The organism is Pseudomonas sp. T8, assembly GCF_024610635.1.
In the GTDB taxonomy this organism is placed as follows: Bacteria; Pseudomonadota; Gammaproteobacteria; order Pseudomonadales; family Pseudomonadaceae; genus Aquipseudomonas; species Aquipseudomonas chlororaphis_I.
On record NZ_CP102374.1, the window covers coordinates 6925079 to 7155764 of the forward strand.

The 230686-nt window shown below is 64.4% G+C and carries 181 protein-coding genes, 1 tRNA gene, 3 pseudogenes and 2 riboswitches (2 of these 187 cut by a window edge); of the genes and pseudogenes, 92 read left to right on the forward strand and 93 right to left on the reverse strand.

Annotated elements, in window-relative coordinates; all coding sequences use genetic code 11:
• Positions 1-150: the 3' portion of a gephyrin-like molybdotransferase Glp gene (glp, locus tag NRG23_RS31670; RefSeq protein ID WP_257373329.1), read on the forward strand. It extends 1056 nt beyond the left edge of the window; only the last 150 of its 1206 coding nucleotides appear in the window; its start codon lies beyond the left edge, outside the window; its stop codon occupies positions 148-150.
• Positions 151-181: 31 nt separating this feature from the next.
• Here the strand turns inward: glp and NRG23_RS31675 are convergent, their stop codons facing one another.
• The 3 genes and pseudogenes from NRG23_RS31675 to NRG23_RS31685 form a co-directional block, all read right to left on the reverse strand.
• A complete protein-coding gene (locus NRG23_RS31675; RefSeq protein WP_257373330.1) occupies positions 182-1222 on the reverse strand; it encodes an FUSC family protein in 1041 nt (346 codons plus the stop codon).
• Positions 1223-1283: 61 nt separating this feature from the next.
• On the reverse strand, positions 1284-2909 hold the full coding sequence (locus NRG23_RS31680; protein ID WP_081360484.1) for an NADP-dependent glyceraldehyde-3-phosphate dehydrogenase: 1626 nt from the start codon (positions 2907-2909) through the stop codon (positions 1284-1286).
• 232 nt (positions 2910-3141) lie between these two features.
• A pseudogene (locus NRG23_RS31685) lies at positions 3142-3582 on the reverse strand (helix-turn-helix domain-containing protein); the annotation flags it as partial.
• Positions 3583-3664: 82 nt separating this feature from the next.
• Between NRG23_RS31685 and NRG23_RS31690 the strand changes: the two are divergent.
• The 5 genes and pseudogenes from NRG23_RS31690 to NRG23_RS31710 all read left to right on the forward strand — a co-directional run.
• A pseudogene (locus NRG23_RS31690) lies at positions 3665-3940 on the forward strand (energy transducer TonB); the annotation flags it as partial.
• Positions 3941-4458: 518 nt separating this feature from the next.
• Positions 4459-5457, forward strand: a complete 999-nt coding sequence (locus NRG23_RS31695; RefSeq protein ID WP_257373332.1) for a fimbrial protein — start codon at positions 4459-4461, stop codon at positions 5455-5457.
• Between the two features lie 286 nt (positions 5458-5743).
• Positions 5744-6145, forward strand: coding sequence for a cytochrome c5 family protein (locus NRG23_RS31700; protein WP_257373334.1), 402 nt, complete (start codon positions 5744-5746; stop codon positions 6143-6145).
• A gap of 86 nt (positions 6146-6231) precedes the next feature.
• Complete coding sequence (locus tag NRG23_RS31705; protein ID WP_257375107.1) at positions 6232-7560, forward strand: D-arabinono-1,4-lactone oxidase; 1329 nt, start codon at positions 6232-6234, stop codon at positions 7558-7560.
• Positions 7561-7644: 84 nt separating this feature from the next.
• Positions 7645-8853, forward strand: a complete 1209-nt coding sequence (locus tag NRG23_RS31710; RefSeq protein ID WP_257375108.1) for a DSD1 family PLP-dependent enzyme — start codon at positions 7645-7647, stop codon at positions 8851-8853.
• A 220-nt stretch (positions 8854-9073) separates the two neighbouring features.
• Here NRG23_RS31710 and NRG23_RS31715 read toward each other — a convergent pair whose 3' ends face one another.
• Positions 9074-10024: a transporter gene (locus NRG23_RS31715; protein ID WP_257373335.1), complete on the reverse strand. Its 951-nt coding sequence runs from the start codon at positions 10022-10024 to the stop codon at positions 9074-9076.
• Positions 10025-10295: 271 nt separating this feature from the next.
• On the opposite strand from NRG23_RS31715, the gene NRG23_RS31720 reads away from it, so the two are divergent.
• The 3 genes from NRG23_RS31720 (at position 10296) to NRG23_RS31730 (ending at position 13324) form a co-directional block, all read left to right on the forward strand.
• Positions 10296-11333 carry an AraC family transcriptional regulator gene (locus tag NRG23_RS31720; RefSeq protein ID WP_257373337.1) on the forward strand — a complete coding sequence of 346 codons (1038 nt, stop codon included), beginning with the start codon at positions 10296-10298 and terminating at the stop codon, positions 11331-11333.
• Between the two features lie 109 nt (positions 11334-11442).
• The gene (locus NRG23_RS31725; RefSeq protein ID WP_124314078.1) at positions 11443-12327 is read left to right on the forward strand and encodes a Dyp-type peroxidase; all 885 of its coding nucleotides are present in this window, start codon (positions 11443-11445) and stop codon (positions 12325-12327) included.
• Between the two features lie 28 nt (positions 12328-12355).
• On the forward strand, positions 12356-13324 hold the full coding sequence (locus tag NRG23_RS31730) for a Gfo/Idh/MocA family protein (protein WP_257373338.1): 969 nt from the start codon (positions 12356-12358) through the stop codon (positions 13322-13324).
• 917 nt (positions 13325-14241) lie between these two features.
• On the opposite strand, the gene NRG23_RS31735 is transcribed toward NRG23_RS31730, so the two are convergent.
• From NRG23_RS31735 to NRG23_RS31745, 3 genes are all read right to left on the reverse strand, one after another.
• Complete coding sequence (locus tag NRG23_RS31735) at positions 14242-15900, reverse strand: phosphoethanolamine transferase (RefSeq protein ID WP_373922239.1); 1659 nt, start codon at positions 15898-15900, stop codon at positions 14242-14244.
• Positions 15901-16032: 132 nt separating this feature from the next.
• Positions 16033-16770: a TorF family putative porin gene (locus tag NRG23_RS31740; protein WP_028682847.1), complete on the reverse strand. Its 738-nt coding sequence runs from the start codon at positions 16768-16770 to the stop codon at positions 16033-16035.
• Between the two features lie 130 nt (positions 16771-16900).
• Positions 16901-18643 carry an amidohydrolase gene (locus NRG23_RS31745; RefSeq protein ID WP_257373340.1) on the reverse strand — a complete coding sequence of 581 codons (1743 nt, stop codon included), beginning with the start codon at positions 18641-18643 and terminating at the stop codon, positions 16901-16903.
• Between the two features lie 103 nt (positions 18644-18746).
• Here NRG23_RS31745 and NRG23_RS31750 point away from each other — a divergent pair, with 103 nt between their 5' ends.
• From NRG23_RS31750 to NRG23_RS31800, 11 genes are all read left to right on the forward strand, one after another.
• Positions 18747-19664: a LysR family transcriptional regulator gene (locus NRG23_RS31750; RefSeq protein WP_025804523.1), complete on the forward strand. Its 918-nt coding sequence runs from the start codon at positions 18747-18749 to the stop codon at positions 19662-19664.
• 38 nt (positions 19665-19702) lie between these two features.
• Complete coding sequence (gene lexA, locus NRG23_RS31755; protein ID WP_023964574.1) at positions 19703-20320, forward strand: transcriptional repressor LexA; 618 nt, start codon at positions 19703-19705, stop codon at positions 20318-20320.
• Positions 20320-20937 carry a translesion DNA synthesis-associated protein ImuA gene (gene imuA, locus NRG23_RS31760; RefSeq protein ID WP_028682850.1) on the forward strand — a complete coding sequence of 206 codons (618 nt, stop codon included), beginning with the start codon at positions 20320-20322 and terminating at the stop codon, positions 20935-20937. The genes lexA and imuA overlap by 1 nt, the downstream gene beginning before the upstream one ends.
• Before the next feature lie 7 nt (positions 20938-20944).
• A complete protein-coding gene (locus tag NRG23_RS31765) occupies positions 20945-22360 on the forward strand; it encodes a DNA polymerase Y family protein (RefSeq protein ID WP_257373343.1) in 1416 nt (471 codons plus the stop codon).
• Complete coding sequence (locus NRG23_RS31770; protein WP_257373345.1) at positions 22357-25440, forward strand: error-prone DNA polymerase; 3084 nt, start codon at positions 22357-22359, stop codon at positions 25438-25440. Before NRG23_RS31765 ends, NRG23_RS31770 begins: the two co-directional genes overlap by 4 nt.
• A gap of 284 nt (positions 25441-25724) precedes the next feature.
• A complete protein-coding gene (locus tag NRG23_RS31775) occupies positions 25725-26381 on the forward strand; it encodes a CsgG/HfaB family protein (protein ID WP_223815619.1) in 657 nt (218 codons plus the stop codon).
• A 26-nt stretch (positions 26382-26407) separates the two neighbouring features.
• Positions 26408-26779 carry a DUF4810 domain-containing protein gene (locus NRG23_RS31780; RefSeq protein ID WP_016705381.1) on the forward strand — a complete coding sequence of 124 codons (372 nt, stop codon included), beginning with the start codon at positions 26408-26410 and terminating at the stop codon, positions 26777-26779.
• Positions 26776-27435, forward strand: coding sequence for a DUF799 domain-containing protein (locus tag NRG23_RS31785; protein WP_016705380.1), 660 nt, complete (start codon positions 26776-26778; stop codon positions 27433-27435). The genes NRG23_RS31780 and NRG23_RS31785 overlap by 4 nt, the downstream gene beginning before the upstream one ends.
• A gap of 272 nt (positions 27436-27707) precedes the next feature.
• Complete coding sequence (locus NRG23_RS31790; protein WP_257373346.1) at positions 27708-29819, forward strand: PAS domain-containing sensor histidine kinase; 2112 nt, start codon at positions 27708-27710, stop codon at positions 29817-29819.
• Positions 29820-29994: 175 nt separating this feature from the next.
• Positions 29995-32655, forward strand: coding sequence for an excinuclease ABC subunit UvrA (locus NRG23_RS31795; protein ID WP_124340431.1), 2661 nt, complete (start codon positions 29995-29997; stop codon positions 32653-32655).
• 200 nt (positions 32656-32855) lie between these two features.
• The gene (locus tag NRG23_RS31800) at positions 32856-33089 is read left to right on the forward strand and encodes a DUF465 domain-containing protein (RefSeq protein WP_007932361.1); all 234 of its coding nucleotides are present in this window, start codon (positions 32856-32858) and stop codon (positions 33087-33089) included.
• Positions 33090-33573: 484 nt separating this feature from the next.
• On the opposite strand, the gene NRG23_RS31810 is transcribed toward NRG23_RS31800, so the two are convergent.
• Both NRG23_RS31810 and NRG23_RS31815 read right to left on the reverse strand, forming a co-directional pair.
• Positions 33574-34683 (reverse strand): SMP-30/gluconolactonase/LRE family protein, encoded by a 1110-nt coding sequence (locus tag NRG23_RS31810; protein WP_257373348.1) that lies wholly within the window; start codon positions 34681-34683, stop codon positions 33574-33576.
• Between the two features lie 25 nt (positions 34684-34708).
• Entirely contained in the window at positions 34709-35878 is a 1170-nt protein-coding gene (locus tag NRG23_RS31815; RefSeq protein ID WP_257373350.1) for an SRPBCC family protein, read from the reverse strand.
• 94 nt (positions 35879-35972) lie between these two features.
• On the opposite strand from NRG23_RS31815, the gene NRG23_RS31820 reads away from it, so the two are divergent.
• Together NRG23_RS31820 and NRG23_RS31825 are read left to right on the forward strand one after the other, a co-directional pair.
• Entirely contained in the window at positions 35973-36911 is a 939-nt protein-coding gene (locus NRG23_RS31820) for a LysR family transcriptional regulator (RefSeq protein WP_016705373.1), read from the forward strand.
• Between the two features lie 124 nt (positions 36912-37035).
• Positions 37036-37662, forward strand: coding sequence for a thiol:disulfide interchange protein DsbA/DsbL (locus NRG23_RS31825; RefSeq protein WP_041986140.1), 627 nt, complete (start codon positions 37036-37038; stop codon positions 37660-37662).
• A 107-nt stretch (positions 37663-37769) separates the two neighbouring features.
• Here NRG23_RS31825 and NRG23_RS31830 read toward each other — a convergent pair whose 3' ends face one another.
• The 8 genes from NRG23_RS31830 to NRG23_RS31865 all read right to left on the reverse strand — a co-directional run bounded on the left by NRG23_RS31830 (position 37770) and on the right by NRG23_RS31865 (position 45972).
• A complete protein-coding gene (locus NRG23_RS31830) occupies positions 37770-39182 on the reverse strand; it encodes an amidase (RefSeq protein ID WP_124311584.1) in 1413 nt (470 codons plus the stop codon).
• Complete coding sequence (locus NRG23_RS31835; RefSeq protein ID WP_110175609.1) at positions 39179-40462, reverse strand: Zn-dependent hydrolase; 1284 nt, start codon at positions 40460-40462, stop codon at positions 39179-39181. Before NRG23_RS31835 ends, NRG23_RS31830 begins: the two co-directional genes overlap by 4 nt.
• Before the next feature lie 13 nt (positions 40463-40475).
• On the reverse strand, positions 40476-41171 hold the full coding sequence (locus NRG23_RS31840) for an ABC transporter ATP-binding protein (RefSeq protein WP_009049691.1): 696 nt from the start codon (positions 41169-41171) through the stop codon (positions 40476-40478).
• Positions 41171-41932 carry an ABC transporter ATP-binding protein gene (locus tag NRG23_RS31845; protein ID WP_009049690.1) on the reverse strand — a complete coding sequence of 254 codons (762 nt, stop codon included), beginning with the start codon at positions 41930-41932 and terminating at the stop codon, positions 41171-41173. Before NRG23_RS31845 ends, NRG23_RS31840 begins: the two co-directional genes overlap by 1 nt.
• Entirely contained in the window at positions 41929-42939 is a 1011-nt protein-coding gene (locus tag NRG23_RS31850; RefSeq protein ID WP_025804508.1) for a branched-chain amino acid ABC transporter permease, read from the reverse strand. Before NRG23_RS31850 ends, NRG23_RS31845 begins: the two co-directional genes overlap by 4 nt.
• A gap of 2 nt (positions 42940-42941) precedes the next feature.
• Entirely contained in the window at positions 42942-43802 is an 861-nt protein-coding gene (locus tag NRG23_RS31855) for a branched-chain amino acid ABC transporter permease (protein WP_101282789.1), read from the reverse strand.
• 84 nt (positions 43803-43886) lie between these two features.
• Complete coding sequence (locus NRG23_RS31860) at positions 43887-45089, reverse strand: ABC transporter substrate-binding protein (RefSeq protein ID WP_025804506.1); 1203 nt, start codon at positions 45087-45089, stop codon at positions 43887-43889.
• Positions 45090-45201: 112 nt separating this feature from the next.
• A complete protein-coding gene (locus NRG23_RS31865; RefSeq protein ID WP_009049687.1) occupies positions 45202-45972 on the reverse strand; it encodes a FadR/GntR family transcriptional regulator in 771 nt (256 codons plus the stop codon).
• A 217-nt stretch (positions 45973-46189) separates the two neighbouring features.
• Here NRG23_RS31865 and NRG23_RS31870 point away from each other — a divergent pair, with 217 nt between their 5' ends.
• Entirely contained in the window at positions 46190-46594 is a 405-nt protein-coding gene (locus tag NRG23_RS31870; protein ID WP_101282788.1) for a DUF488 domain-containing protein, read from the forward strand.
• Positions 46595-46606: 12 nt separating this feature from the next.
• On the opposite strand, the gene NRG23_RS31875 is transcribed toward NRG23_RS31870, so the two are convergent.
• Both NRG23_RS31875 and NRG23_RS31880 read right to left on the reverse strand, forming a co-directional pair.
• Entirely contained in the window at positions 46607-47068 is a 462-nt protein-coding gene (locus NRG23_RS31875) for a hypothetical protein (RefSeq protein WP_257373354.1), read from the reverse strand.
• A gap of 106 nt (positions 47069-47174) precedes the next feature.
• Positions 47175-47453, reverse strand: coding sequence for a hypothetical protein (locus tag NRG23_RS31880; protein ID WP_257373355.1), 279 nt, complete (start codon positions 47451-47453; stop codon positions 47175-47177).
• A 198-nt stretch (positions 47454-47651) separates the two neighbouring features.
• Here NRG23_RS31880 and NRG23_RS31885 point away from each other — a divergent pair, with 198 nt between their 5' ends.
• On the forward strand, positions 47652-50282 hold the full coding sequence (locus tag NRG23_RS31885) for a glucosidase (RefSeq protein ID WP_257373356.1): 2631 nt from the start codon (positions 47652-47654) through the stop codon (positions 50280-50282).
• 122 nt (positions 50283-50404) lie between these two features.
• Here the strand turns inward: NRG23_RS31885 and NRG23_RS31890 are convergent, their stop codons facing one another.
• Positions 50405-52123 carry a hydrogenase maturation protein gene (locus NRG23_RS31890; protein ID WP_198919085.1) on the reverse strand — a complete coding sequence of 573 codons (1719 nt, stop codon included), beginning with the start codon at positions 52121-52123 and terminating at the stop codon, positions 50405-50407.
• A 301-nt stretch (positions 52124-52424) separates the two neighbouring features.
• Here NRG23_RS31890 and NRG23_RS31895 point away from each other — a divergent pair, with 301 nt between their 5' ends.
• From NRG23_RS31895 to NRG23_RS31930, 8 genes are all read left to right on the forward strand, one after another.
• Entirely contained in the window at positions 52425-52937 is a 513-nt protein-coding gene (locus tag NRG23_RS31895; RefSeq protein ID WP_009049681.1) for a sigma-70 family RNA polymerase sigma factor, read from the forward strand.
• Positions 52934-53887 (forward strand): FecR domain-containing protein, encoded by a 954-nt coding sequence (locus tag NRG23_RS31900; protein ID WP_257373357.1) that lies wholly within the window; start codon positions 52934-52936, stop codon positions 53885-53887. Before NRG23_RS31895 ends, NRG23_RS31900 begins: the two co-directional genes overlap by 4 nt.
• A 104-nt stretch (positions 53888-53991) precedes the next feature.
• Positions 53992-56946, forward strand: coding sequence for a TonB-dependent receptor (locus tag NRG23_RS31905; RefSeq protein ID WP_257373358.1), 2955 nt, complete (start codon positions 53992-53994; stop codon positions 56944-56946).
• A gap of 139 nt (positions 56947-57085) precedes the next feature.
• Positions 57086-59980 (forward strand): TonB-dependent receptor, encoded by a 2895-nt coding sequence (locus NRG23_RS31910; RefSeq protein ID WP_080768773.1) that lies wholly within the window; start codon positions 57086-57088, stop codon positions 59978-59980.
• Positions 59981-60235: 255 nt separating this feature from the next.
• Positions 60236-62089 carry an extracellular solute-binding protein gene (locus NRG23_RS31915; protein WP_041986115.1) on the forward strand — a complete coding sequence of 618 codons (1854 nt, stop codon included), beginning with the start codon at positions 60236-60238 and terminating at the stop codon, positions 62087-62089.
• On the forward strand, positions 62076-63140 hold the full coding sequence (locus tag NRG23_RS31920) for a microcin C ABC transporter permease YejB (protein WP_028682869.1): 1065 nt from the start codon (positions 62076-62078) through the stop codon (positions 63138-63140). The genes NRG23_RS31915 and NRG23_RS31920 overlap by 14 nt, the downstream gene beginning before the upstream one ends.
• Positions 63140-64162: an ABC transporter permease gene (locus tag NRG23_RS31925; protein WP_257373360.1), complete on the forward strand. Its 1023-nt coding sequence runs from the start codon at positions 63140-63142 to the stop codon at positions 64160-64162. The genes NRG23_RS31920 and NRG23_RS31925 overlap by 1 nt, the downstream gene beginning before the upstream one ends.
• A gap of 1 nt (position 64163) precedes the next feature.
• The gene (locus NRG23_RS31930) at positions 64164-65783 is read left to right on the forward strand and encodes an ABC transporter ATP-binding protein (protein WP_041986110.1); all 1620 of its coding nucleotides are present in this window, start codon (positions 64164-64166) and stop codon (positions 65781-65783) included.
• Between the two features lie 80 nt (positions 65784-65863).
• Here the strand turns inward: NRG23_RS31930 and NRG23_RS31935 are convergent, their stop codons facing one another.
• Entirely contained in the window at positions 65864-66178 is a 315-nt protein-coding gene (locus NRG23_RS31935; RefSeq protein WP_007921837.1) for an SCP2 sterol-binding domain-containing protein, read from the reverse strand.
• Between the two features lie 50 nt (positions 66179-66228).
• Positions 66229-66939, reverse strand: a complete 711-nt coding sequence (locus NRG23_RS31940) for a histidine phosphatase family protein (protein ID WP_016705361.1) — start codon at positions 66937-66939, stop codon at positions 66229-66231.
• Between the two features lie 204 nt (positions 66940-67143).
• Between NRG23_RS31940 and sohB the strand changes: the two genes are divergently transcribed.
• Positions 67144-68166 carry a protease SohB gene (gene sohB / locus NRG23_RS31945; RefSeq protein ID WP_101282782.1) on the forward strand — a complete coding sequence of 341 codons (1023 nt, stop codon included), beginning with the start codon at positions 67144-67146 and terminating at the stop codon, positions 68164-68166.
• Positions 68167-68363: 197 nt separating this feature from the next.
• Here the strand turns inward: sohB and NRG23_RS31950 are convergent, their stop codons facing one another.
• Both NRG23_RS31950 and NRG23_RS31955 read right to left on the reverse strand, forming a co-directional pair.
• Positions 68364-68858, reverse strand: a complete 495-nt coding sequence (locus tag NRG23_RS31950; RefSeq protein WP_009049671.1) for a DUF934 domain-containing protein — start codon at positions 68856-68858, stop codon at positions 68364-68366.
• Complete coding sequence (locus tag NRG23_RS31955; RefSeq protein ID WP_009049670.1) at positions 68842-70500, reverse strand: nitrite/sulfite reductase; 1659 nt, start codon at positions 70498-70500, stop codon at positions 68842-68844. The genes NRG23_RS31950 and NRG23_RS31955 overlap by 17 nt, the downstream gene beginning before the upstream one ends.
• A gap of 498 nt (positions 70501-70998) precedes the next feature.
• On the opposite strand from NRG23_RS31955, the gene NRG23_RS31960 reads away from it, so the two are divergent.
• A complete protein-coding gene (locus NRG23_RS31960) occupies positions 70999-72096 on the forward strand; it encodes an ABC transporter substrate-binding protein (RefSeq protein ID WP_009049669.1) in 1098 nt (365 codons plus the stop codon).
• A gap of 7 nt (positions 72097-72103) precedes the next feature.
• On the opposite strand, the gene NRG23_RS31965 is transcribed toward NRG23_RS31960, so the two are convergent.
• Together NRG23_RS31965 and metH are read right to left on the reverse strand one after the other, a co-directional pair.
• On the reverse strand, positions 72104-72322 hold the full coding sequence (locus tag NRG23_RS31965) for a DUF2970 domain-containing protein (RefSeq protein WP_257373364.1): 219 nt from the start codon (positions 72320-72322) through the stop codon (positions 72104-72106).
• 188 nt (positions 72323-72510) lie between these two features.
• The gene (gene metH, locus NRG23_RS31970; RefSeq protein ID WP_101282781.1) at positions 72511-76221 is read right to left on the reverse strand and encodes a methionine synthase; all 3711 of its coding nucleotides are present in this window, start codon (positions 76219-76221) and stop codon (positions 72511-72513) included.
• Between the two features lie 156 nt (positions 76222-76377).
• Between metH and NRG23_RS31975 the strand changes: the two genes are divergently transcribed.
• Both NRG23_RS31975 and nfuA read left to right on the forward strand, forming a co-directional pair.
• On the forward strand, positions 76378-78669 hold the full coding sequence (locus tag NRG23_RS31975; protein ID WP_009049666.1) for a fatty acid cis/trans isomerase: 2292 nt from the start codon (positions 76378-76380) through the stop codon (positions 78667-78669).
• 204 nt (positions 78670-78873) lie between these two features.
• A complete protein-coding gene (nfuA, locus tag NRG23_RS31980; RefSeq protein ID WP_009049665.1) occupies positions 78874-79458 on the forward strand; it encodes a Fe-S biogenesis protein NfuA in 585 nt (194 codons plus the stop codon).
• A 164-nt stretch (positions 79459-79622) separates the two neighbouring features.
• Here nfuA and cobM read toward each other — a convergent pair whose 3' ends face one another.
• From cobM to NRG23_RS32000, 4 genes are all read right to left on the reverse strand, one after another.
• Complete coding sequence (cobM, locus tag NRG23_RS31985; RefSeq protein WP_016705356.1) at positions 79623-80369, reverse strand: precorrin-4 C(11)-methyltransferase; 747 nt, start codon at positions 80367-80369, stop codon at positions 79623-79625.
• 81 nt (positions 80370-80450) lie between these two features.
• On the reverse strand, positions 80451-80864 hold the full coding sequence (locus NRG23_RS31990; RefSeq protein ID WP_257373369.1) for a cobalamin biosynthesis protein: 414 nt from the start codon (positions 80862-80864) through the stop codon (positions 80451-80453).
• Positions 80861-81568 carry a CbtA family protein gene (locus NRG23_RS31995; RefSeq protein ID WP_028682873.1) on the reverse strand — a complete coding sequence of 236 codons (708 nt, stop codon included), beginning with the start codon at positions 81566-81568 and terminating at the stop codon, positions 80861-80863. The genes NRG23_RS31990 and NRG23_RS31995 overlap by 4 nt, the downstream gene beginning before the upstream one ends.
• Before the next feature lie 11 nt (positions 81569-81579).
• A complete protein-coding gene (locus tag NRG23_RS32000; RefSeq protein ID WP_009049661.1) occupies positions 81580-81768 on the reverse strand; it encodes a CbtB-domain containing protein in 189 nt (62 codons plus the stop codon).
• 97 nt (positions 81769-81865) lie between these two features.
• Positions 81866-82088: riboswitch (cobalamin riboswitch) on the reverse strand.
• 239 nt (positions 82089-82327) lie between these two features.
• Positions 82328-82535: riboswitch (cobalamin riboswitch) on the forward strand.
• Positions 82536-82630: 95 nt separating this feature from the next.
• Here NRG23_RS32000 and cobW point away from each other — a divergent pair.
• The 4 genes from cobW to NRG23_RS32020 all read left to right on the forward strand — a co-directional run bounded on the left by cobW (position 82631) and on the right by NRG23_RS32020 (position 89286).
• Positions 82631-83713 (forward strand): cobalamin biosynthesis protein CobW, encoded by a 1083-nt coding sequence (cobW, locus tag NRG23_RS32005; RefSeq protein WP_041986100.1) that lies wholly within the window; start codon positions 82631-82633, stop codon positions 83711-83713.
• 3 nt (positions 83714-83716) lie between these two features.
• Positions 83717-87490: a cobaltochelatase subunit CobN gene (cobN, locus tag NRG23_RS32010; RefSeq protein ID WP_257373371.1), complete on the forward strand. Its 3774-nt coding sequence runs from the start codon at positions 83717-83719 to the stop codon at positions 87488-87490.
• A 132-nt stretch (positions 87491-87622) separates the two neighbouring features.
• Positions 87623-88630 (forward strand): ATP-binding protein, encoded by a 1008-nt coding sequence (locus tag NRG23_RS32015; RefSeq protein ID WP_257373372.1) that lies wholly within the window; start codon positions 87623-87625, stop codon positions 88628-88630.
• 53 nt (positions 88631-88683) lie between these two features.
• Entirely contained in the window at positions 88684-89286 is a 603-nt protein-coding gene (locus NRG23_RS32020; protein ID WP_306674797.1) for a VWA domain-containing protein, read from the forward strand.
• A 57-nt stretch (positions 89287-89343) separates the two neighbouring features.
• Here NRG23_RS32020 and NRG23_RS32025 read toward each other — a convergent pair whose 3' ends face one another.
• The 4 genes from NRG23_RS32025 to NRG23_RS32040 all read right to left on the reverse strand — a co-directional run bounded on the left by NRG23_RS32025 (position 89344) and on the right by NRG23_RS32040 (position 92099).
• Positions 89344-89667, reverse strand: coding sequence for a hypothetical protein (locus NRG23_RS32025; RefSeq protein WP_009044456.1), 324 nt, complete (start codon positions 89665-89667; stop codon positions 89344-89346).
• Between the two features lie 196 nt (positions 89668-89863).
• The gene (locus NRG23_RS32030) at positions 89864-89986 is read right to left on the reverse strand and encodes a hypothetical protein (RefSeq protein WP_016705350.1); all 123 of its coding nucleotides are present in this window, start codon (positions 89984-89986) and stop codon (positions 89864-89866) included.
• 80 nt (positions 89987-90066) lie between these two features.
• Positions 90067-91605: an MFS transporter gene (locus NRG23_RS32035; RefSeq protein WP_124314065.1), complete on the reverse strand. Its 1539-nt coding sequence runs from the start codon at positions 91603-91605 to the stop codon at positions 90067-90069.
• Entirely contained in the window at positions 91602-92099 is a 498-nt protein-coding gene (locus NRG23_RS32040; protein ID WP_009049655.1) for a heme-binding protein, read from the reverse strand. Before NRG23_RS32040 ends, NRG23_RS32035 begins: the two co-directional genes overlap by 4 nt.
• Positions 92100-92202: 103 nt before the next feature.
• Here NRG23_RS32040 and NRG23_RS32045 point away from each other — a divergent pair, with 103 nt between their 5' ends.
• From NRG23_RS32045 to NRG23_RS32075, 7 genes are all read left to right on the forward strand, one after another.
• Positions 92203-93075, forward strand: coding sequence for a LysR family transcriptional regulator (locus NRG23_RS32045; protein WP_053269378.1), 873 nt, complete (start codon positions 92203-92205; stop codon positions 93073-93075).
• Positions 93076-93215: 140 nt separating this feature from the next.
• On the forward strand, positions 93216-93869 hold the full coding sequence (locus NRG23_RS32050) for a hypothetical protein (RefSeq protein ID WP_124301834.1): 654 nt from the start codon (positions 93216-93218) through the stop codon (positions 93867-93869).
• A gap of 19 nt (positions 93870-93888) precedes the next feature.
• On the forward strand, positions 93889-94281 hold the full coding sequence (locus NRG23_RS32055) for a PAAR domain-containing protein (protein ID WP_016705345.1): 393 nt from the start codon (positions 93889-93891) through the stop codon (positions 94279-94281).
• A 2-nt stretch (positions 94282-94283) separates the two neighbouring features.
• On the forward strand, positions 94284-94853 hold the full coding sequence (locus NRG23_RS32060) for a DUF4123 domain-containing protein (protein WP_231103260.1): 570 nt from the start codon (positions 94284-94286) through the stop codon (positions 94851-94853).
• A complete protein-coding gene (locus tag NRG23_RS32065) occupies positions 94846-95229 on the forward strand; it encodes a hypothetical protein (protein ID WP_257373377.1) in 384 nt (127 codons plus the stop codon). The genes NRG23_RS32060 and NRG23_RS32065 overlap by 8 nt, the downstream gene beginning before the upstream one ends.
• 380 nt (positions 95230-95609) lie before the next feature.
• Positions 95610-96059: a Tox-REase-5 domain-containing protein gene (locus tag NRG23_RS32730; RefSeq protein ID WP_037005956.1), complete on the forward strand. Its 450-nt coding sequence runs from the start codon at positions 95610-95612 to the stop codon at positions 96057-96059.
• Positions 96060-96076: 17 nt separating this feature from the next.
• Positions 96077-96799, forward strand: a complete 723-nt coding sequence (locus tag NRG23_RS32075) for an immunity 52 family protein (RefSeq protein ID WP_257373379.1) — start codon at positions 96077-96079, stop codon at positions 96797-96799.
• A 52-nt stretch (positions 96800-96851) separates the two neighbouring features.
• Here NRG23_RS32075 and dhaL read toward each other — a convergent pair whose 3' ends face one another.
• From dhaL to NRG23_RS32110, 7 genes are all read right to left on the reverse strand, one after another.
• Positions 96852-97496 (reverse strand): dihydroxyacetone kinase subunit DhaL, encoded by a 645-nt coding sequence (dhaL, locus tag NRG23_RS32080; RefSeq protein WP_257373381.1) that lies wholly within the window; start codon positions 97494-97496, stop codon positions 96852-96854.
• Between the two features lie 3 nt (positions 97497-97499).
• Positions 97500-98501, reverse strand: coding sequence for a dihydroxyacetone kinase subunit DhaK (locus NRG23_RS32085; protein ID WP_101282776.1), 1002 nt, complete (start codon positions 98499-98501; stop codon positions 97500-97502).
• A gap of 132 nt (positions 98502-98633) precedes the next feature.
• Positions 98634-99740, reverse strand: a complete 1107-nt coding sequence (locus NRG23_RS32090) for an erythritol/L-threitol dehydrogenase (protein ID WP_016705338.1) — start codon at positions 99738-99740, stop codon at positions 98634-98636.
• A gap of 39 nt (positions 99741-99779) precedes the next feature.
• On the reverse strand, positions 99780-100538 hold the full coding sequence (locus NRG23_RS32095; protein ID WP_016705337.1) for an SDR family oxidoreductase: 759 nt from the start codon (positions 100536-100538) through the stop codon (positions 99780-99782).
• A 146-nt stretch (positions 100539-100684) separates the two neighbouring features.
• Positions 100685-101707 carry a substrate-binding domain-containing protein gene (locus tag NRG23_RS32100; RefSeq protein WP_053269375.1) on the reverse strand — a complete coding sequence of 341 codons (1023 nt, stop codon included), beginning with the start codon at positions 101705-101707 and terminating at the stop codon, positions 100685-100687.
• Positions 101708-101757: 50 nt separating this feature from the next.
• Positions 101758-102768, reverse strand: coding sequence for an ABC transporter permease (locus NRG23_RS32105; RefSeq protein ID WP_257373382.1), 1011 nt, complete (start codon positions 102766-102768; stop codon positions 101758-101760).
• Positions 102765-104252, reverse strand: a complete 1488-nt coding sequence (locus NRG23_RS32110) for a sugar ABC transporter ATP-binding protein (protein WP_053269373.1) — start codon at positions 104250-104252, stop codon at positions 102765-102767. Before NRG23_RS32110 ends, NRG23_RS32105 begins: the two co-directional genes overlap by 4 nt.
• 284 nt (positions 104253-104536) lie before the next feature.
• On the opposite strand from NRG23_RS32110, the gene rpiB reads away from it, so the two are divergent.
• From rpiB to NRG23_RS32125, 3 genes are all read left to right on the forward strand, one after another.
• Entirely contained in the window at positions 104537-104998 is a 462-nt protein-coding gene (rpiB, locus tag NRG23_RS32115; protein ID WP_016705333.1) for a ribose 5-phosphate isomerase B, read from the forward strand.
• A 109-nt stretch (positions 104999-105107) separates the two neighbouring features.
• On the forward strand, positions 105108-106088 hold the full coding sequence (locus NRG23_RS32120; RefSeq protein ID WP_016705332.1) for a sugar-binding transcriptional regulator: 981 nt from the start codon (positions 105108-105110) through the stop codon (positions 106086-106088).
• 431 nt (positions 106089-106519) lie between these two features.
• A complete protein-coding gene (locus NRG23_RS32125) occupies positions 106520-108082 on the forward strand; it encodes a TerC family protein (protein ID WP_041986088.1) in 1563 nt (520 codons plus the stop codon).
• 50 nt (positions 108083-108132) lie between these two features.
• On the opposite strand, the gene NRG23_RS32130 is transcribed toward NRG23_RS32125, so the two are convergent.
• Positions 108133-109338, reverse strand: a complete 1206-nt coding sequence (locus NRG23_RS32130) for an ISL3 family transposase (protein WP_009047489.1) — start codon at positions 109336-109338, stop codon at positions 108133-108135.
• A gap of 330 nt (positions 109339-109668) precedes the next feature.
• On the opposite strand from NRG23_RS32130, the gene NRG23_RS32135 reads away from it, so the two are divergent.
• From NRG23_RS32135 to NRG23_RS32160, 6 genes are all read left to right on the forward strand, one after another.
• Positions 109669-111780: a type I secretion system permease/ATPase gene (locus NRG23_RS32135; RefSeq protein WP_041986085.1), complete on the forward strand. Its 2112-nt coding sequence runs from the start codon at positions 109669-109671 to the stop codon at positions 111778-111780.
• On the forward strand, positions 111777-113162 hold the full coding sequence (locus NRG23_RS32140; protein ID WP_306674798.1) for an HlyD family type I secretion periplasmic adaptor subunit: 1386 nt from the start codon (positions 111777-111779) through the stop codon (positions 113160-113162). The genes NRG23_RS32135 and NRG23_RS32140 overlap by 4 nt, the downstream gene beginning before the upstream one ends.
• A 2-nt stretch (positions 113163-113164) precedes the next feature.
• Positions 113165-115306 (forward strand): type I secretion system permease/ATPase, encoded by a 2142-nt coding sequence (locus NRG23_RS32145; protein WP_124314055.1) that lies wholly within the window; start codon positions 113165-113167, stop codon positions 115304-115306.
• Positions 115307-115450: 144 nt separating this feature from the next.
• Positions 115451-124438 carry a TcdA/TcdB pore-forming domain-containing protein gene (locus tag NRG23_RS32150; protein WP_257373387.1) on the forward strand — a complete coding sequence of 2996 codons (8988 nt, stop codon included), beginning with the start codon at positions 115451-115453 and terminating at the stop codon, positions 124436-124438.
• Between the two features lie 81 nt (positions 124439-124519).
• Positions 124520-125977, forward strand: a complete 1458-nt coding sequence (locus NRG23_RS32155; RefSeq protein WP_306674799.1) for a TolC family outer membrane protein — start codon at positions 124520-124522, stop codon at positions 125975-125977.
• Positions 125978-126089: 112 nt separating this feature from the next.
• Entirely contained in the window at positions 126090-129659 is a 3570-nt protein-coding gene (locus tag NRG23_RS32160; RefSeq protein WP_257375111.1) for a PAS domain-containing protein, read from the forward strand.
• Here the strand turns inward: NRG23_RS32160 and NRG23_RS32165 are convergent.
• The 6 genes from NRG23_RS32165 to NRG23_RS32190 form a co-directional block, all read right to left on the reverse strand.
• Positions 129656-130573, reverse strand: a complete 918-nt coding sequence (locus NRG23_RS32165; RefSeq protein WP_009049645.1) for a LysR family transcriptional regulator — start codon at positions 130571-130573, stop codon at positions 129656-129658. The genes NRG23_RS32160 and NRG23_RS32165 overlap by 4 nt on opposite strands.
• Positions 130574-130593: 20 nt before the next feature.
• Positions 130594-131568 carry a two-component system response regulator gene (locus NRG23_RS32170; RefSeq protein WP_016705324.1) on the reverse strand — a complete coding sequence of 325 codons (975 nt, stop codon included), beginning with the start codon at positions 131566-131568 and terminating at the stop codon, positions 130594-130596.
• 79 nt (positions 131569-131647) lie between these two features.
• Positions 131648-132724: a GGDEF domain-containing protein gene (locus tag NRG23_RS32175; protein WP_016705323.1), complete on the reverse strand. Its 1077-nt coding sequence runs from the start codon at positions 132722-132724 to the stop codon at positions 131648-131650.
• Positions 132725-133011: 287 nt separating this feature from the next.
• The gene (locus NRG23_RS32180) at positions 133012-133473 is read right to left on the reverse strand and encodes a YccF domain-containing protein (RefSeq protein WP_257373388.1); all 462 of its coding nucleotides are present in this window, start codon (positions 133471-133473) and stop codon (positions 133012-133014) included.
• Between the two features lie 72 nt (positions 133474-133545).
• Complete coding sequence (locus NRG23_RS32185) at positions 133546-135327, reverse strand: hypothetical protein (RefSeq protein WP_257373389.1); 1782 nt, start codon at positions 135325-135327, stop codon at positions 133546-133548.
• A 529-nt stretch (positions 135328-135856) separates the two neighbouring features.
• Positions 135857-136855, reverse strand: a complete 999-nt coding sequence (locus NRG23_RS32190; protein WP_198919079.1) for a bile acid:sodium symporter family protein — start codon at positions 136853-136855, stop codon at positions 135857-135859.
• A gap of 84 nt (positions 136856-136939) precedes the next feature.
• On the opposite strand from NRG23_RS32190, the gene NRG23_RS32195 reads away from it, so the two are divergent.
• The gene (locus tag NRG23_RS32195) at positions 136940-137734 is read left to right on the forward strand and encodes a helix-turn-helix transcriptional regulator (protein WP_257373390.1); all 795 of its coding nucleotides are present in this window, start codon (positions 136940-136942) and stop codon (positions 137732-137734) included.
• Positions 137735-137845: 111 nt separating this feature from the next.
• On the opposite strand, the gene NRG23_RS32200 is transcribed toward NRG23_RS32195, so the two are convergent.
• From NRG23_RS32200 to NRG23_RS32210, 3 genes are all read right to left on the reverse strand, one after another.
• Entirely contained in the window at positions 137846-139495 is a 1650-nt protein-coding gene (locus NRG23_RS32200) for an FMN-binding glutamate synthase family protein (protein ID WP_257373391.1), read from the reverse strand.
• A 56-nt stretch (positions 139496-139551) separates the two neighbouring features.
• Positions 139552-140034 (reverse strand): acyl-CoA thioesterase, encoded by a 483-nt coding sequence (locus tag NRG23_RS32205; protein ID WP_009049637.1) that lies wholly within the window; start codon positions 140032-140034, stop codon positions 139552-139554.
• A 315-nt stretch (positions 140035-140349) separates the two neighbouring features.
• Complete coding sequence (locus tag NRG23_RS32210) at positions 140350-141141, reverse strand: bifunctional 2-polyprenyl-6-hydroxyphenol methylase/3-demethylubiquinol 3-O-methyltransferase UbiG (protein WP_038633459.1); 792 nt, start codon at positions 141139-141141, stop codon at positions 140350-140352.
• Positions 141142-141231: 90 nt separating this feature from the next.
• Between NRG23_RS32210 and NRG23_RS33000 the strand changes: the two are divergent.
• A pseudogene (locus NRG23_RS33000) lies at positions 141232-141458 on the forward strand (ATP-binding protein); the annotation flags it as partial.
• 637 nt (positions 141459-142095) lie between these two features.
• Here the strand turns inward: NRG23_RS33000 and NRG23_RS32220 are convergent.
• The 4 genes from NRG23_RS32220 to NRG23_RS32235 all read right to left on the reverse strand — a co-directional run bounded on the left by NRG23_RS32220 (position 142096) and on the right by NRG23_RS32235 (position 146757).
• Positions 142096-142368, reverse strand: coding sequence for a hypothetical protein (locus NRG23_RS32220; protein WP_124355177.1), 273 nt, complete (start codon positions 142366-142368; stop codon positions 142096-142098).
• A 404-nt stretch (positions 142369-142772) separates the two neighbouring features.
• Positions 142773-144164, reverse strand: a complete 1392-nt coding sequence (locus NRG23_RS32225; RefSeq protein ID WP_257373393.1) for a hypothetical protein — start codon at positions 144162-144164, stop codon at positions 142773-142775.
• Positions 144164-145324, reverse strand: a complete 1161-nt coding sequence (locus tag NRG23_RS32230; RefSeq protein WP_257373395.1) for an ATP-dependent helicase — start codon at positions 145322-145324, stop codon at positions 144164-144166. The genes NRG23_RS32225 and NRG23_RS32230 overlap by 1 nt, the downstream gene beginning before the upstream one ends.
• Positions 145325-145347: 23 nt before the next feature.
• The gene (locus NRG23_RS32235; protein ID WP_257373396.1) at positions 145348-146757 is read right to left on the reverse strand and encodes a protein kinase; all 1410 of its coding nucleotides are present in this window, start codon (positions 146755-146757) and stop codon (positions 145348-145350) included.
• Positions 146758-147344: 587 nt separating this feature from the next.
• On the opposite strand from NRG23_RS32235, the gene NRG23_RS32240 reads away from it, so the two are divergent.
• The 4 genes from NRG23_RS32240 (at position 147345) to NRG23_RS32255 (ending at position 150974) form a co-directional block, all read left to right on the forward strand.
• Complete coding sequence (locus tag NRG23_RS32240; RefSeq protein WP_028682636.1) at positions 147345-147734, forward strand: RidA family protein; 390 nt, start codon at positions 147345-147347, stop codon at positions 147732-147734.
• A gap of 183 nt (positions 147735-147917) precedes the next feature.
• Entirely contained in the window at positions 147918-148682 is a 765-nt protein-coding gene (locus NRG23_RS32245; protein WP_016703107.1) for an IclR family transcriptional regulator, read from the forward strand.
• A 37-nt stretch (positions 148683-148719) separates the two neighbouring features.
• Positions 148720-149937: an amino acid deaminase gene (locus NRG23_RS32250; protein ID WP_124311549.1), complete on the forward strand. Its 1218-nt coding sequence runs from the start codon at positions 148720-148722 to the stop codon at positions 149935-149937.
• Between the two features lie 128 nt (positions 149938-150065).
• Positions 150066-150974 (forward strand): sugar kinase, encoded by a 909-nt coding sequence (locus tag NRG23_RS32255; RefSeq protein WP_257373400.1) that lies wholly within the window; start codon positions 150066-150068, stop codon positions 150972-150974.
• Positions 150975-151163: 189 nt separating this feature from the next.
• Here NRG23_RS32255 and NRG23_RS32260 read toward each other — a convergent pair whose 3' ends face one another.
• The 12 genes from NRG23_RS32260 to NRG23_RS32315 form a co-directional block, all read right to left on the reverse strand.
• Positions 151164-151439 (reverse strand): peptidylprolyl isomerase, encoded by a 276-nt coding sequence (locus tag NRG23_RS32260; RefSeq protein ID WP_257373401.1) that lies wholly within the window; start codon positions 151437-151439, stop codon positions 151164-151166.
• Positions 151440-151491: 52 nt separating this feature from the next.
• Positions 151492-154029 carry a PAS domain-containing protein gene (locus NRG23_RS32265; RefSeq protein ID WP_257373402.1) on the reverse strand — a complete coding sequence of 846 codons (2538 nt, stop codon included), beginning with the start codon at positions 154027-154029 and terminating at the stop codon, positions 151492-151494.
• Between the two features lie 341 nt (positions 154030-154370).
• On the reverse strand, positions 154371-156326 hold the full coding sequence (locus NRG23_RS32270; RefSeq protein ID WP_257373404.1) for an acetoacetate--CoA ligase: 1956 nt from the start codon (positions 156324-156326) through the stop codon (positions 154371-154373).
• Between the two features lie 157 nt (positions 156327-156483).
• Positions 156484-157269, reverse strand: coding sequence for a 3-hydroxybutyrate dehydrogenase (locus NRG23_RS32275; RefSeq protein ID WP_038633440.1), 786 nt, complete (start codon positions 157267-157269; stop codon positions 156484-156486).
• Between the two features lie 7 nt (positions 157270-157276).
• Positions 157277-158668 carry a GntP family permease gene (locus NRG23_RS32280; protein WP_257373405.1) on the reverse strand — a complete coding sequence of 464 codons (1392 nt, stop codon included), beginning with the start codon at positions 158666-158668 and terminating at the stop codon, positions 157277-157279.
• Positions 158669-158957: 289 nt separating this feature from the next.
• A complete protein-coding gene (locus tag NRG23_RS32285) occupies positions 158958-160376 on the reverse strand; it encodes a sigma-54-dependent Fis family transcriptional regulator (RefSeq protein WP_041986051.1) in 1419 nt (472 codons plus the stop codon).
• Positions 160377-160673: 297 nt separating this feature from the next.
• Positions 160674-162248, reverse strand: a complete 1575-nt coding sequence (locus tag NRG23_RS32290; protein WP_124314043.1) for an ABC transporter ATP-binding protein — start codon at positions 162246-162248, stop codon at positions 160674-160676.
• Between the two features lie 43 nt (positions 162249-162291).
• A complete protein-coding gene (locus NRG23_RS32295) occupies positions 162292-163314 on the reverse strand; it encodes an ABC transporter permease (protein ID WP_009049622.1) in 1023 nt (340 codons plus the stop codon).
• On the reverse strand, positions 163314-164375 hold the full coding sequence (locus tag NRG23_RS32300) for a microcin C ABC transporter permease YejB (RefSeq protein WP_009049621.1): 1062 nt from the start codon (positions 164373-164375) through the stop codon (positions 163314-163316). The genes NRG23_RS32295 and NRG23_RS32300 overlap by 1 nt, the downstream gene beginning before the upstream one ends.
• A complete protein-coding gene (locus NRG23_RS32305) occupies positions 164375-166243 on the reverse strand; it encodes an extracellular solute-binding protein (RefSeq protein ID WP_257373409.1) in 1869 nt (622 codons plus the stop codon). Before NRG23_RS32305 ends, NRG23_RS32300 begins: the two co-directional genes overlap by 1 nt.
• Positions 166244-166378: 135 nt before the next feature.
• Positions 166379-166660, reverse strand: a complete 282-nt coding sequence (locus tag NRG23_RS32310) for a peptidylprolyl isomerase (protein WP_007924449.1) — start codon at positions 166658-166660, stop codon at positions 166379-166381.
• A gap of 211 nt (positions 166661-166871) precedes the next feature.
• On the reverse strand, positions 166872-167963 hold the full coding sequence (locus NRG23_RS32315) for a 3-deoxy-7-phosphoheptulonate synthase (RefSeq protein WP_257373413.1): 1092 nt from the start codon (positions 167961-167963) through the stop codon (positions 166872-166874).
• Positions 167964-168604: 641 nt separating this feature from the next.
• On the opposite strand from NRG23_RS32315, the gene NRG23_RS32320 reads away from it, so the two are divergent.
• Together NRG23_RS32320 and NRG23_RS32325 are read left to right on the forward strand one after the other, a co-directional pair.
• Positions 168605-169363 (forward strand): carbon-nitrogen hydrolase family protein, encoded by a 759-nt coding sequence (locus NRG23_RS32320; RefSeq protein ID WP_124301820.1) that lies wholly within the window; start codon positions 168605-168607, stop codon positions 169361-169363.
• On the forward strand, positions 169360-169806 hold the full coding sequence (locus tag NRG23_RS32325; RefSeq protein WP_257373414.1) for a GNAT family N-acetyltransferase: 447 nt from the start codon (positions 169360-169362) through the stop codon (positions 169804-169806). The genes NRG23_RS32320 and NRG23_RS32325 overlap by 4 nt, the downstream gene beginning before the upstream one ends.
• Positions 169807-169862: 56 nt before the next feature.
• On the opposite strand, the gene NRG23_RS32330 is transcribed toward NRG23_RS32325, so the two are convergent.
• Positions 169863-170093 (reverse strand): DNA-binding protein, encoded by a 231-nt coding sequence (locus tag NRG23_RS32330; protein WP_009049616.1) that lies wholly within the window; start codon positions 170091-170093, stop codon positions 169863-169865.
• Positions 170094-170174: 81 nt separating this feature from the next.
• Here NRG23_RS32330 and NRG23_RS32335 point away from each other — a divergent pair, with 81 nt between their 5' ends.
• The 3 genes from NRG23_RS32335 (at position 170175) to uvrC (ending at position 173153) form a co-directional block, all read left to right on the forward strand.
• Positions 170175-170540 carry a helix-turn-helix domain-containing protein gene (locus NRG23_RS32335; RefSeq protein ID WP_007924437.1) on the forward strand — a complete coding sequence of 122 codons (366 nt, stop codon included), beginning with the start codon at positions 170175-170177 and terminating at the stop codon, positions 170538-170540.
• A 145-nt stretch (positions 170541-170685) separates the two neighbouring features.
• A complete protein-coding gene (gene uvrY / locus NRG23_RS32340; protein WP_009049615.1) occupies positions 170686-171327 on the forward strand; it encodes a UvrY/SirA/GacA family response regulator transcription factor in 642 nt (213 codons plus the stop codon).
• A 2-nt stretch (positions 171328-171329) separates the two neighbouring features.
• Positions 171330-173153: an excinuclease ABC subunit UvrC gene (gene uvrC, locus NRG23_RS32345; protein ID WP_103331787.1), complete on the forward strand. Its 1824-nt coding sequence runs from the start codon at positions 171330-171332 to the stop codon at positions 173151-173153.
• Between the two features lie 8 nt (positions 173154-173161).
• Here uvrC and NRG23_RS32350 read toward each other — a convergent pair whose 3' ends face one another.
• Entirely contained in the window at positions 173162-173578 is a 417-nt protein-coding gene (locus tag NRG23_RS32350; protein WP_080710582.1) for a hypothetical protein, read from the reverse strand.
• Positions 173565-174695, reverse strand: a complete 1131-nt coding sequence (locus NRG23_RS32355; RefSeq protein ID WP_257373417.1) for a polymorphic toxin type 44 domain-containing protein — start codon at positions 174693-174695, stop codon at positions 173565-173567. Before NRG23_RS32355 ends, NRG23_RS32350 begins: the two co-directional genes overlap by 14 nt.
• Positions 174696-175058: 363 nt before the next feature.
• Here NRG23_RS32355 and pgsA point away from each other — a divergent pair, with 363 nt between their 5' ends.
• The 7 genes from pgsA to NRG23_RS32390 all read left to right on the forward strand — a co-directional run bounded on the left by pgsA (position 175059) and on the right by NRG23_RS32390 (position 183319).
• Positions 175059-175619: a CDP-diacylglycerol--glycerol-3-phosphate 3-phosphatidyltransferase gene (gene pgsA, locus NRG23_RS32360; protein WP_009049612.1), complete on the forward strand. Its 561-nt coding sequence runs from the start codon at positions 175059-175061 to the stop codon at positions 175617-175619.
• A gap of 63 nt (positions 175620-175682) precedes the next feature.
• Positions 175683-175758 (forward strand) — tRNA-Gly (locus tag NRG23_RS32365).
• Positions 175759-176221: 463 nt separating this feature from the next.
• Positions 176222-177055, forward strand: a complete 834-nt coding sequence (locus NRG23_RS32370) for an oxidoreductase (RefSeq protein WP_016703090.1) — start codon at positions 176222-176224, stop codon at positions 177053-177055.
• 22 nt (positions 177056-177077) lie between these two features.
• Positions 177078-178016, forward strand: coding sequence for an AraC family transcriptional regulator (locus NRG23_RS32375; RefSeq protein ID WP_257373418.1), 939 nt, complete (start codon positions 177078-177080; stop codon positions 178014-178016).
• A gap of 78 nt (positions 178017-178094) precedes the next feature.
• A complete protein-coding gene (locus NRG23_RS32380) occupies positions 178095-178352 on the forward strand; it encodes a hypothetical protein (protein ID WP_257373419.1) in 258 nt (85 codons plus the stop codon).
• Between the two features lie 502 nt (positions 178353-178854).
• Positions 178855-180177 (forward strand): C4-dicarboxylate transporter DctA, encoded by a 1323-nt coding sequence (gene dctA, locus NRG23_RS32385; RefSeq protein WP_257373420.1) that lies wholly within the window; start codon positions 178855-178857, stop codon positions 180175-180177.
• Between the two features lie 262 nt (positions 180178-180439).
• Positions 180440-183319 (forward strand): ATP-binding protein, encoded by a 2880-nt coding sequence (locus NRG23_RS32390; protein WP_257373421.1) that lies wholly within the window; start codon positions 180440-180442, stop codon positions 183317-183319.
• Positions 183320-183410: 91 nt separating this feature from the next.
• On the opposite strand, the gene NRG23_RS32395 is transcribed toward NRG23_RS32390, so the two are convergent.
• The 5 genes from NRG23_RS32395 to NRG23_RS32415 all read right to left on the reverse strand — a co-directional run bounded on the left by NRG23_RS32395 (position 183411) and on the right by NRG23_RS32415 (position 189925).
• On the reverse strand, positions 183411-184523 hold the full coding sequence (locus NRG23_RS32395; RefSeq protein WP_101282755.1) for an alkene reductase: 1113 nt from the start codon (positions 184521-184523) through the stop codon (positions 183411-183413).
• A gap of 43 nt (positions 184524-184566) precedes the next feature.
• The gene (locus tag NRG23_RS32400; RefSeq protein WP_009049606.1) at positions 184567-185730 is read right to left on the reverse strand and encodes an FAD binding domain-containing protein; all 1164 of its coding nucleotides are present in this window, start codon (positions 185728-185730) and stop codon (positions 184567-184569) included.
• A gap of 225 nt (positions 185731-185955) precedes the next feature.
• Positions 185956-188193 (reverse strand): molybdopterin cofactor-binding domain-containing protein, encoded by a 2238-nt coding sequence (locus NRG23_RS32405; protein ID WP_257373422.1) that lies wholly within the window; start codon positions 188191-188193, stop codon positions 185956-185958.
• Entirely contained in the window at positions 188190-188663 is a 474-nt protein-coding gene (locus tag NRG23_RS32410; RefSeq protein WP_053269348.1) for a (2Fe-2S)-binding protein, read from the reverse strand. Before NRG23_RS32410 ends, NRG23_RS32405 begins: the two co-directional genes overlap by 4 nt.
• Positions 188660-189925, reverse strand: coding sequence for a cytochrome c (locus tag NRG23_RS32415; protein WP_257373423.1), 1266 nt, complete (start codon positions 189923-189925; stop codon positions 188660-188662). Before NRG23_RS32415 ends, NRG23_RS32410 begins: the two co-directional genes overlap by 4 nt.
• A 302-nt stretch (positions 189926-190227) precedes the next feature.
• Here NRG23_RS32415 and NRG23_RS32420 point away from each other — a divergent pair, with 302 nt between their 5' ends.
• The 3 genes from NRG23_RS32420 (at position 190228) to NRG23_RS32430 (ending at position 193222) form a co-directional block, all read left to right on the forward strand.
• Positions 190228-191442, forward strand: coding sequence for an MFS transporter (locus NRG23_RS32420; protein WP_016703083.1), 1215 nt, complete (start codon positions 190228-190230; stop codon positions 191440-191442).
• A gap of 116 nt (positions 191443-191558) precedes the next feature.
• Entirely contained in the window at positions 191559-192458 is a 900-nt protein-coding gene (locus NRG23_RS32425; RefSeq protein WP_016703082.1) for a LysR family transcriptional regulator, read from the forward strand.
• A 107-nt stretch (positions 192459-192565) separates the two neighbouring features.
• The gene (locus tag NRG23_RS32430) at positions 192566-193222 is read left to right on the forward strand and encodes a DsbA family protein (protein WP_038633396.1); all 657 of its coding nucleotides are present in this window, start codon (positions 192566-192568) and stop codon (positions 193220-193222) included.
• A 52-nt stretch (positions 193223-193274) separates the two neighbouring features.
• Here the strand turns inward: NRG23_RS32430 and NRG23_RS32435 are convergent, their stop codons facing one another.
• Positions 193275-194633 carry an OprD family porin gene (locus NRG23_RS32435; protein WP_257373424.1) on the reverse strand — a complete coding sequence of 453 codons (1359 nt, stop codon included), beginning with the start codon at positions 194631-194633 and terminating at the stop codon, positions 193275-193277.
• A 402-nt stretch (positions 194634-195035) separates the two neighbouring features.
• Here NRG23_RS32435 and NRG23_RS32440 point away from each other — a divergent pair, with 402 nt between their 5' ends.
• The 3 genes from NRG23_RS32440 (at position 195036) to NRG23_RS32450 (ending at position 197948) form a co-directional block, all read left to right on the forward strand.
• The gene (locus NRG23_RS32440; protein ID WP_016702824.1) at positions 195036-195680 is read left to right on the forward strand and encodes a hydrolase; all 645 of its coding nucleotides are present in this window, start codon (positions 195036-195038) and stop codon (positions 195678-195680) included.
• A gap of 108 nt (positions 195681-195788) precedes the next feature.
• Positions 195789-197396, forward strand: coding sequence for an MFS transporter (locus NRG23_RS32445; protein ID WP_038633390.1), 1608 nt, complete (start codon positions 195789-195791; stop codon positions 197394-197396).
• 243 nt (positions 197397-197639) lie between these two features.
• Positions 197640-197948, forward strand: coding sequence for a metal-sensing transcriptional repressor (locus tag NRG23_RS32450; RefSeq protein WP_124338611.1), 309 nt, complete (start codon positions 197640-197642; stop codon positions 197946-197948).
• 75 nt (positions 197949-198023) lie between these two features.
• Here NRG23_RS32450 and NRG23_RS32455 read toward each other — a convergent pair whose 3' ends face one another.
• Positions 198024-199334: an MFS transporter gene (locus NRG23_RS32455; RefSeq protein WP_124355168.1), complete on the reverse strand. Its 1311-nt coding sequence runs from the start codon at positions 199332-199334 to the stop codon at positions 198024-198026.
• A 287-nt stretch (positions 199335-199621) separates the two neighbouring features.
• Between NRG23_RS32455 and NRG23_RS32460 the strand changes: the two genes are divergently transcribed.
• Entirely contained in the window at positions 199622-199753 is a 132-nt protein-coding gene (locus tag NRG23_RS32460; RefSeq protein ID WP_124355167.1) for a YHYH domain-containing protein, read from the forward strand.
• A gap of 47 nt (positions 199754-199800) precedes the next feature.
• Here the strand turns inward: NRG23_RS32460 and NRG23_RS32465 are convergent, their stop codons facing one another.
• From NRG23_RS32465 to NRG23_RS32485, 5 genes are all read right to left on the reverse strand, one after another.
• Positions 199801-200253, reverse strand: coding sequence for a chromate resistance protein ChrB domain-containing protein (locus NRG23_RS32465; RefSeq protein ID WP_124355166.1), 453 nt, complete (start codon positions 200251-200253; stop codon positions 199801-199803).
• A gap of 83 nt (positions 200254-200336) precedes the next feature.
• A complete protein-coding gene (gene chrA, locus NRG23_RS32470) occupies positions 200337-201695 on the reverse strand; it encodes a chromate efflux transporter (protein WP_257373425.1) in 1359 nt (452 codons plus the stop codon).
• Entirely contained in the window at positions 201688-202632 is a 945-nt protein-coding gene (locus NRG23_RS32475; protein WP_257373426.1) for a chromate resistance protein, read from the reverse strand. The genes chrA and NRG23_RS32475 overlap by 8 nt, the downstream gene beginning before the upstream one ends.
• Before the next feature lie 174 nt (positions 202633-202806).
• A complete protein-coding gene (locus NRG23_RS32480; RefSeq protein WP_257373427.1) occupies positions 202807-204009 on the reverse strand; it encodes an MFS transporter in 1203 nt (400 codons plus the stop codon).
• Between the two features lie 189 nt (positions 204010-204198).
• A complete protein-coding gene (locus tag NRG23_RS32485; RefSeq protein ID WP_257373428.1) occupies positions 204199-204921 on the reverse strand; it encodes a pirin family protein in 723 nt (240 codons plus the stop codon).
• 222 nt (positions 204922-205143) lie between these two features.
• Here NRG23_RS32485 and NRG23_RS32490 point away from each other — a divergent pair, with 222 nt between their 5' ends.
• Both NRG23_RS32490 and NRG23_RS32495 read left to right on the forward strand, forming a co-directional pair.
• The gene (locus NRG23_RS32490; protein ID WP_009049592.1) at positions 205144-206094 is read left to right on the forward strand and encodes a GlxA family transcriptional regulator; all 951 of its coding nucleotides are present in this window, start codon (positions 205144-205146) and stop codon (positions 206092-206094) included.
• Between the two features lie 153 nt (positions 206095-206247).
• Positions 206248-207744: a winged helix-turn-helix domain-containing protein gene (locus NRG23_RS32495; protein ID WP_028682131.1), complete on the forward strand. Its 1497-nt coding sequence runs from the start codon at positions 206248-206250 to the stop codon at positions 207742-207744.
• Here the strand turns inward: NRG23_RS32495 and NRG23_RS32500 are convergent.
• The gene (locus tag NRG23_RS32500; protein WP_257373429.1) at positions 207691-210507 is read right to left on the reverse strand and encodes a helix-turn-helix transcriptional regulator; all 2817 of its coding nucleotides are present in this window, start codon (positions 210505-210507) and stop codon (positions 207691-207693) included. The genes NRG23_RS32495 and NRG23_RS32500 overlap by 54 nt on opposite strands.
• A 387-nt stretch (positions 210508-210894) precedes the next feature.
• Here NRG23_RS32500 and NRG23_RS32505 point away from each other — a divergent pair, with 387 nt between their 5' ends.
• Both NRG23_RS32505 and NRG23_RS32510 read left to right on the forward strand, forming a co-directional pair.
• Entirely contained in the window at positions 210895-211470 is a 576-nt protein-coding gene (locus NRG23_RS32505) for a flavodoxin family protein (protein WP_009049589.1), read from the forward strand.
• Between the two features lie 31 nt (positions 211471-211501).
• Complete coding sequence (locus tag NRG23_RS32510; protein ID WP_016703074.1) at positions 211502-212326, forward strand: alpha/beta fold hydrolase; 825 nt, start codon at positions 211502-211504, stop codon at positions 212324-212326.
• 95 nt (positions 212327-212421) lie between these two features.
• On the opposite strand, the gene NRG23_RS32515 is transcribed toward NRG23_RS32510, so the two are convergent.
• The gene (locus NRG23_RS32515; RefSeq protein ID WP_257373430.1) at positions 212422-212847 is read right to left on the reverse strand and encodes an AraC family transcriptional regulator; all 426 of its coding nucleotides are present in this window, start codon (positions 212845-212847) and stop codon (positions 212422-212424) included.
• A gap of 277 nt (positions 212848-213124) precedes the next feature.
• Here NRG23_RS32515 and NRG23_RS32520 point away from each other — a divergent pair, with 277 nt between their 5' ends.
• The 6 genes from NRG23_RS32520 (at position 213125) to ycaC (ending at position 218891) form a co-directional block, all read left to right on the forward strand.
• On the forward strand, positions 213125-214114 hold the full coding sequence (locus NRG23_RS32520) for an MBL fold metallo-hydrolase (protein WP_257373431.1): 990 nt from the start codon (positions 213125-213127) through the stop codon (positions 214112-214114).
• Between the two features lie 35 nt (positions 214115-214149).
• Entirely contained in the window at positions 214150-215073 is a 924-nt protein-coding gene (locus NRG23_RS32525) for a LysR family transcriptional regulator (RefSeq protein WP_016703072.1), read from the forward strand.
• Between the two features lie 127 nt (positions 215074-215200).
• The gene (locus NRG23_RS32530) at positions 215201-215617 is read left to right on the forward strand and encodes a DoxX family protein (protein ID WP_257373432.1); all 417 of its coding nucleotides are present in this window, start codon (positions 215201-215203) and stop codon (positions 215615-215617) included.
• Positions 215610-216239: an antibiotic biosynthesis monooxygenase gene (locus tag NRG23_RS32535; protein ID WP_257373433.1), complete on the forward strand. Its 630-nt coding sequence runs from the start codon at positions 215610-215612 to the stop codon at positions 216237-216239. Before NRG23_RS32530 ends, NRG23_RS32535 begins: the two co-directional genes overlap by 8 nt.
• Positions 216240-216357: 118 nt before the next feature.
• On the forward strand, positions 216358-218196 hold the full coding sequence (locus NRG23_RS32540) for an amidohydrolase (RefSeq protein ID WP_009049582.1): 1839 nt from the start codon (positions 216358-216360) through the stop codon (positions 218194-218196).
• A gap of 68 nt (positions 218197-218264) precedes the next feature.
• Complete coding sequence (ycaC, locus tag NRG23_RS32545; protein ID WP_023966047.1) at positions 218265-218891, forward strand: isochorismate family cysteine hydrolase YcaC; 627 nt, start codon at positions 218265-218267, stop codon at positions 218889-218891.
• 535 nt (positions 218892-219426) lie between these two features.
• Here the strand turns inward: ycaC and NRG23_RS32550 are convergent.
• Positions 219427-220080, reverse strand: coding sequence for a hypothetical protein (locus NRG23_RS32550; RefSeq protein WP_257373434.1), 654 nt, complete (start codon positions 220078-220080; stop codon positions 219427-219429).
• Here NRG23_RS32550 and NRG23_RS32555 point away from each other — a divergent pair.
• Positions 220040-220945, forward strand: coding sequence for a LysR family transcriptional regulator (locus NRG23_RS32555; protein ID WP_009049580.1), 906 nt, complete (start codon positions 220040-220042; stop codon positions 220943-220945). The genes NRG23_RS32550 and NRG23_RS32555 overlap by 41 nt on opposite strands.
• A gap of 63 nt (positions 220946-221008) precedes the next feature.
• Here NRG23_RS32555 and NRG23_RS32560 read toward each other — a convergent pair whose 3' ends face one another.
• From NRG23_RS32560 to tssH, 8 genes are all read right to left on the reverse strand, one after another.
• Positions 221009-222268 carry a TIGR02270 family protein gene (locus NRG23_RS32560; RefSeq protein WP_257373435.1) on the reverse strand — a complete coding sequence of 420 codons (1260 nt, stop codon included), beginning with the start codon at positions 222266-222268 and terminating at the stop codon, positions 221009-221011.
• Positions 222269-222271: 3 nt separating this feature from the next.
• A complete protein-coding gene (locus NRG23_RS32565; RefSeq protein ID WP_038633362.1) occupies positions 222272-223186 on the reverse strand; it encodes a hypothetical protein in 915 nt (304 codons plus the stop codon).
• 10 nt (positions 223187-223196) lie between these two features.
• The gene (locus NRG23_RS32570; protein ID WP_009049577.1) at positions 223197-224144 is read right to left on the reverse strand and encodes a DUF4150 domain-containing protein; all 948 of its coding nucleotides are present in this window, start codon (positions 224142-224144) and stop codon (positions 223197-223199) included.
• Complete coding sequence (locus NRG23_RS32575) at positions 224145-225179, reverse strand: 3-oxoacyl-ACP synthase (RefSeq protein ID WP_009049576.1); 1035 nt, start codon at positions 225177-225179, stop codon at positions 224145-224147.
• Positions 225179-226291 carry a DUF2169 domain-containing protein gene (locus tag NRG23_RS32580; protein ID WP_257373436.1) on the reverse strand — a complete coding sequence of 371 codons (1113 nt, stop codon included), beginning with the start codon at positions 226289-226291 and terminating at the stop codon, positions 225179-225181. Before NRG23_RS32580 ends, NRG23_RS32575 begins: the two co-directional genes overlap by 1 nt.
• A 15-nt stretch (positions 226292-226306) precedes the next feature.
• On the reverse strand, positions 226307-226753 hold the full coding sequence (locus NRG23_RS32585) for a DUF6484 domain-containing protein (protein WP_081360675.1): 447 nt from the start codon (positions 226751-226753) through the stop codon (positions 226307-226309).
• A 94-nt stretch (positions 226754-226847) separates the two neighbouring features.
• Entirely contained in the window at positions 226848-229073 is a 2226-nt protein-coding gene (locus NRG23_RS32590) for a type VI secretion system Vgr family protein (RefSeq protein WP_016703062.1), read from the reverse strand.
• A gap of 30 nt (positions 229074-229103) precedes the next feature.
• Positions 229104-230686: the 3' portion of a type VI secretion system ATPase TssH gene (gene tssH / locus NRG23_RS32595; protein WP_257373437.1), read on the reverse strand. Its footprint extends 1126 nt past the window's final position; 1583 of the gene's 2709 nt are visible here — the last part of the coding sequence; its start codon lies beyond the right edge, outside the window; it ends in the stop codon at positions 229104-229106.

Genomic DNA, 230686 nt, shown 5'->3' on the forward strand with positions numbered 1-230686 from the left:
GAGGAGGGGCGCGCCGTGCTTTATCCGAACCAGAGTTCCGGCGTGTTGCTGGGCGCCTCCTGGGCCGATGGGCTGGTGGAGATTCCCGAGGGCAGCACCTTGCGGGCCGGGGAGCCGGCGCGCTTCATTCCGTTCAGCGAGTTGTTCTAGCAGGCGCGGTCTGGCGGCAGGCGCAGGGCCCTCAGATCTTCCAGTGCTCCGCGCTTTTCGCCAGGCGCTGGCGCATCTCGTTGAGGTTGGCCACCAGTTGCCGGGTCAGCAGGCGGTAGCCGTCCAGCACGCTGTAGACCGAGGTGTCGAGGGTCGAGGAGGACGGGCCATCCAGGGGCCGCCCCAGGCGTCTGGTGGCGCCGGATTGCAGGGCGCGGGCCATGCCCACCAGCTGTATGCGCACCTGCCGGTGCTCGTGTTTCAACACCTGTTGCAGCTGCTCGCGAGCCTGTGGGTCGCTGAGGTTCGGCCGGGTATTGCCGAGGATTTCCAGGGTGCTGAAGCACATGCGCAGGTTGCGCTGGATGGCGTCCAGTTCGGTCATGGAGATCCGCACTTCCTTGGACACCGAGGGCATCAGCGAGCGCAATTGCAGCAAGGTGCTGTTGAGGCGCCCGAGCAACTTCAAGTGTTCATCGTCGGTCACCGACTGGCCGCCGATGATGCGTCCGTAAAGGGTGGCGCAGTCGCGCAAGGCGCTGGCCAGGTTGTAGCGCCAGGAATACACCGCATACAGCGGAATGGCGAAGGAGAAGGCCAGGGCCAGGGCGATGCCGATCAGGATGTCCACCGTGCGCCACAGGCCATCGCTGACGTGGTTGTCGCCATGGCCGGCGACGATGAACACAGTGATTGCTGCCAGCAGCGCGGTGTAACCGCCCTTGCCGATGGCGTGATAGGAGAAATACCCGCACACCACCGACATCCCCAGGTAGGTCAGCCAGGACATGCCCAGATAAGCCTGCTGCACCACCAGCACCAGGCCGACGCCCGCGCCGATCAGGGTGCCGATGGCCCGTTCCGCGGCCTTCTTGCCGATATTGCCGTGGTGCTGCAAGCCGCCGATCACCACCAGCATGGTCACCGACGCCCATTCGCCGTGAGGCAGGTTGAGGCCGGTGGTCAGCGCGATGGTGGCCAGCAACCCCAGGGCCACGCGCACCGCATGGATCAGCTTGGCGTAGCGGTAGCGCCGATACGGGTCCAGTACCGGGAGCAGGAATCGGCGCAACAGCGGCGGCAGGCGAAAGGATCGCCAAGGGGTTGGCAGGCCCAGGGGAAATTCTCCGTTTCTAGAAAATGTAATCGGTGGTCAGGAAGCTCGACTCGCGGTTACGGATGATGTCGCTGATCAACTCCTTGTTGCTCTCCTGGAACTTGGTGGCCACCAGGGTGCGGATCGAGAAGGTGCGCAACGCGTCATGCACAGACAGCGTGCCTTCGGCGGAGTTCTTGCGCCCGTTGAACGGGTAGGTGTCCGGGCCGCGCTGGCACTGGGCGTTGAGGTTGATCCGCCCGACCTGGTTGGCGAAGGCGTCCACCAGCCGTCCGACTTGTGCCGGTTGGGTGCCGAAGATACTCAGCTGCTGGCCGAAGTCCGATTCCAGGACGTAGTCGATCACCGTTTCCAGGTCGCGATACGGCACGATCGGCACCACCGGCCCAAACTGCTCTTCCTGGTACACGCGCATCTGGCTGTTCACCGGGTACAGCACCGCCGGGTAGAAGAACGAGGCCCGCGCTTCGCCACCGCCGGGGTTGACCACCTTGGCGCCCTTGTCGATGGCGTCGGCCACCAGGGCGTGCAGGTAATCGACCTTGCCCGACTCCGGCAGCGGCGTCAGCGCCACCCCCGGTTCCCACGGCATGCCCGGCTTGAGGCTGAGCAGCTTGGCGTTGAATTTCTCGATGAAGGCATCGACCACGGTTTCATGGACGAAGAGGATCTTCAGCGCAGTGCAGCGCTGGCCGTTGAACGACAGCGAGCCGGTGATCGCCTCGTTGACCGCGTTATCCAGGTCCACCTCCGGCAGCACGATGCCAGGGTTTTTCGCGTCCAGGCCCAGGGCCGCGCGCAGGCGGTGCGGCTTGGGGTGCAGTTTCTTCAGGTCGCTGGCGGCCTTGTTGGTGCCGATGAAGGCGAAGATATCGATCTTGCCGCTGGCCATCAGCGCGCTGACGGTTTCCCGGCCGCTGCCGTAGATCACGTTGATCACCCCGGCCGGGAAGCTGTCGCGGAAGGCTTCCAGCAGCGGGCGGATCAGCAGCACGCCGAACTTGGCCGGCTTGAACACCACGGTGTTGCCCATGATCAGCGCCGGGATCAGGGTGGTGAAGGTCTCGTTCAGCGGGTAGTTGTACGGGCCCATGCACAGCGTCACGCCCAGCGGCACGCGGCGGATCTGGCCGAGGGTGTCCTGCTCCAGCTCGAAGCGGCTGGAGCGGCGGTCGAGTTCCTTGAGGGCGTTGATGGTGTCGACGATGTAGTCGCAGGTGCGGTCGAACTCTTTTTCCGAGTCCTTGAGGTTCTTGCCGATTTCCCACATCAGCAGCTTGACCACCGCCGAGCGCTGTTCGCGCATGCGCCCGAGGAAGGCTTCGACGTGCTGAATGCGTTCGGCCACGCGCATGGTCGGCCACGCGCCCTGGCCACGGTCGTAGGCGCGCACGGCGGCGTCGAGGGCGGTCAGCGCGGTGTCGGCGTCGAGCAGCGGGGTGCTGCCGAGAATCACTTGCTCGTCGCCATTGGCGGTGTCCAGGTACACCGGGCTGCGCACCAGGGCCAGGGGCCCGTTCCAGGTCTGCAACTGACCGTCGACCAGGTACTCGCGTTGCTCGACCTGGCCGTCCAGGCGGTACTGCTCGGGGATGTCGGCGGCGACGGGAAACAGCGTGTTCAACAGATGGGCTGTGGTCATGACTCTATTCCGTAATGGCAATGGGCAATGCACCGGCGGGCTGGATAGCGCGCCGGCGCTGACGGGCGAGACAGGTCTTCAAGGTTTGTTTCTACGGGTATACGCCTTGATGTCTCGGGTCTTTAGCAAAAAGCTGGGCCAAAATGGCGGAAAGTCGTGCAGCAGAGGTGTGATGGTGTGGTTCTTTGGGCCAAGAGTAGCCGCTTTTTCCCATGGAAAAACAGCCTTTGTTTCAACCGGCGCTGAACAATTGGCGGATCAGCTTGGGCGTGCTGCCGGTCCAGCGTTTGAATGAGCGGCGGAAATTCGCCGCGTCGTTGAAGCTCAGGTACTCGGCGACTTCCTCGTTGCTCAGGCCCTTGATCCGGTACAGGTACAGCGCCACATGCTTGCGCACCAGGTCCGCCTGCTGCTGGAAACCGCTGCCGTGCTTGTGCAGCTTGCGCTTGAGGGTGGCCGGGCTCATGCCGAAGGCCTGGGCCGTCTGTTCCAGGCTCGGCGCCTGGCGCACCTGGCCTTGCAGGTAGCGGTAGACGCAGTCGAGAAAGCTCGAGGCAAAGCCCAGTTGCTCGAGCTGGCCCAGGGCTTCCTGGCGCGCCACCTGGCCGGCGGTGGCCGAGGCGTTGGGCCAGGCCTGGGTGAGGAATTCGCGGGGGATGCGCATCAGGTCCATGGCCATCGAGGCCATCGGCTTTGTGCCCGGCACCAGCGAGCGCCTGGCCGCCAGCGAACGCGACGGCCTGTTGCTGCTCGACGCCCAGGCCGCGGCCGACAGCCGCCAGTACCTGCCCCTGAGCAAGGAGGCCCCGGACTACCCGCAACGCGCCCTGGACAAGAACATCGAAGGCGACTGCACCGTGGAATACAGCGTCAACCCGCAAGGCAAGGTGGAGAACCCCAAGGTGCTCGATGGCTGCCACCCGCTGTTTATCCGCCCCTCGCTGGCGGCGGCCAACACCTTCCGCTACCAGCCGCGCATCGTCGACGGCCGGGCGGTGTCGGTGCCCGCGGTGCGCAACACCTTCCACTAGCGCATCAAATAGCCCCGGCTGTTGTTCTTCAGCAGAAACGGCCGGCCGCTGCTCGATCGCCCGCGTAGCGGCGGTCTCCAGGACACCGCGTTATCGTTGACGGTTTTTCGCGGGCAAGCCTGCTTCTGTAGGAGCGCAGCTTGCGCGCGATAAACGATAACGCGGTCCACCGGTAGACCGCGGCGTCCCCATCGTGGGCAAGTCGGATCGACGCCCGCTCACTCCCGTATTTTTCTGTCAGCGCGAAGCGTGGTGGCCGGCGAGGAAAACAGTGCAGTAACGCCTTTGATCTGATGTGGAATTGAACAGAAACTTTCTCACTGTTTTCATTCGCTTCAGATTGAATATCCAGTAGTTTCGCTAAATGTTTTTTGAGAGGATTTGTAAGATATTTTTATATAAGGCGATTCTTAAAGTTTCATATAAGGCTTTTCTGAAAATAAGTCGGTTTTTTTATTTGGGTAATGTTTGGTGGTATAAAGCCAGCCCTCCTTTCGGCAATATGCTCTGAGTATTTCATGTCTCAATATTTTTGGAAAAATTTTCCCGGAATTTTTGCGCTTGTCTTTTCATTTTTCTGTTTGAAAGCGCAAGCAAGCTGCATTGTTGAAATGAGCGGCGTTAACGTCGGTACGCGCACCGTCACCTTGTCAGTGACACCGTCCGAATCCTTTGATCCCAGTGTTCCTGACGGCACGGTCTTGTACAGTTCCACAGCACAAGGAAAGGAGCAACCGGGGGTAGCCTATTGCTCCAGTTCCATTGGCCGTATCGAGTATAGGGGGGTAGGGGCCGTGGGAAGGTTCAACACCTATGCGACTTCGGTTTCTGGTGTAGGTATTCGTATCCAATACTATTTCAGTGGATGGTGGCCACAAGGAACTTGGGAAGGCTCCACGGATTACCCTATGTATGCTTACACCCCTTCCGTAAAAATCGAGTTGGTAAAAACCGGCCCTATTACTGCGGGGGGGCGGATGACGGGGCTTGTCGGTACCTTTACGGCTCTCGATCACGGCATGGATTTTCAGCGTTATGTAATCAGCGGCAATCTGGAGATCAAGCCGAGAGTACCTACGTGTACCGTATCGACCCCCACTATCGCCGTGGGCATGGGCAAAGTACACGTCAGCGCGGTGGCCGATAAGGGCGCTACCAACCCCGACCGTCCCCTGGAGATTCGTTTGCAATGCTCGGGCGGGGATGCGGGTGCTCACACAAGAATGTTCATGACCCTGAGCGACGCCGCCGACCCGAGCAATCAGTCCAGTACGTTGTCCCTGTCGCGTTCATCCACTGCCTCGGGGGTGGGTATCCAGATATTGCGCGGTGACGACACGCTGGTCAGCTTTGGTCCTGACTCGGCGGTAGCTGACAATCCGAATCAGTGGCAAGTCGGTGAATTCGGTAACGACCAGGTGAGCATTCCGCTCAAGGCTCGTTATATCCCGACCGGTGGCGTGGTCGGCCCCGGAACAGCCGATGCTGCTGCGACCTTCACCATGAGCTACCAGTAGCCAGGCGGACGCTCTCCATTGCGCGGCCAATCCAACACTCCCGCCCATCATGCTCAAACGCTCTTGTGTTGCTGCAGGAGCGGCCGCGTAGCGGCGGTCCCAGGACCCCGCGATGAACGATAACGCGGTCCACCGGTAGGCCGCGACGTCCCCATCGCGGGCAAGCGTCTGCACAGGCCTGGCCGCAGATGCCCCCCTCGCTGGCCCGCAATGCCCTCAGGCCGTGGCGGCGCCTGCCTTAGTGTTGGCTCTGGGTCGATCCCGACCGTCACCCGAGAGGAACACCATGCCGGTACCGACTGCCTCGCTGCGGTTTTCATCCGTCACCGTGCTGTATCGCCTGACGCGCGTCGCGCTGTGCCTGGCGCTGGGCGGGCTGCTGGTTGCCTGTGGCGACCAGCCCGCGCCGCCATCGGCGGCGGCCGTGCATCAGCTGCCCGACGATTCGGCGCTGGCGCGGATCTACGACAGCAGTTGCAAGCTCTGCCACACCAACCCGGCGTCCGGCGCGCCGTTGACCGGCGATGTTCAGGCTTGGCGCCCGCGCATCGCCCAGGGCGCCGACACCCTGCTGGACCACAGCATCAACGGTTACAACGGCATGCCGCCAATGGGCCTGTGCATGCAGTGTTCCGAGGCGCAGTTCCTCGCCCTGATCCGCTTCATGTCCGCACAAGACCTCCAATAACCCGGCACAGGGACACAGGCATGACCATGCACCTCACACGACGTCAGTTGCTGCAACGCAGCGCAGTCGTCGGGACGTTCGGCGCGCTGACCAGCAACCCGCTGCTGGCCGAGCTGGCACGGGCGCCACGGCTGATTCCCTGGCGCAACTGGTCCGGCGCGCAAAGCTGCCTGCCCCTGGCGCGGCTGGCGCCCAAGGACCTCGACGAGCTGGTGCAGGTGATTCGCCAGGTCCCGGGCAAGATCCGCCCGGTGGGCTCGGGGCATTCCTTCAGCGCCCTGGTGCCCACCGACGGCACGCTGTTGTCGCTGAGCTTCTTCAGCGGCCTGCTCAGCCACGATGCCGCCACCTTGCAGGCCGAGTTCGCCGCCGGCACGCCGATGTCGCGCATGGGCGCGCCGCTCAAGGCGATCGGCCAGGCCCTGCCGAACATGGCCGACATCGACTACCAGACCCTGGCCGGGGCCATCGCCACCTCGACCCACGGCACCGGGGTTGGCTTCAAGTCCTATTCGGCCCAGGTCTGTGGCCTGCAACTGGTGACCGCCAGCGGCGAGGTGCTGGACTGCGACGGCAGCCGCAACGCCGAGGTCTTCAGCGCCGCACGGGTGTCCCTCGGCGCGTTGGGCGTGGCCACCCGGGTGCGTCTGCAGAATCGCCCGGCCTATCGCCTGCGGGAAAAACAGTGGATCGCCAAGACCGAGGAACTGCTCGAAGACCTGGCGAAAAACACCCGCGACAACCAGCACTGGGAAATGCTGGTGGTCACCCATTCCGACTACGCGCTGTCGATTGCCCTGAATGAAACCGAAGACCCGGCGACCCCGCCGGTGGACCCGGCAGAAGAGGGCGGCAACGAGTTCGTCAGCCTGATCGAGAACCTCGACAAGTACCTCAGCGATTTTCCCGAAACCCGCCGCACCCTGCTCAACAGCCTGCGGCATTTCGCCAGTTTCGACGAGCGGGTCGGCGACTCCTACGAGGTCTACGCCAATGTGCGCAACGTGCGCTTCAACGAAATGGAGTACTCGGTGCCGGCCGAGCACGGCCCGGCGTGCCTGCGGGAAATCCTCAAGCTGATCCGCGACAAGGACCTGCGCACCTGGTTTCCCATCGAGTACCGCTACGTCCAGGCCGACGATATTCCCCTGAGCATGTTCGAGGGCCGCGACAGCTGTTCGATCTCGGTGCACCAGCACTACGGCATGGACCACCACAACTTCTTCGCCGCCGTCGAACCGATTTTCTGGAAGTACGCCGGCCGCCCGCACTGGGGCAAGTTGCACAGCCTCAACGCTCGGCAGTTGCAGGCGCTGTACCCGCGCTGGCGCGAGTTCACCCGGGTGCGCGAGGCGCTGGACCCCGGCGGCAAGTTCCTCAATGCACACCTGTCGTCCATCCTGGGCGTGGTCTGAAGGGAGATAAATAGGATGAATCGACGCAACTTCCTGCTCGGTACCGCGGGTGTCGGCGCCTTGTTGGCGGGGGTGGGGGCCTGGCTGCGGCCCGCCGACCGGGGCGGGCCCTACAGCGACTATTTCCGCGCGCTGAACCAGGAACTCAAGGCCCACGGCCCGATGCGCCCGGTGATGCTGATCGACCTCGACCGCCTGGACCACAACATCGATATGGTGCTGCAGTCGGTCAAGCGCGGCGGCAAGCAGCTGCGGCTAGTGGAGAAGTCCCTGCCATCGCCGGAGCTACTGGCCTACATCGGCCAGCGCGCCGGCACCCAGCGCCTGATGTCGTTCCACCAGCCGTTCCTCAACCACGATGCCCAGCGCTTTCCCGAGGCCGATATCCTGCTGGGCAAGCCGCTGCCGGTGCGTTCGGCGGAGCTGTTCTACCAGGGCCACAAAGGCCCGTTCGACCCGGCCCGGCAGTTGCAATGGCTGATCGACACCCCGGAACACCTGCAGCAGTACCTGGCCCTGGCCCGAGGTTTGGGCACCCGGTTGCGGATCAATATCGAACTGGACGTCGGCCTGCACCGCGGCGGGGTGAAGGACAGCCTCGAACTGGGGCCGCTGCTGACCCTGATCGCCGCCAACCCCCAGCACCTGGAGTTCGCCGGTTTCATGGGCTACGACCCCTTTGTCGGCATGGGCGTGCCGGGCATTCTCGGCTCGCCCGACGCGCTGTTCGCCAAGGTCATGCAACGCTACCAGAGCGCCGTGGACTTCACCCGGCAACGCCATCCGGTGCTCTGGCAACCGGGGCTGACCCTGAACACCGCCGGCAGCCCCAGCTACCGCATGCATGAGCAGGAACAGTTGAGCAGCGAAGTGTCGGTGGGCACGGCGATGCTCAAGCCGACCCACTACGACCTGCCGTCCCTCAGCGAGCATCGGCCGGCGGCCTACATCGCCACGCCGGTGCTGAAAAGCACCGGCCCGGTGCGCATCCCGGCGCTGGACGACAAGTCGAAGCTGTTCGCCTGGTGGGACCCGAACCAGCGCGAGACGTTCTTCATCTACGGCGGCAACTGGCTGGCCGAGTTCGAGTCGCCCTCGGGGCTGCAAAGCAACGGCTTGTTCGGCCGCAGTTCCAACCAGGAGATGGTCAACGGCTCGCCTGCCGTGGGCCTGGGGCCGGACGACCAGGTGTTCCTGCGGCCGATGCAGAGCGAGGAGGTACTGCTGCAATTCGGCGACCTGCTGGCGGTGCGCGGCGGGCGGATCGTCGAGAGCTGGCCGGTCTATAGCTAGGTTTTTGCGGTGCTGCTGAAGGCCTTATCGCGGGCAAGTCGGATTGCCGCCCGCTCGCTCCTAGAGAAGCTCACACGTTCTTCTGTAGGAGCGAGGCTTGCCCGCGATAAACGATAACGCGGTGGTTCAGACATTCTGCGTCACGGCCATCGCACGCAAGCTGTGCTCCTACAGAAGAAGATCGCGCAATCCGTAGGAGCGAGCAGGTGGCGCTCCTACATCACAAGCTGAACGGAATCGTCAGCTTGGCCCACAGCATCTCGCCCTCGGGCCGGTTCTCCACGTCGAACTCCTTGGACCAGCGGATCTCCGCGCTGGCGTACTTGAGGAAGGTCAGGTACAGCGCCGGGCCGATGGCGAACACCTGGCCGCGCACGCCGTCGTCCACGTCTTCGCCGAGAAACTGCACGGTGCGGCCGTACTGTTTGTCGTCGGTGGTCTGCTTCAGGTAGTAGCCGTTGAGCCCCAGGCTCAGGTTGTCGGTCACCTTGTAGCTGGCGGAATAGTCGAAGTGGAAAATCTGCCCGGACTTGTAGTCGGTGGCGTGGTTTTCCTCGTTGAAGCTGTAGGTGGTCTTCAGCGACAGCTCGGTGCGCGGGGTGGGCAGCCAGGTCACCGAAACCAGCGGCTTGTAGGTGTAGAAGTTGTTGCTGGTGTTGGCCAGGCGCGTCGCGTCGTACTTGCCGGTGGGAATGGTGATTTCCACGGCGGCGCCCAGGGTCAGGTTCTTGCCCATGTCCCACAGGATGATTGGCGCGATGGTGGTGTCGCCCATGCTTTCGCGCTGGTCCTTGAGGCCGAAGACTCCCACCTGCTGGCGCAGGTAAGGCTGCGCCACGTAGCCGCCGAGGCGCCCGCCGAACAGCCGCAGCGGGCTCAGGTAGTCGAGGCGGGGAATGATCGCGTCCGAGACGATCCGCACGTCCGGCACCTTGCCGCCCAGGGAACTGATATTCAGCTTCCGTGCCTCGTAGTGGTTGTAATAGAGGTTGAAGGCGAACATGTGGTCCGGCAGGCCGTTGACGTCCAGCGGCAGGATGAAAAAGCCGTCGGTGCCGGGGCCGATATTGTCGACCCCGGATTCGCTGGCCGGTGCCAGGGCGGGCAGGGCGGCGAGGCAGGCCAGGCTGGCGGCGAGGCGCCGAGGGAGACGGGTTTGGGTCGAATTCATGCTCGGGCTCTTATTATTGTCAGTGGGCGCGCAGTCGGCCGGTTTCCGGCCGCCCCATAGGAATAAGCCTTCGGCGCCCGGCCAGGCAGGGTATTGGCGGCCACTGAGGGGGACTTTCGCGGCCAGCCTGCAATGACTTGTTACATCCTTCCGTGAACGCGAGCGGAAAACGCTATGCTGAGCGAGCGCTCGCCTCGCCCTGGCAGTGATGGGAGCGGGGCGTATAACCAGAATAAGAATTGCAGCCGAACCGGCTCGGGACCCGATGCCCATGCAGACGAAAGCCGTCGATCCACAGTACCAACTGGCCCTGGTTTCACCCTTCCTGTTGCAGACCCTGGCCGAAGTCGCCGGCAGCCACGGCGTCGACCCGCACGCCCTGTGCCGCGGCCTGGGCTTTACCCTCGACGACCTGCAGGACCCCGCGCAACGCATCTCCTACCGCCAGGCCGTGGCGATGATCCAGCGCGCGCTCAAGGCCTTGCCGCAGCAGGGCCTGGGCCTGTGGGTCGGGCACCAGAACGTGCTCGGCACCCTCGGCCTGCTGGGGCATGTGCTGTCGCTGTGCAAGACCCTGCGCGATGCCTTCGACATCGGCATCCGCCACCAGCACACCTCGGGCGGCATCGTCAGCTGCAGCGTCCGGCAGCAGGGCGCCGAGTTTTTTGTCGAGGCCGAATGCCGGCTGCCTTACAGCGAGGTGCAGATCTTTGCCGTCGAAGAGTTCTTCGCCAGCCTGCCGGTCTATGGCCGCGCCCTGGTCGGTGCCGATTTCAAGGCGCTGCGGGTCGAGTTCATGCACGCCGCCCCGGCCTACCGGGACGAGTACCTGCGCCTGCTGGGGCCGGATGTGCACTTCGGCTGCCTGCACAACCGCATGGTCATCGCCGGCCACTGGCTGGACACGCGCCTGCCCAATCACCACGCCGTGGCCCTGCGCCAGGCGCTCAAGCTGCTGGAACTGGAAAGCGCCCAGGTGCACCGCAAGCTGGACCTGATCCAGGCGGTGGAGCGGGCCATTTCCCGCGACCTGACCCAGGGCAGCCATATCGACCAGGTCGCCGGCGACCTGAACATGAGCGGGCGCACCCTGCGCCGACGCCTGAGCGAGCACGACCTGACCTTCGAAGCGCTGCTGGAGCAGGTGCGCCGGGCGCGCACCCTGAGCCTGCTGGCCAACCCGCAGCTGTCCATCGAGCGCATCACCGAGGCGGTGGGCTACAGCGACGTGCGCAGTTTTCGCCGGGCATTCAAGCGCTGGACCGGCCTGAGCCCCAGCGCCTACCGGGAAGAGGGCGGCCAGTTGTAGGGCATGGCTTGCGGCGGCGTGACGATTCACCGCGCAGGTCCATGCGTGTCTAAACCCCCACAAATTGTGGTGCGCCGGGTAAACTTCGGGCTTTCTTCAAGGAGTCGCTATGAGTTACTACCAGCCGGGCATTCTTGCCACCCCCGTTCCGACCCAGGCTCGTCACCTGTTTTTCGCCCTCGAATCCATCGAGGCGCTGCCGGCGGCGATCGATCGCTTGCTGGCGCTGGTGGACGGGAAAACGGCGGTAGCGGGTTTCGGCGCGTCGCTGGTCAAGGCGCTGGGCGCCCGCGTGCAGGGGCTCAAGGCCTTCCCGGCGCTGACCGGGGTCGGCGTCGACAACCCTTCGACCCAGCACGCGCTGTGGGTCTGGCTGCATGGCGAAGACCGCGGTGAGCTGCTGCACCGCAGCAACGCCCTGGAGGCCGCCCTGGCCCCGGCGCTGCGCCTGGTGCAGATGAACGAAGCCTTCCGCCACAAGACCGGCCACGACCTGACCGGTTACGAGGACGGCACCGAGAACCCCCACGATGAAAAAGCCATCGCCGCGGCCCTGGCCGAAGGCGCCGATGGCCTGCGCGGTGGCAGCTTCGCCGCGATCCAGCAGTGGCAGCACGACTTCAAGGGTTTTGCCGCGATGCATCAGCAAGAGCGCGACAATATCATCGGCCGCCGCCTGAGCGACAACGAAGAACTGGACGACGCGCCGGAGTCGGCCCACGTCAAGCGCACTGCCCAGGAGAGCTTCACCCCCGAGGCCTTTATGGTGCGCCGTTCGATGCCATGGATCGAAGGCGACAAGGGCGGCCTGATGTTCCTCGCCTTCGGCCACAGCCTCCACGCCTTCGAAGTCCAGCTGCGGCGCATGAGCGGCCTGGAAGACGGCATAGTCGACGGCCTGTACCGCATGAGCCGGCCGATCACCGGCGGCTACTACTGGTGCCCGCCGCTGCAGGACGGCCGCCTCGACCTGCGCGCCCTGCAAGCGGTCTGACCGGCCAATGGACACAGCAGGAGAGGGCATGCGGCCCGTACGCTGGGGCATGATCGGTTGCGGCAGCGTCACCGAACGCAAGAGTGGCCCGGCCTTCTACAAGGCGCCGGGCTCGGCCCTGGTGGCGGTGATGGGCCGGCGCCTGGAAGCGGTGCGGGACTATGCGACACGCCACGGCATCGCGCGTTTCTACACCGATGCCCAGGCGCTGATCGACGACCCCGAAGTGGACGCGGTGTACATCGCCACGCCCCCCGACAGTCACCACGCCTACAGCTTGCGGGTGGCCGCCGCCGGCAAGCACTGCTGCGTGGAAAAGCCGATGGCGTTGAACGCCGGGCAAAGCCTGGAAATGCAGCAGGTTTTCCAGCAGGCCGGATTGCACCTGTTCGTGTCCTATTACCGCCGGTCCCTGCCGCGCTTCCAGCAAGTGCGGCAATGGCTGCGGGACGGGCGCATCGGTGAGGTCCGTCACCTGAGCTGGACCCTGACCAAGGCGCCGTCCGAGGCCGATCGCAATGGCGGCAGCAACTGGCGCACCGACCCACGGATCGCCGGCGGTGGCTATTTCGCCGACCTGGCGAGCCACGGCCTGGACCTGTTCCAGTACCTGCTGGGGGACATCACCGAGGTCGCCGGTTTCACCGCGCGGCAGGCCGGGCTGTACAGCGCCGAGGACGCGGTGAGCGCCAGCTGGCGTTTCGCGAGCGGCGTCCTGGGCACGGGGGCCTGGAACTTCGTCGCGGACCGCCGGGTGGACCGGGTGGAGATCATCGGCAGCCAGGGGCGTATCGGCTTCTCGGTGTTCGACGAGCAGCCGCTGCAGTTGGACGCCGATGAACAGCTGAGCCTCTTCATCGACAACCCCGAACATATCCAGTGGCACCACGTGCTGGGCATGAACGCCCATATCCGTGGCCAAGCACAGCACCCGGCCCTGGCCGCCGAGGCGCTGAAGACCGACCGGATCATGGACCTGATCCTCAAGCGCGGTTAGGCCTTACGGAACGTGCACGATCTTCTTCTGTAAACGATAACGCGGTGCGCCAGGCCAACCGCGTCGCGGCCTTCGCGAGCAAGCCGGATCGCGCCCGCTCACTCCTACGGATCGTGCGCGACCTTCTTCTGTAGGAGCACAGCTTGCGTGCGATGAACGATGGCGCGGTGGATCAGAAATTCCGCGTCGCGGCCTTCGCGGGCAAGCCTCGCTCCTACGGATCGTGCGCGACCTTCTTCTGTAGGAGCACAGCTTGCGTGCGATGAACGATGACGCGGTGGATCAGAAATTCCGCGTCGCGGCCTTCGCGGGCAAGCCTCACTCCTACGGATCGTGCGCGACCTTCTTCTGTAGGAGCACAGCTTGCGTGCGATGAACGATGACGCGGTGGATCAGAAATTCCGCGTCGCGGCCTTCGCGGGCAAGCCTCGCTCCTACGGATCGTGCGCGATCTTCTTCTGTAGGAGCACAGCTTGCGTGCGATGAACGATGACGCGGTGGATCAGAAATTCCGCGTCGCGGCCTTCGCGGGCAAGCCTCGCTCCTACGGATCGTGCGCGACCTTCTTCATGTAGGAGCACAGCTTGCGTGCGATGAACGATGACGCGGTGGATCAGAAATTCCGCGTCGCGGCCTTCGCGGGCAAGCCTCGCTCCTACGGATCGTGCGCGACCTTCTTCTGTAGGAGCACAGCTTGCGTGCGATGAACGATGACGCGGTGGATCAGAAATTCCGCGTCGCGGCCTTCGCGGGCAAGCCTCGCTCCTACGGATCGTGCGCGATCTTCTTCTGTAGGAGCACAGCTTGCGTGCGATGAACGATGACGCGATGCGCCAGGCCAACCGCGTCGTTCCCATCGCGGGCAAGTCGGATCGCCGCCCGCTCGCTCCTACAGAGGCGAGGCTGTACCGGCGGCGCTAGTGCGCCGCGGTCATGTTCGGCCGGCAGGAATGGAAGATGTCCAGCCGCGGCTGGTACAGGCTGGTCTTGACCTCGAACAGCCCGAGCACCGAGTGGAACAGGTTGTCGTGGCTCAGGTCCGGCTCGCCGCGCTTGCCTTGCAGGCAGTCGCGCTGGATGCCCAGGTCGGCCAGGGCCTGCTGGCCGAACCACATCAGCATCGGCACATGGGTCTGCGCCTGCGGCGCCAGGGCGTAGGGCGCGGCGTGCAGGTACAGGCCGTTTTCGCCGAGGGACTCGCCATGGTCGGAGACGTACAGCATCGAGGTGTCGAAGCGTTCCTGGTTGTGCTTGAGCAGCTCGATGACCCGGGCCAGGAAGTGGTCGGTGTAGAGGATGGTGTTGTCATAGACGTTCACCAGTTCCTCGCTGCTGCAACTGCCCAGCTGGTTGGTGTGGCAGATCGGGGTGAAGCGCTCCAGGTTCTTCGGATAGCGGTCGTAGTACTCCGGGCCATGGCTGCCGTCGGCGTGCAGGACGATGATCGCGTTGTCGCCGAGGCCATCGATGTACTGCTGCAGGTCCACCAGCAGGGCCTCGTCCAGGCAGTTCTTGCCGTCGCAGAAGGGGCTCGGCTGGGTCTTGGGAATGTCGCGGTTCGGCACCCGCAGGCAGGTGCCCTTGCAGTCGCTGTTGTTGTCCAGCCACAGCACCTGCACGCCGGCCCGTTGCAGCACATCCAGCAGGCCTTCGTAGGTCTTGCCCTTCTTGTCGCTGTAGTCCTCGCGGGGAAACATCGAGAACATGCACGGCACCGAGACCGCGGTCGAAGTGCCGCAGGAGTGCACCTGGGTGAAGTTGAGAATGTCCAGCCTGGCCAGCTCCGGGTTGGTGTCGCGGGCATAGCCGTTGAGGGAGAAGTGGTCGGCGCGGGCGGTTTCGCCGACCACCAGGATCATCAGCGACTTCTTCTCCCGGGCGCTGGCCTGGGCGCTCATCGCCGCGTCCTGGCCGATCGGCTGGATCACCAGGTGTTGCTTGATCCCCAGGCTCTGCTTGGCGTATTTGCCGAGGGCGTAGAGGTAGTTGGTCGGGTTGATGAAGTGGGTCAGCTTGTCTTCTTCGCGAAAGACCGGCGCGTAGGTGGAATAAAAGGTGCCGACCGAGACCGCGATCACCAGCACGCAGGCGGCAATCACCAATAGCTTGTTCAGCAGGCCGCGAAAGAACGGCCGGTAGCGCACCGGGGTACGCCAGATCAGTACCACCGGCAGCAGGCCCAGCACCAGCAGGTAGCCCAGCAGCTTGAGGTTGAACAGCGCGGCGGCTTCGCCCGGGTTGGTCTCGAACACGTTCTGCACCATCACCGTGTCGATGGTGATGCCGTACTGGTTCATGAAATACGCGGCGGCGGCCGAGGTCAGGGCCACCAGGCTCAGCGCCGGTTTCAGGGTCCAGCGGAAGGACACCAGGGTCAGCAGCAGGGTGATGGCGGCCCACAGGAACAGCCCGAAGGAGGCGAAGAATGCCAGCTTGTGCAGGCCCTGCAGGCTGATCAGGTGGCCCAGCGCGCGCCAGGTGGCGAAGTTGTAGAGCGCCACCAGGGCCAGGGAAAACAGCAGTACCAGGCGGGTCGATGTGATTGACGCGAATCGCAGTCCTTTGCCCAAGACCATTTCAGTTCGTTCCTCCGGGTAGAGATACAGGCACCAGCAGTGGCACTGCTGACTGTAGAGGGTCATTGGTCAAAAAAATGTCGAAAGGGCGCGGGCCGTTACCCGAATCACGTCGAACCGCGCCCGCCGGATTCAGAAAGTCTTCCTGGCACTGGCGACCCAGGTCGCGCCACACAGGTCGCTGAACCCGTAGTTGCTGGTGCACTGGCTTTTCGACAGGTCGGTATCGATATAGCTCAGGCCCAGCACCACGCCTGCCACCTCGCGGGTCAATCTGGCCTCCCATTCGTGGTAGGCATCCTCGCCCTGGCCCGAGGCCGAGATCAACCGTGGGTCCTTGAAGTCCATCTCGCCGTAACGCAGCTTCAGCCCCAGGCCCAGGGGCAGCTCGGTCTCGTAGCCCACGTAGCGATACAGGGTGTTTTGCTGGCTGTCGATGCCCGCGGCGTCGCTGGAGTAATAGGCGGCCAGGCTGACCCCATAGGCACTGAAAATCCCGTAGACCTCGCTCTGGTTGAATTGCCCTTCCCTGGGGTAGCTGTACTTGAGGTAGCCCAGGTCGAGGCTGATCGCGTCGCTGGCCTGCCACAGCCAGCCGGCGTAGTAGTCGACTTCCTGGCGGGTCTTCAGGCCGCCGCCGAAATCGACGTTGGAGGTCCACGCGCCCAGGTACAGGCCGCTGCTGTGCAGCAGGGTCGCGGCGGCCTGCGCGGCGGGGTCGTTCTGGGTCTGGGAAATGCCGCGGGTGCGGTAGTCGCTGGCCAGGGTCAGTTCCAGTTCCACGGCAAAGTCATCGTTCAAGGGCAGGGCCTGGCTGCCCAGGGGCAACAGGCTCAAGGCGCCGATGGCGAACAGGCTGAGGGTCTTCATGTGGGCGTCCCGTGTTGTTGTGATTGTTAGGGGCGGATTTCAGGCAAGGCTGCGCCGGCCCCACATGCGCAAGGACGTGGGGGCGGGCAGTGGAGCAGTTTTTTAGAGGGATCGATCTGGGGGGATCGGGCTAGAGAGGCCGGGCGTAGACTTCGCGGCCGGCGAACCAGGTCTGCAGCACCTGGGTTTCATGCAGGGCCTTTTCGTCGACGCGGAACACGTCGCGGTCCAGCACGATGAAGTCGGCCTGTTTGCCGGCGCTCAGCGAGCCGATCTGCTGCTCCAGGCCGATGGCGCGGGCGGCGTTGAGGGTGTAGGCGTAGAACATGGTCTCGCGGTCCAGGCGCTCGTCGGCGTTGAGCACCCCCAGCGGCCCCTTGCGGGTGATGGCCTGGGCGATGGCGTTCCACGGGTTGGGCGAGGACACCGGCCAGTCGCTGGCCCCGGCGAGGGTCGCGCCCTGCTTGAGCAGCGAGTGCGCCGGGTACTGATAACGGAAGGCCAGGGCGCTGACATACGGCTTGATCATGTCCAGGGTGTAGTCGTCCGCCGAGGCCCACAGCAGTTGCATCGAGGCGATGACCCCCAGCGGCTTGAAGCGGGTGAACTCTTTCGGGTTGACCATCTGCAGGTGGGTGATGGAGTGGGCGATGCCGCTCTGGCGGTCCTGGCGCGCCTGGGCGATGCCATTGAGGGATTCGCGCACCGCGCGGTCGCCGATGGCGTGGATGTGCACCCGCCAGCCGCGCTGGTCGATGGCGCTGACCAGTTCGCCGAAATGCTCGGGATCGATCAGCAGTTCGCCCTGTTTGCGCGAGTTGCTGTAGGGATCGATCATCGCCGCGCTCTGGGCCGGGTACTCGATCACCCCGTCGGCGAAAATCTTGACGCCGGGCAGGGTCAGGTTGGGGATGCCCTGGAATTGCTGGCGCACCTGCTCCAGCACGTCGAGGTCGGCAGGGCGGCTTTTCGGGTTGGCCACCAGTAGCGCGGCGACATGGGCGCTCATGCCGCCGCTTTCGGCGAGCGCCTTGTAGGCCGGCAGCACACCAACCGTCTGGGCCGTGGGCTTGAGGGCGAACACCGCCTCGCCGGGGGCGGCGTTGGCCGCCGGGTCCATCCAGGCGGTGATGCCCAGGCTGTTGTTGTAGCGCACCGCCGATTGCGCCGCGTTGAGCAGGGCGGCGTTGCTGGGCACCGGCATTTTCGCCGCGACCCGGTCCCAGCCGGCGTCCACCAGGAAGCCATTGGGGCGGCCGTCGGCGAGCTGGCCGATGGTGTCGCGCTCGGCCTGGGGCAGGGTCTTGAGCAGGGCGGCGTCGATGCCGGCGCGCTCCAGCATTGCGTCATTGGCCCAGGCGGTATGGTGATCGCTGCCGGTGAACACCACGGGCACCCTGGCCCACTCGCCGGCGTTGAAGCGCTGGCCCAGGGCTTCGGCCTGGGCCCAGTAGGCCGAGCTCATGCCGGCGATGCTGAGGACATCACCATGCCTGGCCTTGCCGTCGTCGCGCCAGGCGCGCAGTTTTTTCTCCAGCTGGTCGAGGCTGACCACCTTGTCCTGCATATTGGCCGAGGTCATTTCCAGGCCGCCGAAGATCGCGTGGGAATGGCTGTCGATCAGGCCGGGCATCAGGGTCTTGCCGCCCAGATCGATGACCCGGGTGCCGGTTTCGATCAGGGCCTTGATCTGCGCGTCGCTGCCCACTTGCAGCACCTTGCCGTCGGCCACCGCCAGGGCCTGGACCTTGGGCTGGGCGCGATCGGCGGTGAACACCTGGCCGTTGAACAGCACCAGGTCGGTGGCGGCCATGGCTTCCATTGAGGCAAAACTCACTGCAATCGTCAGCAGATTCGGGATGAACCTTTTCATTGAGTATTTCCTTGTTATTGCGTCTGATGGCCAGATTAGTGGCTTGCCAGAGCCGACAGAACGCCTCGCTGACGAAAAACGTTTTTGCCTGAATGGAAAAAGCATGGACAAGTTGGGTGCATTAAAGATGTTCGTGGTCACCGCGCAGCTGGGCAGTTTCAGCCGCGCCGCCGAGCAATTGGGCAAGACCCCCTCGGCCCTGACCAAGGCGGTCAATCACCTGGAAGTCGAGCTGGGCGCGCGTCTGTTCGAGCGCAGCACCCGACGGATCCTGCTGACGGAAGTGGGGCGGCTCTACCTGGAAACCGCGCGCCAGGTCCTGCAGCGGCTGGAGGAGGCCGGCGAGGAAATCGAGCAGTTGCAGCATGGCCTGCGCGGCAACCTGAAGATCACCGCGCCGCTGGCCTATGGGCAGGCCTTTCTCGACCAGGTGTGTGGCGGTTTCCTCGAGCAGTATCCGCAGATCGACCTGCAGGTGGACCTGTGCGACGAGTTCGTCAACCTGCTGGAAAGCGGCTACGACCTGGCCCTGCGCGAAGGCCATGACGACCTGCCGGGGCTGATTGCGCGGGTGGTCGGCAGCAATTGCCTGGCCTTGTGCGCCAGCCCGGCCTACCTGGCGCGCAAGGGCGTGGCGGTGACGCCGCAGACCCTGGATGAACACGAATGGCTGCTCTATCGCCATCCCTTGCTCAGCCGCGAGTTCTGGTGGGTCGAACGGGACGGGCAGCGCCTGAGCCTGCCGCAACCCCGGGCGCCGCGGCTGCGCAGCGACAATTACGACCTGTTGCTGGCCAATGCCCTGGCCGGGCGCGGGCTGTTGCACACCCCGTTGTGGAGCGCCGCGCCTTACCTGGCCGACGGTCGCCTGGTGCGGGTGATGGCCGACTACGCCATCGACCCGGACTGCTTCGGGCCGCACATCCTCGCGGTCTACCCCAGCCACCGGCGGGCCACGGCCAAGGTGCTGGCGTTCATCGATTACATCAGCGCGTTCCTGGCGAGCCGTGGCCTGGGCTGACTGGCGGTTCTTGTCAGGAAAACCCGGGAGGAGTACAAATGTACTCCATGACTACTTTATCTCCCCGCCGCAGTGCCATCCTGACCTTTATCCGCGAGCGCATCGCCGAACATGGCCAGCCCCCGAGCCTCGCTGAAATCAGCGAGGCCTTCGGCTTCGCCTCGCGCAGCGTGGCGCGCAAGCATGTCGTGGCCCTGACCGAGGCCGGCTTCATCGAGGTCAACCCCCATCAGGCCCGAGGCATCCGCCTGCTCAACCAGCCGCCGCGCCCCGAGTGGCTGGAGATCCCGGTGCTCGGCCGGGTCGCCGCCGGCCTGCCGATCGGCGCCGATGCCGAGGTGCACAACCGCTTGCTGCTCGACCCGGCGCTGTTTTCCCGTACCCCCGATTACCTGCTGCGGGTCCAGGGCGACTCGATGATCGAGGACGGCATCCTCGACGGCGACCTGGTGGCGGTGCGTCGCGACAGCGAGGTGCGCAACGGCCAGATCGTGGTGGCGCGGCTGGATGGCGAAGTCACCATCAAGCGTTTCGAACGCCTGGCCGATGGCGTGCGCCTGCTGCCGCGCAACCCGGCCTATGCCCCGATCCTGATCGGCGAGGACCGGGACCTGGCCATCGAAGGGGTGTTCTGTGGCCTGGTGAGGCAAGGCTGATGGGCGCCGTCGTGGCACTGGAGACACTGTTCAATGCCGGCCGGGTGTGGAAGGGCCGCCCGACGGCGCCCGCCGCCAGCCCGCAACCCACCGGCCACGCCATGCTGGACGCGGCCTTGCCCAGCGGCGGCTGGCCGGAAGCGGCGCTGACGGAAATCCTTATCGCCGCCCAGGGCGTCGGCGAGCTGCAACTGCTGTGGCCGACCCTGGCCCGGCTCTCGGCCGCCGGCGAGCGCATCGTGCTGGTGGCGCCGCCCCATGTGCCGTATCCCCAGGCCTGGCAGAACGCCGGGGTCGACCTGCGCCAGCTGGCGGTGATCCAGGCCGGCGAACGGGACGCCCTGTGGGCCGCCGAGCAGTGCCTGCGCTCGGGCAGTTGCGGGGCCGTGCTGTGCTGGCCGCAACAGGCCGACGACCGCGCCTTGCGGCGGTTGCAGGTGGCGGCCGAAACCGGCCAGACCCTGGCCTTTGCCTACCGTCCCCTCAAGGAAGCCATCAACCCCTCGCCGGCGGCCCTGCGCCTTGCCGTGGAGGCCCGGCCGGCGCAGCTGCGGATACTCAAGTGCCGCGGCGGCCTGGCCCATGCGGCGCCGATCGCCTTCGCCCCGGGGCACTGAGCTTGCCATGCGCTGGGTCTGTATTCTGTTCCCGCAATTGGCGCTGGACGCGGCGCTGCGCCAGCGCCCCGAGCCGGACGCCGCGCTGGCGCTGCTCAGCGGGACGCCGCAGCGCCGGGTGATCCAGGCGGTGAATGCCGCCGCCCGCGAGCTGGGGTTGCGGCCCGGGCAGTCGCTGACCGCCGCCCAGGCCCTGAGCAAGAACTTCGCCAGCGCCGAATACGACGCCGACGAAATCGCCCATTGGCAGCAGTTTCTCGCAGCCTGGGCCTACCGCTTCAGTTCCCAGGTCAGCCTTCATTACCCGCGCACCCTGGTGTTCGAGATCGAGTCGAGCCTGGGCCTGTTCGGCCCCTGGCCACAGCTGGAGGCGCGCCTGCGCCAGGAGCTGAGCGAACTGGGCTTTCGCCACCGCATCGTCAGCGCGCCGAATCCGGCGGCGGCCCGGGTGCTGGCCAATGCCTACGACGGGCTGGCGGTGACCGACCTGGAGCAATTGCGCCAGGCCCTGGGGCGCATGCCCGTGGAGCGTCTTGGCTTGCTGCCGGGCGCGGCCACGGCCCTGTCGCGCATGGGCCTGCGCACCTTCGCCCAGGTGCGCGAGCTGCCCCGGGACACCCTGGCCCGACGTTTCGACGCGGGCCTGCTCAAGCACCTGGATACTCTGTTGGGCGAGCGTTCCCTGGCGCTGGCGTTCTATCAGCCGCCAGACCGTTTCGATCTGCGCATCGAATTGAATTTCGACGTGCTGTCCCACCAGGCTCTGCTGTTTCCCCTGCGCCGCCTGACCAGCGATCTGGCGGCGTTTCTCTGTGGCCGTGACAGCGGGGTGCAGCGCTTCGACCTGCACCTGGAGCATGTCGAGCTGCCCGACAGCCTGATCAAGGTCGGCCTGCTCAGTGCCGAACGCGAGCCGGCGATGCTGTTCGAACTGGCGCGCGGGCGCTTGGAGCAGGTCCAGGTGCCGGCGCCGGTGCGTGGCGTGCGCCTGGTGGCCGAGGATTTGCCGCGCTTCGTGCCGCAGCACCGCGAGCTGTTCGACGAGCGTCCGCAGCAATCCCTGCCCTGGGAGCAGTTGCGCGAACGCCTGCGCGTCCGCCTGGGAGACGAGGCGGTGCATGGCTTGCGTTTCCACGCTGACCACCGTCCCGAATGCAGCTGGCAACCGGTCGGCGACAGCCAGGCCTGCCCGCTGCCGCCCGGGCCCCGGCGCCCGGGCTGGCTGTTGCGCGAGCCGCTGGCGTTGCAGGAGGGGGCGGCGCGGATCCTCATGGGGCCGGAGCGCATCGAGTCCGGCTGGTGGGACGGCGGCGACGTGCGCCGTGACTATTACCTGATCGAAACCCGTGGCGGCCAGCAGGGCTGGGCCTATCGCCCGGTGGGCGAGGCGGGGCCCTTGCTGTTGCAGGGCTGGTTCGCATGAAGGGCTACGCCGAACTGCACTGCCTGTCGAACTTCAGTTTCCAGCGCGGTGCCTCCAGTGCCCGCGAGCTGTTCGAGCGGGCGGCGGCCCAGGGCTACCAGGCCCTGGCGATTACCGACGAGTGCAGCCTGGCCGGCATCGTCCGGGCCTGGCAGGCCTCGAAGGACTGCAACCTGCCGCTGATCGTCGGCAGCGAAATGCGCCTCGACGACGGCCCCGGACTGGTGCTGCTGGTGGAGAACCTGGAGGGTTACCAGGGCCTGTGCCGGCTGATTACCCGCGCCCGACGCCGGGCGCAGAAGGGCCAGTACCAGCTGTTGCGGGAAGACTTCGAGCAGCCCTTGCCGGGGCTGTTGGCCCTGTGGCTGGCGGACGCTCAACCACAGGGTGAACAGCAAGAAGCGGGGTGCTGGTTGCAGCAGGTGTTCGCCGACCGGCTGTGGCTGGCCGTGGAGCTGCATTGCGGCCAGGACGACCAGCGGCGCCTGGGTGAATTGCTGACGCTGGCCCGGGAGCTGGGCATTGCCGCCGTGGCCTGCGGCGATGTGCATATGCATGTGCGCGGGCGCCGGGCCTTGCAGGACACCATGACCGCGATCCGCCATCACGTGCGGGTGGCCGAGGCCGGCCAGCGCCTGCACCCCAATGGCGAGCGGCATTTGCGCAGTCTCGAGGCGTTGCGCAGCCTTTATCCGCCGGCCCTGCTGGAAGAGTCGCTGAAGATCGCCGAGCGCTGCCATTTCGACCTCGGGCAACTGCATTACCAGTACCCCCGGGAGCTGGTACCGCAAGGGCAGACGCCCACCAGCTGGCTGCGCGAGCTGACCGAGCGCGGCATCGTCAAGCGCTGGCCCGGGGGCGCCAAGCCCAAGGTGCTCAAGCAGATCGACGCTGAGCTGGAACTGATCGCCGAGCTGGGTTACGAGAGCTATTTCCTCACGGTGCACGACATCGTCAGTTTTGCCCGCGGCCAGTCGATCCTCTGCCAGGGCCGGGGCTCGGCGGCCAACTCGGTGGTGTGTTTCGCCCTGGGCATCACCGAGATCGACCCGGACCGCTCGACCCTGTTGTTCGAGCGTTTTCTCTCCCGCGAGCGCAACGAGCCACCGGATATCGACGTGGACTTCGAGCACGAGCGCCGCGAAGAAGTCCTGCAGTACGTGTTCCAGCGTTACGGTCGCCATCGCGCCGCGCTGACCGCGGTGGTCAGCACCTACCATGGCGCCGGCGCGGTGCGCGATGTGGCCAAGGCCCTGGGCCTGCCGTCGGACCAGGTCAACGCCCTGGCCGATTGCTGCGGGCATTGGAGCGATACGCCGCCGGCCGTCGAGCGCCTGCTGGAGGCCGGTTTCGACCCGGACAGCCCGGTGCTGCGCCGGGTCCTGAGCCTGACCGGGCAACTGATCGGCTTTCCCCGGCACCTGTCCCAGCACCCCGGTGGCTTCGTGATTTCCGAACAGCCGCTGGACTCCCTGGTGCCGGTGGAAAACGCGGCCATGGCCGAGCGCACCATCATCCAGTGGGACAAGGACGACCTGGACGCGGTCGGGCTGCTCAAGGTGGATGTGCTGGCGCTGGGCATGCTCAGCGCGATTCGCCGCTGTTTCGACCTGATCCATGGCTATCGGGGCCAACGGCTAAGCCTGACCAGCATTCCCGCCGAGGACCCGGCCACCTACGAGATGATCGGCCGTGCCGACACCATCGGCGTGTTCCAGATCGAATCGCGGGCGCAGATGTCGATGCTGCCCCGGCTCAAGCCAAAGGATTTCTACGACCTGGTGATCGAGGTGGCCATTGTCCGGCCGGGGCCGATCCAGGGCGGCATGGTCCATCCGTACCTGCGTCGGCGGGACAAGAAGGAGGAGGTGACCTATCCCTCCGAGGAACTGAAAGAGGTGCTGCAGCGGACCCTGGGCGTGCCGCTGTTCCAGGAACAGGTGATGCAGATCGCCATTGTCGCCGCCGACTACACCCCCGGCGAGGCCGACCAGTTGCGCCGCTCCATGGCCGCCTGGAAACGCCACGGCGGCCTGGAGCCCCACCGCCTGCGCCTGCGCGACGGCATGCGCGCCAATGGCTACAGCGACGAATTCGCCGCGCAGATCTTCGAGCAGATCAAGGGCTTCGGCAGCTACGGTTTCCCCGAATCCCACGCCGCCAGTTTCGCCTTGCTGACCTATGCCAGCTGCTGGCTCAAGTGCCATGAGCCGGCGGCCTTCGCCTGTGCCCTGATCAACAGCTGGCCCATGGGCTTCTACAGCCCCGACCAGATCCTCCAGGACGCGCGCCGGCACCATCTGGCGATTCGTCCGGTGGACGTGTGCGCCAGCGCCTGGGATTGCAGCCTGGAACCGCTGGCCGGCGCGCAGCCGGCGTTGCGCCTGGGGCTGCGGATGATCAAGGGCTTTCGCGAGGACGACGCGCGGCGCATCGAGGCAGCACGCCAGTACGCGCCCTTTGTCGATATCGCCGACCTCGGGCAACGGGCGCGCCTGGACAGCCGCGCCCAGGAACTGCTGGCCGATGCCGGCGCCCTGCGTGGGTTGGCCGGGCACCGGCATCGGGCGCGCTGGGAAGTGGCGGGCGTGCAGCAACAGCTCGGCCTGTTCGCCGGCCTGCCGCGCCAGGAGGAAACGCCCGTGGCCTTGCCGCGACCGACGGTCGGCGAAGATCTGCAGGCCGATTACCTGAGCGTCGGCACCACCCTCGGGCCCCATCCGCTGGCCTTGCTGCGGGACGAACTCAAGGCCCGGCGCTGCCGCAGTTCCCGCGAGCTGCTGGAGGTCGAGCACGGGCGCCCGGTGAGCATCGCCGGGCTGGTCACCGGACGCCAGCGGCCGGGCACCGCCAGCGGCGTGACCTTCGTCACCCTGGAAGACGAGTTCGGCAACGTCAACGTGGTGGTCTGGCGCGACCTGGCCGAACGCCAGCGCAAGGTCCTGGTCGGCGCGCAGTTGCTCAAGGTCGACGGCACCCTGGAAACCGAAGGCGAGGTCCGCCACCTGATCGCCGGCCGCCTGAGCGACCTCAGCGACCTGCTGAGCGGCATCACCATCCGCAGCCGCGATTTCCGCTGAGCCGGTCACGCTGCCGCAGGCTGCGACCGGCGTCGCAGCCATCGCGGGCAAGCCTGGAGCGTCCGGCAGTCAATCGACTGACGCCAGGATTTTTATTTCTTTTCGCAGTGATGGCACTTTGGCATAATTGCCGCCGCCGACGCCTCCTGCGTCACGTTTCAGCATGCCCTGACTGCTATTTCCGAACCCGCAGAAGCCGTGTTTCGCAAGGCTGTGGCAGGGCGCAGGCACTTTTTATGAATACTCAAAAGGAACCCAGAGTGAGACTGATCTCGAAGTTGGTGATGTCGGGCGTAGCGTTGGCCGTACTGGCGGGCATGAGCGGTTGTGCCACGGAAAGCTCCCGGGCGTTGCCGGTGGAGAAGGTCCAGAGCGCCAATCAGGTGTGGACCGGTGCTCGGGTACCGATGGCGGTGGGCAAGTTCGATAACCGCTCCAGCTACATGCGCGGGATCTTCTCCGACGGCGTCGACCGCCTCGGCGGCCAGGCCAAGACCATCCTGATTACCCACCTGCAGCAGACCAACCGCTTCAACGTGCTGGATCGCGACAACATGGGCGAGATCCAGCAGGAAGCGGCAATCAAGGGCCAGGCGCAGAAGCTCAAGGGCGCGGACTTCGTGGTGACTGGCGATGTCACCGAGTTCGGCCGCAAGGAAACCGGCGACCACCAGCTGTTCGGCATTCTCGGCCGCGGCAAGACCCAGGTGGCCTACGCCAAGGTGGCGTTGAACATCGTCAACATCAGCACTTCCGAAGTGGTGTATTCGACCCAGGGCGCCGGCGAGTACGCCCTGTCCAACCGCGAGGTGATCGGCTTCGGCGGCACCGCTTCCTACGACTCGACCCTCAACGGCAAGGTCCTCGACCTGGCCATGCGCGAGGCCGTCAACCGCATGGTCGAGGCGATTGACGCCGGCGCCTGGAAACCCAGCCGCTGATCGATACCGCTGACAGGGAGAAGAGCATGTTCAACACCAAGATGGCCCGGCCGCTGATGGCCGCCACGTTGCTGGGCAGCGTATTGCTGGCCGGTTGCAGTGGGCCGAAGACGCTTTACCAGTGGGAAACCTACCAGGCCCAGACCTACGAGTACTTCAAGGGCGAGGAGGCCAAGGAGGCCCAGGTCGAAGCGCTGGAGCGCGACCTGCAGAAGATCAAGTCCACCGGCAAGGCGGTGCCGCCGGGTTACCACGCGCACCTGGGCATGCTCTATGCCGGCCTGGGCAAGGACGACCAGATGGTGCAGCAGTTCAATACCGAGAAGGCGCTGTTCCCCGAGTCCGCGCCGTACATGGACTTTCTGCTGAAAAACGCCAAGAAGGGAGCCGGCCAATGAACCTCTGCACCTTGCGCAACCTGATGGGCCTGTTGGCCGTCAGCCTGCTGGTGGGCTGCGCCACGCCCAAGACCGTGGACTACTCGGCCTACAAGCAGGCCCGGCCGAAGTCGATCCTGGTGCTGCCGCCGCTCAACGAGTCGCCGGACGTCAAGGCCACCTACAGCATGCTGTCCCAGGTGACCTTCCCCCTGGCCGAAGCCGGTTATTACGTGATGCCGATCGCGGTGGTGGACGAAACCTTCCGCCACAACGGCCTGACCAACCCGGCGGATATCCATGGCCTGTCGCCGGCCAAGCTCAACGAGATCTTCGGCGCCGATGCCGGGCTGTATATCACCGTCAAGGAATACGGAACCAGCTACATGCTGATCAGCAGCGCCACCGTGGTCACCGCCAGTGCCACCCTGGTCGACCTGAAGACCGGCACCACGTTGTGGACCGGCACTGCCCGGGCCTCCAGCGAAGAGGGCAACAATAACAACGGCGGTGGCCTGGTGGGCATGCTGATCACCGCCGCGGTGAAGCAGATCATCAACACCTCCACCGATGCCGGTCACCCGATCGCCGGCATCACCAGCCAGCGCCTGCTGTCGGCCGGGCAACACGCGGGCCTGTTGTACGGTCCGCGCTCGCCGAAATACGGCACCGACTGAGGTCCGCAGGGCGGGCAATCCGCCCTGTGCCAGGCGACGTTTGCGAGCGTCCGCCTGGACCTTGCGCCAACGCCTATGCTGTTTGTTCAATCCTGTCCGGCGCGTGCTGGGTGCACTCGCGGGCAGGGCGACCGACCAGCGGCAGCGGTGATTCGGCCCAGGGGCTGAAAATAGTGAAACCATCCGCACGCACGGTGCTCAAAGGCTCTGGAGGCTGCCGCGTCGCAACCTCTTGAAAACCCATGCTTGTCATGTTTTTCGTAGAGTTCGTCATGCCGTTCTTATCAGATCCTCATGGTTGCCAGGGCTGGAAAGGCGAGATGGCCGCACGCATCCAGGCGTTCGACTGGTCTGTCACCGAGCTGGGGGCGCTGGACCGCTGGTCATCGAGCCTGTGCAGCGCGGTGCAGCTGTTGCTGGCCTCGCCGGTGCCGCTGGTCATGCTCTGGGGCCGTTCGGGCTACATGATCTACAACGATGCCTACGCCGAATTCGCCGGTGGCCGGCATCCGTACCTGCTCGGCTGCCAGGTGGAGCAGGGCTGGCCGGAGGTGGCGGATTTCAACCGCCATGTGCTGGACACCTGCCTGGCGGGCGGGACCCTGTCGTACCGCAACAAGGAGCTGGTGCTGCTGCGCAACGGCCAGCCGGAACATGTCTGGATGGACCTCTACTACAGTCCGGTGGCCGGTGACGACCAGGCGCCGGCCGGGGTCATGGCGATCGTGGTCGAGACCACCGCCCACGTTCTGTCCGAGCAACGCCGCCAGGAAGTCGAGAACGCCTACCGCGCGGAAAACGAGCGGGTGCAACTGGCGCTCAATGCCGGGGCGCTGCTGGGGTCCTTTGTCTGGGACATCAAGGCCGATCGGCTGTCGGGCGACGAGCGTTTTGCCCGGACCTTTTCCTACCCGCTGGAGCAGCCGCTGGACGACCTGTCGATGGCGGTCGCCGACAGCCGGGTGCACCCCGAGGACCTGGCGCGGATCAAGGAACAGGCGGCCTACAGCGTGCAAAAGGGCGTGCCCTACAACGCCGAATACCGCATCCGCCGGGCGGACGGCAGTTACCTGTGGGTCATGGGCTGCGGCCGTTGCGAGTTCGACGACGCGGGACAGGCCCTGCGTTTCCCCGGCGTGCTGATCGATATCCACGAACGCAAGATGGCCGAAGAGTCGCTGCTGCAACTGACGCGCAATCTCGAGCAGCGGGTGGCCGAGGAGGTCAACGCGCGGGTCTCGGCCGAGGAGCAGCTGCGCCAGTCGCAGAAGCTCGAGGCCATTGGCGGCATGACCGGTGGCGTGGCCCACGACTTCAACAACCTGCTGCAAGTGATCGCCGGCAACCTGCACCTGCTGGCGCGCCATGAGCCGGACAATGCCAATGTGCAGCGCCGGGTCGGCGCGGCCATTACCGCGGTCGAGCGCGGCGCCAAGCTGTCCGCGCAACTGCTCGCGTTCGCCCGGCGCCAGCCGCTGTCGCCCGAGGTCTACAACCCGTGCCGGATCCCCGACAGCCTGGGCGAGCTGCTGCAACGGGCCCTCGGCGAGACCATCGATATCGACGTGCAGTTGCCTGCGAACCCCTGGTGCATCAAGGTCGATCGCGGCCAGCTGGAAAACGCCTTGCTCAACCTGGCGATCAACGCCCGCGATGCCATGAAGGGCGAGGGCACCATCGGCATCCGTGGCGAAAATGTGGTGCTCGACCGCGGTTTCTGTGCCGGCAAGGGCATCACCGCCGGCGACTACCTGTGCCTGTCGGTGGCCGATACCGGCGATGGCATGCCGCCCGAGGTGCTCAAGCAGGCGTTCGAGCCGTTCTTCACCACCAAGCGCGATGGCCTGGGCACCGGCCTGGGGCTGAGCATGGTGTTCGGTTTCGTCAAGCAGAGCGGCGGCCATATCGAGATGCTCAGCACGCCGGGGCAGGGCACCACGGTGCGCATGTATTTTGTCCGCAGTACCGAGCAGGAACCGGGCGCGGCGCCCCGGCGTGGGCAGCGACCTTGCCATGGCCAGGAAACCATCCTGGTGGTGGAGGACAACGAGGACGTCCGCGCGGCGGCGGTCGAGCTGCTGGAGCACGCCGGCTACAAGGTGCTGGTGGCGGCCAATGGCGATGCGGCCATGCAACTGTTGCTGAACGGCGCCCATGTCGAGTTGATCTTCACCGATGTGGTGATGCCCGGCCTGATCAAAAGCACCGACCTGGCGCTCTGGGCCAAGACCCAGTCGCCGGCCGTGGCGGTGCTGTTCACCTCGGGGCATACCCGCGACATCATTTCCTGCAATCACCAGCTCAGCCCGGACACCCACCTGCTGAGCAAGCCCTACAGCCCGGACGCCCTGACCGCCATGGTCAGGTCGGTGCTGGAGGCGTGAGGCCGTAAGCCCCTCAAGCAAAAAGTCCGCTGAACCTTCGAGATCCACGGTTGCTCAAAACTCCGAGCCCATGCACCCTGCAACTCGGTCGGGTGGCTGCCTGTCGCCGGTGCTGGCGCCGAGGGGCTCTCTGACTTGAAATCTCGTCCCGACACCTCCGATACAAGGCTGGCCCATGACTTCAGCGCGCAACATGCCTTCGCCCCAGGTTTTGTCTTCCTTGCCAGCGCACAGCTCGGGTTTTGTCAGGGTGCGCGGCGCCCGTGAACACAACCTGCGCAACGTCGACGTGGATATTCCCCGCGATGCGCTGGTGGTGTTCACCGGGGTTTCCGGCTCCGGCAAATCGTCCCTGGCGTTCTCGACCCTGTACGCCGAGGCCCAGCGCCGCTATTTCGAATCGGTGGCGCCTTACGCCCGGCGCCTGATCGATCAGGTCGGGGTGCCGGATGTCGATGCCATCGAAGGCCTGCCGCCGGCGGTGGCCCTGCAACAGCAACGCGGCACGCCGAGCACCCGCTCTTCGGTGGGCAGCGTCACCACCTTGTCCAGCCTGATCCGCATGCTCTATTCCCGGGCCGGCAGCTACCCGCCGGGGCAGCCGATGCTCTACGCCGAAGACTTCTCGCCCAACACCCCGCAGGGCGCCTGTCCCAACTGCCATGGCCTGGGCCGGGTCTACGAGGTCAGCGAGGCGTTGATGGTGCCGGACCCTTCGCTGACCATCCGCCAGCGCGCGGTGGCCTCCTGGCCGCTGGCCTGGCAGGGGCAGAACCAGCGCGACATCCTTGTGACCCTGGGCTACGACGTCGATATCCCCTGGCGCGACCTGCCTAAAGAGCAGCGCGACTGGATCCTGTTCACCGAAGAAACCCCGACCGTGCCGGTGTACGCCGGGCTGACCCCGGAGCAGACCCGCGAGGCCCTCAAGCGCAAACAGGAGCCGAGCTACATGGGCACCTTCAGCGGGGCCCGGCGCTACGTGCTGCACACCTTCACCCATTCGCAAAGCGCGCTGATGAAAAAGCGCGTGTCGCAGTTCATGCTCGGCAGCCCGTGCCCGCTGTGCGAGGGCAAGCGCCTGAAGCGCGAGGCGCTGTCGGTGACCTTCGCCGGCCTCGACATCGGCGAGCTGTCGCAGATGCCCCTGCTGCAACTGGCCGAGGTGCTCAAGCCGGTGGCCGCCCAGGCTTACCTGGAACAGGCCGAGGAGGCCGGCGAGGTCTGGAGCCACGAGCAGACCCAGGCCGCGCGTCAACAACGGATCGCCCAGGGTGCGCCGGGGCATGTCGGGGGGCCGGATGTGCGGCATACGCCGAACCTGTCCCTGGAAAAACGCCTGGCCGCGCAACGCATCGCCCAGGACCTGCTGGAGCGGGTCAGCACCCTGACCGGCCTGGGCCTGGGTTACCTGGCCCTGGAACGCAGCACGCCGACCCTGTCGTCCGGCGAGTTGCAGCGTCTGCGCCTGGCGACCCAGCTGGGTTCGCAACTGTTCGGGGTGATCTACGTGCTCGACGAGCCTTCGGCGGGCCTGCACCCGGCGGACGCCGAGGCGCTGTTCGAGGCTTTGCAGCAACTCAAGGCTTCGGGCAATTCGCTGTTCGTGGTCGAGCACGACCTGCAGACCATGCGCCGCGCCGACTGGCTGATCGACGTCGGCCCGGCGGCGGGCGAGCAGGGCGGCCAGGTGCTGTACAGCGGCCCGCCAGCGGGGCTGGCCGAGGTCGCGCAGTCGCAGACCCGCGCCTACCTGTTCGCCGAGCAGGCGCCGGCCCGCCGCACCGCGCGCGAGGCCCAGGGCTGGTTGCGCCTGGAGGGCATCAGCCGCAACAACCTGAAGGACCTGAGCGCCGAATTCCCCCTCGGCTGTTTTACCGCGGTGACCGGGGTGTCGGGTTCCGGCAAGTCGAGCCTGGTCAGCCAGGCCCTGCTGGAGCTGGTGGGCGCGCACCTCGGGCGGCCGCAGGGCAATGAAGAGCCGGAAGAGCTGAACCTGGAAGACGACGCCCCGCAGGCCAGCAGCGGCGAAGTCACCGCCGGGCTGGAACGGATCAAGCGCCTGGTGCAGGTGGACCAGAAACCCATCGGCCGCACCCCGCGCTCGAACCTGGCGACCTACACCGGGCTGTTCGACCACGTGCGCAAGCTGTTCGCCGCCACCCCCGAGGCGCGGGCACTGGGTTACGACGCCGGGCAGTTCTCCTTCAACGTCGCCAAGGGCCGCTGCCCGGCCTGCGAAGGCGAAGGTTTTGTCAGCGTCGAGCTGCTGTTCATGCCCAGCGTCTATGCGCCGTGCCCGACCTGCCACGGCGCGCGCTACAACCCGCAGACCCTGGCTATCCAGTGGCAGGGCCTGAACATCGCCCAGGTCCTGCAACTGACGGTGCAGGAGGCGGTCGAGGTGTTCGCCGAGCAAGCGGGCATCCGCCGTTCCCTGGAGGTCTTGCGCGATATCGGCCTGGGTTATCTGCGCCTTGGCCAGCCGGCCACCGAGCTGTCCGGCGGCGAAGCGCAGCGGATCAAGCTGGCCACCGAACTGCAGCGCAACCCCCGCGGTGCAACCCTGTATGTGCTGGACGAACCGACCACCGGCTTGCATCCGCGGGATGTCGATCGCCTGCTGGAGCAACTGGACAACCTGGTGCGGGCCGGTCACAGCGTGGTGGTGGTCGAGCACGAAATGCGCGTGGTGGCCCAGGCTGACTGGGTGATCGATATCGGCCCGGGCGCCGGTGACCAGGGCGGCAAAGTGGTGGTCAGCGGTACCCCGCAGCAGGTGGCCAGGCACCGCAAGAGCCGCACCGCGCCGTTTCTGGCCCAGGCGCTGGGATGAATCGCGGCACCCTCAGCGGGGCTTCGGTCATGGCGGATTGCGAGGCGGGCGGTGGGTCACGGGAAATGCCGCTGAAGGCGACGAACGGTCATTGCTGTGGTCCGATTGGCGGTCGACAGACAGCGGTGGTCGAGGTCATTCTGGTAACTGGCAAGCGCCTGTAAGTGCGCTTGCTACCGATCAACAAACGGAGGTGTTTCATGCCGGTGCCCCATGACCTGTACCAGGACCTGAGCTACAGCAAAGAAGACATTCAACAGCGTCGGGCCAGTGACCCGCACCTGAATGCCTTGTTCGATAAATACTCCAGCATTGATGATCAGGTGCTCAAAGCGGAGGCCGCGGCGGCCGCTGATGAGGAGTTGAAACGGCTCAAGGAAAAGCGGCTGCTGATCAAGGATGAGATCTCCGAGAAGCTGACTGCCCGCTTCTGACCCCGACCCTGTCCTGAGCGAGATGTCCCGAGGTTTCGGGCGTCTCGCCAGGTCCTACGCAATCCAGAGCATTGGCTGCTCTTTCCGCTGTTTGCCCATTCACTCCCCTGTATCGACCTTCACGCTTGGCGAGACGCGCCCAGGAGTGGGCGCGCCTGTTTCAGCGCCTGCCTGCCTCAAGGGCACTCGCAGGTGCTCGGGCCGAATACCGGGCCTGCGCAGGGATCCTCGGACGGTCCGAACACCGGGCATGCGGCCAGCGCCGACAGGGATGAAGTGAGCAGCAGGGAAGCCAGGAGGATTTTGATTTTCATGGGTGGGTCCACTCTCAATGTGATGGGCATCAATCGGATTCGATTGTTTGTCTTTCCTTGGTGGGCGCCTGTGACGACGCCGCGCGGGACAGCTTAGATCAGATTCGATTGGCGGCCAGGCCGGTGTCCGGGCTGCGGCTCAGGACCCGATCTGGTCGGGCCCAGGCCGTTCAAGGCACCTTCGACAGCGCGACGCTCAGCGGCAGGCGCGCCATGTGCGTGGCCTTGAGCGAGCCGAAGTACAGGGCGTCGCCGTATTCGCGCACCGTGGTGATGGGCGCGTAGTTGCCGGCGCTGGCGTCCTGCAGGTTGGCGATGACCTGGCCCTGGGTATCCAGGCCGAGGACGAAGCCGCGTTTTTCCACCGGTTTGGGCAGCAGGCTCATGGCGCGCACGATCATCTTGCGCACCCGCGGATAGGGCGCGGTGCCGTCGAGCAGGACGTTGCGCGGGGCGTAGAGCGCCACCCAGAAACGCCCCTGGCCGTTGAAACTGAGGTTGTCCGGCAGCCCCGGCAGGTTGTCGATGAACAGGTCGCGGGTGCCGGCCTTGGCACCGCTGAGCCAGTAGCGGCTGATCCGGTAGGCGCCGGTTTCGTTGACCAGCACATAGGACTCCTGGGGCCCGAGGGCGATACCGTTGGCGAATTCCAGGCCATCCAGCAACTGTTCGGTCTGGCCGCTCTGGAAGTCATAACGCAGCAGGCGCCCGTCGCCGCAGTGCTCGATCACCGCCTCGCCATCCTGGCCGTAGCCCCAGCGGCTGGTGGCGTCGCTGAAGTAGGCATAACGCCCGGCGGCGTCCACCGCCACGTCGTCGGTAAAGCCGAAGGGCAGGCCGTTGGCGGAAGTAGTGAGGGTGCTCAACTGGCCCTTGGCATCCAGCGCCAGCAGGCCCTTGACCGCGTCGGCGATGATCAGCCGGCCGTCCGGATGGCGGGCCAGGCCCAGGGGGCGTCCGCCGGTATTGGCCAGTACCTGCAGGGTGCTGCCGTCCAGGGCGGTGCGGATTACCCGCCCGTCATGCAGGCCGCTGATCAGCGAGCCGTTCTCCAGCAGCAGGGCTTCCGGCCCGTCGATATCCAGCGCGCCCACCGCCTGCAGGCCCTTGAGCTTCTGGTTCTCGGCGTACAGGCCGCTCTTCAGCGAAGGCGCCGGCGGCGGGGTCCAGGCCAGTGGCTGGACCTTGGTCGGCATCAGCAACAGAAAGGCGCCGATGGCGATGACCACGACCAGCAGCAGATGGCGAATTTTGATCCGACGGGGTGCGACTGGCTTCATCGATGGCGGCTCCTGGGTGATGGGGTCAGGTCACACGCTGCGGTGCGACGCCGGCGCCCAGGGGAATTGCCCGTTGCGCCATTTCGCATAAGGCTAGCAGGGAGTCGGCGGACTCCCGTTCTATCCGCCTTCTGAATAACAGGCGATTGCCCAGGCGCATCAGCAGGCTATCGAAGCGGTATTCCAGGGTGCGGATAAACCGCGTGTGGTGGGCGTCCAGCGGCTGGCACTCGTAGGTCACCACCAGATGCAGGCCATGATCGCCCTGGGCCGTGGCACGCCAGCGAAGCCCCGGCAGGTACTCGTCGACCCGCCAGCTCAGGTGCCCGCTGCGCCCGCCGGCGTGGATGTCTTCCTCGAAGCGCGCGCCGGCAGGCAGGGCCCCGGCCGGCCCCTGGACCTTCAGCGAAGACGGGTGCCACTCCGGCCAGCGGCTGGAGGCGCTGGCGTAGTCGAGCAGGGCCACCGGATTGCGCGGAATATCGATCTGATGCTGCATGTGGGTCATGGACGAGGACCTTGTCGATAGAGAAGAGTTAGCGGGTTCCGGCTCCCAGTACAGGGTGCCGAACAGGTAATCCATCAGCGGCAGGACAATGTTGAAGTTGCGCTCCTGCATCAGCTCGCGGCGGTGATGCAGCTCATGCAGGCGGCGCATCTGGCGGATCCACGGCAGCCGCGCCAGCGGATGCCCGGCCGGCAGGTGTTCGCAGGCATGGAACACCTCGTAGGCCAGGTAGCCGATCAGGGTGCAGCTGGCGAACAGCGCCGCGACATTGGCATTCCACAACTGCAGCAGCCACCACAGCGGCAGGGCGAACAGCAGGCTGTGGACCACTATCAGCCAGGCCGGGAACAGGATCACCCGCCAGTCCCGGGGGCCGTCGTAGGTCATGTATCCGGGCACGAAGAAGCTGTGATGGTCGCCGCTGTGGCGGGCATAGAACATCCGCGCGAAGGCCTGCTTGTGGTGGCCCAGCCAGCGGTGCACGACATAGATGCACAGGTTGAAGAACAGCAGCGCCACCGGCACCGCCAGCCACTCCAGCGGCTGCACCTGGTGCAGGGTGCTCCACAGCAGGGCGATGCACGCCATGCCGTAGGCCAGCACGAAACCGCCGTGCAGCCACGGGTTGTAGCGCGGATGAACCGCGGCGCGGTAACGCTCGCGAAATGCCAGGGTGGTTTGCCTCAAGGCCGTTCTCCTGTGGGTTTTGTTGTTCTTATTGACAGAAGATTAGTCCTGCTCGAATTATCCAGCTAATGGATATTCGGAATGGGCATTATTCATGAAGCTGAACTTGCGGCACCTGGATCTCAACCTGCTCTTGGTGTTCGACGCGCTGATGCAGGAGCAGAACCTGTCCCGCGCGGCGGTGCGCCTGAACCTCAGCCAGCCGGCCGTGAGCAATGCCCTGGCGCGCCTGCGCAGCCAGCTCGACGAGCCGCTGTTCATCCGCACCGCCCGGGGCATGCAGCCCACACCCCGGGCCCATGTGCTGCACGGTTCGGTGCGCCAGGCCCTGCGCCTGTTGCAGGAAGGCCTGGACCCGAGCAGCGAGTTCGACCCGGCGGCGTCCGACCAGACCTTTAGCTTGTCGATGAACGACTACGCCCAGGCGCGCCTGTTGCCGGCGCTGTCACGCCGCTTGCAAAGCGCTGCGCCCAAGGTCCGCCTGGCGGTGCGCAGCGACGCCGCCGACTCCCTGCCAGCCTGGCTGACCACCGGGATGCTCGACCTGGCGGTGGATTACCTGTACTTCGACGATCCTGACCTCTGCTACCAGCCGCTGCTGGAAGAACAGCTGGTGGTGATCGGCCGCATCGACCACCCGGCCTTCGAGCCGCAACTGAGCCTCAAGGCCTATGAGCAGAGCCAGCACGTGGCGATTCCGGACCGGGGCGGGCGCGGCTCGCCGCTGGAGATCGTCCTCGGTTCGGCCAAGGTCCAGCGCCATGTGCAGCTGTTCGTCCCGCATTACCTGAGCATCCCGTTGATCGTCGCCCAGTCGGACTTGCTGGGCACGGTGCCGCGGCGCCTGGCGGAGCACTTCTGCGCGCTGATGCCGATCCGCATCGCCGAGCTGCCGCTGGTGGCGCCGCCGGTGCAGGTCAGCCTGATCTGGCATCGCCAGCAGGAGCGGGTTCCGGGGCATCGCTGGCTGCGCGAGGAGATCATCGCGCTGGCCGCCCGGTTCGCGGGGCAGCCGGAGCTGTCCGGGCATTGATGACAAAAAACCAACAAAAGATTAAGACGGGTCTGATTGGCATCGCGGATGTCGTCTGTATCCTTTGGGGCCCGCTTGATGAGCAGCCGTGCTGACTCAGAGGCGCCAACCCATTGGAGATTGCATGCGTCACTCGATTCTGAACATTGCCCTGGCAGCCAGCTGCCTCTTTGGCTTGGCCGGGCAGACCGCCATGGCAGCGGTGGATGCCAGCCAGTACGTGGAACTCAAGGATGCCGTGCCGCAGGTCGTGCCCGGCAAGATCGAAGTGGTGGAACTGTTTTCCTACGGCTGCGGCCACTGCTACAACCTCGAAGCCTCGATCAACCCCTGGGCGGCCCAGCTTCCCGAAGACGTGAACTTCGTCAAGCTGCCGGCCATGTTCGGCGGGATCTGGGATGTCTACGGCCAGCTGTACCTGACCCTGGCGACCCTGGACGCCAAGCCCGAAGTGCATCATGCGGTGTTCGAGGCGATCCACCGCGGCAACCGCCTGAAAACCCCCGAGGCCATGGCCGAGCTGCTCAAAGGGCAGGGCATCGATCCTGCTAAGTTCCTCGCCACCTACAACTCCTTCGCCGTGCAGGCCAAGGTGATGGACGCGAAAAAACGCACCGCGGCCTACCAGGCCACCGGCGTACCCTCGCTGGTGGTGGACGGCAAGTACCGCTTTGGCATGACCAGCGACGGCGCCAAGGGCCTGTTCGCGGTGGCGGACCAGTTGATCGCCCAGGTGCGGGCGGCGAAGTAAGCCCTTGATCCCCTGGCCGCTGGCGAGCCTTCAAGGTTCGGCGGCGGCTCCAGGGCATCGAGCGGTAGCCAAAAGGGCATCGATAGCGATGCCCCCCATAAGCATTGTCAGTCCTTGATCAGCGGCGCCTGCGGGTGCGGGCTCGGGAACGCCTGCTCATACGCCCGGCACAGGCGCAGCACCTGATCATCGGCAAACCGCGCGCCCACCACATGCAGCCCGACCGGCAAGCCGTCCTCGGCGAAGCCACACGGCACCGACGCGGCCGGCTGCTGGGTCAGGTTGAAGGGGTAGCTGAAGGGCGTCCACTCCATCCATTCGCCCAGGCCGGAACCCGGTGGCACGTTGTGCCCGGCGGCGAAGGCGGTGAGCGGCAGCATGGGCGAGACCAGCAGGTCGTAGCGACTGTGGAACTCGGCCATGTGCGCCACCAGCGCCGCACGGGCTTCCAGGGCCAGGGTGTACTGGTGGAGGCTGATGTCTTCGCCTTGCCGGGCAATGCGCAGCAGGCCCGGGTCGAGCTGCTGGCGTTGCTCCTGGCTCAGTTGCCCGGCCAAGCGCGCGGCGCCGGCGAACCACAGGGTATTGAACAGTTCCAGCGGGTCGCTGAACCCGGGGTCGACCTGCTCGACATGGGCACCCAGTTGCGCCAGGCGTTCCACCGCCCGGGCCACCACCCGCGCCACCTGTGGCTGCACCTTCACGTAACCGAAATCGGCGCTGTAGGCGATACGCAGGCCTTTGAGGTCAGTGCTCTCCGGCAGCCAGGGCGTGCTGCGCGGGGCGCCGACCAGGCCGTCGCGGGCATCCGGCCGGGCGACGGTTTGCAGCATCAATACCGCATCGTCGACGGTGCGGGTCATCGGTCCCAGGTGCGAGAGAAGGGTCATGGCGCTGGCCGGCCACTGCGGCACGTAGCCGAAGGTCGGCTTGATCCCGAAGGTGCCGGTGAAGGCGCAGGGAATGCGGATCGAACCACCGGCATCGCTGCCCTGGTGCAGCACGCCGAGGTTCAGCGACGCCGCGGCGGCCGCGCCACCGGAGGAACCGCCGGCGGTGGTGCGGGTGTCCCAGGGGTTGCGGGTGATGCCGTACAGCGGGTTGTCGGTCACGCCTTTCCAGCCGAATTCCGGGGTGGTGGTCTTGCCCAGCAGCACCGCGCCGGCGTTGCGCATAAAGGCCGGGAAGGGCGCATCGACATCCCAGGGGCCGCTGGCGGAAGTGGTTTTCGAGCCCTTGCGCGTGGGCATGCCACGGGTCAGGGTCAGGTCCTTGATCGAGGCCGGCACGCCGTCCAGCGCGCCGCAGGGCCGGCCCTTGAGCCAGCGCTGCTCGGAGGCCTTTGCCGCGTCCAGCGCGCCTTGCGGGTCGACATGGCAATAGGCGTTGACCTGCGGGTTGAAGCGCTCGATGCGCGCCAGGGCATCCTCGGTCACTTCCACCGGCGACAGGCGTTTGTCGCGGTAATGGGCGAGCAGTTCGACGCCGCTCATCTCGGCAATTTCGCTGTGTCGGGTCATGCCGCTGCTCCTGTTTGTTGCGCCGCGTTGATCATGGCCCGCAGCAACACCGCGCAACCGTCGGCCAGGTCCTGGGGCGCGGCGTTTTCGATTTCGTTGTGGCTGATGCCGCCTTCGCAGGGCACGAAGATCATCCCCGCCGGGCCCAGCTCGGCGACGAAGATCGCGTCGTGCCCGGCGCCGCTGACGATGTCCATATGGCTCAGGCCCAGCTGTTCGGCACCCTGGCGCACCGCGGCGACGCAGGCGGGGTCGAAGTCCAGCGGCGGGAAGTCGGCGGTGGCGGTCAGCTCGAAGCCCAGGCCGTGCTGCTGGCAGGTGTCTTCGATCACCTGGCGCACCTCGTCGACCATGGCCTGCAGCTGGTCGGCATGCAGGTGGCGCAGGTCGAGGGTCATCTGCACCTGGCCGGGAATCACGTTGCGCGAGCCCGGGTGCAGGCTCAGGCAACCGACGGTGCCGCAGGCGTGGGGCTGTTGTTCATGGGCGATGCGGTTGACCGCGCTGATCACCTGGGCGGCGCCCACCAGGGCATCCTTGCGCAGGTGCATCGGTGTCGGCCCGGCATGGGCCTCGACCCCGGTCAGGGTCAGGTCGAACCACTTCTGGCCGAGGCAGCCCATGACCACGCCAATGGTGGTCTGGCGGTCCTCCAGCACCGGGCCCTGTTCGATGTGCGCCTCGAAATACGCGCCCACCGGATGGCCGAGCACCGCCCGCGAGCCGGCATAACCGATGCGCTGCAACTCGCTGCCCACCGACAGCCCCTGTTCGTCCTGCTTGCGCAGGGTGTCGTCGAGGTCGAACTTACCGGCGAACACCCCCGAGCCCATCATGCACGGTGGGAAGCGTGAACCTTCTTCGTTGGTCCAGACCACCACCTCGATCGGCGCCTCGGTCTGCAGGCCGAGGTCGTTGAGGGTGCGGATCACCTCCAGGCCGGCCATCACCCCGTAGCAGCCGTCGAACTTGCCGCCGGTGGGCTGGGTGTCGATATGGCTGCCGGTCATCACCGGCGGCAGTTGCGGGTTACGCCCGGCGCGGCGGGCGAAGATATTGCCGATGCCGTCGATGCTGACGCTGCAACCGGCCTCTTCGCACCAGTGCACGAACAGGTCGCGGGCCTGGCGGTCGAGGTCGGTCAGGGCCAGGCGGCATACGCCGCCCTTGGCGGTGGCGCCCAGTTGAGCGAGGTCCATCAGCGATTGCCAGAGGCGTTCGCGGTTGACCAGCGGGGCGCTGTCTTGCAACAGGGGTACGGACACAATCGGACTGTTCATTTCAGCTCTCCCCTCAGGCGCTCAGGGCCAGGTAGCGGTTCTTGATGCTCGGGTCGGCACGGAAGTCAGCGGCGCTGCCTTGGTAGACCACGCGACCCTGTTCGAGGACGTAATGGCGGTCGGCGAGCTTGTCGCAGACCATCAGGTTCTGTTCCACCAGCAGCACCGGCAGGCCGTCGTCCTTGATCTTGCGCAGGATCTTCACCAGCTCGTCGACAATCACCGGGGCGAGGCCCTCGGTGGGTTCGTCGAGGATCAGCAGCCTGGGATCGTTGAGCAGGGCGCGGGCGATGGCGAGCATCTGCTGCTCGCCGCCGGACAGCGCATGGCCGGCGTTTTTGCGCCGCTCCTTGAGGCGCGGGAACATGCCGTAGACATCCTCCAGCTGCCAGCGGCTGCTCTTGCGCTGGGCGATGCGCAGGTTCTCCTCGACGCTGAGCAAACGGAAGATGCCGCGGTGTTCCGGCACCAGCGCCAGGCCCTGGCGGGCGATCTCGAAGATCTTCTTGCCCACCAGCTCCTGGCCGTTGAAGCGGATCTGTCCCTGGCGCGGGCAGATGATCCCGAGGATGCTGCGCAGGGTGGTGGTCTTGCCCGCGCCGTTGCGCCCCAGCAGGGTCACCAGTTCGCCGGCGTTGACCTGCAGCGAGACGCCTTCGAGGACGTGGCTCTTGTCGTAGTAGGAATGGATATTCTCGACGGTCAGCATCAGGCGGCTTCTCCCAGGTAGGCGCTGCGCACGCGCTCGTCGGCGCGGACGAATTCTGGCGTGCCTTCGACCAGGATCTGGCCGTGGCTCATGACGGTGATGCGTTGGCTGATGGACATGACGATGCTCATGTTGTGCTCGATCAGCAGCACCGTGTGGTCGCGGCCGAGGTCGCTGATCAGCTGGGTCATGATCGGGATGTCGTCGATGCCCATGCCGGAGGTCGGCTCGTCGAGCATCAGCAGCTTCGGCCTGGAGCAGATCGACATGCCGACTTCCAGCACCCGCTGCTGGCCGTGGGACAGCTCGCCGGCGAGGGTGTCGGCGCGTGCCGTCAGTTGCAGGCGTTCGAGCACCTGGTCGGCCATCTCCAGGTGTTCGCGGCGGCTGTCGAGGTGGCGCCAGAAGTTCAGCGCCGCCAGGCCATCGCGACCCTGGGCGGCCAGGCGCAGGTTTTCCCGCACGCTGAGGTTCTGGAACAGGCTGGTCAACTGGAACGAACGGGCCATGCCCAGGCCGACCCGGCCGTGGGCCGGCTTCTTGATGATGTTCTTGCCGTTGAACAGGATCGCCCCGGCGGTGGCCTGGCGTTCGCCGGTCAGGCAATGGAACAGGCTGGTCTTGCCAGCGCCGTTGGGGCCGATGATGGTGTGGATGGTGCCGGCCTCGACCTTCAGGTTGACGCCGTTGACCGCGTGGAAGGCGCCGTAGGCCAGCTCCAGGTCCTGGGTTTGCAGCAGGTACTGCGCGGGGCTGTTCATGACAGTTTCTCCTCGGTCGGCAGGGCCGCCTTGCGTGGCCTCAGGATGCGTTCGAACAGGCTCGACAAGCCGCCCCACAAACCACCGCGCATGAAGATCACCACCAGGATCAGGATGATCCCCAGCAGCATCAGCCAGCGTGGCCAGAGTTCGGAGAGGAACTCGCCGAGCAGCACGATGGAACCGGCGCCCAGCAGGGAGCCGAACAGCGAGCCGGTGCCGCCGACTATGGTCATGATCAGGATGTTTTCCGACATCGCCAGGTCGATGCTCGACAGCGGCACGAAATGCAGGAGCATGGCGTACAGCGCCCCGGCGATCCCGGTGACCGCGCCGGACAGCATGAACACCAGGATCTTGAAGTGCCGGGTGTCGTAGCCGATGGCGGCGGCGCGGGTTTCGTTCTCGCGGATCGCCATCAGCGTGCTGCCGAACGGCGAGGCGATCACCCGCCGGGCACCGATGAAGATCAGCAGGAACAGCACCGCGACAAAGGCGTAGAAGTAGCGCGCGTCGCTCAGCGACAGCAGCACCGTGTCGCCGATGCGGATCTCCGGGCGCGGCACGCTGAGCAGGCCGTTGTCGCCGCCGGTCCAGTCGCTCAGGGTGTAGGCGATGAAGTAGGCCATCTGGCTGAAGGCCAGCGTCAGCATCACGAAGTAGATGCCGGTGCGCCGGATCGCCAGGGCGCCCACCAGCAACGCCAGCAGCGCGCCCACCAGGGCCGCGCCGAACAGGGCGCTGAACAGCCCCAGTTGCAGGTGGATCATCAGCAGCGCGGCGCAGTAGGCCCCGGCGCCGAAGAAGATGCCCTGGCCGAACGACAGCAGGCCGGTGTAGCCCAGCAGCAGGTTACAGGCCAGCGCCGCGAGGGCGAAGATCAGGATCTCGCTGGCCAGGGTCGCCGATGGCAACACCAGCGGCAGGCCGATCAGTACCGCGACCACCAGCCACGGCAGGGCGCGCGACTGGGTCTTGGCGAACGGCAGGGGATTTTTCTCGCTCATGTTCATGCTCTCCCGAACAGGCCGTAGGGACGGACCAGAATCACCGCCGCCATGGCGCCGTAGATCATCAGGCTGGCGCCTTGCGGCCAGAGGGTGGTCATCAGGCTCTGCACCACCCCCACCAGCAGGCCGCCCACCAGGGCGCCGCTGAACGAACCCATGCCGCCGATCACCACCACCACGAAGGCGACCCCGAGGATTTCCGGGCCGACAAAGGGCTGGGCGCCACGCAACGGGGCGAACAGCACCCCGGCGATCCCGGCCAGGGCCACGCCGAGGGCGAAGGTCATGGAGAACAGGCGGAAGATGTTGGTGCCCAGCAGCGACACGGTCTCGGTGCTTTCGCTGCCGGCGCGCACCAGGGCGCCGAAGCGCGTGCGCTCCAGCAGCAGCCACAGCGCCAGCCCCACCAGTGCCGAGAAGCCAATGAGGAACAGGCGGTAGTAGGGGTAGACGAAGTCGCCGACGATCAGCACGCCGCGCAGCAGTTCCGGCACCGCGACGCTTTTGCCGACGGGCCCCCAGATCAGCACGCTGGCTTCCTGGATGATCAGTGCGATGCCCAGGGTCACCAGGATCTGGAAGGTGTGGGGCAGGTGGTAGATGCGCTGGATCAGCAATCGCTCGATGGCCCAGGCCAGGGCCGCGACCACCAGCGGCGCGACCAGCAGCGCCAGCCAGAAGCTGCCGGTGAGGCTGACGGCGGTGTAGCAGATGTAGGCCCCGAGCAGGAAGAACGCGCCGTGGGCGAAATTGACGAAGTTCAGCAGGCCGAAAATGATCGTCAGGCCCACCGCGATCAGGAAGTAGATCATCCCCAGGCCGAGGCCGTTGAGGATCTGGAACAGGTAAAGATTGAGCATGCGGGTACCCTCGACAGGGGGCCGGCGACTGTCGTCGTCGGGCGGCCCGCTGCCTCTAGCCAGCGATGGAAAGGTCGGTCGGGGTCAGGCCAGGTTGCAGCCGGTGGCGCCGGCATCCGGGAACGAGCGCCCGGAACTGAGCACTTCGGCCAGGTCGTCCTTGTCGCGCATGCTGGCCGTGGCCTTGCCCTGCAGCAGGTAGTAATCCTTGATCACCTGGTGGTCGCCGGCGCGGATGCTTTCCTCGCCGGTCGGCCCCTGGTACGTCAGGCCTTGCATGGCCTTGGCCACGGTCGCGCCGTCGAAGCTGCCGGTGGCGACTATGGTGTCGAGCATGATCTTGGTGCCGATGTAGTCGGCGGCCAGCGGGTAGGTAGGGTTGATGCCGTACTTGGCCTGGGTCAGCTTGACCAGCTCGCGGTTGAGCGGGGTGTCGACCTGGTGCCAGTACTGCGCGCCGAGGTAGACGCCTTCGAGCACGTCGCTGCCCAGCTCCTGGAACTGGTCGAGCCCGGCGGACCACACCAGCAGCACTTTCATGCGTTCCTTGATGCCGAAGTTCACCGCCTGGCGCAGGGCGTTGGAGGACTGGCTGCCGAAGTTGAGCAGCACCAGTACGTCGGGCTGGGCGGCGATGGCGTTGGTCAGGTAGCCGGAGAACTCCTGCTCCTGCAGCGAGTGATAGCTGTTGCCGACGTGCTCGATGCCATGCTCGGCGCACACCTGTCTGGCGCCGGCCAGCAGTGCTTCGCCGAACACGTACTGCGGGGTGATGGTGTACCAGCGCTTGGCCTCGGGCAGGCGCTTGATTAGCGGCACCATGGTTTCGCGAATGGCGCCGTAGGTCGGCACCGACCAGCGAAAGGTCGAGGCATTGCAGTCCTTGCCGGTGACTTCGTCGGCGCCCACCGGGGTCATGAACACGCCGTTGACCTTGCCCACTTCCTTGGCCACCGCCAGCGCCGAAGACGACAGGGTGCAGCCCTGGAAGAATCGCGCGCCGTCCTGGGCAATCGCCTCCTGGACCTTGCGCACCGCCTTGCCGGCGTTGCCTTCGGTGTCGATCACCTTGTAGTTCAGCGGGCGGCCGAGCAGGGTCGGGTACTGTTCCACCGCCAGGCGCGAGCCCATGTCGGCGAACTTGCCGTAGCTGGCGAAGGCGCCGGACATCGACTTGAGCCCGTAGAAGGTAAAGGGTTCGGCGGCAAAGGCGTTGCGCACCCCCAGCGGAAGGCTGAGGGCTCCGGCAACGGTCAGACTGGCTTTCAACAACGTACGACGCTGCATGGGGTAACTCCCTGGTTTAGTTATTGGCAGGAGTGGCAATGGCAAAACGGCGCAGCAGCCTGTGTTCAGGCTTTGTTATTGGCGAAGCGGCGTGTGGCGGGTGCGGCGGTTATCAGTGGTGGTGATCGAACTCCAGCAGGAAGTGTTGGGTGACCTCGCCCTCGAGGGCGCTCATATGGTGTTCGGCGTCGCACATGTGTTCGTGCATCAGCTGGCGTACCGCGGCTTCGTCCTCGGCTTTGAAGGCCAGCAACAGGCGCTTGTGGTAATCGAGGTTGGCGGCGTCGAACTGCTTGCGCTTGGGCTTGTAGGCCTTCTTCAGCACCACCAGGTCGCGCAGCAGGTCGTTGAGGAACTGCGCCATGAAACTCAGCAGCGGGTTGGGGCAGGCGCGGCCCAGCAGGTTGTGGAATTCCAGCTCGGCGATGCGCTGTTCGCGCTGGCCGGCCTCGCTGTCTTCCGGGGCGCTGCAGAAGTCGATGTTGGCCTGCAGCGCCTCGAAGTCGTCGGCGCTGAGACGGCCGATCACCGACACCGCCAGCTCCACTTCGATGACCTTGCGCAGCTGGTACACCTGCTCGCCGTCCATCTGCTGGAAGTGCAGGTAATTGCGCAGGGCGCGGCTCGCCGGCTCGGTGCCGGCCTGGTTCAGGTAGGCGCCGCCGCTGGGGCCGGTGCGGGTGTTGACCAGCCCTTCGACCTCCAGCGCCTTGAGCGCTTCGCGGGCCGAACCCTTGGAGCACTGGAAGCTTTCCATCAACTCGCGCTCGGTCGGCAAGCGGTCGCCGGGACGCAGGGCGTTGATCACGATGGAGCGTTTGACCGACTCGACAATCACGTCGGAAAGCTTCTGGCGTTTGCGGCGAACAGGTCGTTTGAGCATGTTTTCGATTTATCGTATTAATGCGGATAAATAGTACTTAATAGGGCTCGGCGCGGTGCGTCAATCATCCAGGGAACGAGGTGTCGTTTTCGATGCGCGAGGGTCGTAATCAGACCCCGGGGGGAGTGGTGGCGAGGCACTGGTCTTCGTCCTGTGCCAGGCCTTGTCCTGCCACTAAGCTGATGGCAGGTCATGCAGTCATAGAGGGGAAGAACCCATGATTTTGTGCAAACGCGCCTACGAACCGGCGAGCCCCGACGACGGGTATCGGGTGCTGGTGGACCGGCTGTGGCCGCGTAACTGTCGCAAGGAGCAGTTGCCGCTGGATGAGTGGTTGAAAGACCTGGCGCCGTCCACCGGATTGCGTCGCGCCTTCAAGTCCGGCGAGCTGGATTTCGCCAGCTTCCGCAGCCGTTACCGCCAGGAACTGACGGCCCGCCCCGAGCATTGGTGGGCGTTGCTGGAACGCGCGCAAAAGGGCCACCTGACCCTGGTGTACTCGGCCCATGATGAAGTGCATAACAATGCCCGGGTGCTGGCCGAGTGGCTGGAGGACGAGCTGGACCGGCAGGGCGAGGGGAGTTCGCCGGTGTGTTACGCGCACCTGTCACCGCCTGAATGAAGGCGCTGCGCTTCAGGGTTGCCTCAACATCATATAAGCCTCGCCGCCGCGCCGGTCGTGCATCAGCAGGAAGGTCTGCTTATCGAGGGTGATTTTCGCCGGCAGGTGCTGCGCCACCGGGGTGCTGGAGAACTGCTCGGCCAGCTTGAGAAATTGCGCGGTCAGGGTCTTGTCCCGCTGCGACGGCGTGGTCACCGCGCATTGCTTGCCTTTCTGTACCTGGACCCCAAGGCTGTGGTCCGCCCTCAGTCCCATCCGCGCATAGCCGGCATCGTCCAGCCTGGCGATGCCATAGCCCTTGGCCGCGTTGTCGGCCCCGGCGAAGGAGGGCGCGGATTTCAGGCAGATGTCCCGGAAGGCCAGCACGCCTTCGGCGATGGCCGCCGGTTCCTTGTCGATGACTTCGGGCGGGCTGGCGCAGCCGGCCAACAGGGCCAGGGCCAGGCTCAGAGGGCTCAGGATCGTGCGGTTCATCGGACCTCCCAGGCATTCGCGGGGCATGGTTATAGCCTAGCCAAGCTTCTGCCTGCGGGAGGACCTGGGCGACGGGAGCCTTATAGGCGTCGCTGAAAGAAGCGGCTCAGTTGAACCCGACCGACCATCGGTTCACCGTTTCCGGTTCATGGCGCTGGCTCGGGTCGGTTTCGTAATTGCACTGAGGGCCGCTGCAGGTGTGTTCCAGGGTGATCGGTGCCTTGAACTCCAGGTGGAACTTGCTGGGTTCCGGCTCCGCCGCCGGGGCGGCCGTTGCCTCTGTCAGGACGGGCGCCGGGTAGCTCAGGTCCAGGCCTTCGGCCAGTGCCGGCAGGGCCAATACACAGAGCACAAGGCTCGCCAGGAGGGTGTTGTCGCTGGACATCATGGGTACCGCGTTTGCACAAAAGGGTTGCCGAGTATAACGAACGCCTCCCCGGAAATTTAAGCCGAAGGCTCTATCACGGGCCTTGTGCGGCAACGGGTCGCGGTTGGCGCCTCGCACCATGAAACATTTGTCATGGGCCGCCGGCGTCGCCAGCCCCTACACTGGCTTTCACCTCCATGGCTCACGGACACCCCCATGACGGCAGCAGCGGCGGCAAGCATCCTCGAAACGATCGAAGGCCAGCGCCTCAATGGCCCGGCGGGCGAACCCTGGCGCGAGTGGGGGCCGTACCTGAGCGAGCGGCAATGGGGCACGGTGCGCGAGGACTACAGCGCCGATGGCGATGCCTGGGCCTACTTGCCCCACGACCATGCCCGCAGCCGGGCCTATCGCTGGGGCGAGGACGGGCTGGCGGGGTTCTCCGACAAGGCCCAGCACTGGTGCCTGGGGCTGGCCCTGTGGAACGAGCGCGACAGCATTCTCAAGGAGCGCCTGTTCGGCCTGAACAACGCCGAGGGCAATCACGGCGAAGACGTCAAGGAGCTGTATTTCTACCTCGATGGCGTGCCCAGCCATGCCTATATGCGCATGCTCTACAAATACCCGCAGGCGGCCTTTCCCTATGAGGACCTGTTGCAGGAGAACGCCCGGCGTGGCCTGGACGATACCGAGTACGAGATCCTCGACACCGGGGTGTTCGAAGATGATCGCTACTTCGACGTGACGGTGGAATACGCCAAGCACGCGGTCGATGACATCTTCATGCGGGTCACGGTGCACAACCGTTTTCATCAGCCGGCGCGCCTACGGGTCTTGCCCCAGGTCTGGGCACGTAATACCTGGAGCTGGGGCGGTGATTCGCGCAAACCGAGCCTGCGCCTGGAGGGCGAACAACTGCTGGCCCGGCATCCGCGCTGTTCGCCGATGCAGGTTACGGCCTGGGGGGCGGAGCGCTGCGAGTGGCTGTTCTGCAACAACGAAACCAACTTCCCGAAGCTTGATGGCCTCGCCACGCCCGGCCCGTTCAAGGACGGGATCAACGACTACCTGCTGGGAGGCGCCAGCACCGCCATTGCCCGCGACGGCGGAACCCGTGCTGCCGCCCACTTCACCCTGGAGCTGGCCGGGCTGGAGAGTAAAAGCCTGTACCTGCGTTTTGCTCCGGCCGGTTCGGCCCAGGTCAGCGCTCGGACCCTGTTCGAACAGCGGCGGGCCGAGGCCGACGAGTTCTACGCCGCGCTGCAACAGGGCATCGCCGATGCCGACGCGCGTAATGTCCAGCGCCAGGCCCTGGCCGGGCTGCTGTGGTCCAAGCAACTCTACGATTTCGACGTCAACCGCTGGCTCGACGGCGACCCCGGCCAGCCCCCGCCACCGGCATCCCACGCCCATTTGCGCAACAGCCATTGGCGGCACCTGGCGAACTTCGACATCGTGGCCATGCCCGACACCTGGGAATACCCCTGGTATGCCTCCTGGGACCTGGGTTTCCAGGCGGTGGCCCTGGCCTTGATCGATCCGGGGTTCGCCAAGCACCAACTGTTGCTGCTGGTCAAGGACCGCTTCATGCACCCCAATGGGCAGTTGCCGGCCTACGAATGGCGCTTCGACGACGCCAACCCGCCGGTGCACGCCTGGGCCAGCTGGCGGGTGTACCAGCGGGAAAAAGCCCTGACCGGCCAGGGCGACATGGATTTTCTCGAACGGGTCTTCCACAAGCTGTTGCTGAACTTCTCCTGGTGGGTCAACCGCAAGGATGCCGAAGGGCGCAACCTGTTCCAGGGCGGTTTCCTCGGCCTCGACAATATCGGCCTGTTCGACCGCTCGGCGCCCTTGCCGCCGGGCTACACCCTGGACCAGGCCGACGGCACCGCCTGGGTCGCGGCCTATGCCCTGGACCTGATGCGCATCGCCCTGGAACTGGCCAGGCGCAACCCGGTGTACGTGGATATCGCGGTGAAGTTCTTCGAGCACTTCCTGTACATCGCCGGGGCCATCAACCGGCTGGACGACGGCGACGCAGGGCTATGGGACGATCAGGACCGGTTCTTCTACGACGTGCTGCATCGTCCCGACGGCGGCAACGAACCGCTGCGCCTGCGCTCCATCGTCGGCCTGATGCCGCTGTTCGCCGTGCAGGTGCTGGAACAGCATGAACACGAATGCCTGCCGGGGCTGCGCGAGCGCTTGCTGGGGTTCATGCACCATCGGCCGGACCTGGCCCGCCTGGTATCGCGCTGGAACGAACCGGGGCAGGGCAATCGCCTGTTGCTCGCGCTGTTGCGCGGCGAGCGCACCAAGGACCTGCTCAAGCGCATGCTCGACGAGGCCGAGTTTCTCTGTGACTTCGGCATTCGCTCACTGTCCAGAAACTTCGCCGAACAACCCTTCGCCCTGCAGGTCGACGGTCACCAACTGTGCGCCCGTTATGCGCCGGCCGATTCCGACTCACGGCTGTACGGCGGCAACTCCAACTGGCGCGGGCCGCTGTGGATGCCGATCAACTACATGCTGATCGAATCGCTGCGCGAGTTTCATCGCTACTACGCCGACAACTTCTCGGTGGAATACCCCAGCGGCTCTGGCTACCTGGCGTCCCTGGAGGAAGTCGCCGACAGCCTGAGCCAGCGCCTGAGCCGCCTGTTCCTGCGCGACGAGGACGGGCGCCGCCCATCGATGTGTGCCTACGCGCAGTTGCAGGCCGATCCCCGGGACCGGGAGTTGCTGCTGTTCCATGAGTACTTCCACGGCGACACCGGCCGCGGCCTGGGAGCCAGCCACCAGACCGGGTGGACGGCGCTGGTGGCGTTGTTGTTGCAGCCTTAGCGGCAACGGGGGGGCTGCCTGGGTTGCGGCAGCCTGTTCTTGTGCAACATCGTGGTGGCTGTTTTACGGCCGCTGCGCGCCCGATCACAGGCTGCGCCAGCGGCTACAGGGACGACGGCCGATCAGGCACTCAAGGTATCCGGCTGCGGCACGGCCCAATCCTCGATCAACCGCTGCGGGGTGCAGCAGGTCTTGCGCTTGTAGACGAAACCGGCGCATTTCTCGGCGAAGCCGTGGCGGTTCTGCACCATGTCCAGGTGCATCTGTTCCAGCTCGGCGTTGCGGCAGTGCTGCATCAGTTGCGGGTCGGCATTGGCCTTGCGCTCGCGCAGGGCCTGGTACTTCGGCTCGGTCAGTACGGCGTTGGCCCGTTGCAGCAGCCACAGGCCGAATTCGTCGGGGCAGCGCGGGCCGACTTCCTGGACCATGCCCATCTGCAGGGCCTGGAAGGCGCTGATCGGCAGGCATTCCTCGGTGAGCTTGTGGGCCATGGCGTGGCCGACGGCGCGGGGCAGGCTGTAGGTCCAGTACTCCGAGCCGTACAGGCCCATGCTCTTGTAGTGCGGGTTGTAGACGGTATTGGCCCGGGCCAGCACCACATCGGCCGCCAGCGCCAGCATCAGGCCGCCGGCCCCGGCATTGCCGGTCAGGCCGCTGACCACCAGCTGGCGGGCGCTGAGCAGTTCCTTGCAGACGTCGTCGATGGCCTGGATGTTGTTCCAGGCTTCCAGGCCCGGCACCGGCGCGGCCTGGATCACATTGAGGTGCACGCCGTTGCAGAACGCGCCACGCCCGCCCTTGAACAGCAGCACTTTGGTGTCCCGAGCCTTGGCCCATTGCAGCGCGCTGACCAGGCGCTGGCAGTGCTCGGTGCTCATGGCGCCGTTGTAGAACTCGAAGGTCAGCTCGCCGACGTGGCCCGACTCGCGGTAGCGGATCGGCTGGTAGGGCTCGTCGCTGAACGGTTCGCTGGCGACCGACCAGTCCAGATGAGGCACGCCATCCAGTTGGCCGGCCAGCACATGGCGGGCCGGCAGCTTGAAGTGTTCGGTGCCCGGCCGGGCCTTGCGCTTGAGCGAGCCGATCCACAGGCTGCGGTCGCCGCAGGCCACCAGCACCGCATCGTCGTGCACCGCCAGCAGCTCGCCAGGGATGCCGCTGCGGCTATCCAGGTGCGCGTCATACAGGTAGTACTGGCCGCCGGCGAGGCTGGCCAGGACTCCGGGCTGGCCGTCGGCGGCGTCGATGCAACGCTTGATGAAGATGGCGCTGTCGTGCCAGCTGAAGCTGCGGTCGTCCTGTTTCATGTTCGGTTGCAGGCGGCCGCGCACTTGCGGCTTGCTGTAGTCCAGGGGTACCGGGACGAAGTCGCTGCCGAATTTTTCCACCACATCGCGGATGCAGTAGATCGCCGCGTCGGCCACCGGCCCGTTGTACAGCTCGGACTTGCGCACCTGCGCCGGCATCTTGAATTCCCAGGTGGACCAGACCGGCCCGGCGTCCATTTCTTCCACCGCCTGCAGGGCGGTGACGCCCCAGCGCTCGAGGTTGTTGCTGATGGCCCAGTCCAGGGCGCTGGCGCCGCGGTCGCCGACGATGCCCGGGTGAATGATGATCACCGGACGCGTCGGGTGGCGCCACAGTTGCTCGGGCACCCGGTCCTTGAGGAAGGGACAGATCACCAGGTCGGCGTCGGCCTGTTCGATCTGCTGGCAGACTTCGTCTTCATGGGTGAACAGCACCACGCTGGGGCGATGGCCGGACTGGCGCAGGTCCAGCCAGGCGCGCTGGGTGAGACCGTTGAAGGCGGTGGACAGCAGAATGATCTTCAGCGATTGCATAGCGACTCTTCCTTGAAGGTGAAGCGGGGCCGGCCGTTCCGAAAGCCGTCCCTGGCCGATGGAGGCGCCAGAGTAGAGAGGAGCTTTGGGGGGACTGCTGACCGAGATCAATCAAGTGCGTCGTGCGGCGCGGCGAGTCGCTGGATTACATATATTCGTTAGTTAGCCTGGGTAAATTTTTAATTACTTCCAAATAGATTCAGCCCTGTTGCACAGTCGCTCCCCTAATCCTGGGTCGGCAAGGTCCCGACCCAGCCAGACGATTTCGAGAGGGGGGAGCTGTCTCGTGAGGGAGCAAGGCATGGGGGCGAATCGGAACCCGCATTACTCACTGATCGGGCAGATGTTCAAACGCGACTATCAGTGGCTGTGCGCCTCGGTGGGTCGCGTCCTGGGCTGCCATCACAGCGCCCAGGACATCGCCTCGGAAACCTTCGTGCGGGTGCTGGCCCTGCCGGACCCCACGGCCATCCGCGAGCCCCGGGCGCTGCTGACCACCATCGCCCGACGCCTGGTCTACGAAGGCTGGCGGCGCCAGGACCTGGAGCGTGCCTACCTGGAAAGCCTGGCCCTGGCGCCGACGCCGGTGCACCCGTCACCCGAGGAGCGGGCGCTGGTGATCGAAGCGCTGCTGGCCGTGGACCGCTTGCTCAACGGCCTGTCGGCCAAGGCCAAGGCGGCCTTTCTCTACCATCAGCTCGACGGCCTGACCTACGCCGAAATCGGCCAGCAGCTGGGGGTGTCCACCAGTCGCGTCCAGCAGTACATGGCCGAGGCGTTCAAGCGCTGTTATCAGGCGATGGTCGACGCATGAGCCGTCCACGCGCGAACGAGGCGCTGGTGGATGAAGCCGCGCAATGGATGGCACGCCTGCAATCGGGGCAGATGAATGCCCAGGAACATCAGGCATTCCACGACTGGCGCGCCGCCGACCCCCAGCATGAGCAGATCATCGTGCTGATGGGCGGCGGCCTGGGGGCGCTGCGCAGCCAAGCCTTGCGGAACCTGTCCCGCGACAGCCTGCTGCACAGCCTGAATGCGCCGTCGAGCCGCCGGCGTTTTATCGGCGGCAGCCTGAGTGTGATGGCCCTGGCCTTGGCCGAGACCTTGCTCGGCCGGCGCTACAACCTGTTGCCCGAGGCGGGCGCCCTGTACACCGGCACTGGCGAGCGCCGCGACTTCACCCTGGCCGACGGCAGTGCGCTGACCCTCAATGCCCGCAGCCAGGTCGTGACCTGTTTCGATGCCCGGCAGCGGCTGTTGCAACTGCGCAATGGCCAGTTGCTGGTGGACGTGGCCAAGGACCCGCAACGGCCCTTCGTGGTGGAAACCGAACACGGGCGCATGCGTGCCCTGGGCACGAAGTTCCTGGTGGAGCGCGGTGAGGACTGGACGCGCCTGGTGATGTTGCATTCGCAAGTCGAGGTGCTTACCGCCAGTGGCACGCGGCAGCTGGTAGAGGCCGGCGAAAGCCTGCGTTTCGACAGTCAGCGCCTGTTGCTGCTGGAGCGTGCCAAGGGCCATGAAAGCGCCTGGACCTCGGGGATGTTCGAGGCCCGCGACCGGCCCCTGAGCGAGGTGATCGACAGCTTGCGTAGCTACCGGCGCGGCATCATCCGCCTCAGCCCCCAGGTCGCCGACCTGCACCTGAGCGGCATCTATCCGCTGGACGACAGCGACCGCAGCCTGCAATTGCTCGAGCGTTCGCTGCCGATCCGCGTCAGCTACCACAGCCCGTACTGGGTCAGCATCGAGCCGCGCTGAAGGGCGCGGTTATAACCCCATAACCCCTTGGCCTAACCGCCGCCCTATAAAAACCCGTCAGTCGCTGCTCATTCCCTGCAACCGCATCCAACAGGGAATTGCTCATGCACTCATCGATCCTTTCCAATCCGCCACGCCGGCCATTGGCGCGCCTGTCACTGGCGTTGGCCCTGGCCCTCGGCACTTATGGCAGCGCCGCCTGGGCCCAGCAGGCAGGCGCTCAGCAGATCGAGCCCAGGCCGATCACCTTCGACATTTCCGCCGGCCCGCTGGACGAGGTGCTGCTGGATATCTCGCGGCAGAGCGGGGTGCCGATTTCCTTCAGCCAGGACCTGGTGCAGGGCAAGCGCAGCCCGGCCATCCGTGGCGCCCTGGGCGGCCAGCAGGCGGTGGACAGGGCCCTGCAAGGCACTGGCCTGGAGGCCCAGCACAGCGAGCAGGGGCTGACCATTCGCAATGCTCCGGCCAGCGCCAAGGCCAGTCCTAAAGTCAGCACCGTGGCGCCGGCTCGCGCGGCGGACCCGCAGCTGGAAAAAGTCACGGTGACCGGCTCGCGCATCGCCCGCGCCCAGTCCGACGGCGCTACTCCGGTGAACGTCATCACCCACGAGGAGATGGAGGCCCGCGGTTACCGCAACGTCTACGACGCCCTGGCGACCCAGACGCAAAACACCGGCATGACCCAGGGCGAGGACTACGGCAACACCTTCCAGCCCGCCGCCAGCGCCCTCAACCTGCGGGGGCTGGGGCCCAACCACACACTGGTGCTGATCAACGGCCGGCGGGTCGCGGACTATCCGACGGCCTATGGCGGCCAGGTCAACTTCACCAACCTGGCCAACATCCCTTCGGCGATCATCGACCGCATCGAGGTTCTCAGCAGCGGCGCCTCGGCGATCTACGGCTCCGATGCGATCGCCGGGGTGGTCAATATCATCCTCAAGGAGAAGGCCAGCGGCATCGACGTCAACCTGCGTGGCGGCACCACCGAGCGTGGCGGCGGCGACAACCAGCGCCTGCAGATCAGCGGCGGTGGCAGCTGGGGAGATTTCGATGGCCTGTTCGGCCTCGAGCTGACCCATCGCCAGCCGATCTGGGCCGACGATCGCGGTTTCATGGACCGCGGGCCGGCCTTGGACGTGGGCTACCGGCGCAACCTCGACAGCGGCAAGTACATCGGCCCCGGCTGCGGCGCTTACTCCGGAATCTTTGGCAACCACCTCAGCGGCAGCGGCGGGCGCTGCACCACCGACCAGGTCTACAACGATTACTGGACCTTGCAGACGCAGAAGGAAAACTACGACGGCTACACCCGTGGCACCTGGCATTTCAGCGACAGCGGCAAGGTCTTCGCCGACCTGATGTATGGCCTGGACCATATCCAGAACAACACCCGCGGGCCGAGCTTCACCTCGCCCGACTTCATCAACCAGAACACGGGCAACCTGGAGCGCTGGTCCCGGCGTTTCTCCGAAGAGGAAATCGGCGGCCGCACCAGCAACAACAGCAAGTGGCGCGACACCTCCTGGACCGGCACCCTGGGCCTGTCCGACCGGATCGCCGATACCGCCTGGAGCTACGAGCTGGCGGCCAACCGCTCGGAGTACCGCAGCGTGCGCACCACGCGCTATACGCCGTCGGCCACTATCCGCGATTTCTACCTGGGGCCGCAGCTGGGCGAGCAGGGCGGATATCCGCTGTTCGCCCCGGATGCCTCGCGCCTTGACCGGCCGCTGACCGAGGAGGAGTGGCGACAGTTTCGCCGCAACCTGACCCAGACCAGCAAGTCGGTGTCGCAGAGCTATAACGCCTCGCTCAACGGCGAGCTGTTCGACTTGCCGGCCGGGCCGGTGGGCTTCGCCGGCATCCTCGAGCTGGGCAAGCAGGAGTACCGCATCGACCCGGACGACGGGCTCAACGACGGCAGTTTCTACGGCACCACGCCGGCGCAGAGTTCCGGTGGCTCGCGCAAGCGCTATGCCGCTGGCGGCGAGTTCAGCGTGCCGATCAGCGACAGCCTGCTGGCGTCGCTGGCGGGACGTTGGGACCAGTACAAATTCAGCGGCCGCACCGAGCAGCAGAAGACCTACAACCTCGGCCTGGAGTGGCGCCCGTTGAACAGCCTGCTGTTGCGCGGCAGCTACGGCACCAGCTTCCGCGCGCCGGACCTGAACTACATCTACCAGGCCGACACCAACGGCTATGTGCCGGACCAGATCGACTACTACGGTTGCAGCCAGGGCGTGGAGGGCGCCTGCGATCGCGGGCGGGTGGACTACACCCAGAGCGGCACCGCCGACCTCAAGTCCGAGCGGGGCAAGTCCTGGACCTACGGTTTTGTCTGGTCGCCGTCGCGCAACTTCGATGTGTCGGTGGATTACTGGCGCGTGCAGATCGAAGACCTGCTGACCACCGTCGACCAGAACCGCCTGTTGCAGGAAGAGAATGCCTGCCGCAGTGGTGCCATGGACATCAACTCGGTCAGTTGCCAGGCGACCCTGGCGCGGATCCAGCGCAACCCGGGCACCGCCGCGGTGGACCCGAACCGCTTGCAGCGGGTGCAGATCAATGCGATCAACGCCGCCAGCGAACGGGTCAGCGGGCTCGACCTGAAAAGCAATATCCGCTGGGGCGCCGGGGAATACGGGGCCTTCAGTTCGACCCTGGGCTACACCCTGGTGCTCTCGCATTTCTACAAGGAATCGGACGACGCGCCGACCCAGGACTGGCGCGTGGACCGCAGCAATCACGACTGGCGCAGCAAGGTCAACGCCAGCCTGACCTGGGATTACCAGCACTACACTGCGACCCTGCTGGGCATCCGCTATGGCAGCGTCACCAACGGCAACTCGGACGGGCGCCTGTCGCCCTGGACCGTGTTCAACGCCAGCGCCCGCTACAAGGTCAACGACCGCGCCAGCGTCGGCCTGACCGTCAACAATCTGCTGAACCAGGTCAAGCGCGACGACTCCGGCGGCTGGCCGTACTACCCCACCGGCAACTACGACCCCTATGGCCGGCAGTGGTGGCTGGATGTGAGCTATCACTTTGGCGGTTGATCCCCTCGTCGGAGGCCTCTTCCTACGGGGGGATGATGAACTGGCATAAGCTCATCACCCAACGGTCTAGATCGGCCTCTATAAAAACCGCCCGGCCGTTGCACATCCCTGCATACACCTAATGCAGGGATGGTTGTCCATGAGTCTGTTCGTACCCCATAGATCCCCTTTGAGCCTGGCCTTGCTGGCGACGCTGAATGTGTTGCCGGCCTGGGCCGCGACCACTCCGTTCAATCTGCCCGCGGGGCCGCTGGACCAGACCTTGCTGCAGATTTCCCGGCAGACCGGCCTGCCGATTTCCTTCGAGCAGAAGCTGGTGAGCGGCCGTTATGCGCCGGCGATCCAGGGCCAGCTCGAGCAGCGCCAGGCGCTGACCCTGGCCTTGCAGGACAGCGGCCTGAAGGAGCAGCAGGACACCCAGGGCGTGACCATCACGGCGGACGCCAGCACGGCCAGCAGCGCCGCGACATTTGCCGAGCCCACCACCCAGCTGCAGCGAGTGGAAGTGACCGGCACCGCGATCCGCCGGGTCGATGCCGAGACCGCGGTACCGGTCACTGTGCTGCGGGTCGAGAAGCTGCGCGAGCAGGGCGTGACCACCACCGAAGAGCTGATCAACCGGATTTCCGCCAACCAGTCCTCGGTCGGTTCCGGGCGTTCGGTGGGCTCCAGCAGCGGCGGGGCGGCCTATGCCGACCTGCGCGGCATAGGCCCGAACAAGACCCTGGTGCTGCTCAACGGCCGGCGCCTGAGCAACAACGCGACCAATGCCATCAACGGCTCCGGGGTCGACCTCAACACCATTCCCTTCGCCGCCATCGACCGGGTCGAGGTGCTGCGCGACGGCGCGTCCGCGCTGTACGGCACCGACGCCATCGGCGGGGTGATCAACTTCATCACCAAGAAGAGCCTGACCCGCGGCCAGGTCAGCACCCGCTACGACACCCCGAGCCATTCCGGCGGTGGCCAGAGCAAGAACTTCAGCGGTAGCTGGGGCATCGGCGACCTGGAGGAAGACCGCTTCAACGTGTTCGGCGTGGTCAGCTACGACAAGCAGGAGCGCCTGGCCGCCAAGGACCGCGGCTACACCTACAACTATCAGCCGGGCCGCGGCCTGGACTACACGTCCGGCACCGCCTCGCCGGCCAACTGGAGCCAGGGCGCCAATGCCACCAACCCGCTGGCCGGTTCCGGCTGCAACGCACCGGGCTTGCTGTCGCGCAACGGCATTTGCCGCCAGAGTCTGTGGAGTTACCTGGACCTGGTGCCGGAAACCGAAAAGACCTCGGCCTTCGCCAAGGCCACCGGCAAGCTCAGCGACGATCACAACGTCAGCCTCGAATACTTCTGGGCGCGCAACGAGAACCGCACCCAGATCGGCCCCGGCACCCTGATGGGCAACCAGGTCAACCCGGGCACCGCGTTCTATCCGGGCAATGGCATCACCCCGGGGCCGAGCGGCTTTGCCCTCGACCCGACGCAACCGGTGGCGGCCAATTGGCGGGAAACCGATGTCGGCGCCCGCCGCCATGAGGACGACAACACCGGCCAGCGCCTGCTGCTGAGTTTCGACGGCAGCGCGGCGGGCTGGGACTACAACATCGGCGTCTCGTACAACCAGAACAAGGTGGTCAGCACCATTCGCAGCGGCTACGTGAACGATGTGGCGGTATCCCAGGGCATCGCCAATGGCGTGATCAACCCCTTCGGCCCGCAGACCGCGGCGGGCAGCGCGCTGTTGGCGGCCAATACGGTGGACGGCGATTACGCCACGGCGGTCGGGCGGGTCAAGGCCATCGACGGCCGGGTCAGCCGCGAGATCGGCGACTGGTTCGGCTCGGGCCCCTCGGCCCTGGCCCTGGGCGGCGAGTACCGCAAGGAGGACTTCCACCAGGATTTCGCCCAGTTCGCCGGCAATGTGCAGAGCCTGGGCATCGACCCCAACGGCAGCGTGTCGGGCGACCGCAGCGTGCAGGCGCAATATGCCGAACTCAACGTGCCGGTGCTCGACAGCCTGGAGCTGACGGCGGCGATCCGGCATGACAAATACAGCGACTTCGGCAGCACCACCAACCCCAAGTATTCGTTCCGCTTCCAGCCGTTCAAGGAGCTGGTGCTGCGCGGCGCCTACAGCGAAGGTTTCCGCGCGCCGTCGCTGTACGAACTGTACAACCCGACCTTTACCACCTTCACCAACGCCAACTACAACGACCCACGGCTGTGCCCCGGCGGTACCCCGGCCAATGGCGGGATCGGCAACCGCGACTGCGCCCAGCAGTTCAACCGCAGCACCGGCGGCAACACCGAGCTGAAGCCGGAGACCGCGCGCAACGTGACATTCGGCTTCGTCTATCAGCCGTTCGACCGGCTCAACGCCGGGCTGGATTTCTGGTGGATCAAGCTCGCCAACCAGATCGCCGAGTTTCCCGAATCGGCGCCGTTCGACAACCCCGACCTGTACGCCGACCGCCTGGTGCGCAAGGCCGACGGCTCCATCGATCATGTGGTCACCGGCATGGCCAACCTGGGCAAGCTCAAGACCAGCGGGGTCGACGTCAGCCTCGACTACCGCCTGCCGGCCACTGCCTGGGGCGAGTTCGGCCTGGGGCTGCAAGGTACCTACGTCACTCGCTACGACTACCAGCAACAGCTCAAGGGCGAGTACATCGACAAGCTGGGGGACTTTCGCGGCGGCGACTTCGCCTCGGCCGGCGCGGTGGCGCGCTGGCGCCACAGCCTGACCGCGACCTGGAACCAGGGGCCGCTGGGCGCGACCCTGACCAACCGCTACACCAGCGGCTACCACGACTCCGACCGCGACAGCCATAACCGCGTCGGCTCCTACAACGTCTGGGACCTGGCTGGCACCTACACCTGGCGCCAGGCCCTGGGCGTGACCCTCGGGGTGAAGAACCTGTTCGACCGCGAGCCGCCGTTCAGCAACCAGACCTACACCTTCCAGAGCGGCTACGACCCACGCTATTCGGACCCGTTCGGACGGACCTTGTACACCCGGCTCAGTTACAACTTCTGAGTCGACTGGCAATAAAGGGTCCGGACGCTTTTTAGTAACCAATGAGTCTAAAACCCGCTCTATAAAAATGCCCGGCCAGTTGCACAAGACAGGCAGGAGCGGGGTGTCCCGGGTGGAAGGGTTCGGGCAGGAGTCAGGGCTGAGCAGGCGATTGTGATCGCGGCAAGTCGCGCACGCTGTAGGCGCGAGGCTTGCCCGCGCTGAGGTCATCTATTCATCCCGGATCCCTGCTTCTGTTCAAAGAGGCATCATTCCATGCTGTTGCAACGCACCTTGCTGTTCTGGCTCTGCCTGCTGCCGAGCCCCGTGCTACTGGCCGCCGTGCAACCGTCGCTGACGGTCTACGGCGAAGCTCCCAAATATCCCGCCGGCTTCCAGCACTTCGACTACGTCAACCCGGACGCGCCCAAAGGCGGCAGCCTGCGCCGGTCCTCCCTGGAAAGCGGGCCTTTCGATCATCTGATTCCCTACATCGACAAAGGCACCGGCGTGGCCGATATCGACGGCTGGCTGTACGCGCCGCTGGCCTATCGCTCCAAGGATGAGCCCTACACCGTGTACGGTCTGGTGGCCGAGGGCCTGGAGCTGGCACCGGACCGTTCCTGGCTGCGCTTTTACCTCAACCCGAAGGCGCGCTTTGACGATGGCAGCCCGATCACCGCCCAGGACGTGCGCTACACCTTCGAGCTGCTGATGACCCAGGGCAGCTTCAAGTACCGCCAGCAGTTCGCCGATGTCGCCGAGGTGCAGGTGGAGTCGCCGACCCAAGTGCGTTTTGTGTTCAAGAGCAGCGAGAGCCGCACCTTGCCCCTGGACCTGGCGTCGTTGCCGGTGTTGCCCGAGCACTGGTGGCGCGGCCGCAATTTCGCCGACGGTGGCGGCTTCGAAGCGCCGCTGGGCAGCGGGCCGTACCGGGTGAGCGCGGTGGACACCGGGCGCAGCGTCGACTTCGAGCGGGTCAGGGACTGGTGGGGCCAGGACCTGCCGGTGGCCCGTGGGCGCTACAACTTCGATCGGCTGCGGGTGGAGTTCTTCGCCGACACCGATGTGTCGCGGCAGATCCTCAAGGCCGGCGGCTACGACTACAACCGCGAGTTCTCTGCCACCGGCTACACCATCGGTTATGCCGGCGCCGCCCTGGAGCAGGGGCGCCTGGTGCGCGAACACCTGGCGCCGGGTTCGGCCCTGGGCGCCCAGGGTTTCATCTTCAACCTGCAGAAACCGCAGTTCCAGGACCGCCGGGTGCGCCAGGCGATCGCCATGCTCTGGGATTTCGAGTGGAGCAACCGGCAGATGATGCGCAGCCTGTACCTGCGCCAGCAGAGCTTCTTTTCCCACAGCGAACTGGCGGCAGCGGCGCTGCCGGACGCTGACGAGTTGAAGATCCTCGAACCCTGGCGCGGGCAGGTTCCCGAGGAGGTCTTTAGCCAGGTGTTCCAGGCACCACGCACCGACGGCAGCGGGATCATCCGCCCGCAACAGTTGCAGGCCCTGAAGCTGCTGGAACAGGCGGGCTGGAAACCCCAGGGCGACCAGTTGCGCAACGCCGCCGGCGAGCCCCTGCATTTCACCTTTCTCAACGGCCAGAAAGGCCTGGAGCGTTTGCTGCTGCCGTTCAAGCGCAACCTGGCGCAGATCGGCATCGGCTTCGATATCCGCCAGGTCGACACCGCGCAATACACCAACCGCGTGCGCAGCCGCGACTACGACATGATCATCGCCGCCTACCCGGTGTCCCAGGCGCCGGGGCGCGAGCTGTTCAACTACTTCGGGTCGGTGAGCGCCGACGATCCGGGCTCGAACAACTACATGGCGCTGCGCGACCCGGCGGTGGACGGGCTGATCAGCGCCCTGGTGCAGGCCGACAGCCGTGCCAGCATGCTGGCCCACGCCCGGGCCCTGGACCGGGTGTTGCAGTGGGGCTACTACTGGATCCCCAACTACTACCCGCCGGGCATTTCCTCGGTGTGGTGGAACCGCTTTGGCCGGCCGGCCATCGCGCCGCTATACGACGCCGGGCTCGACACCTGGTGGGAGGTCAGCCCACAAGCGCTGACCCTGAGCCAGATGCGCCAACGTCGCGGGGAGGCTGTCCATGCTGGCTTATAGCGCGCGGCGTCTGCTGCTGATCGTGCCGACCCTGCTGTGCATCCTGCTGGTAAACTTCGTCATCGTCCAGGCGGCGCCCGGCGGCCCGGTGGAGCAGGCCATCGCCCGCCTGCAAGGCATTGGCGGCGCCTCGGCGGTGGGCGGCGGGCACGTGGAAACGGTGGGCGGAGAGTCCCGCGCCACCCGTGGCCTGGACCCCAAGCTGCTGGCCGATATCGAGCGCCAGTACGGCTTCGACAAACCCGCCGGCGAGCGTTTGTGGCTGATGCTCAAGCGTTATGCGCGGCTGGATTTCGGCGACAGCTTCTTTCGTGGCGCCAAGGTCACCGAGCTGATCGCGCAGAAGTTGCCGGTGACTTTGTCGCTGGGCTTGTGGGCGACGCTGATCACCTACCTGGTGTCGATCCCCCTGGGGATTCGCAAGGCCATCCATGACGGCTCGGCCTTCGATGTCTGGAGCAGCGCGGCGATCGTTATCGGTTATGCGATGCCGGGGTTCCTGTTCGCCCTGTTGCTGATCGTGGTGTTCGGCGGCGGCACTTTGCTCGACTGGTTCCCGGTACGCGGGCTGGTTTCGGAGAACTTCGCCCAGCTCTCGGCCTGGGGCAAGGTCGCCGATTACTTCTGGCATTTGGTGCTGCCGGTCAGCGCCCTGGTGATCGGCGGCTTCGCCACCTTGACCCTGCTGACCAAGAACAGCTTTCTCAACGAGATCTCCCGCCTGTATGTGGTCACCGCGCGGGCCAAGGGCCTGAGCGAGCGGCAGGTGCTGTACGGCCATGTGTTTCGCAACGCCATGCTGCTGGTGGTCGCGGGCTTGCCCCAGGCCCTGGTCAATGTGTTCTTCGGCGGCTCGCTGCTGATCGAGGTGATCTTCTCCCTCGATGGCCTGGGGCGCCTGAGCTACGACGCCGCGGTGTCGCGGGATTACCCGGTGGTATTCGGCTCGCTGTTCATCTTCACCCTGTTCGGTCTGCTGATAAAACTGCTCGGCGACCTGTGCTACACCCTGGTCGATCCGCGCATCGACTTCAGTGCAAGGAGCGCCTGATGTTGACCTTGTCTCCCATAGGCTTGCGGCGCTGGCAGCGCTTCAAGTCCCACCGGCGCGGCTGGTGGTCGTTGTGGCTGTTCATCGCGTTGTTCGCCTTGACCCTCGGCGGTGAGCTGATCGCCAACGACAAGCCCTTGCTCGTGGCTTACCAGGGCCAGTGGTATTTCCCGGTGTTCAAGCGTTACACCGAACAGCAGTTTGGCGGCGAGCTGCCGTTCCAGCCGGATTACCGCAGCGCTGCGGTGCGCCAGCTGATCGAAGGGCAGGGCGGCTGGCTGCTGTTCGCGCCCATTTCTTTCGCCTTCGACACGGTCAACTACGACCTGACGGAGCCGGCGCCCAGCCCGCCCTCGGTGCAGAACTGGCTGGGCACCGACGACCAGGCCCGGGACGTGCTGGCGCGGGTGATCTTCGGCACCCGGGTGTCGCTGCTGTTCGCCCTGGCGCTGACCGCCGCCAGTGCGCTGATCGGCATCGCCGCCGGCGCCCTGCAAGGCTATTACGGCGGCTGGATCGACCTGTTGGGGCAGCGCCTGCAGGAGGTCTGGTCGGGGCTGCCGGTGCTGTATCTGTTGATCATTCTTTCGGGGTTCGTCGAGCCGAATTTCTGGTGGCTGCTGGGGATCATGACGCTGTTTTCCTGGCTGACCCTGGTGGATGTGGTGCGCGCCGAGTTCCTGCGCAGCCGCGGCCTGGAGTACGTCAAGGCGGCGCGGGCCCTGGGCGTCGGCGATACCCAGGTGATGCTGCGGCACATCCTGCCCAACGCCATGAGCGCCACCCTGACGTACCTGCCGTTCATTCTCACTGGGGCCATCGCCACCCTGTCGGCCCTGGACTTCCTGGGCTTCGGCATGCCGGCCGGCAGTGCCTCCCTGGGCGAGTTGATCGGCCAGGGCAAAAGCAATCTGCAGGCGCCCTGGCTGGGGCTGACGGCGTTTTTTGCCCTGGCGCTGATTCTGTCGTTGCTGGTGTTTATCGGCGAAGCCTGCCGTGACGCCTTTGATCCGAGGCATTGAGATGAGTGAACGACTGATTGAACTGCGCGACCTGCGGGTGGCGTTCAAGGCCACTGAGGTGGTGCATGGCATCGACCTGGAGATCCGTCCCGGTGAGTGCCTGGCGTTGGTGGGCGAGTCCGGCTCCGGCAAGTCGGTGACGGCCCACAGCCTCCTGCAATTGCTGGATCCGGGCTGCACGCGTATCGCCGGCAGCATCCGTTATCGCGGCGAAGAGCTGCTCGGCGCCAGCCCGGCGCGTTTGCGCCAGCTGCGCGGCAACCGTATCGCGATGATCTTCCAGGAGCCCATGAGCTCGCTGAACCCGCTGCATAGCCTGGAGCGGCAACTGGGGGAAACCCTGCGCCTGCACAAGGGCATGGCCGGTACCCAGGCCCGCGAACGGATCCTGGAGCTGCTGCGCCTGGTGGGCATCCAGCAGCCGGAGCAGCGCTTGAGGGCCTACCCCCATCAGCTCTCCGGCGGCCAGCGCCAGCGGGTGATGATCGCCATGGCCCTGGCTTGCGAGCCGGAACTGCTGATCGCCGACGAGCCGACCACCGCCCTGGATGTCACGGTGCAACGCAAGATCCTGCTGCTGCTCAAGGACCTGCAACAGCGCCTGGGCATGGCCTTGCTGCTGATCAGCCACGACCTCAACCTGGTGCACAGCATCGCCCAGCGGGTGGCGGTGATGCGTGCCGGGGAGATCGTCGAAACGGCTGGCTGCGAGCAACTGTTCGCTGATCCGCAACATCCCTACAGCGTCCAGTTGTTGAATGCCGAGCCCGGCGGCCAGGCGCTGCGCTGCGGGCCCAGCGAGACCCTGCTGGCGGTGGACGGGCTGAAGGTCTGGTTCCGTCAGGGCGGTGGCTGGCTGCGTCCCAGGCGTTACCTGAAGGCGGTGAACGGCATCGACCTGCAACTGCAACGGGGCAAGACCCTGGGCATTGTCGGTGAGTCCGGCTCGGGCAAGTCGACCCTGGGCCAGGCGATCCTGCGGCTGATCGAGTCCGAAGGCAGCATCCGCTTCAAGGGCCAGGACCTGCAAAGTCTCGACGGCAAACAGCTGCGGCCATTGCGTCGGCAGTTGCAAGTGGTGTTTCAGGATCCGTTCGGCAGCCTCAGCCCGCGCCTCAGCGTGCAGCAGATCATTGCCGAAGGTTTGCTGGTGCACAGCGAGCTGAATGCGCAGCAGCGCGAGCAGGCGGTGATCAAGGCCTTGCAGGAGGTCGGCCTCGACCCGGCCAGCCGCCATCGCTACCCCCATGAATTCTCCGGCGGCCAGCGTCAGCGCATCGCCATTGCCCGCGCCCTGGTGCTCAAGCCGGAACTGATCCTGCTCGACGAACCCACTTCGGCCCTCGACCGCACGGTGCAGAAACAGGTGGTGGCGCTGCTGCGCCGCCTGCAGCAGGAACACGGCCTGACCTACCTGTTCATCAGCCACGACCTGGCCGTGGTGCGGGCGCTGGCCCATGACCTGATCGTGATGAAGGACGGCGAAGTGGTGGAGCGCGGCGAGACCGATCAGCTGTTCGCCTCGGCACGGCACCCTTATACCCGGGAGCTGTTGATGGCGTCCTCGGTCATGACGGCAGCTACCGGCTTGCCGCTGGCCGAGCCCTTTGGTGCGGGCTGAAAGCACGGGCCTGAAACGACGAATCCCGCCAGAAGGCGGGATTCGTGGGCAAACAAGGGCTTCCCTGGGGAAGCGCTGGCTTAGGCCGGGAACAGTTCGCTGAGCTTCATCGCCAGCATCATGTCGCCTTCGGCGCGCAGCTTGCCGCCCATGAAGGCCTGCATGCCGTCGGTTTCGCCGCTGACGATGCCTTGCAGGGTTTCGCCGTCCATTACCAGCGTGACCTGGGCGTCCGGGTTCTCGCCTTCCTTGAGCTCGCAGGTGCTGTCTTTGACGATCAGCGAGAAGTTCTTGGTGTCATCGATACGGAAACCGAAAACCAGGTCCAGGCCGGCAGCGGCAGCTGGGTTGAACTTGGCTTTCATGGCTTGTACGGCGTCGGCTACGGAGGTCATGGTTCGATCCTTTTATGGGTTGTTACAGCAAGGGTCACAGTGATCCGGACTCAGCGGAAAGTGATGAGTTCCGGGGCCTTCAGCAGCTGCAGGTGGGCATGGCTGTTGAAGGAAGCCAGGGCGACCTCGCGACCGCGAAACTTCAGCAGGTTGAGCGAGGTATTGACGATTTGCCAATTCAGTTCGAAGGCCTGGGCGGCAGGCATCCGGGTAATCAGGTGGAGCAGGGCAGTGATGGTGCCGCCGGAGGTGAACACGGCGATTTTCTGGGTGTTGTCGGCCTGTTCCAGAATCCGCTGCAGGCCGGCCTGCACCCGCTCGACGAATCCCAGCCAGCTTTCCAGCCCCGGTGGATCGTAGGTGCCGGCCAGCCAGCGGTCGATGATCAGGGCGAAGATTCTTTGGAATTCGGCGCGGTTCTGCGCGGCGTTGCGCAGGATGTCCAGGGCGTCGGGCTCCTCGGACAACATGGCGGGCAGCAAGGCGCGGATCACCGCGTCGGCATCGAATTCGTTGAACGCCGAATCGGTTTCCAGGATCGGCGTGGGCAGGCCCGCGGCGCTGAACTGTTGCAGGGTGGAGTTGGCGGTGTGTTGCTGGCGGCGCAGGTCGCCAGCCAGGCAGCGGTCGAAGTTCACCCCCAGTTCGACCAGGTGTTGACCGAGCACTTCGGCCTGGCGCACACCCGTGGTCGAGAGGACGTCGTAGTCGTCCGCACCGAAGGAGGCCTGGCCATGTCGAATCAGATAGATGCTGCCCACGTCCGCGTCATCCCGGTACGTTGAAAGTTTTGCGAGGTTATGAGGATGCCGGTGAGCTGTCAATGAAAAAACATACGCTTGTTTGAAATGCCCGTTAGAGCACGGTAACAGGAGGTTTCGCGACTGGCCGACGCCTGGCTGCGCCGGTATGCTGGAGCCATTCCGCCACGTGTTGGCAGTGATGCACGTCTTTAAGGAGTCCCTGTGGAGTTTCTCTCCGAGTACGCCAGTTTCCTGGCCAAAACCGTCACCCTGGTCATCGCCATCCTGGTGGTGCTGATCACCGCTGCCTCGCTGCGCAGCAAAGGCCGGCGCAAGGGCGCCGGGCAGTTGCATGTGAGCAAGCTCAACGATTTCTACAAAGGCCTGCGCGAGCGTCTGGAGCAGAGCCTGCTCGACAAGGACCAGCTCAAGGCCCTGCGCAAGTCCGAGGCCAAGGCCGAGAAAAAACACAAGAAGCAGCACGAGGAAAAGCCGCGGGTGTTCGTGCTGGATTTCAGCGGCGACATCAAGGCTTCGGCCACCGAGGGGCTGCGCCACGAAATCACCGCGCTGCTGAGCCTGGCCACGCCCAAGGACGAAGTGGTGCTGCGCCTGGAAAGCGCCGGTGGCATGGTGCACAGCTACGGCCTGGCTTCGTCGCAACTGGCGCGGATTCGCCAGGCCGGCGTGCCGTTGACGGTGTGCATCGACAAGGTCGCGGCCAGCGGCGGCTACATGATGGCGTGCATCGGCGAGAAGATCATCAGCGCGCCGTTCGCCATCCTCGGCTCGATCGGCGTGGTGGCGCAGCTGCCGAACGTCAACCGCCTGCTGAAAAAGCACGACATCGACTTTGAAGTGCTGACCGCCGGCGAATACAAACGCACCCTGACCGTGTTTGGCGAAAACACCGAAAAGGGCCGGGAGAAATTCCAGGAAGACCTGGACGTCACCCATCAGTTGTTCAAGAACTTCGTTTCCCGTTATCGGCCGCAACTGGTCATCGACGAGGTGGCCACCGGTGAAGTCTGGCTGGGTGTCGCGGCGCAGGAGAAAAAGCTGGTCGACGAGTTGAAAACCAGTGACGAATACCTGGCCGAACGCGCCAAGAGCGCTGAGCTGTTCCACCTGCACTACGCCGAGCGCAAGAGCCTGCAGGAGCGGGTCGGGCTGGCGGCCAGCGGTTCTATCGACCGTGTGCTGCTGACCTGGTGGGGCCGCCTGACCCAGCAGCGTTTCTGGTAAGGCCGTTGCGGCCTCCTGTAGGAGCGAGCTTGCTCGCGATGGAGGTTGCAGCACCACGTTTCTCTGGAGCTCGTGTTGTCTTGAGGTTTATCGCGAGCAAGCTCGCTCCTACAGGGGCGGGCAGCGCGTTAAAGATGGCAGGCACAAAAAAGCCCTGAACCGGTTTCCCGGTCCAGGGCTTTTTGTTGGCGCGGCGTTTAGCGGCGACGGAACAGCGGCAGCGGTTCGTCGGTGGCGGCCTGGTAGGTCACGGAGAAGTCCTTGAGGCTTTCCAGGGCTTCGTACGGGTCCTTGTCGGCGCGCAGGGCGTAGGCGTCGAACCCGCAGCGGCGCAGGTAGAACAGCTGGTCGCGCAAGATGTCGCCGATTGCCCGCAGCTCGCCCTTGAAGCCGTAACGGTCACGCAGCAGGCGGGCGTTGGAGTAGTTGCGGCCGTCGGTGAAGGCCGGGAAGTTCAGGGCGATGACCTGGAAGTGCTGCACGTCATCGCCGATCTCTTCGGCTTCTTCATCGCTGTCCAGCCACACGCCCAGGCCGCCGTCGCGGGCCTTGAGGGCATGAGCGTGCTCGCGCCACAGGGCCAGCGGCACGATCAGGTCGTCGCAGTTGGAAATGCCGTCGAGGGTCGCGTCCTTGGGCAGCAGGTGCCAGGTTTCGTCGATGACCTCGTTGTTCTTAATTATTCGCTGCATAGACGCGCTCCTTGAAGAGGTCGATGCCAATACGTTGGTAGGTGTCGATGAAGCGCTCGTCTTCGGTACGTTGTTCCACGTACACGTCGATCAGCTTCGAGATCACGTCGGGCATGTCGTCCTGGGCGAAGGACGGGCCGAGGATCTTGCCCAGGCTGGCGTCGCGGCTGGCGCTACCACCCAGGGAAACCTGATAGAACTCTTCACCTTTCTTGTCCACGCCGAGGATGCCGATGTGGCCCACGTGGTGGTGGCCGCAGGCGTTCATGCAGCCGGAAATGTTCAGGTCCAGCTCGCCGATGTCGAACAGATAGTCCAGGTCGTCGAAACGGCGCTGGATGGATTCGGCGATCGGGATCGACTTGGCGTTGGCCAGGGAGCAGAAATCACCGCCCGGGCAGCAGATAATGTCGGTCAGCAGGCCGATGTTCGGCGTGGCGAAACCTTGCTCGCGCAGCTCGCCCCACAGGGTGAACAGCTGGCTCTGCTCGACGTCGGCGAGAATCACGTTCTGCTCGTGGGAGGTGCGCAGCTGGCCGAAGCTGTAGCGGTCGGCCAGGTCGGCGATGCCGTCCAGCTGCTTGTCGGTGACGTCGCCCGGGGCTACGCCGGTGGGTTTCAGCGACAGGGTCACGGCGACATAACCCGGCTTCTTGTGGGCCAGGGTGTTGCGCGTGCGCCAGCGGGCGAAGCCTGGATATTGTTTGTCGAGCTCGGCCAGTTCGGCGTCCTGGTTGACCAGTGCCTTGTAGTCCGGATCGACGAAGTGCTTGGCCACCCGATGCACTTCGGCTTCGGTCAGGGTGGTCTGGCCGCCGCGCAGGAAGGTCATTTCCGCTTCGACTTTCTCGGCGAACACCTCTGGGGTCAGGGCCTTGACCAGGATCTTGATCCGCGCCTTGTACTTGTTGTCGCGCCGGCCGTAGCGGTTGTAGACCCGCAGGATGGCGTCGAGGTAGCTCAACAGGTCCTGCCACGGCAGGAACTCGTTGATGAAGGCGCCAACCACCGGGGTCCGGCCCAGGCCGCCACCGACCAGGACCCGGAAGCCCAGCTCGCCAGCGGCGTTGTGCACCGGCTCCAGGCCGATGTCGTGGACTTCGATGGCCGCGCGGTCCGAGGTCGAACCGTTGATGGCGATCTTGAACTTGCGCGGCAGGTAGGCGAACTCAGGGTGGAAGGTGGTCCACTGACGGACGATTTCACACCAGGGGCGCGGGTCGATCAGCTCATCGGCGGCGACGCCGGCGAACTGGTCGGTGGTGACGTTGCGCAGGCAGTTGCCGCTGGTCTGGATGGCGTGCATCTGCACGGTCGCCAGCTCAGCCAGGATGTCCGGGATGTCTTCCAGCGCCGGCCAGTTGAACTGCACGTTCTGCCGGGTACTGATGTGGGCGTAGCCCTTGTCGTAGTCGCGAGCGATCCTGGCCATCATCCGTGCTTGGCGCGAAGTCAGCTGGCCATAAGGCACCGCCACCCGCAGCATCGGGGCAAAACGTTGGATATAGAGGCCATTCTGCAGGCGCAGAGGGCGGAATTCTTCTTCGCTCAGCTCGCCTGCCAGATAGCGCCGGGTCTGATCACGGAACTGCTTGACGCGGTCCTCGATGATCCGCTGATCGTACTCGTCGTATACGTACATATAGATCCTGTTCTCAGGCTTATCAGGTGACGCAGAGGCGGATGTCACCCAAGAAATTCTGCGCGCACGGCCGCGCACTCCCAACGGAGCCGGGCGAAGATACCAGTTTGCAGTTATGCGCAAAAGTGATGTTTGAGTATATGCAAAGAACCAAAACGACTAACGGTATCCGGCCGGCTCAAACCCACATTTGTGGTGAGGGCAATCCTCGACTTAACTGTGCTCGAGTCTTTGTGCAGTCACCGATAAAACCGACAAGAGGCGATGCTATGAGCAATCCAACCAAGGCAAGGAAAAGCGACAGCGCTGTCGATGCTTGGGCCATTCTCTTTCTGATCATTCTGGTCGTGGGAACGGCGGTGTTCTGGGTCAGTCATCAATAGTTGCGGTCGAGCGACGAACAGAGTCCGAATTGTCTGTAGGAAATGACGATTTGCCGACATTGGCCAGTATTTTGCCAGTTATACTGCAGGGCAATATTCCGGGACTCTGGTCGCAATGTTCAAGGCGTTTGATAAGTGTCTGCTGCTGGTGCTGCTTGTACTGAGTCCAGCGTTCTGGGCCATGGCCCATGCCACCTCGGTGGTGTTTTTGAACCCGGGCCATTCCACTGAAACCTTCTGGGTCGGTTATTCACAGTTCATGCAGGCCGCGGCCAACGACCTCGGCCTGGATCTGCGCGTGCGTTATTCGCAGCGCGATTCGCAAACCACTATCCGCCAGGCCCGGGAAGCCCTGCAGGGCCCGGACCGGCCGGATTACCTGGTGGTGGTCAACGAGCAATATGTCGCACCGGAGATCCTGCGCTTGTCCCAGGGCAGCGGGGTGAAGCTGTTCGTCGTCAATAACGCGCTGACCAGCGATCAGCAACGCTTGCTGGGCGATCGCCAGAGTCGTTATCCCGACTGGATCGGCAGCATGATCGCCAACGACGAGGAAGCTGGCTACCTGATGCTCAAGGAGCTGATCCGTCGTCACGGTCCGTTAGCCCCAGGGCAGTACATCGACCTGCTGGCGTTCTCGGGAGTGAAGAACACCCCGGTGGCGCAATCCCGTGAGCAGGGTCTGCAACGAGCGCTGGCCGAGCATCCCGAGGTGCGGCTACGGCAGCTGGTGTATGGCGAGTGGAATCGCCAGCGTGCGTTTGAGCAGGCCCAGCAGTTGCTCAAGCGCTATCCGCAGACGCAATTGATCTGGTCGGCCAACGACGAGATGGCCCTGGGGGCGATGGAGGCGCTGGAACAGCAGGGGCGGCGACCGGGCAAGGAGGTGCTGTTCAGTGCCCTGAACAGCTCGCCACAGGCCTTGCAGGCGTTGATCGACGGACGCCTGACGGCGCTGATCGCCGGGCATTTCACCCTGGGGGGCTGGGCGATGGTGGTGCTCAACGATGATGCCCGGGGGCTGAACCCTGCGGCCTATGGTGGCCCGAGCTGGCAGCTGGATGTGTTCCAGCTATTGGACAAGGTCCAGGCGCAGCGCTTGCTGGATCTACAGGGTTCGCAGCAATACGGTGTGGACTTTCGCGGGTTGTCGGCCGAGGGCAAGCCGGCCGGCTACCGTTATCCCTTCTCGCTGAATCTGTTGTTGCACTGACAGGCGTTCAAAGCCCCGCCAGGTGCACGACCAGCTTGACGATACCGAACAGGGTCAAGGCAAGCACCGCAGTGAACAGAATGCCCAGGATCACGAAATGGCTGGGCTTGCCGTGGGTAAAGTCGCGCTTGCGGTTCTTGCCGCTCTGTACGCCAAAGGCGGCAGCGGCGACGCTTTGCAGCATCTGCCAAAGGGTCGGCGGCTTGTTGTTGATGGGGTCGTCCATAAATCCCTCGACACAAGTGAGTGTAGGGAAAGCATAGACAATTTTCGCGTAGCTCCTGCCCATACACCCTGTAGGAGCGAGCTTGCTCGCGATCAAAACGTCAAGACAACGCGATTCTTCAGATTCACCGCGTTATCGTTGGCGTTCATCGCGAGCAAGCTCGCTCCTACAGTGGGGGCGCGTAGCTGTTAGTTGTCGTAGCCCAGGTTCGGCGCCAGCCAGCGCTCGGTCACGGCCAGGTCCTGGCCTTTGCGCGCGCTGTAGCTGTTGACCTGGTCCTTGTCGATCTTGCCCACGGCGAAGTACTGCGCCTGCGGATGGGCGAAGTACCAGCCGCTGACCGCCGCCGCCGGGAACATGGCGAAGTGTTCGGTGAGGAAAACGCCGCTGCGCCCGGCCTTGCCTTCGGATGCCTCGGGGTCGAGCAGGGCGAACAGGGTGCTCTTCTCGGTATGGTCCGGGCAGGCCGGATAACCCGGGGCAGGGCGGATACCGCTGTACTGCTCCTTGATCAGCGCCTCGTTGTCCAGCTGTTCGTCCTTGGCGTAGCCCCAGTAGTCTTTGCGCACCTGCTGGTGCAGCCACTCGGCGCAAGCCTCGGCCAGGCGGTCGGCCAGGGCCTTGACCATGATCGAGTTGTAGTCGTCGCCCTTGTCCTGATAGGCCTTGGCCACTTCTTCGGCGCCGATGCCGGCGGTGGTGATGAAGCCACCGACGTAGTCGGTCACGCCGCTGTCCTTGGGCGCGACGAAGTCGGCCAGGGAGAAGTTCGGCTTGCCGTCGGTCTTGATGGTCTGCTGGCGCAGGTGGTGCAGCCTGGCCAAGGGCTGGCCGTCGTCGCCATAGACTTCCAGGTCGTCGTCCTGCACCTGGTTGGCCGGCCAGAAGCCGAACACCGCGCGGGCGCTGATCAGCTTCTCGTCGATCAGCTTGTCGAGCATTTCCCGGGCGTCCTTGTACAGCGCGGTGGCGGCTTCACCCACCACTTCGTCCTGGAGGATGCGCGGGAACTTGCCGGCCAGGTCCCAGGAGATGAAGAACGGCGTCCAGTCGATGTATTCGGCCAGGACCCGCAGGTCGATATTGTCCAGCACCTTGGCGCCGGTGAAGGTCGGCACGGTCGGCTGGTAGCTGCTCCAGTCGAACTGCGGCTTCTTGGCCACGGCCGCCGGGTAGCTCAGGCGCTCGGTGCGGGCGCTGCGGTTGGCGGTGCGCTCGCGGACTTCCACGTACTCTTCGCGGGTGCGTTCGACGAAACCGGCCTTGAGTTCCTTGGACAGCAGTTGGGTGGCCACGCCCACGGCGCGCGAGGCGTCGGTGACGTAGACCACCGCGTCATTGCTGTACTTGGGCTCGATCTTCACCGCCGTGTGCGCCTTGGAGGTGGTAGCGCCACCGATCATCAGCGGCAGGTGGAAGTCCTGGCGCTGCATTTCCCGGGCGACGTGGACCATCTCGTCGAGCGACGGGGTGATCAGGCCGGACAGGCCGATGATGTCGCATTTCTGTTCCTTGGCCACCTGCAGGATCTTCTCCGCCGGCACCATCACGCCGAGGTCGACGATGTCGTAGCCGTTACAGCCCAGGACCACGCCGACGATGTTCTTGCCGATGTCGTGCACGTCGCCCTTGACCGTGGCCATGAGGATCTTGCCCTTGGCTTGCGGCTTGTCGCCTTTTTCCAGCTCGATAAAGGGAATCAGGTGGGCCACCGCCTGTTTCATTACCCGGGCGGACTTCACCACCTGGGGCAGGAACATTTTGCCGGCGCCGAACAGGTCGCCGACGATGTTCATGCCGGCCATCAGCGGGCCTTCGATCACTTCGATCGGGCGGGCGAAGGACAGCCGCGACTCTTCGGTGTCTTCGACAATGTGCGTGGTGATGCCCTTGACCAGGGCGTGTTCCAGGCGCTTGTTGACGTCCCAGTTGCGCCACTCTTCGGTCTCGGCTTCCTTGACGCTGCCGTCGCCCTTGTACTTGTCGGCGATGGCGAGGAGGGCGTCGGTGCCTTCCGGGGTGCGGTTGAGGATCACGTCCTCCACGGCGTCGCGCAGCTCCTGCGGGATCTGGTCGTAGATCTCCAGCTGGCCGGCGTTGACGATACCCATGGTCAGGCCGTTGCGGATCGCATACAGCAGGAACACCGAGTGGATCGCCTCGCGCACCGGGTTGTTGCCGCGGAAGGAGAACGACACGTTGGACACCCCGCCGGAACTCAGCGCGTAGGGCAACTCGTCGCGGATGTAGGCGCAGGCGTTGATGAAGTCCACCGCGTAGTTGTTGTGCTCCTCGATGCCGGTGGCCACGGCGAAGATGTTCGGGTCGAAGATGATGTCTTCCGGCGGGAAGCCGACGTCGTTGACCAGGATGTCGTAGGAGCGTTTGCAGATTTCCTTCTTGCGCGCCTCGGTGTCGGCCTGGCCGGCTTCGTCGAAGGCCATCACCACCACGGCGGCGCCGTAGCGCTTGCACAGCTTGGCGTGATGAATGAACTGCTCGACGCCTTCCTTCATGCTGATGGAGTTGACGATGCCCTTGCCCTGGATGCACTTGAGGCCGGCTTCGATCACTTCCCACTTGGAGGAGTCGATCATGATCGGCACGCGCGAGATGTCCGGCTCGCCGGCGATCAGGTTGAGGAAGGTCACCATGGCCTTCTTCGAGTCCAGCATGCCTTCGTCCATGTTGATGTCGATCACCTGGGCGCCGGCTTCGACCTGCTGCAGGGCGACTTCCAGGGCCTCGGTGTAGTTCTCTTCACGGATCAGGCGGGCGAACTTGGCGGAACCGGTGATGTTGGTGCGCTCGCCGACGTTGACGAACAACGACTGGCGATCGATGGTGAACGGCTCCAGGCCCGACAGGCGGCAGGCCTTGGGGATGTCCGGGATCTGCCGCGGCGCATAACCAGCGACGGCCTTGGCGATGGCCTCGATATGCCCCGGGGTGGTGCCGCAGCAGCCGCCGACGATGTTCAGGAAGCCGCTCTGGGCGAATTCTTCGATGACCTTGGCGGTTTGTACCGGCAGTTCGTCGTACTCGCCGAATTCGTTGGGCAGGCCGGCGTTGGGGTGCGCGGAGACGTGGGTGCTGGCCTTATTCGACAGCTCTTCCAGGTAGGGGCGCAGTTCGCTGGCGCCGAGGGCGCAGTTCAGGCCGACGGAGATCGGCTTGGCGTGGGCCACCGAGTTCCAGAAGGCTTCGGTAGTCTGCCCGGACAGGGTGCGGCCCGAGGCATCGGTGATGGTGCCGGAGATCATGATCGGCAGTTCCAGGCCCAGCTCTTCGAACACGCCCTGCACGGCGAAGATCGCCGCCTTGGCGTTGAGAGTGTCGAAGATGGTCTCGATCAGGATCAGGTCGGCGCCGCCCTCGATCAGGCCCTTGGTGGCCTCGGTATAGTTCTCCACCAGTTCGTCGAAGGTGACGTTGCGGTAGCCGGGGTTGTTGACGTCCGGCGACAGCGAGCAGGTGCGGCTGGTCGGGCCCAGGACGCCGGCGACGAAGCGCGGCTTGTCCGGGGTTTCCAGGGTCTTGGCATCGGCGACCTTGCGCGCCAGGCGCGCGCCTTCGACGTTGAGCTCGTAGACCAGCGCTTCCATGCCGTAGTCGGCCATGGAAATCTGCGTGGCGTTGAAGGTGTTGGTTTCGAGGATGTCGGCGCCGGCATCCAGGTAGGCCTTCTCGATGCCGCCGATCACGTCCGGACGGGTCAGCACCAGCAGGTCGTTGTTGCCCTTGACGTCGCTCGGCCAGTCGGCGAAGCGTTTGCCACGGTAGTCCTGCTCCTCGAGCTTGTAGCTCTGGATCATGGTGCCCATGCCGCCGTCGAGAATCAGGATGCGCTCTTTGAGGGCTTGCTGAAGGGCTTGGAGGCGCGTGCTGCGATCGGACATGAAAGACTACCTGGAAGGGCCATTACGAAGGGCGAGGATCATAGCAAACCTGTGCGCTTTTAGAGCATGCGGCGGTTTTGCATGAATATCGCTCATGTTGGTGGCGGTGCTGGCCCGGTAGAATCGCCGGATTTTCTTATGGATTGGACCAGGGATATGTCTTACCGCGTTGTCATCGGCAGTGTGCTGCTGCTTTTAAGTTCGTTCGCCAGCGCCCAGGGTCCCGCGCCAGCGATCTCCTACACCCGCGATATCCAGCCGATCTTCACCGAGAAATGCGTGGCCTGCCATGCCTGCTACGACTCGGCCTGCCAGCTCAACCTGGGCAGCGGCGAGGGCGCGGCCCGCGGCGCCTCGAAGATCCCGGTCTACGACGGCGAACGCAGCAAGGCACAGACGCCGACCCGCTTGTTCTATGACGCTTCCGGCAAGCACGCCTGGCAGGGTATGGGCTTCTACTCGGTGCTCGATGCCCAGGGCAGCCAGGCGGCGCTGATGGCGCGCATGCTCGAGCTGGGCCACAAGACGCCGTTGCAACCCAACGCCAAGCTGCCGGAGGACATTGTCCTGGGCCTGAACCGCGAGAACATGTGCGCGCAACCGGCCGAATTCGATGGTTATGCCAAGGCCCATCCGCGCGAAGGCATGCCGCTGGCGGTGACCGGCCTGACCGATCAGCAATACCAGACCCTGCAACGCTGGCTGGCCTCCGGGGCGCCGATCGACGAACAGGGCCTGGCGCCGAGCGCCAAGGAAGCGATGCAGGTGCTGCAGTGGGAAAACCTGCTCAATGCCCCGGGCGCCCGGGAAAGCCTGGTGGCCCGCTGGCTGTTCGAGCACTGGTTCCTCGCCCATATCTATTTCGAGGGCGGCGAGCCGGGGCATTTCTTCCAGTGGGTGCGCTCGCGCACGCCGAGTGGCCAGCCGATCGACCTGATCAACACCCGCCGACCCAACGACGACCCGGGCACCCAGGTGTATTACCGCCTGTGGCCGGTGCAAGGGGTGATCGTGCACAAGACCCACATCACCTACCCGCTGAGCGCGGCGAAGATGGCGCGGGTCAAGACCCTGTTCTACAGCGGCGATTATCAGGTCAGCGCGCTGCCGGGTTATGGCCCGGGCCGCCGCGCCAACCCGTTCGAGACCTTCGAGGCGATTCCGGCCAAGGCCCGCTACCAGTTCATGCTGGATAACGCCGAGTACTTCGTGCGCACCTTTATCCGCGGCCCGGTGTGCCGCGGGCAGATCGCCACCGATGTGATCCGCGACAACTTCTGGGCGCTGTTCCAGGCCCCGGAACACGACCTCTACATCACCGACCCGGCCTACCGCGGCCAGGCCACGCCGCTGCTGGCCATGCCTGGGCAGAACGATGACGTCGGCAGCGTGCTGAGCCTGTGGCTGGCCTATCGCGACAAACGCAACGAATACGAGATCCTGCGCCGCGACTCCTACGCCAATGCCCCGGCGCCGAGCTGGTCGACCCTGTGGGCGGGCAACGACAACGCGCTGCTGAGCATCTTCCGTCACTTCGACAGCGCCTCGGTGACCAAGGGCCTGATCGGCGAGGTGCCGCAGACCATGTGGCTGTTCGACTACCCGCTGCTGGAGCGCACCTACTACCAGCTGGCGGTCAACTTCGACGTGTTCGGCAACGTCTCGCACCAGGCGCAGACCCGGCTGTACTTCGACCTGATCCGCAACGGCGCCGAGCAGAACTTCCTGCGCCTGATGCCCGCCGGCACCCGCGAGGACTTCCTCGACGATTGGTACCAGAACAGCGGCAAATTCAAGATGTGGCTGGACTACGAGTCCATCGACGACGACAAGGCCAGTGCCCTGGTCCTGGACGAGAAGGACCCGAAACGCGACTTCGCCAACCAGCTGTTGAGCCGCTACGGCGACCTCAATGCGCGGCCCGATCCGATCAACCGCTGCGACGGCGCCTACTGCTCGCGCCCGAACATCGACCCGGCGCTGCAGAATGCCGAACAGGCCCTCAGCGGCCTGGTTTCGCGGCCGGCGGCCGGCATGCGGGTCATCGACCTGTTGCCGGAGGCCACCATGCTGCGCATCCAGGCGCCGAGCGGCAAGCGGGTGTTCTACAGCATGCTGCGCAACCGTGCCCACAGTAACGTGGCGTTCCTGCTGGGCGAGTCGCTGCGCTACCAGCCGGGCCTGGACACCCTGACCATCTACCCGGGCGTGCTCAGCAGCTACCCGAACTTCATGTTCAATATTCCTGCCGAGCAAGTGCCGGCGTTCGTGGCCGAGATGGAAAACGCCAAGGACGCCCATCGTTTCGAGAAAATCGTCGAGCGCTGGGGGATCCGTCGCAGCCATCCGCAGTTCTGGCAGTACTTCCATGACCAGACCCAATACATCCTGGAAACCGATCCGAAAGAGGCGGGCGTACTGGACATGAACCGCTACGAGAACCTCTGACGGCGCCAAGCCCTTGAAATTCCGGGTCGGAGCCCTCAGGTTCCGGCCCGGCCCATCCCGGAAAAGCCTTGCAAAAAAATCCCAGGCGTTGCGTTGACCACGCAGCGCGGGCCTATCGACCAAGGTCTATCCCGACAAAAATACTAGGACTTTGTCCGGCACGCCGATTGGCGTAAACTGCGCCCACGCCTGCGAGGAATTTCCATGACCGCTATTACCATTACCGACGCCGCCCACGATTATCTGGCTGATCTGCTCTCCAAGCAGAACACCCCGGGCATTGGCATCCGCATCTTTATCACCCAGCCAGGGACTCAGTACGCCGAGACCTGCATCGCCTATTGCAAGCCGGGTGAAGAAAAACCCGAAGACAAAGCCCTGGGGCTGAAGAGCTTCACCGCCTACATCGACGCCTTCAGCGAAGGTTTCCTCGATGACGCGGTGGTCGACTACGCCACCGACCGCATGGGCGGCCAGCTGACCATCAAGGCGCCCAACGCCAAGGTACCGATGGTCAACGCCGACAGCCCGATCAACGAGCGCATCAACTACTACCTGCAAACCGAGATCAACCCGGGGCTGGCCAGCCACGGCGGCCAGGTCAGCCTGATCGATGTGGTCGAGGACGGCATCGCCGTGCTGCAGTTCGGTGGTGGTTGCCAAGGCTGCGGCCAGGCCGACGTGACCTTGAAGGAAGGCATCGAGCGCACTCTGCTCGAGCGCATTCCCGAGCTCAAGGGTGTACGTGACGTCACCGACCACACGCAGAAAGAAAACGCCTACTACTAAGGCGTTCGCTGCGAACAAAAAAACGGCGCCCCGTGAGCGCCGTTTTTTTATGCCCGGATGTATGTGGCCCCAGTTGCTCCGCGGCGCCTGGATCGCGGGCAAGCTTCGCTCCTACAGAGGAATGCGCATGCTTTTGTAGGAGCGAGCTTGCTCGCGATAAGGCCTCAAGGCCGATACAAATGCGCATGCCCAGCGCGATACAACGACGACTCGCTGAAGCTGTCCGTGGCCAGCACCCGGCCCACCAGGATCAGCGCCGTGCGCCGAAACCCCTTGGCCTGGACCTTTTCGGCAATGTCCGCCAGCGTGCCCAGCACCCAGTCCTGATCCGGCCAGGTCGCCCGGTGTACCACGGCAATCGGGCAGTCGGCGCCGTAATGGGGCAGCAGCTCGGCGACGATTTTCTGCAGATGGTTGACCCCCAGGTGTACTGCCATGGTGGTGCCGTGGGCGGCCAGGCTGGCGAATGACTCACCGGCGGGCATCGAGGTCTTGTCGGCATAGCGGGTCAGGATCACGCTCTGGGCGACGTCCGGCAGGGTCAGTTCGGCCCCCAGCAAGGCCGCGCAGGCCGCGGTGGCGGTCACGCCGGGGATGATTTCGAAGGGGATGCCCAGCTCGCGCAGGCAGCGAATCTGTTCGCCGATGGCACCGTACAGGCTCGGGTCGCCGGAATGCACCCGGGCCACGTCCTGGCCTTTGGCATGGGCGTCCTTGATCAATTCGATGATCTGTTCCAGATGCAATTCGGCGCTGTTGACCAGCTGTTCGGCACTATGACCCTGGAGCACGGCTTCGGGCACCAGGGAGCCGGCATAGATGATGACCGGGCAGCTGTGGATCAGCCGTTGGCCCTTGACGGTGATCAGTTCCGGGTCGCCGGGACCTGCGCCGATAAAAAAGACGGTCATGGCGTTCTCCTGTGAAAAAAGGGGCGAGGCAACCTCACAGATGAAGATTGCTCATGATCAGCGGCGGGGATTATCGAAGATTTACCCGGAGCAGGCCAAGGCGAGGGTCGCCTGGGCATATTTCTGCCGCGTGACCAGCAGCTTTGCCGGGCTTCGGGCCAGCTGTTCGGCCAGGGCCAGGGCGGCACTTTCGGCGACCCCGTAGCAGCCGGTGTGCTCGTAGGCGATCTCTGAACGATGGCTGAGTTGCGGCGCATAAGGCGTCAACTGGCGGCTGCTGAAACAGGTCAGGGGCAGGCCCAGTTGCGCGGCCAGGGCCAGCAGCCCGGGTTCCTCGCGTTTCAGGTCGATGCTGGCCAGCGCCTTGATCTGCCCGAGGTCGATGCGGTGGGCGCTCAGGGTCTGGTCGAGCAGGGCACGCAAGGTCTCCACCGGGCAGCCCCGCTGGCAGCCCAGGCCGACCACCAGGGTCGGCGCTGTGCTGGCAGCCGTCATGCCGAGTACTGATCGTCGCTCTTGCGGCGGAACAGCCAGGCGCTGATCAGGCCCAGGGCCAGCCAGAACGCGGCGTTGGTCAGTTGCGAAGCGATCTTGAACTGCGCTTCCAGTGCTTGCGGCGCGAGCATCGAATGCACTTCCGGCTGTGGCGCGCCGATGAGGTGCGGCACGGCGAGGATGGCCACGCCCAGCACTTTCAGCAACCAGTGGCGCGCGAAGACGACCAGGGCAATGCCGACCGCGGTGGAGGCGGCGGTGCCGACCCACCAGATCTGCCGTTGCCCCAGGTCCGCGGCGGCGGTGCCCGGCAGTTCGGGCGGCAGGCCGAGGGTCGGCGCCAGGCAGAAGGTCGCGTAACCGGCCAGGCCCCAGAGCAGGCCCTGGGAAGTACGGTTCGGCGCACGCAGGGTGTAGAGGCCGGCGAGCATCAGGGCGAAGCCCACGGCGACCACCAGGTTGCCGCCGGTGGTGGACAGCACGCGCTGCCAACCGTCTTCCGGCTCCCAGGCTTCGGCGTCATGGCTGTGGGCGGCGGTGCCGGCGGCGTGTTCATGCACGTCTTCGTGCTGGGCGGCCGGGGCCTTCTCGTAGGTTTCCGCCTCCAGGATCAGCGGCGCGACCCAAAAGCTTTGCAGCAGGGTCAGCAACAGGGCCGCCAGCAACCCGGTGAACCCCGCGGTTTGCGCGATACGCTTGATCATCTCGGCAGGTCTCAGTGGCAAGGGAAGGCGGCGCTGTGACGGGTATCGTGGGCGGCGTTGTGCACCGCTTCGATATGGGAGAAACCGGCGAAATACACAAGACACGCACCGAGGATCGAGGCGCCGATGGCGGCGACCAGGCGTTGGCTCAGGGTGGCGGTGCTGCTGGTGGAGTGGCTGGTGCTGCTGATGATCGACATGGCGCTTCCCTCTGGTGTGTCAGCGGGTGAATCGAGCGCAGCAAGACCCCGCAAGACGGGCTCGCGGGGAATTAACAGCGCCCGCCCACCGCGGGTTTGTTATGACTGTGTAGCGGGCCGGTCTCCGGGCTCGCGAGGGGCTGGGCTTGCGCCACGCCTGCAAGAATCGCCTTCCCATGCCGGACTGCTGGCACAGTGGATCTGATTCTTCGCTCGCTTACCGTTGCGGGGGCAGCACCGGACTGATCAAGGCTGTTGGCCTGTGACGCACCGGTTTCCCGTTTCACCCTGTGAAGGGCACCCGTAACAAGTTGTGTAGGAGAGCATGGGCGAGGGAGGGGCGTCAATTGGCAAGGGTTCTCGTTTTCGATCGCGATTGGCCTGTCTTCGCGCCGCATGAACATTGACCGCCCCCCAAGCTCTGCGTAGCCTTGCGCTCTCGAGGTTCTTCGGCGTCTGCCGAAGCTAGGTTCTGTACGAAAAGTCGGCGAGCGAAGGTCAGGCAAGGCAAAAACAGGCGAGGAAGCGGAGTGTAGGGGCCTACATGAGCATTCCGAGCCTGTTTTTAACGCAGCATGGCCGAGCGCAGCCACTTGTCGTACAGAACCTAAGAAGGGAACGCGGTCCAAGCCGCGGCTGCCCCCGCAACTGTAACCGGTGATGAACGATGCAAGGCCACTGCCAGGCGGCGGGAAGGCGCATCGTTCGCCAGTCCAACGACCGGCACACCGCCAGCCAGGAGACCTGCCTCGGACTCGATTTTCACTACAACCGGGCGGGGTGATCCGGTGGCGAACTCTTCCGTGCACCTGCCTGCGCGGTTCTCGTCCCGTATGCCCGCCACCTTGCCAAAGGGCATCCGATGAAAACACTGGCCAAACTTCCCGTCACCATCGTTACCGGCTTCCTCGGCTCGGGCAAAACCACTTTGCTGCGGCATATGCTGGACAACGCCCAGGGCCGCCGCATCGCGGTGATCGTCAACGAGTTCGGCGAGCTGGGCATTGACGGCGAGATCCTCAAACAGTGCGCCATCGGTTGTACCGAGGAAGAGGCCAGCGGCCGCGTCTACGAGCTGGCCAACGGCTGCCTGTGCTGCACCGTGCAGGAAGAGTTCTTCCCGGTGATGCGCGAGTTGGTGGCCCGTCGCGGCGACCTCGACCATATCCTCATCGAAACCTCCGGCCTGGCCCTGCCCAAACCTTTGGTCCAGGCTTTCCAGTGGCCGGAAATCCGCAGCGCCTGCACCGTCGACGCAGTGATCACCGTGGTCGACAGCCCGGCCGTGGCCGCCGGCACCTTCGCTGCCTTCCCGGACCAGGTGGACGCCCAGCGCAAGCTCGACCCAAACCTCGACCACGAGTCGCCGCTGCACGAGCTGTTCGCCGACCAACTGTCCAGCGCCGACCTGGTGATCCTCAACAAGGCCGACCTGATCAGCCCGGAAGACCTGGCCAAGGTGCGCCTGGAAGTCGCCGAGGAACTACCGCCGGCGGTGAAAGTCATCGAAGCCAGCAGCGGTCGCCTGCCGCTGGACGTGCTGCTGGGCCTGGGCAAGGGTTCGGAAGAACACATCGACGGCCGCCACAGCCACCACGATCACCACCATAACGGTGACGCTGCTGTTGAGGGGGAGCATGACGACCACGATCACGACGCCTTCGATTCCATCTCCATCGAGCTGCCACAGGCCGACGAAAGCCTGCTGCTGGACGCCCTGACCCAATTGGTGGTGCAGCACGGCATCCTGCGGGTCAAGGGTTTCGCGGCGATCCCCAACAAGCCGATGCGCCTGTTGATCCAGGGTGTGGGCACGCGCTTCGACAAGCACTTCGACCGCCAGTGGGGCGCCGATGAAGCCCGCACCACGCGCCTGGTGCTGATCGGCCAGGAACTGGACGCGACCCTGCTCGAAGCGCAATTGCGCGCCGCGCTCAGCGTGTAAGCCATGCACCTGCTCAGGACCCAGCCCGGCGGTTTCGTGTCGGATGACAATATTGCCGACCTGGGACAAACCCCCGCCGAGCTGGTGATCCTGTGCAGCGGCGACTCCAGCCTGGCGCTGCTGGCCGAAGCGGCGCAGCAACTGCCGGAAGACTACCCGAGCTTTCGCCTGGCCAACCCGATGCAGGTGCAGAACCATGCCTCGGTCGACCTGTATGTCGACCAGGTGCTGCGCCACGCCAAGGTGATCCTGATTTCCCTGCACGGTGGCATCGCCTATTGGCGTTATGGCATCGAGCAACTGGTGCAGCTGGCGCAACGCGGCGTGCAGTTGATCCTGGTGCCGGGCGACGATCGCCCGGACCCGGAACTGAGCGACCTGAGCACGGTGCCCGCCGCCGACCGCGAGCGCCTCTGGCACTTCCTGCGCCAGGGCGGCATGGGCAATGCGCTGAACCTGTACCGCTGCCTGGCCAGTGGCTGGTTGGGGCGCGATTATTACTGGTCCGAGCCGCAGACCCTGCCGCGCACGGCGATCTACCACCCGCACAGAAGCAGCGCCGCCCTCAGCGACTGGCAAGCCGACTGGCGGGCCGGCCAGCCGGTGGCGGCGCTGCTGTTCTACCGCTCGCATTTGCAGGCGGCCAACACCGCCTTTATCGATGAGTTCTGCCGGCGCTTGCAGGCGGCGGGCCTGAACCCGCTGCCGATCGCCCTGGCCAGCCTGAAAGAACCCGGTTGCCTGACGGTAGTCGAGGAGCTGCTGGATGAAGTGCAGGCGGCGGTGATTCTCAACACCACCGGCTTTGCCCAGTCCAGCCCGGAGGCGCCGCACCTGCGGCCGTTCCGCCGCAATATCCCGGTGATCCAGGCCATCTGCGCCCAGGACAACGAACCCGGCTGGCGCGCCAGCGAGCAGGGCCTGGGCCCGCGGGACCTGGCGATGCACATCGCCTTGCCGGAACTGGACGGGCGCATCATCAGCCGGCCCATCAGCTTCAAGGACCTGGCCTGGCGCAGCGAGCGCAGCCAGTCGGACGTGGTCTGCTACCGCTCGGCCCCCGAGCGCATGGATTTTGTCGCCGAACTGGCGCGGCGTTGGGTCGATCTGGCCCGGCTGGCCAATGGCGAAAAACGCATCGCGCTGATTCTTGCCAACTACCCGACCCGCGACGGCCGCATCGGCAACGGCGTGGGCCTGGACACGCCGGCGGCGGCGCTGAATATCCTGCGCGCCCTGCAAGCCGAGGGTTACCCGCTGCCGGCCGAGTTGCCGGACAGCGGCACGGCGCTGATCCAGCAACTGCTGGGCGGGGTCAGCAACGACCTGGACAGCCTCGACCTGCGCCCGTGCCAGCAAAGCCTGGCGCTGGACGAGTACCAGGCCATGTTCGACGCGCTGCCCGAAGCCAATCGCCGGGCGGTGCTCGAACGCTGGGGCGGGCCACAAAACGACCCGATGTTCCGCAGCGGGCGGCTGATGATTGCCGGCCTGCGTTTTGGCCTGACCTTCGTCGGCATCCAGCCAGCACGTGGCTATCAGGTCGACCCGAGCGCGGTCTATCACGACCCGGACCTGGTGCCGCCCCACGCGTACCTGGCGTTCTACTTCTGGCTGCGCCAGACCTACGGCGCCCACGGGCTGATCCATGTCGGCAAGCACGGCAACCTGGAATGGCTGCCGGGCAAGGGCGTCGGCCTGTCCGAAAGCTGCTGGCCGGATGTGCTGCTGGGGCCGCTGCCGAATATCTATCCGTTTATCGTCAACGACCCGGGCGAGGGCGCCCAGGCCAAGCGCCGGACCCAGGCGGTGATCATCGATCACCTGATGCCGCCGCTGACCCGCGCCGAAACCTACGGCCCGCTGCGCGACCTGGAACTGCTGGCCGACGAGTACTACGAAGCGCAACTGCTTGACCCGCGCCGCGCCTGCGAGCTGCAGAAGGACATTCTCAAGCTGGTGCGGGTGACCCGGCTCGACCGCGAACTGCAACTGGATGGGCAGCTCGACAGCGAGGCCGACGCGGCGCTCTGGTTGCCGCGCCTGGATACCTACCTGTGCGACCTGAAGGAGTCGCAGATCCGCGACGGCCTGCATGTGTTCGGCGAATCGCCGGTGGGCCGCCTGCGCATCGACACCTTGCTGGCCTTGCTGCGCATTCCTCGTGGCGATGGCCGGGGCGCGCAGTCGAGCCTGTTGCGGGCCCTGGCCAAGGCCTTCGAGCTGGGGTTCGATCCACTGGATTGCGCCTTGGCCGAGCCTTGGAGCGGTCGCCGGCCACAGGTCTTGCAGGACATCAGCGAGCAGCTGTGGCGCACCGCCGGCGATGCCCGCGAACGCCTGGAGCTGTTCGCCGGGCGCTTGATAGAAGCGGCCTTGGCCGGTGAGGTCGAGCAACTGAACGAGCCCGCCTGGAGCGAGGTCAAGGCGATCATCGACAGCCTGCGCGAGGTGGTGGCGCCGCGCCTGGATGCCTGCGGCCCGGCGGAGATGGGCGGCTTGCTGGATGCCCTGGGCGGGCGTTTCGTACCGGCCGGGCCCAGTGGCGCACCGAGTCGCGGGCGCCTGGATGTGCTGCCCACCGGGCGCAATTTCTATTCGGTGGACGTGCGTAACCTGCCGACCACCACCGCCTGGCGCATCGGTTTCCAGTCGGCCAACCTGATCCTCGAACGGCACCTGCAGGACCATGGCGACCACCTGCGCCAGCTCGGCCTGTCGGTGTGGGGCACGGCGACCATGCGCACCGGCGGCGACGATATCGCCCAGGCCATGGCGCTGATGGGCGTGCGTCCGGTGTGGGCCACCGGCAGCCAGCGGGTCGATGACTTCGAGATCCTGCCGTTGAGCCTGCTGGACCGCCCACGGGTGGATGTGACGTTGCGGGTGTCCGGGTTCTTCCGCGATGCCTTCGCCAACCTGATCCGCCTGTTCGACGCCGCCGTGCAGGCGGTGGCCGCGCTGGACGAGCCGGACGACCTCAACCCGCTGGCGGCCAAGGTCCGCGCCGAGCGTGAAGCGCTGCTGCAGTCTGGTCTCGATGCCGAGGCCGCGCAGCGCCAGGCCGGCTGGCGGATCTTCGGCGCCAAGCCCGGGGCCTATGGCGCGGGTGTGCAGGGGGCTATCGACGGTCGCCTGTGGCAGAGCCGCGAGGACCTGGCCGAGGTCTACCTGAACTGGGGCGGCTACGCCTATGGCGGCGCCGATGAAGGCACCGCGGCCCGTGGCCAGTTCGCCCAGCGCCTGAGCCAGGTGCAGGCGGTGCTGCAGAACCAGGACAATCGCGAACACGATCTGCTGGATTCCAACGACTACTACCAGTTCCAGGGCGGCATGCTCGCCGCCGTGGAAAGCCTCAGTGGCGCTAAGGCCGCCAGCTACCACGGTGACCACAGCCAGCCGGACCTGCCGAAAATCCGTAGCCTCAAGGAAGAGCTGAACCGGGTGATCCGCTCCCGCGCGGCCAACCCGAAATGGATCGCAGGGGTGAAGCGCCACGGCTACAAGGGCGCCTTTGAAATGGCCGCCACCCTGGATAATCTGTTCGCCTTCGACGCCACCACCCAGTTGATCGACGATCACCAGTACGCCTTGCTGGCCGACGCCTATCTGCTGGACCCGGCGACCCGCGAATTCATCCAGCAGCACAACCCCCATGCGTTACGCGATATGACCGAGCGCCTGCTCGAGGCCCAGCAGCGCGGGATGTGGCAGGAGCCCGGTGAGTACCGCGAGGCCCTGGAAAACCTGCTGCTGGATATAGAAGAAGATGGCTGACGTGCCCGAGGACCGCGTCCTCGATCGCGGGCAAGCCTCGCTCCTACAGAAGCGTGATTACCTGTAGGAGCGAGCTTGCTCGCGATAACGATCTGGCCAACGACACCCGACTCGACCCAACCGAGAACCGACATGAGCGATACCCCACATTTCCCGCTGTCCGCCGTGGTCGGCGCCGATGACCTGAAACTGGCGCTGTGCCTGACGGCCATCGACCCGAAAATCGGCGGGGTGTTGATCGAGGGGCCGCGGGGCATGGCCAAGTCGACCCTGGCCCGCGGCCTGGCGGACCTGCTGGCGAGCGGGCAGTTCGTCACCTTGCCCCTGGGCGCGACCGAGGAACGCCTGGTCGGCACCCTGGACCTGGACGCGGCCCTGGGCGAAGGCCGGGCGCAGTTTTCCCCGGGGGTGCTGGCAAAGGCCGATGGCGGGGTGCTCTATGTCGACGAGGTGAACCTGCTGCCGGACCATCTGGTGGACCTGCTGCTGGACGTGGCCGCCAGCGGCACCAACCTGATCGAGCGCGACGGTATTTCCCACCGGCATTCGGCCAGGTTCGTGCTGATCGGCACCATGAACCCGGAAGAGGGCGAACTGCGTCCACAACTGCTGGACCGCTTTGGCCTGAATGTCGCCCTGAGCGGCCAGACGCCGCCCACTGAGCGGAGCCAGATCATTCGCCGGCGGTTGGATTTCGACAGTGATCCCCAGGGCTTCTGCCAGCAGTGGGCTGCCGAGCAGGAGGCCCTGCGCCAGCGCTGCCAGCAGGCGCGGGGGTTGCTGGCGGAGATTGCCCTGGACGATCAAGCGCTGGAGCGGATCACCGAACGCTGTTTCGCCGCGGGCGTCGACGGCCTGCGCGCGGACCTGGTCTGGCTGCGTGCCGCCCGCGCCCATGCGGCCTGGCGCGGTGCCCGGGCCATCGAGGAGCAGGACATAGACGCGGTGGCCGAATTCGCCCTGCGCCACCGCCGTCGTGACAACCCGCCGAGCGCGGCCCATCAGCCGCAGCCCTCTCAAGCACCAGCCCCGGCCCAATCCAGCCCCGCCGAGGGCCAGGGCCAATGGGGCGAGCTGCCGGCCCAGGCGCTGGCCACCGGCGCTCGCCGTGAAGTGCCGAGCTGGCCAAAAAAGCCCTAGGCATTCGCCCCCGGTCCGACGCGGGGGCGAATGCCAAACCCCGCGCCGGGCGGTTGGACAAGGGCAGGCAAGGCCGCGCGCGGGCGGCCGTCCAGGGCTCGATCAACTGGCCGGGCACCTTGCTCAACGGCCGGCCCTGCCAGCGCGACGACCTGTTGTGGCACCTGCGTGGCCGTTCGCCCCATGAACTGTGGCTGGTAATCGTCGATGCATCGGCCTCGACCCGCCGCCATCAGGCGCTGAGCGATGCCAAGGGCCTGCTGGCCCAGCTGTTCGACGATGCCTACCGACAGCGCGCACGCCTGGCCTTGCTGACCGCCAGCGGCCGCGCGCCGAACTGGCAGGTGCAGGGGCTGAAGGCCTCGAAGGATTTGCGCGACTGGCTCGACGGGCTGGGCGCGGGCGGCGGCACACCGTTGCTGGCGGCCTTGGCCGAGGCGGGGCAATGGCTGGTTTCGCGGCAGAAGCGCTATCCGGCCGAACAGCAGCGGGTACTGTTGCTCACCGACGGCCGGCTCAAGACCCTGCCGCCCTTGGAGCGCCTGGGTTGCCCGACCCTGTTGATCGATATCGAACGCGGGCCGATCCGCCTCGGCCGCGCTCGCGAGCTGGCGCAGCAACTGGATGCGCAGTACCGGCATATCGATGGGGTGTGATGGGGGTGAGGGCAGTCCGGCCATGAGCCGGTCGACGACTGCCCCCGGATCAGCGTTTCAGCCGCCGAAAGGAGCGGAACGGATGGCTTCGCCTTTCCTGGCGCAGGAAGGCGGGTTGGTCATGCCCAGTGTGAGCAGGTTGCCGCCGTTGATGATGCAGTTGAACTCCTTGTTGTCGTTGGTTTTCAAGGCCACGTAGGTGTTGGTGCCTTCGGTGCGACGGCTGACGATGCTGACGTCCGAGGGCGCATAACCCAGGGCGCCGCTGGTCTGGGATTTGATCTGTTCATCGCTCAGGGTATTGGTCTTGCCGGCAATGGAGTTGCAACCGGCGAGTCCGAGGGTGAGGGCGCAAGCCAGGGCAAGGGGGACGACTCTCATGTGTTACTCCTTATTATTAGGGGGGAGGTCCGCCAAGAATCCTAGCAGCGGCGTATTTTTTTGCTGGCTGCGCTGCTGGTTTTTTGCGATCCGCTGCGCGAATTGAGCATTACCAGCCGACGGACGGATGCGTTTGCTCGGGTGCCCCGTCCTTTCACTCGAGAGCGTCCCCTCGCTTGCACCCTTGCATCGGCTATTACCAGGCCATTTCCTGTCGGTACTGGCGCGTGCGCCCGCTGCTGTTCAACTGGTCGAGCAGCAACACCTGCCAGGGGCGTACTTGAAGTTTGCGCGCCCGCCCGCGACTCAGGCGATGCATTTGCAGGCGGACGATGGTTATGGGGCCTGGTCATGGCCACCGAACGATTTCAGTGGCCATATGACGAGTCCCACCTGATTTCACTCCACGCTCAGCGTCAACGGCCGCGGCTGCGGGATGGGGTTGCGCATCAACGTACCGACCGTTACCGCCGCGAGCAGCGCCAGGAGCCCGGCGACCCAGAGCACCACGCCGAAGCCGTCGACGAAGGCCTGGCGGGCCAGGGGTTCGACCAGCCCTTTCGCGGAGTCGGGCAGCAGTGCCAGGGCCGCGGGCATGTCGCCGGCCACCACCCGTGAGGCGATGGCCTGGGCCTGGTCGAGCCATGGCGTGGCGCTCTTGCCCAGGCTGACGTGCAGGCGTTGCTGGGTATGGCTGCCGAGCAGGGCGCCGAACACGCCGATGGCCAGCATGATGGCGCTGAAGCGCATGGTGGTGCTCAGGCCCGAGGCCATGCCGGCGCGGTCGCGGGGCACACAGGCCATGATGTTTTTCTGCGTGTCGCCATTGAGCAGGCCGGCACCGGCGCCGGTCACCGCGATGGCCAGGGCAAAGCTCAGGTAGCCGCCAGCCTGCACGGCCCAGGCCGCGAGCAGGTTGCCGCAGCCGACCAGGGTCAGGCCGGCGGCCATCAGGGTCGCCGGGGCATAACGCGTCGCCAGGCGCACGCCGATGCGCGGACAGATCAGCATGGTCAGGGCAAATGGCAGCATGCCCAGCCCCGAGGCGATGGCCGAGAAGCCCAGGCCGTTCTGCAGGTAGAAGGGCAGCAGGGTCATCATCACCTGGGCGCAGCCGGCGTAGGCGAACATCCCCAGCAGGGCACCGATAAAGCGCGGATGGCGGAACAGCTGCAGGTCGACCATGGGCCGGCGCTGCACCCGTTCGATCAGCACGAACAATCCGAGCAGCGCCACGCCGGCCAACAGCCGGGTGTAGGTCAGCGGGTGGCTCCAGCCGATGCGATTGGCTTCGATCAGGCCCCAGATCAGGCACAGCAGGCTGGCGCTGAAGGCCAGGCTGCCCCAGGGATCGAGGCGCGCGGCCTGGGTATCGCGGGACTCCGGTATCGCGCGCCACACCATCAGCACCAGCAGCCCGCCCACCGGCAGGTTGAGGTAGAAAATCCAGCGCCAGCCGATGGACTCGGTGATCAGGCCACCAATGGTCGGCGCGGCGGTCATCGCCACGCCCATGCAGGCCCCCCAGAACGCCCAGGCCTTGGCCCGTTCGAGCTCGTCATGGAAGGTGTGGCCGATGGTGGCCAGGGCCGAGGTCAGCAGCAGCGCCGCGCCGACGCCCTTGATCGCCCGGGCGATGTCGAGCAACAGCACGTTGGGCGCGGCGCCACAGCCGAGCGAGGCGAGGATGAACAGCCCGAGGCCACAGAGCAGGGTGCGCTTGCGCCCGAAGCGGTCGGCCAGGCTGCCGGCCGGCAGCAGCAGGGCGGCGAAGGCCAGCATGTAGGCGCTGACCACCCACTCGATATCGGCAAAGTTGGCCCCCAGGTCGCGGGCGATGCTCGGCAGCGTCACCGCGACGATGTTGGTGTCGAGCACGATCAGCGAACACACCCCGGAGGCAGTGAGCAGGGTCAGGCGCGGGCTGGCTGGCCTCATGGCTGCACCCGTTGATCCAGCGCGGCGAGGGCGGCCTGGGCGATTTCATCGTCGTGGGCCGGGGTGTCGGCGCTGATGCCGATGGCGCCGATCACCTGGCCGTCGACGCGGATCGGCTGCGCGCCTTTCATCATCAGCAGGCCCGAAGTGATGGCCGCCTGGCGCCCGCCGTTGATGGCGTTTTCCAGGTCGCCGGAAGGGCGCTTGAACAATGCCGAAGTGCGCGCCTTGCCCTGGGCCAGCTCGATGCCGGCCACCACCGGCGCCCCGTCCATGCGCGCGCTGAGGATCGGCCAGCCGCCGTCGTCGACGATTGCCACGGCGCAGGGCCAGCCCTTGGCCGTGGCGGTTTCCTGGGCGGCGTTGAGCAGTTGCTGGGCGGTGGCGAAATTGAGGATTGCCTTCTGGGCAACGTCGGCGTTTTTCTCGGCGGCGAAAGTCGCGGGCACGCTGCAGCAAGTGATCAGGGCCAGAAACAGAGGTTTGACGTGCATGGCTTGGGCTCTCTACTGTGAAGGTCCAGCCAGCTTATCCCGGGCTTTCGCCCACTCTGTTAGGCGCGCTGGAGCACTTCATTACCTTTGAGCTAACGCACTTATGGAAATCCGTCATTTCCGCTATTTCCTGGCGGTGGCCCGGCAACGCAATTTCACCCGCGCCGCCGAACAGCTGGGCATCGCGCCGCCGACCCTGAGCCGGCAGATCCAGGACATGGAGCAGGCCCTGGGCACCCGTTTGTTCGTGCGCCAGCAGCGCGAGGTCAGCCTGACCGAGGCTGGCGCGGCCCTGGTGCGCGAGGCCGAGGCCACGGTGCGCCAGTTCGAGTTCGCGCAACGTAACGCCCAGCGCGCCGGGCGCGGCGAGATCGGCCATATCGAGTTGGGCTACGTGGCCTCGGCGGTGTATTCGGGGCTGTTGCAAAAACAGGTGCAGCGCTTCAGCCAGGACTGCCCGGACGTCAGCCTGAGCGTGCGCGAAAGCCCGATGGCGGCGTTGCCGGCCCTGGTGGCCGAGGGACGCTTCGACATCGGCTACATCCGCTCGCCCATGACCCTGCCCGAAGGGGTCGAGGCGGTCCGCCTGGATGCCGAAGGTTTTGTCCTGGCACTGCCCGCCGAGTCCTGGCTGGGACGCTTGCCGGAGATCGCCCCGGCCCATCTGCACAACGAGACCTTCGTCCTTCCGGAGCAGATCAGTGGCACCTTGCAGGTCGCGGCCGAGGGTGGCTATGCGCCGAAACTGGGGCCGCAGCCCGGCGGCCTGGTGGCGGTGCTGGCCCTGGTCTCCCTGGGGCAGGGCGTGGCCGTGGTGCCGGAGTCGGTGGTCGGGCACGTGGGGTTGCCCAATGTGTTGTACCGGCCGATCCAGGGCAGCACGGCGTCGTCCTGGCTGTCGCTGATCCACCGCCGCTTCGAAAAGGCGCCCGCAGTGGCGCGGTATATCGAGCAGGTCAGAGGCCAATGCTCTTGAAATTTTTTGCAAAGAATTCGTCGGGGCCCGTGGGCACAAGGCTTTGAGCGCAACTGCGCAACTTCTTGCGCAATTCATCGTTGCTAGAGTGGCGGACTCAATGGAGCGACCGACAGATCGCGCTGCTTGGAGGAAGCAGGATGGTTCGATTTCAAGGACTGAGATCCTCAATTCGTCTTTATGGCTTGGTCACCGTCACAGGCATTCACGATCATCTTGCCCTGGATCCGGTGCAGATAAACTGTGTCGGCGACCCTGATGCACCCATCGTCCGAGTGTTCATTTCCCGGTTGGATGCGGAGATCTACCTGCGTTCTTCCCATCTGCGCCACTATCGTGTGGTGCCACTTCGGCTGTTCGATCCTACCCAGCTTCTCAGCCACGCCGATGGCTGGCTGAAACTCAATATCTGCCTGGGTTTCGCGGCTCAGGGCGACTGCCTCCTCAGCACCGATCAACAGGAAATGATTCCGGTCGGGCTGACTGCCTGGACCCGGCCCTTCCTGGATGACCAGGGTTACTACCTGCAATGGTCGGATACGGAATTACCCGAGTACCTGCTGAACGCCTATAAAAGTGTTGGCGTACCGGACTACAACCGGCAGCTCAACGAACTGGATGACTGGGCGCCAGCCGCCATGGAGCGGACTGTCGCTGATGCGCTTCAGATGTCGCCCCCCGTCAAGGCTCCCGGTTCGATGGCCAGCCAGCTTGCATTATTCGATGTGGAGGATGCCTGTTGGCGCTTTGGCCTCTTCCAGATCGATGGCGTAGGGACAACATGCAATACCTAACGGATGAAGGAGATTGCCAATGAGTGGAAAACCTGCGGCCCGTGTCACGGATATGACCGCTTGTCCATTGCCCGGGCACGCCAGCAACCCGATTGTCTCGGGTTCGCCTGACGTATTGTTCGATGGGCTCAGTGCAGCGCGGATGACGGACACCACGGCCTGCGGCAGTGCCCTGGTCAGCGGCGTGGTTGCCAATGTGCTGATCAATGGATTGCCGGTCGCGACCCTGGGGACGACGGGCAACCACGGGAATGTGGTGGTGAGCGGATCGGGAAGCGTGATCATCGGGCAGCAGGTCAGCGCTGCTGCGGTCGCTCCAGTGGTCAAGATTCCCGGGCTTTGTCTGCCGTGCCTGTTGGCGGCGGCACAGCGCAATGAAACCTTTGTCCCGCTGCAGAGCCTGGGGAACTGACCATGAGTGCTTCAGGCAATGGACGCCGACCTGATCCGAATGTTCTGCAATTTCGCACCCATATCCGTCATTGCCTGGAACAGCATCCTGAAACCCGGCTCTATGTGCTGGTGGATGGCGCCCGTTACATGACCCTGGAGAACCGCCTGGATGCGGCCGGGGCGGCGATCCGCGTCGAGTGGTTGCTGGCCGCTACCGAACTGGACGAAATCAGCCGTGGCGGGCCGGCACTGGTGGAGTTCGTAGGGGATAGTGCCGAGGCCACGCAACTGCTCGACTGGCTGATCGAGCGGGACCAGAAGTCGCCGCTGGTCTCGTGGCTGTGGAGCGAGCGCTCCTTTGAAGCGTTGAGCAATCATCTCAAATCCCATTTGTTCAGCCGCCTGCCGGATGGTCGGATGGCGCTGTTTCGTTATTACAACCCGACCGTCCGTCGTGGCCTGGAGAGTGTCCTGGACAGTGAGCAGCGAATGGCCCTGATGTTGCCGCTCGATCGCTGGCAGATCTGGCAGCCATTGGCCCTGGCGTACCAGACGTATTACCGGGTTGGGCAGGAGGCTCGCCATGCTTGAGTTGACGGCAGACCAGCTGAAAGCGCTGGAGCGGGTTCGGCAAAATGAGGTGATCGAGAAGATCATGCTCGAGATACGTCAGTACAATCCTCAGTGGCTAGAGCAAAAAGGGCATTGGCAGACCATCCAGTACCTCAAGGACTACCGGGAAAAAGCCTGGGCCCTGCAAATCGAAGAGCCTGATACGGTTGAGAGCTTCATGCGCTTTGGCCTGCAATTTCCCGGTTTCGAAGAAACACCCGGATTTATCCGGTGGATGAAAAGGCCGGTAAACGACACCCCGGAGCAGCGTTTTCACGATTACGAAAGCGTCATGGATTTCGTCCAGGGGCAACGGGCCTGGCGGGCCGCACTCAAGACAGGGATGCCTGAATGACAAGTTTCATTAGCGGAGCCGTAGCGCAACTGGCGCCTCCCATGACCGGTGGGTTGCGTCTGCCAATACCTCGCAGTGGACCGAGGCTGCCCTTCGATGTCCCCATACCCGCACCGCCTCGGTTGCCGATGCCGCCGCCGCGGCCGCTGCCGACTCCAATCCCGGAAACCGTCCCCAGGCCGGCTCCGCTGCCGAGCCCCAGGCCGGTGCCGCAACCTATGCCGTTACCTGGAACCAAACCTGAGGCGCTGCCCAAGGCGGGCACCAGGGACCGAACCCGAGAGGCTGAGAGCGACTGTAAAACTCAAAAGAAAGACTGTGTGAAATGCCCACCCGCAGAGGGGCATATGTACATTCCCGTTAACGGGAAGGGGCACAGCATGAGTGATTTGTCGAGCCGGTACCAAAACTGGGTCACCGGCTTTCCGTTTCCCTGGGAGTGGCTGTGGAGTAATACCGACTGGGACGGTTTTGTGGAGAGCCGCTGTACTTTGCAAGAGGCAAAGGCCAACTACAAGTTCATGCTCATATTCGGTTTCAAGCATCCGAAGTTTGCCAAGAGCGTGGAGAAGGATTTGATCGCGAAGGCGTTCACGCAGGCAGGCAAGGCCAAGCCAAGTCCGCCGGTGAGGCTGGAGTGGCATTTTCTTCAGCGGGAGGTTTACGAGTATTGCTCCGAGAGGTACGAGGAGGGCGGGCTCACCAACCTGACGGCCTATTGGAATCCGATGCCTGGAACCAAAGATCATGAGGAGTACGAGGAAGTGCGTCGCGAGGAGCAAAAGGCGCTGGACGAGTATAAAAAGCAGTACCCGGACATAATCGCCTGAGACCGTATGGAGTGCTCATGGACACATTCAAGCGTTTTAATTTCAAGTTGAGCTTTGATAAGCAGAAGATTTCCCGGGTTACCGAACAGGAACAAATCGACAGGAGCCTGGCCTTTCTCAAGGCGATAGGTGAGATCGACCCGATCCTCAAGAACTGGTTCTTGTGCGCCGAAGGCAAGGATGACGGCCTGACGCACAATGTGCTCCTCGATCCGAACAGTCTGCGGCGGGAAATAGCCTCCTGGAAAGACTCGGACTTAGACGTCAACGACATGAGTTTTGTGCTGTGGAACGGGATATCCGATCCACTCAAGGGCGGGCTTTCGATCACCTATCACGCACGAAGCGGCGGCTCGTTGCCCGCGGGTATCGAGTTTTCCGAAGCCGGGACATTGGTCCGTTGCCTGCAGGATCCTCGGCGGGGCATTGTCGAATTAATGAACACGGCGGTCGGTCTCTGGCCGGAAATTTCCTGGGGCGTGGTCGCTCCCAACGAATATTTTCGCAAGCAGCGGGTGTTCCAGGATCGGCAGACCATCGGCTGGATCGGCTATTGTCCGCACCCGCTGTCGGCGGCGGATTTTCCGGAGGTCGCTGAACTGCGTCCCATCCCATCCCGGGGAACCATCGTCGTTTCCTGTCCCGGCATCATGGACGAGAAGAACGTCCAGCATGTGCAGGTAGTGGGTGACACCGATATCAAGCTGGTGGAGCTCGGGCTTTTGCCCGGACGCTATTGAGTCAGCCCGGGCAGGCTCGCTTTTGCTGGGACGAGCCTGCTCGCGCAGGGCTTCAGATCAGGCGCGTCTCTATCGAGTCCGCCAGTTGCGTGAGGATCAGGCAGCAGGACACGGCGCCGGCATCCAGTACCCCTAGCGAGCGTTCGCCCAGGCGGCTGGCGCGGCCGATCTTCGCCACCAGGTCGCGGGTCGAATCCCGGCCTTGGGAGGCCGCGCTTTTCATCCGCTGCAGGGCCTCCTTGAACGAGGCGCCGCCGGCCTCGGCCTGTTCGAACGCCTTCACCGCGGGAATCAGCGTATCCATCAGGCACTTGTCGCCTACTCCGGCGTCGGTGATGTCCTGCAATGAGGTCAGTCCGCCGCGCAATAGCCGGGCGAAGCGGGCAGCATCAATCTGCTGGCTGCCACGCACTTCGTCGGCCATGCCGATAAACAGGCTGCCGTAAAGCGGGCCCATGGAGCCGCCGATGCCTTCCATCAGGCTCAGGGTCAATTCGTCGAGGGCGCCGGCCAGGTCCAGCTGGCGGCCGGCGATGGCCCGGCCGCAGTGGGCGAAACCCTTGGCCATGTTGATGCCGTGGTCGCCATCGCCGATGGCGCCATCCACTTCGCTGAGGTATTCACGGTTGGCGACTATCACCGTCACCAGGTCGTTGACGATGGCGCTGCCGTCGAGGCTGGAAAAATGCTGGCTCATGGTTCACTCCGCCTGGGTCATGCCGATGGAGCGGCAGGGGTGGTCGATCAGGGTTTTCAGTTCGGCGTCCAGGCCCAGCAGGGTCAGGGTCACGCCCATCATTTCCAGGGAGGTGAAGTAGTTGCCGACATAGCAACGATGGATCTTCAGGCCCCTGGCCCTGAGTTTGCGCTCGACTTCGGCGTAGAAGATATACAGCTCCATCACCGGCGTGGCGCCGAGGCCGGAGACCAGCACCACCACGCTGTCGTCGCGGCTGAAGTCGCGATCGGCGAGGATCGGCGCGAGCATGCGCTCGGCCATGGCGGCGGCGGACTCGACCGGTACAACCTGGATGCCAGGTTCGCCATGGTGGCCGATGCCCAGTTCCATCATGCCGTCGGCGATCTGGAAGTTCGGCTTGCCCACCGCGGCAATGGTGCAGGGCGTGAGACCGACCCCGATGGAACGGCACTGGTCGACGGCCTTTTGCGCGACGCCGATCACCCCGTCCAGGTCATAACCTTTGGCCGCCGCCGCGCCGCCGACTTTCCACATGAAGATCTCACCCGCCACGCCGCGGCGTTTGCCGATCTCTTCACGGGGCGCGGAGGCCACGTCATCGTTGGCCACTACGGTGCGGATCCGCATGTCCTTGCTGGCGGCCATCTTCATCGCCAGCTTGACGTTCATGTTGTCGCCGGCGTAGTTGCCGTACAGGCAGGCCACGCCCGCGCCCTGGTCGGCGGCGCGGAAGGCGTCGAAGAAGCTCTTGGCGGTGGGCGAGGAGAAGATTTCGCCGACCGCCACGGCGTCCACCAGGCCAGGGCCGACATAGCCGAGAAAGGCCGGCTCATGGCCGGAGCCGCCGCCAGTGACGATGCCCACCTGGCCGATCGGAGAGAGGCGGCGCTTGCGGATGACCCGTGGGTTGGCCTCGTATTGGGCCAGTTCGGGGTGGGCCAGGAGGATGCCTTGCAGCATGTCCTCGACCACCTGGTCCGGATCGTTGATCACTCGATTCATGACGCGGTTTCCTTGTTCCTGTTAGCTGCACGGCTGTGCAGTGAATCGCCGGCAAGCTCGCCTCCCGGGGAGGGAGTGGGAGAGTCCGCGGGTGCGGGCTTGTCGGCGAACCGGTTGGAAGGCAGTGGGGCCTCAGGGCTTGAGCACCACCTTCAATGATCGGTCGCCGCGCTCCATCACCGCGAAGGCCTGCTTGAAGTCGGCCAGGGCAAAGGTGTGGGTGACCACGTCGCGCATGTCGATCTTGCGCTTGCCGATAAAGTCGATGGCCCGTGGGTACATGTAGGGCCCCAGGTGCGAACCGAGCACGTCCAGTTCCTTGCGGTCGCCAATGATCGACCAGTCCACCGTGGCTTCGTCGTTGAACACGCTGAACTCGACGAAACGCCCGAGCTTGCGCAGCATCGCCAGGCCCTGGTTGACAGCCTTGTGGTGGCCGGTGGCTTCGATATAGATGTCGCAACCATAGCCGTCGGTGATCGCGCGTATCTTTTCCAGCACGTTCTCCTGGGCCGGGTTCCAGACTTCATCGGCACCCAGGCGCAGGGCCAGCTCGGCGCGCTCGGGCTTCATGTCGAGGACGATCAGGCGCTTGGGGTTGCGCATCCGCACCGCGCCGATGATGCCCAGCCCCAGGGTGCCGGCGCCGGCCACTACCACTATGTCGTCGAAACCGACGTCGGCGCGCTCGGCGGCGTGCAGCGAGCAGGCCAGGGGTTCGATGAGGATGGCTTCGTCCGGCGGAATCTCATCCGGCACTTTGTGCACGATGCCTTCCCTGGTGAAGATCATGTACTGCGCCATGGCGCCCTGGACATTGTTCTGGAAACCGTACAGGTCGTGCTTCTGGCACATCCAGTACTGGCCGTGGTTGCAGAAGCGGCAGCCCCAGCACGGCACTATCTGTTCGGAGATCACCCGGTCGCCGACCTGCACCCCGCGTTTTTCCGCGCCCGGCCCCAGGGCCACCACGCGGCAGACGAACTCATGGCCGGGGATCATCGGCGGCTTGACGTAGCGCGGCTGCTCGGCGTCGCCCCAGAAGGAGGGGGCGCCACGGTAGGTCTTGATGTCGCCCATGCAGATGCCGCACAGCTCGACCTTGGTCAGGATTTCGTCCGGGCCGGGTGTCGGCACCGGCACCTGTTCCAGGCGGTAGTCTTCGGGGCCGTGGCAGACCACGGCCTGCATGGTGCTGGGAATCTCGGGTGACAGGTGTTCGGCGGACAAGGTGGACATGGCGACGGGCCTCACTGCATGAATGGGAGTAACGCTCGATTACTGGATGCTGTAGCCGCCATCGATCACCACGTTCTCTCCGGTGATCATCTGCGCGGCGTCGCTGAGCAGGTACAGCACCAGCCCGGCGATTTCCTCGGGCTGGGCGAAACGGCCGACCGGGATCTGCGATTTGGCCCGCTCGCCCAGTTCGCCGGCCCAGGCCTTCTTGCCCAGGGCGGTCTCGACTATGGTCGGCGAGACGGCGTTGACGTTGATGCCGTGGGCGGCCCATTCCATGGCCAGGACCTTGGTCATGCCCACCACCGCGGCCTTGCTCGCGCAATAGGCCACGTGCCGGTCCAGGCCGATGACGGCGGCCTGGGAGGCGAGGTTGACGATGCGTCCGCTGCCTCGTTCGAGCATGTGCCGGGCGCAGGCCTGGGCAACGAAAAAGCTGGCCTTGAGGTTGATATCCAGGGTGGTGTCCCAGGTGTTTTCGTTGACTTCCAGGGCCTTGTCCAGCAGGGCGACGCCGGCGCTGTTGACCAGGAAATCCAGGCGCCCGAAGTACTCGGCGACCCGGTCCACGGCATGCTGCACCTGGTCCAGCTGGCGCAGGTCGAGGGCCAGCCCCAGGTGCCCGGCGCCGAGGCGGGCGGCGATCTCGACGACCTCCGGGTCGCGATCCAGCAGCGCTACCTTGGCGCCGCGCTCCACCAGCAGCGTGGCGCAGGCCAGGCCGATCCCGGCGGCGCCACCGGTGATCACCGCGCAGCGACCGCTGAGGTCGAAGGCCTGATCCCAGAATCCGGACATGATGTTGACTCCTGTATGGCAAACGAATGGCTGAAAATACCGCTGTCTCGTAGGAGCGAGGCTTGCCCGCGATGGCGGACTCATAGCCACGCATGCGTCGATTGCAAGGACGCTATCGCGGGCAAGCCTCGCTCCTACAGAGGGGGTTATTTGCTGCCGGCGACCTGCTGGTACAGGCTGTCGGCATTGCTGTTGGTTACCGGCACCCACGGCAGGATGTACAGCTTGTCGGTGCCGTCTTCCCATTTCACGTCCTGGGCATAACGCTCCCAGATCACCGACTGCGGCTTGTAGTCCTTGCCGGCCAGGGTGCGCAGGGCCACGTCCAGGGCGCCCTGGGACTGGGCCTGGGCGTCTTGCAGGAAGGTGGTGACTTCGCCTTTTTTCGCCGCCTGGATCGCATCCGGCATGCCGTCGATGGAGGTCACCGGCACGTCGCTCGGCGACAGGCCGCGGGACTTCACGGCCTGCAGGGCGCCGAGGGCCATGTCGTCGTTTTGCGCGATGATCCCGGAGATGCCGCCGTTGGGGTGGGCATTGAGCCAGTCCTCGGTCAGCGACAGGGCCTCGGCGCGCGACCAGTTGGCGGTCTTCATTTCGATGACCTTGATCCCGGGGTTCTTCTTCAGCACCTCCATCTCGCCTTTCTCGCGGTCGATCTGTGCCGACTGGCCGATCGGGCCCTGGATGATCACCACGTTGCCCTTGCCCTGGAGCTTGTCGACCATGGCCTGGGCCTGCAGGCGGCCGCCCTCGACATCGTCGTTGCCGACATAGGGCACGCTGGCGCTGGCAACCTTGGTATTGGAAGCGATCACCGGAATGTCGTTTTCCTGGGCGCGGGCCACGGCGCCGACGCCGGCCTTGGTGTCGATCGGCACGAAGATGATCGCGTCGTAGCGCTGGGTGACCATGGTTTCGATCTGGTTGTTCTGGGTCAGCGCGTCGTAGTTGCCGTCGAACACGGTGATCTGCACCGTGCCGTCCTTGACCGCCGGATGCTGCTTCAACTCGCGTACCCAGTTCTGCATGAACTGGCCCTTGAGGCCGTAGACCGCGGCGCCGATCTTGTAGGGCTTGCCCTCGGCCAGGGCCATGCCGCTGGCGAGCAGGGAGGACGTGGCCAGGGCGAACAGGGAGGTGCCAAAGGTGGTGGAGGAAAGCTTCATGGGGAACTCCGTTATTGTTGTAGTCGTGCCATGGAAAGGACGGGGGGGAGTCAACGTTTCTTCTTGCGCCAGACATCGATGAGCACCGCGAACACGATGATCAAGCCCTTGGCGACTTGCTGGTAATAGGAAGACACCCCGAGCAGGTTCAGGCCGTTGTTGATCACACCGATCAACAACGCGCCGAACAGGGTGCCGACAATGCTGCCGGTGCCGCCGGAGAGGCTGGTACCGCCGATCACCACCGCGGCGATGGCGTCCAGTTCATAGGAAGTGCCGGCCTGGGGCAGGGCGGAGGTGGTGCGGGCCGAGAGCACCACGCCGGCCAGGCCCGCCAGCAGCCCCGAGACCACGTACACCGAGAACATCACCCTGCGTACGCCGATCCCTGAGGTGCGGGCGCTCTTTTCGTTGCCGCCCACCGCGTACACGTAGCGGCCGTAGGTGGTGTAGCGCAGGACCATCCAGAAGATCAGCGCGACCACGGCGAAGATCACGACCGGCACGCCCACCGGGCCGATCTTGCCGATGCCCAGGGCCAGGTAGTTGTCCGGCAGGTCGGTGACCGGGCTGCCGTCGTTGAGAATGAAGGTCATGCCGCGGGCGATGCTGAGCATGCCGAGGGTGGCGACAAAGGGCGGGATCGACAGGTTGGCGACCATGAAACCGTTGACCACCCCAAGCATCGCCCCGGCGAACATCCCGGCGCTGACCGCGGCCAGCAGCCCGTAGCCCTGGGTGGCCACCAGGGCGCTGCACAGGCCGGCGAAGGCCAGGATCGAACCCACCGAGAGGTCGATGCCCTTGGTCAGGATCACGTAGGTCATGCCCACCGCGAGAATGCCGTTGATCGAGGTCTGGCGCAGGATGTCCATCCAGTTGCGCCAGGTCATGAAGTACTCGCTGGCAAAGGCCATGACCACGCACAGCAGGATGAAAACCAGCGGCAGGCCGAAGCGGTCGAGGGCCAGGCGCAGGCGGCTGCGGGGTGCCGGGCCGACGGCGGTGGCGGCGGGTGTGGAGGGTGTGGCGGCAGGGGTGACAAGGGTCTTGGCGTTCATGAGGCGAGACTCAGCAGGGCTTCCTGGGAAAGAGCGGTATCGGTGCTGATGGTGACCAGGCGGCCGCCCTTGAACACCGCGATGCGATCGCTCAGGTGGAGCAGTTCCGGGGCTTCGGACGAGACCACTATGGCCGCGCCGCCAGCCCGCACGAACTCGTCCAGCAGGTGGTAGATCTCCTGCTTGGCGCCTTCGTCGATGCCTCGGGTCGGTTCGTCGCACAGCAGGCACACCGGCTGGGTCGACAGGCACTTGGCGAGCACCACCTTCTGCTGGTTGCCGCCGCTCATGGAGGCCACCGGCAGATCCAGGGAGGAGACCTTGATCTGCAGGCGCTTGACCATGTCCCGGGCCAGCGCCTGTTCCTTGCGGGCGTTGATCAGCGACCAGCTCGACAGCTGCCGGTAGGCCGACAGGGCAATGTTGGACAGGATGCTGCTACTGAGCACCAGGCCGCTGTCCTTGCGGTCTTCGGTGACCAGCGACAGGCCGGCGCGAATGGTCGCCGCCGGTACGCCGACCGGCAGCGGCCGGCCTTGCAGGCTGACCGTGCCGGCGTCGGGTTCGGTGAGGCCATAGAGGCAGTTGAGGAATTCGCTGCGGCCCGAGCCCATCAAGCCGTAGATGCCGAGGATCTCGCCCTGGCGCAGTTGCAGGCTGATGTCCTGGAACTCGCCGTCGCGGCTCAGTCCCTGGACTTCCAGGCAATTGTGCGCCGCGCATTCGCGCCCGACCTTGTGGTCGATGCGTTGCAGTTCCTGGCCGACGATGCCGCGCACCAGGTGGGCGCGATCGATGTCGGCCATGCGCCCGCTTTCGACGAAGGCGCCGTCGCGGAAGATGCTGTAGTCGTCGGCGATCTGCGCCAGCTCGCTCAAGCGGTGCGAGACATAGACGATCCCGGCGCCGCGGGCGGTGAGGCGGCGGATGGCCTTGAACAGGGTCTCGGCTTCGCGCTCGCCGATGGCCGAGGTCGGCTCGTCCATGATCATCACCTGGCAGTCATGGCTGAAGGCCTTGGCGATTTCCACCAGTTGCACCTGGGCCACGCTCAGACGATGCATGGGGCTGTCGGGATCGACCTCGAACTCCAGGCTTTCCAGCAGTTCGCGGGTGCGCCGGTTGAGGGCCTTGCGGTCGACGATGCAGCCGGCGCGGCGCGGTTCGCGGCCGAGCCAGATGTTCTCGGCGACGCTCATGTAGGGAATCGGTTCCAGCTCCTGGGTGATCATCGCCACCCCAGCGGCCAGTGCCTCGCCGGGGCGATTGAACTGCACCGGGCGACCGTTGAGCGCAATGCTGCCGGCGTCACGCTGGGTGATGCCCATCAGGATGCTGAGGAAGGTGGATTTGCCGGCGCCGTTGCCGCCGCACAGGGCGTGCACGCTGCCGGCGCGCAGGGCGAGGCGGCCATCGCGCAGGGCGGGGATCCCGGCATAGGCCTTGGCGACATGTTCAGCCTGGAGCAGTAATGGCGTGGCCATCGGCGTGTCCTCGTGCTGTGAATTCTTATTAGGTCGCAGAGTCATGTTTCGCTGTGATCATATGTGTATCAAATGAAATTCTGATCAGTCAATCTCTTTCAGGGTAAATCTGTATCGGCGGTCATTCATGCATTCGTAACCCTTTGTGTAGGGCTTTGACTCGGCTGCCAGGTAAATCCTGCTTGACAGTCAGGGGGTGAATGCCTGAGAAATGACTGAACAAAGTTTCATATAGTGATCATATGATCAGTCTTGCTCTCACCCAGACAGCGGAGCGAAATGCCATGAACACAGCCTTTTCAGTGGCCATCGGATGTGATGAAGCGGGTTTCGAGCTCAAGGAGTTGCTCAAGCGCCATATCGAGACCCTGGGCCATCCGGTGGAGGATTTCGGCACCCATTCCCTGGAGCCGGTGCTCTACCCGGACATTGCCCTGGCGGTGGCCACGGCCATCGGCGCCGGGCATCACCGCCTGGGGGTGCTGGTCTGCGGCACGGGCATCGGCATGGCCATCTCGGCCAACAAGGTGCCGGGCATCCGCGCGGCCCAGGCCCACGACACCTATTCGGCCGAGCGCGCACGCAAGAGCAACGATGCACAGATTCTCTCCATCGGCGCGCGGGTGGTGGGGGCCGAGCTGGCCAAGAGCATCGTCAAGTCGTTCCTCGAGTCGGAGTTCGAGTCCGCGCGCTCGGGGGCCAAGGTCGAGCGGATCAACGCCATCGAGCGCGACGGCCACCGGTAGGCGCCGGCTGCCGTGGAGCCCGCTGCCCATGGGGCAGAACCGGCTGTAGACGCGACCTGCATCGACTAGAGAGAATGCGCCTTTGATGCCCATACGGAAGCCAGTCCACATGAGTGACAGTACCCCGCGCGGAGCCAGCGACATCGATCTGATGACCGAGGTGGCGATGCTCTATTACCTTGAGAACGTCACTCAGGAGGCCATCGCCAAGCGCTTCGACCTGTCCCGGGCCAAGGTCAGCCGCCTGCTCAAGCGCGCGCGGGACGAAGGCATAGTCGAGGTCCGGGTGTTGCAGCATCCGGCGATGAACAACGAGCTGGAGCAGGCGCTGGTGGAGCGCTTCCAGCTGGACCGGGCGCTGATCGCGGTCGACCACAGCGACCCCGACACCCAGCGCTCGGCGGTGGCCAGCCTGGTGGCCAACTACCTGAACAAGACCCTGAGCGACGGCATGATCGTCGCCGTCGGCATGGGCCGCAATGTCGGCGCGGTGGCCGACAACGTGTTCCTGCCGGTGACCCGCAACTGCACCTTCGTCTGCGCCATCGGCGGCTCGTTGCGCGCTGGCGAGTACATGAACCCCGACCATATCTGCCGGCGCCTGGCCCTGCGTTTCGGTGCGGAAAGCGAAACCCTGTACGCCCCGGCGCTGGTGGCCAACCCGGAACTGCGCAGCGTGCTGATCAGCAACGACACCGTGCGTTCGACCCTGGACCGCGCCCGGCGCGCCGACATCGCGCTGATCGGCATCGGCGACATGAGCGAGAACAGCAACATGGTGCGCATGGGCTGGTTCTCACCCCAGGAAATCGCCCAGGCGCGGCTGTCCGGAACCGTGGGCGACATGATGGGCTACGACTTCATCGACATTCATGGCCAGCCGGCGGTCAACGCCATCCAGGGCCGGGTGATCGGCCTGACCGTGCAGGAGCTGGTGCGCATTCCCGATGTGGTGGCCATCGCCAGTGAGAACACCAAGGCCGCCGCGACCCTCGGCGCCTTGCGTTCCGGAGTGATCAACACACTGGCGACCACCGTGACCAATGCCCATACCATCCTCGCGTTGGACGATGCGACCCGTAAGGGCTGAGGTCGCCAGAGCGCTTCACGGGCCAGCCTGCTCCTGCAAAAAGTGGCCTTTGCAGGCGTGGGCCGGTTCGCGATAACGCTGGCCCAGGCAGTGCCCGATAAGATCTTGAAATGATTTCCCGATAGGAAATCTCCCTTGAGGTTGTAGGATTTAAGTCCGTTTTTCTTCACAGGACTTGCATGAACACCCTCTCGGAGCCTCCCAGTCGTCCCTGTTCCTGGACGCCTCATTCTTTCCCCGCTCGATCCGCCTTGCGGTGCCTTTCGCCAGTCATAGGGCGCGGCCGTTACCCCGAACCTATTGTTTTTCGCTGCTCGCCGCCGGTTGTCGCAACCGTTGGGCGCTGGCCTGCGTTCGCCGCTCCAAGGCCTTTTGGCCTTGCCTTGCCGTGCCCGGCTGTCTGATTTCACTGGAGAGATAGAGTCGTTTTTATGGAATGGATAATGGACCCCACGGCCTGGCTTGGCCTGTTGACCCTGATCGTGCTGGAGCTGGTGCTGGGTATCGACAACCTGGTGTTTATCGCGATCCTCGCGGACAAGTTGCCGCCCCACCAGCGTGACCGCGCGCGGATCATCGGCCTGTCCCTGGCGCTGATCATGCGCCTGGGCCTGCTGGCGAGCATTTCCTGGTTGGTGACCCTGACCGCGCCGCTGTTCGAGGTGTTCGGCAAGAGCTTCTCCGGCCGCGACCTGATCATGCTGTTCGGTGGTGTGTTCCTGTTGTTCAAGGCCACCATGGAATTGCATGAACGCCTGGAAGGCCATGTCAGCCAGCGCACCGGCAACGCCGCTTACGCATTGTTCTGGCCGATCGTGGCGCAGATCGTGGTGCTCGACGCGGTGTTCTCCCTGGACGCGGTGATCACCGCTGTGGGCATGGTCGACGAACTGGCGGTGATGATGATCGCAGTGGTCATTTCCATCGGCCTGATGATCGTCGCCAGCAAGCCGCTGACCCGCTTCGTCAACGCCCACCCGACGGTGATCATGCTGTGCCTGGGCTTCTTGATGATGATCGGTTTTGCCCTGACCGCCGAAGGCCTGGGCTTCCATATCCCCAAAGGCTACCTGTACGCGGCCATCGGTTTCTCGATCCTGATCGAGCTGTTCAACCAGATCGCCCGTGCCCGCCGCAAGAAATCCATGCAGGGCCTGCGGCCGATGCGTGAGCGCACGGCCCATGCGGTGATGCGCCTGCTGGGCGGTCGCCAGTTGGCGGTGGAGGAGGTGGGCGAGGAGATCGTCGATCTGCTGGACAATGGCCAAGCGCCGAGCGCCGAGCTGTTCGACCGCCGCGAGCGGGTGATGATCAGTGGCGTGCTGCAACTGGCCGAACGGCCGATCCGCAGCCTGATGACCGTGCGCGCCGACGTCGACTACATCGACCTGGCCGACGATGCCGAAGCCATCCGCAACAAGCTGATGCATTCGTCCTACTCGCGCCTGCCGCTGATTCGCGATGGCGCGGTGGAGGAGCCGCTGGGCTTCGTGCACAAGAAGGAACTGCTCAAGGAATACCTGGCCGGCAACGAGCCGAACCTGGAGCACCTGGCACGCACGGCGATCAACCTGCTGGACAGTTTTTCGATCCTCAACGCCCTGGAACAGATGCGCAAGGCCTCGACCCACATCGCGTTCGTGATCAACGAATTCGGCGATTTCGTCGGCGTGCTGAGCATGACCGACATCCTCGAATCCATCGCCGGCGAGCTGCCCGACGCCAGCGAAATCGAAGGCCCGGACATTGTCGAAGAGCAGGGCGGTTTCATGGTCAGCGGTGCCTTGAACCTGGCGCAGATTCGCCAGCGCACCGGCTTCAACGCCGAAGCCACCGAGGACTACCAGACCCTGGCCGGGCTGGTGATGAGCCTGCTGGACCGCTTGCCGGTGATTGGCGACCGGTTGCAATGGCAGGACTGGACGCTGCAGGTGGTGACGGTGGAAGAGCGGCGGGTGACCCGGGTGCTGATGCACAGGCCGGACGCCACCTGAGCCATGAGCTGACAGAAAGCCGGACGCGAGTCCGGCTTTTTTTTGGTTCTTCACGGAATACCGGGAAAGACGCTCTTGATCTTCATGAAAAAGAATTCGCTATCCCGGTAACCGTACGCCATTCGTTTGATGACCTTTATGCGATTGTTTATTCCTTCCAGCTGACCGGTGTGCATCGGCCAGCGAACGCGGCTGACGATGCCCCGCCAGTAACTCTTTAGCCGTTTGGCGAACTGGATCAGTGCCGGTATTTCGCTTTCATGAGCATGGCGCAACCATTGCTTCCAGGCCGATCTCCAGCTCCAAGCGGTATTCGGCGTCCAGAGCGTTTTGAGTTCAGCCTTCATCAAGTAGACCGTCATCAACGCCTGGTTGGCCGCCAGTAAATCCTGCAAGTGAACCTGTTGTTCCGGCGTTTTCAGATTCTGTGGATTGCGTAGCAGTAGCCATCGCGCTTGCTTGATGACCTTACGAGCAGGCTTGTCGTGGCGTAGCCGATTAGCCTCGTCAACGCGGACCCGATCAATCACCTCTCGGCCATATTTGGCCACCACATGGAAGAGGTCGTAGACCACGCGCGCTTTGGGGCAGTGCCGGCGAACCTCCAGGTCAAAGGCGGTGTTCATGTCCATCGCCACCGCTTCGATTCGAGCGCAACCCTCTGGCCCCAACTCTTCGAAGAACGGCCTGACCGCCGCACGGCTGCGGCCTTCGCCGATCCACAGCACTCGTCGTGTATCCGCATCCAGCACCACACTGGCGTAACGATGGCCCTTGAACAGAGCGAACTCGTCCATCACCAGACGCCGTGGTTGCGCCTTCGGCAGATCGCTCAATGCCGTTTGCAAGGCGCGACGCTCTAGCAGCCGAACGGTGTCCCAATGCAACCCAAACAGTTGAGCCACGTGTAACGTGGGAAGGCGCTCGCAGGCTTGAATCACCGCATCGGCCAAGCGGCGCGTCATACGGGCATAGCGATCCAGCCAACTGACAGTCTCCATGCGTTTGCCGCAGTCACGACAGCCAACACGTCTGAGCAAAACGCTGAGGCGCACTGCACGGCCGAGAATGGGCAAATCACGAACGACTCGCTCGCAATACTCGTGAGTGGTTGAGCAGGGCTTTTGGCATCCACCACAGGAAGGGAATCGGGTGGTGTGGGGCGTCAGATCGATCTGTAGGGCATCGCCATCAGGCTTGATCGTGACGACAGAAAAGCCCTCCCAAAAAGGAAGGAAAGTATTAATATCGTGCATAAGAACGCCGGTTTTTTAGATGTGTTTGCTCGCACGAACATCATCAATCAAATCGGCGTTCTTGTTTCTGTGTTTCCCGGAATTCCGTGAAGAACCTTTTTTTTGCCCGGAACATGACCGGCCGCCCGAGCCCAAGGCGGCGTTGCGGTTGATTAAGTTTTGCTTAAAAGCTTTCAACCCCGTGGCTGATTATCATTCCCGGACAGCTGCCGCAGACTGGTTTCGTATCTCCATGCACCCTTGTTCTTGCCGCGAGGGTCTTGAAACGAGCGGTCTATGTCAGTCAATCCCGCAATACCTCCGCAGCCAGTCCCTGTCGAATGCCCCGCCATGGCGGAGCTCTCCGCCACGGCTGCCGTCCATTCGGCCCTGGCCTGTTGCCAACTGCTGCTGCAACTGACCCAGGAGCGTGCGCCACAGGCCGCCGACCCGGGAAACGAGCGCGACCTGCGCCGGGCGCTCAAGGACTACGCCCGGGGCGCCGGCGTCGACCTGCGCCTGGAGCGTCTGGCGCTGGCCCGGCTGAGCCCGAAGATGCTGCCCCTGGTCTGGCGCGACCGCAGCGGCGCTTTCATCCTGCTGGCCCGGCTGTCCGACGCGCAGGCTCTGGTGCAGCGACCTGCAGCCCATACCCCGGATGTGCTCGATCGCACGCAGCTGGCCGAAGAGTGGAGCGGCGAGGTGATTCGCCTGCGCCAGGGCGGTCTGCGTTTTGATCTGTCCTGGTTCGTTCCGGAGCTGCTGCGCCACCGGCGGATACTCGGCGAAGTGCTGCTGTGCTCGTTGCTGCTGCAAGTGCTGGCCCTGGCAACGCCGTTGTTCTTCCAGGCGGTGATGGACAAGGTCATGGTGCACCGGGCGCTGTCGACCCTCGACGTGCTGGTGATGACCCTGGTGGTGGTCGGCCTGTTCGAGGTGCTGCTCAAGGGCTTGCGCGAATACCTCTCGGCGCACACCGCCAATCGCATCGATATCGGCCTTGGGGTCAAGCTGTTCCGCCACCTGCTTGGCCTGCCGCTGCTGTACTTCAAGCAGCGCCAGGTGGGCGCGATCATCACCCGGGTGCAGGAACTGGACAGTATCCGCGAGTTCCTCACCGGCTCCCTGCTGACCCTCTGTGTGGATGTGGCCTTCACCCTGGTGTTTTTCGCGGTCATGGCCTGGATCTCCTGGCCGCTGACGCTGCTGGTGCTGCTGACCCTGCCGCTGTATGTGCTGCTGGCCTGGGCCAGCAGCGGGCCGCTGGAGAAACGCATCGAGCGGCAGTTCTACAGCGCCGCGCGCAACACGGCCTTTCTCAATGAAAGCGTGAGCAGCAGCGAAACCATCAAGAGTCTGGCGGTGGAGCCGCGCATGCAGCGGCGCTGGGAGGCGCAGACGGCGGAGATGGTCGAGGCCGGTTTTGCCAGCCAGACCCTGGGCAGCGCGATCAGCCAGATGGTCACGCTGTTGCAAAAAGTCACGGCGGTGGCGGTGATCTGCTGGGGGGCGAGCAAGGTCATCGACCTGCAGATGAGCATTGGCCAATTGATCGCCTTCAACATGATGCTGTCCCACGTCAGCCAGCCCCTGGCCAAACTGATCGAGGTCTGGCAGCAGTTCGTCCGGGTGCGGGTGTCGGTGGACAAGCTGGGCGACATGCTCAACCTGCCGGTGGAGCAGGCCGAGGGTGACCAGCGCCCGGCGCAGGCCCTGCGCGGCGAGGTGCGCATCGAGCAAGTGACGTTCCGCTACCGCCCGGAACTGGAACTGGTGCTGCGTGGCCTGGACCTGCATATCGTCGCCGGCCAGACCCTGGGCATCGTCGGGCCGTCGGGGTCGGGCAAGAGCACGCTGACCCGCCTGCTGCAAAAACTCTACACCCCGGATGCCGGGCGCATCCTGATTGACGGCATGCCGCTGCAACAGCTGCAACCGGCCTGGTTACGCAGCCAGATCGGCGTGGTGCTGCAGGAAAACTACCTGTTCAACCGCAGCGTGCGGCACAACATCGCCTTGCGCCATCCGACGGCCTCCCTGGAAAGCGTGATCGCCGCGGCGCGCCTGGCCGGCGCCCATGATTTCATCCTGCGCCTGCCGCTGGGCTACGACACGGTGCTGGCCGAGGCCGGCAGCTCGCTGTCCGGTGGCCAGCGGCAACGCATCGCCATTGCCCGCGCGTTGATGGGTGACCCGCGGATCCTGATTTTCGACGAGGCCACCAGCGCCCTGGACGACGAATCCCAGGCGCTGATCCAGGACAACATGGCGCGCATCGCCGAAGGCCGCACGGTGATCATCATCGCCCACCGTCTGTCCGCGGTACGCCATTGCCAACGCATCATCGCCCTGGAGCAGGGGCGTATCAGCGAGTCGGGCAGCCACCATGAACTGCTGGCCAACGGCGGCTGTTATGCGCGCTTGTGGGCGCTGCAACAGGCGCTGCGCACGGAGGCCGAATGATGCGTGGCTTATTGACCCCCTTGCGACGCGCCTGGCAGCAGCTGCGCGAGGCACCGGCGCTGCTCAAACGCAGCCGAGACGAATACGAGTTCCAGCCCGGTTACCTGGAGATCGTCGAGCGCCCGCCCGCGCCGTGGGCCCGGGGTACGGCACTGCTGTTGATCCTGTCGATCCTGTTGGCCCTGGGCTGGGCGATCCTCGGTTTCCTCGACATTCACGCCAGCGCCGCCGGGCGCCTGATGGTCTCCAGCTACACCAAGGTGATCCAGGCCCATGAGGCCGGCGAAGTGCGGGCCATCCACGTGCGTGACGGGCAGCGGGTCAAGGCTGGCGACGTGCTGGTGGCGCTGAACCCGATCGGCATCGACGCCGAGTTGAGCGAGTTGCGCGCGCAACTGGAGTTCAAGCGCCTGGAGCTGGCCCGGGCGCGCGCGCTGCTGACCCCGGACCCGCTGGGCAGCTACCAGGCGCCGGACGGCCTGGACGCGGAACAGCTCGCGGCGGCGCGGGAGCAGTTGGCGAGCACCTGGAAGGAGATCCGCGCCAACCTCGACAGCCTCAATGCCGAGATCGCCATCAACCAGGCCAGCCAGCAGGCCCGCAACAGCGAGATCGCCGCCCTGGGCAAGCTGGCCAGCAACGTCCGCCGGCGCCTCGATGCTCGGCGGGCGATGGCGGCCGAACAGTTGATGCCCCGGGTCGAATTGCTCGAACAGGAAAAGGAGCAGTTGGAGGTCGAGCGTTCCCTGGCCCAGCAACATGCCGAGCTGCAGGTGCTCAAGGCCCAGGCGCAGAACCGCCGGGAGCAGCGCGACAGCTTCCTGGCCAGGACCCAGCGCGAGCAGCACGACCTGCTCAACCGCAGCCACCAGGATGTCGCCGTGCTCGAACAGCAACTGATCCGCGGCCGCGACCGGCAGCGCCTGCAAACCCTGCTGGCGCCGGTGGACGGGGTGGTCCAGCAACTGGCGGTGCATACCCTGGGCGGCGCGGTGCAACCGGCGCAGCAACTGCTGGTGATCGTGCCCGAGGGGGCCGAGCTGGATGCCGAGGTCATGGTGTTAAACAAGGACGTCGGTTTCGTCAGGGCCGGCCAGCCGGTGGAGATCAAGGTCGACGCCTTTCCCTACACCCGCTACGGCACCTTGCGCGGCACGGTCGAGCATGTCTCCGGCGACGCCATCAAGGATGAACAGCTGGGCCTGGTGTTCCCGACGCGGATCCGCCTGGAGCGCGCCGCGATCGCCGCGGGGCAGGGGTGGATGCCCTTGCAGGCCGGGATGAGCGTGACCGGCGAGATCCGCACGGGCGAACGGCGGGTGATCAATTACCTGCTGAGCCCGATTCGCGAGTATCAGTCCGAAGCGTTGCGGGAGCGTTGAGCATGACCACCGCCTTCAATCCCGCGGCCGAACAGGCGCCGACGATCCTCGATACCGGCCTGCATGCCCTGGCCTGGGCCGCCCGGCGGTTCGACCTGAGCATCAGCGCGGCGCAACTGAACCACCGCCTGGGGCGGGTCGAGGGCCTGGCCGACAGCCTCGACCTGCGGCGCTGCGCCGGCTGGATCGGCCTGCGGGCGCGGGCGGTGCAAAGCCAGGTGCAGCGCTTGCAGCACCTGCCGTTGCCGGCCCTGCTGGAAACCAGCCAGGGCTGGGCGGTGCTGGACGCGGTGGACGGCGACCAGGTGCGGCTGTTCTGGCCGTTGCAGGGGCAGTGCCAGAGCTTGTCTCGCGAGGAGTTGGCAGCGCTATGGCAGGGCCAGGTGCTGCTGCTCGCCGAGCGGCATGTCGAGCCCAAGGCGCGCGGTTTTGGCATCGGCTGGTTCCTACCGTCGATCCTCAAGCACGGGCGGCAGTTTCGCAGCGTGCTGCTGGTGTCGCTGATGCTGCAACTGGTGGCGCTGGTCACGCCGCTGCTGTTCGAGAACATCATCGACCGGGTCCTGGTCAGCCGCGGCCTGTCCAGCCTGCAGGTGCTGGGCATCGCCATGCTGGCCCTGGCGCTGTTCGAACCGCTGTTCGGCCTGCTGCGTTCCTGGCTGTTCAGCAACGTGGCGAGCCGGATCAACGCCGAGTTGTCCGCGCGCCTGTACCAGCATCTGATCCAGCTGCCGCTGGGGTATTTCCAGGGGCGGCAGACCGGCGAGATCATCGCCCGGGTCGGCGAGATGCAGCAGATCCGCCAGTTCCTCACCGGCTCGGCCCTGACCCTGGTGCTGGACCTGGCCTTCTGCGGGCTGTTCATCGCCGTGATGTATGCCTACGCACCGCTGCTGACCTGGGTGGTGGTCGGCTCCCTGGCCTTGTACTTCCTGTTCTGGCTGTGCGTGGGGCCCTTGCTGCGCAGCCGGGCCTTGCGCGAATACGAGTTGAACGCGGCCAACACCGCCTTTCTCACCGAGGCCGTGACCGGCATCGAGACCATCAAGACCGGGGCCATCGAAGGCGGCTTCCAGCAGCAGTGGCAACGCCAGCTGGCGGCCTATGTGCGCGCGGCGTTCCACACCCGCATCGTCGGCATCTGGGCCGGGCAGGGCATTGGCGTGATCCAGAAACTCACCGCGGCGCTGTTGCTGTGGTGGGGGGTGATGCTGGTGCTGGACGGCCAGTTGAGCCCCGGCCAGCTGGTGGCCTTCAACATGCTGGCCGGCCATGTGGTGGAGCCGATCCTGCGCCTGGCCCAGGTCTGGCAGGACTTCCAGCACACCCTGATTTCCCTGCGGCGCCTGGGCGACATTCTCGACACCGAGTGCGAAAGCGGCAACGGCGGCCTGGCCTCGGTGCCGGCGCTGCAGGGCGGGGTGAGTTTCCAGGGCGTGCGCTTTCGTTATGAGGAGGACGGCCAGGAGATCCTGCGCAGCCTCGACCTGGAGATCCAGCCGGGGGAGTTCGTCGGCATCACCGGGCCTTCCGGTTCCGGCAAGTCGACCCTGACGCGCCTGTTGCAGCGCCTCTATGTGCCGCAGCACGGCCGGGTGCTGGTGGACGGCATCGACCTGGCCATCGCCGACCCGGTGGCCCTGCGCCGCAACATGAGCGTGGTGCTGCAGGAAAGCGTGCTGTTCGCCGGCAGCGTGGCCGAGAACATCCGCCTGTGCCGGCCCCAGGCCAGCGATGCCGAGGTGCAGCACGCCGCCAGCCTGGCGGGGGCGGCGACCTTTATCGAGGCCCTGGCCCAGGGCTACGAGACCCAGGTCGGCGAGCGCGGCGGCCAGCTTTCCGGCGGCCAGCGCCAGCGCATCGCCCTGGCCCGGGCCCTGCTGAGCAACCCCGGGATCCTGCTCCTGGACGAAGCCACCAGCGCCCTGGACTACGAGTCGGAAGCGGCGGTGATGGCCAACCTGCAAGGCATCGCCCAGGGCCGCACGGTGATCAGCGTGGCCCACCGGCTCAATACCCTGCGCCACGCCGACCGGATCCTGGTCATCGACCAGGGCCGGGTGCTCGAACAGGGCACCCACGAACAGCTGCTCGCCCTGGACGGGCTGTATGCCCGGCAGTGGGCCTTGCAGATGAAGGATTGAACCCACTGACAGGAGTACGCACGAACCAGGCATGCCTCCCCACCCCGGATATCTACCCCGGAGATTCATCCCGGGGACTCATCCCGATAGGCAGCCTTTCGCGGCGCGAAGGGCTTCGCTCAAAACAGACAAAGGATCACTGCAATGGCTTCCATGTCCAAGGACTTCACGCGCCTGCTCAATACCCTGATCGATCAACAGGTCAAGGCGGCAGGCCGGCAAACCGAATGGTTCAACATGAGCGCCGAGGAGCGCGCCGAGTACATCGCCCAGGTCGGCGACCGCCTGCTGGAAATGCAGCAGAGCACCCTGAGCGTGCTGGCCGCCCAGCACTATCAGATGCAGGACAACCCGGTCTCGGTCGGCAACCAGTTGCAGACGCTGCAGCAACGCCGCCAGCAGATGAACGCCATCCCCGATACCCCGGCGACCAGCGCCTACAAGCTGCAACTGGACCGCGACATCCTGCTGTACAGCCGCCAGCAGACGGCAATCGGCCACTATGACAGCACCTGGAACAAGGCCCTGGGCATGCTCAGCCCCGGTGGCGCCAAGCAGCTGGAAATCAAGGGCCTGAAGGCCGATGCCCTGGCCAAGCAGGACAAGCTCAAGGGGCGGATCGAGCGCCTGGAGCAGCAGCTGACCATTCAGGTGGCCGACTCCACCTTCAGCCAGGCCTACGTGACGCTGTTCTCCGAGTTGCAGGCCTACAAGGAAGTCAGCGCCCGCTACAACACCCTGCTCAAGGCCGCGCCCGAGCAGCAAGCCGCGAGCCTCGGCGCGCTGGCCAAGGCGCCCCGGGCCTCCGACGATCTGCCGGTGAACATTTCCCTGCTGATGATGGAAGAGCGCCCCGGCTACATCCGCATGAACGTGGCGCTGGTCAATGCCAGCACCGACGGGCGCTTCAAGGACTTCTTCCTGGAGAACGGCAGGCTGGTGGTGCCCACCGACGGGGTGCTGAACTTCTCCTTCGGCACCGCGGCCCGCTCCCTGGCCTGGCAGCAACAGTACCGGCTGAAGAACGAGCCGCCGTCCTTCCGCTCGCCGACCTACGCGCCGATCCGCTCGGTGCTGGTCAAGACGTCCTTCGTCGAGCAGTACTTCGCCAATCACCTGGTGTCGGAAAGCTCCTTGCGCGAAGGCTTCAAGGCCCAGGTGCTGGGCAACGGCCACAAGCTGCTGTTGACCAGCGTCGATCGCAAGGTGCCGAACCAGGTCGGCGTCCAGGTCTCCGGCCAGTCGCCCAGCACCACCGTCACCCGCGAAGTGCCCCTGGCCGGCGCCTTGAGCGAGCTGATCAACCAGAACGCCGATATCGCCAGCTTCCAGACCATCGGCCTCGAAGGTTTTCGCCAGAACAGCTACCACCCCGACCGTGACGGGGTCTTCGTCAATATCCACGAGCTCGAACGCTCGGTGGGCTTTGCCGAGCGCCAGTACCTGCTGGAAATGCCTCAGGGCGGCGATTACCGCGCTGCGACGCCGTTTGCGCTGATGACCGTCGACGGCGACAAGGTCAGCAGCAGCCACCTGAGCAAGGCGCAGACCGACGCCCTGTACCAATACAACGCGGCGTTTTTCGACAAGCTGGAACAACTGCGCGACGGTGGCATCAAGGCCAGCCGCCTGTTCGAAGGCAGCCGCGAGCGCGCGACCTTCGTGCAGCAACTGACCCGCTTGCTCGAGCGCAACCACATCACCCCGGCCGGGGTGCTGATGCCGGAACACAGCCGCGCCAGCCTGCGCGATATCAAGGGCAACAACCTGAACAAGGTGCTGTGGGAACAGGCCTTCGCCGCGTCGGTCTGGCAGAGCCGCGACAACGACGCGCTGCTGTTCGGCCTGGCCGACAAGCTGGTACAGAACCAGGCGCTGGCCAAGGTCCTGCAAGGCGGTTATGTGCAAAGCGACATTGCCCAGGCCAAGCTGCTGCTGGCGCCGCTGTACGAGCCATGGCGGGTGCAGGCGATCGATGCGGAAAACCAACGGGTCGCGGCGGCCAACGCGGCGCAGCATCCGGATAATCCGAAAGTGCATGTGTTTGACCAGGTGGCGGTCGAGCGCTCCCTGGACAGCAAGCTGCTGACCCTGTTGTTGCGCGGCCCCGAAGGGCTGGAGCCGGCCGATGGCAAACTGCGCCCGACGGTCGAGGCGCTGCTGTCGAGCGACCAGGGCCGCAGCCTGCGCAAGCAGGCGCTGTTCCATGCCCTGCGCCCGGTGGCCGACAGCTTTTCCAAGGCTGCGGTGCCGGTCAATGCCCATGCCGCGCTGGCGCCGCAGAGTGGCGCCGACAAGGTCATGATCAACAACCGGCTGAATCAGCCCGACCCCTACCTGATCCTCAATACCCACCCGGAGCAGGCCCAGGCCGATACCTCGTTCCTGATCGCCGACGACAAGTACCGCAGCTACAGCCAGTTCCGTCCCGACCCGAGCAATGCCGCCACCCGCTACATGAACGACCTGGACACCCCATTCGTGGGCGGTATTTCCGGGACCACCCAGACCGTCAGCAATGCCTTGCCGGAGTTGTTCGGTGGCGCCCTGAGCGTCAAGCAGTACTGGCAGTTCCAGATGGCCAACGCGGCCTTCATGATCCGCAACGGCTATCACTCGTTCTTCGAGACCCTGTACGTCGCCGCCCGTTATGAGCCCCAGGGGCCGGGCAGTATCGGCCAGGACCTGCTGCAGATGTTCGACCGCTACCGTGCCGAAGGCAGCAAGGAGGCGCTGCACGGCGAGCTGTACGACGGGGTGATGGCTCGTGTGCTGCCGATCGTCAACCAAGGCGTGCCGGCGGCCGAGGAGTTCCATCCGCCGCGCTTCACCAGCGTTGGCCCGCTGCCCGCGCTGCTGGGGCAGGCGGCGAAGGACCAGCAGCTCAAGACCGGGCTGGCCCCGCTGGGAGCCGGGTTCGAACCGCGCCAGGGCAGCGCCGACATCCGGCAGTTCGCCGCCGACCCCGTGCAGTTCGCCAAGACCCACACCCTGAGCGCCGAGGCCCTGGTCAAGTCGGGACGCTTGCCGGCCCAGGGCAACGTGCAGTTGGTCAAGGTCGCGCCGAACCTGTACGAGCTCGAATACACCGAGCACAGCGCCAATGACATTGCCGGCAGCGGCGTCGACAGCGTGCCGGCGTATTTCCTCGGCTACAACGGCCCGAACCAGGCCAATGCCGCGCCGGCCTATGTGGACATTCCCAAGCACGCGGCCGCCGGCAGCTTCCTGTTCACCGGGACCTTGTCGGGCTGCTCGCTGGTGGTGACCAGCCTGGATGCCAACACCTTCCGGGTCTACCACGACGGTCGGGTCAACAGCTCGCTGCTGTACGACAACGTGGTGATGGCGGTCGACTACAAGGACTATCAGGTCGCCGGCACCGCCGAGGGCCTGGCCGCGGCCTACATGCAGTACGTCGATGGCCAGTGGCAGCTGGTGTTCCAGCGCCAGGAGTACCAGCGCGAAGGCCAGATGGTCTGGCCGAAGCTGCGCGACGGCGTCCAGCCCCTGGCGATCCAGACCGCCGACCCGCAGGTGGTGGAACGCAACCGGGCCGAGTTCGCCGCCTACCGCGAGCAGGTGCACCAGAACCTGAAGAAAGTCGCGGCCCAGTTCGGCGTGTCGGTCGAAGGCGTGGCCGACGGCGTCTACAGCGAGGGCGCCTTTTCTCCCGAGCATCCGGCGATCGCCAGTTGGAACCAGCTGCGCGAAGCGGTCCAGGCCAAGGTCAATGCCGATATCCAACAGCTGGCCGACAAGCGCTACCAACTCCAGCAAGACCGGCGCGGGGCCAGCGACAAGGGCCTGATCGACCAGCAGATCAAGCAGCTCAACCTCACCCAGGACTACTACCGGGCGCAGTACGACCCGGTGTTGCGCGAAGCCGGCTCGGTGGAAAAGACCTGGCTCTGGCAGCAGATCAAGGCCAAGGAGGGCAGCGCCGCGGTGGTGCGCACCGACGATACGGCGATCCAGGGCGCAGGCGAGGAGCGCGCCAGCAGCGTTGGCGAGCGTTATGCGATTGCCGAAGCCTATCAGCGCGGCGCGCGCGGCACGGCGTTCAGCGATGGCTTGCGCGATTTCCGTGAGATCAAGATCCCCGGGGTAGACGACAGGATGTCGGCCCTGGAGATGAAGCGGCTGTTTCTCGAGGGTACGCTCAGCCCTCGTGAGCGGGGTGCCCTGAGCGGGCGCATCACGGAAACCGCCCAGGCCGAGTACATCGACAAGGTGCTGCGCCAGACCGCGGTGTTCAGTGAAGACTTCCACAAGGCCGGCAGTGTCTTCGGCCAGCTGGCGCCGCAGGATTTCTACCTGTCGCTGGTGGGCGACCGTTCCGGCGGCCGTTGCTACCCCCTGGTCCGGGCGATGGCCGTGGCCCTGGCCAGTGGCGGCGAGGCGGGCGTCAACAGCCTGGTGCAGAAGCTGTTCCTGGCCTCCGCCGACCCTCAGGCGGGCAGCTCGACGCTGCTCAAGAACAGCCTGATCCGCCTGCATTCCAATGTCGAAGCGGTCCAGGCTTCCAGGGAGCTGGGGCAGGTCAAGTTGTCCGAGGTGGTCTCGCGGCTGGCCGCCAGCACCGGCACCTCGATGTTTGCCCTCAACACCCAGAACCACTCGATGATGGTGGGCAGCACACAGACCGCCGAGGGCCGTCGCTACTACTTCTATGACCCGAACGTGGGGATCTTCGCCTTCGACTCCACCAAGGGCTTGGCCAAGGCCATGCAACAGCACCTGGTGACGCGCAACCTGGCCGCGCACTATGGCTCGTTCGGCACCAAGTCGCTGCCGGCCTTCAACCTGATCGAGATCGACACCGGCAAGATGGCCGAGGTGCCGGTGGGCAACGGGTTGAATGTGGCCGATCTGTCGCGTCCCGAGGAACTGGCCGGAGTCATCGGCCAGCGCCGCCAGGTGGAGCAGGCGGTGGACGCCCAGCAGCGCGTCAGCGAAGACCTGCGCCTGGGGGCGGCCTTGACCACCTTCGACGCCGAGCAGTGGGGCGCGCGTTTCGAAGTCGCCAGCACCCGGCTGGCCCGGGAACACCAGTTGGGCAGCCAATGGCTACCGATCATTGCCAACATCGAGGAGCAGAAGGAGGGCGGCTATCGGGTCCAGTTCATCAACCGTGACCAACCCGAGCAGACCCGCTGGCTGGCCACCGACGATGGCACCTTTGTCGAGTTCCGGCGTTTCGTCGATGAACACATGCGGGTGTTCAACGAGCACTTCACCCTGGAGCATGGCCAGATACGGCCCCGTGCCGGCGTTAGCGAAGCATCGCCGGTGGACGGCCTGAACGCTGGCTTTGCGGTACAGACGCTGATCCAGTGGTTTGCCGACAAGAACCGCAAGGACACGGCCCAGGGCACGGTCTCGCCGGACCTGGCCACCGCGCTGAAGATCCACAGCTACCTGGGCCTGGCGCAGATTGGCCATGGCACTTTGCAGGATGTGGTCAAGGTCACCGAACTGGTGCAGACCGCGTTGCGCGGCGAAGCCATGGCTGCCGAGACCTCGCTCAAGGACTTTGCCTCGACCCTGGGCCACACCGTCAACGAAGGCGCGGGCGTGCTGTTTGGCGGGGCCATGGTCGGCCTGGATGCCTATGAGCTGGCCCATGCCGAGAACGATGTGCAGAAGGCAGTGTTCGGCACCCAGCTGGCGTTCGATTCGGCCAGCTTCGTCACCGGCGCGGCCGGGGTCGGCGCCGGGCTGCTCGGTGCCTCGACGGCGGCCGCGGTGCTCGGCGGCGCGGGGGTGATCCTCGGCGGCCTGGCGGTGGGCTTCACCGCGCTGGCCCAGGCCTTTGGCGCGGTGGCCGAAGACGCCAAGGCGGTCGGACGCTATTTCGATACGGTCGACAAGGCCTACAAAGGCAACGGCTACCGCTACGACGCGGACAAGAAAGTGCTGGTGCCGCTGGCCGGCGCGGTGGTCAAGCGCCTGGACCTGCGCAACAACCAGATCGGTTTCGACAGCCAGTACATTTACCGCACCCACCACGGCTCCACCGGTTCCGGGGCGATCAACTACTTCTTCTGGGCCGGGGATTTCCCGCGGATGATCCACGACCGTGGCCAGGCGATCGAGGTGCGCAGCGGCATCGGCTACAAGGACGCCACGCGCACGCTCGAGCATGGCGACAGCACGGCGGTGATCCTGCCGGGCACGCCCAAGTCCTACATCAGCTACGAGTACATGATCCTGCCTGGGTCCACCACCCGGCATGACACCGGTTTCGACGTGATCCGCAGGCTCGAGGAAGACCGGCGCTTCGACTACGACTTCTACATCTTCCCGAGCGAGGAGACGATCCGGCGGATTCGCCAGGAGTATGTCGACACCCCGATCGAGGTGCTGCTCGATTCGCGCGACCGGCAACTGGTGATACCCGAACTGCCCAAGGAGCTGTACGGCTATCTGAACTACCAGATCAAGGGCGCGGGCGGGCGCTATCTGGTCGGCCTCAATGAAGGCACCCGGGTCGATCTGTCCAGCGAGGCAGGCACGCCGTCGCGCTGGATCATCGACAGCAGCCAGCTGGCGAGCGAGAGCATCAGCGTGTCGAAGGGCCAGTTGGTGGTCGGCGGCGTGGTGGTCAAGCTCGACCCGGCGAGCAACGGCCAGGTGCTGGTGGTCAACGCCAAGGGCGAGGTGCGCGAAGTCGATTTCGCCGGCATGAGCGCCCGGGTGGTGGAGGAAGACGCGAGCAAATGGCAGCTGCCTGGCCAGCGTATCGAACAGCACCTGAGCGAGCTGGCCAAGGCCCATCAGCTGCACGGTCAGTATGTGGTCGTCGATAACTACAGCCACGAGGGGCGCAATGTCGGCCGGGCGTTCTACGACGTCGCCAAGGACCGCATGCTGTTCACCGACACCCAGGTGGAACAGGCCAGGAATGCCCAGTTGGGGGCGGTCATCGGCGAGCATGCCTACTTCGTCGACGCCGAGAACGCCGCGGCATGGCGGGTCGAGATCGCCACCGGCAAGGTCGACGCGCAGTTCGCCCCGTCGTTCAACCAGAGCGCGGGCCGGATCAGCCGGTTCTGGCAAGAGGGCGATGCGGTCTACCTGGCCCGTCGTTATCAGCTCAAGGAGCGCGAGGCCGAGCTGAACTTCCGCATCATCGGTGACCGGATGGAGCTGGTCGGGGTGGTCGGCGATGACGCATTGCTGCAACTGTCGGCACGCACCGACCAGCATGGCGATGCGCTCAAGGCCCTGCTCCAGGGCTACCAGAGCCAGGCCACGCAGCGCGCCACCCCGGTGTACAGCCTGGGCGCGCCGATGATGGAGCCGAGCGCCGCGGCGCTGGTGACGGTGTTTGGTCTGGATAACGCCAAAGTGGCGCACCGCTACTGGGTGCGCACCAGCGACGGCACGGTGATCAAGCCGAACCTGGCACCCCCGGCGGGCCAGCAGCCGCCGCTGGATGCCCAGGGCAAACCCCAGAGCGCCTGGCCGATTCCGGCGGACCTGGTGTTCGCCGGCAGCATGCCGCAGCCCGCCGGCCAGGAAGTGTTTTTCTTCTACAGCCAGAAGGAGAAGGTGCTGTTCCGCCAGGAAGGGCCGGGGCAGAAAGTCCTCGACGGTAGCCAGCCGAGCGCCTTGCGCCTGGCCACGCCGACCCTGGCCAATGTGCTCGAACTCAACGGCCATCTGGTGGCCGTGACCGAGGACGGGCGTGTCGCGCGGATCGAGGCGACCGGGCGCCTGAGCTATGAAGCGGTCAACGAGCATTGGCTCAAGAAACACGGCACCTGGTGGAAGGACCTGGCCAGTGTCAACGGCAGCAACGCCACCCTGGCGGTATTCGGGGCCAAGGCCGCCGATGGCAAGAGTGCGCTGCCGGTGTGGTACCACAACGGCCAGGTGATCGTGGCGGCGTCCTCGTTGCAAGGCAAGCCGCTGCAATTTCTCGGCTTCGACAGCGCCAGCTCCAGCGCGCGGCTGTTCGAGCCCGAGAGCGGCAAGCTCTACCTCCAGGCACCGATGACGTCCGAGGCGCTGGCGACCGCGTTCGGCGGCGACGAGGTGCTTGAGGCCTCGGCGCAATTGCCCGCCGCCACGCTGCTGATGCCCCAGGTGCAGCTGCGCTCGGCGGTCCAGGTGGATGCCGGGTTGCGGTTGACGACGGTGCAGGGCGAAATCCTGCTGCGCACCAACAGCGGCGATGTGCAGCTGGTGGCGGTCGACAAGGGCTGGCAGCAGCAACACCTGGGTAATCTGCCCCAGGCGCTGGCCAAAGTGACAGGGCAGTGGGGAGCCAAAGGCGTGTTGACCTTGCAAGGCGCCGACAGCCAGGGCTGGTTCGATGTCGCCAGCGGGCAGATGTTCGCCAGCACCGGCATTCCCGCCGCGAGCGACCTGCGCTTTATCGGGGTGGCCGCCGAATCGCAGCGCTCGGCCTACGTCTACAGCCCGACGGAGCAGGCGCTGTACAAGGTCAAGCAGGGAACTGCGCAGAAGCTCGGGCACTACGGCAACGTCGAGCGTATCGGCTCCTCTCTGCTGCTGCAGGGTGGGGGTGTCGGCGGTCGTCAGGACGAACTGGCGCCGCCGTTGATCGCCGGGGTCGACAGCGTTGTGCTGCATGGCGGCGGTGCCAACGACACCTACCGCTTCAGCCCGGCGATGTGGGCGCACTACCGCACGGTGGTGATCGACAACGATGACCCGGGCCAGGCCCTCGACCGCCTGATCCTGCCGGTGGCCGATGGCAAGAACATCCTCGTCAGCCGTCAGGGCGAGAACGTGCTGCTGACCGACGCCGGCACCGGCACGGCCCTGGTGCTGCGCCAGGTGTTGGGTAGCCAGGCCGCGGCGCATCGGCATCTGCAGATCGAGCTGCAAGGCGACTCATCGGTGATCAGTGTCGATCATCTGGTGAAGGGCTTTGCCCAGGCGGGCTCGACCAGGGATGCTTTGTTCGAGCTGTCCTCGCGCGAGCGCCAGAGCGTGCCGACGGCGAACGACATCGCCTCGGTGACGCAGGCCGAGGGGCCCAGCCTGGCCAAGTTGAGCGGGGCCATGGCGGCCTTCGCCGACACCGGCGGCGCTCGTGAACAGGTGCCGCAAAACCGTCAGGCCGCCCAGGCGGTGCTGGTGCCTTCACTGACCTGACCACGCAGGAGCAAGCACAGGAGGGGCGCAAAGCCTCTCCTGTCTCCGGCCGAATCACTTCTTTATGTAGAACAGCAAACCATGATCAAATCCATGATTTCGCGGCAGCGAGCCCTTGCCGGCTGGTTGCTTGTCCCTCTGTTGCTTGCCGCATTGCCGGCCGCCTCCCTGGCGCAGGCGGCCGAATACCCGCGCCAGGCCATGCCCAGCGACCTCTGGCGGGTGTACCTGGATGCCCAGCAGAACAACAGCGAGCTGGCGGCGGCCCGTGCCGACCAGGCCGCGCGGGCCGAGGCGGTGCCCCAGGCCCGCGCCGGGCTGCTGCCCACGCTGTCGGCCAGTGCCGAGCTGAATGGCACCAGCACTTCCCTGCAACAGCCAAAGCAGGACACCCGGCGCAGTGGCACCAGCTACCAGGCGGTGCTGAACCAGCCGATCTTCCGCGCCGATCGCTGGTTCAGCCTCAAGGCCGCCGAAGCCGAGGACCAGCAGGCCCAGCTGGAGCTGGCGGCGGCCGAGCAGAAGCTGATGCTCGACAGCGCCCAGGCCTATTTCGGCCTGCTCAAGGCCCAGGACGCCCTGGCGGCGGCCAAGGCTGAAGAAGCCGCGCTCAAGCGCCAGCTGGAACTGGCCGAGAAGGGCTTGCAGCTGGGCCTGTCGGACCGTACCGATGTGCTCCAGGCCGAGGCCGGGCATGACACCGCGCGGGCCAACCGGATCGTCGCGCAGAAGCGCACCGACGATGCCTTCGAGGCCCTGGACACCCTGACGCACCAGCAATACGCCGCGATCCAGGGCGTGCGGCATGACATGCCGATAGTGTTGCCGGAACCCAACGATGCCCGGCGCTGGGTCGACACCGCGGTGCGGCAGAACCTGACCCTGCTGGCCAGCCAGCAAGCCCTGGACGCGACGCAGCAGACCCTCAGTGCGCGCAAGGCCGGGCACGCGCCGACCCTGGACGCGGTGCTGCGTTACCAGACCGGCGACAACGACAACCTGGGGTACGGCAACAGCGATATCCGCGGCAGCGGCTACGGCGGTAATGTCGAGCAGCGCTCCATCGGCCTGCAGTTGAACATTCCGCTGTTCAGCGGTGGCCAGACCTCTTCCCAGGTGCGCGAGGCCCACCAGCGGATGAATCAGCGCGAATACCTCAACGACAACCTGCGGCGCCAGGTGGTGGAGCAGACCCGCAACCTGCATCGCGGCCTTAACAGCGGGGTCGACCAGGTCAAGGCGCGGCGCCAGTCGATCATTTCCAACCAGGGCGCGGTGCTGGCCTCGCAGTTGGGCTTCCAGGTCGGCACCCGCAATATCGTCGATGTGCTGGAGGCCCAGCGCCAGCTCTACAACGCGGTGCGCCAGTACAACGACAGCCGCTATGACTACATTCTCGACACCCTGCGGCTCAAGCAGTCGGTGGGAACCTTGTCGCCCCAGGACCTCAAGGCGCTTTGTGATTACCTCAAGGCCGACTACGATCCCGACCGCGATTTCCTGCCGCCGGAGTTTCCACGCCGGCTGGCGGCGCGTTGAGGCTGTTTGTCAGGGCAGCAGGTACGGATTCATCAGGTAAAGGGGCGAGGTGTTGCACAGGTTAACGAACTTCTTCGACAGCCACAGACGGTGTTGTTACGCCCTGGGCGTGGTGATCGCGGTCGGTGCCGCGGTGGCGCTGGGCAACTACTACCGCCTGCAGGTCGAGGACGTCTACCAGGCCAGTATCGAGATGCAGACCCAGGAGTACGCGGCGGATCTGCAGCAGTGGAAGTCCGACGGTTTTGCCATTGGCGCGCTGTCGATCCTGGGGCGCCACAACCCCTCGCTGAAACGGGTGATCCTGGAGCGCGAGCCCTCCGCGCAATTGATGGAGCAGGCGGCGATCCCGTTGAAGACGCTGTCGATGGTGGTGGGCGCCAATCATGCCTTTGTCCTCAATCGCGACGGGGTGGTGGTGGCGGCCCATGATCACCAGGGCCAGGCGCCGCTGGGGCTGAACGTGGCCTTCCGGCCCTACTTCAAGGTGGCGCTCAACGGCGGCAGCAGTGTCTATGGCGCGATCAGCGTCACCACCGGCACCCGCATGTTCTACATGGCGGTCCCGGTCTACGAGTCGCGCACGCGCCAGGACAAGGTGATCGGGGTACTGGTGGCGCGTTTCGACGGCAAGATGCTCGATACCAACCTGAACAAACAGTATGGCGACGACCTGAAAATGATCCTGTCGCCCAGCGGCGTGGTGCTGGCCGCCAGCACCCCGGAGTTGCTGCTCAAGGCCGACCGCGCCTGGTCGCTGCGCGACTTCAGCGGCGGGATCCGCCGCCAGTTCGGCGACTACCCGTTCGCCCACGGCGTTCCCGAACGCTTGCCCTTCGATGCCCATCAGCCGCAGGTCAAGCTGGACGGCCGGCGCTACAGCCTGTCCCGGGCCGACTTCGACTGGAACGACCCCAGCGGTCCCTGGAGCCTGGTCACCCTGGGCGACCTGGATGCGGTGCTGCCGGCCGAGCAGGTGCTGCTGATCAAGGGCCTGAGCGCCGTGGTGTTCCTGCTGTTGCTGTGGGGCGGCCTGCGGCGCCTGGCCGATGCCCGGCGGCACAAGGCCGACGTGGCGCGGATCGAGCAAAGCGAGCGACGCCTGGACATGGCCCTGCAAAGCGGGGCGCTGGGCTTGTGGGACTGGAACGTCAGCCTGGGGATCGTCATCAACAACGATGTCTGGCTGCGGATCCTCGGCTACAGCAAGGAGGAACTGGACCAGACCTTTGGCAATGGCCTGGACCGCTGGGCCTGCCTGGTCCATCCGCAGGACCACGAGCCGGTCATGGCCAGGCTCAGGGCGCACCTGGACAACGAGGTCGAGGAGTACCGCGCCGAGTACCGAATGCGCAGCAAAAGCGGGCGCTGGTTGTGGGTGCTGGACATCGGCCGGGTCATGCAGCGCGATGCCCAGGGCGCGCCGACGCGGGTCACCGGCGTGCTGCAGGACATCACGCAGGCGGTCGAGGTGCAGCAATCGATCGTCGACAGCCAGACCAAGCTGCAGTCGATGATCGCCAACATTCCCGGGGTGGTGTTTCGCAGCCTGCCGGACGGCGCGCGGACCATGGTCTTCGTCAGCGATGCCATCGAGGGCCTGAGCGGTTTTCCGGCGGCGCATTTCCTCGCCGGGCACAGCTATCGCGACCGGGTCCACCCCGACGACCTGGAGATTTTCGCAGGCTGCCTGAGCAGCGCCAGCTACATGCTCGAATACCGGATCATCACCGCCACTCAGGAGGTGCGCTGGGTCTACGACAAGGGCCAGACCATTGTCGTGGACGGGGTGCCGCAGTACCTGGACGGGGTGATCTTCGACATCAGCGAGCGCAAGGCGGTGGAAGCGCAGATCCAGCAATCGCGGCGCGACGCCGAGCTGGCGACCCAGGCCAAGTCGGAATTTCTCGACAGCATGTCCCATGAGATCCGCACGCCGCTGAACGCGATCATCGGCATGGCCCACCTGGTGCAGGACATGCCCCTGGAACAGGCGCAGCGCGACTACATCGAGAAGATCGACCGTGCGGCGAGGAACCTGGTGGGTACGATCAATGGCGTGCTCGACCTGTCGAAGATCGAAGCCGGCAAGCTGAGCATGGAGCAGGTCTGCTTCGACCTGCGGGAGCTGGTGGACGATGTGTTGCTGCTGGTGCGCCAGCGCGCGGAAGAACAGGCGTTGCAGCTGCGCCTGGACATTCCCGCCATGTTGCCGCGCAGCTATGTCGGCGATCCGCTGCGCCTGGCTCAGGTGCTGACCAACCTGGTGGACAACTCGATCAAGTTCACCGAGGCCGGCCACGTGTGCATCGGCGTGTGCCTGGTGCGCCAGTGGAACGACAAGGCGCTGCTGTGCTTCAGCGTCACCGACACCGGGGTGGGCATCAGCGAGGAGCAGCAGGCGCGGCTGTTCAATGCCTTTGTCCAGGCCGACCTGTCCATCAGCCGGCGTTACGGCGGCAGCGGCCTGGGGCTGACCATCTCGAAGAAAATCGTGCAGATGATGCAGGGCGACATCTGGGTGCACAGCAAGCCGGGGCAGGGCGCGGTGTTCAAGTTCACCGTGCAGTTGAGCCTGCCGCAGCGACGGCCACAGGAGTTTCCGACGCTGAGTTGCAGCGCGCCGGCCACGCCATCGGTGGCCGGCGCGGCGGGGTTGTGCACGGTCAACGACTACGCACGGTTGCTGGCGGGGACGCGGGTGCTGGTGGTCGAGGACAACCGGCTGAACCAGGATGTGTTGCAGGGCCTGTTGCAGCGCGCCGGGGTCCAGGTGGTGCTGGCCGCCAACGGCGCCGAGGCCTTGCAGCGGTTGCTCGGGGACGGTCGTTTCGACGGTGTGCTGATGGATTGCCAGATGCCGGTCATGGACGGCTACGGCACCACGCGCAAGATCCGCGGTTACCCGCACCTGCGCTCGCTGCCGATCATCGCGGTGACCGCCAGCAGCCAGGCCGATGTCCAGGGCCGGGTGCTGGCCGCCGGCATGAGCGACCTGATCAGCAAGCCGCTGGAAGTCACGGCGTTCTATCGGACTTTGGTGCGCTGGATCAAGCACCTGGAACTGCCCGCGGGGGCGATCGCGGCAAGCCTGCCCAACGGCGTTTCAGCACCGGCCTACCCGGGCATCGACTCGGCGCTCGGGCTGGCGGTGGTGAACCAGGACCTGGCGCTGCACCACAAACTGCTGGCGGACTTTCGCGATGAGCAGCAAGGGCTCATCGAGCGCCTGTGGCAGGCCCATGCCGCCGAGGACCTGCAGGCCATCGGCTTCCTGGCCCACAGCCTGCAGGGAGCGGCCGGCAACATCGGCGCCACGGCGGTCAGGCAGGCGGCCCGGCAACTGGAGGAGCAGTGCGCCGGGCAGGCTGATCTTGCGCCCTTGATCCGCCAGCTGGCGCAGTGCCTGGAGCCGCTGCTGGCCGGCCTGGTGTGTTTGCCTGCGGCGGGTGCCGGGCCCCTGGGCCGGGAGAGCGAGGCGCTGGGCAGTGAGCAGGTACTGAAGCTGGAGCGGCTGGCCAAGCTGCTGCGCAACCACAATGCGCAGGCCCTGGCGCTGGTCGATGAGCTGTGCGAGCAAAGCCGTTGCAGCGGTCTGCGGGCCATTCAGGAGCGGATCTACCGGCTGGAGTTCCAGCAGGCCTATGAGCTGCTGGTCGACTTGCGCGCGGCCCAGGGTTAGCGCGTCGCCCGGGTCAGCTCGAGGTAGCGCGCCATGCGGTCCGTGCAGTGCTCCACCAGGCACTGGTGCAAGGCCCGCAGCGACTCGGTGATTTGCGAACGGTGCGATACCACCAGGCTCAGCGGCGCGGCGTCGGCCTGCCAGCCGGGGAGCAGGGGCAGCAGGCGCCCGGCGAGCAGGTCTTCGACCACGTTCAACAGCGGCAGATAGACCACGCCATGGCCGGCCAGCGCCCAGCGCCGCGCGGCATCGCCATCGTCGCAGCAGAAGTGCCCCTGCACCCGCACATCCTCGATCTGGCCCGGCGCATGGAAACGCCAGCGACTCTCCGGCCGACCAATGCTGTGGCAGATGATGCATTCGTGTTCGCTCAGCTGTTCCGGCGATTCGGGCGTGCCATGTTCGGCCAGGTAGCCGGGCGCGGCGCAGGCGATGAAGTGGTGCTGCTTGAGCACCGGCAGCTCCACCAGGTCCAGCGCCAGGCTTTTGCCATAGCGCAGCGCCGCGTCGAAGCGGCCCTTGAGCAGGTCCTCTTCCTTGTCGCTCAGGGCCAGCTTGATGTACAGGCGCGGCCGTTCCTGCTTGAGCCGGGTGAGCAGGTCCAGCAGCAGGTTGCGGCCCAGGTCGGAAGACACCGTGAGCTCCAGCATGCCGTCGTCGTGGGTCAATGAGCGTTTGCCGTTGGCCAGGATCTTCAGGGCGTGCTGCGCGCTTTCCAGGTAACGCACGCCCTCGGGGGTGAGTTTCATGGTGCGGGTGGAGCGGGTGAACAGGCGCACGCCGAGACGGTTTTCCAGGCGCTTGAGCGCCAGGCTGGCGGCGGCCGGGGTGATCGACATGATGCGCGCCGCGGGCGACAGGCCCTGCAGCTCGGCAATCAGCACGAACAGTTCCAGGTCAGCGAGGTTAGGCATGGGCAAGGCTCACTGTCCGTTCAAAGGCCGAAAAAGCTCTGTGACGAACTCAGCAAGGCCGCCGAGAGCGACGCCGGGCCGCAGGCGATGCATTGCTCGAACCCCGGCTGTTGATACATCCGCGCCATGGCCTGGGCATGCCGGCCGGCAAGGTCGTCGCCGGGTTGCAGCAGGCTCAGGTGGTAGTTCAGCGCCAGGGCGAACAGACGGGCCGAGAACGGCAGATCGAGGCTTGCCGGGCTGCGGTCGCCCTGGAGCAGCGCCTCGGCATGGGTGATTTTCCAGGCGAGGTTGAGGATGCGGTCTTCCGGGTCGGCGTGGGCGAGAATCTCCTCGATCAGCACCCGGCTGTGGGCCAGGGCCTGGCCGATGCCGCTGCCGGGCTGGTTGAGGCCCATCAGGGCCAGGCAGGCGGCGCTGCGAAACGCCGCGGGGTCGCTCTGGGTCACGCCGCTGTCGAGCAGGATCGACAGGGTATCGAGCAGCGCCTCGAGGCGGATCTGCGGGTTGCCGGCCAGCTGCAAGGCCAGGGCGCCGATGAAGCCGTCGCGCATGTCGCTGCCGGCCGAGGGTTCGGCCGCCGGTTGCGGGCTGTGCAGGGGCTTGTCGCGGTAGCCCAGTTGCGTCGCCACCCGGGCCAGCACCACCGGTGGCGAGATCGGCTTGGCGATGTAGTCGGCGGCGCCGAGCAGCAGGCCCAGGCGTTCGTCTTCGACACTGCTGCGCGAGGTCAGGAAAATCACCGGGATGGCGGCGGTCGCCGGGTGGCGCTTGAGTTCGCTGAGCACCTGGAAACCGTCCATCTCGGGCATCAGGATGTCGAGGATGATCAGGTCCGGGCTGGCGCTGCGGGCCAGGGCCAGGCCGCGCTCGCTGTTCTTCGCCAGCAGCACTTCATATTCGGTGGTCAGGGTTTTCGAGAGCACGATCAACGACTGCGGGTCGTCGTCGATCGCCAGGAGGGTATAGGGCTTGGGGGCGTGCTCTGCGGGCATGACGGGGGCGCCTGATCAAGAGAGGGCGGCAGTTTATCTTATTTGCCCGGCGGGTCGCGCCGGTGCGTTGCCGCAGCCGTCACGGGTGAAAGGTGTAACGATCCTTGCCCGTGTGCTTGGACTGGTACAGCGCCTTGTCCGCCTTGACCAGCGCCTGGTTCAGGCTGTCGCTGTCCTCGACCCGGGCCAGGCCGATGCTGATGGTCACCGGGTGGCGGGCCGGCGCTTGGCGCACCACCTGGCACAGGCGTTCGGCCAGTTGCTCCACGTCGCTGCGGCGCACGCCGCACAGGTAGATGGCGAACTCCTCGCCGCCCAGGCGCGCGTAGTCGAAACCGGCCATGACCGTGCTGATGTCCGCGGCCACCTGCTTGAGCACTTCGTCGCCGCTGTCGTGGCCGTACAGGTCGTTGATTTTCTTGAAATTGTCGACGTCGATCATCGCCAGGTAGTGGTCATGCTCCCGGGGTTGCGCCGCCAGTTGTTCGCTGGCGCGGGCCATGAACGAGCGGCGGTTGGGGATGCCGGTCAGGGTGTCGTTGTAGGCCTGTTCCAGCAACAGCTTGGACATGATGTAGGTGTGCAGCTTGGCCTGGCGTAGCTTGATGAAGCTGTAGAGGGTCAGGGCGGTGAGAAACAGGGCGTAGATCAACAGCATGGCGCCCTTGAGTTCCAGCACCGAGGTCTGGGTCATGATGAACGGGTCGAGCACCACCCAGGTCAGCACGACGGTGGCGAAGAACGACCAGCGGCGCAGGGGCAGCACCGAGGCACTGTAGAGCATGCTCGAGGCGCCGATGATCAGCCAGTCGGGGCGCAGCTCCAGCGGCATGCCTTCGATCACCAGGCGGATGCCCGCGCCGATGATCAGCACGAAGACCAGGTTGAGCCACTGGAAGTGCCGGACCTTTTTGGTGAAGGCCAGCACGATCGCGTTGATCGCGAGCGCGGCCAGGAACGCCATCGAGTACAGGGTGAAGCCCTGCTTGCCGGGGAAGCTGACGATCAGGTTGAACAGCAGCCAGATGCTGATGCTGGCGACGTAGATCAGCAGGCAGAAACCGTGCAGCCGCTCGAAGTCGTACTGGGCGAACTCGGCCTTGAGGGCCGGCGGCGTGGCCTGTTTCAGCACTTGCGCTTCAATGGTCTTGAGCATTGCGGGCCTTGGGCGTGAACGGGTGGGCGGGGGCGACAAGCCTCCTGGCGAGCGCGGACTGCGCAGGGTCCCGAGGCTGAATGAAAGCAGTGGGCGTAGGACTTGTCCAATTGCGGCGGGCGCCGCTGTGGGCATCCTTCAAGGTCGTGGTGCGGCTTGTTTCAAGGTGACGTGGTGTTGGCGATCAGGTTGCGAGCTTGAGGGCGGTCGGAGTGCGCAAGCGTGGGGAGCATGCCGGCCGGCATGCGCAGCGGCGGAGGCCTCGACGAGGCCTCCGCGCCTGGGCTTCAGCCTGGCTGACGCTGTTTCAGCGCCGCATCCTGGGCATTGAAGGTACGCGCCGCGGTGGCCACTTCCTTGCGCACGATGGTCTTGCCGATCGGCGCCAGGGCGATGCCCGCCAGCTTCAGGTGCTGGATGCCGAAAGGAATGCCGATAATGGTGATAAAGCACAGCAGCGCCGACATCACATGCCCCAGCGCCAGCCAGATACCGCCGAACACGAACCAGAGCACGTTGCCGATCACCCCCAGGCCGCTGGTGCCGATATCGTCCTTGTTGTTCAGCTCGCGCCGGCTGATCGCCTCCTTGCCGAACGGAAAGAACGAGAAGGTGCCGATGACGAAACAGGCCCGGCCCCAGGGAATGCCGACGATGCTGATAAAGGCCAGGATGCCCCACAGCCACCAGCACAGGCCCATGAAAATGCCGCCGAGGATAAACCAGAGAAAATTGCCGATGGCGCTCATGTGAAGCTTCCTTGTTTGAACCGTGAAGGGTATCGAGCAGGCCCCGTTCGAGGCCCGTGCAGGTATAGACGCTTATTCCTTGCGCCGAGTCAGACCGGAGACGATCGCCACCAGCAACAGGCTGATGCCCCAGCCGATGAGGGTTTCGAGCCAGATCAGCAGACGGATGCCGTGGCCCCATTCGAGATTCTTGAGTTCATCCCAATAGCCGGGGAAGGGCGTCGGGGTGATCGGACCCCAGTCCTTTTCCTGCTGCAGATCGACCAGCGACAGCAGGATGTCCAGCGAATACGCGCCGGGGCTGAAGCCGGTGTATTCGCCGCGCAGGGCCTTGCAGGTGTACCAGTTGCCTACGGTGGAAGGCAGATCCTGCTTAGGGTGTTGCTCTTTCCAGGCATCGCCATATTCAGGGGTACAACTGGCGTAGGCCTCGTTCTGGAATACCAGTGGGTTGCTGGGGGCGAAGACCTTGTGTTCGATGGCGGCGTACCAGTAGACGCTGGTGCACACCAGCCAGGTGCCGAAGAACCAGGAGAGCAGGCGCATGGGGCGGTAGCCGAAACCGGTGAAAAGGCCGTAGAGCGAATGCAGGCCCAAGGCTGGCAGGCGGTACAGCCACCTCAGGCCGCGAGGAATGCCTGCGGGTGCCTGGCCGATCAGGCCGACTTTGCGCAAGCGTTTTTCGAACGCGATACCTACCTCGCGAGCTTCCTCCGCATGGCCCATTTCCTCGAGGACGTGCTGAAGGTGACGCCAGGGTTGCGGGCGGAATTTGCTGGCCGAACCTTTGAGCCCGTCAGCCCCGGTATTTGCAGGTATCTGCCGATCGAGCCAGTCAATGCGTTCCTGGGCTCTCAAGGGAGCCTCGGTTGTCAGGAAGTCGTAAGTGAACCCATTGAGGCCAATTTCCTTGCCCCAAGTGCTCGCGTCATCGTGCAGGGTGCCCACGTGGGAGCTGCTGAGGGTCGCGTTATCAAGAGGGAGGGCCAGATTTGTCATGATCAGGACACCCTCGACATGGGCACTTTGAGCGATTAGTGTTTTGCCGTTCTCGTCTTTGTCCTTTCTTTCAAAACGAGCCTCTTTGAGGCTGAGTTGCCCCCGGATACGGGCGCCTGAAAGTCTAACGGGCCCCTGAGAGTGAAACCCAGTGGTGAGAAAGACATTCCCTTGGACAGTGATGCCGTCGGCGCTCAGTGCCGACGCATCCGTCGCCTTGAAACTACAGTCCCGGCAATTGAGCTGTCCTTTGATTACCGCTCCGTTCAGGCAGACCTCGCCGAGCGCGATGAACTTTTCTTCGAAATGGACACTGTGAGCGACCAGACCGTCGGCGACCAAGGCATAGCCACCCTGGCCATTCAGACTAGTGCCGCGCAACAGCAAGGCCGCACCAATCTTGGATTTCTGCAGGCTCATGCTTTCCCTGGACTTTAGATGGTCCAGGCACATCGCTCCTGAAACCGTCATCAGATTGGCTTTGAGACTTTTACAGTGGCTGTAGGCAAGATTGATGGTGCCTCTTACCGATGCGCCTCTCAGGCTCAGATTCTGCAGGTCGCAATGGGTTAGCGTGATGCTCGCGTTTATCTGGGTTTCTCTGAGCTCCAGATCGCCTTCGATAAACGCTCCCTTCAACATCACCCCGAGTTCATGAACGGGGTTCAGATCGTCACCACCCAGAATCAGGAAGCGCAGGAAGCCTGCTCGAACGGTATTGCTTGGTGTGGCATCTGTGGGGCGCTGCGTCGAAATTTCGGTCATCCCTCCCAACGCTGCGTGCTTGAGAAGAAGCTGTTCAGCAGGCTTTAAAGGCAAAAAATCCGCTAACGAACGCCCATGAGGAACGGCCATTGATTTACTCCTTCACGCTGCTGAAAAAAGCGGTTGCAGGTGTCTTTAACGACCCTGAGAACAAGGGGCTGATGCTGTAACCAGCAAGGCGGGACAACGCACAAAGCGCGAGCAAGAAACGCATGAAAACTTCCATGTAAGATCGCCGACCGGCAAAAAAAGTGGCGCTATGCTATCGGCTTGCCGCCCCTGACAAAAGCACAAACCCTGGCTTTTCCCAGGAGTAACCGCTTGATGCTTCTACAGATTGGCCGCTGCCGGTCGACACAGCGCAATGCAGGTAGATGAACCTGCGGCAGATGCCCGGCTTCAAGGTGGGCGACAAGGGGCTGGCGCGGGGCAACGTGCTGGTGGGATACGCGCCGTGGAAAGGCGGTCCGAAGCACAACTGACCGCCGTCACAGGGGGCTGTAGGGGGAGCCACTCTCGCGATCCGCGAAGTTGAGGCGGTCAGGCGCAGCGCGTTTTCGTTGACGATTTATCGCGAGCAAGCTCGCTCCTACAGGGGGGGCTGTTGTTCATCAGGCTCTCAGGGATCGACCTGCGCCATCAGTTCCGGGATCGACTCAGGGCGTTTGGCGTAACGCTGGGCCAGCACCGCACAGACCATCAACTGGATCTGGTGGAACAGCATCAGCGGCAGGATCAGCACGCCCATGGTGCTGCCGGCGAACAGCACCTGGGCCATGGGCACGCCGGTGGCCAGGCTTTTCTTCGAACCGCAGAACAGGATGGTGATGCGGTCTTCCTGGTTGAAGCCAAAGAGCTTGCTCAACAGGCTGGAGGCCAGCAGCGCCAGCGCCAGCAGCACGCCGCAGGCCAGCACCAGGCCGGCCAGGTTCCACAACGGGATCTGGTGCCAGATACCTTCGTTCACCGCCTCGCTGAAGGCGCCGTAGACCACCAGCAGGATCGAACCCTGGTCGACGAATTTCAGCCAGTTCTTGTTGCGGCCCACCCAGGCGCCGATCCAGCGGCGGGCGATCTGCCCGGCGATGAAGGGCAGCAGCAACTGCACGCTGATCTTGATGATGGCATCCAGGGTCGAGCCGGCATCGCCGTGCACATTCAGCAGCAGGGTCACCAGCAACGGCGTGAGGAAAATCCCGAACAGGCTGGACGCCGCGGCGCTGCAGATCGCCGCCGGCACGTTGCCCCGCGCCAGGGAGGTGAAGGCAATCGCCGACTGCACGGTGGCGGGCAGGGCGCAGAGGTAGAGCATGCCCAGGTACAGCTCGTTGCCGATCAGCGGCGACAGCAGCGGCTTGAGCGCCAGCCCGAGGATCGGGAACAGCACGAAGGTCAGGCTGAAGATCAGCAGGTGCAGGCGCCAGTGGCCGGCCCCGGCAATGATTGCCTCGCGCGACAGCTTGGCGCCGTGGAGGAAGAACAGCAGGGCGATGGCGGCGTTGGTCAGCCAGCCGAAGCCTAGCGCCACCTGGCCGCTGGCCGGCAGGAAGCTGGCCAGCAGCACCACGCCGATCAGGGTCAGGGTGAAATTGTCGGGCAAAAGACGTGAGCGACTCATAACGGGATCATCCAGGGGTTGCCAGGGCGGTGGGCCGACTCTAACGTGATGACGGACTGCCGACTAACGCCAATGAGCCAGTAAATGCCGCCTAAAGGACATGAAAAGATCGTCCGCCGCAGTATTCCCGGTCTGCCGAGCCTGCCGCGGCCGGTGTACGGCCGCACCGAATCCCTGCCCAATCGGGCGCTGACCCGGCGCCACAGCCACCCCTGGGTGCAATTGTCCTACGCCATCCAGGGCGTGCTGGAAGTGCAGACCAGCGCCGGGCGTTTTATCGCCCCGCCGCAACGGGCGGTGTGGATTCCGGCCGGCATGCCGCACAAGGTGTTCAGCTCGCCGCGCACCGAAATGCGCAGCCTCTACCTGGATTGCCGTGTCACCGCCTGGGCCGGCGCGACCTGCCAGGTGCTGGCGGTGAGCAGCCTGCTGCGCGAATTGATCCGCGCCTTCAGCGAGCTGCCGGTGGAATACGCCGAAGACGGCGCCGACGGCCGCCTGGCCCAGGTCCTGCTGGACCAGCTGGCCGCCGCGCCGCAACTGGACCTGATGCTGCCGCTGCCCCAGGACCCTCGCCTGCGGCAGATCTACCGCAGCCTGCAAGCGCACCCGGACCAGCCGACCACCCTGGGGCAGTGGGGCGAAAAGCTGGGCGTGACGGAGAAAACCCTCAGCCGCTTGTTCCTGCAGGACACCGGCCTGACCTTCCGCGCCTGGCGCCAACGGCTGCGCCTGCTGGGCGCGCTGACACCGCTGGAGCAAGGCGAGCGGGTAACGGACGTGGCGCTGGCCTGCGGCTACGACTCGACCTCGGCCTTTATCGCGGCGTTCCGCCAGCAGTTCGATGCCACGCCTGGGGAGTTTTTCCGCCAGGCCTGATCGCTACCTGTAGGAGCGAGGCTTACCCGCGATAACGTCAGTGGCCGCCCCCTCAACCCTGGACCTTGTACCCGTCATCCAGCGCGAACGGCCACCGCGTCATGCAAAAAACTAAGCCGGCGTCAGCCGTTCAATCCTGGCCGGCGCAGCCACAACCAGCGGCGCAAAGCTATGGGGCTGGGCCATGTTCCACATGCGTGCATAGAACTCCGAACTGATCGGCCGCTGCAGCAGTTCGCCGGGTTCGAGGAACACATGGATCTGCGAGAACAGCCGCACCTCGGTGGTGGTCATGCGCCGTACCAGGTGCTTGGCCTGCAATTGCGCGGGGTGGTCGAGGCCGGCGGCGCTGAGCATTTCGCCGAGGGCGACCAGGGTGTTGCGGTGGAAGTTGTGCACCCGCTCGGCCTTGTCCGTGACCTGCAACGCCTTCTGGCGCAGCGGGTCCTGGGTGGCGACGCCGGTGGGGCATTTGTTGGTGTGGCAGCTTTGCGACTGGATGTAGCCGATGGCGAACATGAAACCGCGCGCGGCGTTGACCCAGTCGGCGCCGATGGTCAGCACGCTGGCGATGTCGAAGGCGCTGATCACCTTGCCGCTGGCGCCGAGCTTGATCTGCGAGCGCAGGCCGGCGCCGACCAGGGTGTTATGGACGAACAGCAGGCCTTCGCGCATGGGCATGCCGATGTTATCGGTGAACTCCCGGGGCGCGGCGCCGGTGCCGCCTTCCTTGCCGTCGACCACGATGAAGTCCGGCTGGATGCCGGTCTCGAGCATGGCCTTGACGATGGCCATGAACTCCCAGGGATGACCCACGCAGAACTTGAAACCCACCGGCTTGCCACCGGACAGGTTGCGCAACTTGACGATGAATTCCAGCAACTGGATGGGCGTGCTGAACTCCGAATGCCGCGCCGGCGACACGCAGTCATGGCTCATCTGCACGCCACGGGTCTGGGCGATTTCGGCGGTGACCTTGTGCTTGGGCAGGATGCCGCCATGGCCGGGTTTGGCGCCCTGGCTGAGCTTGATCTCGATCATCTTCACCTGTGGATGGCTGGCCTGCTCGGAGAAGCGCTGGGCATCGAAACGGCCGTCCAGGGTGCGGCAACCGAAGTAGCCGCTGCCGATTTCCCAGATCAGGTCGCCGGCGAACTCCTGGTGATAGGGGCTGATGCTGCCTTCCCCGGTGTCATGGGCGAAGCCGCCGAGCCGGGCGCCTTTGTTCAGGGCGCGGATGGCGTTGGCGCTCAGCGCGCCAAAGCTCATGGCCGAGATGTTGAACACCGAGGCGCTGTAGGGCTGCAGGCAGTCCGGCCCACCGACCACCACGCGGAACTGGCTGGGGTCGCAGGCATCGCCCGGGACCATGGAATGGCTGATGAATTCGAAGCCGGGCTGATAGACGTCGGCCAGGGTGCCAAAGGCTTTTTCCGCGGGCTGGTTCTTGGCGCGGGCGTAGACCATCGAACGTTGCGAGCGGGAGAAGGGCAGCTTCTCATCGTCGCCTTCCAGCAGGTACTGGCGGATCTCCGGGCGAATCGACTCGATCAGGTAGCGGATATTGCCGATGATCGGGTAGTTGCGGCGCACCGCATGGTGGCTCTGCAGCAGGTCATTGACGCCGACCAGGCTGAGCACCCCGGCCAGGATAATCAGCCCCTGGCCCCAGAGGCTGGCGGGCCAGAACAGCAGGCCGAACAAGGTCAGGGCAAGGCAGAGGGTCAGGGTCGCGTAGCGACTCAACAGCGATATTTTCATGATCGTTCCTTGGGCAAATCGCAAGACAGGGGTTCCGGCGGGCAGGCAGGGCGGGCTCAGTCCGAGTTGCGGATCTGTTGGTAGCGCTCTTGCAGCTCCTGGCGCTGTTGTTTGCGCAGCAGGCCCTGGGCGTAGCGGCGTTTTTCGATGGCGGTTTCCGGCACGAAGGCGCGCACCGGGTGCGGGCGTCCATCGGGGTCGACGGCGACCATGGTGAAGTAGCAACTGTTGGTATGGCGCACCGTGCGCTCGTGGATGTTCTCGGTCATCACCTTGACCCCGACTTCCATCGAGGTGCGCCCGGTGTAATTGACCGAGGCCAGGAAGGTCACCAGTTCGCCGACGTGGATCGGCTCCTTGAAAATCACCTGATCCACCGACAGCGTGACCACATAACGCCCGGCATAGCGCTTGGCGCAGGCGAAGGCCACCTCGTCGAGCAGCTTGAGCAGGGCGCCGCCATGCACGTTGCCGGAGAAGTTGGCTTTGTCGGGCGTCATGAGCACGCTCATGCTCAATTGATAACTGCCTGGTTCCATGGGTGACCTCATCAGGGGCGTCGGGGCTGCCCGTTGGCTCGCAATGGCCGGCCTAGGGCCTGCGGACAGCTTTTGGCTGGAGGTCGGAAGGGTAATCAGAAGTGTTGATAGTTAGCTAGCTATCATTTGAAATGAGCTGTTGCGGGGATTGCAACAATGAGTGGGGACGGGGAGATACCTGATCCACGATTTGAACGAGAGGGGCGCTACGGTAGCGACTGTTTCTTTGCATGACACCGACCTGTAGGAGCGAGATTGCTCGCGCTGCCGTTTTTTGGACGGTGTCATGGGTAGCCAAAAAAATTGAATGCAGGGTCAATAATGATAACGACGGATTGCTTGTTCAAGACGGAAATCCGTCTTCGGAGGATTGTCCACGAGCCGCGCAACAATGAAGAGCTTATCGACATCATCGATCATGTGTCGCATGTAACAGTTGACCATTCGATAGCGTTCTATGGCGAAATAGGTGTTCATGATTTTGATTTTTTCGTCCATATCACCGTCATCACCTACGGCGCCACTACCTGGACCGAAAACATTGTGGCTTTCAAACAGTAGGTAGCCACCCGGCTTTAGAAACGACACCAGGCGCTTCATGTAGTTTTCAAACCCCATATTGAGGTTGCCATCAATGGTGTGATGATTGGAAAACGACAGCACTACATCAAATTTTTTATCTGTGGCAAATACCGAAAAATCGCTTTCTATAAACTCTATATTGTCGCGCTTCAAATAACGCGCGGTATCCTTCGCCACTTTATTGAGAAAAGGGTTGAGTTCGACGGCTGTCACGGATTTCGCCAGTCGCGAACAATATACTGAGACAAAACCGCAGTTGCTGCCGATGTCCAGTACGTCAGCGCCCTTCAATTCTTCATCAATGGCGTATTGCTTGAAGCGAAAGCCCGTAGGCTTCAGGCCTGTGATTCCCAGTTCTTCCAAGCCCTGATAGAAATATCCCTGGCTGTATTGTTGCTTCTTTGGCCAGTTCTTCTGCTGCTCCTTCAAATGCCCTCGCAAACGCTTCTGGATGAAAAGCGTGCCTTTGAAGAGCCCCTTCCAGAAATCAAAAAATGAAAGTCTGATGCTGTATGGAATTTCCATTGATAACCCTGAAATAAGACGTCGATGCTGGTGGTTCTTGCATGCTATCGGCCGCAGGTGTGTTCACATTAGGCGGGCAACCTGAACAAAAGCGTGGTCATCACGACCAACCTCAGCTTCTCGGAATGATCGAGCGTATTTGGCGATGCCAAGATGATCACGGCGTTGCTGGATCGGCTGACACACAACTGCCACATCGTCGAAACGGGCAACGAGTCCGCCTGCAACACAGCAGCTTGGTCGCCCAGACAAAGATCAAATCAGGTGAACGAAAGCGCAAGGACGATGACGGTACCGAGGACGATGAGCCGTTTTGATCTGCACCGAAAATACCTGCCGCATGCCTACTTGCGGTGGGTCAGTTTTCAATCAGCGTCGACACATATCCATTCCTGCGGTCACGGCGGCTTATGGTTTCGCCCTTACGGCGGGGGACACTGCTATCTGGTTTCTGGTGCAGTTCATCAACATGGGTAACAGAACAGTTCAATCACATAGGTGACAGGTTTTAACTGATGCTTGAGGTGATCACTGCTTCTGTAGGAGCGAGGCTTGCCCGCGATGGCGGTGGTGGCTTCGCTGGTGATGTTGGACGGGGTACATATCCATTCCTGCGGTCACGGCCGCTGGCGGTTCCGCCCTTACGGCGGGTCACTTTTTTTCAAACGCCGGAATGCCGGCCCAGCAAAAAGTAACCAAAAAACGCTTGCCCCTGCGTACGGCCTTCGCTGCGCTCGGGTTCCCTCGTTACGGTGTCCATCAGGGGGCATCGACTCCGGTCGGCTTCGCTTCGACCTCCATACGATGTCCTCGACTGCGTCGAGGGGCGCTGCGCGCCAATCCCCTGATGAACACCTCCACTCGGCCTCCCGATGGGGCGGGTGGATCAAAGGCCAAAGCCAAAGCACAGCAAGAGCAAGAGCAAGAGCAAGAGCAAAGGCTAAGGCGGGTCGGTTATGGCTCTGGCAGGTCCATCGCTCGTTGTTCTGCCACGTGCAACACATCGCATCCGTCCTGCAACAACAAGGTTGCCACGCTGGAGAAGCGCATCAGGTCGAGGTCGTCGGCGTTGCGGCTGGTCATGCCGGACACGCTGTCCAGCATGTCCCGGGCAGCGCGGATGCGCAGGCCGGCGTAGGTCAGCAGGTCAAGCAAAGGGGCTTGAGGGTTGATAAAGGCGACGGGGTGGTCGGTGGTGTTGGAGGAGCTAAATGCTTGGTAGTCCATTGGGTAACACTCCATAACTTCGAGAGTTACCACCGTTCGCGGCCAAGCGAAGGAGGGTGGCAACTGTACGCGGGTTGGCCGACCGGGCCCGAAGCATCCCGGCACACCCGAAGGTGTCCCACGCACAGTCGCCATAACACGAATGTGCAGGCGCAAAAAAAGCGCTTGCCTTTCGGATGGTGAGCGCCTGTGCGCTACGGGATGCTGACGGCCAAGTCAGGTCGCTGAATTTGCAGCGACGGGGGAACTATAAGGAGGTAGGAGGCTAGGCGCAAGTAAGCTTTTGATCCAAAAGTAATTCAAAAAAATGAAGTGTTTCTTTCGGGAGTTTAAGGTGGCATTAGGGGGGGAGGAATATGGAGATAATAATGGGGCATGGTTATGCCCCATTATTATCTTGTGAGTTAGATTTTTTTTTCGGTTGTTGTGGTTTTTTTAATGGATTTTCCCCTTGGTAAGGAAGTTGTTTTTTGTTTGGCGGGATTTTTTTTATCAGCTAGGTATGATTTTGCTTTTTCTGCTAATTTAACGAAGCTTTCTAAGGTTTCTCGTAGGTCTAGAAGTTCCTTGCTAGAAGGTTCTGCATTAGGAGTGGGTTCTTGAATTACGCTGGTATCTGGTTTTAACCTGAGCTGACATACTGCTCCAGGAATAACTTCAAGTGCTAGGACTTTAGGTAGCTGCTTAGGTAAGTCAAGGAATGGGTTGTTTCCTCTGTAGGTTGTAGTTAACCATTCATACTCTGACCAAGAGAGATCTGCGTGAGAGGGCTCTATCCAGTTAAGATTTCCGCGCAATCCTTTTTCAATACCTTTTGCTGCTCTTGTCCATTCTATATCCCAGTATTTCGGTCCGGCGATACCTGCAATTAGACCAAACCAAGCATAGACTGATGGTATTTCCTTACCAATGTTACTTAGTAGGAACGCGTGAGAGGTACTTCTTCCTACTAGAAATACTGCCATCGCTAAGCTTGAGGCAAGATTAGGGTCTGTAGTCTTAGTGTCGAGTATATTTGTTAAGTCGGATGCAATTTTACGAAAGGCGATTACTCTCGATTCTATCGAATCACTGAGTAAGTCTGAGTAGTCCTGTAAATATGATAGGGGTTCTGGACTTAAAAAGAGATCGTTGTTTGCAGAAGCGGAGGCGCCTAGGGCTTTAATGATTGTAGTAATGTGTTGGTCTGTATTCCAATTCGTATTTATACGGTCCCATATTGGTTTGAGTTCCCTAATGGTTAGAGTCCTAGATATGAACCTTCGATCGGCTTCTGCGTACTCAAGGCGACTGATGCAGCTGTTAGTCCAGTATTCATTTCCGTAAAAGGTTGATGCCTTTGCAACTGCATTTGAAAACGAGGCTTGCGCTCTAGAAAGTGGAAGCAAACTGATAGATGAAACGGGCTCTCCTTGAGCTAGAATTTCTCCCAAAACTATTGAGGCCCATCTGTCAAGATTCTCTTTGCTTCTATTTTTAATGGGTGTGTGTTCTTTGGATGCTAAAAAATCTTTTCTGCTAATTATGCGAGCGAACTGGCTTATTGGAGATGTTTCAGGTGCATAAATTTTTAACCAGGCTAGTATTTCCGCTGGTCTGTATTCAGGTAAGATCAATATAGATGGTGGGTTATAGTCTAGTAGGTTGTTTTGTATTGGGTATCCAAAAGCTAATTCTTCAATAGCTGATTTTGGATCTGTTATCTCTTTGCCGTTTAGTTGCTCTGGGCTGCCAGTATTTAGCAATGCTTCTGGCAAAGAGTCTTTTGGGTAGAGGTACCACCTAATTCCATCCATTATTCTTCATCCGGTAAAAGATTATCCAGGCTGAACATTTGCTTTGTTGCAAAGGCATTTTCTAATTTTGTAGAGGTTTTTCCTGTTCGGTATACATTTAGCGAAGTTTTAGCTCTGGTTATACCGGTATAGCTAAGTGTCGTTCTGTTTAGAGGGAATTTTCTTAGTCCCTCTGCGCCGTATATGTGGACACATCTGAACTCTGTTCCTTTGCATCCATGCAAAGTTAAAATGTGTATAGGTTTCTGTGAAACAAACGTTGCTGTCTCATCAACGCCATGTACGGAAACTAGATCACCTATATCAGTTGCGTCGAAGCGTTCCCGTAACTCATTTCTATCTTCTTGGCGAGGGCAAAAGATTCCCAAAGGCTCGTCTCTGAATGCATCAAGCTGAATTCGAATCTTTTCAAGCATTAAGTTGAACTGTTCATCTCGGCTGGCACACTCATTCAAATCTGCAGAAGGTTCGCCGAATATGGATTGGTCGTAATTACATGTGTCTTCAAGTTTTACTCCACCAGGAGCGGGTGGCATGAGACGGTCTGCAACCTTGGCGATTGCCTGTCCCATACGGAAATGTTTGTCGAGCACGTAGGACTCCAAATTAGATACTTCTGATATTTGAATTCCATCTCGTTGGTAGATTCCTTGTCGATCATCCCCGCAAACACAAACATTGTCTGAAAGTTCAAGCAGTGCTTTTAATTCTTCGACTCTTAGGTCTTGGGCCTCATCCACAAAAATAGCACTATACATACGTTCCGATTGGCGGCGGCTATTTGCTTCGAGGATCTGTTGAAGGATTTGGTTTCGCGCATCTTCATCAAAGTCTGCTTCTTTTGAGATTATTCTCTCACCTAAATGGTTGAGTACATGCTCAAATGCCCAAGAGTGAAAAGTTTTTATTTGATGTTCTTCAATAAGTCCACGAGAAGTTGCTCCGCTGCGGATAAAGTCTGCAAGGGATCTTGTATAAGTTATGAAGAGGATGTCTCTGTCCCCTCCGCCGATGGTTACTTCGGCCCTAAGTAATAGTAGGTTCGTTTTCCCAGATCCGGGTGGTCCGGATAGAAAGTATCGTCCTTCAACAGGAAGCCCTATAAAGGCACGTTGTGTTTTATCCATCTGTTGCTTGTTGCGCCACCAGTTTGTATTCAATTCATTCGCTCCATTTTCCTGAATTACGATGCTTGCAGATCAATGCCTGTTAATTTGCTTATTTGGTTTGTGTCACCTTGGCAGAAATCTATGGCGTCTAATGCTTTTGAAGTGAGTTCTACTGTTTTTATGCAAATAGTTTGAATTGGTTCATCACGGCCTGCGTCAATATTGGCGCAACATATAGTGGTTTGAGAAAGGGTCTCATATTCGATGGGGTGGGTGTCGAATTGAATCGTTCCTGAAAGTTTGATTGTTGCTGTTCGGGAGTTTATCTCCGATTGCCAATCAAAAAGCAGGTGTATTATAATTTCAATTTTTTGTCCGTAGTCAAATATATAATCAAAGCTCTGATCGTCTGCTTGGGAGTTGCAAGATTTTAAGGGAAGGTCTGTTTTACATATGGAGATTAGATTTTCCTTAACCTTTCTTGTGAGTTCTTCTTCAAAACGGTCTCTGTCAAATTTTTCTTGCCGGAAGTGTTCAGCCTCTTCAGGTCCCGTACGCCTTTTAAGACGGTTACGAAATGTTGTTAAAATTTCGCTTTTGTTGTCTAGAAAATCATCCCAATTAATTATTTTTAATCGGGTGTTCATGTCTTTTGTTAAGCATTTCTGTGCTGTGGACTTTAATGATGCCAATCTATTAGGTGAGCCATCAATAAAGGATGGGCTTTTTGTTAGTACTGCCTTGGCGACTAACCATCTGTTTCCAGTATTGATTTCGGCCTGAAAAATAGCTTCCTTCATTATCAGGTCGTGAAGTACAGCACCTACTTGATAATAGTTGAGGGCTTTCCATAGTGATTCTGATGGCTCGTCAAGCCTGAATAAATACTCAGGGGAGCTATATTGTGCGGTAGCTAGAAAAAGTCTTAGGTTCCCATGGTCCGTTTCTGCTGCGTCCGGTCCTGGATCAAGTTCTCTTAATACACCTAGATCTAGAAGTTTTAATTTAGAGTGATCTGGTGAGATGTGAATGTTTTCTGGTTTTATATCGCGATGAACGATATTTAAAGATTCGAGGAATTTTACTGCAGAAACAAGCTGGGAAATTAATGAGCTTACGCAGTTGTCTGGAATATTTTGAAGCTCTTCTTTTAGTTGAGGCCAGTTGATGTACTCCATTTCTATAAAGGCAGTTTCCTCTGCGGTTTCTATGTTGTAGGTCTGAATTAAACTGTCACAGTTATGCCCGATGAGTCTTTCTTGCAGGGTTAAGCGGTGTTTCTCTGCCGACCCCTCATCGCTGTTGACAAATTTAGGGTCGAAGACTTTGAATGCTCTTGGGCCATCTGCTGTTTCGACTTTGTAAACTGCAGCGGATCCCCCAGCAGCGAGGAAGTATATCTCGCAATTTTGTTTTTTGGACTGTAGATAACGCTTTAAGCGATTAGTTAAATCGGAAATGGTTTCCGGTGCTAAGTCGGGCATTCCATGCTCTCCTGGATTGAAGCTTAACTATATCTGATAGTGTAAAAAGCTAATTAACTAATGGTCTTTACTTGGCCTGTCTGAGAAGAGGTGCTGTCAAGATTGCCACCATTTTGCCTTGTGATGCTAGGCCTTTCTTCTAGGCAGAAAGCACAACAAGCGGCGATAGGATTTGCATCAAAACGAAAGGAAAAGAACGGGTGCTCAGCCTCTTTTTGGGGCTTAGAGAGTGTTTTTGCGATCTTCCGTATCATGTGGTTACCAGTCTTTTTTGGATATTCAATCCATATTTGCTTCATATCTCTTTGATTTATAAATAATTATAGGAAGTTCTGTCATTTGCAATTGCTTCCATGGCACACTTCCTATTGCTATTCCGTTATTTGGGTTTTTATTCCGTCATAGCGGAATTTATGCTCCCTTGAAATGCTTGCCATACGTCGCGGAGCTTCCTTGTTTAAAACACTGTTGGACTCTGGGTAGCGTGTTCAAACACGATTTTTATTGCGGAGGTCAGCAGCACCCACGTCCCGCAGCACTTCCAAAAGCAGTTTTTTACGACCACCTTTCACCCAGGAGAACTTCTTATGAGCATCACTCGCTACGGCACCGGCAGCACCGCAGGCGGTGGCCAGCCTCGTCCTTTCGCTCGTGCCGTTGAGGCCGATGGCTGGTTGTATGTGTCCGGTCAGGTGCCGGCACTGGATGGCGAAATTATTCATGGCGGCATCGTTGAGCAGACGCATCAGACGATGCGCAATGTGGTGGCGATTCTGGAGGAGGCGGGGTACGGCCTGGAGGATGTGGTGCGGGTCGGGGTGTGGCTGGAGGATCCGCGGGATTTCTGGAGTTTCAACAAGGTGTTCGGGGAGTATTTCAAGCCGGAGCATGCGCCGGCGCGGGCTTGTGTGCAGGCCAGCATGATGGTGGATTGCAAGGTTGAGATTGATTGCGTGGCGTACAAGAAGAAGGGCTGATGTGCGGCGTTTTGTAGACGCCTGTAGCCGCTGCCGAGCCATGGCGAGGCTGCGATCGACCGCGAAGCGGGCGCGCGGTCTTGAGCAGCCTCGCTGGGGCTCGGCAGCGGCTACAGGGATAGGTGCAATGCCGGGGTTTTGGGCGCGCCGGGAATTTCGTGATTTGTAGGAAATGGCACTGATATGACCGAAGACACCATCAAGCGTCGGGCCAAGGGGCTGGACCGGGCGTTCGATATTCTCGATTTCCTCAAGGAGATCGGCCAGCCGTTGCGGCCCCACGATATCGCCAAGGGCATCGGCAGCCCCAAGTCCACGGTGTACGAGCTGGTGGCGTCCTTGCTGGAGCGGCGGATTCTGGAGCCGGTGGGCCAGGACGGGCATGTGTACCTGGGCCGTCAGCTGTACTTCCTGGGGCAGGCCCATCTGCGCCATTTCGACCTGACGCGCGAGGCCGACTCGGCCTTGCAGGAGATCGTCAGCCAGACCCGCGAGACCGCGCAGATGTGCCTGCTCAACGGGCGCAAGTACACGGTGGCGCTGATGAAGGAGGGCGAGCGGCATTTTCGCATTTCCTCGAATATCGGCGAGAACGCGCCGATTCCCTGGACCGCTTCCGGGCGGCTGTTGCTGGGGCATTTGAGCGATGAGCAGATCGTCGAGTTGATCGACGAGCGCGACTTCATTCTCCCCGACGGTGAGCGCCTGCCTGTGGCGACTTTCTTGAAGGAAATCCGTCAGGCCACGGAGGACGGTTTTTTCTCCTTCGACAGCGTGGCCGACACCTTTACCCATTGCTTCGCCGCCCCGGTGCGGGACGAGCGCGGGGTGTGCATCTGCACCCTGTGCATCGTCGCGCCACGGGCCGATGCCCAGAACAATTACGCCGACTACCGCCGGGTGCTGATCGACAGCGCGAATCGCCTGGCCCGTCGCATCAACGACTAGTGCTGGCCCCTGTGGCGGCGCTGTAAGGAGTTCGAATATGTCTTCTGTCTTGACCAACGCAGCAGTGGAAAAGGGCGCCGCCCAACCCGGCGTCAGCCTGGTGCGCGACGTCAGCCTGCCGGCCCTGGTGCTGCACCGCGCGGCGCTGGAACACAACATCCGCTGGATGCAGAAGTTCGTCAGCGACAGCGGCGCCGAACTGGCGCCCCACGGCAAGACCAGCATGACCCCGGCGCTGTTTCGCCGGCAGCTGGAGGCGGGCGCCTGGGGCATCACCCTGGCCACCGCGGTGCAGACCCGCGCGGCCTACGCCCACGGCGTGCGCCGGGTGCTGATGGCCAACCAGCTGGTGGGCACGCCGAACATGGGGCTGATCGCCGAGCTGCTGGCCGACCCGGGCTTCGACTTCTATTGCATGGTCGATCACCCGGACAACGTCGCCGACCTCGGGCAGTTCTTCGCCGCGCGCGGGGTGCGCCTGAACGTGATGATTGAGTACGGCGTGGTCGGCGGCCGTTGTGGCTGCCGCAGCGAGCAGGAAGTGCTGGCGCTGGCGCAGGCGATCCAGGCGCAGCCGGCCTTGGCCTTGTGCGGCATCGAGGGCTACGAAGGGGTGATCCATGGCGATCACGCGGTGAGTGGTATCCGGGAGTTCGCCGCGTCCCTGGTACGCCTGGCGGTGCAGTTGCAGGACGACGGGCTGTTCGCCATCGACCAGCCGATCATCACCGCCTCGGGTTCGGCCTGGTATGACCTGATCGCCGAGTCCTTCGAGGCGCAGAACGCCCAGGGGCGTTTCCTCAGTGTGCTGCGGCCCGGCAGTTACGTGGCTCACGACCACGGCATCTATAAAGAGGCGCAGTGCTGCGTGCTCGACCGTCGCAGCGACCTGCACGAAGGCCTGCGCCCGGCGCTGGAAGTCTGGGCCCATGTGCAGTCCCTGCCGGAGCCGGGGTTCGCGGTGATCGCCCTGGGCAAGCGCGATGTGGCTTATGACGCCGGGTTGCCGGTGCCGTTGCTGCGTTACAAACCGGGTGTGCTGCCGGCCAAGGGCGATGATGTCAGCGCTTGCAAGGTCACGGCGGTGATGGACCAGCATGCGTTCATGACCGTTGCGCCAGGGGTTGAGTTGCGGGTGGGGGACATTATTGCTTTTGGTACTTCGCACCCGTGCCTGACCTTTGATAAGTGGCGCACCGGTTTGCTGGTGGATGAGCGGTTGGATGTGCTGGAGAGCATGGAGACCTGTTTCTAGGTCGAGCAGCGCCGCGTTGCGGCTGATCGCGAGCAAGCTCGCTCCTACAAGGGCAACGCTGTCCCTGTAGGAGCGAGCTTGTTCGCGATAGGGCCCGCCCAGACAACACTTCCCGCAGAGACCTACCTATGAGCATTGCCAAACGCATCGCCCTGATCGGCGAATGCATGATCGAACTGCAACACCGCGCCGACGGCAGCCTGCAACAGAGCTTCGGCGGCGACACCTTGAACACTGCCGTGTACCTGGCCCGCGAACTGGGCGAGGGCGCTTGCGTCGACTATGTCACCGCCCTCGGTGACGACAGTTTCAGCGATGCGATGTGCCAGGGCTGGGCCGAGGAAGGCATCGGCCTGGGTTTGGTCCAGCGCCTGCCGGGGCGTTTGCCCGGGCTGTACTGCATCCAGACCGACGCCAAGGGCGAGCGGCGCTTTCTTTACTGGCGCAACGAAGCGGCGGTGCGCGACTGTTTCACCACCCCCGCGGCCGAGCCGATCCTGGCGGCGCTGCCGGCCTACGATGTGCTGTATTTCAGCGGCATCACCCTGGCGGTGCTGGGCGAGCAGGGGCGCAAGAAGCTGATCGAGACCTTGATCGAGGCGCGCCAGCGCGGGGCGCAGATCGTTTTCGACAATAACTATCGGCCACGGCTCTGGGCTTCGGTGGAACAGGCGCAGGCGGCTTATCGCCAGGTGTTGGCCTATGTCGATCTGGCGTTGCTGACCGAGGATGACGAGCTGGCATTGTTCGGGTATGGCGACAGTGCAGCGGTATTTGCCGCTTACCCGGATATCCCGGAAGTGGTGCTCAAGCGTGGCGCCGAAGCGTGCCTGATCCGCTATGGCGGCGAGTCGTTCGAGGTGCCGGCGCAGCGGGTGGAGCAGGTGGTGGACACCACGGCGGCGGGGGATTCGTTCAGTGCGGCGTATCTGGCGTGTCGCTTGAAGGGCGGTAGCCCGCAGCAGGCGGCGCAGGCGGGGCATCGCTTGGCGAGCCGGGTGATTCAGGTGCCGGGCGCCCTGATCCCAAGAACCTGATGCAACCTGTAGCCGCTGCCGAGCCTTGGCGAGGCTGCGATCGACGGCGCAGCCGGCGCAAGGGCGGTATCCGCGATCAGTCAGATAGACCGCGTCGCCAGGTTTTGCGGCCCCTGCGGTGCCGATCGCAGCCTGCGGCAGCGGCTACAGTGTTGCAGCCGCGACGACGTAGCGGTCACGGGTGTTGCTTCAATCGCGGTAGAACACCTGCACCAGGTGATAACCGAACCTGCTCTTGATCGGCCCGTGCACGGTGCGCAGGGGCTTTTTGAAGATCACCTGGTCGATGGCCCCGACCATCTGCCCCGGCCGTACTTCACCCAGGTCGCCGCCGCGTTTGCCGGAGGGGCAGGTGGAGTATTTCTTCGCCAGCACGTCGAAGGCTTCGCCCTTGGCGATGCGCTGCTTGAGCTGTTCGGCCTCTTCGGCGGTTTTCACCAGGATGTGGCGGGCTTGGGCTTTCATGGGGCGGTTACCTTGGAGCGGTGCGGACGGCGGCCGCGGATTATGCCTGAAATCAGCCCTGCTGGCCGATCATCTGACGAATCTTCTGGGCCAGCGCCTCGATGGAAAACGGCTTGGCGATCAGGTCCATGCCAGCGTCGAGAAAGCCCTGGCGTTCGGCGGCCTTTTCCGCATAACCGGTCATGAACAGGACCTTGAGCTGCGGCCGCTGCTGGCGGGCGATTTCCGCCAGTTGCCGGCCGTTCATGCCCGGCAGGCCGACATCGGTCACCAGCAGGTCGATGCGCCGCTCGGACTCCAGCAACGGCAGCGCGCTCTTGGCGTCCTCGGCCTCGAAGGCGGTGTAGCCCAGTTCGCCCAGCACGTTGAGCACCAGCATGCGCACCGCCGGGTCGTCTTCCACCAGCATCACCGATTCGCCGGCCACCGCGTAGGGCGCTTCGACGCTGGCCGGTGCCGGGCTGTCGGCCTGGGCTCCGCTGTGCAGGCGCGGCAGGTACAGGCGCACGCAGGTGCCCTGGCCCGGTTCGCTGCTGATGGTCAGGTGGCCGCCGGATTGCTGGGCGAAGCCGTAGATCATCGACAGCCCCAGGCCCGTGCCCTGGCCGATGGGCTTGGTGGTGAAGAACGGGTCGAAGGCCTTGGCCAGCACCCGCGGGGTCATGCCGGCGCCGTTGTCGCTGACGCCGAGCATCACGTAGTCGCCGGCCTTGACCGGTTCCAGGGTGCCCAGGTCGCTGCCGTTGAGGTAGCTGTTGGCGGTCTCGATGGTCAGGATGCCGCCGTCGGGCATGGCGTCGCGGGCGTTGATCACCAGGTTGAGCAGGGCGTTTTCCAGCTGGCTGGCGTCGCTGTTGATCGACCAGACGTTGTCGCCCAGGTTCATCTTCAGCTCGATGTGCTCGCCCTTGGTGTGGTTGAATAGGTCGTGCAGCGAGCGCACCAGCTGGTTCGGTTCCAGCGGCCGGCGGTCCAGCGACTGGCGCCGCGAAAACGCCAGCAGGCGATGGGTGAGGGCAGCCGCGCGCTTGGCCGAGGACATCGCGGCCTCGGTGAAACGGCCGATCTCGGCGCTGCGATTGTCATCGATGTAGCGCTGCATCAGCTCCAGGCTGCCGATGATGCCGGTGAGCATATTGTTGAAGTCATGGGCGATACCGCCGGTGAGCTGGCCCACGGCCTCCATCTTCTGCGCATGGCGCAGGGCGTTTTCGGCGCGCTCGCGCTCGAACATCTCGCTCTGCAGGCGCTGGTTGGCGGCGGCCAGCGCCTGGGTGCGCTCGGCCACCCGTTCTTCCAGGGTTTCGTTGAGGTGGCGCAGGGCTTCCTCGGTCTGTTTGCGCTCGGTCTCGTCGATCACGAAGATGTAGAAACCATTGATCGCGCCGTCGGCGCCGTAGCGCGGCAGGTACTTCATCAGCGCATGCCGCGCGCGCCCGTCACGATGCGGTGAGTTGGCTTCGAAGCTGCAGGGTTTGCCGGCCAGGGCGGCGGCGATCTTGTCGGCGCGGGTGGCGTAGATCTCGTCCCCCACCACTTCGCGGATGGTCCGGCCGTACAGTTCCTGCGGGGTCAGGCCGTACCAGTCGAGGTAGGCGCTGTTGTTCAGGCGAAAACGCTCTTCGTGGTCGACGTAGCCGATCAGCACCGGCATGGCGTTGATGATCAGCTGCAACTCGGTCTGGCTCTGGCGCAGTGCCTGTTCCATCTGCTTGCGGTCGGTCAGGTCCAGGGCGGCGCCGAGGAAACGCACCGGCCGGCCGTGGTGATCCTTGTAGCAGCGCCCGCGGGCGAAGACCCAGCGGACCTGGCCGTCGGGCTGTTGCAGGCGGTATTCCTCGGCGTATTCGGTGCCGTGGGTGATGCAGTGCTTGATGCTGCGCGCCACCATGCCGCGGTCTTCCGGGTGCACGCCCTTGAGGTATTCGCTGATGGGCAGTTGCCCGGCCAGGGTCGGGTCGATGCTATGCAGTTGGGCGAAGTGGGCGTCGGCGATAAAGCGGTCGTCGCCGATGTCCCAGTCCCAGGTACCGACCGCGTCGGTCGCCGCCAGCGCCAGTTGCAGGCGTTCTTCGGTTTCGTGTTGGGCCTTGAGGCTGGCCGCCGAGCGCTGCTCCAGTTCCAGGGCGATGCGCCGCCGCTCGTTGGTTTCGATGCTGGTCACCAGGATCCCGGCGACTTCGCCGCTTTCGTCGCGGATCGGGCTGTAGGTCAGGTCCAGCCAGACGTCCGACTCGCGGCCGTGGCGCTGCAGGGTGAAGGGTTTTTCGCTGAAGGTGCGTACCTGGCCTTGCAGCACGGCGTGGTAGATCGGCGTGGTGAAGTCCTGGAGTTCCGGCCAGGTCAGGTGGGTCGGCTGGCCGAAGGCGCCAGGGTGCTTGTTGCCGGCCAGCAGGGCGAAACCGTCGTTGTAGATCTGCGTCAGCTGCGTGCCCCACAACAGCAGCATCGGCATCGGCGAATGAATCACGATGTCCACCGCGGTGCGCAGGCTCTGCGGCCAGTGGTCGACCGCGCCCAGCGGCGTGGCGGCCCAGTCCAGCCGGGCAATCAGGGTTTCGGCTTCGCTGCCGGAGGTGGGGGCGTTCATGTCGGGGCTGTCCTGAGCGTGCATCACGCCGGCATTGTAACCGCTGCCGCCGGCTGCGATCGACGGCGTAGCCGGCGCAAGGGCGGTTTCCGCGATCCGGCAGGTGGATCGGGTTGTCCGGTTTTGCGGCCCCTGCGGTGCCGGGCGCAGCCTGCGGCAGCGGCTACAGGGACAATGATTTTCGCGGATGGCCCGTTTTGCGGGGAGGTGGAGTTTGTGGCGGGCAGGTCCGGCCTCTTCGCGGGCAAGCCTCGCTCCTACAGAAGCGCGTGTTGATCGCCATGGCGCAAACGACACGACTCTGTAGGAGCGAGGCTTGCCCGCGATGAGGCCCCCAAGGCCTAGCTGCGCAATTCCACCCGATCGCGAAACTGCTCCAGCGCCTCGGGGTTGGCCAGGGCGTCGGTGTTTTTTACCGGCAGGCCGTGCACCACGTTGCGCACCGCCAGTTCGACGATCTTGCCGCTGATGGTCCGGGGAATGTCGCTGACCGCGAGGATCTTCGCCGGTACGTGGCGGGGCGTGGTGTTGGCGCGGATCACCTGGCGGATTTGCTCCTGCAGGGCGTCGTCCAGTTGTACGCCGTCCTGCAGGCGGACGAACAGCACCACCCGCACGTCGTTGTCCCATTGCTGACCGATGGCCAGGCTTTCCAGGACCTGTTCGAGTTTCTCCACCTGGCGGTAGATCTCCGCGGTGCCGATGCGCACGCCGCCGGGGTTGAGCACGGCATCGGAGCGGCCGTGAATCAGCCAGCTGCCATGGGCCAGTTGCTCGGCGTAGTCGCCCTGGGCCCAGACCCCGGGGAACTGGCTGAAGTAGGAGGCGCGCAGCTTCTCGTGCCGCGCGTCATGCCACAGGCCGATGGGCATGGCCGGGAAATGCCGGGTGCAGACCAGTTCGCCCTTTTCGCCGATCACCGCCTGGCCCTGGTCGTTCCACACCTCCACGGCCATGCCCAGGCCCTTGCCCTGCATTTCGCCACGGTGCACCGGCAACAGCGGGTTGCCGATGATGAAGCAGGAAATGATATCGGTGCCGCCGGACATCGAGGCCAGGCACAGGTCCTGTTTGAACGCCCGGTACACGTAGTCGAAGCTCTGCGGCGACAGCGGCGAGCCGGTGCTGAGCAGGGTCTTGAGGCTGGCCAGGGAGTGGCTGCTGCGTGGCTCGATGCCGGCCTTTTCCAGGGCCACCAGGTACTTGGGGCTGGTGCCGAAAACACTGATGCCTTCCTGGTCGATCAGGTCGATCAAGTGTTCGGGCGCCGGGTGGAACGGCGAGCCGTCGTACAGTAGCACCGTGGCGCCCACCGCCAGGGCGGAGACCAGCCAGTTCCACATCATCCAGCCGCAGGTGGTGTAGTAGAACAGCACTTCACCTGCGTGCAGGTCGGTGTGCAGGCCGTGCTCCTTGAGGTGCTGTAACAGCACGCCGCCGGTGCTGTGGATGATGCACTTGGGCACGCCGGTGGTGCCGCTGGAATAGAGGATGTACAGCGGGTGGGTGAAGGGCACGGCAACGAACTGGGGCTCGCCGCCGGGGCGGTAGAAGTCGTCCCACAGCGCGACCCTGGCCGAGGTGCGGAAGTCTTCGGCGCGAGCTTCGGGCCGCGCGTACGGCACGATGATCAGCTGTTGCAGGGACGGCAGGCGTTCGAGGATTTCGTTGACCTTGGCCGTCTGGTCGATCTGTTTGCCGGCGTAGCGGTAGCCGGCGCAGGTGATCAGTACCTTGGGTTCGATTTGGCCGAAACGGTCGATCACCCCCTGGGTGCCGAAGTCCGGCGAGGAGCTGGACCAGACGGCGCCGAGGCTGGTGGTGGCGAGCATGCCCACCAGAGTCTGCCAGGTATTGGGCATGCAGGCGGCGACCCGGTCGCCAAGGCCGACACCGGCGGCCCGCAGGCTCTGTTGCAGGCCGGCGACATGGGCCGCCAGCTGGTTGTAGGTCAGCTGTTCGCGTTGGCCGTCCTCGTTGATCGCCACCACCGCGACACCGTCGTCACGGCGCTTGAGCAGGTGCTCGGCGAAGTTCAGGGTGGCGTCGGGGAACCACTGGGCGGCGGGCATGCTGCTGCCTTCGATCAGCACCGCGCTGGGGGGCGCATGGAACTCGACATCGAAGAAATCGACGATGGCCTGCCAGAAGGCTTCGCGCTGCTCGATGCTCCATTGGTGCAGGGCCGGGTAGTCGTCGATGTCCAGGTCGTAACGGTGATTGATCAAGCGCCGGAAGGCTTCCATGCGGGTCTTGCTGATGCGCTCGGCACTGGGTTGCCAGAGTAATTCGGACATGGGTGGCCTCTTGTTTTTCTGCTGCACACACAAAGCTGTTCCAACTCTGTAGCCGCTGCCGCAGGCTGCGATCGACCGGAACGGTCGTGGCGGTCTCAAGGTCGCGGAGGTCCTTCGGACCTATCGCAGCCTTCGGCAGCGGCTACAGGGATCGCGTTTATTGCGCCAGCCAGCCGCCGTCGATATTCCACGCCGCGCCACGCACCTGGCTGCCGGCCTCACTGCACAAGAATAGGACCAACTCGCCCAACTGCGAAGGCGTGACGAACTCCAGGGACGGCTGTTTTTCCGCCAGCAGGTCGTGCTGCGCCTGTTGCGGGTCGACACCGGCCGCGGCGCGGTCGTCGATCTGTTTCTGCACCAGCGGGGTCAGGACCCAGCCCGGGCAGATGGCGTTGCAGGTGACGTTGCTGGTGGCGGTCTCCAGGCCGACCACCTTGGTCAGGCCGATCACCCCGTGCTTGGCCGCCACATAGGCGGCCTTGCCCACCGAGCCGACCTGGCCATGCACCGAGGCGATGTTGACGATCCGTCCCCAGCCCTTGGCGCGCATGCCCGGCAGGCTCAGGCGGGTGCTGTGGAACACCGACGACAGGTTGATGGCGATGATCGAGTCCCAGCGCTCCACCGGGAATTCCTCCACCGCCGCCACATGCTGGATGCCGGCGTTGTTGACCAGGATGTCGACGCCGCCGAACTCGCGCTCGGCGTAGGCGAGCATGTCGGCGATCTGCGCCGGGTCGCTGACGTCGGCCGGGTGATGGCCGACCTTGCCGCCGCTGTCCTTATTGAGGCGCGCGACCTCGGCGATCACCGTCGAGGCATCGCCGAAGCCGTTGAGGATCAGGTGGGCCCCGGCCTTGGCCAGGCTCAGGGCGATGCCCAGACCGATGCCGCTGGTGGAGCCGGTGACGAGGGCGGTCTTGCCCGCAAGATTACTCATGAATACCTCACACAATGCCGGTGGCGTAGAAAGTGGCGATCACGACGAAAACGGCCAGGGTCTTGATCAGCGTAATGCAGAAAATGTCCTTGTAGGCTTGGCGGTGGGTCAGCCCGGTGACCGCCAGCAGGGTGATCACCGCGCCGTTGTGCGGCAGGGTGTCCATGCCACCGCTGGCCATGGCGGCCACGCGGTGCAGCACTTCCAGGGGGATGTTGGCGGCGTGGGCGGCGCTGATGAAAGTCTCCGACATGGCCGCCAGGGCGATGCTCATGCCGCCCGAGGCGGAGCCGGTGATGCCGGCCAGCAGGGTCACGGTGATGGCTTCGTTGACCAGCGGGTTGGGGATGCTTTTCAGCCAGTCCGACAGCACCAGGAAGCCCGGCAGGGAGGCGATCACCGCGCCGAAGCCGTACTCCGAAGCGGTGTTCATCGCCGCCAGCAGGGCGCCGCTGACCGCGCTCTTGCTGCCTTCGGCGAGCTTGCCGCGAATCGCCGAGAAGCCGCACACCAGGACCATGATGATGCCCACCAGCAAGGCGGCCTGGACCGCCCAGATGGCGGTGAGCTTGGCGACGTCGGTCTGCACCGGGGCGGCCATGCCGGCCAGGGCCAGGCTGTGGGTCTTGCCGTACCACAGGGGAATCCAGTGGGTGAACAGCAGGTTCATCAGACCCACCAGCAACAGCGGCGACAGGGCGATCCAGGGGTTGGGCAGCTGGATGTCGGCGGCGGTTTCCGGCTCGTTGCGCAGGTCGCTGCCATAGCCTTCACCGGCGTTGTGCGCCTTGTTGCGCTGGCGCTGCAGGAACAGCATGCCGGCGCAGAACACGAAAATGGTGCCGATCACCCCCAGCCAGGGCGCGGCCCAGGCGGTGGTATTGAAGAAAGTGCTGGGGATGATGTTCTGGATCTGCGGGGTGCCGGGCAGGGCATCCATGGTGAAGGAGAACGCGCCGAGGGCGATGGTCGCCGGGATCAGGCGCTTGGGGATATTGCTCTGGCGGAACATCTCCGCGGCGAACGGATAGACCGCGAACACCACCACGAACAGCGAGACGCCGCCGTAGGTCAGCAGGGCGCAGACCAGCACGATCACCAGCATCGCCTGGCGGGTGCCGAGCAGGCGGATGGCCGCCGCGACGATGGAACGGGAGAAGCCCGACAGCTCGATCAGCTTGCCGAACACCGCGCCGAGCAGGAACACCGGGAAGTAGAGCTTGATGAAGCCGACCATCTTTTCCATGAACACGCCGGTGAAGGCGGGCGCCACGGCGGACGGGTCGGTGAGCAGGACGGCGCCGAGGGCGGCGATGGGGGCAAAGAGGATAACGCTGTAGCCACGGTAAGCAGCCAACATCAGCAGCGCGAGGGCTGCTAGGGCAATGATCACACTCATGGTGTGTCTCTCCAGGATTGTTATTTTTGTAGGGTGTTGCGGGTGTGGGCGGGGCTATAGCGAGTTTTGTGCCAGATGGTTAAGTATTTGATAAATAAGGATATTTGTATGATTTTTGAGAGGGTGAATGATGTTGTGTCTCTGTTTTGAGATTTTTGGTGGCTGAAAGGGCGTCATCGCGGGCAAGCCTCGCTCCTACAGACGCACTTATATGCTTCTGTAGGAGCGAGGCTTGCCCGCGATCAGCGCGTAGCGCTGGCTCTTTCTCTGTATGGAGATGCATGTCTCTTTATTGAGACTCTTCAATCCCCAGCGCCGCCATCTTCTTGTACAAAGTCGAGCGCCCCAGCCCCAGGCGCGCCGCGGCTTCCACCACCTTGCCGCCACAGTGCGCCAGGGCCGTCTCGATCACCTGGCGGTCGAAGCGCTCCCGCGCGGCGGCGAAGGTTTCGTTGGGCTGCACCTCGGCGGCCTGGGCGCTGGCCGCGCGTGGCACCGGGCTGAAGGTGCCGATGGCCGCGCGCAGGTCGCCGGCATTGAGCATCAGGTCGTCGCTGAGCAGGGCGGCGCGTTCCAGGACGTTGCGCAGTTCGCGGATATTGCCGGGCCAGGCGTGTTGGCCGAGCAGGGCCAGGGCGTCGGGGGTCAGTTCGTGCTGGCTGCGCAGTTCTTCGAGGATGGCTTCGCTGAGCGCCGGTAGGTCGTCCAGGCGTTCGCGCAGCGGCGGCACCTGGATCGGCAGTACATTGAGGCGGTAGTACAGGTCGGCGCGGAATTCGCCGCGCTTGATCGCCGCTTCGAGGTCGGTGGAGGTGGCGGCGATCACCCGCACGTCGCTCTGGATCACCTCGTTGGAGCCCACTGGCTCGAACTCTTTCTCTTGCAGCACCCGCAGCAGCTTGCTTTGCAGGGGCAGGGGCATGTCGCCGATCTCGTCGAGAAACAGCGTGCCGCCCTGGGCGATCTGCAGCTTGCCGGCGCGGCCCTTGCGGTCGGCGCCGGTGAAGGCGCCGGGGGCGGTGCCGAAGAACTCGGCTTCCAGCAGGGTTTCCGGAATCGCCGCGCTGTTGATGCTGACAAAGGCCTTGTGCGCCCGTGGCGAAGCAGCGTGGATGGCCTGGGCCAGCAGCTCCTTGCCGGTGCCGGTCTCGCCTTGCAGCAGCACCGGCGACTCGGCGCTGGCGCTGCGCCGGGCGCGGCGTTTGACTTCCAGGCTGGCGGCGCTGGTGCCGATGAAGTGGGCGAAGTTGTATTTGGTCTGCCGCGCCCGCAGCAGCGACCGCGTGGAAGCAAGCTCTTCCTGCATGCTCAGGTAGCGCTTGAGCATCGGCGACAGGCTGCGCAACTCGTCGAACAGGGCAAAGCCGATGGCGCCGATCACCGCCCCGGCATCGTCGTGGATCGGCAGACGCATCACCACCAGCGGGTCCTTGGGGGTGTCCTGCATGTCCAGCAGGATCGGCCGCCCGGTGCGCACCACTTCGCGCAGCAGGCTGCCGGGGATCACGCTTTCGCAGGCCTTGCCGATGGCGAACGCCGCCGACTCCAGGCCGAAGCGCCGGGCGTAGCGCTCGTTCATCCAGACGATATTGGCGTCGCGGTCGACGATCACCGTGCCCTCGCTGGATTGCTCGATGATCTCGAACAGCGAACGGATCGCCAGTTGGCGAACCCGCTGGTAATCCTTGAGGCTTTCGGTGTCGTTCATGGGGAAGGTCCTGAAGGGAGCGCGGCGCCGATTATGCCGGGAATCTTCACGGCGACGCGACCATAGGGTTGACGCTATCCCTGTAGCCGCTGCCGCAGGCTGCGATAAGGGCCGGAGGACCTTCAGCGATCTTGAGTACGTCGCGACCGTTCCGGTCGATCGCAGCCTGCGGCAGCGGCTACAGGGTTGTGCTTCTGTAGGAGCGAGGCTTGCCCGCGATGTAGGCGCTGCGGTATTGCAGGCACACCGCGTAGAGCCTATCGCGGGCAAGCCTCGCTCCTACAGGGGAATGCGGATTCAGGCCGGGTGGGCGGCGGCCAGCAGTTCCTGGGTGTAGGGATGCTGCGGCGCTTCGAACACTTCGTGGCTGGGGCCGCGTTCGACCACCTTGCCGTCCTTGATCACGATCATGTCGTGGGCCAGGGCGCGGACCACGGCCAGGTCGTGGCTGATGAACAGGTAGGTCAGGCCATGCCGCTCCTGGAGCTGGCGCAGCAACGCCACCACCTGCTTCTGCACCGTGCGGTCGAGGGCCGAGGTGGGTTCGTCCAGCAGGATCAGCGCCGGCTTGAGCACCAGGGCGCGGGCGATGGCGATGCGCTGGCGCTGACCGCCGGAGAACTCGTGGGGGTAGCGATGGCGACTGGCCGGGTCCAGGCCGACTTCTTCCAGTGCCTGGATCACCTGCTGCTCGCATTGCTGGGCCGTGGAGTGGCTGTGCACTTCCAGCCCTTCGCTGATGATCTGTTGCACCGACATCCGTGGGCTGAGGCTGCCGAACGGGTCCTGGAACACCACCTGCATCTGCTTGCGCCACGGCCGCAGCTGCTTCTGGTTGAGACCGTCGAGGGCCTCGCCCTGGAAGCGGATGCTGCCTTCGGAATCCAGCAAACGCAGGATCGCCTGGCCCAGGGTCGACTTGCCCGATCCAGACTCGCCGACGATGCCCAGGGTCTTGCCCCGTTGCAGGCTCAGGCTGATACCGTCCACCGCCCGCAGGTATTGCTTGCGCCGGAACAGCCCGCCGCCGATCTGGAACTGCACATTGAGGTCGTCCACCTGCAGCACCACTTCGCGCTCGTCCCGGGGCAGGGCTTCGCCTTCCGGCTCGGCATTGAGCAACACGCGGCTGTAGGGATGCTGCGGTGCGCTGAACAGGGTTTCGCACGGCGCCTGTTCGACGATCTGCCCGGCCTTCATCACACAGACGCGCTGGGCGATGCTGCGCACCAGGTTGAGGTCGTGGCTGATCAGCAGTAGGGACATGCCCAGGCGCTGTTGCAGGGACTTGAGCAGCAGCAGGATCTTGCGTTGCACCGTCACGTCGAGGGCGGTGGTCGGTTCGTCGGCGATCAGCAGCTCCGGTTCGCAGGCCAGGGCCATGGCGATCATCACCCGCTGCCGTTGGCCGCCGGAGAGCTGGTGCGGATAGGCCTTGAGCCGTTCCTCGGGTTTCTGGATGCCCACCAGGTGTAGCAACTCGAGGATCCGCGCCTGGGCCGCCTTGCCGCCCAGGCCCTTGTGCAGCAGCAGGGTTTCGCCGATCTGCTTTTCGATGCTGTGCAGCGGGTTCAGCGAGGTCATCGGCTCCTGGAAAATCATGGCGATGCGGTCGCCGCGCAGCTTCTGCAAGGTCTGTGTATCGGCGCCGAGCAGCTCCTGGCCGCGGTAGCGGATGCTGCCGCTGCTCTGGGTGTCGCAGTCGGGCAGCAGTTGCAGGATCGAATGGGCGGTCACCGACTTGCCCGACCCCGACTCGCCGACCAGGGCCAGGCACTCGCCGGGGCGAATGTCCAGGCACAGGTCGCGCACCACCTTCTGCTCGCCGAAGGCGACGTTGAGGTTGCGGATTTCAATCAGGTTGTCAGTCATTTCAGTATCCGCCTGGTTCAATAACGTGGCTCAGGAACATGGCTCAAGAACGTGGATCGAAGGCATCGCGCAACGCTTCGCCGATAAACACCAGCAGCGAGAGGATCAGCGCCAGGGTGAAAAACGCCGTCAGGCCCAGCCAGGGCGCCTGCAGGTTCTGCTTGCCCTGGCCGATCAACTCGCCCAGGGACGCGCTGCCGGCCGGCATGCCGAAGCCGAGGAAATCCAGGGCGGTGAGGGTGGAAATCGCTCCGGTGAGAATGAACGGCAGGTAGCTCAGGGTGGCGTTCATCGCATTGGGCAGGATGTGCCGCACGATCACCTTGCGGTCGTTGAGGCCCAGGGCGCGGGCGGCCTTGACGTATTCCAGGTTGCGCCCGCGCAGGAATTCGGCGCGCACCACGTCCACCAGGGCCAGCCAGGAGAACAGCGCCATGATCCCCAGCAGCCACCAGAAATTCGGCTCGACGAAACCGGACAGGATAATCAGCAGGTACAGCACCGGCAGCCCCGACCAGACCTCCAGCAGGCGCTGGCCCAGCAGGTCGACCCAGCCGCCGTAATAGCCTTGCAGGGCGCCGGCGGCGATGCCGATCAGGGCGCTGATAAAGGTCAGGGCCAGGGCGAACAGGATCGACACCCGGGCGCCGTAGATCACCCGGGCCAGCACGTCCCGCGCCTGGTCGTCGGTGCCCAGCCAGTTGACCGCGGTCGGCGGGCTCGGTGCCGGGCGGCTGAGCTCGTAGTTGGGCGTGTCTTCGCTGAACGGGATCGGCGGGAACAGCAGCCAGCCGCCGTCCTGGCGGATCAGCTTTTGCACGTAGTCGCTGCGGTAGTCGGCCTGGAACGGCAGCTGGCCGCCGAACTCCTGCTCGGTGTAGCGCTTGAACACCGGGAAATACAGCGAGCCCTGGTAGCTGACCACCAAGGGTTTGTCGTTGGCGATCAGCTCGCCGCCGAGGGTGAGGAGGAACAGGCCGACAAACAGCCACAGCGACCACCAGCCACGGCGGTTTTTCTTGAAACGGTCCAAGCGCCGGCGCGCCAGCGGGGAGAGCTTGAGCATCAGGCGTTCCTCGCGGCGAAGTCGATACGCGGGTCGACCAGGGTGTAGCAGAGGTCGCCGATGAGTTTTATCAGCAGGCCGAACAGGGTGAAGATGAACAGCGAGCCGAACACCACCGGATAGTCCCGCGACACCGCGGCCTCGTAGCTCATGCGGCCGAGGCCGTCGAGGGAGAAGATCACCTCGATCAGCAGGGAGCCGGCGAAGAACACGCTGATAAACGCCTGGGGAATGCCCGAGACCACCAGCAGCATGGCGTTGCGAAACACATGGCCGTAGAGCACCCGGCGTTCGCTCAGGCCCTTGGCCCGGGCGGTGACCACGTACTGGCGGGTGATCTCGTTGAGGAACGAGTTCTTGGTGAGGATGGTCAGGGTGGCGAAGCCGCCGATCACCAGGGAGGTCACCGGCAACACCAGGTGCCAGAAGTAGTCGACGACCTTGCCCAGGGTGCTCAGTTGCTCGAAGTTCTCCGAGACCAGCCCGCGCACCGGGAACCAGTTCAGCGAAGTGCCGCCGGCGAACATCACGATCAGGAACATGGCGAACAGGAAGGCCGGCATGGCGTAGCCGATGATGATCGCGGTGCTGCTCCAGATATCGAAATGGCTGCCGTGGTGCACCGCCTTGCGGATCCCCAGGGGGATCGACACCAGGTAGGTGATCAGCGTCGCCCAGAGCCCGAGGGAGATGGTCACCGGCATTTTCTGCAGGATCAGCTCGGTGACCGTGGCGCCGCGGAAGAAGCTCTTGCCGAAGTCCAGCTGCGCGTAGCTCTTGAGCATCAGCCACAGGCGCTCGTGGGCCGGCTTGTCGAAGCCGTACTGTTTCTCGATGTCCTTGATCAGCTGCGGGTCGAGGCCACGGCTGGCCCGTGAGTTGCCGCTGACGCCGTCGCTCGAACCGCCGAGGTTGCCGCCACCGCCTATGCCTTGCAGGCGGGCGATGGCCTGTTCCACCGGACCGCCGGGGGCGGCCTGGACGATGGCGAAGTTGACCAGCAGGATGATCAGCAGGGTCGGGATGATCAGCAGCAGGCGCCGCAGGATATACGCCAGCATCAGTGCGGCCCTCCAGGCTTGCCGCGCTGGACGCGCTCGGCCGCCATTTGCTCGTTGGTCAGGGGCGTGCGGCTCATTTCCCACCAGCTTTCGATGGCTTCGTCATTGCTGGCGGGAATGGCCGGCATGCCGAAGCGGTTCCACCACACGGTGGAGGTGCCCGGCGGGTAGTAGTTGGGGATCCAGTAGTAATTCCATTGCAGCACCCGGTCCAGGGCGTGGGCGTAGCTCAGCATCTGCGGCTGGCTGGTGGCCTTGACCAGGCCGCTGATCAGGCTGTCCACCGCCGGGTTCTTCAGCACCATCAGGTTGCTCGAGCCGGGATCGTTGGCCGCCGCCGAACCGAAGTAGTTATACAGCTCCAGCCCCGGCGAGGTGGTCACCGGGTAGCCGGTGACGATCATGTCGTAGTCGCGGGCCATCAGCCGGTTGACGTACTGCGAGGCGTCGATGCGGCGGATTTCCAGGGTGATGCCGATCTGCGCCAGGTTGCGCTTGTACGGCAGCAGCAGGCGCTCGATGCCGTTCTGGCTGTTGAGGAAAGTGAAGCGCAGCGGTTCGCCGTCGGCGTTGACCAGCGTGTCGCCGTCGGGTTTCCAGCCGGCCGCTTCGAGCAGGGCCAGGGCTTGCAGTTGCTTGTCGCGGATCAGGCCGCTGCCATCGGTTTTTGGTGCCTCGAAGACCTGGGTGAAGACTTCGTCGGGGACCTGCCCGCGCAGCGGTTCGAGGATTTTCAGTTCCTCGGCATCCGGTAGCGCCCGCGCGGCCAGGGCGCTGTTGGAGAAGAAGCTCTGCTGGCGGATATACAGGTCGCGCATCATCTGCCGGTTGCTCCACTCGAAGTCCCAGAGCATGGCCAGGGCCTGGCGCACCCGGCGGTCCTGGAACATCGGTTTTTGCAGGTTGAACACGAAGCCCTGGGCCGGTTGCGGCGCCTGCTTGGCCAGGTGGGCCTTTTGCAGGCGGCCGTCGTCCAGGGCCGGGCTGTCGTAGCCGATGGAGAAGCCGGTGGCGGAGAACTCACGGTTGTAGTCGTAGGCGCCGCCGCGCAACACTTGGCGGGCGACGTCGGTGTCGCCGAAGTACTCGATGCTGAAGCGGTCGAAGTTGTACAGGCCGCGGCTGACCGGCAGGTCCTTGCCCCACCAGTCGGCATCGCGGGTGAAGGTGATGCTGTTGCCGTTGTCGACCTTGCTCACCTTGTACGGGCCGCTGCCCAGGGGCGCTTCGTAACCCCCGCCGCCGGCGAAGTCGCGGCTCTTCCACCAATGCTCGGGGAGCACCGGCAGGGTCGCGATATCCAGGGGCAGGGTGCGGTTTTCATTGCTCTTGAAGTCGAAGCGGATCACCCGCGGCGACTCGACCTCGACGTCCTTGACGTCGGCGAACTGGGTGCGATAACGCAGGCTGCCCTGGGTCATCAGCAGGTTGTAGGTGTAGCGCACGTCTTCGGCGGTGATCGGCTTGCCGTCGGCGAAGCGCGCCTTGGGGTTGAGGTAGAAGCGCAGCCACAGGCCGTCGTCGGCGCGCTCCATCTTTTCTGCCACCAGGCCATAGACGGTGTAGGGCTCGTCCAGCGAGCGCTGGGCCAGGGGCGAGTAGATGTAGCCGTCGAGTTGCGAGACGCCGATGCCTTTGTCGATGTAGGGCAACACATGGTCGAAACGGCCGATCTCGATGGCCGAGCGGCGCATGCTCCCGCCCTTGGGCGCCCGTGGGTTGGTGTAGGCGAAGTGACTGAAGCCAGCGGGGTATTTGGCCGGTTCGCCATAGACGGTCAGGGCGTGTTGCGGCGCGGCGTCGGCACTCGCGGTCCCCAGCAGCAGGGCCAGGGCGGTGAAGATCATGGAGGGGAAAAGCAGGCGCATTGTCAGCCTTAAGAGCCGGGTGATCGATGACCACGATTTGTACGCTACCGGCGCGCTGCTGACCAGCGCGGGCGGTAGCCCAAACACAACGGCCCACCAAGGGGCGGGCCGTCGTTCACGCAAATCGCGACAGGATCAGTCCTGGCGGCTGGTCACTTCCAGCAGGTGATAACCGAACTGGGTCTTCACCGGGCCTTGCACGACGTTGACCGGGGCGCTGAACACCACGGTGTCGAATTCCTTGACCATCTGGCCTGGGCCGAACGAGCCGAGGTTGCCGCCGTCACGGCTGGATGGGCAGGTGGAGTTCTTCTTGGCGACTTCGGCGAAGTCGGCGCCGGCTTCGATCTCGGCTTTCAGTTCGTTGCACTTGGCTTCGCTGGCAACGAGGATATGACGGGCGGTGGCTTTGGCCATGGGAGTTGCTCCTTTCAAGAAAGTGGTGAGCCTACCGGATTGTGTGGCCTATTTCTCGTCAAAGTTCCGTCAAGGCATTGCAGCAAAGGATGGCCGGTCGAGGTGCTTAATCTGTAGGAGCGAGGCTTGCCCGCGATGCAGGCGACGCGGTGGGCCAGTTACACCGCGTCATCGTTCATCGCGGGCAAGCCTCGCTCCTACCGGGGCGGGATCAGGCGGAAGCGGGAATGTCTTGCCGGGCGCTGCGCAGCTGCCGGGCAGCACTACGCAGCAGCTGCTCGGTGGCGTCCCAGCCCAGGCAACCGTCCGTCACCGAAACCCCGTAGCGCAGCGTCGGGCTCAGGGGCTGGCAACCCTCGAACAGATGGCTTTCCAGCATCACCCCGACCAGGGACGAATCGCCCTGCAGGCGCTGCTCCAATACCTCGTCGAACACCGCCGGTTGGCGCAACGGGTCCTTGCCGCTGTTGGCATGGCTGCAATCGACCATGATCCGCGCCGGGATTTTCAGCTTCTGCAGGTCGTGCTGGATCTGGGCCACGCTCTGGCGATCGTAGTTCGGGCCGCGATGGCCGCCGCGCAGCACCAGATGGGTGTCCGGGTTGCCCGGGGTCTGGATCACCGCCGGGTGGCCCTGGCTGTCGACGCCGAAGTGGCGGTGCGGGTGCGCCGCCGAGCGCATGGCGTCGCAGGCGATGCCGACGCCGCCGTCGGTGCCGTTCTTGAAGCCCACGGGCATGCCCAGGCCGCTGGCCATTTCCCGGTGGATCTGCGATTCGGTGGTGCGCGCGCCGATGGCGACCCAGCTCAGCAGGTCGTCGAAGTAGCCGGCGGCCATGGGTTGCAGCAATTCGGTGGCGATCGGCAGGCCCAGGCGGAGCATTTCGCGCATCAGTTCACGGGACAGGGTCAGGCCGCCGGCCATGTCGTCGCTGCCATCCAGGCGCGGGTCGTAGGCCAGGCCTTTCCAGCCGACGGTGGTGCGGGGTTTTTCGACGTAGGCGCGCATCACCAGCAGCAGCTCGTCGCTGACCTCGGCGGCCAGGCTGGCGAGGTTGCTGGCGTATTCCAGGGCGGACTGGGGATCGTGGATCGAGCAGGGGCCGACGACCACCAGCAAACGGGAGTCTTCACCGTTGAGGATGGCGCGCACCGCCTGGCGATGGGCGGCGACTTGCTGGCTGAGGGCCGGGCTGAGCGGCAGTTGCTGCTTGAGCTCCAGCGAGCTGGGCAGGCGCTGGGTCAGGGTTTCGTTGGCGCAGTTGCGGGTGGACAGCGGCAGAGCGGAGACGGACGAGTTCATATTCAAGGCTTCCTGGGCAGGCGGCGGGTGGTGTCCCGCGCGCGGCCCTACTGGGGTGTTCGACAATTGGCCGGATTGGCTGTGCAGGTGTGTTTGCCACCAGTAGGTGACCGATCGGAGGCGGCAGGCTGTCCCGAACGGAGGCTGCTAAATCGCCAGGCGCAGCAGGTGTCGTAACGGTAATAAGTGGCGTAGTTCATGGTTTGAATCCTCGGTAAGTTCGGTGTGTTGCTGAAAGTCGCGGTTAAAAATCTTTGGCCCAGAAAAACAAAACCCCCGGTCGGGAGGCCGACCGGGGGTGAGATTTTCTCTGGTAGGCGACCCGTTCAAGTGGGCGCCGTTTGGGTATCAGGCGCGCCAGTGGCTAAACCAATACCCAAAATAAAAGCTCGCTGGAGCGCAGGCGTTTTTCACCCAGGCAGCCGCACCGACGCGCGAGGCGCTGGCAGTGTGACGATGCAGGGAAAGGGTGAGGGACGACATGCTGTTTCTCCGTGAAGTGGGCCGAGCTTACTAGAGGCCGGGGGCGCGGTTCAATCAGAAATTCCTATGAGCTTGCCTGTCAGTGCCTATGAGTTAAGCGCTTTGAGGTTTTATGACACACTCGCCACGCCCTTATTTGTGCTTGTTCAGGACCCATTATGACCCCGCTGACCCTTGCCGCCGCCCAATCGATTTCCATCGCTGGCGACCTGCCGGGCAATATCGCCCGGCACCAGGCCTTTATCCGCATCGCCGCGGAGCAGGGCGTGCAATTGCTGGTGTTTCCCGAGCTGTCCCTGACCGGTTACGAACCGGCGCTGGCGGCCGAGCTGGCGCTATTGCCGCAGAGCCCGCTGTTGCAGCCGTTGCGCGACCTGGCCCGGGAGCTGGGGGTGACGGCGGTGGTGGGCATGCCCATCCGCCTGTCGGCCGAGGGCCTGCTGTTGATCGGCGCCCTGGTGCTGGCCGCCGACGGTTCGCTGGCGGTGTACAGCAAGCAGCATCTGCATGCTGGCGAGGAGCAGGTATTTAGCCCCGGCACGGGGGGCGCGAACCTCACATTCGCCGAGGACCAAGTCGCCCTGGCGGTGTGCGCCGATTTCTCCCAGGCCAGCCACGCACGTGCGGCGGCGCAGTCCGGTGCGGGAATCTATGCCGCCGGCGTGCTGATCAGCGAAAAAGGCTACGCCGCGGACACTGCCTTGTTGCAGGGCTATGCCGTGGAGCACGCGATGCTGGTGCTGATGGCCAACCACGGCGGGCCGACCGGAGGCTGGGTGTCGGCCGGGCGTAGCGCGATCTGGGGCCCGGATGGCGGGCTGATCGTGACCGCGGCGGGCACTGGAGATGAGTTGCTGATCGCCCGGCGCACCGCCGGGCGCTGGAGTGGCCAGCAACTGAGGGTCGAAGCGCCTTGAACGGTTTCCAACTGCGTCCGGCCAGCACCCTGGAGGATCTGGTTTTTGCCCGCGACCTGACCCGCAGCTGCATGCTGGGGTATTACATCCGTCACGATCTGTTGTGGCTGGACGAAGCTTTCGATGTGGCCTGGGCCGGTCGGGAGAACCTGCTGATCTGCCAGGGCGCCAGGGTGCTGGGGGTCGTCAGCCTGAGTCGCGATTCCAGGGCTTTGTATATTCGCGAGTTGCATGTGCTCGAAGCGTTTCGCGGGCAAGGTGCCGGGGCCTGGGCCATCGAACAGGTACTGGCGATGGCGCGCGGCGAACGGCGTGGGCTGCTACGGTTGACGGTGTTCAAGGACAACCCGGCGCAGGCGCTTTATGGGCGCATGGGGCTGAAGGTGGTCGGGGAAGATGAGTGTTTTCTGCGGATGGAGCGAAGCAGCGCCGCGGATGCGTAGCCGCTGGTTGCTGTGCGCGGCGCGGTCGTACCGAGCGGTGTGGCGACAGGCGAGGCTCAGGCGGGTTCCTGGTCGGGCCCCTCGGACTCGGCGAGGATGATGCCGTCTTTCATACCCAGCAATACCGCCACTTTGTGCGCCTCACCGCGTCGTCCTTTCTTGCGTCCGGCCAATACCTGGTAGGTGGTGGCTGGGTCGACCCCGTGTTCACGGGCGAACTGTTGAACCGATTTACCTTGATGTTCAAGCCAGGCCTTGGCTTGTGCGGCAGTGCGGATACCGGGCATAGTTCAAAACCGTTCAAATTTGTTCAATGCTTGAAGGGTGTAACACCCCTAGGGGTGCATAAAAAAGGATCATACATCCAAATGAGTGGAATCGGTTCGCGGTTAAGACAGGAAAGGGAACGCCTGGGGTTGTCGCAGAAGAAATTTGGTGAAGTTGGCGGCGTGGAAGCCAATGCCCAAGGCAGATATGAAAGTGGAGACCGGGTACCCAAGGCGGACTATTTGTCCCGGGTGGCGGCAAAAGGAGTCGATGTCCTTTATATAGTGACCGGCAGGCGGACCCCGACCAGGGCCGATAACCTCAGCCAGAGCGAAGAGAAAATCCTCGTCAGTTATCGGGCCTTGTACAAGGAAGATCAGGACGCGATCCGGCACCTGACCCATACCCTTGCCGAGCTTTCGGTTTCCAGCCTCATGAAAAGAAAGGCGGACGCCCGAGAGCCTTAGGGCAGGGCGTTCGCAGTGCATTAACCAGCCACCGGATACCCCTGTTGAACAGGTGCTTTTTATATGGCGCTTGTCATTAGGTCAGCACGCTGCTTTTTTGCTAAGGTGTCCGGCAACCTATAAGACCAAATCGCGAGGTGTCTGCTTGATTAGGGTGCTAGTAGTCGATGACCATGATCTCGTTCGTACAGGTATTACACGAATGCTGGCTGACATCGATGGCCTGCAAGTGGTCGGCCAGGCCGAGTCAGGGGAGGAATCCCTGCTCAAGGCCCGGGAATTGAAACCCGATGTGGTCCTCATGGACGTCAAGATGCCCGGGATCGGCGGTCTTGAAGCCACGCGCAAATTGTTGCGCAGTCACCCGGATATCAAAGTCGTGGCCGTCACTGTGTGTGAAGAAGATCCGTTCCCGACCCGCTTGCTGCAAGCGGGCGCGGCGGGGTATCTGACCAAGGGCGCGGGCCTCAATGAAATGGTGCAGGCCATCCGTCTGGTGTTTGCCGGCCAGCGTTACATCAGCCCGCAGATTGCCCAGCAACTGGTGTTCAAGTCATTCCAGCCATCCAGTGAATCGCCGTTCGACGCCTTGTCGGAGCGCGAGATCCAGATTGCGCTGATGATTGTCGGCTGCCAGAAAGTGCAGATCATCTCCGACAAGCTGTGCCTGTCTCCGAAAACCGTGAATACCTACCGTTACCGTATCTTCGAGAAGCTCTCGATCAGCAGTGATGTCGAACTGACGTTGCTGGCGGTTCGCCACGGCATGGTCGATGCCAGCGCCTGACAATGAACGACCCGTTTGATCCCAGTGCTTTTCTTTCCACCTGCAGTGGCCGTCCTGGCGTGTATCGCATGTTCGATGGCGATGCACGTCTGCTCTACGTCGGTAAAGCCAAGAACCTGAAGAGCCGCCTGGCCAGCTACTTTCGCAAGACCGGCCTGGCGCCGAAGACCGCCGCCCTGGTGGGGCGTATCGCGCAGATCGAAACCACCATCACCGCCAACGAAACCGAAGCCCTGCTGCTTGAGCAGACGCTGATCAAGGAATGGCGGCCGCCGTACAACATCCTGTTGCGCGACGATAAGTCCTATCCCTATGTGTTTCTGTCGGACGGTGAGTTCCCGCGGTTCAGCATCCACCGCGGGGCGAAAAAGCAGAAGGGCAAGTACTTCGGCCCGTACCCCAGCGCCGGGGCCATTCGCGAGAGCCTGAGCCTGCTGCAAAAGACCTTCATGGTCCGCCAGTGCGAGGACAGCTACTACAAGAACCGCACCCGGCCGTGCCTGCAGTATCAGATCAAGCGCTGCAAGGCACCGTGCGTCGGCCTGGTGGAGGCCGAGGTATACGCCGAAGATGTGCGCCACTCGGTGATGTTCCTCGAAGGACGCAGCAATGCCCTGACCGATGAGCTGTCGGCCGGCATGGAGCAGGCGGCCAGTACCCTGGACTTCGAGAAAGCCGCCGAGCTGCGCGACCAGATTTCCCTGCTGCGGCGGGTGCAGGACCAGCAGAGCATGGAAGGCGGCAGCGGCGATGTGGACGTGGTGGCGGCCTTCGTCAACCCGGGCGGCGCCTGCGTGCACCTGATCAGCGTGCGTGGCGGCCGGGTGCTGGGCAGCAAGAACTTTTTTCCCCAGGTGGGTATCGAGGAGGACGTGGCCGAGGTCATGTCGGCGTTCCTCGGCCAGTACTTTCTCAGCAGCCCGGAGCGCGACCTGCCCAGCGAGCTGATCGTCAACGTGGTCCATGAAGACTTCCCGACCCTGATCACCGCGATCCAGGCCTTGCGCGGTCGCGAGCTGAGCATCAGCCACCGGGTGCGTGGCACGCGGGCGCGCTGGCAGCAGCTGGCGGTGACCAACGCCGAGCAGGCCCTGAGCGCGCGCCTGGCCAACCGCCAGCATGTGGCGGCACGTTTCGAAGCCCTGGCCGAAGTGCTGAACCTGGACGAACCGCCGCAACGCCTGGAGTGCTACGACATCAGTCACTCCAGCGGCGAGGCGACCGTGGCGTCCTGCGTGGTGTTCGGCCCGGAAGGTCCGCTGAAGTCCGATTACCGGCGCTACAACATCGAAGGCGTCACCGCCGGCGACGACTATGCGGCGATGCACCAGGCCCTGACCCGGCGCTTCAGCAAGCTCAAGGACGGCGAGGGCAAGCTGCCGGACATCCTGCTGGTGGACGGTGGCAAGGGCCAGCTGTCCATGGCCCGCGACGTGCTCAACGAGCTGGCGGTGCCCGACCTGATCCTGCTGGGGGTGGCCAAGGGCGCGACGCGCAAGGCCGGTTTCGAGACCCTCTACCTCAACGATGCCGCCCATGAGTTCACCCTCAAGGGCGATTCACCGGCGCTGCACCTGATCCAGCAGATCCGCGACGAAGCCCACCGTTTCGCAATCACCGGCCACCGTGCGCGCCGCGGCAAGACCCGCCGCACCTCGACCCTCGAAGGCGTGGCCGGCGTCGGTCCCAAGCGCCGTCGCGACCTGCTGAAGCATTTTGGCGGATTGCAGGAGCTGTCTCGCGCAAGCATCGACGAGATCGCCAAGGCACCGGGGATCAGTAAAAAGCTCGCTGAGTTGATTTATGCGAACTTGCATAGCGAGTAGGGGAGAGTTCAGGGGCGGAAAGGGTCAGGCTGACCGGGACACTGTTTCAGGCGGGCAATAACATCAGTGCCTGTTTTAGTGGTGTCGATCTTACCGCTCCCATCAAGGTAAATGTCCATTGTCCTCCACCGCTTTGGTGTGATGTAGATACACCGGGGCGGGGTCGTGTCGGCCCACCAATCGAACATCATAAAGAAATCCCTATCGGGGAAAATATGCCCTGCATCACCGGTTGTCTCTCCCGGCATCAAGTCCCGTCGAAATATTGAATGCTGCGTATTGAAGACGTATTTGAATGCTTTTGAGCCATCGCCTGAGTAGTAAATGACGACCCTTGGTAAAGCCAAATACCAGCATGCAATAAGGAAGCAAACGAATCCTGTAATCCACCGCCCTAAGTAGAGCTTTTTCTCACTTGCAGACATGTGGTTGAACCCCTTTCGCCCAGTCGCTTATGGGGACTGCCAGCACTTTGTCCATAATGATCTTCCCTGTAAGGCCACCATTTGGGTATTCCTTGTATAGGCTCATCCCGATAATGATCGAGACCCTATCGGGTACATCATCCCATGCGCGCATACCTTCAACACCCTTGGTCCTTTGCGGGCCATCAAACCTCTTAGGGTTTTTGATGAAGCGCCAAGTGTCTGATCCGATTTGCTCTACACCAGCACCGTCCAATAAGACACTCTCAGAAAGCCCACCTGCGACACCCACATATCCGTAGTGGATGTTCGACCAGATATCGTAGAAATATTCATAGGCCCCTTGCTTATGCCAAGGGTATTCACCAAAGAGTTTTTGCAGTATTGGCTTATGGTCCCATGGCCTGTTCTGACCTACGCGCTCAGTCCAGATAGCAAAAGCTTTCGCTTTCTTCCCCAGCGCCAAGCTGTAGAAGTCTGGCTCAAGAGCGAAGCGCATGTAAAAGGGCAGTTCCGCGTATTTCCTTGTTTCTGCTGCGGGGTCAAAGCTATTCAAGTCTTTCATTTGCCGCACAGACGGGCTGTTGATGTTGCGGTTCATCTCATCGGCAATGTAATTCGCCAGTTCCTCCATGCGGTCGGGGTCGGTACAGACCTTCTCCTCTGGCTGCTCTTCAGGCGCCTTAGAGGCCCCGTTAGGATCGACCAAAGCATTCGCATCCTTAGCCTTCTCGGTCAGCTTCGGGTCAGCCAGCAAGGTCGCCATCTTTTCATCGTCCACCGAGCCATCCGGGCGAAACACGCCGAGTGCTGCGAAGTTGATGATGGCAGCCCCAGGAGCGGGCCCCATGACAAAGCCACCGAAAGTATCACCCGACCCTGTGATGATTGTCCCGCCGTGGCTGGTGGGGCTCCCTAAATGGGCCATGGGACGACCATTCAGAATGATCGAGGGAAACCCCGTGGTGATGACCGCGCCACAACCGCAAGTGTCTCCCACACGGGCTGCTCCCATGAAGTTGATGTTGATGTCACCAGAAGCGCAAGCAATAGGTGTCGTGCCGTGACCGGGAAGCGGGCAGAGGTGTTTGTCGCCCAGGCGAGCAGAAGAGAGCATTTTATCGTCCCTGCGTTGACTGATCCGCGAGGCTCTTTGTAGAGCCCCGCAAACCTAGCAAGCGGCGATGGCTAAGGCTTTAGGACGATTCTGAACTTGGATGGAGTCTGGCGAGGGCTGAGAGTCTGGCTGGAAAGTCTGCATGGCCACCGCGCTACGTCTACAGATGATGGTTCCAGCAGGCTTGCCAACTGAGTCTGGTACTGCGCGCGCAGGCCCCCGGGAAGTTGCGCTTTCGAGGGGTTCAACGTGTTGGAACAGTGTTAGACACGCTGTGCGAGAAGCCCGTAGAATGGCCGTGCCTAGCTCATCTGCTGTCTTTTTCGAGTAGATTGCCAACTCACCTCGTAGCCAGTTGTGCCGATGAATATCCCTAATCTGATCACCGTTCTACGCGTTCTGCTCATCCCGATCTTCATTTTGCTGTTTTACCTGCCTTACAACTGGAGCTACATGGCCGCCAGTTCCGTCTTCGCGTTTGCCGCGGCCACCGACTGGCTCGACGGCTACCTGGCGCGGCGTCTGGAGCAAAGCACACCGTTCGGGGCCTTCCTCGATCCGGTGGCCGACAAGTTGATGGTGGCGGTGGCCCTGGTACTGCTGGTGCAAGAGCACGGCAACCTGTGGCTGACCCTGCCGGCGGCGGTGATCATCGGACGTGAAATCGTCGTTTCCGCCCTCCGCGAGTGGATGGCCGAACTGGGCGCCCGCGCGCAAGTGGCGGTATCCAACATGGGCAAATGGAAAACCGCCGCGCAGATGCTGGCGCTGGTAATCCTGCTGGCCAACCCGCCGGCCTTCACCTTCTGGGTGCTGCTGGGTTATGCCCTGTTGCTGATCGCCGGAGGGCTAACCCTGTGGTCCATGCTGCAGTACCTGCGCGCTGCCTGGCCGCACTTGAAGACTGATGTAGAAAAGAAATAAAACTTTTTTGAATCAAGGGGTTGACGCAGTTTCGAATTTCTATAGAATGCACACCACCAAGACGCGGGAATAGCTCAGTTGGTAGAGCACGACCTTGCCAAGGTCGGGGTCGCGAGTTCGAGTCTCGTTTCCCGCTCCAAACATAGCGCTACAGAGTTCCACTTAGCTCTGCAGCGATCGAAAAAAGGACCTTCGGGTCCTTTTTTCGTTTGTGCGGTATTCCACTGACGTCGGCTGCGTTCCAGCAGTATCCAGTGGTTTTAAGTGCATTTCTCTGTCTGTTTTCCGTCATCCCTTGGTTCAAGACTCGTTTGGATGTAGCAGCCTTGGCATGACGTGACTTTTTACTAGAGCGGATTTTGAGGCAGGGCGCTTTTTCCTCGATAGCCTACGACGAACTTGCTTAGTTGTTCCGAGGCTTTTTGCTTCTTTCCCTTTTGCCGCGCTGGAGCGGACCTGACTCGCGGAAGCGGAGATCGGCGACTACCCACTTAACTATTGACCCTGATAGGAATAGGCAATGCTCAAAGACAAACCGGCATAGGTGACCGGGTTTTCCCTGGATAGCATGGCCGCCTCGTCCCTCTCTATCGGAGCTCGCCATGAACAGCATAAAAACCCTATTTATCACGGGTGTCAGCAGCGGCTTTGGCAATGCGCTGGCGCGGGAAGCGCTTGCCGCGGGGCATCGGGTTATCGGCACTGTGCGCAATGAAGCGGCCTTGCAGGCGTTTCAGGCGCTTTCCGTGGATCGTGCCCATGGGGTGATTCTGGATGTCACTGACTTCGAGCGGATCGACAGCCTGGTCGCGGCTGTCGAAGCCGCCCATGGCCCGGTCGATGTCTTGGTCAACAACGCCGGCTACGGTCATGAGGGCATCTTCGAAGAGTCGCCGCTGGAGGAGCTGCGTCGCCAGTTCGACGTCAATGTGTTCGGCGCGGTCGCGGTCACCAAGGCGTTCCTGCCATATTTTCGCAAGCGGCGTGCCGGTCACATTCTCAATATCACCTCCATGGGCGGCACCATCACCATGCCGGGTATCGCCTACTACTGCGGGAGCAAGTTTGCGCTCGAAGGTATCTCCGATACGCTGAGCAAAGAACTGCGGCCGTTCAATATCTTCGTGACCGCCGTGGCGCCAGGCTCGTTTCGCACGGACTGGGCCGGTCGTTCGATGCAGCGCACGCCACGGAGCATTGGCGACTATGACGCCAGTTTCGACCCGGTGCGCAAAGCGCGGGAAGAGAAAAGCGGCAAACAGCCCGGCGACCCGCGCAAAGCCGCGCAAGCGATGCTGCAGGTCATCGCCAGTCCGACGCCACCCGCACACCTGCTGCTGGGCAGCGATGCCTTGGGCCTGGTGCGCGGCAGGCTGGAGCAGGCGGCCAGAGAAATCGATCAATGGGAAGCGCTGAGCCGTTCGACCGATGGTTGAACGGTCAGCCAAGGGGCTGTCAATGAATCAGGCCGACTCACAGACCTCGCGCATGGTGCAGCTGATGGAAAAGCTGGCGCCGATCGAGGGCTACAACCTCAGCGCGCTGGAGGATATCCGCTTCCTGCGTTCGAACCGGCCCCTGACCCGTACCCCGGTTTTGTATGACCCGGGCATCGTCATCCTGTGCCAAGGGCGCAAGCGTGGCTACCTGGGTGATGACGTCTACGTCTATGACGCCCAGCATTACCTGGTGGTGTCGGTCCCAGTGCCGTTCACCATGGAGACCGAAGCCAGCGAGGCAGAGCCCATGCTGGCGGTCTACATGCGTCTCGACTTGCAGGTGGCCAGCGAGTTGATGCTGCAAGTGGATGAAGCCCTCGGGCCCAGCGACGCCCAGCCCAAGGGGATGTATGCCTCGCCGATGGACGATCTGCTGCGCGCCTCGACACTGCGTTTTCTCGAGGCGATGAGTACTCCAGGTGACGCGCAGATACTCGGGCCGTCGCTGGTGCGGGAAATCTATTACCGCATCCTGACGGGCGAGCAGGGCGGCTCGATGCGTGTCGCGCTCAATCGCCAGGGGCACTTCGGCAAGGTCACTCGCACGATCCGCAAGATCCACAGTTGCTACCAGGAGCGCCTGGACGTGGAGTCCCTGGCCCGGGAAGCGAGCATGAGCGTGCCCAGCTTTCACCTGCACTTTCGCAGCGTGACGAACGCTTCTCCGATGCAGTACCTGAAGTCGACGCGCTTGCACCAGGCGCGACTGCTGATGCTGCGCAACGCCATGAGCGCTTCGACGGCGGCCTTCAACGTAGGCTACGAAAGCGCCTCGCAATTCAGCCGCGAGTTCAAACGCTTCTTCGGCCGAACGCCCCAGGCGGAGATCGAATGGATGAAGGCGACCTATGCGCTGCCTGCGCCATCCACGCCATCTGTCTATGTCTCGTCGCATTAGTTTTCGCACCTGCCTGAGCAAGTCTGTGGCGCGCGTTTTGCTTTGCGCTTGAACTTCACCCCACAGGAGTTCAGCGATATGGATTCGAAGCGCTCTACGCAACAACCTTCGGATGGTGCCCCAGGCCTGGTGGCGGGCAGCGTTATTGGCGGTCGGCCTACATCACCGCCAGGTTATCGCCCGCTGCTGGAGGGCGAGGTGATTCAATCGACCGATGAGGCCGGCAACGACCCCCAGTCCTGGACGCCCGTGCCCAGCCATTGGGTCAGCCAGGTGCATTGCCTGGCGGTGTACGGTCAGATACGTCGGCCGACAACCCGCCAGGGTTGTTGCTAACCTGCCGCCAGCGGCGCTGGCCGCCGCCGGGATACCCTGCTGCGCGCTTTACCTGGATCGGGTCTCGATGAAGGGGCTCATCCATCTGCCATCCTTGTTGCCGAGCAGTCCTGCTCACGGCTTGAACTCCCCATTTCAGAGCGTTCGTGCACGCTTCCATGGCCCGGGCGGCGGGGGAGATTGCGCTGTCTTGAGGCATGGGCCTCCACCTGCGCACGATTGCGAGTCTGGAGAAAACTGACGAGTCGCACAGCTTCCTTGGCTGGTCAGACCTGTAAGACCTTGTTTTTCGATCGGTAAATGATAAATCCATGATTTTCCGCGGGAAGTGGCATGGGGGCTGCTATGCACGATGCATTCTTCAAGCGGCTTCGCTGTGGTTCGGCCACCCGATATTCAACCGGGCAGACGTCGACCTGAGTCGCTGAAGAGGGGGCAGTCCGCGGGTCGACAGCGTTGTCGACCCGCCAGGGACTCGGTTGATTCTTGACGGAGAAACATCATGAACCACGACTCAAATGCTGCGAGCGCAGTCAAACCACCGGCCAGGGCCTGGTATGGATCACTCTTTTCGCAGGTGTTGCTGGCCCTGTTGCTGGGGATTGTGCTCGGCGTACTGGTGCCTGATTTCGCGGTAAAGCTGAAAGTGCTCAGCGACGGTTTTCTCAAGCTGATTTCGATGATCGTCGCACCCATCGTCTTTTGTGTGGTGGTGCACGGGATCGCCGGTACGGGCGACCTGAAAAACGTCGGGCGGGTAGGGGGCGTGGCGCTGATCTACTTCGAGATCATGACCACCATCGCCCTGGCTCTCGGCATCCTGCTGGCGTTCGTGTTCGGGCCCGGTCATGGCATGAACATCGACACCACGACCCTGGATGCCGGGGCCATGAGCAGTTATTCGGAGAATGCCCACAAGCTCCAGGGCAGCGGCATCGGTTCGTTCATCCTGAACATCATTCCCACCACTTCAATCGATGCATTGGCCCGCAACGATGTATTGCAGGTGCTGTTCTTTGCCTTGCTGTTCGGCATCAGCCTGGCATTGGTGGGGGGTAAAAGCGCGGAGCGCGTGACCTCGTTCATCGACGATATTTCCAAGGTGCTGTTCAAGGCCATGGGCCTGATCGTGCGGCTGGCGCCCCTGGGCGTGCTAGGGGCGGTGGCCTACACCGTTGGCAAGTACGGTGTCGGTTCGATGAAGCAGCTGATTTCCCTGGTCGTGCTGTTCTACGCCTCGATCCTGATCTTCGTGTTCGTGATCCTGGGGGCGGTGTTGCGTTACGCCGGGATCAACGTGTTCAAGTTCATTGTCTACCTGCGCGAGGAGCTGACCATCGTCCTGGCCACCGCCTCCTCGGACTCGGTGCTACCGCAGATCATGCGCAAGCTGGAAGTCCTGGGCGTGAAAAAATCAGTGGTGGGGCTGGTGGTGCCCACCGGCTATTCGTTCAACCTCGATGCCTTCTCGATCTACCTGACCCTGGCGGTGGTCTTCATTGCCCAGGCCACCAATACCCCCTTGTCGATAGGTGACCTGCTGCTGGTGCTCGGGGTGTCGCTCGTGACCTCCAAGGGCGCGCACGGCGTGCCGGGCTCGGCCATCGTGATCCTGGCGGCGACCCTGAGCGCAGTCCCCAGCATTCCGGTGATCGGCCTGGTGCTGGTGTTGTCGATCGACTGGTTTATCGGCATGGCACGCGCGGCGGGCAACCTGATTGGCAATTGCGTGGCCACCGTGGTGGTGGCCGATAAGGTCGGCGACCTGGACCGCGAACAGGCTCAACGGGTATTGAACAACCGTCAGCAATACGAGTTGTCCTGAGGCCATGAGCTTGCGGCGGGGGGCTGTGCCTTGACGGCGCAGCCTCTCGCAATGGGGGTGGTTACTGCAATGCCGCGGCTATCGTGTATGACAGAAAACAAACGCAGCCGTACCCGCTGTCTGCTGGTTTCTATGTCGCTGCGCGCCGCTAAGGCCTAAAATTCCCGGCAAATACCCAAGACTGTCGACGACTTCCCAGGGGCTGCCTGCCGGGTCGCGTCCGCCGCCCCAGGTTTCGCAAGTACCTCAAGGAAGGTTCCCCATGCTACTGAGGTCCCTCGCAGCTATTGGCATTCTGTTGCTGGGTATTCTTTCACCGATATTTCCGGTTCATGCGCAAGACATCACCTTGTCCGGTCGCATGACCACAAGCAGTCACCCGTGGCTGGACGCCAAGGCGCGGCAGTGGCTGGAAGGGCGAGGGCCGCTCAGGGTCGGCGTGGTGCTTCTCGATTATCCGCCCCTGTCGGTGTTCTATGGCGATCGCTACCAGGGCATCACCGCCGACTACCTGGCCCTGATGTTCGAATGGCCGCCGCAGGTGCGCGCCTACTCGTCGCGGGCATCCGCACTGGCGGCCTTGCGCAGTGGCGAGATCGACCTGCTGGGCGCGGGCAGCGATGTCGAAGGCCGGGAAAATGGCCTGCTGCTCAGCGAGGCCTACCTGCCCGACCGGCCGGTGCTGGTGACTTCGCAGGCCCAGCCCTTCGACCCCAATCAAGCCGGTACCGTGCTGGGAATGACCGTCGGCTATCTTCAGGAACAGGCGGTACGGGAGGCCTACCCCCATAGCCAGGTGGAGTTTTTCGATTCGCCTCAACGCGCGCTCGAAGCGCTGGTGCTGGGGGACGTCGATGCGGTGTTGGGGGATGCCCTGTCCTCGCATTACCTGATGCAAACCCATTACCTGCTGGGCCTGCGCATCGACAACTTCGCTCCCGTCGACAGCCAGGGCTTTCGCTTCCTGCTGCGTCCGGGAGACGAGACGCTGAGGGGCATCATCGACCGGGCGATACCGAGGATATCCAGGCGCTATGGGGAAGACATCCTGCGCAGCTGGAGCGCCGGCCGCCGCTTGAGCATCGACGAAGCGCGCGTGAAGCTGACGCCCGCGGAACAGCGCTGGCTGGACAGCCACCCGCAGGTCCCCGTGGCCATCAATTACTCGCTCGGGGCGCTGGGCGAGCTGGGACGGGACCGCAGCGTCACCGGCATTGGCCGCGACTACCTGGAATTGATCAGCCAGCGCAGTGGCCTGAAGTTCGCCTACCTGGGCACGCCAAACACCCTCGAAACCAACAGGCTCATCGCCGAGGGGCGCGCGCTTCTGACCCCGGCCATGCCTCAGTCCGAGCTGTTCGAGACGCCACTGGATGTCTTGTCGCCGTACCTGCGCAGCTCCACCGTATTGATGACCGCGACCAGTGCTGGTCGTCACGCCGGCCGGCGTTTCACCGGGCTTGCCGATCTGAATGGGAAGACCCTGGCGACGGGTGAGGGCTACTTTTTCATCGATACGATAAGACGCGACTATCCGGCGATTCAGCTCAAGGTATACCCCACGTTCCTCGAGGCCATGCGCTCGGTCGATTCGGGGCAGAGCGAGGTGTACCTGAGCAGCGACTACACCGGTCGCTATCTGTCGGCCCAGTATTTCGACAATCGCATCCAGGTCACCGGGATCCTGCAGGACATCTCCACGCCCATCGGCATCGGGGTGGCGAAGCACCAGCCGGAGTTGCGCAGCATCCTGGAGAAGGCGCAGCTGGCAATCACGCCGGAAGAGGTCGCGGACATAGTCCAGGCCTGGGCGCCGCGCTTCGCCAGGGGCGGGAGCGACTTCTGGCGCGACCATCGCGACAAGATTCTCCAGCTGGGCGGCCTCTTCGCGACCCTGATCGCCATCTCGCTGATCTGGGCGTTCTACCTGCGACGCCAGGTCCGCAGGACCCGGGCCGCCGAGGAGCGCGCCGAGGCCGCCAACCAGGCCAAGAGTGTCTTCCTGTCGACGATGAGCCATGAGATACGCACGCCGCTGAACGCAATCATCGGCATGCAGGAGCTCGCGCTGCTGCGGGCGAAACAGGGGGAGGCCGACAGTGTATCCCTGTCCGTGGCCCAGGAAGCGGCCCAGGGGCTTTTGTCGCTGCTGGGCAATGTGCTGGATATTGCTCGCATCGAGTCCGGAAAGATCGATTCGTTTCCTGAGCCGGTGCTCATCAACCAGCAGATCGAAGGCGTCGCCTCGGTTGTCACTGGCATGGCGCGACAAAAAGGCCTCACCCTGGACGTCAAGGTCGAAGGCGATCTGCAGGCATGGGTGCTGCTGGACCCGCTGCATTTCAAGCAGGTGCTGTTCAACCTGCTCGGCAACGCCATCAAGTTCACCGAGCGCGGCGGCGTCATCCTCCAGGCCCGCACCCGTCGTGAAGGGCACAGCTTGCGCCTGGACCTCGATGTCATCGACACGGGCATCGGCATTGGCGCCGAAGACATGGACAAGCTGTTCAAACCCTTCTCCCAGGTGGGCGTGCCAGGCGCGGGGCAGGCGTCCGGAAGCGGCCTGGGGCTGAACATCAGCCGCCGCCTGGTGCAATTGATGGGGGGCCAGATCAAGCCGCGTAGCGAACCTGGCAAAGGATCCTGCTTCAGCCTCGAATTGAGCCTGCCCATCTGTGACCCTCCAGCCGCTGTCGAGGGCGAAGCGGCGCAGCAGGACCCGACCGTTTCTGCCGAAGTGCCTCCGTTGTCCATCTTGCTGGCCGAAGATAATGCCTTCAATCGCGTGACCCTCAACACCCAGCTGGAAACCCTGGGGCATCGAGTGGTGGTCGCGGAAGATGGGCAGGAGGCCTTCAAGCGCTGGCTGAGCGCGGACTTCGACATCGTGCTCACGGACGGCATGATGCCGAGGATGGACGGCTTCGAACTCGCCAGGCGGATCCGCTGGGAGGAATCCCACAGCAGCCTGCCACGCTGTCGCATCATTGCCCTGACGGCCAGTATCGAGGCGAGTGCGGTGGAGCGATGCATGGCCGCCGGGATGGACCAGATTCTGTTCAAGCCCGCGACACTGGAAACGCTGCGGCAGGCTATCGCGTCCGGCCCGGCGGGCGGAACCGGCCCCGAGGAACCCCGATAAGCCGAAGCGGCCCTTTGCACGCCGGGTATCGGCCGCCCCGCAAGCGCGGCCGATTCGATAAGCCCGGGAGCAGGGTTACCGGGATCGCTCCTTATGGATGAACGGGGTAGTCGGTGTATCCACGCTGGTCGCCGCCAAAGAAGGTGCTTGGGTCGGGGGCATTCAGCGCCAGCCCGTCGCGGATCCGCCGGGGCAGGTCGGGGTTGGCCAGGAAGGGGCGACCAAAGGCAATCAGGTCGGCGCGGTTGGCGGCCAGGGCCTGCTCCGCCGATTGCGGATCGTAGCCGCCGGCGAGCATCAGCACGCCGTTCCACTCCGTGCGCAGTTGCCCGATGATCGCGTCCCAGCGCGGGTCGAAGTTCTCGTCCTTGACGGTACCGACCACGGCCGGTTCCACGAGGTGCAGATAGGCCAGGGGCCAGCGGTTCAGGGCGCGGACGATATGGCCGAAAGTGGCCTCGGGCGTTGCGTCGCCCATGCCCATGAAGCGCCCCATGGGAGTGAGGCGTACCGCCACCCGTTCGGCGCCCACCTCATCGGCGACGGCTGCCACGACTTCCAGCAACAGCCGGGCGCGATTTTCCACGCTGCCGCCGTAGGCGTCCTCGCGCTGGTTACTGTTGCTGTTGATGAACTGGTCGAGCAGGTAGCCGTTGCCCGCGTGGATTTCCACGCCGTCCATGCCGGCTTTCAGGGCGTTGCGCGCCGCGCGTCGATAGTCGTCGACGATCTGCGCGATCTCCGCCACTTGCAGGGCGCGCGGCACCGGCACATCGCCCCAGACGCCGTTGCCCTCGTCGTCGACGATAAAGGTCTTGCCTGGAACCGGCAGGGCGCTGGGCGCCACCGGCAGGGCGTTGTCGGGCTGGAAGCTCGGGTGAGAGACACGCCCCACATGCCACAGCTGCATGAAAATCAGCCCGCCGGCTTCGTGCACTTGGCTGCTCACCTGGCGCCAGGCCGCCACCTGGGCATCGCTGTAGATCCCCGGGGTCCAGGCATAGCCCTGGCCCTGGCGGGAAATCTGCGTGGCCTCGGTAACGATCAGCGCGGCACTCGCGCGTTGCCGGTAATACTCGGCGTTCATGGCGGTCGGCAGGTCGCCCGGCTGGCCGGCGCGGGAGCGGGTCAGGGGGGCCATGGCCACGCGGTGAGCCAGGGTGTAGGGGCCGACCGCAAGGGGTTGGAACAGGTGCTGGGTCATGGGTATTTCCTTATGAGGGCATCGATCGGGATGCCGTGGGTGCTCAGGCGGACGGTGCCTGGTTGAACAACAGGTGATTGCCGATTTGCGTGCCTTGCCTGCGCAGTCTCTGGCCCAGTGCCAGTTGCGCGGGCTGCCAGCTGCGCAGGGCACGCTCGAGGTCGTTGGGAAAGGTGCGCAGGGCCGCGGCCAGGGCCAGGGCATTGGTGGCGGCCTTTGAGGTGCTCGCCGCGGTGTGCGGCCGCGGTATGGCGGCGGCATCGCCGAGCAGCACTACCCGGCGCTCGACCATCTGCTCGACGGCCAGGTCGCGGATGGCCTGGACAAAAGGCGCCTGGGTCGCTTGGACTACGGCGCGAAACTGCGGCGGCAACAAGGCCTCGGCCTGCTCGATCAGGTAGTCCCGCCAGGCGGGAGCGAGCCGGCCTTCCGGCACCGAGAAGCCGCGTTCACGGCCATCGGCGTCAGTCATGATGCGCGGCAGGATGTCCAGCGGGGCGACCCGGTACCAGACCCAGTTGTAGAGCCGGTGGCCCGGGCGCAAATCGTTGTCGGTGCCCGGCACCAGATAACCGAGGATGTGTGAGCCCTGGTGGTTGGCGAAGCCGAAGGTGCCGAACAGCTCATTGCGCACCTCGGCGGGCACGGCGCGCTCGGGCACAAGACCTCGCCACGCCACATAGCCTGCGTAGCTCGGCTGGCTGTCGGGCCAGAGCAATCGACGCACCGTGGAACTGCCGCCGTCGGCGCCCAGCAACAGCTGCGCCTGTGCCTGGTGCCCGCTGTCGAAGACCGCGCTGACGCTCCCGGGCTCGCTCTGGTCGATGCCTGCCAGCGTCTGCCCCCGGTGATAGTGCTCGGGGCCGAAGGCATCGCGCAGGGTGGTGTAGAGCAGTGACCAGGACGTCTGGACCTGGGGCATGTACAGATGACTGCGGATCGAGCCATCGGGACGAAACACCGTGCGGTACTCCGAGCGCACGCCCAGTTCGCCCAGTGGCAGCTCGCGCCCGCTTTGGCGCAGCGCCTCGACCACCTCGGGCTGCAAGACGATGCCGCCACCGCGGCTGTCGAGGTCGTGGGCCGAGCGCTCGTACAGCTCGACGTCCCATTTCGCCGCGTGCAACAAATTGCCGGCGAACAGGCCGCCGAGCGAACCGCCTATGACAATGGCGCGACGTGGATGATGCGATCGGGTGGCTGGCATGGGGTGTTCCTCCTGTTGGGCACTAACCTAATCCGCCGGGCCGCGCGTGATAATCCAGCCGCCGCTCTACGCTGCATTGCGTGAAACGCAACGCCCTGAACGGCGACGGATGCATGACGCGGCGAGCGGGCAGTCGACGGCGGGCGCGGCGATTGGCCCGCTCGCTCCTCGATGCCTTGGCAGCGTGCGAAAGGACCGCCGCCGAAGCGGCGGCTGGACTCCGGGTTAGGCCGGCTGCTCGGAGCGGGTCAGCGGCAGGTTCAGCCAGCGCCGGCCGGTGGCATTGGCCACGGCATTGCCGATGGCGGCGGCCATGGGGCCCTGGACGATCTCGGCGGCGCCGAGGAATGGCTGTCCCGGCTGATCGAGCAGATGCACCTCGACCTGCCGGGGCAACTGCGCAAAGCGCAGGATCGGATAACCGCTCCAGTCGTAGCTGCGCACGCCGCCCGGGTCGTAGCCGACCTTTTCGAACAGGGTCCAGCTGGCGGACTGCACGATGCCGCCTTCCACCTGGTTGCGCAGGCCATCGGGGTTGACGATCTGGCCCACGTCCACTGCCGTGACCACTCGATCGAGCTGCACCTCGCCGGTCTGCGGATGCACCCGCAGCAGGACGGCGATGGCGCAGTAGCCCATGATGTTTTTGTAGCGGGCAAACGCAAAGCCGATGCCCGCGCCGGGCTCCTTGCCCTTGTGCGGCCAGCCGCTGGCGTCCCGCACCCGTTCGACCACCGCCCGTGCCCGCGGGTCGCTCAGGTGGGCGAGGCGCAAGGCCACCGGATCGGTGCCGGCCCGGGCGGCCAGTTCATCGATGCAGGCTTCGATGGCGAAGATATTGATGTGGGCCCCCAGCGAGCGCATGGCGGAGGTGCGAAACGGCATGCGGGTGACGAAGTTCATGTCGATGCGGGTGGACGCCAGGCTGTACAGCGGCACGGCATTGCGATCGCCATCCCCTTCGGGCTGGGCGATGGGGATCGACGGCGCGGAAACGAACGGCCGGGCCAACAGCCGCGCGGGAATCAAGCGGCCGGCATTGACGATGCGTTCGTTGTGCGGCGTGGTCCACAGCTCATAGGCCCAGTCCTGCAATCGGCCCTGGGCATCGAGGCTGGCCTGGACCTCGGTGAGCATGGCGCTGCTGTAGGGCTCCCAGAGGTTTTCCTGCTCGCGCATCCACTGCACCCGCACCGGCGTGCCGGCGAGCCGCATCGCGATCAACGCGGCATCGGCCGCCGCATCGTCCGCGCCGTTGTGGCCGTAGCACCCGGAACCCTCGGTATGGATGCAGCGCACCCGCTCCGGCGCCAGCCCGACCATCTCGGCAATCCCCGCGCGCAGCGGGTAGACCCCCTGGGTGTGGGTCCAGACCGTGAGCACGCCGTCCTTGAACCAGGCCACGGCGCAGGACGGGCCGATGGAACCGTGCATCAGGTACTGCTTGCTGAACCGCGCGCGATAGCTGGCGCGGGCGCCGGCCGCCGGGTTGCCTTCATGGCTGATCGGGTAGCGGCGCGCGGGCAGGCGGGTCAGTAGCGCGTGGATGTCCCGCGCTTCGGGGATCGCCTCTCCAGCGCTCCAGCGGGCCTGCTCATAGCCGCTGCGCATCGCCTTGATGGCTTGCCACTCATCCCGGGCGACCACCGCCAGGTAGTTGCCGTCCTGCACCACCCGCACCACGCCGGGCAGGGCCTTGATCGCCTCGGCATCGAAGGCTTCCAGGCGGCAGCCAGGGCGGGGCGGGCGGATCACCCGGGCGTGCAGCATGCCCGGCAGGCGCAGGTCCTGGACGAACGCGGCGCCGCCACTGACCTTGGCCGGGATATCCAGGCGCGGCAGCGAATGGCCGATCAGCTTGAACGCAGACGGTGGCATCGAGGGCGATTGCGCCTGCGCATAGTGGTGCAGGTCCACGCCCTTGACCGCCTCGGCATAGGCCATGCGCTGCCCGGCCGGGCCCTGGATCTGGCCCTCGTGCGTGGTCAGCAGCGCGGCGTCCACGGCCCAGCTGCGCGCGGCCGACGCCAGCAGCAATTGCCGGACCTGGGCCGCGGCGTTGAACAGGGCCGTGCCGCTGTCGAAAATGCTGTGGCTGCCGGCGGTGTAGCCTTCGTTAGGGGTCAGTGCGGTATCCGCAGTGAGCAGGGTGATCGCGTCTGGCGCGAGGTCCAGGCGTTCGGCGGCAATCTGCAACAGCGCGGTTTTCACCCCCGTCCCCAATTCGGCCTTGCCGGTGTAGACGGTGACGCCTTCGGCCGCGACGCGGATCCAGGCATCGAGGTAGGGATTGGTGCGCAGGCTGCCCGGCAGATCGGGCGCCAGTACTACCGTGCCGAGGGTATCGACTTCGCTGTCGGCCAGCGCCTGGCGCGCCGCCGGGACCAGGGTGAACGCCAGCACCAGCGCGCCACCACGCAGGAACGCGCGACGCCCCTGGTCGACTTCATGGTGCCGGGTCATGGCGCGCTCCGCTCTTGCCTGGCCACACGGCCGATGGCGTCGATGATCCGCAGGTGGGTGCCGCAGCGGCACAGGTTGCTCGCCATATGCTCGCGAATGGTGGCTTCGTCCGGATGAGGGTCGCGTTCCAGCAACGCCTGGGCGCGCATCAGCATGCCGGCGATGCAGTAGCCGCACTGGGCGGCCTGGGCCTCGATAAAGGCTTTTTGCAAAGGCCCCGGGCGCTCCGCCGTACCCAGGCTCTCCACCGTGCGGACGGCCTTGCCTTCCAGGCCGCTGCAGGGCGTCAGGCAGGAAAAGACCGGCTGGTCATCCACCAGCACGGTGCAGGCTCCGCATTGTCCCAGGCCGCAACCGTACTTGGCGCCGTTGAGCCCCAGGTGATTGCGCAGCGCATACAGCAACGGCATGTCGGGCTCCAGCTCCAGCGCATGGGACGAGCCGTTGACGTTGAGGGTCATGTGGGTCATTGCGCCTCCTGGCGTAATTCGTGAAGGGTGGAAGAAAGGTCGGCCCACGGCTGGCCCGGGCTGGCCTGTTCGCGCAGGAACGAGGCCAGCGCCGCCAACTGCTGGTTGTCCAGGCTGGCGGCGAAGGGCGGCATGACCGGGCCGGGCAACCCCGGGGTGGCGGGCACGCCTTCGAGCACGGTCTTGAGAAAGTTGCGCGCGCTTGAGGCATGCAGCGCCGATGTCCGCTCCAGGGCCGGGCGCCCATCGATCTGGCGCATCGGCGCGGCCGGGCCATGGCAACCGGCGCAGGCGCTCTGGAACAGCTGGGCGCCAGGCGCCTGCTCGACCACCTCGGTAGGGCGCGCGGTGGCTGAAGCGGGTGCGGCGGGAGCGGAGTCCTCGAGGCTCAGCAGGTAGTCGGCAATCGCCTCGGCATCGCTGGCCGGCATGTTGCCCAGGCTGAGGCTGACCGGTCGCATCGGCCCGGCGGCGGTGCCATGGCCCTCGACCACCTCAGCCCGCAGGTAGCCCGCCAGTTGCTCGCGGCTCCAGGGCTTGGCGCGGTCGGCCAGGCCCAGCAGGGACGGCGCCTGCCAGCCGTCCACCCTGCCGCCGGCAAGATGCTGGGCGGACTGCTCGGCGCCCAGCGGGTTGAGCGGAGAATGGCAGCCGGCGCAGTGGCCGGGGCCTTCGACCAGATAGCGGCCACGGTTCCAGGTTGCGGATTGCTGCGCCACGGGCGCCAAGGGCTCCGCGTGCAGGAACAGCAGGTTCCAGAACGACACCAGCGGGCGGATGTTCATCGGGAAGTTCATCCGGTTCTGCATGGCCGGCGCATGCACGGCGGGGCCGCTCATCAGATAGGCGTAGAGGTCTGCGATGTCCCCGTCCGTCATGCGCCGGTAGTAGGCGTAAGGGAAGGCCGGATACAGCAAGTGCCCGTCGCGGGCGACCCCTTCGCGCATCGCCCGCTCGAAGGCCGGCAATGACCATTGGCCAATCCCGGTCCCGGCGTCCGGGGTGATGTTGGTGCTGTAGAGCGTGCCAAAGGGCGTTACCAGCGCCAGCCCACCGGCCAGGTAGCGGCCGCCGGGGCGGGTATGGCACACCGCGCAATCGCCGGCTTCGGCGACCCGCGCGCCGCGTTGCACCTGGGCGGCCTCGAAGCGTTGTGGCGGTTCGGCCGGCGCGATCGCCGGGCGCCACATCAACAGCGCGGCGCCTATCGCGCCTGCCGTGGCGAGAACCACGGCGCCCAGCCACAACTGCCTGGCGTTCATCGGGTCACCCTTCATTGGTCCGTGGAATCCGCGCGGGCGGACAGTGATGCAGTCGAGGTCATGGAAGTCTCCTTGAGCCGCAGAGGAGAGCGGTGACGGACCGCCCCGTGGCAAGTGCCCAAGGGTAGAGAAGGGGGGTGGACGGCGGTATTGGCAAACCGCGCAAAGACCTTTTGCGCCATCGGCAACGCCGGGATCGTTGCGTGATGCGCATCGCTCAATTGCCCCGGCGGTGGATTCTCCCGATTGAGCGTCGCGCCTAGCCTTGGCGAAACTTTTCTCCACGCGAACGAGGTTTCATCATGCCTACCGGCAACTTTGCAACGACGGCCAGCACGGCGCTGAAGGGCGAACGGCCCGCCACCCTCTCTGGCGCCCTGGTGGCCTTGCTGGCCTTCTGTTGCGGCGCGGTCGTCGCCAACCTTTACTACGCCCAGCCGATCGTCGAGCTGATCGCCCCGCAGATCGGCCTGTCGAACGCCCATGCCAGCCTGATTGTCTCGCTGACCCAGCTCGGCTACGCCGCGGGCCTGCTGCTGTTGGTGCCCCTGGCCGACCTGATGGAAAACCGCCGCCTGGTGGTGGGGTTCACGCTCGCCGTGAGCCTGTGCCTGATCGCCGCGGGCTTTACTGAGTCGCCTTCGCTGTTCCTGGCGCTGTCGTTGCTCATCGGCCTGACTTCGGTGGCGGTGCAGATTCTGGTGCCGTTGGCCGCGCACATGGCGCCCGAGGAAAGTCGCGGGCGGGTGGTCGGCAACATCATGAGCGGGCTGCTGCTGGGCATTCTGTTGTCGCGCCCGCTGTCGAGCCTGCTGGCCCAGGCGTTCGGCTGGCGCGGGGTGTTCTTCAGCGCCGCGGGCCTGATGGCGGTGATCGCCTGCGTGATGGCCGTTGCCCTGCCACGGCGCATGCCGACGCATCAGTCCTCCTATGGCGAGTTGATCGGCTCGGTCTTCGCCCTTGCGCGCCGCCATGCCGGCCTGCGTGAGCGCTCCTTGTACCAGGGCTTGTTGTTTGCCAGCTTCAGCCTGTTCTGGACCATCGTGCCCATCGAGCTGATTCGCCAGCACGGCTTCAGCCAGGCGCAGGTGGCGGTGTTCGCCCTGGTGGGCGCGGTGGGGGCGATCGCGGCGCCGATCGCCGGCCGGCTGGCCGACGCCGGGCATGGCCAGCGCGGCACTCTCGTAGCCTTGTTGCTGGCACCGCTGTCCCTGCTGATAGGGGCGCTGCCGGGCAGTGGCTACCTGTGGCTGGTGGTGTGCGCGGTGCTGCTGGATTTTGCCGTGCAGCTGAACATGGTGCTTGGCCAGCGTGAGGTGTACGCCATCGACCCGCACAGCCGGGCGCGCCTGAATGCGGTGTACATGACCAGCATCTTCGTCGGCGGCGCCCTGGGTTCGCTGGTGGCCAGCCCGCTGTATGAGCAGGTGGGGTGGAGCCTGTCGGCGACCTCGATTGCCGCGGTCCCTGGCTTGGCGCTGCTGCTGTTTCTGCTCCGTCACTACCGCCAGGGCTGAGGGTCCGGGGCGAAGGTGCAAGCGCAGGCCACGGTGCTTGAGCACAACCGTACAAGACACTCGGTGCGTGCTCAGGCATAGTTCCTGGTTTCAATTTTCGCTCGCGGAATCGGCTTATGGACAAGTTGCTGGCGCTGAAGATGTTCGTTGAAACCGTGCGCTGTGGCGGCTACTCATCGGCGGCGCGCAAGCTCGGCCTGTCGACGTCGTCGGTGACGCGGCAGGTGGCGGGGCTGGAAAGCGAGCTGGGCGCCAGCCTGCTCAATCGCACCACGCGCAACACCAGTGTCACGCTCGCCGGGCAGGCCTATTTCGACAAGGCCGTGGCGATTCTCGAGGCCATCGACGAAGCCGACGCCAGCGTCGCCGACCGTGGCAGCGAGGCCCAGGGGCATCTGCGGGCCAGCGTCCCGGTGGAGTTCGGCCGGCGCATCATCGCCCCGCACCTGGGGCGCCTGCTCGAACGCCATCCGGGCCTGGAGATCAGCCTGTCGTTGAGCGACCGGGTCAGCGACCTGATCAGCGAGCGCATCGATGTCTCGGTGCGCCTCGGTTCCTCGGTGGTCAGCGATGACATCGTCAGCAAGAAGATCGGCGACTTCCAGCGTTGGGTCGTGGCCAGCCCCGACTACCTGGCACGCACCGGCCTGCCGCGCCAGCCGAGCGACCTGCTGGAGCACCAGTGCCTGCGCTTCGACTATGGCGGCGTGCACCAGGACTGGACCTTCCAGGGCGACGAAGAGCCCCAGCGCCTGGGTGTGCAGGGGCGCTTGCAGAGCAACAACGCCGACATCCTGCGCGAGGCGGCGCTGGCCGGTGGCGGTGTGGCGCTGCTGGCCGACTGGCTGGTGCGCGACGATGTCGGCCAGGGCCGCCTGACCCGCGTGCTGGAGCAGTACGAGGTCAATCCCGGCACTGCCAGCACCTGCATCAACGCGCTGTACCTGCCCAACCACCGCGGCTCCAGTCGCATCAATGTGTTTATCGAGTTCCTCGAGGAAATCCTCGCCGCCTGAGCCTCGCTCGGGTCTCGAGCAAGACAGCGTTGCGCGCCCTGTGGCTACTCGTCCGGCAGGTGCGCGCCTAGAGTCTGGCCATCATGGGTAGAAGCAAGGTGGTCGCTATGGGTAACGTCATTCATCTGGCGTACGACTTCATCAATCCCTGGTGCTGGATCGGCGAGCTGAACCTGCGCCAGGCCATGGCGGCCGCGCACCGGCCACGGCCGATCGTCTATGTGCCGAGCCGCTGCGCGTTCGACCTTCCCGCCAGCCGCATCGAGCAGGGCGAGTACGCCCGGCGCCGGTTCGGCAGCCTGGCGCGCAGCCGGTTGTTCGAAGCGCAGATCACCCGGGCCGGCCAGGCGCTGGGGCTGCATTTTGCCTTCGAGCGAATCGAGCGCCTGGTCGACAGCGACCCGGCGCACAGCCTGATGCTCGAGCGGGCTGCGCGCGGTGGCGACTGCGCCGCGCTGTTCGCGCGGATCTTCCGTGCCTATTTCTGCGAGGGCCGCGATATCGGCGATGCGCGGGTGCTCGCGGAGCTGGGCGGGGACGGCAAGCGCGAGCAGGAGCGGCTGCTCGACTACCTGCGCGGTGGTGAAGGACTGGCCGCGTTGCAGCGCCACAAATGCGATGCCGCGGACTGGTCGGGCGGGGTGCTGCCGGCCTTTCGCATCGGCGACACCCGGGTCTCGGGCGCCCAGCCCGGCGCCTTGCTGGCGCGGGTGTTGCGGGACGCGACGGTGGCAGACGCGCAGGTGGCCCATGCCTTGGGTTAGCCGTCATGTGGCTGCTGCCAACGGCGCTTCCCGGCGCATGGCCCGAGCAGGATCAGAACGGCCCGAGCTTGAGCGGGTACTGAATGACGATGTACAGCCTGTCGATGTCGTCGCCGGCCTGGGCGGCATTGGCCCGGTGGCTGACGTGGGACAGTTGCAGCGACAGGTCCTTGGCCGGGCCCGACTGCACGATGTAGTGCAGGTCCAGGTCGCGTTCCCAGTGGCGTCCGCCCCGGCCCTGTTGCGGGCTGTAGGTGCCACTGGCGCTGTCGAAGGGGTTGTAGGCGCCGCCCTGGGGCGCGTGGCTGCCGTCGATGCCACGGCCGCTCACATAGCGGGCCATGAAGCTCAGGCCGGGAATGCCCAGGGCGCCGAGGTCGAGGTCGTAGCGCGCTTGCCAGGAGCGTTCGCCGGGGCCGTTGAAGTCGGCGTACTTGATCGAGTTGGCGAGGTAGATGGAGTCGCCGCCGACGAAGTCGAAGGGCGTGTCGCCGTGGATTTTCTGATAGGCCAGGGTGAACGCCTGGGCATCGATCCGGTATTTGCCGGAGAGGCTGTAGGCCGTGGTGTCGATGGCGCCGGCCGCGGCCTGGCCCTGGTCGCGGGTGCGGTACAGGTTGCCGTCGAGGAACAGCTGGCCAAGGCTGGCATGCAGGTTGGCGTAGTACTGGCGCCAGGTGTCGCTCAGCTCCGAGGCGTAGAGGGCGCCGCCCAGCGCCTGGCCGGCGAACAGGTCGGCGCCGATGAAGTCGATGCTGGCGTGGCGGGTGGTTGCCCCGTAGCCGGAAAAGTCGCCCTTGGCGGTGGAGGCGTCCTGGTTCTTGAAGGCGTTGAAGTGACCGGCCTGCAGGTCGAGCCCCTCGAGTTCCCGGCTGGAGAGCAGCAGGCCGCTGGCGTATTCCGGTTGCAGGCGTTTGTCGGCGGTGTCGAACACCGGGGTCGCCACGGTCATTTCACCGAGCGCCAGGGTGGTCCGCGAGGCCTTGAACTTCAGCGCGCCGCCGGCGCTGGAGTAGCGGTCTTCGCTGCGCCCGTCATGATCCAGCGGCAACAGGCCCGTCCCGGAATGCCCCTTGCCACCATCCAGTTTCAAGCCCAGGAAGCCGTGGGCATCGACGCCCACGCCGATGGTGCCGGGGGTGAAGCCGGACTCGAACGAGGCGATGAAGCCCTGGGCCCATTCCTGCTTGTAGCTCTTGCCGGCCGGGGTCGGGGAGCGATAGTCGTTGTTGAGGTAGAAGTTGCGGCTGAGCACTTCAAGATTCGCCCCCTCAAGGAAGCCGGGGGTGTCTTGCGCGCCCTGCGTCGCCAGCGCCGGGGCGCCGCCGCTGAGCAAGGCGAGCAGCCACAGCGGCTTCAGGCGCAGGTGCAGCGGCCCGGGGGCGGTGAGGTGTTTCGAGGCAAGCAGCATGCTTATGTCTCGCGTCAAGGTGGGTGGCCCAGGACGCGGTTGGCCGTGGTTCCGGCAACTGCCGGCACGCCTGCGTCCGCTCGGCGTGGCCATCGGATCGAGGCGAAGCATGGTTGCCTATTACAGGGCGCGGGGATTGTACGGCTGTGCTGCATTCGGCCGTTTGTGCGGCCAGGCGGGCGGCAGGTGTCGTTCGCAGTGGGCGCTGCGGCAGTTTTTGAATTGTCCCTGTTTTGGAATCAATGATTCTCGATTTTGCTGGATTGTCCCTTTTTGTTTTGAGCCCTAAATTAACCACCAAGCCGGCAGCAAAGCCTCCCCAACGGAACCCGCGCCGAGCCCCCGAATTGTGCAACTCAACGCTTGAACCCACTTAGCTATCGACATCAAAAGGAACGCGCCATGTCTATCCGTGAACTGCTCAACCCAAGCAACTCCGCCCTGATCCTGATCGACCACCAGCCACAGATGTCCTTCGGCGTGCAGTCGATCGACCGCCAGACCCTGAAGAACAACACCGTGGGCCTGGCCAAGGCGGCGAAGATCTTCAACGTGCCGACCATCTTCACCTCGGTGGAAACCGAAAGCTTCAGCGGCTACATCTGGCCGGAACTGCTCAGCGTGTTCCCGGACCACCAGCCGATCGAGCGCACCTCGATGAACTCCTGGGAAGACAAGAAGCTGGTGGAAGCGGTAAAGGCCACCGGGCGCAAGAAACTGATCATGGCCGCGCTGTGGACCGAGGTCTGCCTGAACTTCCCGGCCCTGGAAGCCCTGGCCGAAGGTTATGAGGTGTACATCGTCACCGACGCTTCCGGCGGCACTACCCAGGAAGCCCACGACATGTCGGTGCAGCGCATGATCCAGGCCGGCGCGGTGCCGGTGACCTGGCAGCAAGTGCTGCTCGAGTTCCAGCGCGACTGGGCGCACAAGGAAACCTACGACGCGGTGATGGACCTGGTGCGCGAACACAGCGGCGCCTACGGCATGGGCGTGGACTATGCCTACACCATGGTGCACAAGGCGCCGCAGCGTCAGGTCAAGTAAGCCTGCCGCCAACGATAACCGGTCGACGCAACCCGCTTGCGTCGGCCGGTGGTCGTTGGCGATGAAAACGCCCGGACTGCACACCGTTCCCACGACTCAAGGACCGTCATGAAACAGACCCTCGATTCCTCCCGTAGCGCGGCCTCCCTTTCGCCCTGGAGCCCGCTCAAGCATGGCCTGTTTCGCGGGCTGTGGCTGGCCAGCATCGCCTCGAACATCGGCACCTGGATGCACGAGGTGGGCGCCGGCTGGTTGATGACTTCGTTGTCGGCCAGCCCGATGACGGTGGCGCTGGTGCAGGTGGCCGCCGCCGCGCCGATGTTTTTCCTCGCGCTGCCGGCGGGAGCGCTGGCCGATATCGTCGACAAGCGCCGCTATCTGCTGCTGGTGCAGGGCTGGATGGCCAGTGTCGCCATGCTCCTGGCGTTCCTGACCCTCAGTGGCCTGATGACGGTGCCTCTGTTGCTGCTGTTGACCCTGGCCATGGGCATCGGCACGGCGCTGATGATGCCGGCCTGGTCGGCCCTGACCCCGGAACTGGTGCCCGCCGGCGAATTGCCCGCGGCCATCGCCTTGAGCAGCGTCGGGACCAACGTGGCGCGTGCCGTGGGTCCAGCCATCGCCGGGGTCCTGGTGAGCCTGGCCGGGCCCTGGGCGACCTTTGCGGTGAATGCGCTGTCGTTCTTTGCGGTGATCGCCGTGCTCGCCTGCTGGCGGCGCGAGCCGAAGGTCGCGGTGCTGCCGGCGGAGCGGCTGTTCAGTGCGATCCGCGTGGGCTGGCGCTACGCCCGCAGTTCCCATCCGTTGCAACGGGTGCTGATTCGCACCCTGGCGTTCTTCTTCGGCGCCAGCGCCGGCATGTCCTTGCTGCCGTTGATCGTGCGCGGCGAGTTGCAGGGCAGCGCGACCCAGTTCGGCGTGTTGCTCGGCAGCGTCGGCCTCGGCGCGGTGCTGGGGGCGATGCTGTTGCCGCGGCTGCGCCAGCACCTGGCGGTGGATCGCCTGGTGGCGCTGGCCAGCGTGATCTACGCCCTGGTGCTGTTCGCCCTGGCCTGGCTGCGCGACTTCTATCTGTTGATCCCGGTGATGCTGATCAGCGGCGGCGCCTGGATCGCCGTACTGTCGAGTTTCCAGGTGGCGGCCCAGACCTCGGTGCCGGCCTGGGTGCGGGCGCGAGCGCTGGCGGTGTATATCCTGATGTTCTTCGGCAGCATGGCCCTGGGCGGCTTGCTCTGGGGCTGGGTGGCCAGCCTGTTGTCCATGAGCCTTGCCCTGAGCGCGGCGGCCGCGGTGCTGCTGGCCGGGGTCGGGCTGACCTGGCGGGTCGGCTTGCCCCAGCGCAGCGCCGAAGACCTGGCGCCGTCGCTGCACTGGCCGCAACCGCTGCTCAGCGCCGACCAGGACCTGGAACGCGGCCCGGTGATGATCCGCCTGGAATACGACATCGCCCCCGAACACGCCCAGGCCTTCCAGCAGGCGATGAACCCGGTGCGACGCATGCGCCAGCGCAACGGTTCGTTTTCCTGGTGCCTGTTGCAGGACAGCGAAAACCCGCGCCTGTGGTGCGAGATTTTCTTCGACGAATCCTGGGTCGGCCACCTGCGTCACCACGAGCGGGTGACCCGCGCCGAACTGAAGATCGAGGCGGCCGCCCGCCGCTTCCAGAGCGACGGGGTGAAGATCCGCATCCGCCATTTCCTCAAGGGGCAGGGCTGAAGGGCTGCTTGTCGTCAGCAGTGTTTGAAGCAGAGGCCGCATTTCGCGGCCTCTTTTTATGGCATCACTCGTGCGAGTGCCCATGTCGCCATGAACATGGCGAGGGCTGGCGCGAATACCTTGTCATTGGCACTGTCCTGCTGGACATGGTGAGCGTGTTTCGGCTGGCTGCCATGGGTTTGACCCTATCCCCCTGGGGGGATAGGATGCCGGCGTGATTCATTGAGGCCCGAGGCTCCAGTCATGAGTGAGCACGAACACCACCATCCCCATATCCACCAAAGCCATGAAGCGATCATCAAGCGCCTCAAGCGGGCGGACGGCCATCTGCGCAGCATCATCGGCATGATCGAGGAAGGTCGTGAGTGCGTGGATATCGCCCAGCAACTGCATGCGGTGGAAAAAGCGGTATGCCAGGCCAAGCGCACGTTGATCCAGGATCACATCGATCACTGCCTGGAGGACACCGTTTCATCATTGAACAATTCATCATTGAGCAATGGCGAGCGCGCACCACTGGAAGCCTTCAAGCAAATAACCAAGTATCTCTAGGCCTGGCTGAACGGCTGCAACAGGATGGTGCTCGGACCTGGCCATCCGATCTGAGCCATGCTCCGAAACTCAAGCTCAGCGATGGGGCCATCGGCGATGCTGGTCATCGATCACGTACGGATGCTCGTGATCCAGACCATTCTGGCCGTCTAGGTGAGCGTGATCGGCCGGAAGATTTTCATGGGTGTGTCTGATCGACTCCTGATCATGTACAGGGCGCCAGATCAGGATGCTGATCGCCCATGCGCTACCGGCCACCACGGCGAGCCCGGCAAACGACGCGGTGAGGCTGATATCGGCACCCAGCCACCCAGCCAATGGGTAGGTCATCAGCCAGCAGGCATGGGACAGAGCAAACTGGGCGGCAAACAGCGCCGGGCGGTCTTCGGCGTGTGCCGAGCGACGTAATAGCCTGCCGCTTGGGGTCTGTGCCAGGGAATAGCCCACGCCAAGCATCATCCACAGTGGTAGCAGGAAGTTGTAGGTGGTCAGGTTGATGCCAATGGCCAATCCTGCGACCAATATTGCTCCGCCAAACAGCATGGCTGTGCGGTCCTTGATGTCTTTCAACAAACGAGGCAACACCAGGGCTGCAATCATGGAGCCACCGCCGAACGCAGCCAGCGCCAATGCAGTAGAGCGCTGGGGCAAAGCGAAGCGCGATTGGACCAGCACCACTGTATTGACGATGACCATGGCACTGGCCGCCGCTACCGTCAGGTTCAGCGCCAACAGCCCGCGCAAGCGAGGCGTCGCCAGGAAAATGCGCAAGCCACGGGTGGTTCGCTCGTAAATACTGCGGCGTGGCGTCTGCTTCGCCTTCGGCAGCAACACTGTCGAGACCAGGGCCGCCGAAGCGAGAAAACCAATGACAGTGCCGGCGAACAGACTGTGGAAGCTGACCACGGTCAGCAACGCGGCGGCGAGCATCGGACTGGCGACGCTCTCAAGATCGTAGGCCAGGCGCGATAGAGACAACGCCTGGGTGTAATCGTCCTCATCCGGCAGGATGTCCGGAATGGTCGCCTGGAATGTTGGGGTGAACGCAGCCGAGGCCGACTGCAAGACGAAAATCAATACGTAGATTTGCCAGACCTCTGTCACGAACGGCAAAGCAAGGGCGACCAGCGCTCGCACCAGATCCAGCGAAACCAGCATCGCGCGCCGAGGGAGGCGTTCTGCAAAAGCAGCTGCAATCGGCGCAACGCCGATATAGGCAGTCATTTTGATCGCCAACGCCGTGCCCAGGACCGCACCTGCCTGGGCGCCTGCAAGGTCGAAGGCCAGCAAGCCCAAGGCGACGGTTGCAAGGCCGGTACCTACCAGCGCGATCACCTGGGCCAGGAACAGGTGACGGTAGGTTGGGTTGGCGAGGATTTTCAGCATGGGAAATCTCCCAGGGCGAGGCGTTTAATCATCTGTGCTATCAAGCGTTTCTCGAATGCAGAGAGCGATGAGTTCCTTGTATTCAGCTTTCCCATATCCCCCCGGGGAGGATGTGGGGCGTATCCTAAACCAGAGGCAGTGGCAGCTCAACAAAGAGGCGCGCAGCCTTTCGTCGAATGTCGGGAAATGGGTGAGAGAGTGGCTTGTGCGGTGAAGGCAATTGGCCATACTTTGTGGGGCGTGAGAGATCTCACGCCTATAACAACATGAGCATGGAGCAAGCCCTGATGAAACTGTCTGCCATTCTGATCGCCGCTGTACTTTCGATGACTTCCATCGCTGCCTTCGCCCATAGCGGTGGCACTGATGCAAAAGGTTGTCATCGCAACCACAAGACCAACGATTACCACTGCCACTAAAAACCAAAGCCCAGCGTCAGGCTGGGCTTCGTGACGAACTGGCCTCCTCACATTTGTGGAGGCCAGTTATGGGATTCGCCCTGGCAATCCTTGCACCAGGCGTAGAGCGCGTCGTACAGGACCAGGCCGTGGGCGAGCATTTCATGGTCATCGCTATAGCGCTGCGACAGGCCCAGTGAAATCGCGTACAGCCCCGCCGATTGCGGGGTCAGGTCCAGACGCGAGGTATCGGCCCCGCGCACGATCCTGGCCAGATGCCGCAAGGCCGGCTCGCTGAGTCGGTACTTCTTCAGGAACGCATCGAAGCTGCACAGTTCGCCCTCGTGGCTCAGTTCAACACCGGGAATGTCATAGGGCGCCGCGTCTTTCTCCGCGGCGAGCCGCAGCACATCGGCGCTGGGCACGTATAAAAACTCCGCCTGAGGATCGATGAAGCGGGTGATCAACCAGGGACAGGCGATGCGGTCGATCTTGGGTCGTTCGCGGGTAATCCACTTCATGGAACACCTCCTGCCTAACTCGGTAGGCTGGGTGAGCCGGCAGGCCCGGTGCCCGCCAGAGATCGTCAATCAGTTCATTCGCCCTAGCGCAGCAGGTGCACGGCCAGGCCCGCCAGTGCACAGGCCATCAGCACCTGGATCACGCCGCGCTTGAAGCGGAACAGGGCAACCGCCGCGGCCAGGGCGATCAGCGCCGAGGGCCAGTCGAGGGCGCCGCTGAAGCCGTTCGGCCACAGCACGTGGTAGCCGAAGAAGCACGCCAGGTTGAGGATCACCCCGACCACCGCGGCGGTGATCCCGGTGAGCGGCGCGGTGAACTTGAGCTCGTTGTGGGTCGACTCCACCAGCGGGCCGCCGGCGAGGATGAACAGGAACGAAGGCAGGAAGGTGAACCAGGTGACCAGCGTTGCCGCGACCGCCCCGGCCAGAAACACCTGGTCGGCGCCAAACACTTGCGAGACATAAGCCCCGACGAAGCCGACGAAGGCCACCACCATGATCAGCGGCCCGGGGGTGGTTTCCCCCAGGGCCAGGCCGTCGATCATCTGCGTCGGGGTCAGCCAGCCGTAGTGACCCACCGCGCCCTGATAGACATACGGCAGCACGGCATAGGCACCGCCGAAGGTCAGCAGGGCGGCCTTGGTGAAGAACCAGCCCATCTGGGTCAAGGTGCCTTGCCAGCCGAACAGCGCGGTCAGGGCGCCCATCGGCAAGGCCCACAACAGGGCGCCGATGAATGCCAGCAGCGTGAGTTTCAGCCAACTGAAGCGGGCATGCCCAGGGGCAGGGGTATCGTCATCGATCAAGGCCGGGCCGAAGGACTTTTTAGCCGCGCCATGCCCTCCGACCTTGAACTTCTCGGGTGCCAGGCGACCGCCGAGGTAACCGATCAAGGCGGCCCCCAGCACGATCAATGGAAACGGCACATTGAAGGCAAAGATCGCGGTGAATGACGCCGCGGCTATCGCCCACAGCCAAGGGTTCTTCAGGGCCCGCGAGCCGATCCGATGTGCCGCCTGTATGACTATCGCCGTCACCGCGGGCTTGATGCCATAGAACAGCCCGGCCACCACCGGGACTTCGCCGAAGGCGATGTACAGCCAGGACAAGGCGATCAGGATGAACAGCGAGGGCAATACGAACAGCGCGCCGGCAATCACGCCGCCCCAGGTCCGATGCATCAGCCAGCCAATGTAGGTCGCCAACTGCTGGGCCTCGGGCCCGGGCAGCAACATGCAGTAGTTGAGCGCGTGCAGGAAGCGTCGCTCGGAGATCCAGCGCCGGCGTTCCACCAGTTCCTGGTGCATGATCGAAATCTGCCCCGCGGGCCCGCCAAAGCTGATGAAGCCGAGCTTGAGCCAGAACCAGAAGGCTTCAAGCAAACCGACCGGCCCGGGCCTCGGCGGATCCGTTTCCAGCGCCGACTCGGAAACCTTACTCATGGGGTTGTTCCTCTTTCTCGAACTCGGCGAGCAGGCCGTCGAAGATGGCGCTGGCAGCGGCCAGCAGCTGGTCGTCATGGCTGATGGTTTCGCGCAGCCCGGCCAGTACCCGCTCGATGCCGGCAGCCTCGGCGGGCTGGATGCCGCCGATATCGAGGTAGTGCACCAGGGCCGCGAGACGATCCAGGCCGGGTTGCCGAAGGGCAAAACTGGCTTGCAGGGTTTCGAAGGTCACGCGGTTGCCGACATGGCTGAACGCTGCGTCATCGAAGTCGAAACCCAGGGCGTCGGCCGGGCAGTCCCGGGGCTGGTCCAGCCAGAGGATCCGCGCCTTGGGGTCGATGAAGCGGCGGATCAGCCAGGCACTCGCCAGGCGGTCGACCCAGGGGCGCTTGCGGGTCGCCCAGACACGGCCCTGATAGTCGCCCGGGCTGAGCAGGGTGATGGGCAGGTCGCGGCTATACGGCTCATCCGTCGACAAGGCCCGGCTGACCGCCGTCTCCAGCTCCTGCAAGGCGGCGTCGGTGTGCTGCTTCGGCTGGCCGGGGAAAAAATCGATGCTGGCCAGCTGATCGTAGGCTTTGCGCAGCTTGCGAATCTGCCGGGTGCTGGCCAGGGCATTCTGCGCCGTCAGTTGCCCCCGGCACTCCTCGATTTCGTTGCGCAGTTTGCTGTAGTCCTCGTTGCGGTCGAACAACCCGATAAAGCGTTCGCCGTTGGGCTCCACCACGGGCAGGACAAAGGCGGTGCCATTGATGGCCAGGATGTCGCGCTCAACCGCGGCCAGCGTTTCGCGGCAGGTGGCGGTGTCCGGCAACAGGTAGGCACCGTCGCGCAACACCGCGGCCCCGGAGGCTTTCAGGGCTCGCCAGGCGCGCATGCGCGCTGTTGCATTCGCGGTCGGCAATCCGAGGATCAGCGCTAGCCAGTTATTCATGTAGTGACAGATCTGAAAAATGTAGATATCGCTACATTATTCTTGCGCGAAGGCATTGGAAAGGGATTTCACAGGCTCTTCGTGAATGGCGAGGTCCGCCGGTCAAATCCGAGGGCTCAATGAGGGGCTTTGATAACGCAAGTCGCCCACCGCGGCAGCGGTGGGCGACCTGTACTAGCGCAGCCGGCGGGCGGCGAGATCCAGCGCGATGGCCAGCAGCAACGCCAGGCTGGCGATCACGAACAGCTGCTGATGATGGCCGCCGCTGGCATTGAAGATCAGCGAGTAGGCGGCCCCGGCCAACGCCTGGAAGCTGGCGAAGGCCACGGTCGCGCGGCTCCAGGCGACCTGTTGGGCATGGGCGTGTTGCTTCAGTTCGTGGACCCTGGCCAGGGCCAAAGGCACGATGCCGGGTGGGAACGAGCCGATCAGTACCGCCAGCCCGCACAGCAGCCACGGCTGGCTGGTGATGCTCAACGCGCCCACCGCCAGCGCCTGCACGATCAGCACCCAGCGGATGCTGCGGCGGGCCCCGAGGTGGTCGGCGAGCATGCCGTAGACCATCGGCCCAACGATCGCGCCGACCCCATACATCACCCACACCAGCGCCGCCACATGGGTGCCGGCATCGAGGCCGCGGGCCACGTAGTCCACCAGGAACACCATGGCCGGCACCAGCCCGGTGGCCATCAAGGCGTACTGGGCGAACAGCAGGCGCAGGCCACGGCCGGACGCCGGGTCTTCAGGGTCGGCCGGCTCGCTGGCCTTCACCGCGACAGCGGGCTCGGGCTGGCTCTGCGGCCAGCAGAACCAGCTGGCGGCGGTCAGCGCGGCGGCCACCAGCCCCAGGCCTAGCCAGGTGTCGCGCAGACCCCATTCCAGCAGGGCCGGCACCAGGGTGCCGGAGCCGGCGATGCCCAGGCCGATGCCGAGGAAGATCGCGCCGCTGGCCGCGCCTCGGCGCGCCGCCGGTACGTGGGGCAGCACAGTGGAGGCCACCAGCACCATGATGGCGCCGCCGGCGATCCCCGAGAGCAGGCGCCAGACGAAGAACCAGCTGAAGGACAGGGCCCAGGCACAGGCGAAGAACGACAAGGTGGCGACCACCAGCATCAGCCGCAGCACCCGCGGATTGCTCAGGCGCTTGCCCAGGGGATGGCCGATCAGCGCGCCGATCAGGTAACCGGCAAGGTTGGCGGCGCCGAGGTAGACCACGTCGGCCTGGACGAACCAGTGGGCCTGGATCAGCTGCGGGATCAACGGGGTATAGGCAAAGCGCGCCAGCCCGATACTGACCAGGCTGGCGCACAGGCCGGCGAAAATATGCAGCCAGACTGCATTGCGCATGGGAAGTGTCGCGGTGGTAGGCGCTGACATGGGGGCGTCCTTGATGGGTGAGCGGTGGAAAGGGATGGGCTGGGGTGGATTCTGCAAGGCGGCGCCTGTGCGGCGGAAATCATCGGCATCGATAGCGGATATGCCTCGCCGATATCGCCTCAAACGCTTGCGGGGCCCTGGCTGTTTGCCAGTCAGGCCCGGGGGCGCAAACCCCCAGGCCAGTGCCGGTCAAGGCATCTCGGGCAGTTCCTGCGCCCGCAGATCGAACACCAGCACTTCGGCATCCGCGCCGTTGCTCAAGGTCAGTGCCTGTTCCTTGCGGACCCGCACGCCATCGCCTTCCTGCAAGAGCAGGCCATTGAGCTCGACCGAGCCGCGGGCCACATGCACATAGGCGTAGCGGTCGGCGTCGAGCGTCAGGGTGGCGCTTTCCTGGCCATCGATCAGCCCGGCATAGACCCGCGCATCCTGGCGCACCTGCAGCGAACCGTCGGCGCCCTCGGGGGAGATGATCAGTTGCAAGCGACCGCGTTTTTGCTGCGGGCTGAAATGCTCTTGCTGGTAACGCGGCCTGGCGCCGCTGACATCCGGCACTATCCAGATCTGCAGGAAGTGCACAGGCTGGGTGGCCGAGTGGTTGTACTCGCTGTGCGCCACGCCGCTGCCAGCGCTCATCAGTTGCACGTCGCCAGGGCGGATCACCGAACCGGTGCCCAGGGTGTCCTTGTGTTCCAGGGCGCCTTCGAGCACATAGGAGAAAATCTCCATGTCCCGGTGCGGGTGCTGGCCGAAGCCCTTGCCGGCGGCGACCCGGTCGTCGTTGATCACCAGCAGGTCGGAAAAACCCTGCTCCCGCGGGTTGCGGTAGTTGGCGAAGGAAAAGGTGTGGAACGACTTCAACCAACCGTGGTTGGCGGCGCCGCGATCAGAGGCTTTGCGAAGGGTCAGCATGAGGGAATCTCCTGTCGGGACGGGAATTCGTCCGGTTGAGGAGAAGGCTAATGTTTACCCTGTGATGCAATAAGTAGATGGAAACTGAAAGACTGTCCCTTTCGGGTTGACAATTTTGTGCGCTGAATCACGTATTCTTGTCCGACGATCGCGCGCCGTCCGGGCATAATCTGCAGGGTCGGCGTTAGGCTTTTAACCCTTTGATATCAGTGATCTTTACCCATGAAAACCGTGGCAATGGTGCTGTTTCCAGACTTTCTCCTGCTCGACATGGCCGGGCCCATGGAGGTGTTTTCCATCGCCAATCGTTATCTGGAGCCGAAGGACCATTACCAGCTCTCGACGATCGGCACCGAGCACGGCCCGTTGCGCGCTTCCAACGGCGTCAGCGTCCAGGCCGACATGCATATCGACCAGGCGCGCGACAACTATGACCTGCTGCTGGTGCCCGGGGGGCCGGGGGCCTACAACGAAAAGCATCCACCCTTGCTCGACTGGCTGGCGGGAGCCGTGCGCCGCTCGGCCGTTTATGGCTCGATCTGCACCGGGGCCTTCATCCTCGGGCATGCCGGGTTGCTCGACGGGTTTCGGGTGACGACCCACTGGCACTACACGGAGCGCCTGATCCGGGCCTTCCCCAAGGCAACAGTGGAGACCGACCAGATCTTCGTCGAGGACCGCAACCTGATCACCTCGGGCGGGGTCACCGCCGGCATCGACCTGGCATTGGCGGTGGTCGCCCGCGACCATGGCAAGAAAGTTGCCCAGGACGTGGCCAAGGTGTTGCTGGTGGTGATGAAGCGCCAGGGCGGGCAGGCGCAGTTCAGCCCGTTGATGGCCACGGTGGCGCCGCAGGAAACGCCGGTGACCCGGGTGCAGAACCATGTGCTCGAACGCCTGGACGAAGCCTTCAGCATCGAGCGCATGGCCAGCCTGGCGAACATGAGCACGCGCCATTTCGCCCGGGTGTTCGCCCGGGAAGTGAACATGACGCCGATGGAGTTCCTGCAAAGCGCACGCATCGACCGCGCGCGGAACCTGCTGGAGACCAGCGACCTGCCGCTCAAGACCGTGGCCTACAAAAGCGGCTTCGGCAGCGTGCGCCACATGCGCTTTCTGTTCAGTGAAAAGCTCGGCCTGACCCCCACCCAGTACCGCGAACAGTTCAGCTAGTGCCGGCTTGTCCGTCTGGCGCACCGCGATGGCCGTGACGCTCCCTCCAGGGCGGTTGTACCGTCATCGCTGCCTGCCAAGATACTGGGGAATTCTTGGTAATGGAGGTGCGGGAGCCTGGCGCCAGGCCGGGTTTCCAGCACGTGGATGCGCATGAACAGCGTCAGAGATTTGAACAGTGATGCGGTGCTGCGGTTCGGCCCCTACGCCTTCCACCTGCGGCAGCGGCTGGTCCTGGACGGCGATCGGCCGTTGCGCATGGGCGGGCGTGCCCTGGATATCCTGCGGGTGCTGGTCGAGCGCGCCGGCCAGGTGGTGGGCAAGGACGAACTGATCGCCTGCGTCTGGCCGAACTCGGTGGTCGAGGACATCAACCTGCGCGTGCACATCGCCGCCCTGCGACGCGCCCTTGGCGAAGGCCCGGACGGGCAAGGCTACATCGTCAATATTCCGCAGCGCGGTTATTGCTTCATCGCCCCGGTGCTGCGCGAGGCGCAAGAAGAGCCGGTCGCGCTGGCCAGCCTGCACAAACCCCAACACAACCTGCCGGCACGGCTGACCCCGGTCACCGGCCGCGACCCGCTGGTCGGCAGCCTGGTCCGGCAGTTGCCGGTGCGCCGCTTCATGACCCTGGTCGGTCCGGCGGGGATCGGCAAGACCACGGTCGCGCTGCGGGTCGCCGAGCTGCTGTTGCAGCACTACCGCGATGGCGTGTGGTTCATCGATTTGGCGGCCATCGACGACCCGGCGCAACTGGTCGAGCACATGAGGCACAGCCTCGAGCTGGACGCCGGCCTGGAGGCGCTGGCAACCCGGCATGCCTTGCTGGTGCTGGACAATTGCGAGCACCTGCTCGAACGCTGCCGGGCCGTGGTCGAGCAGTTGCTGGCCTCGGCGCCACGGCTGTCGATCCTGGCCACCAGCCGCGAACCGCTACAGGCTGCGGGGGAGACCGTGCATGGCCTGGCGGCCCTGTCGGTGCCGCCGGCTTCGGCGTTGCACAGCGTGGCCGAGGTCATGAGCCATTCGGCGGTGCAACTGTTCGTTAGCCGCGCCCGGGCCCGCCAGCAAGACTTTGCCTTGCGGGAACAGGACCTGGCAGCGGTGCGCGAAATCTGCCGACGGCTCGATGGCTTGCCATTGGCCATCGAACTGGCGGCGGCGCAGATCGACGCGCTGGCGCTGGTGGGGCTGCAAGCGCAGCTGGACAACTGCTTTCAACTGCTGACCCAGGGCCGGCGCACCGCCGTGGCGCGGCATCAGACGCTCAAGTCCGCCCTGGACTGGAGCTATCAACGCCTGAGCCGGCTGGAGCAGACCCTGTTGCAGCGCCTGGCGGTGTTCGACACGGCCTTCACCGTGCGGGCCGCCACCGACGTCATCAGCTGTGCGGTGCTGCGGCCCGAGTGCGTGGCCGAGGTCATGGCGCAGTTGGCGCGCAAATCGCTGCTGGCGCTGGAGCAGGGCCAGGGCACGACGCATTACCGCTTTCTCAACACCACCCGCGCCTACGCGCTGGAAAAGCTCGAACACAGCGGGCAGCTGCGGGTGTTCGAACGGCGGCATGCCCACGCCATCGGCAAGACCCGCTGGCTGTCAGTCAGGAAGGTCTCGTTGCAGCTCATCGAGCAATTCACGGACGCGGGTTAGGTCCGGCGTGGCGAAACCTTCGGTGAACCGGGCGTAGAGCGGTGCGAGCAGCTCATGGGCGCGCCGGGCCTGGCCCTGGCGCTGCCAGAGCCGGGCCAGCGAGGTGGCGCTGCGCAATTCCCAGGTCAGCGCGCCCTGGGCCCTGGCCACTGCCAACGCCTGGTGCAGCACCGCTTCGGCGGTGTCAGGCGCATTGTCGGTCAGCAGCGCCTCGGCCCTGGCGCGCAGGATCTCCGCCGTGCTCCAGCCCGCCGTGCCGCTTTCGGCCCGTTGCAGCAAGGCGTTATCGATGAAAGCGCCGTCCAGGGTCACCATGATTTCGCCGATCAGCCCGACGCCGGATTGCGTCGGCGAGAACTCAGGGGCGCCTTCGATGACCTGCGCATAGTGCCGGCCCCAGGTGTAGAACAGCAGCACCGAATGCTTCTGCGCCTGCTCCAGCAGCAGGCGCAGGAGTTCGCGGGCGGTCGCGGTGTCGCCGTTGTAGTGGGCGATCAGGCAGCCGGCCAGCGCCAGGGTGTAGCAGATGGACGTGCCGTGGTTGATCTGCAAGGCGATCTCCAGGGCCTGGCGCGCGGTGCGCCAGGCTTTTTCCGGATGGCCCTGCAACCAGAGGATCCGCGCCAGGATCGTCAGGGCGGCGACGCTCTGGTCGTATTGCACGCCAAAGCCGCGGGTGAAGCGGCTCAGGTTGCCGCTCTGGGCCATCAGCTGGATGACTTGCTCGGCCTTGTCCCGGGCCTGCGGTTGGTCGCCGGCAAAGTGCAGGGCCAGCACCTGCAGGCGCTGGGTGCTGAGGGACATTGCGTTGGCGCCGGCGTCGCGCAGCGCCAGGTGGTCGAACTGCCGGCTTTGCTCCAGGGCCAGTTGGTAGTGGCCGCAACTGAGGTTGACCGCCATGTGCCCGGACACCGCCTTGAGCTGGGCGGCCACATCGTCGCTGCCTTCGGCCAGGGTCCTGGCGGCGACGAAGGCCTCGATGGCTTCGGCGCTGCTGCCCTGGGTGTGGTAACAGGCGCTGCCGAGCGCCAGCTTGAGGGCCTGGGTCAGGCGCGGGCAGGGCTGGTCTGTCGCGTGCAGCAGGGTCAGCGCCTTGCGCACATGGGCGCCATGTTCCTTGAGCAGCGACAGCTCCTGCCACAGCGGCGCGGAGACCGCGGCCAGGCGGATCGCCAGCTGTTGCGGGCCCTGGGCATTCAGGCCCCAGTCGAGCGCCGCGCGGATGTCTTCCAGGCTGCGGGCGTGCCGCTCGACCCAGAGCGTCGAGGGGGTCTGTTCCCAATCGTCCTGGGCCTGGTGCATCAGGGCCAGGCAACGTTCGGCGTGTCGCCTGCGGGTAGCCGGCAGCTCGGCGGCCTGCTCGAGTTTTTCCAGGGCATAGCTGCGGGTGGTGTCCAGCAGGCGATAGAACACTTCCTCGTCGCCGACCTCCACGTTCAGCAGGGACTTGGCCACCAGCTGGGTGATCGAGGTAAAGACCACGCGGGCTTCGATGTGCTCGCCGACGATCACCGCCGCGGCCGATTGCAGGGTGAAGCCGCCCCGGAAGATGCCCAGCCGGCGCAGGCAGGCCTGCTCGCAGGCGCTGAGCAGCTCGAAGCTCCAGTCCAGGGTGGCGCGCAGGGTCTGATGACGGCCCGGGGTGATCTGGCCGCCCTGGGGCAGCAGGCGAAAGCTGCCTTGCAACTGGCTGAGCAAGCCGGCGAGCCCCAGGTTGCCGACCTGGGCGGCGGCCAGTTCGATGGCCAGGGGAATGCCGTCCAGGCGCCGGCAGATATCGATCGCCAGGGGCAGTTCGGCGTGGCTCAGTTCGAAACTGTCGTGGCTGGCCATCGCCCGTTCGACGAACAACTGCAGGGCCGAAAAAGTCAGGGCCTGGGCGCGGTCCAGCACCGCGATGGGCGGTGGGCAATCGAGGGATTCCAGGCGTTGCACGAATTCGCCCTCGGCCCGCAGGCTCTCGCGGCTGGTGGCCAGGACATGCACCTGCGGCGCCGCGCGCAGGATGCTTTCGCAGAGCGGCGCAATGGCGTCGAGCAAGTGCTCGCAGTTGTCGATCACCAGCAGCATCTGCCGCTCGCGCAGGAAGCTCGCCAGGCCGGCCACCGGTTCGCCGTCGTGCAGCGCCAGGTCGAGGAGGGTCGCCAGGTGGCTGGTGATCATTTGCGGGTCGTTGAGCGGCGCCAGGTCCAGCAGGCGGATGCCGTCGCGGTACTGGCCGATCAGCTGTTCGGCGACCCGCAGGGCCACGGTGGTCTTGCCGATGCCGCCGGGGCCGACCAGGGTGATGAAACGCTGGCGCGCCAGTTGCCGCATCACATTGTCCACCAGCACCTGGCGGCCGATCAGGCGGGTGCGGCGCACCGGCAGGTTATGCCCGCTCGGCTCGGCGGGAGCGCCTTCAGGGCTTTGCTCGAAACGCTCGGGGGAGAACGGCTCCAGGGAGAAGGGCGCGACGAAGCTGTAGCCGCGCTGGGCCACGGTGACGATGTAGCGCTGGCCGGCCTGGCCGTCGCCCAGGGCCTTGCGCAGCGCCGCCATGTGCACCCGCAGGTTGGTGTCTTCGACCACGCTCCTGGGCCAGACCCGGGCGATCAGTTGCTGCTTGCTGACCACTTCGCCGGCGTGTTCCAGGAGGATCAGCAGGATGTCCATGGAGCGGCGGCCCAGGCGCAAGGGCCGCTCGGCTTCCAGGATCAGGCGTTGCCCGGGGTAGATCCGGTAGGGGCCGAAATGCACAGCTTGTTCGGGGGCTAGGGTCAACGGCTCACTCCTGCTGCTTTGCTTTTTTCCAGTGTTTCCCGTGGCACCTGTGCGGGAAGGGCGGACGAAGGGCACGACCTTCTATCTCGCGGTTTTCGAGCATGTTCCTCAGGTTTCCCGAACAACGCAACGCGACGCGGACGGGCGTGCATCCGGTGCGCTGACCGCAGCAATCTCCTTGCCAGCGATGGGCCCCGTATTCATTGGCCGCGGTCCTGGCGACGAGCGGGCAGGGGCGATGCCCGCGCCACTGAAAATTAACAACGTTTAACTCGCCCTGTATCCGCCCTACGCCCAAAACTCCAGGTCTTCATGTCGCCGATCGAAGGGACGATCGTGCATGCCGCGCGAAGAAAAAAGGGATGAACACGTCTGGAGGATGCCGGAATGAGCAAGGTGGTGGTGGTCTATCACAGTGGCTATGGCCATACCCGGGTCATGGCCGAAGCCGTGGCCCAGGGGGTGGAAAGCCACCTGAACAGCGCCTGCCGGCTGATCCCGGTCGAGGAGGTGCACGACCAGTGGGAGCGCCTGCACCAGGCCGACGCCATCATCTTCGGCGCGCCGACCTACATGGGCAGCGCCTCGGCGCCGTTCAAGGGCTTCATGGAAGCCACCGCGGCCTTCTACCTGGCCCAGCCCTGGCGCGACAAGCTCGCCGCCGGCTTCACCAATTCCGGTTGCCTGTGTGGCGACAAGCTCAACACCTTGTTGCAGATGGCGGTCTTCGCGGCCCAGCACTCGATGATCTGGGTCGGCCTCGACCTGCTGCCGGCGCGCTCCAGCAGCGGGGTCTTCGATGGCCAGTTGAATCGCCTTGGCAGTTCCCTGGGCGCCATGGCCCAGTCGAATGTCGAACAGTCCCCCGAACACGCACCCCCGCTCGAAGACCGCCGCACCGCCGCGCACCTGGGCCAGCGGGTGGCGCGCCTGGCCGAGCGTATGGCCCATTCATCGATTTGAGTCACCCAACCCCCTGAAGGAGCAAAACGCCATGAGTACATTCACCACGCGCGACGGTACCGAGATCTATTACAAGGACTGGGGCAGCGGCCAACCCATCGTCTTCAGCCATGGCTGGCCGCTGAATGCCGACAGCTGGGAGGCGCAGATGATCTTCCTGGCGTCCAAGGGCTACCGGGTCATCGCCCATGACCGCCGCGGGCATGGCCGCTCCAGCCAACCCTGGTCGGGCAACGAGATGGACACCTACGCCGACGACCTGGCGCAGTTGATCGAACGCCTGGACCTGCAGAACGCGGTGCTGTTCGGCTTCTCCACCGGCGGTGGCGAAGTGGCGCGCTACATCGGTCGCCACGGCACGGCGCGGGTCGCCAAGGCCGGGCTGATTTCCGCGGTGCCGCCGCTGATGCTCAGGACCGCGGCCAACCCTGGCGGCCTGCCGATCGAAGTCTTCGACGGCCTGCGCGAAGCGTCGCTGGCCGACCGTTCGCAGCTGTACAAGGACGTCGCCAGCGGGCCGTTCTTCGGGTTCAACCAGCCTGGCGCCAAGCCGTCCCAGGGCATGATCGACTGGTTCTGGATGCAGGGCATGATGGCGGGCCACAAGAACACCTATGACTGCATCAAGGCCTTCTCCGAAACCGACTTCACTGAAGACCTGAAGAAGTTCGACGTGCCGACCCTGGTGGTGCACGGCGACGCCGACCAGATCGTGCCGATCGAAGCCGCCGGCATTGCCTCGGCCAAGCTGGTCAAGGACGCGAAGCTGCTGGTCTACCCAGGCGCGCCCCATGGCCTGACCGACACCCACAAGGATCAGCTCAACGCCGACCTGCTGGCGTTCATCGAGGCCTGAGTCGCTCGGCGACCTGCGCCTGATCCATAAAAAAACGCCGGGAGGTTTTTGCCTCTCGGCGTTTTTTATTGCCGGATCTCAAGCGTGTCGCGGCCTTATGCGCTTGCCTGGTTGAGGCAAGGGCGGGCGCGCAGGACCCGGCACCGCCAGGCGAACGGGTTGATGCCTTCGCTGTGGGTGAAGATGTGGCAGAAGTGCGCCTGGTCGCAGAAGCCGCATTCCAGGCTGATCTGCGTCAGGGTCAGGTCGGTGTCCTGGATCAGTTGCTTGGCCCGGGCGATGCGCTGGCAGCGGATCCATTCCTGGGGCGACAGGCCGGTGCTGCACTTGAAGGCGCGGGAGAAATGGCTGCGGGACAGGGCGCAGGCCCGGGCGAGCTCGGCGACTTCCAGGGTGCTGCTCAGGCCGTCGAGGATCATTTGCTTGACCAGGCTTTCGCGCCAGGGAGAAAGGCCGCCGGGGGTGGTTTTTCGGCTTTGTGGGGCGGGCGCCCTGACGGCGTTGTGCTGAGCGTGGGCCATGACGAAATTCCGTGTCGGTGGGCATGCGCCGACGCACCGCAGGGTGGGTCGGGCGCTTCCCGATTTAGAAAACAGGTCTGCGCAGAGGGCTTCATTCTTGGTGGCGTGGCGGGGGCTTGCGAGTTAAACGTTGTTAATTCCGTTAATCCGCAGGTGGGCAGTGGCCGCAACTGAGCACATGGCTGCAATTTTTGCGGCGCGCGGCCGGTGCATGATCGACCTTGTACGGCTGGCTCGGGAGTGGCCGTTTTTCTGACTCGATCAAAAAGGTGAAGGCATGACGCATTCTCTGCTGTGCACGCTGCGCGGAGCAGCCCTGGCATTGGCCCTGACATCGCTTGGCGCCCAGGCGCAGGCGCCGGTCCAGGGCACCCAGGTACCCGGTTACTACCGCCTGGCGGTGGGCGACTACGAAGTGACGGCGCTGTTCGATGGCTACAACGACCTGTCGCCGAAGCTGCTCCAGGGCATGACCCAGGGCCAGATCCGCGCCTTGCTGGCCCGCCGCTCGATCGAGACCCCGGGGGTACAGACCGCCTTCAACGCCTTTTTGGTCAACACCGGCAAGCAACTGATCCTGGTGGACACCGGCGCCGGCCAGTGCATCGGCGCCACCGCCGGCATGCTCACGGCGAACATGCAGGCCGCCGGTTATCGCCCGGAGCAGGTCGACGCCATCCTGCTCACCCACCTGCACCTGGACCACGTGTGCGGGCTGGTGGATGGCAAGCAACAACCGCTGTTCGCCAACGCCACGGTCTACGTCGCCCAGGCCGAAGCCGACTACTGGCTCGATCCGCAGGCGCTGGCCAAGGCGCCCGCCGGTGCCCGGGAGTTTTTCAAGATCGCCCAGGACTCCACCGCCCCGTACCGCGCCGCCGGACGCTTCAAGACCTTCGCCAGCGGCCAGTCGCCGGTGCCGGGCGTCGAGGCCCAGCTGGAAGCCGGGCATACCCCGGGCAGCACCACCTACCGCTTCACTTCCCAGGGCCAGAGCATCCTGTTCATGGGCGACCTGGTGCATAACCTGGCGGTGCAGTTCGAGCACCCGGAAGTGTCGATCCGTTTCGACGTCGACAACCAGCAGGCGATCAAGGCCCGGGCCAAGGTCTTCAGCGAGGCGGCCAGCAACAAGACCTGGGTGACCGCGGCGCACCTGCCGTTCCCGGGCGTGGGCCATATCGCCGCGGTGGATGGGCATTTCCAGTGGGTGCCGGCCGAGTACGGGCCTTACCAGCGGGCGGCCAAGGTGCCGATGATCGAGTGACGTGCGCTGGCTGAACACACAAGGGGACTGCCGCTATGAACCGTAACGATCTGCGCCGCATCGACATGAACCTGCTGGTGATTTTCGAGGCCCTGATGTTCGAAAAGAACCTGACCCGGGTCGCGGAAAAACTGTTCATGGGCCAGCCCGCGGTGAGCGCCGCGCTCGGCCGCCTGCGCGACCTGTTCGACGATCCGCTGCTGTTGCGCAACGGCCGCGGGATGGAGCCGACGGCCCGGGCGCTGGTGATCCTCAAGGAGCTGCAACCGGCGATGGATGCGATCTCGGGCGCGGTCAGCCGGGCCAAGGAGTTCGATCCGGCGACCAGCTGCGACCTGTTCCGCATCGGCCTCTCGGACGATGCCGAGTTCGGCCTGTTCCCGCCGTTGTTGAGCCAGTTGCGCGAGGAGGCCCCGGGCATAGTCGTGGTAGTGCGCCGGGCCAACTACCTGTTGATGCCGGCCTTGCTGGCCTCGGGGGAGATCTCGGTCGGGGTCAGCTACACCACCGAGTTGCCGGCCAATGCCAAGCGCAAGAAGTTGCGCGATATCGGCTGCAAGGTGCTGCGCGGTGACAACCGGCCCGAGCCCTTGACCCTCGATGAATACTGCCGGCGGCCCCACGCCATGGTGTCGTTCTCCGGCGACCTGAGCGGCAATATCGACCTCGACCTGGCCAAGGTCGGGCGTACCCGCCGCGTGGTCCTGGGCGTGCCGCAGTTCAGCGGTCTGCGGGCCTTGCTCGCCGGCACCGAGATGATCGCCACCGTGCCCGACTACGCGGCCTGTGCCCTGGTCGAAGGCTGTGCCTTGCGCGCCGAGGACCCGCCGTTCGCCATCGAGGCGGCGCAGTTGTCCATGGCCTGGAGCGGGGTGCACGACAACGATCCGGCCGAGCGCTGGTTGCGTTCGCGGATCGCCCAGTTCATGTCCGAGCCCTTGAAGATCCACAGCGCCTAGGCGCTGGCGATCGTGCCGGGCCCCGTGGCGAAGAGAGCACATGCGTTCAATTTTTCCCGCCCGCGCAGCGGCACCATGCAATCTCGGCGTTGACGCCGAGGACTTTTCAAATTGTGCGGGTGTGCCAATGAACGCTTCACTATGGGATGAACGGGCCCGGGACCTCGGGCTGCTGTTTCTGCGGGTCAGCGCCGGGCTGTTTCTGCTGTGGGTGCACGGCCTGCCGAAACTGCTCGACTACAGCGCGCAACTGCAAAGCATCGAAGACCCGTTCCAGCTGGGCGCCAACCTGACGCTGATACTGGCGATCTTCGCCGAGGTGCTGTGCCCGTTGCTGATCGTCGCCGGGGTGGCGGTGCGCCTGGCCTGCCTGCCGATCCTCGCGGTGCTGCTGGTGGCACTGCTGGTGGTGCACCCGCAATGGAGCCTGGCCGAAGGCCAGTTCGCCTGGCTGCTGTTGATCCTGTTCAGCAGCATTCTTATCGCCGGCCCGGGACGGCTGGCCCTCAATGATCGTTTCGCCGGAGCCTTGCGTTATGTCTGATTCCAATCGCCTCGAGGCCAGTGCGCGGCCGGACTCCGATGAGGTCGTGACGCTGATTGTCAAGCACCGGGTCAAGGCTGGCCTGGAAGCGCCTTATGAAGCCTGGCTGCGGCGCATTGTCGGGGTTGCCGGGCAGTACGAAGGGCACCTGGGCGTGGACGTGATTCGCGGCAAGAGCGGCGGCCTCGACCTGTTCACCTGCGTGCTGCGCTTTTGCTCCACCGAGGCGATGCAGCGCTGGCTCGACTCGCCGCAACGCCGGGCGCTGGTCGACGAAGCCGCGCCGATGCTGGCCGACGGCGACCAGACCGAAGTCCACCCGGTCCATGAATTCTGGTTTTCCACCCAGGCCGATGCCGCTTCGCCACCGCCACGGTGGAAACAGGCGCTGTTGACTATGCTGGTCATTCTGCCGCACACCCTGCTGGTGCCGCTGATCTGGGGGCCTGTGCTGCAACTGAATACCTGGCTTGGCAATTACGTGGTCGCCACTTTCCTGATCACCCTGACCATCGTGCTCTCGGTGGTCTACCTGTTCATGCCCCTGGCGACCCGGCTGTTCGCCCCCTGGTTGCAAGCCTCTGTCACCGATCGACACCTGGAGCCCGGCCATGGCCAATAACGACGACCCGACCGATCCTCTGCGCCGCCACTTGCTCGCGGCCGGATCCTTGCTCAGCGCCGCGGCGGCTTTCTGGCCGCGCCTGTCCCTTGCCTCTTCCCATTCAGAAGGACATCCGATGAACGCCGATCTGATTCTGTTCAATGGTCAATTCCACACCGTCGACCGTGAGAAACCCCGCGCCAGCGCGGTCGCCATCAGCCAGGGGCGCTTCGTCGCGGTGGGCACCGATGCCGAGGCCATGGCCTTGCGCGGCAGCGCCACCCAGGTCATCGACCTCAAGGGCCGCACGGTGATCCCCGGCCTCAACGACTCGCACCTGCACCTGATCCGTGGCGGCCTGAACTACAACCTGGAACTGCGCTGGGAAGGCGTGCCGTCGCTGGCCGACGCCCTGCGCATGCTCAAGGACCAGGCCGACCGTACGCCGACCCCGCAGTGGGTGCGGGTGGTGGGCGGCTGGAACGAATTCCAGTTCGCCGAAAAGCGCATGCCGACCCTGGAAGAACTCAACCAGGCGGCGCCGGACACCCCGGTGTTCGTCCTGCACCTGTACGACCGCGCCTTGCTCAACCGCGCGGCCCTGCGCGTTGCCGGCTACACCCGCAACACGCCGAACCCGCCGGGCGGCGAGATCGTCCGCGACAGCAACGGCGAACCTACTGGCATGCTGGTGGCGCGGCCCAATGCGATGATCCTCTATTCGACCCTGGCCAAGGGGCCGAAGCTGCCGCTGGAATACCAGGTCAACTCGACCCGCCAGTTCATGCGCGAACTCAATCGCCTGGGCCTGACCAGCGCCATCGATGCCGGCGGCGGTTTCCAGAACTATCCGGACGACTACGCGGTGATCGAGCAACTGGCCCGGGAGCAGCAGTTGACGGTGCGCATCGCCTACAACCTGTTCACCCAGAAGCCCAAGGAAGAACTCACCGACTTCAAGAACTGGACCGGCAGCGTCAAGCTGCACCAGGGCGATGACTTCCTGCGCCACAACGGCGCGGGGGAAATGCTGGTGTTCTCCGCCGCCGACTTCGAGGACTTCCTCGAACCGCGTCCGGACCTGCCGCAGACCATGGAGCAGGAACTGGAGCCGGTGGTGCGGCATCTGGTGGAACAGCGCTGGCCGTTCCGTCTGCACGCGACCTACGACGAGTCGATCTCGCGCATGCTCGACGTGTTCGAGAAGGTCAACCGCGACATCCCATTCAACGGCCTGCCGTGGTTCTTCGACCACGCCGAAACCATCACGCCGAAAAACATCGAGCGGGTTCGCGCCCTCGGTGGCGGCATCGCGATCCAGGACCGCATGGCGTTCCAGGGCGAGTACTTCGTCGACCGCTACGGCGCCAAGGCCGCCGAACAGACCCCGCCGATCAAGCGCATGCTCGCCGAAGGCGTGCCAGTAGGCGCCGGCACCGATGCCACCCGCGTCTCCAGCTACAACCCCTGGACCTCGCTGTACTGGATGGTCAGCGGCAAGACAGTGGGCGGTATGGAGCTGCACGCCGAAGGCCTGCCCCGGCAGACCGCGCTGGAACTGTTCACCCACGGCAGCGCCTGGTTCTCCTCGGAGCAGGGCAAGAAGGGCCAGATCAAGGTCGGCCAGCTGGCGGACCTGGCGGCCCTGTCCGCGGACTTCTTCAGTGTCGAGGAAGAGGCCATCAAGTGGATCGAGTCGGTGCTGACCGTGGTCGACGGCAAGGTGGTGTACGCCGCCGGCGACTTCTCCAAGCTTTCGCCGCCGATGGTGCCGGTGCTGCCGGACTGGTCGCCGGTGGTCAAGGTGCCGGGGCACTGGCGTCCGACCTCGCCGCTGGTGGCCCAGGTGCACCAGTGCAGCGGCCCGTGTGCGGTGCACTCCCACAGCCACGAGCGGGCGCGCCTGTCGAATGTGCCGGTCAGTGACTTCCAGGGCTTCTGGGGCGCCTTCGGCTGCTCGTGCTTTGCCTTCTGACGATCCACAACAGTGCCGGCCGCAGCGGCCGGCGCTCATAGCGACATCCACCCACCTAGGAGTTTCACATGAGCAACGTACCCTACAAACGTCTGGACATTAATGACGCCGTTGTCCTGCTGGTCGACCATCAGACCGGCCTGATCTCGCTGGTCCAGGATTTCTCGCCGAACGAGTTCAAGAACAACGTGCTGGCCCTGGCCGACTGCGCCAAGTTCTTCAAACTGCCGACCATCCTCACCACCAGCTTCGAATCCGGTCCGAACGGCCCGCTGGTACCCGAGCTGAAAGAGATGTTCCCGGATGCGCCCTATATCGCTCGTCCAGGCCAGATCAATGCCTGGGACAACGAAGACTTCGTCAAGGCGATCAAGGCCACCGGCCGCAAGCAACTGATCATCGCCGGCGTCGTCACCGACGTCTGCGTGGCGTTCCCGACCCTGTGCGCACTGGAAGAAGGTTTTGACGTGTTCGTCGTGACCGACGCTTCCGGCACCTTCAACGAAGTGGTGCAGCAGGCCGCCTGGGCCCGCATGACCGCCGCCGGCGCGCAACTGGTCAACTGGTTCTCCGTGGCGTGTGAGTTGCAGCGTGACTGGCGCAACGACATGGAAGGCCTGGCCAACCTGCTGTCGCAGCGTATCCCGAACTACCGCAACCTGATGAACAGCTACTCGGCATTCACTGCCAAATAAGCCTGGCGTTATCGCCGAGCTGAAAAAATGCCCGCCATTGTGCGGGCATTTTTTTGCCTCGCGGACAGCGCGATCCCTGTAGCCGCTGGCGTAGCCTGCGATCGGCGGCGTAGCCGTCGTAAAACCAGGCGATGTGGTTTTCCAGGCAGATCGCGGACTCAGGTTTTGCGGCAACTGCGTTGCCGTTCGCAGCCTCGCAAGCTCGGCAGCGGCTACACAGGCATCGCGGTCCCTGTAGCCGCTGCCGCAGGCTGCAATCGGCGGCGCAGCCGTCGTAAAACCAGGCGATGTGGTTTTCCAGGCAGATCGCGGACTCAGGTTTTGCGGCAACTGCGTTGCCGTTCGCAGCCTCGCAAGCTCGGCAGCGGCTACACAGGCATCGCGGTCCCTGTAGCCGCTGGCGCAGGCTGCGATCGGCGGCGTAGCCGGCGTAAAACCAGGCGATGTGGTTTTCCAGGCAGATCGCGGACTCAGGTTTTGCGGCAACTGCGTTGCCGTTCGCAGCCTCGCAAGCTCGGCAGCGGCTACACAGGCATCACGGTCCCTGTAGCCGCTGCCGCAGGCTGCGATCGGCGGCGTAGCCGTCGTAAAACCAGGCGATGTGGTTTTCCAGGCAGATCGCGGACTCGGGTTTTGCGGCAACTGCGTTGCCGTTCGCAGCCTCGCAAGCTCGGCAGCGGCTACACAGGCATCGCGATCCCTGTAGCCGCTGGCGTAGCCTGCGATCGGCGGCGTAGCCGTCGTAAAACCAGGCGATGTGGTTTTCCAGGCAGATCGCGGACTCGGGTTTTGCGGCAACTGCGTTGCCGTTCGCAGCCTCGCAAGCTCGGCAGCGGCTACACAGGCATCGCGGTCTCTGTAGCCGCTGCCGCAGGCTGCGATCGGCGGCGTAGCCGTCGTAAAACCAGGCGATGTGGTTTTCCAGGCAGATCGCGGACTCAGGTTTTGCGGCAACTGCGTTGCCGTTCGCAGCCTCGCAAGCTCGGCAGCGGCTACACAGGCATCGCGGTCCCTGTAGCCGCTGCCGCAGGCTGCGATCGGCGGCGTAGCCGTCGTAAAACCAGGCGATGTGGTTTTCCAGGTGGAATGAGGTGCCGGAACGCGAAAAAGCCGCTATAAAGCGTTCAGCTGTCAACCAGAGAGTGACAATGAACCCGTTCGAAGACATGCGTATTTTTTGCCAGGTCATGGACTCCGGCAGCTTCACCGCGGCGGCGGATCAGTTGGGCCTGTCCAAGCAGTTCGTCAGCCGGCGCCTGATGCAACTGGAGGAGCGCCTGGGCGTGCGCCTGCTCAATCGCTCGACCCGGCGCCTGGACGTGACACCCCTGGGGCAGAGCTATTACGAGTCGGCCCTGCGCCTGCTCAGCGAAGTCGAGCAGGTGGAGCAGGGCATCGCCGGCCAGACCGTCGAACCCCGGGGCACCATTCGCCTGAGCGCGCCGCTGTCGTTCGCCATGGCCCACTTGGGGGAACTGTTGCCGCTGTTCCTGCAGCGCTATCGCGATGTCGCGGTCGAGGTCGATCTCAGTGACCGCCCGGTGGACCTGCTCGGCGAGGGCTATGACCTGGCCTTGCGCATCGGCGTGCTGGAAGACTCGACGCTGATCGCCCGCCGCATCGCCTCGATCCAGCGGGTGTATTGCGCCAGCCCGGCGTACCTCGCCGAGCGCGGCACGCCGCGCAGGCCCGAGGAGCTGCAAGGGCACGACTGCCTGCCTTACGGCCACGGCCGCCAGGTGCAGTGGCGTTTCGAAGGGCAGGGCAACAAGCCCTTGCTGGTCAACGTCACCGGCAGGATGCGGGTCAACAACGGCGAATTGCTCAAGGACGCGGCCATCGCCGGCATGGGCATCACTTACCTGCCGACCTTCATCGTCGAGGCGGCGCTCAAGGACGGGCGACTGGTGTCGCTGCTGGACGACTTCGAGCCCGCGCCCCTGGCCCTGTCGGCGGTCTACCCGCAGCACCGCCAGGGTTCGCGACCGGTGCAGGTGTTTATCGAGTTCCTGCGTGAACAGCTGAATCGCGGCGTGGCGTCGGTCGCGCGATAAGGCGCGGGGAGCATGCGCTGGCGTTAGCGGCAGGAGCCTGGGCCATCCGGGGCGGTTGCCGGCTCAGCGCCCGAATCCCGCAGGCTCTCCCAACAATGCCTTTTGCCGCCAGGCGGGGGCGCTGGTGGGGAAAAGCACTTCGGTTGGCCGCAAGCGCGCGATGCCGCAGGCCGCGGCGATACGCTGGCGTTGCTGGCCGCGGACAAGCGCTTGCCGATAACTGCTTTCGCTCTGTCGCAGCCCCAGCACATAACCCACGCCCGCCTGGAAATCGCCTGCATGGGCTTGCCACCAGGCTGCGATCAACGGCGGTTCGGGCCAGGGCAAGTTCTCATCGGGGTCCATGACGACATTGGCATCCTCAGGGTCGTCGTTCGGGCCGGCATCGAAATCCGGCAGGTCCTGCAATTCCAGATCGAGCAGCGCCAGGTCGGCGCCAGTCATCAGGCTGAAGGCCTCGCCAGCGACGCGGGCATGCGGCAGGTCGCTCATCTGCTGGATCAGCCAGGGCACGCTGACCGGGTCGCCCAGCAGCCCGACGGCCTGGATGCCGATGCGCCGTTGCTCGGGGTTCTGCATCAACTGGCGGATCCAGGCGATGCTGCGCTCGCGCTGTTGCCAGGCCAGCAATACGCAGAGCGCGCGGTACTGGAATTCGCCCGCTTGCTCGGCGAACTGGCGCAGCGGCTCCAAAGCTTCCTCGTCGCCCATCTGCGCGGTGGCCCAGTTGGCCCAGAAGCGTGGGGCTGCATCCTGATGCTGGCGGTGGGCACGAATCGCCGGCATCAGGTCACGACGACGCAGCTCGCCCGCCATGCGCGCGGCCTGGGCGATAACGGCCGCATCGGCATGCGCCAATCCTGCAATCAACACTGCCCCCGGATCACGCCGGTGCATGCCGCAGGCGGCCAGGCCGATGCAGCGAAACAACGCTTCCGGCGAGCCGAGCAGCTTCTCCACCCAGGGTTCGACTCGGGGCCAGTCCAGCCAGCCCAGCGCGGCACCCATATAACGGGCACCGTCGGGGTGGGCGCGCAGATGTTCGGCCAACTGGGTCATTGCGCAAGTATTGGCGGCTTCGAAGGCCAGCACCGTGGCCGCGAATATCTCGCCCTCGGCGTTGGGGTTGAGCTGCTGGAGCACCAGGTCCAGGCTCTTTAGCCCGCCTATCTGCAAAGCATCCAGATGAGCTTCGATGCGCTTGTCGAGATCGAGCAGGTGCGGCAGGTCGTAGTGGGGGGCGTGCACGGCAAGGTCGCGCAGGCCGGCCAGAAAGGTGGCCTCCTCAATATGCTGGTCGATGACGATACTGAGGCTCGTCATCGATCAGTTTTCTGGGCAAACATGGCGCCGCCACGTGCTGCCGTCGAAACTGAGCACGCATTCGTCGCCTGCCACCCACAGCACATCGGGCTTGGCATCGATGGCGTAGTAGGCCTTTTTGCCCTTCAGCGGCACCTTGGTCTCGCGCAGCTGCATGCCGTCGTACTCGAGCAACTGGTCGGTTGCGGTCACGTAGAGCTTGCCGGCGAACTCAACCATGTTTTCCAGCACTTCGGCGCACAGGTCGCGATCACCGATATCTGTCCATCCCGCCTGCGCGCTGCCTCGCAGCAGGATCCCGCCGGACCCGCCGATGTACACCACACCATCGGCGGAGCAGTGCACGCAGTAAAGCGGCAGGTTGGTGGGTGCCACCGATGCCTGCCAGCCTTTGCCGTCCCAGTGCCAGATGGCGCCGCCATCGCCGACGGCATAGACGTCGTCGCGCGAGAACCCGTCAATGCCGTTCAGGCAGGCCGTGACCTCGTCCACCAACGGAACATAGAGCCCCTGGTCGATGCGTTGCCAGACGCCCTTGCTTTGCCTCAATACCTGGTTCTGTGTGCCGCAGGCATACAGTTCGCCGTCCACCTCGCAGAGGTCCATCAGGTAGACATTGTCGATGTCCAGCGTGGTGTCGGTGCTGGACTGCCCGGAGGGGTGTTCACGGAGTAGCCCGGCCCGCCCGAGGAAACAGTAGTTACCTTTCTGCTGCCCGCGCAGCGGTGCTCTCTGCAGAGCGCTGTAGACCACCTCGGGAATGTCGTAGACATGGAACCAGTCGTCCTGGTCGATCATCATCACCCGGGTTACGCTGGGCTCCGCGCCCTCCAGATAGAGATGCCCGCCGAGCAGCGCCTGCTCCGGTCCGATCGCGATAATGTTGGTGAAGTAGAGGGCGGTTTCGCTCTTTGCCATGGTTCAGATCCTATGGGCGTCCTGCGGGGGCTGGTGCGGAACGTGCGGGTGGTATGACTTTGCCCGCCGCGCCCGAGGCACGGAGGTTCAAAGTGTTGGTGCAGCCAGGTCCTTTCTTCGGCTTGGCCTTGTAGTACTGGTCGAGCTGGAAGGCAACGCACTCCTGCTCTTTTTTCGTCAGGTCGCGCGGGGGGCTCAGCGCGCCTCCTGCCGAGGCGGCCGCAGTGTTGCGTGCGGTTTCGTATTTGAACGGCTTGCCCTTGTCGAAGTGGTCCAATTCGACCGGATCGAACTTCGCATGGCAGCGCTTGTGCGAACCCTGGTGCTGGTTGCCGCGCGACACGCAGATCACCGGGGCTTTCGAGTGACTGTAGCCGGCCTTGCCGCGCATGCAGCGGCCGGGTATCAGATGGTGGCCGGTTTGCGCCGCTCCGCTCGCTGTGTTCGGACAGGCCTTGCTATAGGGCTGCAGGCGCAGGTGTCCCATGCCGGCGCACTTGCCGCCCGGCTTGAAGGCCGCCTTCATCTTCGAGGTGTGCGGCCAGGTTGCCGTGTTGCCAGGAGACGGATTGTGGTTGTGGGTGGTCAGGTCGAGATGGCGAACGACGTTCAATCCTTCGAACTTCACGTCCATCGACCAGGAGATGAAATAGACCTTCCCGGTGTTGGTACTGGTGATAATGCCTTTCTTCGGCGCTCGACCTGCCTCGTCGCCATAGCTCTTCTTGAAATGGCTCTTATTCTTGAGCATCACTTCCTTGCCGGTGATCTTGATGGTCCGACTGCCCTGCGTCGTGTCCTTCGACATGCCGGTATTCGGATAGGGGATCGGTACGCCCATGGGGGTAGGCGGTGCCTGTGGCGGGGTGAAGCAGACGTCGGGAAACGATGCTATCGATTTCCCCGAGGCCGACTTGCAGGAAAGTTCTCGACCATTGGCGTAGACCTCATTGGCCATCTAGTTCGCCCTCACACGCTGGTAGCCGAGCACCATCGCCGCCCGCTCGCCCCCATCATTGCTCGAATGACAGAGTACCTGCGCGCTGTGGCCGTAGCCTTTGCGCGAGGCAGCCAGGGCAATGCACAGCAGCGCGGGCCCGGTCATTGCCCCGCACTCGCCGATGCAGTCCGCGGGGCTCCAGAGCTCGACGCGCTCCTTGCGTACCCGCAGGGTCCGGCTCAGGGCCAGCGCGGCTTCCTTGAAGTAATACTGCTCACCCGTCAGGTCGGCGAGACGATAGTCGACATGCTCGAAACCGAAGCCGCAGTCATCGAACGCCGCTTTCACCGCCTGCGTGAGCCCGTCCGCGCGAAATGGCAGCCCCTCGCTTTCGACAGTAGCTTTTTCCCTTCCGAAACCAAGCCCAAGGCATAGCAGTTGCGGCTCTTCGCTGGCCCGCACGGCCGTCACCAGTATCGCCGCAGCTCCTTCGCCAGGAATGAAGCCGTTGTCGCAATGACTGCTGAGTAGCCGGTCTCGCTCCTGATAGGCCGCGAGCGTCGCCCCGGTGAGATAGGAATCGACACCTGCGATCAGTACCTTCGAACATCCCTGCTCGATGAGTCTACGTGCGTTGATCAATGCCACCGCAGCGCTCACCCGGCCCCGCGGGATCACGCAGGAGCGCTCGTGAAAGCGCTGGCCGAGGCGCTCCTCGATGGCCCGCAGCAAGGACTCGTCCAGGCGCTCCAGGCGTCCTGGCCGGTCGCTCTCGGCCACGCCGAGCAGCAGCGGTATGCCGTGGACGTCCTCGTCGGACAGACCGGACAGGCACTCTGCGATGGCCATGCTGGCCATTCCCACCAGTTGTGCATATCCGGAGGACGGCTCAGGCAGGATCACGGGCGCGCCGACCAACCATTCCCCTGCCTGGTCAATGAAACGGGTCTCCTGGAAGTTGTCGATAGCGCAACGGATCGCCGCGCAGCTCGCGGGGGCGCTAAGGCCAACGGCGCTGACCATGCCGGAGCCGACGATGCAGAGCGCGGTCATCAGGGCGTCTCCTCGGGCGTGCGTTTGGCTTTCACCAGGGCCGACAGCGACGGGTAGTAATCCTTGCCCAGTTCGCGGGCGCGCCACCAGCCCGTGGACATGCTACCCACCAGCACCTGAGCGATTTCGAACAGGTTGCGCTTGAGCGGGCGGCTGGTGCGCCAGGTGATCTCGACGTGCTGCATATCCGTGTCGATCAGCAGGGTGTCGATCACCGCCTGCACGGTTTCATGGCCGCCTTTTTTCAGGAAGAAGGTCACTGGCACCTGCATTTCGGGAATGCGAAAGCCCGCGCGCTCCTGGGGCGTGAGGTTGAGCAACAGCACATCCTCGCCACCGCGCAGGTAGTGGGTCTGCTGATCCTCGGGGGCCGCCTGAAAGTAGCGCTGGTCGAAATCCGCCGGCAGAAAGGGAAAGCAGTCGGCCAGCCAGGCCTCGTCGTAGGTGCCGGCGAAGCGCGCGCGTTGTGGCCAGCCACGGCCGATGGGGCCGAGGGCCATGGGGCGGAAGTCGCCAGAGGGGCTGTCGATCGGTTTGCCCAACTCTTCGGTGCTCGGCATCGGCATGCCGACGATGTCGGCACTGTCGGCGCTGCGCGGGTACCAGCCGCAACCGATCGGATTGTCCAGGTAGCAGTGGCGCAATTGAGGGTCGTTGGCGATCGGATGGCTGCCGCCAAACGCCCGGGCGTAGGAGATGTCCTGCTCGGTAAACGGCTGCGGCAAGCCGGGAGCAACGCCCAACAGCCCCGATTGCCATTGCCGTGGACCGAGGACGGAAAAAGCCTTGCTCATCCGCCCGACGCGAATGCCCGCGGTCAGCTGCGTCACGGGGCGCCCGCCTGGGGCGTAGGCCTTGCCGCGGACCAGGACATCGCAGCATGGCTTGAGCGGGGCGAAGTCCATTTCCTGCAGCGGGGCGCTGAGGCCGGGCTCGCCGAGGAAGGTGTCGGCCATCAGCAGCGGTTGCTGGGTGTCGGCGAGGGTGGCCGCGCGGCCGTCCAGCGGCAGGTTGAACGTGCCTTTGGCCACCACCACCAGGGATTCGCGGCCATCGGGCGCCAGGCCCTGGGTATAGGCCGCAAGCAGTTTGCTGGCGTTGAGCAGTTCCATAGGCCGGCTATCCGTTTAGTTGATCTGCACCGAACCGCCCTTGATGCGGTTGACCCCGCTGGAGCGGCTGGACAGGTAGGCGCCCTGGATGATCACCTTGCCCGCGCGGGTCAGGGTGATGCTGGCCTTGCCGCAACGCAGCACGATCTCGCGTTCGGCGCTCAGTTCCAGGCAATGCTCGTCCAGCCGCACGCTGGCGACTGGCTCGGGCGGGGCGTCCGCGCCGAGCAGGCGGCCGATCACCAAGGGGCAAGCCGGATCGCCGCCTTCGAACATCAGCGCAACCTGGCCGCCGATATCCGCAGGCCCCAGCAGCGCGGTGCAGCGGGCAACGACGCCGCTGGTATCCGGGCAACCCGGGTAAACGACCCTGGGCGCGCTGGCGTGCGGCAGCTCGAGCAGGGTGCCGATGACCACTGCGTCGATGCGGGCCTGTATGGGTAGCGGGTGCTGAATCGTCATATACACACCTCCACTGTGCTGGCTCTGTACGAAAAGTGGCTGCGCGCTGGGCGCCTTCGGCGCTACGCGGGCCATGCTGCGTTAAAAACAGGCCCTAGTTCTGCAGGATCTTCTGGCCTTTGACCACAACGTTCCTGTTGGCCTTGATGTTGATGGCGCCGGAGCCGTCGATGGTGATGTCCTTGCCGCGAATCATGATGGTGCCGTCCTTCTTCATGGTGATGCTGGCCGCGCCCGTGGTCAGGGTGATGGAGTCGCCGGCGGTGAGGGAGAAGTTCTTGCCGACGTCCAGGCTGTCGTTCTGCTGGATGTTGGTGGTGCGGTTCTGGTTAACGTCGCGGGATTCGTTCTGGCCGATCTGGGTACTCTGGTTGCCGTTGATCTCGATACCTTCGTTGCCCTTGACCGTTTCGTTGCGGTTGCCGGTGATGCCGATGGTCTCGTTGCCGCCCACGTCCTCGGTGCGGTTGCTGACGATGGTGATGGTTTCGTTGGCACCGACCTTTTCCCTGCGGTCCGCGCCTATGGTGATGGTCTCGTTGTTGCCAACGTCCTCGGTGCGGTTGGCGCCGATGGTGATTTTCTCGTCGCTGCCGACATCCTCGGTACGGTTCACACCGATGGAGATGGTCTCGTTATTGCCGACCTTTTCCTTGCGGTCCACGCCGATGGTGATGGTTTCGTTGTTGTCGACGGTTTCGGTGCGGTCGTGTTTGACGTGCACGGTCTCGTCGTTGTCGATGGTCTTGCTGCGGTCGTGGCCGACCCAGTGGGTCTCGTCGTTCTCGACCTCGATGTCCTGGTTTTTCTCGGCATGGATGAACAGCTGCTCCGCGCCCTTTTTGTCCTCCATGCGGATTTCATTGAAGTTGGCTGGCGAGCCTTCCTTGCTCGAGCGGCTTTTCACCCCGCTCTGGGTGGCATTGGCCGGCAGCTCGTAGGGCACGGTCTGCTCGGCGTTGTAGACGCGGCCGGTGATGATCGGGCGATCCGGGTCGCCTTCGAGGAAACTGACGATCACTTCCTGGCCGATCCGCGGGATCTGCACCGACCCCCAGTTCTTGCCGGCCCAGGCCTGCGACACGCGCATCCAGCAGGAGCTGTTTTCGTTGGATTGGTCGTGGCGATCCCAATAGAAATGCACCTTGACCCGGCCATACTGGTCGGTCCAGATCTCCTCGCCGGCGGGGCCTACCACCCTGGCGGTCTGCGGCCCGCGGACAATGGGCAGGGGCGTCAGGGGCAGGGGGCGGAAGGCCTGGCCGGCATCCATGCAGTCCAGTTCGCTGATGAACTGCTCGGCCAGGTCCAGCTGCCCGCTTTCATAAAGCTCCTGGCGGATCTGATAGCGGGCGACCACCACCAGGTATTCGCGATTCTGGTCGGCGCGGTCGTAGCCGGTCAGCTTGAACAGATGCCCGCAGCCCAGGCCGCGCGCACGACCGCGCAACTGCACGCGCTCGAACTGGCTGTGAATCGCCTGGATGCGGGTGCGTGCGTAATGCTCGCCATCCTTGCTCTGTACGTATTCGCCCGGGTAGTCGTAGAGCGGATGGTCGCCGTTGCTGTGGCTGCGCGAGACGCTGGAGCGCACTTCGAGGCTGGCGCCGGGGCGCTGGAAGTCGTAGTCGTTCAACGCCAGCGAGCCTGGCTGGACTTCCCGCGCCAGTTGCCAGTCGTAGAAGTGGTCGCGCTCGCGCATCTGCTGATCGGGCGGGAAGAAGGGCACCGAAGCGTAGTCTGCCACCGTCGAGTGGGCGCCGTAGGCGTCGGCCAGCACCAGGACATGCCGCGCTTTCTCATGGCGGAAGTAGTAGTAGATGCCTTCCTGCTCCATCAGCCGGCTGATGAAATCGAAGCTGGTTTCGCGGTATTGCACGCAGTATTCCCACTCGCGGTAACTGCCGCTCAGGTTGTCTTCGAAATCGGAGAAACCGAGGTCGCGGAACACCTGCTTGATGATGTCCGGCACCGTCTTGTTCTGGAAAATCCGGCAGTCCGAGGTGCGCGTGAGCAACCAGAACCAGGGCCGCAGGCTGACCCGATAACCGGCGAACTGGCCGTGGCCGGTCAGTTGCCGGCAGCCGCAGGCAATCCCGTGGAAATAGCGTTTGCCGCCGCCGTGCAGCTCCAGGGTCAGGCCCATCGGCTTGCCCAGCAGCTGGTCGAACTTGATCGCCCGGTCTTCGGACGTGAGGTCCAGTTCGTAATGGAACAATCGCCCCAGCTCCTCGCTGCCTTCCATGCTCTGCAACAGCAGGACCTCGCCGCCGAGGGGGCTGTCGACCTGCACCAGGCGATTGCTTTGCGTGATTGCCATAAACGGCTTCCTCTGGCTCGCGTTGGGGCGTCAGTCATGCGGGTCGAATGCGTAGTGCAGCGCATTGTCCCGCTGGCTGATGCGCACGCCCGCCAGCGGCTTGCCCTCGAGCATGCGGGTGAGAAACTCCCGGCTCATGTCCGGCAACAGGGTATTGGTCAGGATGGCGTCGATCATCCGTCCGCCGCTCTCGATCTCGGTGCAGCGCGAGACGATCAGGTCGACCACGCTGTCGTCGTAGGCGAAGGGCACCTTGTGTCCGCTTTCCACGCGCTGCTTGATCCGCTCCAGTTGCAGGCGGGTGATGGCCTTGAGCATCTCGTCGCTCAGCGGGTAGTAGGGGACGGTCACCAGGCGCCCGAGCAGGGCCGGCGGGAAGACCTGGAGCAACGGCTCGCGCAGCGCCTTGGCGATGGCATCGGGATCGGGCAGCCGTCGCGGGTCGCGGCACAGGCTGGCGATCATCTCGGTGCCGGCATTGGTGGTGAGCAGGATCAGGCAGTTCTTGAAGTCGATCAGGCGGCCTTCGCCGTCCTCCATCACGCCCTTGTCGAACACCTGGAAGAAGATTTCGTGCACGTCCGGATGGGCCTTTTCCACCTCGTCCAGCAACACCACGCTGTAGGGTTTGCGCCGCACCGCCTCGGTCAGTACGCCGCCTTCGCCGTAACCGACATAGCCGGGCGGGGCGCCTTTGAGGGTGGAGACGGTGTGCGCCTCCTGGAACTCGCTCATGTTGATGGTGATGATGTTCTGCTCGCCGCCGTACAGGGCTTCGGCCAGGGCCAGGGCGGTCTCGGTCTTGCCCACGCCCGAGGTGCCGGCGAGGAGGAACACGCCAATCGGTTTGCTTGGGTTGTCCAGCCCGGCGCGCGAGGTCTGGATGCGCTTGGCGATCATCGCCAGGGCATGGTCCTGGCCGATGATGCGTTTTTTCATGTGCTCGTCGAGCCTGAGCACGGTGTCGATTTCGTTGCGCGCCATGCGCCCGACCGGGATGCCGGTCCAGTCGGCGACCACCGCCGCCACCGCCTGGTAATCCACGGTGGGCAGAATCAACGGGCTTTCGCCCTGCAAGGTGGCGAGGCGGCTCTGCAGCTCGCCGAGCTTGTCGCGCAATGCCGTGCGTTCGGCTTCATCCAGGCGCGGCGATGGCGCAGCGGCCTCGTCGCTGGTGTCGTCCAGCGGCTCGGCGGCGGCGCGCAGGGTGGCGCGGGTCGCCAGCAGTTCATCGACCAGGGCTTTCTCTTCGCTCCAGCGACTCTCCAGGGTCGCCAGGCGTTGGCGTTCCTCGTCGAGGGCCGCCTCGACCTCCTGCTGGCGAGTACCGATGGCGATGCCGATGGCCTGCTCGCGGCCAATGATCGCCTGCTCGGTGCTCAGCGCCTCGATGCGTCGGCGGCTGTCGTCCACTTCGGCCGGCACCGCATGCAGGCTGATGGCGACCCGCGCGCAGGCGGTGTCGAGCAGGCTCACCGACTTGTCCGGCAGCTGCCGGGCCGGAATGTAACGGTGCGACAGCTTGACCGAGGCCTCCAGCGCCTCGTCGAGGATCTGCACCTTGTGGTGCTGCTCCATGGTCGAGGCGACGCCGCGCATCATCAGGATCGCCT

Excerpts from the sequence above, each read along its gene's own strand:
- NRG23_RS31680 (WP_081360484.1), bottom strand. The coding sequence starts at position 2,909 with ATGACCACAGCCCATCTGTTGAACACGCTGTTTCCCGTCGCCGCCGAC.
- NRG23_RS31695 (WP_257373332.1), top strand. The coding sequence starts at position 4,459 with ATGTCTCAATATTTTTGGAAAAATTTTCCCGGAATTTTTGCGCTTGTC.
- NRG23_RS31700 (WP_257373334.1), top strand. The coding sequence starts at position 5,744 with ATGCCGGTACCGACTGCCTCGCTGCGGTTTTCATCCGTCACCGTGCTG.
- NRG23_RS31715 (WP_257373335.1), bottom strand. The coding sequence starts at position 10,024 with ATGAATTCGACCCAAACCCGTCTCCCTCGGCGCCTCGCCGCCAGCCTG.
- NRG23_RS31720 (WP_257373337.1), top strand. The coding sequence starts at position 10,296 with ATGCAGACGAAAGCCGTCGATCCACAGTACCAACTGGCCCTGGTTTCA.
- NRG23_RS31725 (WP_124314078.1), top strand. The coding sequence starts at position 11,443 with ATGAGTTACTACCAGCCGGGCATTCTTGCCACCCCCGTTCCGACCCAG.
- NRG23_RS31730 (WP_257373338.1), top strand. The coding sequence starts at position 12,356 with ATGCGGCCCGTACGCTGGGGCATGATCGGTTGCGGCAGCGTCACCGAA.
- NRG23_RS31735 (WP_373922239.1), bottom strand. The coding sequence starts at position 15,900 with ATGGTCTTGGGCAAAGGACTGCGATTCGCGTCAATCACATCGACCCGC.
- NRG23_RS31740 (WP_028682847.1), bottom strand. The coding sequence starts at position 16,770 with ATGAAGACCCTCAGCCTGTTCGCCATCGGCGCCTTGAGCCTGTTGCCC.
- NRG23_RS31745 (WP_257373340.1), bottom strand. The coding sequence starts at position 18,643 with ATGAAAAGGTTCATCCCGAATCTGCTGACGATTGCAGTGAGTTTTGCC.
- NRG23_RS31750 (WP_025804523.1), top strand. The coding sequence starts at position 18,747 with ATGGACAAGTTGGGTGCATTAAAGATGTTCGTGGTCACCGCGCAGCTG.
- lexA (WP_023964574.1), top strand. The coding sequence starts at position 19,703 with ATGTACTCCATGACTACTTTATCTCCCCGCCGCAGTGCCATCCTGACC.
- imuA (WP_028682850.1), top strand. The coding sequence starts at position 20,320 with ATGGGCGCCGTCGTGGCACTGGAGACACTGTTCAATGCCGGCCGGGTG.
- NRG23_RS31765 (WP_257373343.1), top strand. The coding sequence starts at position 20,945 with ATGCGCTGGGTCTGTATTCTGTTCCCGCAATTGGCGCTGGACGCGGCG.
- NRG23_RS31770 (WP_257373345.1), top strand. The coding sequence starts at position 22,357 with ATGAAGGGCTACGCCGAACTGCACTGCCTGTCGAACTTCAGTTTCCAG.
- NRG23_RS31775 (WP_223815619.1), top strand. The coding sequence starts at position 25,725 with ATGTCGGGCGTAGCGTTGGCCGTACTGGCGGGCATGAGCGGTTGTGCC.
- NRG23_RS31780 (WP_016705381.1), top strand. The coding sequence starts at position 26,408 with ATGTTCAACACCAAGATGGCCCGGCCGCTGATGGCCGCCACGTTGCTG.
- NRG23_RS31785 (WP_016705380.1), top strand. The coding sequence starts at position 26,776 with ATGAACCTCTGCACCTTGCGCAACCTGATGGGCCTGTTGGCCGTCAGC.
- NRG23_RS31790 (WP_257373346.1), top strand. The coding sequence starts at position 27,708 with ATGCCGTTCTTATCAGATCCTCATGGTTGCCAGGGCTGGAAAGGCGAG.
- NRG23_RS31795 (WP_124340431.1), top strand. The coding sequence starts at position 29,995 with ATGACTTCAGCGCGCAACATGCCTTCGCCCCAGGTTTTGTCTTCCTTG.
- NRG23_RS31800 (WP_007932361.1), top strand. The coding sequence starts at position 32,856 with ATGCCGGTGCCCCATGACCTGTACCAGGACCTGAGCTACAGCAAAGAA.
- NRG23_RS31810 (WP_257373348.1), bottom strand. The coding sequence starts at position 34,683 with ATGAAGCCAGTCGCACCCCGTCGGATCAAAATTCGCCATCTGCTGCTG.
- NRG23_RS31820 (WP_016705373.1), top strand. The coding sequence starts at position 35,973 with ATGAAGCTGAACTTGCGGCACCTGGATCTCAACCTGCTCTTGGTGTTC.
- NRG23_RS31825 (WP_041986140.1), top strand. The coding sequence starts at position 37,036 with ATGCGTCACTCGATTCTGAACATTGCCCTGGCAGCCAGCTGCCTCTTT.
- NRG23_RS31830 (WP_124311584.1), bottom strand. The coding sequence starts at position 39,182 with ATGACCCGACACAGCGAAATTGCCGAGATGAGCGGCGTCGAACTGCTC.
- NRG23_RS31835 (WP_110175609.1), bottom strand. The coding sequence starts at position 40,462 with ATGAACAGTCCGATTGTGTCCGTACCCCTGTTGCAAGACAGCGCCCCG.
- NRG23_RS31840 (WP_009049691.1), bottom strand. The coding sequence starts at position 41,171 with ATGCTGACCGTCGAGAATATCCATTCCTACTACGACAAGAGCCACGTC.
- NRG23_RS31845 (WP_009049690.1), bottom strand. The coding sequence starts at position 41,932 with ATGAACAGCCCCGCGCAGTACCTGCTGCAAACCCAGGACCTGGAGCTG.
- NRG23_RS31850 (WP_025804508.1), bottom strand. The coding sequence starts at position 42,939 with ATGAGCGAGAAAAATCCCCTGCCGTTCGCCAAGACCCAGTCGCGCGCC.
- NRG23_RS31855 (WP_101282789.1), bottom strand. The coding sequence starts at position 43,802 with ATGCTCAATCTTTACCTGTTCCAGATCCTCAACGGCCTCGGCCTGGGG.
- NRG23_RS31860 (WP_025804506.1), bottom strand. The coding sequence starts at position 45,089 with ATGCAGCGTCGTACGTTGTTGAAAGCCAGTCTGACCGTTGCCGGAGCC.
- NRG23_RS31865 (WP_009049687.1), bottom strand. The coding sequence starts at position 45,972 with ATGCTCAAACGACCTGTTCGCCGCAAACGCCAGAAGCTTTCCGACGTG.
- NRG23_RS31870 (WP_101282788.1), top strand. The coding sequence starts at position 46,190 with ATGATTTTGTGCAAACGCGCCTACGAACCGGCGAGCCCCGACGACGGG.
- NRG23_RS31875 (WP_257373354.1), bottom strand. The coding sequence starts at position 47,068 with ATGAACCGCACGATCCTGAGCCCTCTGAGCCTGGCCCTGGCCCTGTTG.
- NRG23_RS31880 (WP_257373355.1), bottom strand. The coding sequence starts at position 47,453 with ATGTCCAGCGACAACACCCTCCTGGCGAGCCTTGTGCTCTGTGTATTG.
- NRG23_RS31885 (WP_257373356.1), top strand. The coding sequence starts at position 47,652 with ATGACGGCAGCAGCGGCGGCAAGCATCCTCGAAACGATCGAAGGCCAG.
- NRG23_RS31890 (WP_198919085.1), bottom strand. The coding sequence starts at position 52,123 with ATGCAATCGCTGAAGATCATTCTGCTGTCCACCGCCTTCAACGGTCTC.
- NRG23_RS31895 (WP_009049681.1), top strand. The coding sequence starts at position 52,425 with ATGGGGGCGAATCGGAACCCGCATTACTCACTGATCGGGCAGATGTTC.
- NRG23_RS31900 (WP_257373357.1), top strand. The coding sequence starts at position 52,934 with ATGAGCCGTCCACGCGCGAACGAGGCGCTGGTGGATGAAGCCGCGCAA.
- NRG23_RS31905 (WP_257373358.1), top strand. The coding sequence starts at position 53,992 with ATGCACTCATCGATCCTTTCCAATCCGCCACGCCGGCCATTGGCGCGC.
- NRG23_RS31910 (WP_080768773.1), top strand. The coding sequence starts at position 57,086 with ATGAGTCTGTTCGTACCCCATAGATCCCCTTTGAGCCTGGCCTTGCTG.
- NRG23_RS31915 (WP_041986115.1), top strand. The coding sequence starts at position 60,236 with ATGCTGTTGCAACGCACCTTGCTGTTCTGGCTCTGCCTGCTGCCGAGC.
- NRG23_RS31920 (WP_028682869.1), top strand. The coding sequence starts at position 62,076 with ATGCTGGCTTATAGCGCGCGGCGTCTGCTGCTGATCGTGCCGACCCTG.
- NRG23_RS31925 (WP_257373360.1), top strand. The coding sequence starts at position 63,140 with ATGTTGACCTTGTCTCCCATAGGCTTGCGGCGCTGGCAGCGCTTCAAG.
- NRG23_RS31930 (WP_041986110.1), top strand. The coding sequence starts at position 64,164 with ATGAGTGAACGACTGATTGAACTGCGCGACCTGCGGGTGGCGTTCAAG.
- NRG23_RS31935 (WP_007921837.1), bottom strand. The coding sequence starts at position 66,178 with ATGACCTCCGTAGCCGACGCCGTACAAGCCATGAAAGCCAAGTTCAAC.
- NRG23_RS31950 (WP_009049671.1), bottom strand. The coding sequence starts at position 68,858 with ATGCAGCGAATAATTAAGAACAACGAGGTCATCGACGAAACCTGGCAC.
- NRG23_RS31955 (WP_009049670.1), bottom strand. The coding sequence starts at position 70,500 with ATGTACGTATACGACGAGTACGATCAGCGGATCATCGAGGACCGCGTC.
- NRG23_RS31960 (WP_009049669.1), top strand. The coding sequence starts at position 70,999 with ATGTTCAAGGCGTTTGATAAGTGTCTGCTGCTGGTGCTGCTTGTACTG.
- NRG23_RS31965 (WP_257373364.1), bottom strand. The coding sequence starts at position 72,322 with ATGGACGACCCCATCAACAACAAGCCGCCGACCCTTTGGCAGATGCTG.
- metH (WP_101282781.1), bottom strand. The coding sequence starts at position 76,221 with ATGTCCGATCGCAGCACGCGCCTCCAAGCCCTTCAGCAAGCCCTCAAA.
- NRG23_RS31975 (WP_009049666.1), top strand. The coding sequence starts at position 76,378 with ATGTCTTACCGCGTTGTCATCGGCAGTGTGCTGCTGCTTTTAAGTTCG.
- nfuA (WP_009049665.1), top strand. The coding sequence starts at position 78,874 with ATGACCGCTATTACCATTACCGACGCCGCCCACGATTATCTGGCTGAT.
- cobM (WP_016705356.1), bottom strand. The coding sequence starts at position 80,369 with ATGACCGTCTTTTTTATCGGCGCAGGTCCCGGCGACCCGGAACTGATC.
- NRG23_RS31990 (WP_257373369.1), bottom strand. The coding sequence starts at position 80,864 with ATGACGGCTGCCAGCACAGCGCCGACCCTGGTGGTCGGCCTGGGCTGC.
- NRG23_RS31995 (WP_028682873.1), bottom strand. The coding sequence starts at position 81,568 with ATGATCAAGCGTATCGCGCAAACCGCGGGGTTCACCGGGTTGCTGGCG.
- NRG23_RS32000 (WP_009049661.1), bottom strand. The coding sequence starts at position 81,768 with ATGTCGATCATCAGCAGCACCAGCCACTCCACCAGCAGCACCGCCACC.
- cobW (WP_041986100.1), top strand. The coding sequence starts at position 82,631 with ATGAAAACACTGGCCAAACTTCCCGTCACCATCGTTACCGGCTTCCTC.
- cobN (WP_257373371.1), top strand. The coding sequence starts at position 83,717 with ATGCACCTGCTCAGGACCCAGCCCGGCGGTTTCGTGTCGGATGACAAT.
- NRG23_RS32015 (WP_257373372.1), top strand. The coding sequence starts at position 87,623 with ATGAGCGATACCCCACATTTCCCGCTGTCCGCCGTGGTCGGCGCCGAT.
- NRG23_RS32025 (WP_009044456.1), bottom strand. The coding sequence starts at position 89,667 with ATGAGAGTCGTCCCCCTTGCCCTGGCTTGCGCCCTCACCCTCGGACTC.
- NRG23_RS32030 (WP_016705350.1), bottom strand. The coding sequence starts at position 89,986 with ATGCATCGCCTGAGTCGCGGGCGGGCGCGCAAACTTCAAGTACGCCCC.
- NRG23_RS32035 (WP_124314065.1), bottom strand. The coding sequence starts at position 91,605 with ATGAGGCCAGCCAGCCCGCGCCTGACCCTGCTCACTGCCTCCGGGGTG.
- NRG23_RS32040 (WP_009049655.1), bottom strand. The coding sequence starts at position 92,099 with ATGCACGTCAAACCTCTGTTTCTGGCCCTGATCACTTGCTGCAGCGTG.
- NRG23_RS32045 (WP_053269378.1), top strand. The coding sequence starts at position 92,203 with ATGGAAATCCGTCATTTCCGCTATTTCCTGGCGGTGGCCCGGCAACGC.
- NRG23_RS32050 (WP_124301834.1), top strand. The coding sequence starts at position 93,216 with ATGGTTCGATTTCAAGGACTGAGATCCTCAATTCGTCTTTATGGCTTG.
- NRG23_RS32055 (WP_016705345.1), top strand. The coding sequence starts at position 93,889 with ATGAGTGGAAAACCTGCGGCCCGTGTCACGGATATGACCGCTTGTCCA.
- NRG23_RS32060 (WP_231103260.1), top strand. The coding sequence starts at position 94,284 with ATGAGTGCTTCAGGCAATGGACGCCGACCTGATCCGAATGTTCTGCAA.
- NRG23_RS32065 (WP_257373377.1), top strand. The coding sequence starts at position 94,846 with ATGCTTGAGTTGACGGCAGACCAGCTGAAAGCGCTGGAGCGGGTTCGG.
- NRG23_RS32730 (WP_037005956.1), top strand. The coding sequence starts at position 95,610 with ATGAGTGATTTGTCGAGCCGGTACCAAAACTGGGTCACCGGCTTTCCG.
- NRG23_RS32075 (WP_257373379.1), top strand. The coding sequence starts at position 96,077 with ATGGACACATTCAAGCGTTTTAATTTCAAGTTGAGCTTTGATAAGCAG.
- dhaL (WP_257373381.1), bottom strand. The coding sequence starts at position 97,496 with ATGAGCCAGCATTTTTCCAGCCTCGACGGCAGCGCCATCGTCAACGAC.
- NRG23_RS32085 (WP_101282776.1), bottom strand. The coding sequence starts at position 98,501 with ATGAATCGAGTGATCAACGATCCGGACCAGGTGGTCGAGGACATGCTG.
- NRG23_RS32090 (WP_016705338.1), bottom strand. The coding sequence starts at position 99,740 with ATGTCCACCTTGTCCGCCGAACACCTGTCACCCGAGATTCCCAGCACC.
- NRG23_RS32095 (WP_016705337.1), bottom strand. The coding sequence starts at position 100,538 with ATGTCCGGATTCTGGGATCAGGCCTTCGACCTCAGCGGTCGCTGCGCG.
- NRG23_RS32100 (WP_053269375.1), bottom strand. The coding sequence starts at position 101,707 with ATGAAGCTTTCCTCCACCACCTTTGGCACCTCCCTGTTCGCCCTGGCC.
- NRG23_RS32105 (WP_257373382.1), bottom strand. The coding sequence starts at position 102,768 with ATGAACGCCAAGACCCTTGTCACCCCTGCCGCCACACCCTCCACACCC.
- NRG23_RS32110 (WP_053269373.1), bottom strand. The coding sequence starts at position 104,252 with ATGGCCACGCCATTACTGCTCCAGGCTGAACATGTCGCCAAGGCCTAT.
- rpiB (WP_016705333.1), top strand. The coding sequence starts at position 104,537 with ATGAACACAGCCTTTTCAGTGGCCATCGGATGTGATGAAGCGGGTTTC.
- NRG23_RS32120 (WP_016705332.1), top strand. The coding sequence starts at position 105,108 with ATGAGTGACAGTACCCCGCGCGGAGCCAGCGACATCGATCTGATGACC.
- NRG23_RS32125 (WP_041986088.1), top strand. The coding sequence starts at position 106,520 with ATGGAATGGATAATGGACCCCACGGCCTGGCTTGGCCTGTTGACCCTG.
- NRG23_RS32130 (WP_009047489.1), bottom strand. The coding sequence starts at position 109,338 with ATGCACGATATTAATACTTTCCTTCCTTTTTGGGAGGGCTTTTCTGTC.
- NRG23_RS32135 (WP_041986085.1), top strand. The coding sequence starts at position 109,669 with ATGGCGGAGCTCTCCGCCACGGCTGCCGTCCATTCGGCCCTGGCCTGT.
- NRG23_RS32140 (WP_306674798.1), top strand. The coding sequence starts at position 111,777 with ATGATGCGTGGCTTATTGACCCCCTTGCGACGCGCCTGGCAGCAGCTG.
- NRG23_RS32145 (WP_124314055.1), top strand. The coding sequence starts at position 113,165 with ATGACCACCGCCTTCAATCCCGCGGCCGAACAGGCGCCGACGATCCTC.
- NRG23_RS32150 (WP_257373387.1), top strand. The coding sequence starts at position 115,451 with ATGGCTTCCATGTCCAAGGACTTCACGCGCCTGCTCAATACCCTGATC.
- NRG23_RS32155 (WP_306674799.1), top strand. The coding sequence starts at position 124,520 with ATGATCAAATCCATGATTTCGCGGCAGCGAGCCCTTGCCGGCTGGTTG.
- NRG23_RS32165 (WP_009049645.1), bottom strand. The coding sequence starts at position 130,573 with ATGCCTAACCTCGCTGACCTGGAACTGTTCGTGCTGATTGCCGAGCTG.
- NRG23_RS32170 (WP_016705324.1), bottom strand. The coding sequence starts at position 131,568 with ATGCCCGCAGAGCACGCCCCCAAGCCCTATACCCTCCTGGCGATCGAC.
- NRG23_RS32175 (WP_016705323.1), bottom strand. The coding sequence starts at position 132,724 with ATGCTCAAGACCATTGAAGCGCAAGTGCTGAAACAGGCCACGCCGCCG.
- NRG23_RS32180 (WP_257373388.1), bottom strand. The coding sequence starts at position 133,473 with ATGAGCGCCATCGGCAATTTTCTCTGGTTTATCCTCGGCGGCATTTTC.
- NRG23_RS32185 (WP_257373389.1), bottom strand. The coding sequence starts at position 135,327 with ATGGCCGTTCCTCATGGGCGTTCGTTAGCGGATTTTTTGCCTTTAAAG.
- NRG23_RS32190 (WP_198919079.1), bottom strand. The coding sequence starts at position 136,855 with ATGAGTCGCTCACGTCTTTTGCCCGACAATTTCACCCTGACCCTGATC.
- NRG23_RS32195 (WP_257373390.1), top strand. The coding sequence starts at position 136,940 with ATGCCGCCTAAAGGACATGAAAAGATCGTCCGCCGCAGTATTCCCGGT.
- NRG23_RS32200 (WP_257373391.1), bottom strand. The coding sequence starts at position 139,495 with ATGAAAATATCGCTGTTGAGTCGCTACGCGACCCTGACCCTCTGCCTT.
- NRG23_RS32205 (WP_009049637.1), bottom strand. The coding sequence starts at position 140,034 with ATGGAACCAGGCAGTTATCAATTGAGCATGAGCGTGCTCATGACGCCC.
- NRG23_RS32210 (WP_038633459.1), bottom strand. The coding sequence starts at position 141,141 with ATGGAAATTCCATACAGCATCAGACTTTCATTTTTTGATTTCTGGAAG.
- NRG23_RS32220 (WP_124355177.1), bottom strand. The coding sequence starts at position 142,368 with ATGGACTACCAAGCATTTAGCTCCTCCAACACCACCGACCACCCCGTC.
- NRG23_RS32225 (WP_257373393.1), bottom strand. The coding sequence starts at position 144,164 with ATGGATGGAATTAGGTGGTACCTCTACCCAAAAGACTCTTTGCCAGAA.
- NRG23_RS32235 (WP_257373396.1), bottom strand. The coding sequence starts at position 146,757 with ATGCCCGACTTAGCACCGGAAACCATTTCCGATTTAACTAATCGCTTA.
- NRG23_RS32240 (WP_028682636.1), top strand. The coding sequence starts at position 147,345 with ATGAGCATCACTCGCTACGGCACCGGCAGCACCGCAGGCGGTGGCCAG.
- NRG23_RS32245 (WP_016703107.1), top strand. The coding sequence starts at position 147,918 with ATGACCGAAGACACCATCAAGCGTCGGGCCAAGGGGCTGGACCGGGCG.
- NRG23_RS32250 (WP_124311549.1), top strand. The coding sequence starts at position 148,720 with ATGTCTTCTGTCTTGACCAACGCAGCAGTGGAAAAGGGCGCCGCCCAA.
- NRG23_RS32255 (WP_257373400.1), top strand. The coding sequence starts at position 150,066 with ATGAGCATTGCCAAACGCATCGCCCTGATCGGCGAATGCATGATCGAA.
- NRG23_RS32260 (WP_257373401.1), bottom strand. The coding sequence starts at position 151,439 with ATGAAAGCCCAAGCCCGCCACATCCTGGTGAAAACCGCCGAAGAGGCC.
- NRG23_RS32265 (WP_257373402.1), bottom strand. The coding sequence starts at position 154,029 with ATGAACGCCCCCACCTCCGGCAGCGAAGCCGAAACCCTGATTGCCCGG.
- NRG23_RS32270 (WP_257373404.1), bottom strand. The coding sequence starts at position 156,326 with ATGTCCGAATTACTCTGGCAACCCAGTGCCGAGCGCATCAGCAAGACC.
- NRG23_RS32275 (WP_038633440.1), bottom strand. The coding sequence starts at position 157,269 with ATGAGTAATCTTGCGGGCAAGACCGCCCTCGTCACCGGCTCCACCAGC.
- NRG23_RS32280 (WP_257373405.1), bottom strand. The coding sequence starts at position 158,668 with ATGAGTGTGATCATTGCCCTAGCAGCCCTCGCGCTGCTGATGTTGGCT.
- NRG23_RS32285 (WP_041986051.1), bottom strand. The coding sequence starts at position 160,376 with ATGAACGACACCGAAAGCCTCAAGGATTACCAGCGGGTTCGCCAACTG.
- NRG23_RS32290 (WP_124314043.1), bottom strand. The coding sequence starts at position 162,248 with ATGACTGACAACCTGATTGAAATCCGCAACCTCAACGTCGCCTTCGGC.
- NRG23_RS32295 (WP_009049622.1), bottom strand. The coding sequence starts at position 163,314 with ATGCTCAAGCTCTCCCCGCTGGCGCGCCGGCGCTTGGACCGTTTCAAG.
- NRG23_RS32300 (WP_009049621.1), bottom strand. The coding sequence starts at position 164,375 with ATGCTGGCGTATATCCTGCGGCGCCTGCTGCTGATCATCCCGACCCTG.
- NRG23_RS32305 (WP_257373409.1), bottom strand. The coding sequence starts at position 166,243 with ATGCGCCTGCTTTTCCCCTCCATGATCTTCACCGCCCTGGCCCTGCTG.
- NRG23_RS32310 (WP_007924449.1), bottom strand. The coding sequence starts at position 166,660 with ATGGCCAAAGCCACCGCCCGTCATATCCTCGTTGCCAGCGAAGCCAAG.
- NRG23_RS32315 (WP_257373413.1), bottom strand. The coding sequence starts at position 167,963 with ATGAACTCGTCCGTCTCCGCTCTGCCGCTGTCCACCCGCAACTGCGCC.
- NRG23_RS32320 (WP_124301820.1), top strand. The coding sequence starts at position 168,605 with ATGACCCCGCTGACCCTTGCCGCCGCCCAATCGATTTCCATCGCTGGC.
- NRG23_RS32330 (WP_009049616.1), bottom strand. The coding sequence starts at position 170,093 with ATGCCCGGTATCCGCACTGCCGCACAAGCCAAGGCCTGGCTTGAACAT.
- NRG23_RS32335 (WP_007924437.1), top strand. The coding sequence starts at position 170,175 with ATGAGTGGAATCGGTTCGCGGTTAAGACAGGAAAGGGAACGCCTGGGG.
- uvrC (WP_103331787.1), top strand. The coding sequence starts at position 171,330 with ATGAACGACCCGTTTGATCCCAGTGCTTTTCTTTCCACCTGCAGTGGC.
- NRG23_RS32350 (WP_080710582.1), bottom strand. The coding sequence starts at position 173,578 with ATGTCTGCAAGTGAGAAAAAGCTCTACTTAGGGCGGTGGATTACAGGA.
- NRG23_RS32355 (WP_257373417.1), bottom strand. The coding sequence starts at position 174,695 with ATGCTCTCTTCTGCTCGCCTGGGCGACAAACACCTCTGCCCGCTTCCC.
- pgsA (WP_009049612.1), top strand. The coding sequence starts at position 175,059 with ATGAATATCCCTAATCTGATCACCGTTCTACGCGTTCTGCTCATCCCG.
- NRG23_RS32370 (WP_016703090.1), top strand. The coding sequence starts at position 176,222 with ATGAACAGCATAAAAACCCTATTTATCACGGGTGTCAGCAGCGGCTTT.
- NRG23_RS32375 (WP_257373418.1), top strand. The coding sequence starts at position 177,078 with ATGAATCAGGCCGACTCACAGACCTCGCGCATGGTGCAGCTGATGGAA.
- NRG23_RS32380 (WP_257373419.1), top strand. The coding sequence starts at position 178,095 with ATGGATTCGAAGCGCTCTACGCAACAACCTTCGGATGGTGCCCCAGGC.
- dctA (WP_257373420.1), top strand. The coding sequence starts at position 178,855 with ATGAACCACGACTCAAATGCTGCGAGCGCAGTCAAACCACCGGCCAGG.
- NRG23_RS32390 (WP_257373421.1), top strand. The coding sequence starts at position 180,440 with ATGCTACTGAGGTCCCTCGCAGCTATTGGCATTCTGTTGCTGGGTATT.
- NRG23_RS32395 (WP_101282755.1), bottom strand. The coding sequence starts at position 184,523 with ATGACCCAGCACCTGTTCCAACCCCTTGCGGTCGGCCCCTACACCCTG.
- NRG23_RS32400 (WP_009049606.1), bottom strand. The coding sequence starts at position 185,730 with ATGCCAGCCACCCGATCGCATCATCCACGTCGCGCCATTGTCATAGGC.
- NRG23_RS32405 (WP_257373422.1), bottom strand. The coding sequence starts at position 188,193 with ATGACCCGGCACCATGAAGTCGACCAGGGGCGTCGCGCGTTCCTGCGT.
- NRG23_RS32410 (WP_053269348.1), bottom strand. The coding sequence starts at position 188,663 with ATGACCCACATGACCCTCAACGTCAACGGCTCGTCCCATGCGCTGGAG.
- NRG23_RS32415 (WP_257373423.1), bottom strand. The coding sequence starts at position 189,925 with ATGAACGCCAGGCAGTTGTGGCTGGGCGCCGTGGTTCTCGCCACGGCA.
- NRG23_RS32420 (WP_016703083.1), top strand. The coding sequence starts at position 190,228 with ATGCCTACCGGCAACTTTGCAACGACGGCCAGCACGGCGCTGAAGGGC.
- NRG23_RS32425 (WP_016703082.1), top strand. The coding sequence starts at position 191,559 with ATGGACAAGTTGCTGGCGCTGAAGATGTTCGTTGAAACCGTGCGCTGT.
- NRG23_RS32430 (WP_038633396.1), top strand. The coding sequence starts at position 192,566 with ATGGGTAACGTCATTCATCTGGCGTACGACTTCATCAATCCCTGGTGC.
- NRG23_RS32435 (WP_257373424.1), bottom strand. The coding sequence starts at position 194,633 with ATGCTGCTTGCCTCGAAACACCTCACCGCCCCCGGGCCGCTGCACCTG.
- NRG23_RS32440 (WP_016702824.1), top strand. The coding sequence starts at position 195,036 with ATGTCTATCCGTGAACTGCTCAACCCAAGCAACTCCGCCCTGATCCTG.
- NRG23_RS32445 (WP_038633390.1), top strand. The coding sequence starts at position 195,789 with ATGAAACAGACCCTCGATTCCTCCCGTAGCGCGGCCTCCCTTTCGCCC.
- NRG23_RS32450 (WP_124338611.1), top strand. The coding sequence starts at position 197,640 with ATGAGTGAGCACGAACACCACCATCCCCATATCCACCAAAGCCATGAA.
- NRG23_RS32455 (WP_124355168.1), bottom strand. The coding sequence starts at position 199,334 with ATGCTGAAAATCCTCGCCAACCCAACCTACCGTCACCTGTTCCTGGCC.
- NRG23_RS32460 (WP_124355167.1), top strand. The coding sequence starts at position 199,622 with ATGAAACTGTCTGCCATTCTGATCGCCGCTGTACTTTCGATGACTTCC.
- NRG23_RS32465 (WP_124355166.1), bottom strand. The coding sequence starts at position 200,253 with ATGAAGTGGATTACCCGCGAACGACCCAAGATCGACCGCATCGCCTGT.
- chrA (WP_257373425.1), bottom strand. The coding sequence starts at position 201,695 with ATGAGTAAGGTTTCCGAGTCGGCGCTGGAAACGGATCCGCCGAGGCCC.
- NRG23_RS32475 (WP_257373426.1), bottom strand. The coding sequence starts at position 202,632 with ATGAATAACTGGCTAGCGCTGATCCTCGGATTGCCGACCGCGAATGCA.
- NRG23_RS32480 (WP_257373427.1), bottom strand. The coding sequence starts at position 204,009 with ATGTCAGCGCCTACCACCGCGACACTTCCCATGCGCAATGCAGTCTGG.
- NRG23_RS32485 (WP_257373428.1), bottom strand. The coding sequence starts at position 204,921 with ATGCTGACCCTTCGCAAAGCCTCTGATCGCGGCGCCGCCAACCACGGT.
- NRG23_RS32490 (WP_009049592.1), top strand. The coding sequence starts at position 205,144 with ATGAAAACCGTGGCAATGGTGCTGTTTCCAGACTTTCTCCTGCTCGAC.
- NRG23_RS32495 (WP_028682131.1), top strand. The coding sequence starts at position 206,248 with ATGAACAGCGTCAGAGATTTGAACAGTGATGCGGTGCTGCGGTTCGGC.
- NRG23_RS32505 (WP_009049589.1), top strand. The coding sequence starts at position 210,895 with ATGAGCAAGGTGGTGGTGGTCTATCACAGTGGCTATGGCCATACCCGG.
- NRG23_RS32510 (WP_016703074.1), top strand. The coding sequence starts at position 211,502 with ATGAGTACATTCACCACGCGCGACGGTACCGAGATCTATTACAAGGAC.
- NRG23_RS32515 (WP_257373430.1), bottom strand. The coding sequence starts at position 212,847 with ATGGCCCACGCTCAGCACAACGCCGTCAGGGCGCCCGCCCCACAAAGC.
- NRG23_RS32520 (WP_257373431.1), top strand. The coding sequence starts at position 213,125 with ATGACGCATTCTCTGCTGTGCACGCTGCGCGGAGCAGCCCTGGCATTG.
- NRG23_RS32525 (WP_016703072.1), top strand. The coding sequence starts at position 214,150 with ATGAACCGTAACGATCTGCGCCGCATCGACATGAACCTGCTGGTGATT.
- NRG23_RS32530 (WP_257373432.1), top strand. The coding sequence starts at position 215,201 with ATGAACGCTTCACTATGGGATGAACGGGCCCGGGACCTCGGGCTGCTG.
- NRG23_RS32535 (WP_257373433.1), top strand. The coding sequence starts at position 215,610 with ATGTCTGATTCCAATCGCCTCGAGGCCAGTGCGCGGCCGGACTCCGAT.
- NRG23_RS32540 (WP_009049582.1), top strand. The coding sequence starts at position 216,358 with ATGAACGCCGATCTGATTCTGTTCAATGGTCAATTCCACACCGTCGAC.
- ycaC (WP_023966047.1), top strand. The coding sequence starts at position 218,265 with ATGAGCAACGTACCCTACAAACGTCTGGACATTAATGACGCCGTTGTC.
- NRG23_RS32555 (WP_009049580.1), top strand. The coding sequence starts at position 220,040 with ATGAACCCGTTCGAAGACATGCGTATTTTTTGCCAGGTCATGGACTCC.
- NRG23_RS32550 (WP_257373434.1), bottom strand. The coding sequence starts at position 220,080 with ATGACCTGGCAAAAAATACGCATGTCTTCGAACGGGTTCATTGTCACT.
- NRG23_RS32560 (WP_257373435.1), bottom strand. The coding sequence starts at position 222,268 with ATGACGAGCCTCAGTATCGTCATCGACCAGCATATTGAGGAGGCCACC.
- NRG23_RS32565 (WP_038633362.1), bottom strand. The coding sequence starts at position 223,186 with ATGGCAAAGAGCGAAACCGCCCTCTACTTCACCAACATTATCGCGATC.
- NRG23_RS32570 (WP_009049577.1), bottom strand. The coding sequence starts at position 224,144 with ATGGCCAATGAGGTCTACGCCAATGGTCGAGAACTTTCCTGCAAGTCG.
- NRG23_RS32575 (WP_009049576.1), bottom strand. The coding sequence starts at position 225,179 with ATGACCGCGCTCTGCATCGTCGGCTCCGGCATGGTCAGCGCCGTTGGC.
- NRG23_RS32580 (WP_257373436.1), bottom strand. The coding sequence starts at position 226,291 with ATGGAACTGCTCAACGCCAGCAAACTGCTTGCGGCCTATACCCAGGGC.
- NRG23_RS32585 (WP_081360675.1), bottom strand. The coding sequence starts at position 226,753 with ATGACGATTCAGCACCCGCTACCCATACAGGCCCGCATCGACGCAGTG.
- NRG23_RS32590 (WP_016703062.1), bottom strand. The coding sequence starts at position 229,073 with ATGGCAATCACGCAAAGCAATCGCCTGGTGCAGGTCGACAGCCCCCTC.